General features: G+C 72.5%; 178 protein-coding genes and 4 pseudogenes. 96 read left to right on the top strand and 86 right to left on the bottom strand.

Going from position 1 to position 183,305, the window contains the following annotated elements:
* Positions 1 to 157 precede the first annotated feature (157 nt).
* Positions 158 to 1,096, bottom strand: coding sequence for an anti-sigma factor RsbA family regulatory protein (locus tag ACIRFH_RS11190; RefSeq protein WP_403519144.1), 939 nt, complete (start codon positions 1,094 to 1,096; stop codon positions 158 to 160).
* Positions 1,093 to 1,377 carry an STAS domain-containing protein gene (locus ACIRFH_RS11185; RefSeq protein WP_403519143.1) on the bottom strand — a complete coding sequence of 95 codons (285 nt, stop codon included), beginning with the start codon at positions 1,375 to 1,377 and terminating at the stop codon, positions 1,093 to 1,095. Before ACIRFH_RS11185 ends, ACIRFH_RS11190 begins: the two co-directional genes overlap by 4 nt.
* Before the next feature lie 297 nt (positions 1,378 to 1,674).
* On the opposite strand from ACIRFH_RS11185, the gene ACIRFH_RS11180 reads away from it, so the two are divergent.
* Together ACIRFH_RS11180 and ACIRFH_RS11175 are read left to right on the top strand one after the other, a co-directional pair.
* Positions 1,675 to 2,031: a PRC-barrel domain-containing protein gene (locus ACIRFH_RS11180; RefSeq protein ID WP_403519141.1), complete on the top strand. Its 357-nt coding sequence runs from the start codon at positions 1,675 to 1,677 to the stop codon at positions 2,029 to 2,031.
* A 59-nt stretch (positions 2,032 to 2,090) separates the two neighbouring features.
* Positions 2,091 to 2,255 carry a hypothetical protein gene (locus tag ACIRFH_RS11175; RefSeq protein ID WP_403519139.1) on the top strand — a complete coding sequence of 55 codons (165 nt, stop codon included), beginning with the start codon at positions 2,091 to 2,093 and terminating at the stop codon, positions 2,253 to 2,255.
* Between the two features lie 208 nt (positions 2,256 to 2,463).
* Here ACIRFH_RS11175 and ACIRFH_RS11170 read toward each other — a convergent pair whose 3' ends face one another.
* Positions 2,464 to 3,045 carry a Dps family protein gene (locus ACIRFH_RS11170; protein WP_403519156.1) on the bottom strand — a complete coding sequence of 194 codons (582 nt, stop codon included), beginning with the start codon at positions 3,043 to 3,045 and terminating at the stop codon, positions 2,464 to 2,466.
* 343 nt (positions 3,046 to 3,388) lie between these two features.
* Here ACIRFH_RS11170 and ACIRFH_RS11165 point away from each other — a divergent pair, with 343 nt between their 5' ends.
* A complete protein-coding gene (locus ACIRFH_RS11165) occupies positions 3,389 to 4,111 on the top strand; it encodes an FAD binding domain-containing protein (RefSeq protein WP_403519137.1) in 723 nt (240 codons plus the stop codon).
* Positions 4,112 to 4,141: 30 nt separating this feature from the next.
* Here ACIRFH_RS11165 and ACIRFH_RS11160 read toward each other — a convergent pair whose 3' ends face one another.
* Positions 4,142 to 4,978: a lysozyme gene (locus ACIRFH_RS11160; protein ID WP_403519136.1), complete on the bottom strand. Its 837-nt coding sequence runs from the start codon at positions 4,976 to 4,978 to the stop codon at positions 4,142 to 4,144.
* Positions 4,979 to 5,226: 248 nt separating this feature from the next.
* On the opposite strand from ACIRFH_RS11160, the gene rpmG reads away from it, so the two are divergent.
* A complete protein-coding gene (rpmG, locus tag ACIRFH_RS11155) occupies positions 5,227 to 5,391 on the top strand; it encodes a 50S ribosomal protein L33 (RefSeq protein ID WP_403519134.1) in 165 nt (54 codons plus the stop codon).
* Between the two features lie 97 nt (positions 5,392 to 5,488).
* Here the strand turns inward: rpmG and ACIRFH_RS11150 are convergent, their stop codons facing one another.
* Entirely contained in the window at positions 5,489 to 7,399 is a 1,911-nt protein-coding gene (locus tag ACIRFH_RS11150; RefSeq protein WP_403519132.1) for a TerD family protein, read from the bottom strand.
* 210 nt (positions 7,400 to 7,609) lie between these two features.
* On the opposite strand from ACIRFH_RS11150, the gene ACIRFH_RS11145 reads away from it, so the two are divergent.
* From ACIRFH_RS11145 to ACIRFH_RS11135, 3 genes are all read left to right on the top strand, one after another.
* Positions 7,610 to 7,894, top strand: coding sequence for a polyprenyl synthetase (locus ACIRFH_RS11145; protein ID WP_403519130.1), 285 nt, complete (start codon positions 7,610 to 7,612; stop codon positions 7,892 to 7,894).
* Entirely contained in the window at positions 7,887 to 8,966 is a 1,080-nt protein-coding gene (locus ACIRFH_RS11140) for a polyprenyl synthetase family protein (protein ID WP_403519128.1), read from the top strand. Before ACIRFH_RS11145 ends, ACIRFH_RS11140 begins: the two co-directional genes overlap by 8 nt.
* Positions 8,967 to 9,040: 74 nt before the next feature.
* Positions 9,041 to 10,198, top strand: coding sequence for an oxygenase MpaB family protein (locus tag ACIRFH_RS11135; RefSeq protein ID WP_403519126.1), 1,158 nt, complete (start codon positions 9,041 to 9,043; stop codon positions 10,196 to 10,198).
* 36 nt (positions 10,199 to 10,234) lie between these two features.
* On the opposite strand, the gene ACIRFH_RS11130 is transcribed toward ACIRFH_RS11135, so the two are convergent.
* A complete protein-coding gene (locus ACIRFH_RS11130) occupies positions 10,235 to 10,657 on the bottom strand; it encodes a DUF350 domain-containing protein (protein WP_403519123.1) in 423 nt (140 codons plus the stop codon).
* A gap of 121 nt (positions 10,658 to 10,778) precedes the next feature.
* Positions 10,779 to 11,876 carry a DUF475 domain-containing protein gene (locus ACIRFH_RS11125; RefSeq protein WP_403519121.1) on the bottom strand — a complete coding sequence of 366 codons (1,098 nt, stop codon included), beginning with the start codon at positions 11,874 to 11,876 and terminating at the stop codon, positions 10,779 to 10,781.
* Positions 11,877 to 12,175: 299 nt separating this feature from the next.
* On the opposite strand from ACIRFH_RS11125, the gene ACIRFH_RS11120 reads away from it, so the two are divergent.
* The 3 genes from ACIRFH_RS11120 (at position 12,176) to ACIRFH_RS11110 (ending at position 15,215) form a co-directional block, all read left to right on the top strand.
* Positions 12,176 to 12,622, top strand: coding sequence for a Fur family transcriptional regulator (locus ACIRFH_RS11120; protein ID WP_403519120.1), 447 nt, complete (start codon positions 12,176 to 12,178; stop codon positions 12,620 to 12,622).
* 23 nt (positions 12,623 to 12,645) lie between these two features.
* On the top strand, positions 12,646 to 14,865 hold the full coding sequence (gene katG, locus ACIRFH_RS11115) for a catalase/peroxidase HPI (RefSeq protein ID WP_403519118.1): 2,220 nt from the start codon (positions 12,646 to 12,648) through the stop codon (positions 14,863 to 14,865).
* Positions 14,866 to 14,948: 83 nt separating this feature from the next.
* Positions 14,949 to 15,215, top strand: a complete 267-nt coding sequence (locus ACIRFH_RS11110) for a hypothetical protein (protein WP_403519116.1) — start codon at positions 14,949 to 14,951, stop codon at positions 15,213 to 15,215.
* Positions 15,216 to 15,237: 22 nt separating this feature from the next.
* Here the strand turns inward: ACIRFH_RS11110 and ACIRFH_RS11105 are convergent, their stop codons facing one another.
* Entirely contained in the window at positions 15,238 to 16,185 is a 948-nt protein-coding gene (locus tag ACIRFH_RS11105; protein WP_403519114.1) for a MerR family transcriptional regulator, read from the bottom strand.
* 91 nt (positions 16,186 to 16,276) lie between these two features.
* Between ACIRFH_RS11105 and ACIRFH_RS11100 the strand changes: the two genes are divergently transcribed.
* A complete protein-coding gene (locus tag ACIRFH_RS11100) occupies positions 16,277 to 17,800 on the top strand; it encodes an alpha/beta hydrolase (protein WP_403519112.1) in 1,524 nt (507 codons plus the stop codon).
* Between the two features lie 354 nt (positions 17,801 to 18,154).
* Positions 18,155 to 21,529: a pyruvate carboxylase gene (locus ACIRFH_RS11095; RefSeq protein ID WP_403519110.1), complete on the top strand. Its 3,375-nt coding sequence runs from the start codon at positions 18,155 to 18,157 to the stop codon at positions 21,527 to 21,529.
* A 64-nt stretch (positions 21,530 to 21,593) separates the two neighbouring features.
* Here ACIRFH_RS11095 and ACIRFH_RS11090 read toward each other — a convergent pair whose 3' ends face one another.
* Positions 21,594 to 21,923 carry an antibiotic biosynthesis monooxygenase family protein gene (locus tag ACIRFH_RS11090; protein WP_403519108.1) on the bottom strand — a complete coding sequence of 110 codons (330 nt, stop codon included), beginning with the start codon at positions 21,921 to 21,923 and terminating at the stop codon, positions 21,594 to 21,596.
* A gap of 295 nt (positions 21,924 to 22,218) precedes the next feature.
* Between ACIRFH_RS11090 and ACIRFH_RS11085 the strand changes: the two genes are divergently transcribed.
* Positions 22,219 to 22,653 carry a hypothetical protein gene (locus tag ACIRFH_RS11085; RefSeq protein WP_403519106.1) on the top strand — a complete coding sequence of 145 codons (435 nt, stop codon included), beginning with the start codon at positions 22,219 to 22,221 and terminating at the stop codon, positions 22,651 to 22,653.
* A 55-nt stretch (positions 22,654 to 22,708) separates the two neighbouring features.
* Here ACIRFH_RS11085 and ACIRFH_RS11080 read toward each other — a convergent pair whose 3' ends face one another.
* The gene (locus ACIRFH_RS11080; protein WP_403519104.1) at positions 22,709 to 25,345 is read right to left on the bottom strand and encodes a SpoIIE family protein phosphatase; all 2,637 of its coding nucleotides are present in this window, start codon (positions 25,343 to 25,345) and stop codon (positions 22,709 to 22,711) included.
* A 327-nt stretch (positions 25,346 to 25,672) separates the two neighbouring features.
* Between ACIRFH_RS11080 and ACIRFH_RS11075 the strand changes: the two genes are divergently transcribed.
* Entirely contained in the window at positions 25,673 to 25,897 is a 225-nt protein-coding gene (locus ACIRFH_RS11075) for a hypothetical protein (RefSeq protein ID WP_403519102.1), read from the top strand.
* 419 nt (positions 25,898 to 26,316) lie between these two features.
* A complete protein-coding gene (locus tag ACIRFH_RS11070) occupies positions 26,317 to 29,940 on the top strand; it encodes a TIM-barrel domain-containing protein (RefSeq protein ID WP_403519100.1) in 3,624 nt (1,207 codons plus the stop codon).
* Between the two features lie 75 nt (positions 29,941 to 30,015).
* On the opposite strand, the gene ACIRFH_RS11065 is transcribed toward ACIRFH_RS11070, so the two are convergent.
* Positions 30,016 to 30,750: a hypothetical protein gene (locus ACIRFH_RS11065; protein ID WP_403519098.1), complete on the bottom strand. Its 735-nt coding sequence runs from the start codon at positions 30,748 to 30,750 to the stop codon at positions 30,016 to 30,018.
* A gap of 378 nt (positions 30,751 to 31,128) precedes the next feature.
* Between ACIRFH_RS11065 and ACIRFH_RS11060 the strand changes: the two genes are divergently transcribed.
* The 3 genes from ACIRFH_RS11060 to ACIRFH_RS11050 all read left to right on the top strand — a co-directional run bounded on the left by ACIRFH_RS11060 (position 31,129) and on the right by ACIRFH_RS11050 (position 32,465).
* The gene (locus ACIRFH_RS11060) at positions 31,129 to 31,332 is read left to right on the top strand and encodes a cold-shock protein (RefSeq protein WP_028964611.1); all 204 of its coding nucleotides are present in this window, start codon (positions 31,129 to 31,131) and stop codon (positions 31,330 to 31,332) included.
* A 218-nt stretch (positions 31,333 to 31,550) separates the two neighbouring features.
* Positions 31,551 to 32,147, top strand: coding sequence for a GNAT family N-acetyltransferase (locus ACIRFH_RS11055; protein ID WP_403519096.1), 597 nt, complete (start codon positions 31,551 to 31,553; stop codon positions 32,145 to 32,147).
* Between the two features lie 102 nt (positions 32,148 to 32,249).
* Positions 32,250 to 32,465 carry a hypothetical protein gene (locus ACIRFH_RS11050; protein WP_403519094.1) on the top strand — a complete coding sequence of 72 codons (216 nt, stop codon included), beginning with the start codon at positions 32,250 to 32,252 and terminating at the stop codon, positions 32,463 to 32,465.
* A gap of 36 nt (positions 32,466 to 32,501) precedes the next feature.
* Here the strand turns inward: ACIRFH_RS11050 and ACIRFH_RS11045 are convergent, their stop codons facing one another.
* The 6 genes from ACIRFH_RS11045 to ACIRFH_RS11020 all read right to left on the bottom strand — a co-directional run bounded on the left by ACIRFH_RS11045 (position 32,502) and on the right by ACIRFH_RS11020 (position 38,786).
* Positions 32,502 to 33,335 (bottom strand): class II glutamine amidotransferase, encoded by an 834-nt coding sequence (locus ACIRFH_RS11045; protein WP_403519092.1) that lies wholly within the window; start codon positions 33,333 to 33,335, stop codon positions 32,502 to 32,504.
* A gap of 51 nt (positions 33,336 to 33,386) precedes the next feature.
* Positions 33,387 to 34,865 (bottom strand): glutamate-cysteine ligase family protein, encoded by a 1,479-nt coding sequence (locus tag ACIRFH_RS11040; protein ID WP_403519090.1) that lies wholly within the window; start codon positions 34,863 to 34,865, stop codon positions 33,387 to 33,389.
* A 178-nt stretch (positions 34,866 to 35,043) separates the two neighbouring features.
* A complete protein-coding gene (locus tag ACIRFH_RS11035; RefSeq protein ID WP_403519088.1) occupies positions 35,044 to 35,541 on the bottom strand; it encodes a peptidylprolyl isomerase in 498 nt (165 codons plus the stop codon).
* Positions 35,542 to 35,590: 49 nt separating this feature from the next.
* Entirely contained in the window at positions 35,591 to 36,589 is a 999-nt protein-coding gene (gene gap / locus ACIRFH_RS11030; protein ID WP_403519086.1) for a type I glyceraldehyde-3-phosphate dehydrogenase, read from the bottom strand.
* 107 nt (positions 36,590 to 36,696) lie between these two features.
* Positions 36,697 to 37,653 (bottom strand): GlxA family transcriptional regulator, encoded by a 957-nt coding sequence (locus ACIRFH_RS11025; RefSeq protein WP_403519084.1) that lies wholly within the window; start codon positions 37,651 to 37,653, stop codon positions 36,697 to 36,699.
* 260 nt (positions 37,654 to 37,913) lie between these two features.
* The gene (locus ACIRFH_RS11020; protein ID WP_403519082.1) at positions 37,914 to 38,786 is read right to left on the bottom strand and encodes an SGNH/GDSL hydrolase family protein; all 873 of its coding nucleotides are present in this window, start codon (positions 38,784 to 38,786) and stop codon (positions 37,914 to 37,916) included.
* Between the two features lie 364 nt (positions 38,787 to 39,150).
* Between ACIRFH_RS11020 and htpG the strand changes: the two genes are divergently transcribed.
* The gene (htpG, locus tag ACIRFH_RS11015) at positions 39,151 to 41,049 is read left to right on the top strand and encodes a molecular chaperone HtpG (RefSeq protein ID WP_403519080.1); all 1,899 of its coding nucleotides are present in this window, start codon (positions 39,151 to 39,153) and stop codon (positions 41,047 to 41,049) included.
* A gap of 46 nt (positions 41,050 to 41,095) precedes the next feature.
* Here the strand turns inward: htpG and ACIRFH_RS11010 are convergent, their stop codons facing one another.
* A complete protein-coding gene (locus tag ACIRFH_RS11010) occupies positions 41,096 to 41,428 on the bottom strand; it encodes a hypothetical protein (RefSeq protein ID WP_403519078.1) in 333 nt (110 codons plus the stop codon).
* A 147-nt stretch (positions 41,429 to 41,575) separates the two neighbouring features.
* Here ACIRFH_RS11010 and ACIRFH_RS11005 point away from each other — a divergent pair, with 147 nt between their 5' ends.
* Positions 41,576 to 42,019, top strand: coding sequence for a DUF3093 domain-containing protein (locus ACIRFH_RS11005; protein WP_403519076.1), 444 nt, complete (start codon positions 41,576 to 41,578; stop codon positions 42,017 to 42,019).
* A 19-nt stretch (positions 42,020 to 42,038) separates the two neighbouring features.
* On the opposite strand, the gene glpK is transcribed toward ACIRFH_RS11005, so the two are convergent.
* The gene (gene glpK, locus ACIRFH_RS11000; protein ID WP_403519074.1) at positions 42,039 to 43,556 is read right to left on the bottom strand and encodes a glycerol kinase GlpK; all 1,518 of its coding nucleotides are present in this window, start codon (positions 43,554 to 43,556) and stop codon (positions 42,039 to 42,041) included.
* A 27-nt stretch (positions 43,557 to 43,583) separates the two neighbouring features.
* Positions 43,584 to 44,429, bottom strand: a complete 846-nt coding sequence (locus ACIRFH_RS10995) for an MIP/aquaporin family protein (RefSeq protein WP_403519072.1) — start codon at positions 44,427 to 44,429, stop codon at positions 43,584 to 43,586.
* Positions 44,430 to 44,983: 554 nt separating this feature from the next.
* Here ACIRFH_RS10995 and ACIRFH_RS10990 point away from each other — a divergent pair.
* The gene (locus ACIRFH_RS10990; protein WP_403519070.1) at positions 44,984 to 45,823 is read left to right on the top strand and encodes a hypothetical protein; all 840 of its coding nucleotides are present in this window, start codon (positions 44,984 to 44,986) and stop codon (positions 45,821 to 45,823) included.
* 132 nt (positions 45,824 to 45,955) lie between these two features.
* On the opposite strand, the gene ACIRFH_RS10985 is transcribed toward ACIRFH_RS10990, so the two are convergent.
* The 5 genes from ACIRFH_RS10985 to ACIRFH_RS10965 form a co-directional block, all read right to left on the bottom strand.
* Positions 45,956 to 46,165, bottom strand: coding sequence for a hypothetical protein (locus ACIRFH_RS10985; RefSeq protein ID WP_403519068.1), 210 nt, complete (start codon positions 46,163 to 46,165; stop codon positions 45,956 to 45,958).
* Positions 46,166 to 46,224: 59 nt separating this feature from the next.
* Positions 46,225 to 46,674, bottom strand: coding sequence for a spore-associated protein (locus ACIRFH_RS10980; RefSeq protein WP_403519066.1), 450 nt, complete (start codon positions 46,672 to 46,674; stop codon positions 46,225 to 46,227).
* A gap of 128 nt (positions 46,675 to 46,802) precedes the next feature.
* The gene (locus ACIRFH_RS10975; protein WP_403519064.1) at positions 46,803 to 47,555 is read right to left on the bottom strand and encodes a class I SAM-dependent methyltransferase; all 753 of its coding nucleotides are present in this window, start codon (positions 47,553 to 47,555) and stop codon (positions 46,803 to 46,805) included.
* Between the two features lie 141 nt (positions 47,556 to 47,696).
* The gene (locus ACIRFH_RS10970) at positions 47,697 to 51,737 is read right to left on the bottom strand and encodes an endo-alpha-N-acetylgalactosaminidase family protein (RefSeq protein WP_403519062.1); all 4,041 of its coding nucleotides are present in this window, start codon (positions 51,735 to 51,737) and stop codon (positions 47,697 to 47,699) included.
* A 135-nt stretch (positions 51,738 to 51,872) separates the two neighbouring features.
* Positions 51,873 to 53,639, bottom strand: a complete 1,767-nt coding sequence (locus tag ACIRFH_RS10965) for a glycoside hydrolase family 35 protein (RefSeq protein ID WP_403519154.1) — start codon at positions 53,637 to 53,639, stop codon at positions 51,873 to 51,875.
* A 253-nt stretch (positions 53,640 to 53,892) separates the two neighbouring features.
* Here ACIRFH_RS10965 and ACIRFH_RS10960 point away from each other — a divergent pair, with 253 nt between their 5' ends.
* Positions 53,893 to 54,996 (top strand): LacI family DNA-binding transcriptional regulator, encoded by a 1,104-nt coding sequence (locus tag ACIRFH_RS10960; RefSeq protein ID WP_403519060.1) that lies wholly within the window; start codon positions 53,893 to 53,895, stop codon positions 54,994 to 54,996.
* A 54-nt stretch (positions 54,997 to 55,050) separates the two neighbouring features.
* On the opposite strand, the gene ACIRFH_RS10955 is transcribed toward ACIRFH_RS10960, so the two are convergent.
* Positions 55,051 to 55,962, bottom strand: coding sequence for an NAD-dependent protein deacetylase (locus ACIRFH_RS10955; protein WP_403519059.1), 912 nt, complete (start codon positions 55,960 to 55,962; stop codon positions 55,051 to 55,053).
* Positions 55,963 to 56,037: 75 nt separating this feature from the next.
* Here ACIRFH_RS10955 and ACIRFH_RS10950 point away from each other — a divergent pair, with 75 nt between their 5' ends.
* The 5 genes from ACIRFH_RS10950 to ACIRFH_RS10930 all read left to right on the top strand — a co-directional run bounded on the left by ACIRFH_RS10950 (position 56,038) and on the right by ACIRFH_RS10930 (position 60,451).
* The gene (locus ACIRFH_RS10950) at positions 56,038 to 56,280 is read left to right on the top strand and encodes a hypothetical protein (RefSeq protein WP_403519057.1); all 243 of its coding nucleotides are present in this window, start codon (positions 56,038 to 56,040) and stop codon (positions 56,278 to 56,280) included.
* A 102-nt stretch (positions 56,281 to 56,382) separates the two neighbouring features.
* Positions 56,383 to 57,633, top strand: a complete 1,251-nt coding sequence (locus ACIRFH_RS10945) for an ATP-binding protein (RefSeq protein WP_403519055.1) — start codon at positions 56,383 to 56,385, stop codon at positions 57,631 to 57,633.
* Positions 57,634 to 57,716: 83 nt separating this feature from the next.
* On the top strand, positions 57,717 to 58,556 hold the full coding sequence (locus ACIRFH_RS10940; RefSeq protein WP_403519053.1) for an SDR family oxidoreductase: 840 nt from the start codon (positions 57,717 to 57,719) through the stop codon (positions 58,554 to 58,556).
* Entirely contained in the window at positions 58,553 to 59,659 is a 1,107-nt protein-coding gene (locus ACIRFH_RS10935) for a class I mannose-6-phosphate isomerase (RefSeq protein ID WP_403519051.1), read from the top strand. The genes ACIRFH_RS10940 and ACIRFH_RS10935 overlap by 4 nt, the downstream gene beginning before the upstream one ends.
* Positions 59,660 to 59,923: 264 nt before the next feature.
* Complete coding sequence (locus ACIRFH_RS10930) at positions 59,924 to 60,451, top strand: hypothetical protein (protein WP_403519049.1); 528 nt, start codon at positions 59,924 to 59,926, stop codon at positions 60,449 to 60,451.
* Positions 60,452 to 60,727: 276 nt separating this feature from the next.
* Here ACIRFH_RS10930 and ACIRFH_RS10925 read toward each other — a convergent pair whose 3' ends face one another.
* The 7 genes from ACIRFH_RS10925 to ACIRFH_RS10895 form a co-directional block, all read right to left on the bottom strand.
* Positions 60,728 to 61,165 (bottom strand): DUF3592 domain-containing protein, encoded by a 438-nt coding sequence (locus ACIRFH_RS10925; protein ID WP_403519048.1) that lies wholly within the window; start codon positions 61,163 to 61,165, stop codon positions 60,728 to 60,730.
* Between the two features lie 178 nt (positions 61,166 to 61,343).
* Positions 61,344 to 62,372, bottom strand: a complete 1,029-nt coding sequence (locus ACIRFH_RS10920) for a LacI family DNA-binding transcriptional regulator (RefSeq protein ID WP_403519046.1) — start codon at positions 62,370 to 62,372, stop codon at positions 61,344 to 61,346.
* Between the two features lie 81 nt (positions 62,373 to 62,453).
* Positions 62,454 to 62,774, bottom strand: a complete 321-nt coding sequence (locus tag ACIRFH_RS10915) for an L-rhamnose mutarotase (RefSeq protein WP_403519044.1) — start codon at positions 62,772 to 62,774, stop codon at positions 62,454 to 62,456.
* An 89-nt stretch (positions 62,775 to 62,863) separates the two neighbouring features.
* Positions 62,864 to 63,949 (bottom strand): rhamnose ABC transporter substrate-binding protein, encoded by a 1,086-nt coding sequence (rhaS, locus tag ACIRFH_RS10910; protein WP_403519042.1) that lies wholly within the window; start codon positions 63,947 to 63,949, stop codon positions 62,864 to 62,866.
* Between the two features lie 79 nt (positions 63,950 to 64,028).
* Complete coding sequence (locus ACIRFH_RS10905) at positions 64,029 to 65,060, bottom strand: ABC transporter permease (protein ID WP_403519041.1); 1,032 nt, start codon at positions 65,058 to 65,060, stop codon at positions 64,029 to 64,031.
* Positions 65,053 to 66,108 (bottom strand): ABC transporter permease, encoded by a 1,056-nt coding sequence (locus ACIRFH_RS10900; RefSeq protein WP_403519039.1) that lies wholly within the window; start codon positions 66,106 to 66,108, stop codon positions 65,053 to 65,055. Before ACIRFH_RS10900 ends, ACIRFH_RS10905 begins: the two co-directional genes overlap by 8 nt.
* Entirely contained in the window at positions 66,105 to 67,634 is a 1,530-nt protein-coding gene (locus ACIRFH_RS10895; RefSeq protein ID WP_403519037.1) for a sugar ABC transporter ATP-binding protein, read from the bottom strand. Before ACIRFH_RS10895 ends, ACIRFH_RS10900 begins: the two co-directional genes overlap by 4 nt.
* Positions 67,635 to 67,993: 359 nt before the next feature.
* Here ACIRFH_RS10895 and rhaI point away from each other — a divergent pair, with 359 nt between their 5' ends.
* From rhaI to ACIRFH_RS10850, 9 genes are all read left to right on the top strand, one after another.
* Positions 67,994 to 69,160, top strand: a complete 1,167-nt coding sequence (gene rhaI, locus ACIRFH_RS10890; protein WP_403519035.1) for an L-rhamnose isomerase — start codon at positions 67,994 to 67,996, stop codon at positions 69,158 to 69,160.
* A gap of 56 nt (positions 69,161 to 69,216) precedes the next feature.
* A complete protein-coding gene (locus ACIRFH_RS10885; RefSeq protein WP_403519032.1) occupies positions 69,217 to 71,262 on the top strand; it encodes a bifunctional aldolase/short-chain dehydrogenase in 2,046 nt (681 codons plus the stop codon).
* 139 nt (positions 71,263 to 71,401) lie between these two features.
* The gene (locus ACIRFH_RS10880) at positions 71,402 to 72,901 is read left to right on the top strand and encodes a rhamnulokinase family protein (RefSeq protein WP_403519030.1); all 1,500 of its coding nucleotides are present in this window, start codon (positions 71,402 to 71,404) and stop codon (positions 72,899 to 72,901) included.
* Positions 72,901 to 73,656, top strand: coding sequence for a (Fe-S)-binding protein (locus ACIRFH_RS10875; RefSeq protein ID WP_403519029.1), 756 nt, complete (start codon positions 72,901 to 72,903; stop codon positions 73,654 to 73,656). The genes ACIRFH_RS10880 and ACIRFH_RS10875 overlap by 1 nt, the downstream gene beginning before the upstream one ends.
* A complete protein-coding gene (locus ACIRFH_RS10870; RefSeq protein ID WP_403519027.1) occupies positions 73,653 to 75,131 on the top strand; it encodes a LutB/LldF family L-lactate oxidation iron-sulfur protein in 1,479 nt (492 codons plus the stop codon). Before ACIRFH_RS10875 ends, ACIRFH_RS10870 begins: the two co-directional genes overlap by 4 nt.
* A complete protein-coding gene (locus ACIRFH_RS10865; protein ID WP_403519025.1) occupies positions 75,128 to 75,802 on the top strand; it encodes a lactate utilization protein C in 675 nt (224 codons plus the stop codon). The genes ACIRFH_RS10870 and ACIRFH_RS10865 overlap by 4 nt, the downstream gene beginning before the upstream one ends.
* 115 nt (positions 75,803 to 75,917) lie before the next feature.
* Positions 75,918 to 76,754, top strand: a complete 837-nt coding sequence (locus ACIRFH_RS10860) for an endonuclease/exonuclease/phosphatase family protein (protein WP_403519024.1) — start codon at positions 75,918 to 75,920, stop codon at positions 76,752 to 76,754.
* 278 nt (positions 76,755 to 77,032) lie between these two features.
* Complete coding sequence (locus ACIRFH_RS10855; RefSeq protein WP_403519022.1) at positions 77,033 to 77,704, top strand: dienelactone hydrolase family protein; 672 nt, start codon at positions 77,033 to 77,035, stop codon at positions 77,702 to 77,704.
* Positions 77,705 to 77,769: 65 nt separating this feature from the next.
* Complete coding sequence (locus tag ACIRFH_RS10850; RefSeq protein WP_403519020.1) at positions 77,770 to 78,435, top strand: phosphoribosyltransferase; 666 nt, start codon at positions 77,770 to 77,772, stop codon at positions 78,433 to 78,435.
* A 9-nt stretch (positions 78,436 to 78,444) separates the two neighbouring features.
* Here ACIRFH_RS10850 and ACIRFH_RS10845 read toward each other — a convergent pair whose 3' ends face one another.
* Positions 78,445 to 79,230 carry an IclR family transcriptional regulator gene (locus tag ACIRFH_RS10845; RefSeq protein WP_403519018.1) on the bottom strand — a complete coding sequence of 262 codons (786 nt, stop codon included), beginning with the start codon at positions 79,228 to 79,230 and terminating at the stop codon, positions 78,445 to 78,447.
* Positions 79,231 to 79,369: 139 nt separating this feature from the next.
* On the opposite strand from ACIRFH_RS10845, the gene hutH reads away from it, so the two are divergent.
* Both hutH and ACIRFH_RS10835 read left to right on the top strand, forming a co-directional pair.
* Positions 79,370 to 80,905, top strand: a complete 1,536-nt coding sequence (hutH, locus tag ACIRFH_RS10840) for a histidine ammonia-lyase (protein ID WP_403519016.1) — start codon at positions 79,370 to 79,372, stop codon at positions 80,903 to 80,905.
* A 90-nt stretch (positions 80,906 to 80,995) separates the two neighbouring features.
* The gene (locus ACIRFH_RS10835) at positions 80,996 to 81,571 is read left to right on the top strand and encodes a HutD family protein (RefSeq protein ID WP_403519014.1); all 576 of its coding nucleotides are present in this window, start codon (positions 80,996 to 80,998) and stop codon (positions 81,569 to 81,571) included.
* 110 nt (positions 81,572 to 81,681) lie between these two features.
* Here the strand turns inward: ACIRFH_RS10835 and hutG are convergent, their stop codons facing one another.
* Entirely contained in the window at positions 81,682 to 82,656 is a 975-nt protein-coding gene (gene hutG, locus ACIRFH_RS10830; protein WP_403519012.1) for a formimidoylglutamase, read from the bottom strand.
* Positions 82,653 to 84,338, bottom strand: a complete 1,686-nt coding sequence (hutU, locus tag ACIRFH_RS10825) for a urocanate hydratase (RefSeq protein ID WP_403519010.1) — start codon at positions 84,336 to 84,338, stop codon at positions 82,653 to 82,655. The genes hutG and hutU overlap by 4 nt, the downstream gene beginning before the upstream one ends.
* Positions 84,339 to 84,558: 220 nt before the next feature.
* Here hutU and hutC point away from each other — a divergent pair, with 220 nt between their 5' ends.
* Positions 84,559 to 85,308 (top strand): histidine utilization repressor, encoded by a 750-nt coding sequence (gene hutC / locus ACIRFH_RS10820; RefSeq protein WP_403519153.1) that lies wholly within the window; start codon positions 84,559 to 84,561, stop codon positions 85,306 to 85,308.
* A 1-nt stretch (position 85,309) separates the two neighbouring features.
* Here the strand turns inward: hutC and ACIRFH_RS10815 are convergent, their stop codons facing one another.
* On the bottom strand, positions 85,310 to 86,167 hold the full coding sequence (locus ACIRFH_RS10815) for an IclR family transcriptional regulator (RefSeq protein ID WP_403519008.1): 858 nt from the start codon (positions 86,165 to 86,167) through the stop codon (positions 85,310 to 85,312).
* 146 nt (positions 86,168 to 86,313) lie between these two features.
* Between ACIRFH_RS10815 and ACIRFH_RS10810 the strand changes: the two genes are divergently transcribed.
* The 3 genes from ACIRFH_RS10810 (at position 86,314) to ACIRFH_RS10800 (ending at position 91,255) form a co-directional block, all read left to right on the top strand.
* Positions 86,314 to 87,768 carry an amino acid permease gene (locus tag ACIRFH_RS10810; protein ID WP_403519006.1) on the top strand — a complete coding sequence of 485 codons (1,455 nt, stop codon included), beginning with the start codon at positions 86,314 to 86,316 and terminating at the stop codon, positions 87,766 to 87,768.
* A gap of 133 nt (positions 87,769 to 87,901) precedes the next feature.
* Entirely contained in the window at positions 87,902 to 88,933 is a 1,032-nt protein-coding gene (locus ACIRFH_RS10805) for a DUF6215 domain-containing protein (protein ID WP_403519004.1), read from the top strand.
* Positions 88,934 to 89,500: 567 nt separating this feature from the next.
* The gene (locus ACIRFH_RS10800) at positions 89,501 to 91,255 is read left to right on the top strand and encodes a lysyl oxidase family protein (RefSeq protein WP_403519002.1); all 1,755 of its coding nucleotides are present in this window, start codon (positions 89,501 to 89,503) and stop codon (positions 91,253 to 91,255) included.
* A gap of 275 nt (positions 91,256 to 91,530) precedes the next feature.
* Here ACIRFH_RS10800 and ACIRFH_RS10795 read toward each other — a convergent pair whose 3' ends face one another.
* Positions 91,531 to 93,177, bottom strand: a complete 1,647-nt coding sequence (locus ACIRFH_RS10795; protein WP_403519001.1) for a multicopper oxidase family protein — start codon at positions 93,175 to 93,177, stop codon at positions 91,531 to 91,533.
* 239 nt (positions 93,178 to 93,416) lie between these two features.
* Between ACIRFH_RS10795 and ACIRFH_RS10790 the strand changes: the two genes are divergently transcribed.
* The 4 genes from ACIRFH_RS10790 to ACIRFH_RS10775 all read left to right on the top strand — a co-directional run bounded on the left by ACIRFH_RS10790 (position 93,417) and on the right by ACIRFH_RS10775 (position 96,513).
* Positions 93,417 to 94,010, top strand: coding sequence for a DinB family protein (locus tag ACIRFH_RS10790; protein WP_403518999.1), 594 nt, complete (start codon positions 93,417 to 93,419; stop codon positions 94,008 to 94,010).
* A 156-nt stretch (positions 94,011 to 94,166) separates the two neighbouring features.
* Entirely contained in the window at positions 94,167 to 95,048 is an 882-nt protein-coding gene (locus ACIRFH_RS10785) for an SGNH/GDSL hydrolase family protein (RefSeq protein WP_403518997.1), read from the top strand.
* 219 nt (positions 95,049 to 95,267) lie between these two features.
* Entirely contained in the window at positions 95,268 to 95,627 is a 360-nt protein-coding gene (locus tag ACIRFH_RS10780; RefSeq protein ID WP_403518995.1) for a hypothetical protein, read from the top strand.
* A gap of 139 nt (positions 95,628 to 95,766) precedes the next feature.
* Positions 95,767 to 96,513, top strand: coding sequence for an esterase/lipase family protein (locus ACIRFH_RS10775; RefSeq protein ID WP_403518993.1), 747 nt, complete (start codon positions 95,767 to 95,769; stop codon positions 96,511 to 96,513).
* An 87-nt stretch (positions 96,514 to 96,600) separates the two neighbouring features.
* Here ACIRFH_RS10775 and ACIRFH_RS10770 read toward each other — a convergent pair whose 3' ends face one another.
* Complete coding sequence (locus ACIRFH_RS10770; RefSeq protein ID WP_403518991.1) at positions 96,601 to 97,164, bottom strand: hypothetical protein; 564 nt, start codon at positions 97,162 to 97,164, stop codon at positions 96,601 to 96,603.
* Between the two features lie 153 nt (positions 97,165 to 97,317).
* Here ACIRFH_RS10770 and ACIRFH_RS10765 point away from each other — a divergent pair, with 153 nt between their 5' ends.
* Genes ACIRFH_RS10765 through ACIRFH_RS10755 form a run of 3 tightly spaced genes read left to right on the top strand, consistent with a single transcriptional unit; the run spans position 97,318 to position 98,352 of the window.
* Positions 97,318 to 97,734: a DUF2809 domain-containing protein gene (locus ACIRFH_RS10765; RefSeq protein ID WP_403518989.1), complete on the top strand. Its 417-nt coding sequence runs from the start codon at positions 97,318 to 97,320 to the stop codon at positions 97,732 to 97,734.
* The gene (locus tag ACIRFH_RS10760) at positions 97,727 to 98,086 is read left to right on the top strand and encodes a hypothetical protein (protein WP_403518987.1); all 360 of its coding nucleotides are present in this window, start codon (positions 97,727 to 97,729) and stop codon (positions 98,084 to 98,086) included. Before ACIRFH_RS10765 ends, ACIRFH_RS10760 begins: the two co-directional genes overlap by 8 nt.
* Positions 98,083 to 98,352 carry a hypothetical protein gene (locus ACIRFH_RS10755; RefSeq protein ID WP_403518985.1) on the top strand — a complete coding sequence of 90 codons (270 nt, stop codon included), beginning with the start codon at positions 98,083 to 98,085 and terminating at the stop codon, positions 98,350 to 98,352. The genes ACIRFH_RS10760 and ACIRFH_RS10755 overlap by 4 nt, the downstream gene beginning before the upstream one ends.
* 78 nt (positions 98,353 to 98,430) lie before the next feature.
* Here the strand turns inward: ACIRFH_RS10755 and ACIRFH_RS10750 are convergent, their stop codons facing one another.
* From ACIRFH_RS10750 to ACIRFH_RS10725, 6 genes are all read right to left on the bottom strand, one after another.
* Positions 98,431 to 99,537 (bottom strand): serine hydrolase domain-containing protein, encoded by a 1,107-nt coding sequence (locus ACIRFH_RS10750; RefSeq protein ID WP_403518983.1) that lies wholly within the window; start codon positions 99,535 to 99,537, stop codon positions 98,431 to 98,433.
* Between the two features lie 660 nt (positions 99,538 to 100,197).
* On the bottom strand, positions 100,198 to 100,500 hold the full coding sequence (locus ACIRFH_RS10745) for a hypothetical protein (protein WP_403518981.1): 303 nt from the start codon (positions 100,498 to 100,500) through the stop codon (positions 100,198 to 100,200).
* Positions 100,501 to 100,646: 146 nt separating this feature from the next.
* A complete protein-coding gene (locus ACIRFH_RS10740; protein WP_403518979.1) occupies positions 100,647 to 101,843 on the bottom strand; it encodes a cytochrome P450 in 1,197 nt (398 codons plus the stop codon).
* 382 nt (positions 101,844 to 102,225) lie between these two features.
* A complete protein-coding gene (locus tag ACIRFH_RS10735; RefSeq protein ID WP_403518977.1) occupies positions 102,226 to 102,429 on the bottom strand; it encodes a hypothetical protein in 204 nt (67 codons plus the stop codon).
* A gap of 159 nt (positions 102,430 to 102,588) precedes the next feature.
* On the bottom strand, positions 102,589 to 103,854 hold the full coding sequence (locus ACIRFH_RS10730; protein ID WP_403518975.1) for an acyl-CoA thioesterase/BAAT N-terminal domain-containing protein: 1,266 nt from the start codon (positions 103,852 to 103,854) through the stop codon (positions 102,589 to 102,591).
* Positions 103,855 to 104,156: 302 nt separating this feature from the next.
* Entirely contained in the window at positions 104,157 to 105,314 is a 1,158-nt protein-coding gene (locus tag ACIRFH_RS10725) for an FAD-dependent monooxygenase (protein ID WP_403518973.1), read from the bottom strand.
* Positions 105,315 to 105,387: 73 nt separating this feature from the next.
* On the opposite strand from ACIRFH_RS10725, the gene ACIRFH_RS10720 reads away from it, so the two are divergent.
* Positions 105,388 to 106,044 (top strand): TetR/AcrR family transcriptional regulator, encoded by a 657-nt coding sequence (locus ACIRFH_RS10720; protein ID WP_403518971.1) that lies wholly within the window; start codon positions 105,388 to 105,390, stop codon positions 106,042 to 106,044.
* Here ACIRFH_RS10720 and ACIRFH_RS10715 read toward each other — a convergent pair.
* The 4 genes from ACIRFH_RS10715 to ACIRFH_RS10700 form a co-directional block, all read right to left on the bottom strand.
* Positions 105,989 to 106,690: a 2-phosphosulfolactate phosphatase gene (locus ACIRFH_RS10715; RefSeq protein ID WP_403518969.1), complete on the bottom strand. Its 702-nt coding sequence runs from the start codon at positions 106,688 to 106,690 to the stop codon at positions 105,989 to 105,991. The genes ACIRFH_RS10720 and ACIRFH_RS10715 overlap by 56 nt on opposite strands.
* Before the next feature lie 95 nt (positions 106,691 to 106,785).
* Complete coding sequence (locus ACIRFH_RS10710; protein WP_403518967.1) at positions 106,786 to 107,493, bottom strand: B3/4 domain-containing protein; 708 nt, start codon at positions 107,491 to 107,493, stop codon at positions 106,786 to 106,788.
* Positions 107,494 to 107,531: 38 nt separating this feature from the next.
* On the bottom strand, positions 107,532 to 108,179 hold the full coding sequence (locus tag ACIRFH_RS10705) for an FMN-binding negative transcriptional regulator (protein WP_403518965.1): 648 nt from the start codon (positions 108,177 to 108,179) through the stop codon (positions 107,532 to 107,534).
* Between the two features lie 36 nt (positions 108,180 to 108,215).
* Positions 108,216 to 109,052, bottom strand: coding sequence for an EamA family transporter (locus ACIRFH_RS10700; protein ID WP_403518963.1), 837 nt, complete (start codon positions 109,050 to 109,052; stop codon positions 108,216 to 108,218).
* Between the two features lie 121 nt (positions 109,053 to 109,173).
* Between ACIRFH_RS10700 and ACIRFH_RS10695 the strand changes: the two genes are divergently transcribed.
* Positions 109,174 to 109,758 carry a helix-turn-helix domain-containing protein gene (locus tag ACIRFH_RS10695; RefSeq protein ID WP_403518961.1) on the top strand — a complete coding sequence of 195 codons (585 nt, stop codon included), beginning with the start codon at positions 109,174 to 109,176 and terminating at the stop codon, positions 109,756 to 109,758.
* A gap of 32 nt (positions 109,759 to 109,790) precedes the next feature.
* Here the strand turns inward: ACIRFH_RS10695 and ACIRFH_RS10690 are convergent, their stop codons facing one another.
* A complete protein-coding gene (locus tag ACIRFH_RS10690) occupies positions 109,791 to 110,444 on the bottom strand; it encodes a YceI family protein (protein WP_403518959.1) in 654 nt (217 codons plus the stop codon).
* Positions 110,445 to 110,629: 185 nt separating this feature from the next.
* The gene (locus ACIRFH_RS10685; RefSeq protein ID WP_403518957.1) at positions 110,630 to 111,139 is read right to left on the bottom strand and encodes a DinB family protein; all 510 of its coding nucleotides are present in this window, start codon (positions 111,137 to 111,139) and stop codon (positions 110,630 to 110,632) included.
* A 125-nt stretch (positions 111,140 to 111,264) separates the two neighbouring features.
* Between ACIRFH_RS10685 and ACIRFH_RS10680 the strand changes: the two genes are divergently transcribed.
* Together ACIRFH_RS10680 and ACIRFH_RS10675 are read left to right on the top strand one after the other, a co-directional pair.
* The gene (locus ACIRFH_RS10680; RefSeq protein WP_403518956.1) at positions 111,265 to 112,671 is read left to right on the top strand and encodes a cellulase family glycosylhydrolase; all 1,407 of its coding nucleotides are present in this window, start codon (positions 111,265 to 111,267) and stop codon (positions 112,669 to 112,671) included.
* A gap of 178 nt (positions 112,672 to 112,849) precedes the next feature.
* Positions 112,850 to 114,376 carry a ricin-type beta-trefoil lectin domain protein gene (locus ACIRFH_RS10675; protein WP_403518954.1) on the top strand — a complete coding sequence of 509 codons (1,527 nt, stop codon included), beginning with the start codon at positions 112,850 to 112,852 and terminating at the stop codon, positions 114,374 to 114,376.
* A 278-nt stretch (positions 114,377 to 114,654) separates the two neighbouring features.
* Here the strand turns inward: ACIRFH_RS10675 and ACIRFH_RS10670 are convergent, their stop codons facing one another.
* Positions 114,655 to 115,035, bottom strand: coding sequence for a VOC family protein (locus ACIRFH_RS10670; protein ID WP_403518952.1), 381 nt, complete (start codon positions 115,033 to 115,035; stop codon positions 114,655 to 114,657).
* A gap of 172 nt (positions 115,036 to 115,207) precedes the next feature.
* Positions 115,208 to 116,110 (bottom strand): helix-turn-helix domain-containing protein, encoded by a 903-nt coding sequence (locus ACIRFH_RS10665; RefSeq protein ID WP_403518950.1) that lies wholly within the window; start codon positions 116,108 to 116,110, stop codon positions 115,208 to 115,210.
* Between the two features lie 418 nt (positions 116,111 to 116,528).
* Between ACIRFH_RS10665 and ACIRFH_RS10660 the strand changes: the two genes are divergently transcribed.
* Complete coding sequence (locus tag ACIRFH_RS10660) at positions 116,529 to 117,836, top strand: MFS transporter (RefSeq protein ID WP_403519151.1); 1,308 nt, start codon at positions 116,529 to 116,531, stop codon at positions 117,834 to 117,836.
* Between the two features lie 13 nt (positions 117,837 to 117,849).
* Here the strand turns inward: ACIRFH_RS10660 and ACIRFH_RS10655 are convergent, their stop codons facing one another.
* The 7 genes from ACIRFH_RS10655 to ACIRFH_RS10625 all read right to left on the bottom strand — a co-directional run bounded on the left by ACIRFH_RS10655 (position 117,850) and on the right by ACIRFH_RS10625 (position 124,950).
* Positions 117,850 to 118,617: a class I SAM-dependent methyltransferase gene (locus ACIRFH_RS10655; protein WP_403518948.1), complete on the bottom strand. Its 768-nt coding sequence runs from the start codon at positions 118,615 to 118,617 to the stop codon at positions 117,850 to 117,852.
* A 58-nt stretch (positions 118,618 to 118,675) separates the two neighbouring features.
* On the bottom strand, positions 118,676 to 119,563 hold the full coding sequence (locus ACIRFH_RS10650) for a PfkB family carbohydrate kinase (protein ID WP_403518946.1): 888 nt from the start codon (positions 119,561 to 119,563) through the stop codon (positions 118,676 to 118,678).
* Between the two features lie 116 nt (positions 119,564 to 119,679).
* On the bottom strand, positions 119,680 to 120,681 hold the full coding sequence (locus tag ACIRFH_RS10645) for an SIS domain-containing protein (RefSeq protein ID WP_403518944.1): 1,002 nt from the start codon (positions 120,679 to 120,681) through the stop codon (positions 119,680 to 119,682).
* An 88-nt stretch (positions 120,682 to 120,769) separates the two neighbouring features.
* On the bottom strand, positions 120,770 to 121,615 hold the full coding sequence (locus ACIRFH_RS10640; protein WP_403518942.1) for an ABC transporter permease: 846 nt from the start codon (positions 121,613 to 121,615) through the stop codon (positions 120,770 to 120,772).
* Positions 121,612 to 122,493 carry an ABC transporter permease gene (locus tag ACIRFH_RS10635; RefSeq protein ID WP_403518940.1) on the bottom strand — a complete coding sequence of 294 codons (882 nt, stop codon included), beginning with the start codon at positions 122,491 to 122,493 and terminating at the stop codon, positions 121,612 to 121,614. The genes ACIRFH_RS10640 and ACIRFH_RS10635 overlap by 4 nt, the downstream gene beginning before the upstream one ends.
* The gene (locus ACIRFH_RS10630; RefSeq protein ID WP_403518938.1) at positions 122,490 to 123,761 is read right to left on the bottom strand and encodes a spermidine/putrescine ABC transporter substrate-binding protein; all 1,272 of its coding nucleotides are present in this window, start codon (positions 123,759 to 123,761) and stop codon (positions 122,490 to 122,492) included. The genes ACIRFH_RS10635 and ACIRFH_RS10630 overlap by 4 nt, the downstream gene beginning before the upstream one ends.
* Positions 123,762 to 123,777: 16 nt before the next feature.
* Positions 123,778 to 124,950: an ABC transporter ATP-binding protein gene (locus ACIRFH_RS10625; RefSeq protein WP_403518936.1), complete on the bottom strand. Its 1,173-nt coding sequence runs from the start codon at positions 124,948 to 124,950 to the stop codon at positions 123,778 to 123,780.
* 230 nt (positions 124,951 to 125,180) lie between these two features.
* On the opposite strand from ACIRFH_RS10625, the gene ACIRFH_RS10620 reads away from it, so the two are divergent.
* Positions 125,181 to 126,278, top strand: a complete 1,098-nt coding sequence (locus ACIRFH_RS10620) for a LacI family DNA-binding transcriptional regulator (protein ID WP_403518935.1) — start codon at positions 125,181 to 125,183, stop codon at positions 126,276 to 126,278.
* 27 nt (positions 126,279 to 126,305) lie between these two features.
* Positions 126,306 to 126,782 (top strand): hypothetical protein, encoded by a 477-nt coding sequence (locus ACIRFH_RS10615; RefSeq protein WP_403518933.1) that lies wholly within the window; start codon positions 126,306 to 126,308, stop codon positions 126,780 to 126,782.
* Positions 126,783 to 126,892: 110 nt separating this feature from the next.
* On the opposite strand, the gene ACIRFH_RS10610 is transcribed toward ACIRFH_RS10615, so the two are convergent.
* The 3 genes from ACIRFH_RS10610 to ACIRFH_RS10600 form a co-directional block, all read right to left on the bottom strand.
* Positions 126,893 to 127,153, bottom strand: a complete 261-nt coding sequence (locus tag ACIRFH_RS10610) for a GlsB/YeaQ/YmgE family stress response membrane protein (protein WP_403518931.1) — start codon at positions 127,151 to 127,153, stop codon at positions 126,893 to 126,895.
* Between the two features lie 123 nt (positions 127,154 to 127,276).
* Complete coding sequence (locus ACIRFH_RS10605) at positions 127,277 to 128,275, bottom strand: MerR family transcriptional regulator (protein WP_403518929.1); 999 nt, start codon at positions 128,273 to 128,275, stop codon at positions 127,277 to 127,279.
* A gap of 6 nt (positions 128,276 to 128,281) precedes the next feature.
* Positions 128,282 to 128,953 carry a HEAT repeat domain-containing protein gene (locus ACIRFH_RS10600; RefSeq protein ID WP_403518927.1) on the bottom strand — a complete coding sequence of 224 codons (672 nt, stop codon included), beginning with the start codon at positions 128,951 to 128,953 and terminating at the stop codon, positions 128,282 to 128,284.
* A 206-nt stretch (positions 128,954 to 129,159) separates the two neighbouring features.
* On the opposite strand from ACIRFH_RS10600, the gene ACIRFH_RS10595 reads away from it, so the two are divergent.
* From ACIRFH_RS10595 to ACIRFH_RS10580, 4 genes are all read left to right on the top strand, one after another.
* Positions 129,160 to 129,330 (top strand): hydrophobic protein, encoded by a 171-nt coding sequence (locus tag ACIRFH_RS10595; RefSeq protein WP_403518926.1) that lies wholly within the window; start codon positions 129,160 to 129,162, stop codon positions 129,328 to 129,330.
* Between the two features lie 308 nt (positions 129,331 to 129,638).
* Positions 129,639 to 130,751, top strand: coding sequence for an FAD-dependent oxidoreductase (locus tag ACIRFH_RS10590; protein WP_403518924.1), 1,113 nt, complete (start codon positions 129,639 to 129,641; stop codon positions 130,749 to 130,751).
* A 334-nt stretch (positions 130,752 to 131,085) separates the two neighbouring features.
* On the top strand, positions 131,086 to 131,682 hold the full coding sequence (locus ACIRFH_RS10585; protein ID WP_403518922.1) for a TetR/AcrR family transcriptional regulator: 597 nt from the start codon (positions 131,086 to 131,088) through the stop codon (positions 131,680 to 131,682).
* A complete protein-coding gene (locus ACIRFH_RS10580; RefSeq protein WP_403518920.1) occupies positions 131,679 to 132,242 on the top strand; it encodes a TIGR03086 family metal-binding protein in 564 nt (187 codons plus the stop codon). The genes ACIRFH_RS10585 and ACIRFH_RS10580 overlap by 4 nt, the downstream gene beginning before the upstream one ends.
* A gap of 282 nt (positions 132,243 to 132,524) precedes the next feature.
* On the opposite strand, the gene ACIRFH_RS10575 is transcribed toward ACIRFH_RS10580, so the two are convergent.
* Positions 132,525 to 133,442: a helix-turn-helix domain-containing protein gene (locus ACIRFH_RS10575; RefSeq protein ID WP_403518919.1), complete on the bottom strand. Its 918-nt coding sequence runs from the start codon at positions 133,440 to 133,442 to the stop codon at positions 132,525 to 132,527.
* A gap of 206 nt (positions 133,443 to 133,648) precedes the next feature.
* Between ACIRFH_RS10575 and ACIRFH_RS10570 the strand changes: the two genes are divergently transcribed.
* The 11 genes from ACIRFH_RS10570 to ACIRFH_RS10520 all read left to right on the top strand — a co-directional run bounded on the left by ACIRFH_RS10570 (position 133,649) and on the right by ACIRFH_RS10520 (position 144,740).
* The gene (locus ACIRFH_RS10570; RefSeq protein ID WP_403518917.1) at positions 133,649 to 134,566 is read left to right on the top strand and encodes an alpha/beta hydrolase; all 918 of its coding nucleotides are present in this window, start codon (positions 133,649 to 133,651) and stop codon (positions 134,564 to 134,566) included.
* Positions 134,567 to 134,755: 189 nt separating this feature from the next.
* Complete coding sequence (locus ACIRFH_RS10565) at positions 134,756 to 135,937, top strand: PP2C family protein-serine/threonine phosphatase (protein ID WP_403518915.1); 1,182 nt, start codon at positions 134,756 to 134,758, stop codon at positions 135,935 to 135,937.
* Positions 135,938 to 136,144: 207 nt separating this feature from the next.
* A complete protein-coding gene (locus ACIRFH_RS10560) occupies positions 136,145 to 137,173 on the top strand; it encodes a 3-oxoacyl-ACP synthase III family protein (RefSeq protein ID WP_403518913.1) in 1,029 nt (342 codons plus the stop codon).
* Complete coding sequence (locus ACIRFH_RS10555) at positions 137,170 to 137,910, top strand: glycosyltransferase family 2 protein (protein WP_403518911.1); 741 nt, start codon at positions 137,170 to 137,172, stop codon at positions 137,908 to 137,910. Before ACIRFH_RS10560 ends, ACIRFH_RS10555 begins: the two co-directional genes overlap by 4 nt.
* Positions 137,910 to 139,388, top strand: a complete 1,479-nt coding sequence (locus ACIRFH_RS10550; protein WP_403518909.1) for a class I adenylate-forming enzyme family protein — start codon at positions 137,910 to 137,912, stop codon at positions 139,386 to 139,388. Before ACIRFH_RS10555 ends, ACIRFH_RS10550 begins: the two co-directional genes overlap by 1 nt.
* On the top strand, positions 139,385 to 140,161 hold the full coding sequence (locus ACIRFH_RS10545) for a glycosyltransferase family 2 protein (RefSeq protein WP_403518907.1): 777 nt from the start codon (positions 139,385 to 139,387) through the stop codon (positions 140,159 to 140,161). Before ACIRFH_RS10550 ends, ACIRFH_RS10545 begins: the two co-directional genes overlap by 4 nt.
* Positions 140,158 to 141,312: a cytochrome P450 gene (locus tag ACIRFH_RS10540; RefSeq protein ID WP_403518905.1), complete on the top strand. Its 1,155-nt coding sequence runs from the start codon at positions 140,158 to 140,160 to the stop codon at positions 141,310 to 141,312. Before ACIRFH_RS10545 ends, ACIRFH_RS10540 begins: the two co-directional genes overlap by 4 nt.
* Positions 141,309 to 142,220, top strand: coding sequence for an NAD-dependent epimerase/dehydratase family protein (locus ACIRFH_RS10535; protein ID WP_403518903.1), 912 nt, complete (start codon positions 141,309 to 141,311; stop codon positions 142,218 to 142,220). The genes ACIRFH_RS10540 and ACIRFH_RS10535 overlap by 4 nt, the downstream gene beginning before the upstream one ends.
* A gap of 98 nt (positions 142,221 to 142,318) precedes the next feature.
* A complete protein-coding gene (locus tag ACIRFH_RS10530; protein ID WP_403518901.1) occupies positions 142,319 to 143,122 on the top strand; it encodes an alpha/beta fold hydrolase in 804 nt (267 codons plus the stop codon).
* Positions 143,119 to 144,408 (top strand): PP2C family protein-serine/threonine phosphatase, encoded by a 1,290-nt coding sequence (locus ACIRFH_RS10525; protein ID WP_403518899.1) that lies wholly within the window; start codon positions 143,119 to 143,121, stop codon positions 144,406 to 144,408. The genes ACIRFH_RS10530 and ACIRFH_RS10525 overlap by 4 nt, the downstream gene beginning before the upstream one ends.
* The gene (locus tag ACIRFH_RS10520) at positions 144,405 to 144,740 is read left to right on the top strand and encodes an STAS domain-containing protein (RefSeq protein ID WP_403518897.1); all 336 of its coding nucleotides are present in this window, start codon (positions 144,405 to 144,407) and stop codon (positions 144,738 to 144,740) included. The genes ACIRFH_RS10525 and ACIRFH_RS10520 overlap by 4 nt, the downstream gene beginning before the upstream one ends.
* 203 nt (positions 144,741 to 144,943) lie before the next feature.
* On the opposite strand, the gene ACIRFH_RS10515 is transcribed toward ACIRFH_RS10520, so the two are convergent.
* Positions 144,944 to 145,306 (bottom strand): helix-turn-helix transcriptional regulator, encoded by a 363-nt coding sequence (locus tag ACIRFH_RS10515; protein ID WP_403518895.1) that lies wholly within the window; start codon positions 145,304 to 145,306, stop codon positions 144,944 to 144,946.
* Between the two features lie 106 nt (positions 145,307 to 145,412).
* On the opposite strand from ACIRFH_RS10515, the gene ACIRFH_RS10510 reads away from it, so the two are divergent.
* Positions 145,413 to 145,796, top strand: coding sequence for an STAS domain-containing protein (locus ACIRFH_RS10510; protein WP_403518893.1), 384 nt, complete (start codon positions 145,413 to 145,415; stop codon positions 145,794 to 145,796).
* Positions 145,797 to 145,999: 203 nt separating this feature from the next.
* The gene (locus ACIRFH_RS10505) at positions 146,000 to 146,155 is read left to right on the top strand and encodes a hypothetical protein (protein ID WP_403518891.1); all 156 of its coding nucleotides are present in this window, start codon (positions 146,000 to 146,002) and stop codon (positions 146,153 to 146,155) included.
* Positions 146,156 to 146,366: 211 nt separating this feature from the next.
* Here ACIRFH_RS10505 and ACIRFH_RS10500 read toward each other — a convergent pair whose 3' ends face one another.
* A complete protein-coding gene (locus ACIRFH_RS10500; RefSeq protein WP_403518889.1) occupies positions 146,367 to 146,798 on the bottom strand; it encodes a MerR family transcriptional regulator in 432 nt (143 codons plus the stop codon).
* Between the two features lie 55 nt (positions 146,799 to 146,853).
* Between ACIRFH_RS10500 and ACIRFH_RS10495 the strand changes: the two genes are divergently transcribed.
* Positions 146,854 to 147,825, top strand: coding sequence for an SDR family NAD(P)-dependent oxidoreductase (locus tag ACIRFH_RS10495; protein ID WP_403518887.1), 972 nt, complete (start codon positions 146,854 to 146,856; stop codon positions 147,823 to 147,825).
* A 79-nt stretch (positions 147,826 to 147,904) separates the two neighbouring features.
* Here ACIRFH_RS10495 and ACIRFH_RS10490 read toward each other — a convergent pair whose 3' ends face one another.
* Positions 147,905 to 148,303 (bottom strand): VOC family protein, encoded by a 399-nt coding sequence (locus ACIRFH_RS10490; RefSeq protein ID WP_403518885.1) that lies wholly within the window; start codon positions 148,301 to 148,303, stop codon positions 147,905 to 147,907.
* Positions 148,304 to 148,396: 93 nt separating this feature from the next.
* On the opposite strand from ACIRFH_RS10490, the gene ACIRFH_RS10485 reads away from it, so the two are divergent.
* Positions 148,397 to 149,407 carry a helix-turn-helix transcriptional regulator gene (locus tag ACIRFH_RS10485; RefSeq protein WP_403518883.1) on the top strand — a complete coding sequence of 337 codons (1,011 nt, stop codon included), beginning with the start codon at positions 148,397 to 148,399 and terminating at the stop codon, positions 149,405 to 149,407.
* Positions 149,408 to 149,535: 128 nt separating this feature from the next.
* On the opposite strand, the gene ACIRFH_RS10480 is transcribed toward ACIRFH_RS10485, so the two are convergent.
* Together ACIRFH_RS10480 and ACIRFH_RS10475 are read right to left on the bottom strand one after the other, a co-directional pair.
* Positions 149,536 to 149,931, bottom strand: coding sequence for a hypothetical protein (locus tag ACIRFH_RS10480; RefSeq protein ID WP_403518881.1), 396 nt, complete (start codon positions 149,929 to 149,931; stop codon positions 149,536 to 149,538).
* 406 nt (positions 149,932 to 150,337) lie between these two features.
* Positions 150,338 to 150,559, bottom strand: a complete 222-nt coding sequence (locus tag ACIRFH_RS10475) for a twin-arginine translocase TatA/TatE family subunit (RefSeq protein WP_403518879.1) — start codon at positions 150,557 to 150,559, stop codon at positions 150,338 to 150,340.
* Positions 150,560 to 150,720: 161 nt separating this feature from the next.
* Between ACIRFH_RS10475 and ACIRFH_RS10470 the strand changes: the two genes are divergently transcribed.
* Positions 150,721 to 151,653, top strand: coding sequence for an ion transporter (locus ACIRFH_RS10470; RefSeq protein ID WP_403519149.1), 933 nt, complete (start codon positions 150,721 to 150,723; stop codon positions 151,651 to 151,653).
* A gap of 315 nt (positions 151,654 to 151,968) precedes the next feature.
* Entirely contained in the window at positions 151,969 to 152,424 is a 456-nt protein-coding gene (locus ACIRFH_RS10465; protein ID WP_403518877.1) for a GNAT family N-acetyltransferase, read from the top strand.
* Positions 152,425 to 152,826: 402 nt separating this feature from the next.
* Here the strand turns inward: ACIRFH_RS10465 and ACIRFH_RS10460 are convergent, their stop codons facing one another.
* From ACIRFH_RS10460 to ACIRFH_RS10430, 7 genes are all read right to left on the bottom strand, one after another.
* Entirely contained in the window at positions 152,827 to 153,465 is a 639-nt protein-coding gene (locus ACIRFH_RS10460; protein WP_403518875.1) for a maleylpyruvate isomerase N-terminal domain-containing protein, read from the bottom strand.
* 213 nt (positions 153,466 to 153,678) lie between these two features.
* Complete coding sequence (locus tag ACIRFH_RS10455) at positions 153,679 to 154,752, bottom strand: LLM class flavin-dependent oxidoreductase (protein ID WP_403518873.1); 1,074 nt, start codon at positions 154,750 to 154,752, stop codon at positions 153,679 to 153,681.
* Between the two features lie 14 nt (positions 154,753 to 154,766).
* A complete protein-coding gene (locus tag ACIRFH_RS10450) occupies positions 154,767 to 155,630 on the bottom strand; it encodes an ABC transporter substrate-binding protein (protein WP_403518871.1) in 864 nt (287 codons plus the stop codon).
* Positions 155,631 to 156,368: an ABC transporter ATP-binding protein gene (locus ACIRFH_RS10445; RefSeq protein ID WP_403518869.1), complete on the bottom strand. Its 738-nt coding sequence runs from the start codon at positions 156,366 to 156,368 to the stop codon at positions 155,631 to 155,633.
* Positions 156,365 to 157,207 (bottom strand): ABC transporter permease, encoded by an 843-nt coding sequence (locus ACIRFH_RS10440; protein WP_403518867.1) that lies wholly within the window; start codon positions 157,205 to 157,207, stop codon positions 156,365 to 156,367. Before ACIRFH_RS10440 ends, ACIRFH_RS10445 begins: the two co-directional genes overlap by 4 nt.
* A complete protein-coding gene (locus ACIRFH_RS10435) occupies positions 157,204 to 158,199 on the bottom strand; it encodes an NrtA/SsuA/CpmA family ABC transporter substrate-binding protein (protein WP_403518865.1) in 996 nt (331 codons plus the stop codon). Before ACIRFH_RS10435 ends, ACIRFH_RS10440 begins: the two co-directional genes overlap by 4 nt.
* A gap of 7 nt (positions 158,200 to 158,206) precedes the next feature.
* Entirely contained in the window at positions 158,207 to 159,232 is a 1,026-nt protein-coding gene (locus tag ACIRFH_RS10430) for an ABC transporter substrate-binding protein (protein WP_403518863.1), read from the bottom strand.
* A 437-nt stretch (positions 159,233 to 159,669) separates the two neighbouring features.
* Here ACIRFH_RS10430 and ACIRFH_RS10425 point away from each other — a divergent pair, with 437 nt between their 5' ends.
* Positions 159,670 to 160,443 carry an IclR family transcriptional regulator gene (locus ACIRFH_RS10425; protein ID WP_403518861.1) on the top strand — a complete coding sequence of 258 codons (774 nt, stop codon included), beginning with the start codon at positions 159,670 to 159,672 and terminating at the stop codon, positions 160,441 to 160,443.
* Positions 160,444 to 161,052: 609 nt separating this feature from the next.
* The gene (locus ACIRFH_RS10420) at positions 161,053 to 162,033 is read left to right on the top strand and encodes a hypothetical protein (protein WP_403518860.1); all 981 of its coding nucleotides are present in this window, start codon (positions 161,053 to 161,055) and stop codon (positions 162,031 to 162,033) included.
* A gap of 342 nt (positions 162,034 to 162,375) precedes the next feature.
* Here ACIRFH_RS10420 and ACIRFH_RS10415 read toward each other — a convergent pair whose 3' ends face one another.
* Positions 162,376 to 162,810, bottom strand: a complete 435-nt coding sequence (locus ACIRFH_RS10415) for a hypothetical protein (RefSeq protein WP_403518858.1) — start codon at positions 162,808 to 162,810, stop codon at positions 162,376 to 162,378.
* A 221-nt stretch (positions 162,811 to 163,031) separates the two neighbouring features.
* Between ACIRFH_RS10415 and ACIRFH_RS10410 the strand changes: the two genes are divergently transcribed.
* The 4 genes and pseudogenes from ACIRFH_RS10410 to ACIRFH_RS10395 all read left to right on the top strand — a co-directional run bounded on the left by ACIRFH_RS10410 (position 163,032) and on the right by ACIRFH_RS10395 (position 166,472).
* On the top strand, positions 163,032 to 163,787 hold the full coding sequence (locus ACIRFH_RS10410) for a (5-formylfuran-3-yl)methyl phosphate synthase (RefSeq protein WP_403519147.1): 756 nt from the start codon (positions 163,032 to 163,034) through the stop codon (positions 163,785 to 163,787).
* 107 nt (positions 163,788 to 163,894) lie between these two features.
* A pseudogene (locus ACIRFH_RS10405) lies at positions 163,895 to 164,377 on the top strand (aldehyde dehydrogenase family protein); the annotation flags it as partial.
* A gap of 2 nt (positions 164,378 to 164,379) precedes the next feature.
* The gene (locus tag ACIRFH_RS10400; protein WP_403518857.1) at positions 164,380 to 165,486 is read left to right on the top strand and encodes an NAD(P)-dependent alcohol dehydrogenase; all 1,107 of its coding nucleotides are present in this window, start codon (positions 164,380 to 164,382) and stop codon (positions 165,484 to 165,486) included.
* 80 nt (positions 165,487 to 165,566) lie between these two features.
* A complete protein-coding gene (locus tag ACIRFH_RS10395) occupies positions 165,567 to 166,472 on the top strand; it encodes a class I SAM-dependent methyltransferase (protein WP_403518856.1) in 906 nt (301 codons plus the stop codon).
* A 149-nt stretch (positions 166,473 to 166,621) separates the two neighbouring features.
* On the opposite strand, the gene ACIRFH_RS10390 is transcribed toward ACIRFH_RS10395, so the two are convergent.
* The 4 genes and pseudogenes from ACIRFH_RS10390 to ACIRFH_RS10375 all read right to left on the bottom strand — a co-directional run bounded on the left by ACIRFH_RS10390 (position 166,622) and on the right by ACIRFH_RS10375 (position 169,451).
* Positions 166,622 to 167,155 carry an EF-hand domain-containing protein gene (locus tag ACIRFH_RS10390; protein WP_403518854.1) on the bottom strand — a complete coding sequence of 178 codons (534 nt, stop codon included), beginning with the start codon at positions 167,153 to 167,155 and terminating at the stop codon, positions 166,622 to 166,624.
* Positions 167,156 to 167,596: 441 nt separating this feature from the next.
* Positions 167,597 to 167,869 (bottom strand): annotated as a pseudogene (locus ACIRFH_RS10385) (transposase family protein); the annotation flags it as partial.
* Between the two features lie 60 nt (positions 167,870 to 167,929).
* The gene (locus tag ACIRFH_RS10380) at positions 167,930 to 168,289 is read right to left on the bottom strand and encodes a hypothetical protein (RefSeq protein ID WP_403518852.1); all 360 of its coding nucleotides are present in this window, start codon (positions 168,287 to 168,289) and stop codon (positions 167,930 to 167,932) included.
* Positions 168,290 to 168,512: 223 nt separating this feature from the next.
* Positions 168,513 to 169,451, bottom strand: a complete 939-nt coding sequence (locus ACIRFH_RS10375) for a GlxA family transcriptional regulator (protein WP_403518850.1) — start codon at positions 169,449 to 169,451, stop codon at positions 168,513 to 168,515.
* Between the two features lie 197 nt (positions 169,452 to 169,648).
* Between ACIRFH_RS10375 and ACIRFH_RS10370 the strand changes: the two are divergent.
* From ACIRFH_RS10370 to ACIRFH_RS10345, 6 genes and pseudogenes are all read left to right on the top strand, one after another.
* Positions 169,649 to 170,337 (top strand): annotated as a pseudogene (locus ACIRFH_RS10370) (DJ-1/PfpI family protein).
* Between the two features lie 59 nt (positions 170,338 to 170,396).
* Positions 170,397 to 170,714 carry a hypothetical protein gene (locus ACIRFH_RS10365; RefSeq protein WP_403518848.1) on the top strand — a complete coding sequence of 106 codons (318 nt, stop codon included), beginning with the start codon at positions 170,397 to 170,399 and terminating at the stop codon, positions 170,712 to 170,714.
* Positions 170,711 to 171,181, top strand: a complete 471-nt coding sequence (locus ACIRFH_RS10360) for a DUF2269 family protein (protein ID WP_403518846.1) — start codon at positions 170,711 to 170,713, stop codon at positions 171,179 to 171,181. Before ACIRFH_RS10365 ends, ACIRFH_RS10360 begins: the two co-directional genes overlap by 4 nt.
* Complete coding sequence (locus ACIRFH_RS10355; protein WP_403518844.1) at positions 171,178 to 171,480, top strand: DUF3817 domain-containing protein; 303 nt, start codon at positions 171,178 to 171,180, stop codon at positions 171,478 to 171,480. Before ACIRFH_RS10360 ends, ACIRFH_RS10355 begins: the two co-directional genes overlap by 4 nt.
* Positions 171,477 to 171,917: a DUF6010 family protein gene (locus ACIRFH_RS10350; RefSeq protein WP_403518841.1), complete on the top strand. Its 441-nt coding sequence runs from the start codon at positions 171,477 to 171,479 to the stop codon at positions 171,915 to 171,917. The genes ACIRFH_RS10355 and ACIRFH_RS10350 overlap by 4 nt, the downstream gene beginning before the upstream one ends.
* A gap of 576 nt (positions 171,918 to 172,493) precedes the next feature.
* The gene (locus ACIRFH_RS10345) at positions 172,494 to 172,616 is read left to right on the top strand and encodes a hypothetical protein (RefSeq protein ID WP_403518839.1); all 123 of its coding nucleotides are present in this window, start codon (positions 172,494 to 172,496) and stop codon (positions 172,614 to 172,616) included.
* Between the two features lie 788 nt (positions 172,617 to 173,404).
* On the opposite strand, the gene ACIRFH_RS10340 is transcribed toward ACIRFH_RS10345, so the two are convergent.
* Positions 173,405 to 174,418 (bottom strand): urea transporter, encoded by a 1,014-nt coding sequence (locus tag ACIRFH_RS10340; RefSeq protein WP_403518837.1) that lies wholly within the window; start codon positions 174,416 to 174,418, stop codon positions 173,405 to 173,407.
* 430 nt (positions 174,419 to 174,848) lie between these two features.
* Between ACIRFH_RS10340 and ACIRFH_RS10335 the strand changes: the two are divergent.
* Positions 174,849 to 175,154: pseudogene (locus ACIRFH_RS10335) on the top strand (polyphosphate kinase 2); the annotation flags it as partial.
* Between the two features lie 128 nt (positions 175,155 to 175,282).
* Positions 175,283 to 175,648, top strand: coding sequence for a gas vesicle protein GvpJ (gene gvpJ, locus ACIRFH_RS10330; protein WP_403518834.1), 366 nt, complete (start codon positions 175,283 to 175,285; stop codon positions 175,646 to 175,648).
* An 82-nt stretch (positions 175,649 to 175,730) separates the two neighbouring features.
* Here the strand turns inward: gvpJ and ACIRFH_RS10325 are convergent, their stop codons facing one another.
* The gene (locus ACIRFH_RS10325) at positions 175,731 to 176,138 is read right to left on the bottom strand and encodes a hypothetical protein (RefSeq protein WP_403518832.1); all 408 of its coding nucleotides are present in this window, start codon (positions 176,136 to 176,138) and stop codon (positions 175,731 to 175,733) included.
* 308 nt (positions 176,139 to 176,446) lie between these two features.
* Between ACIRFH_RS10325 and ACIRFH_RS10320 the strand changes: the two genes are divergently transcribed.
* The gene (locus ACIRFH_RS10320; RefSeq protein WP_403518830.1) at positions 176,447 to 177,454 is read left to right on the top strand and encodes a helix-turn-helix domain-containing protein; all 1,008 of its coding nucleotides are present in this window, start codon (positions 176,447 to 176,449) and stop codon (positions 177,452 to 177,454) included.
* Between the two features lie 191 nt (positions 177,455 to 177,645).
* Here the strand turns inward: ACIRFH_RS10320 and ACIRFH_RS10315 are convergent, their stop codons facing one another.
* Positions 177,646 to 178,026, bottom strand: a complete 381-nt coding sequence (locus ACIRFH_RS10315; protein WP_403518828.1) for a hypothetical protein — start codon at positions 178,024 to 178,026, stop codon at positions 177,646 to 177,648.
* Positions 178,027 to 178,141: 115 nt separating this feature from the next.
* Here ACIRFH_RS10315 and ACIRFH_RS10310 point away from each other — a divergent pair, with 115 nt between their 5' ends.
* Together ACIRFH_RS10310 and ACIRFH_RS10305 are read left to right on the top strand one after the other, a co-directional pair.
* A complete protein-coding gene (locus ACIRFH_RS10310) occupies positions 178,142 to 178,567 on the top strand; it encodes a hypothetical protein (protein ID WP_403518826.1) in 426 nt (141 codons plus the stop codon).
* A gap of 227 nt (positions 178,568 to 178,794) precedes the next feature.
* Entirely contained in the window at positions 178,795 to 179,910 is a 1,116-nt protein-coding gene (locus tag ACIRFH_RS10305) for a serine hydrolase domain-containing protein (RefSeq protein WP_403518825.1), read from the top strand.
* Between the two features lie 652 nt (positions 179,911 to 180,562).
* Here ACIRFH_RS10305 and ACIRFH_RS10300 read toward each other — a convergent pair.
* A complete protein-coding gene (locus ACIRFH_RS10300) occupies positions 180,563 to 181,162 on the bottom strand; it encodes a dihydrofolate reductase family protein (protein WP_403518823.1) in 600 nt (199 codons plus the stop codon).
* 828 nt (positions 181,163 to 181,990) lie between these two features.
* On the opposite strand from ACIRFH_RS10300, the gene ACIRFH_RS10295 reads away from it, so the two are divergent.
* Together ACIRFH_RS10295 and ACIRFH_RS10290 are read left to right on the top strand one after the other, a co-directional pair.
* Complete coding sequence (locus ACIRFH_RS10295; RefSeq protein WP_403518821.1) at positions 181,991 to 182,197, top strand: hypothetical protein; 207 nt, start codon at positions 181,991 to 181,993, stop codon at positions 182,195 to 182,197.
* Positions 182,198 to 182,296: 99 nt separating this feature from the next.
* A complete protein-coding gene (locus ACIRFH_RS10290) occupies positions 182,297 to 182,476 on the top strand; it encodes a hypothetical protein (RefSeq protein ID WP_403518819.1) in 180 nt (59 codons plus the stop codon).
* A 120-nt stretch (positions 182,477 to 182,596) separates the two neighbouring features.
* Here ACIRFH_RS10290 and ACIRFH_RS10285 read toward each other — a convergent pair whose 3' ends face one another.
* Complete coding sequence (locus ACIRFH_RS10285) at positions 182,597 to 183,268, bottom strand: hypothetical protein (RefSeq protein WP_403518817.1); 672 nt, start codon at positions 183,266 to 183,268, stop codon at positions 182,597 to 182,599.
* Between the last annotated feature and the right edge of the window lie 37 nt (positions 183,269 to 183,305).

The following is a 183,305-nucleotide window of genomic DNA, read 5'->3' as shown; positions in this document are numbered from 1 at the left end:
GGTCCGCGATCTCCGGCACACCGGTGGTCCGGTGCCCGCTAGCCTGCACGGTCGTCGTCGCCATGATGCGCCCTCCCTGTCGGTCGGCCCTGTCGCTGTTCATTCATCGGCCGACGGAAGAGCGCCTACCCCGGCCCACGGTTCGCACACCTGCGCCTTATGCGTGCGGCAGTCCGAGGTGGAAGCGGACCGCCGTCCCGCCGTCCGTCGTGTGCGTCCGCACCAGGTCGGCGACGTAGTGGACGAGCAGCAGCCCACGTCCGCCGATCTGACCCGGCGCCGGCGGCCGGCGGCCGGCCAGCGGATCGGTGAGCCGGCCCGTGTCGCGGACCTCACACACCATCTGCCCGGCCTCGGCCCACACGGCGAGCGTCCCGCGGCCACCACCGTGCACCACGCTGTTGGTGGTCAGCTCGGCCACGGCCAGTTCCACGTCCGGCAGCCGCCGCTCGGCCAGCCCCAGCGACCTGGCCCGCTCCACGGCGAAACGGCGCGCGTCGGGAAGCTCCTCGGCGGTGAACGGGAACACGGCGGCGTCCGGCGGGGTCGTCAGCGGCTCGTTGTAACGAGCGACGACCGCGGGCCAGTCGTAGGCCTCACTGGCCGCCTCACGGCCCTCGGCGATGACCGTCGGATGCGTGCGCAACGCGTCGGCCAGGACGTCCGCGTCCAGCCGGGACGCGTCGTACGGACACAGGATCGTCGCGGAGCGGCCGGTGAAAGCCGCGTTGATCAGCGCCTCGTGCTGGGCGCACGCCGGGTACTCCGCCGTGCTGCGCCCGGCCCAGATCGGCTCGCCGATGATGCGCACCCGTGTCCCCGCGTGCTCGTCGGCGAACGCCCTGAGGACCCCGGGGATGATCCGCCCCGGATTGCGCCCGGCCTCCGTCATGTCCAGGAACACGACGTCGTGCCCCCGTGCGCCCAGCCCCGCCCTGATCAGTTCCAGGTTGGGGCCGGGGACGGCCACCGCCACCGGCTCGCCGGCGTCCAGGCCCTCCCGTACGAACGACACCGTGCGGTCGGCGTACTCCCGCTCCGAGCGGTAGAACAGCGCCGGATGCGCGAACACCTCGTCCGTGCTCACCGTGCTCATCGGGCGGCCACCTCGATCCCGCGCAGCGACGGCCAGAACAGCTCCAGTACACGCGGCAGTTGCGGCGGAGGCTGCTCCACCACGACCCGGCCGCCGGGCAGGTTCATGGCCGTGACGGCGAGCGCCGCCACCCCGGCCACGTCGACGAACCGCACCCCCGACAGCTCCAGGTAGGACACGTCCGCGTGCCGCCGGGACAGCTCGGCGAGGGCTTTCTCCCAGGACGGGCGGGTGATCACGTTGATCTCCCCGCGCGCACGGATCCCGGGACGTCCGGACAACGGTCCCACCTCCAGCACGGTCCCGCCCCGCGACCGGACGGGGCGGCCCCTGTCGTCGTGTGCGCCTTCCACACTCGATCTCCTTCGGAAAACCGCCGGGTCCTTTTCGCCGCTCCCGCACCACGGGCCGGAACGTCTCTTCGACCAGGCAGCCTAACGCGATCGCGACCCCCGTCCGGCCGGGCGGGGGCCCACACTCGGTCCGCCCGCTGCGCCGGAGTGGGGACAAACCATGCGAGTCGGGCAGGAAGTGGGGAACAAGACAGGGGAACGCGTCCTGGGAAGGGAAAACGAGCCATGTTCGAGGCTGACAACATCCGTGACTGGCGTGGCCGAGACGTCGTCGACACCGGCGGCCACAAGATCGGAAGTCTGGAGTCCATCTACGTCGACACCGTCACCGACCGGCCTGCGTTCGCCGCGGTCACGATCGGTCTCCCGACCCGCCGCCGACTGGTGTTCGTGCCGCTGGAGAAGGCCACCGTCGGACCGGACTACCTGAAGGTGACCTACGACAAGGGGCTGGTCAAGCAAGCCCCCGGAATCGACCCGGACGGTGAGCTGGCGGCCGGGGACGAGGGCGCGGTCTTCGCCCACTACGACCTGCCGTACGAGCAGGGCAGCCGCGGCGAACGCCGGCTCGCCCGGCGCTGAGCCACTCGAAGAACCCACCGAAGAACCCACCCGAGGAACCCGCCCGAGGGGAGACGACCGTGAGCCTGTTCCTCCTGCTGTTGCTGGTGGCGCTCGTCCTGGGGCTGATCGGGGTGGCCGCCGAGGGGCTGTTCTACCTGTTCGTCGTCGGCGTCGCCGTCCTGGTCGTCGACCTGGTCCTGGTAGGGGTGCGCCTCGGACGTCGGGGCGGACCCGCGCGCTGAGCGTCGCCGTGGGTGGATCCCGGCCCAGGACGCCGAGGGGAGCGAAGGTCCCGGCGGCACGCCGCCTGCGCGGTGCTCTGCCGGGACATTCGCTCCCCTCGAAGGCCCGGGTACGGGTCCGGCAGCCGTCGGACGGATCCGCCGACGGCGTCGTCGAGCGTCCGGGGCCCGGCCGCGTCACCCCGACCCGGCCGGGCCCTGCGACGCGTCACCGCCCGCTCTGGCCCCGGGCGAGCTCCGAGCCCCGCTCGGCGCCCTCCGCCTCGGACTCCGCGCTGCCCGTCGCCAGGGTGCCCCCGGCGGTCTCCAGGTGGGCCCGCACGAACCACTGGAACTGCTCCAGGTCCCGCAGCTGCCCGATCAGCAGGTCCTCGGTCGCGGGGTCGATCTCCCCGGCCTCCTTCACCGCGGCGCGCACCCCCTCGATCACGCCGGTGTACACCACGTCGAGCGCGCCCAGGTGGGCGATGGCGTCGGCCCGGCCGATGGAGTAGTCGTCCCAGGACCGCTCGGCCACCAGGGCCCCGGGGGTCCCCTGCGCCACCCCGCCGAGCGCGGCGATGCGCTCCGCGACGTCGTCCGCCATCTCGCGCACCTGGTCGACCTGCGGGTCGATCATCTCGTGCACGGCGATGAAGTGCGGGCCCACGACGTTCCAGTGGACGTGCTTGAGCGTGAGATGCAGGTCGTTGAGCGCGTGCAGGCGCAGACGCAGCACGCCGATCAGCCGTCCGGCGGCCTCGCGCTCGATGCCGGGGACCGTGTACTTCGGGGTCAGGTCGTGCGTCATGGCGGGCATCAGCTCCTGATCTGTCGTGTACGGCATTGCACCTGCACGAATGCCCCGCTTCGGCGCCGGCAGACATGCCCGGACGCCCCCACTCCGTGACGTCGTCCGCGCCGCCGACGATCAGCACGGGACCGGGCCGGCCGAGTCGCCGGACGGCGCGTGCCGGCACCGCCGACCGCGTCCGTCGAGCCGCACGCTCCAGCGCGCGAAGGGCGCACACCGGGCGGACGTGAGCCCTGTACGCGCCCCTGCGGCGGTGCGGACAATACGACAGGACCGTGATCACGCGGCGGGGGTGCGTGCCGTCCGACCGCCGACTTCCCGGGAAAGCAGGTCGATCGCCGTGCTGCTGCGTCTGCCCACGTCCGTGACCGAAGCACAGGAGTGCCTGGCCGACGGGGCCGTGCCCATCGGCGGGGCCACGCTCGTGTGGGCCACCTGGCAACGGGACGGCTTCCCCGAACAGGCCGTGTCGCTGCGCGACCTCCCGGAGGCGACCGTGGTCCGGCCCGGCACCCTGGGCGGCGCCGTGGTGCTGCACCAGGTCGACGACCGTGTGCCGCAGGTGCTGCGCAGGGCGGCCGGCTCCGTGGGCACCGGGGCCGTGCGCCGGACGGCCACGGTCGGCGGCAACCTCGTCGGCAGCAGCCTGCGCTGCCTGTTGCCCGCGGCCCTGGTCCTGGACGCGCACGCCACCGTACTGACCACGGAAGGCGCCTACGAGACCGATCTGAGCGAGGTCCTGGCCAAGCGTCACCTGCTGCTCGCCCTGCACTGGCGCACCCCCGTGGTCAGCGATTACCACAAGCAGCCCGCCGAGGCCGGCGGACCGCCGCCCCTGGTCGTCGCCACCGCCGTGCACGCCGACGCCGAGGGGCGGCACCACCTGCGGGTGGCCGTCCGCGACGGCTACGAGGTGCTCAGCGGGGCCGCCGCGTGCGACGACGGAGCCGACCAGGCCCTCGGCGCCCTGGAGCGCACGGACGTCGCGGCGCTTCCCGCGCGGGCACGGGAGGCGGTGCGCCGGCAGGTCACCGGCGTTCTCGCGGATCCGGCCGGCCGGTGACACCGCGGCCGACCGGATCCGCGGCCCGGCTCAGCCGTCGGCGAGCGCCTTGACGCGGTCCAGCGCCCCGTTGAACCTGTCGTGGTCCCCGACGGTCGGCCCGGTCGAGGTGTACTGCCACATGGTGTGGACGTCCCAGCCGGCCGGGAGCTCGCCCACCGACGAGGCGTACCGGGCGATCCACAGCGGATTGGTGGAGCCGAAGCCGCTGTAGTTCCCGGTGCACTGCTTCCACCAGTTGGTGGAGGTGTAGATGACGGCGTGCCGTCCCGTGCGCGCCTTGTACCGGTCGACGAAGGCGCGGATCCAGCCGACCATCTGACTCGCCGTCCTGCCGTAGCAGGTGTCGCCGTACGGGTTGTACTCGATGTCGAGGACCCCCGGCAGGGTCCTGCCGTCCTTGGACCAGCCGCCGCCGTGGTCGACGAAGTAGTCGGCCTGGGCGGCGCCGCCGGCGGTGTCCGGCGTCGCGAAGTGGTACGCGCCACGGATCATGCCGACGTCGTACGAACCGCCGTACTGCTGCGTGTAGTAGGGATTCCGGTAGGACGTGCCCTCGGTGGCCTTGACGTACGCCCACCTCACCCCGCTGTTCCAGAGGGTCGTCCACGCGACGTTGCCCTGATGGCTGGAGACGTCCACGCCCTCGGTCTGCGTGGCCCTGGTGCCGGCGGGCCGACCCTGCTCGCCCTCATGGGCCAGCACGCCACTGCCCATGGAGGCCGTACCGCGGACGGGGGTACCGCCGGACGTGTCGGCCGAGGCGGGCACGGCGCACAGGGCGAGCAGGAGGGACGGGACGGAGAGGACGACGCCCGACGTGGGCAGGCGTGGGTGGCGACGAGCCACGGCTATGGGTCTGCGCATGCGTCCCATCCGATCCGCTGTCGCACCGCACCGCATCTCACACTCACCCGGACGGCGTGGAGGCGCGGCGTCCGGTCCGGCCGCCGGCCGGATGCGCGCGGCGGCCTCGACGCACCGGCCCCGGCCCGGCGGCAGGCTGCCGGGCGGCGATACGCCGCGGGAATGCACCGGACGGCGGCGGTGTTGAGCCACCTGACTGGCATGCGCGGGTCAGAACGGCAGCCGCGCCGCCGTCGGAAGGAGCACCCATGGCACGCAGTACCACACGCCCGGTCGTCCGACTGAGGTCGACCGCCGGGACCGGCGTCACCTATGTGACGCGCAAGAACCGCCTCAACGACCCCGACCGGCTCGTCCTGCGCAAGTACGACCCGGTGGCGGGCGCCCACGTCCCGTTCCGCGAGGAACGCTGACCGCACGGCGCAGCGGGGGCGTCCCCGTCCGGCCCGGCCCCGCGCGCAGCGGGGCCGGGCCGGTCCACGTCCCGGCCCGCCGTCGCGTCCGAGACGATCAGTCCGCGATGTCGACGCCGTAGCTCCGGGCGAGCGCGCCCAGCCCGTGGTCGTAGCCCTGCCCCACGGCCCGCAGACGCCAGCTCTCACCGCGCCGGTAGATCTCGGCGAGCAGCATCGTGCGCTCGGTGGTGGCGGCGTCCAGCGTGGCCTGCACCAGGGCCGCCGCGCTGGTGCCGGGCCCGGAGGTGATGTGCAGGGCGCCGACGTCGCCGAAGGCGGGGGTGCCGTCGATGGCGGCGGCGACGACGACCTTGCGGGCCGAGGGCGGCAGCGTGACGAGGTCCACGCTGACCGTCTGCTCGGTCGGACCGTCGCTCAGCAGCCGCACCGTGCCGCCAGGGTTCTCCGGGGCGCCGTAGAAGACGAAGTCCTCGTCGAAGGCGACCTGTTCGTCCTCGTCCAGCACGAACGCGACCACGTCGATCTCGCACCGCGTCTGCTGCGCCCAGGACGCGGTGACCGTCCAGCGGTGCGCCGGGCCCCGCCCGTGCTGCAGAGGGAGGTCGACGACGCCGCCGCGCGGCAGTACGTGGGCCGCCGTCCGCCGGTCGTCCGCCTGCGGCGCCGTGACGACCGGCGCCACCAGCCACGCGGCGTCGTGGGTGGGCAGTCGCAGCGCGGTGATGCGGGGCAGCCGGCGGTCGGCGCGGCCGCCGTCGAGGACGACCACGTCGGTGACCCCGGCGGACAGGTTGATGGCGGCGGCGCCGCCGAGTTCGACGACGCGGGTGCGCGCGGCCACCGCTTCGGGGTGGGTGCCGCCGAGCACGAGAACCCGCCGTCCGGTCAGCGGTCCCCGCGGCTTGCCGGCCCGCCTGCCGGGCTTCGGGCCCCCGGCGGGCGGGCGGGCCGGGTCGGCTGGGGCGGGTTCCGTGCCGGTGGTCTCGACGGGCTCGGCGGGCTCCGGCGCGCGGGGGGCCGGGACGGCCGGCAGTGCCGGCGACGCCGGGGCGGGAGCGGCGGTGGATCCGGCGTCCGGGCCCTCGTGCGAGGTGCCGGCCCGTACGTCGCCGAGCAGCTCCAGGAAGGCGGCCTCGTCGATGACCGGCACCCCTTCGGCGAGCGCCCGCCGGGCCTTGGCGGAGCCGGTGGAGAGGTCGTTGGCGACCAGGGCGCTGGTGTGCCGGCTGACGGAGGTCATCATGTTCAGCCCCGCCGCGGCGCCCCGCAGCAGCAGATCCGCCCGCGGGGTCCGGGTCTCCCCGGTGACGGCGATCTTCATGCCCTGCACCAGCGGCCCGCCCGCGGTGAGCCGTCCCGGGTTGCGGAAGGCGCACGGTGTCTTCGGCGGCTTGGGCGCGAACTGCGGGTCCTGCCGGGGCGGACAGGCCACCAGGGGCAGGGGCACGTCCAGTCGCGCCGCCTCCCGCAGCGAGGCCCGCAGCACACCCGCCAGCACCCGCGTGTCGTCGAGCGCGTCGTGCGCCCGCACCTGCGGGACGCCGTAGTGGGCGGCGAGCGTGCCGAGTCTCAGGTCGTCGGTCGGCGGGTCCACGCGACGGTTCAGCGCCAGGGTGCACAACCGCCGGGCGACGGGCAGCCGCAGCCCCGCCCGCGCGAACTCGTGGGCGAGGAAGTCGTAGTCGAACTGGGCGTTGTGGGCGACCAGCACCCGGCCCTCCAGCAACGCGCCGATCTCCTCGGCCACGTGCTCGAAGAGCGGCGCGCCGCGCAACCGCTCCCGCGTCAGACCGTGCACGTGCACCGGCCCCGGGTCGCAACCGGGATCCAGCAGGGTCGAGAACTCCCCGGTCTGCTCACCGTCCGCGCCCAGCGTCACCACGGCCACGGACAGCACCCGGTCGCGGCGCGGCACGAGACCGGAGGTCTCCACGTCGACCAGCGCCCATTCGACGGCGTGGTCGCGCAGGTGGGAGGGGTCAGGAGCGGCAGAGGTGACAGACATGGAGGAAGGATGGGGGCGTATTCACCGTTCCTTCAACCCGAACGACGATTGCTCCCGTTTCGCGGTGGCCTCGAGGCGTGTATGACACCTGTTCCCCGTGTCGCTCAAAAGGAGATTCGGGGATCCCCGGCCCGGAAGCCGCCGTCATGCTCGGACCGGATGCGCCGCGGACCGAGCACATCCGTGACGCCGCCACCCCTGGGGAGAAACATGACGTACTCGACGCCGCGCGGCCCGGGCCGGGACGACCGGGCGGTGCTGCTGGTCGCCGGCATCGCGGATCTGGCGGTGAGCACGGTGGGTTCGGCGGTGGGGACGCTGCGGGGGCTGCTGCGCCGCTCGGACACCGCCGACCTCGTACGGGAGGCGGAGCAGGACCTGCGGGCGCGGGGCAGGCTGGCCCTGGACCGGTACACCCACGTGCCGCCGGCCCACCTGGAGGTGCTCGCCCAGCACGCGCTGGCGCGGCGGGCGGCCGACGGTGACGATGTCTGACCGCTGGGACCCGGCCGCCTTCAGGACGCGCGTCGACGGCGTCCTGCGGAGTTTCCTGGCCGAGGAGGCCGACGAGCTCGTCGCCATCGACGAGGCCCTCGCCCCCGTGGCCGAACAGCTGCGTGCCGCGGCCGGACACGGCAAACGACTGCGCGCGGCCTTCTGCTACTGGGGCTGGCGGGCGGCCGGCCAGCCCGACAGCGACGCCCTGGTGCGGGCGGCGGCCTCCATGGAACTGGTGCACGCCGCGGCGATCGTCCACGACGACCTCATCGACGACAGCGCCCTGCGCCACGGCCGGCCCACGGCCCACATCGCCCTGGAAGCGGCCCTGGACACCCCTGCGCGGACAGCGGGGGACGACGGCCGTCCCCCGGTCCGCGCGGTCGCCCGCTCTCTGGCCCTGCTCGTCGGTGACCACCTGATGGCGCTCGCGGGCCGCCTGTTCACCGACTGCGGCCTGCCCGCCGCCTACCTCGCCCGCACCCGGGGCCTGTGGGCCGAACTCGCCCGTGAACTCGTCGCCGGCGAGTGCCTGGAGATCCTGCACACCGGCGGCCGGCCGGACACCGGCACCTCCCTGAAGGTCGTCCGCTACAAGACCGCCAAGTACACCGTCGAGCATCCGCTGCTCCTCGGCGGACTGCTCGCCGGCGCCGCCCCCGCCCTGCGGGAGGGCTACTCCGCCTACGGCCTGCCGCTCGGCGAGGCCTTCCAGCTCCGCGACGATCTGCTGGGCCTGTTCGGCGACCCGGAGCGCACCGGCAAGGCCGCCCTGGACGACCTGCGCACCCACCGGCCCACCGCGCTGCTCGCCGAGACCTGGCGGTCCGCCGACGCCGCCCAGCGGGAGCGGCTGCGCCGGATGCTGGGCCGGCCCGACCTGAACGGGACCCACCTGGAGGACGTACGCGACCTCATGCGGGAGCTGCAGGCGCCGCAGCGGATCGAGCGGATGATCCTCACCCGGGTGGAGCTGGCCACCCGCGTCCTGGACGACGTCGACGTACCGCCCGGGGCACGCCGGGCCCTGCACGACCTCGCCCGTCTGGCGACCGACCGCGTCCACTGACCCCCGCCCGGGCACCGACTCCGCTGTCCGTCCCCCCAGGCACCCCCAGCCCCCGCCGAGCCGAGGAGACCGTGATGACCTACACCGAGACGTCGATGGACGCCCTGCGACGCGAGGGCGACGAACTGGCCGACGCCGTCGTCGCCACCCTGTTCGAGCGCGGCGAGGTCGGCACGTTCAACTCCCTGATGCGCTACGTCTCCACCGCCGGCCAGGAACTCCCCGCCGGACTGCCCGGAGTGGCCCGCGAGTACCTCCGGGCGACCGGCACCCCGCCGGACTGGGTGGACTGGGCAGAGATGGAGAAGGCGCGGCTGTTCTTCATCGACAACAACGTGCACATCTCCACCGCCCTGTCCTTCGCGTCCATGCCCGCCTGCTACGTCGTCCCGCACGTGGCCAGGCTGCTGTCGACGACCCACGGACTGAGCTACCCCTCCAAACGGATGGCGGAGACCGGGCAGTTCACCGTCTACCTCATGCAGCCCGACGCGTTCGAGGCCGGCGGACGCTTCGTCCCCGCCGCCCAGAAGGTCCGCCTGCTGCACGCCGCGATCCGCCACCACCTGAAGCGGGAGGACCGCTGGGACACCGACGCCCTCGGCGTACCGATCTGCCAGGAGGACATGATCGGCGGGCAGATGTTCTTCTCGCTGCTCGTCCTGGACAGCCTGCACCGTCTCGGCATCCACATGACCGAGGAGGGAGCCGACGCCTACTTCTACGCCTGGCGGGTGGTCGGCGCGATCCTCGGCGTCGACCAGGACGCCGTACCGCGCACCCTGGAGGAGGCACGGCAGTTCCTCGACCTCTACATGCTGCGCCACATGGGCCCCTCCGAGGAGGGCGCGCACCTGACCCGGCAACTGATCGACCTCTACGAGGAGGTCGTCCCCGGCACCCTCCTCGACCCGGTCGTCTCCGCCCTGATCCGCTACCTGATCGGCGACACCTGCGCCGACTGGCTCCAGGTGCCCCGCACCCCGTGGGACACCCTCGTCAAGGCCGCCCCGCACCTGCTGGGCGTCCTGGAGACGATCGAGGACCGCTCACCGCTCGGCGCCTGGGCCCTGGACCGGATCGGCCACCTCACCACGGTCCTCGAACTGTCCTCCCTCACCCGCGGACGCGTCATGCACTACGCGATCCCCGAGCAGCTGAAGAAGGAGTACGGCGTCCCCGCAGCGCCCCGCACCCACCGCTGGACCCCGCCGCCCGCCACCGTCGCCTGAGCCCCGCGGGCATCGCCGGGGCCGTCCGGGCGGGCGTCAGGCGATGGAGGCCGAGACGATGGCCGACACCGCGAGGTTGCAGCACGCCGTCACCCAGACCGCCGGGTGCGGCTCCGGCTCGACCAGCGTCGCGCCCAGCCGCCCCGGCGTGATCACGTCCACCACCAGGAACGCCAGGGCCATCATCACCAGTCCCAGCAGACCGAACGCCGCCGTCGACACCAGGCCCTTGCCGAAGTCCTCGTACGTCGTCCATATCGACGTGAACACGATGCCGCCGACACCGAGGAGCGCCGAACTGAGCACCAGCGCGGCGTTGCGGTTGCGCTGCTCCCAGATCTGCCGGCCGAGCTTGCCGGGTGTCAGCGCGTCCACCAGGACGATGCCGAGGACCAACAGGACCAGGCCCAGGGCCCCGTAGGCGGTGGCGCGGCCGAGTCCGTTGACGATGTCGCTCATGGGGTGCCGGCTCCGTAGCGTGAGTGATCGTGAGTGATCGCGGTCGGGGCGCTGCAAAATGTAGCGCACCTGTTCGGTGTCGCGAGCGCTGCGGGACGGACGGCCCCGACCGGACGAGGCGTCAGCCGGCGTCCTCGAGCGCCTTGTTGCGGCGCACGGAGGACCAGAAGGACCAGGCGATCAGGAGCACGCCGATGAGACCGGTGACGATCTCGCTGATCTGGTACCGGATGGTGACGAGGAGGATGACGGCGAGGGCGCCGATGGCGTAGTGGGCGCCGTGCTCCAGGTAGACGTAGTCGTCGAGGGTGCCCTGGCGGACCAGGTAGACGGTCAGGGACCGGACGTACATGGCGCCGATGCCGAGGCCGAGGGCCATCAGGACGATGTCGTTGGTGATGGCGAAGGCGCCGATGACGCCGTCGAAGGAGAACGAGGCGTCCAGGACCTCCAGGTAGAGGAACATGAAGAACGCGGCCTTGCCGGCCAGCGCGACCGCAGGACGGGACCCGCCGGAGCGTTCGGCCGCCGCGGCCTCGTGCTCGCGCTCCTCCGCCGCCTCGAGCCGGTTCTCGAAGTAGCCGGAGAGGCCGCCGACGACCAGGTAGGTGATCAGCCCCGCGATCCCGGAGACCAGCACCGTCTGCGCCTTGTCGGCGTGGACGCCGCCGTGCTGGTGGGCGTGCGCGGCGAAGGTCGTCGAGGAGACGAGCAGCACGATCAGGGCGACGCAGACCGAGAGCATGTCGACCCTGCCGAGCTTCGCCAACGGCCGTTCGACCGCGCCCAGCCACTTGATGTCCCGGTCCTCCAGGACGAAGTCCAGGAAGATCATCAGCAGGAACATGCCACCGAAGGCGGCGATCGACGGGTGGGCGTCGGTGACCAGCTCCTCATAGCGGTTCTTGTCGGTGACCGCGAGGTGGACGGCGCTCCAGGGACTCAGCCGGGCACTGACCGCGACGATGACGACCGGGAAGACCAGGCGCATGCCGAAGACGGCGATCACGATGCCGACGGTGAGGAAGATCTTCTGCCAGAAGGCGCTCATCTTCTTCAGGATCCCGGCGTTGATCACCGCGTTGTCGAAGGACAACGAGACCTCCAGGACCGCCAGGATGGCCACCAGGCCGAGGGCTGTCCAGCCGTCGTAGAGCACTCCCGCGGCGAGGCCGAGGGCGGTGACGGCGAAAGCCCAGCGGAACGTCTTCACAAGCACGGGCCACTCATTCCTGTCGTCGCGCTGTGCCGGTCACAGCATGTCCTTGCCAGTGCCCACCACCCACGTTGTCTACCACGATCGCCCGCCGACACGGCGGATGCGTGGACGGGCGGACCGCGGGTACCCGGCTGCGCAGGATGGTGCGGTGCACGGCGGCGCGGCAAGGGACGGCCGCGCCGCCCTCCGCGGTTCCTTCTCCGTTTCCCGCCGGCCCGCCCGGCCCGGTCCGGACGCCTTCGGAACAGAATCGTTCGTTTCCTTGAGGAGTTCCGGTTTACCGGAGTAGGTTCGCCGCCATGACCGCCTCCCGGAGCACGGCCACCGCCGCGGACCTGCGCGGGGCGGGACTGCGGGTGACCGCCGCCCGCGTCGCGCTGCTCGAGACCGTCCGGGCGGGCGACCACCTCGGCGTGGAGGCGATCGCCTCCGGCGTGCGCGACCGGGTGGGCCACGTGTCCCTCCAGGCCGTGTACGAGGCCCTGCACGCCCTCGCCGCGGCGGGGCTCGTGCGCCGCATCCAGCCGCCCGGCGGCCCGGCCCGGTTCGAAGGGCGCGTCGGGGACAACCACCACCACGTCATGTGCCGCTCGTGCGGGGCCCTCGCCGACGTCGACTGCGCCGTCGGCGAGGCACCCTGTCTGACCGCGTCCGACGACCACGGCTTCGCGATCGACGAGGCCGAGATCGTCTACCGGGGCCTGTGCCCCGCCTGCTCCGGCACCCGTACTTCCCCCGCACCGTGAACCGCTCCGTCCGGAAGGATCCCATGTCCGAGAACCACGATGCCATCGTGACCGACGCCAAGACCGAGGAGGCGGGTGGCTGCCCGGTCGCCCACACACGCGCCCTCCACCCGACCCAGGGTGGCGGAAACCGTCAGTGGTGGCCGGAGCGGCTCAATCTGAAGATCCTCGCCAAGAACCCCGCCGTGGCCGACCCGATGGGCGAGGACTTCGACTACGCCGAGGCGTTCGAGTCCCTCGACCTGGCCGCCGTCAAACGCGACATCGCCGAGGTGCTGACCACCTCGCAGGACTGGTGGCCCGCCGACTTCGGCCACTACGGCCCGCTGATGATCCGTATGGCCTGGCACAGCGCCGGCACCTACCGCATCAGCGACGGCCGCGGTGGCGCCGGGACCGGCCAGCAGCGCTTCGCCCCGCTCAACAGCTGGCCCGACAACGGCAACCTCGACAAGGCCCGCCGCCTGCTGTGGCCGGTCAAGAAGAAGTACGGCCGGAACATCTCCTGGGCCGACCTGCTGATCCTCACCGGCAACGTCGCCCTGGAGCAGATGGGCTTCGAGACCTTCGGTTTCGCCGGCGGCCGCGCCGACGTCTGGGAGGCCGAGGAGGACGTCTACTGGGGCCCCGAGACCACCTGGCTCGACGACCGGCGCTACAGCGGCGACCGCGAGCTGGAGAACCCGCTCGGCGCCGTCCAGATGGGTCTGATCTACGTCAACCCCGAAGGCCCCAACGGCAACCCGGACCCGCTCGCCGCCGCCCGCGACATCCGTGAGACGTTCCGCCGCATGGCGATGAACGACGAGGAGACCGTCGCGCTCATCGCCGGCGGCCACACCTTCGGCAAGACCCACGGTGCCGGCCCGGCCGACGCCGTCGGCCCCGACCCCGAGGCCGCCCCCCTGGAGGAGCAGGGCCTGGGCTGGCGGAACAGCCACGGCACGGGCAAGGGCGCGGACGCCATCACCTCCGGCCTGGAGGTCACCTGGACCACGACCCCGACCCGGTGGAGCAACGGGTTCTTCAAGAACCTCTTCGAGTTCGAGTACGAACCGGAGCAGAGCCCGGCCGGCGCCCACCAGTGGGTCGCGAAGGACGCCCCGGAGATCGTCCCCGACGCCCACGACCCGTCGAAGAAGCACCGCCCGAGGATGCTCACCACCGACCTCTCGCTGCGCTTCGACCCCGTCTACGAGCCGATCTCCCGCCGGTTCTACGAGAACCCCGAGGAGTTCGCGGACGCCTTCGCCCGCGCCTGGTACAAGCTGACCCACCGCGACATGGGCCCCAAGTCCCTCTACCTCGGCCCGGAGGTCCCCGAGGAGACCCTGCTGTGGCAGGACCCGCTGCCCGAGGCCGAGGGCGAGCCCGTCGACGCCGAGGACGTCGCGACCCTCAAGACCAAGCTCCTCGAGTCCGGGCTGTCCGTCTCGCAGCTGGTGTCCACCGCGTGGGCCTCGGCGTCCACCTTCCGCGGCAGCGACAAGCGCGGCGGCGCCAACGGCGCCCGCGTCCGCCTGGAGCCGCAGCGCGGCTGGGAGGTCAACGAGCCCGACGAGCTGGCGCAGGTCCTGCGGGTCCTGGAGGGCGTACAGCGGGAGTTCAACTCCGCCGGAACGAAGAAGGTCTCCCTGGCCGACCTGATCGTCCTCGGTGGCTCCGCCGCCGTCGAGAAGGCCGCCAAGGAAGCCGGCTTCCAGGTGGAGGTGCCGTTCGCCGCGGGCCGGGTGGACGCGACGGAGGAGCACACCGACGCCGAGTCCTTCGAGGCGCTCGAACCGACCGCCGACGGGTTCCGCAACTACTACGGCAAGGGCAACCGCCTCCCGGCCGAGTACCTGCTGCTCGACCGGGCGAACCTGCTCACCCTGAGCGCGCCCGAGATGACCGTCCTGGTCGGCGGCCTGCGGGTGCTGGGCGCCAACTACCAGCAGTCCCAGCTCGGTGTCTTCACCCGGACGCCCGGCTCGCTGACCAACGACTTCTTCGTCAACCTGCTCGACCTGGGCACCACGTGGACGTCGACGTCCGAGGACCGGACCACGTTCGAGGGCCGCGACGCCGCCACGGGCGAGGTCAAGTGGGCGGGCAGCCGCGCCGACCTGGTCTTCGGCTCGAACTCCGAGCTGCGCGCCCTCGCGGAGGTCTACGCCTGCGACGACGCGAAGGAGAAGTTCGTGCACGACTTCGTCGCCGCCTGGGTCAAGGTCATGAACCTCGACCGCTTCGACCTGGCCTGACGACCGTGACGCCCGGGCCGGTCCGTCCGTCGGCCCGGGCTCGTCCGTCCGCGTTGTCAGTGACGGATGCGAGGCTGCCTGTCATGGATGAGGTGGAGTTCATGCGAGGCCGGGTCTACGGCGCCGACCACGAGGCCCCCGGGCCGCGGCCGGGACGCGCGTACGCGCAGCTGGTCGGCGGTCCCCTGGACGGCCTGCTGCTGGACGTCACGGACCTCACCGAGGACGAGCGCGCCCGGGGCGTGACCCTGGCGACGGAGATAGGCCGCTACGGCCCGGGCGGCCGGACCGTCTACGGACCCAGGCCCGGCGGCACCCGCCGCTTCGACTGGCGGGGCGACGTGCCCTGAGCGGACGCCGCCGGCGCGCCGCTCAGGCCGCCTCGGCCGCCGTCTGCGCCTCCAGCGCGGCGAGCAGCCAGTCGTGCGCGGCACCGGGCGTGGGCTCCGGCCGTGCGCCCGGCGGGGTGATCACCTCGGCGACCAGCTCCCAGTAGCGGTCGATGCGCGGGTCGGCCGCGAGCTGCCGGGCCAGGCGACGACGGAAATCCGGGGTGTCGCGGACACCGTACGCGCTCGTGTAGGCGCTCACGAAGCAGTCCAGGGCCTCGCCCGTGTGCGGATCCACGCCCCGGCGCAAAGGTCCACCCGCCAGCTCGTACGCCTCGGCCAGCCCCGCGTACAGCACCGCCGCGCCGCGCGCCCCGGCGGCCCGGTGCGCCTCGGGCTGCGGCTGCGCGCCGCCCGGGCACGGCGCGAGCGTGAGGGCGGCCAGCCGGGCGAAGGCGAGGACCTGGGCGGGGGCCGGATCGTCCGGTGGGCTGGGCACCGCCACCTCCAGGAACGCGGCGGCCGACCGCGCCGGCATCCGCGGCGGCAGCCAGCCGCGCCAGAACCGGACCAGCGGCGCCGTGCTCGGCGGCGCGGCCACCGCGCCGATCAGCCGCAGCCGGTCGGCCCGCTCCCCGGGCGGGCACTCCTGCACCAGCCGCAGCGCCGCCTCCCGCCAGCGCAACGCCCTGAGCTCGGATCCGACCTCCCGCAGCCGCCCGGCGACGGCGTCCTCCAGCATGCCGCTCGTCCCGTCCTCCTCGTCGAGCACGCGGCGCACCTCGGACACCGCCAGCCCGAGGGCGCGCAGAGAACGGATCAGACGCAGCCGGCCGAGCGCCTCCGGGCCGTACCGGCGGTGCCCGCCGGCACTGCGGGAGGCCTCCGGCAGCAGACCGTGGTCGGAGTAGAAGCGGACGGTCTTGACCGTGACGCCCGCCCGCTCGGCGAGTTCGCCGATCCCACACAACCCGTCGCGCGACATGAGCACTTGAACCTCCCTCAGGGGGAGTTCCTACCGTACCGGCGAGCGCGGACGGGCGACCGGTCCGGTCCGCGCGATCGCTTACGGAGGAGAGCCCATGACCGCATTCGTCCTGGTGTCCGGCATGTTCACCGGCACCCACGTGTGGGAGGACACCGCCGCGCGCCTGACCGCCGCCGGGGCCGAGGCGTTCCCGGTGGCCCTCACCGGGCTCGACGGGCCGCGCGGCACCGCGGCGGCCGGCACCGACCTGGAGACGCACATCGCGGACGTCCTCGCGGCGATCGACGCGGCAGGCGGGCAGGGCGGCGGGGACATCGTGCTGGTCGGTCACGACTACGGCATCCATCCCGCGCTCGGCGCCGCCGACCGGCGGGCGGAGCGGATCGACCGGATCGTGTACCTGGACTCGGCGATGCCGCGCGACGGAGTCCCGGCCCTGGCCGCCGTCCCCGACCAGTCGCTGCGCGAGCGGCTGGCCGGGCGCGCCGGGGCCGGCGGGGGAGCGGGGGCCGAGGAGGAGCTGCCGCCCCCGGCCCGCGACGCGTGGGAGCGCTGGGGCAGCACGGCCGGCCTCACCGACGCCGCGCTGGACCGGCTCACCGCACTCGCCGCCCCGCAGCCGCTCGGCACCCTGCTCCAGCCGCTGCGGCTGACCGGCGCGGTGGCCGGGGTGCCCACCACCGGTGTGCTGTGCACCGGCAACGGCTCGAGCATCGAGATGGTCCGGATGCTGGTGGGTTTCGGCGGCGACCCCGCCCTGCGGGCCCTCGTCGATCCCCGGGTGTCCTTCTTCGAACTCCCCACCGGCCACTGGCCGATGCTGTCCTGCCCCGACGACCTGGCGGACGTCCTGCTGCGGGCCGCGGCCGGCGAGGGACACCGGCTGGAGCCGGCCGACGCGCCCGCCCACCTGCGGCCGTTCCTGCTGGACCTGCCCGAACGCCCCAGGGAGCGGACGGAGAACGTCGACCTCTACCTGCCCGACGCCGACGGCCCGCGGCCGGCGGTGGTGTTCGTGCACGGCGGCCCGGTGCCCGCCGACGCCCGGCCGGCGCCGAGGGACTGGCCCACGCTGACCGGGTACGCCGGGTACGCGGCCGACAACGGGGCGGTGGGCGCGGTGGTCGCCCACCGGCTGCACGACCTCGCCGACTACGACCGGGCCGCCGCGGACGTGGCCGACGCGGTGGAACGGGTCCGGGCCGACCCCCGGGTGGACGCGGACCGCGTCGCGCTCTGGTTCTTCTCGGGCGGCGGGCTGATCACCGCCGACTGGCTGGACGCGCCCCCGCCGTGGCTGCGCTGCCTGGCGGCCACCTACCCGGTCCTGGCGCCCCTGCCGAACTGGGGGATGTCCGGCACCCGGTTCCACCCGGTGCGCGTGGTGGCGAAGGCCGGCGATCTGCCCGTGGTCGTCACCCGGGTGGGCCTGGAGATGCCCGAGATCGCCGCCGGCGTCGAGGAGTTCCTGGCCGTGGCCGAGGAGTGCGGGGCCCGCGTCGAGGTGATCGACGTACCGCACGGCCACCACGGCTTCGAGACCCTCGACCCGACCGACGAGTCACGCGACGCGGTGCGCCGGGCGATGAGTGCGGTGCTGGGGCATCTGCGGCCGTGAGGTGTCGTGCCACGGCCGCGCGGACCGGGGAGTCCTGTCCGCGCGGCCGTGGCCCGTCCCGGGGACGGAGGAGCCGGGCGGAGGAGCCGGACCGACGACGCCCCGGGGGACACCCGGGCCCCCGCCGCCCCCGGCACCCCGGCGGCGCCCGCCGTGACGGCGACGCCGGGCACCGGCACGGTGCCGGTACGGCACCTCGGAGGTCGTCTTCGGAAAGCCCGCACGAACGCCTGTGGAGTCCGCTGAGGGCGACGGGACACCGGACGGACTTCGGAGTGGCCCGGCTCACATGGCGTACCGGCGGCGCCACCGACACCATGGTCTTTCGTCACCGGCAGGCTGAAGGGATCCACCATGTTCCGCAAGGTGCTGGTCGCCAACCGCGGCGAGATCGCGATCCGCGCGTTCCGCGCGGGGTACGAGCTGGGCGCGCGCACCGTCGCGGTCTTCCCGCACGAGGACCGCAACTCGCTGCACCGGCTCAAGGCCGACGAGGCGTACGAGATCGGGGAGCCGGGGCACCCGGTGCGCGCCTACCTCTCCGTCGAGGAGATCGTCCGCGCGGCACGCCGCGCGGGAGCGGACGCGGTCTATCCGGGCTACGGGTTCCTGTCCGAGAACCCCGAGCTGGCCCGGGCCTGCGAAGAGGCGGGCATCACGTTCGTCGGCCCGAGCGCGCAGATCCTGGAGCTGACCGGCAACAAGGCCCGCGCCGTGGCCGCCGCCCGCGAGGCCGGCGTGCCCGTCCTCGGATCCTCCGCCCCCTCCACCGACGTCGACGAACTCGTCCGCGCCGCCGACGGCATCGGCTTCCCCGTGTTCGTCAAGGCCGTCGCGGGCGGCGGCGGGCGCGGCATGCGCCGCGTCGAGGAACCCGCGCAGCTGCGCGAGGCCGTCGAGGCGGCGTCCCGCGAGGCCGCGTCCGCGTTCGGCGACTCCACGGTCTTCCTGGAGAAGGCGGTCGTCGAACCCCGCCACATCGAGGTCCAGATCCTCGCCGACGGCGAGGGCGGCGTCATCCACCTCTTCGAGCGGGACTGCTCGGTGCAGCGCCGCCACCAGAAGGTGATCGAGCTGGCGCCCGCCCCCAACCTCGACCCGGAACTGCGGACGCGGATCTGCGCCGACGCCGTGAACTTCGCCCGCCGGATCGGCTACCGCAACGCCGGCACCGTCGAGTTCCTCGTCGACCGGGACGGCAACCACGTCTTCATCGAGATGAACCCGCGCATCCAGGTCGAACACACCGTGACCGAGGAGGTCACCGACGTCGACCTCGTCCAGTCCCAGCTGCGCATCGCCGCCGGCGAGACCCTGGCCGACCTCGGCCTCGCCCAGGAGGACATCACCCTGCGCGGCGCCGCACTCCAGTGCCGCATCACCACCGAGGACCCCGCCAACGGCTTCCGCCCGGACACCGGCACGATCAGCGCCTACCGTTCGCCCGGCGGCTCGGGCATCCGCCTCGACGGCGGCACCACCCACGCCGGCACGGAGATCAGCGCCCACTTCGACTCGATGCTGGTCAAACTCTCCTGCCGGGGCCGGGACTTCGCCACCGCCGTGAACCGCGCCCGGCGTGCCGTGGCCGAGTTCCGCATCCGCGGAGTCGCCACCAACATCCCCTTCCTCCAGGCGGTGCTGGACGACCCGGACTTCCAGGCCGGGAACGTCACCACGTCGTTCATCGAACAGCGCCCGCACCTGCTCACCGCCCGGCACTCCGCCGACCGCGGCACCAAGCTGCTGACCTACCTCGCCGACGTCACGGTCAACAAGCCGCACGGCGAACGCCCCGAGCTGGCCGACCCGTTGGCCAAGCTGCCGCCGCTGCCGGCCGGTGAAACCCCGGCCGGTTCCCGGCAGCGGCTCGCCGAGCTCGGCCCCGAGGGCTTCGCCCGCCGGCTGCGCGAGTCACCCGTCATCGGCGTCACCGACACCACGTTCCGCGACGCCCACCAGTCGCTGCTCGCCACCCGGGTCCGCACCAAGGACATGCTCGCCGTCGCCCCCGTGGTCGCCCGCACCCTGCCCCAGCTGCTGTCCCTGGAGTGCTGGGGCGGCGCCACCTACGACGTCGCCCTGCGGTTCCTCGCCGAGGACCCGTGGGAGCGGCTGGCCGCCCTGCGCGAGGCGGTGCCGAACATCTGCCTCCAGATGCTGCTGCGCGGCCGCAACACCGTGGGCTACACCCCGTACCCGACCGAGGTCACCGACGCCTTCGTGCAGGAGGCCGCGGCCACCGGCATCGACATCTTCCGCATCTTCGACGCCCTCAACGACGTCGACCAGATGCGGCCCGCCATCGACGCCGTACGCGAGACCGGCACGGCCGTCGCGGAGGTGGCCCTGTGCTACACCGCCGACCTGTCCGACCCGTCCGAGCGGCTCTACACCCTCGACTACTACCTGCGGCTCGCCGAGAAGATCGTGAACGCGGGCGCCCACGTCCTGGCCGTCAAGGACATGGCGGGCCTGCTGCGCGCCCCGGCCGCCGCGACCCTCGTCTCCGCGCTGCGCCGCGAGTTCGACCTGCCGGTGCACCTGCACACCCACGACACCACCGGCGGGCAGCTCGCCACCTACCTCGCCGCGATCCAGGTCGGCGCGGACGCGGTGGACGGAGCGGTGGCGTCCATGGCGGGCACCACCTCGCAGCCGTCGCTGTCGGCGATCGTCGCCGCCACCGACCACACCGAGCGGCCCACCGGCCTCGACCTCCAGGCCGTCGGCGACCTGGAGCCGTACTGGGAGAGCGTCCGCAAGGTCTACGCCCCCTTCGAGGCGGGCCTCGCCTCGCCGACCGGCCGCGTCTACCACCACGAGATCCCCGGCGGCCAGCTCTCCAACCTGCGCACCCAGGCCATCGCGCTCGGCCTCGGCGACCGTTTCGAGGACATCGAGGCGATGTACGCCGCCGCCAACCGCATGCTGGGCCGCCTGGTGAAGGTCACGCCCTCCTCCAAGGTGGTCGGCGACCTGGCCCTCCACCTGGTGGGCGCCGGCGTCTCCCCGGCGGACTTCGAGGCCGAACCCGACCGGTTCGACATCCCCGACTCCGTCATCGGCTTCCTGCGCGGCGAGCTCGGCACCCCGCCCGGCGGCTGGCCCGAGCCGTTCCGCAGCAAGGCGCTGCGGGGCCGCGCCGAGGCCAAGCCGGTGGCGGAGCTGAGCGCCGACGACCGCACCGGGCTGGCCAAGGACCGCCGGGCGACCCTCAACCGGCTCCTGTTCCCCGGCCCGGCGCGCGAGTTCGACGCCCACCGCGGCACCTTCGGCGACACCAGCGTCCTGGACAGCAAGGACTTCTTCTACGGGCTGCGCCCTGGCAAGGAGTACACGGTCGACCTCGACCCCGGCGTCCGGCTGCTCATCGAGCTGCAGGCGATCGGCGACGCCGACGAACGCGGTATGCGCACGGTGATGTCCACCCTCAACGGCCAGTTGCGGCCCATCCAGGTCCGCGACCGCGCCGCCGCCTCCGACGTCCCGGTCACCGAGAAGGCCGACCGCGCCGACCCCGGCCACGTCGCCGCGCCGTTCGCCGGCGTGGTGACCCTCGCCGTCGCCGAGGGCGACGCGGTGGAGGCCGGAGCCACCGTGGCCACCATCGAGGCGATGAAGATGGAAGCCACCATCACCGCGCCGAAGTCCGGCACCGTCGGCAGGCTGGCCATCAACCGCGTCCAGCAGGTGGAAGGCGGCGACCTCCTCGTCGAGCTGAACTGAGCCCGTCCGACGCGACGGCGGTGGCGCCCAGGACCGGACCCGGCCCCGGGCGCCACCGCCTCGCTCACTCGCCCTTCGGAGCCGCCTGCTGCACCACCTCGAACGACCACAGCGTGGACCCGCTCGCCGCAGGCTTGGGGCGCTCGCCGCCCTCCGCGCCGCCGCCCTGGTGCGCCGCCTTCATGGGACCCTCCATCCAGGCCTGGAAGGACTCCTCGTCGCGCCACCGCGTGTAGACGAGGTAGGTGTCGGTGCCCTCGACGGGGCGCAGCAGCTCGAACCACTCGAAGCCGTCGGAGTTCTCCACCGCGTGGGCCCGCGAGGCGAAGCGCTTCTCCAGCGTCTCGCGCTGTTCGGCCGGCACGTTCAGTACGTTGATCTTCACTACGCTCATGGCCCCATCCTGCCGTATCGCGTGGTCGACAGGCCGGGCGCCAGACCCCGGGCTCCGGTTTCTCCGGCATCGAGGACAGTCCCGGCCGACGCGACTGCGGATGGAAGCGGCCGGGGGCGACCGGCACGTCGACGGCGGATGCGGGCGCGGCATCGCCCCATGGCTGAGGCACCGCTCCCGGCGCGCGCAGCGCGGGATTGTCAGTGCCGTGCTGAAGAATGCGGCGCAAGCGAGATCAACTCCGGCCGGACCGGGTAGGCGGTCTCGAGTCACTGACCTGGAAAGGCCACAGCCGATGCCGCCCACCGCCCTGCTCCCGCAGACCGTCGACTCCCGCGCGACCGGCCGCGCCGCCCGGCTCGGTGCCGTCCCTCCCGTCGGCGCCGTGCCCGCACCGGCGCGTCGACGGCCCCGTCCGTGCGGCCCCCTCAGCCTCGCGGAGTCCGACATCCTGCGGATCGTCTCCGACACGCGGACCCCCGTGTTCGTCACCGTCCGGCCAGGCGGACGGCGCAGATACAGCTATTGGCGGCCGCTGGACTCCGCCACGGGCAAAGGGGGTTGCTATGTCGCCCTGCCGACCGCCGAGTGCGACGCGCTGCACGCCGCCGGCCGGATCACGCTCGGCGATCCCCTGACCGACCCGGCCAGGACCACCTACCGGGTCAGGGCCACGCACACCCCGGCCGCGCCCGTCCGCACGGTGCGGGACCGGATGCGCGCGGCCTGACGCGCCGGCCCGGCCGCCCCCGTCCGACGGTCCGGACGCGAGGCGTAACCGCGGGTCAGCCGGGTGGTGTGGGACGCAGGGCGAGGACGGCGATGTCGTCGGCGCTGTCGGCACCCAGCCCGATCAGCAACTCGTCGCAGAACGTGTCGAGGGGCTCGCGGGCCAGGGCCGCGGTGTGCCGGCGCAGCCGTTCCAGGGCGACGTCGAGGACCTCGTCGCGGCGCTCGACCAGGCCGTCGGTGTACAGCAGCAGCGTCGAGTGGGCCGGCAGCACGTCGCAGGCCGTCGGGCGGGCCGCCTCCGGGTCCATGCCGAGGAGCAGGCCCGCGCCCTGGTCGAGGTAGCGGGTCTCGCCGTCCCGGGTGGTCAGCAGGGGCGGCAGATGACCGGCGGAGGAGTGGCACAGCTCCCAGGGGCCCTCGGCGGAGCCCTTGACGACGCCGTAGACGCAGGTGGCGATGGCCTCCCGGTGAAGGGTGTGGTTCGCCAGATCCAGCCGGCGCAGCACCTCCGCCGGCGGCTCCTCGCGGTCCACGGCGATGCCCCGGAGCATGCTCTGCAGCTGGCTCATGGCGATGGCCGCGTCGAGGTTGTGCCCCGTGACGTCGCCGATGACCACGGCGGTGTCCCCGCTGGGCACCACGAAGCTGTCGTACCAGTCACCGCCGACCTGCGCGGTGGCGGAGGAGGCGGCGTAGCGGGCGGCCATCTGCAGGTGCCCGACGTCCGGCAGCACCGGCAGCAGGGACAGCTGGAGGCGTTCGGAGATGCTGCGGGTCCGCTGGTAGAGCCGGGCGTTGTCCACGCCCAGGGCCAGGCTGTGCACCAGGTCGTCGACGAGGGACAGGTCCTCCTCGGTGAACGGCGGGGCTCCGGCCGTCCGGGTGACGGTCAGCGCGCCGAAGATCTCCCGGCGGGCCCGCAGCGGGGCGACGACGGCACTGGCCGCACCCAGTCTGCGGAACAGGTCGGCGTAGTCCTGGTCGAGGTCGCTCCCGGCCTGTCCCGGTGACGGCGTTCCGGTGAGCAGCAGGGGTCCCGCCCCGCGCAGCGCCCGGGCCAGTGGGCCGCGTGAGGCATTGGAGACCGGCGGCAGCCGGCCCTCGTACGCTTCGGGTCGCAGCCCGCGCGGATCCCGGTGGACGACGCAGACCCGGTCCACCTGGGCGTGCTCGGTGAACAGGTCCACCGCGCACCAGTCGGCCAGTCGCCGGGTGACCAGCCGGCCGACGCGCCGCAGGCCCTCGTCGAGGTCCAGGGTGTCGTTGAGCTCGGCCTGTGTGTCGGCCAGCAGGGACAGCCGGTCCAGCGCCGTCATGCCGTGACCGGCGCCGGCCGGCCTCCGGTCCCGTTCCGGAGCGGCCGGCGAGCGGTGTCCGCCGGGTTCCGGGAGAGGGACCTGCCGGTTCTCGTCGGCCCGTCCCGGCGCGCTGAGGGACGTGGTCGCCCGCGGGGAGAGCTGGGCGACGAAGACGGTGCGGCCGTCGGGCGTCTCCTGGATCTGGATGAACAGGCGGACCGGGAGCAGCCGTCCGTCGCGGTGCAGCGCCGGAAGCGGCACGGACCGGCCCACGATGCGGGTGCGGCCGGTGAGGAGCATGGAGGTGAAGGCCGCGGTGTGCCGCTCGCGCAGGTGTTCGGGAATGAGGGTGGTGAGCTTGCGGCCGACCAGGTCGTCCGGGCTCCAGCCGAGCATGTCCGCCGCAGGCCCGTTCGCCGCGATGATCCGGTTGGCCTCGTCGGCGGCGATGGTCGGGAGCCGGCCGGCCCGCATGTGAGAGGCGTCCCACGGCACCAGGTCCGAGGATCCGACCTCCGGCTCGTGGGGAAGCACGCTCCACGCGGTGGGCCGGGCTCCGGCGAGCTGGCCGACGATCTCGTCGAACAGCCAGTCCTGGAAGGCGCGACCGCGCGGCAGTGCCGGCAGGGTCAGAAGACGCTCCTCCCGGGCCGTCTCCTCGGCCGTCTCGAGCACGCGGCGCAGGGTGCGTACCGCCGGTGCCGCGTCGGCCGGGAGCGTCAGGGACACGGAGCGCGGGCCCGAGTCGGGCAACGGCTGGGCCGGGGCGGCCGTCAGACCGGAGCTGATCATGTTGTTGGTGTCATGGGCGGTGGCGAGGTCCTGTGGCGACACCGCGAGGCGGTCCCCGGCGAACGCGGTGAGGGCCAGCTCGCGCAGCAGCGCGTGCCGGTGCTGCTGGGACGCCGAGCACAGGGCGCCCGGCACGTCGACGAGCATCACCGTCCGCACGGGCACGCCCGGCTCGACAGCGGCCTCCCACTCCGACGACGGTGCCGGCGGCCCGTCGGACCACAACTCGAACCACACCGTCTTGTGCGCGTCGTCCGCGTCGACCCCGTGCCGCGACGCCAACTGCTCGACCAGCATCAGTCCTTGGCCCGTACCGGCGTACGGCGGGGAATGGCGCGGTACGGGAGCACGGCAGGGCCGGCGATCGCCGACCCCGACACGCACCAGGCCGTCGCGCATGCCGACCTCCACCTCGATCTCGGTCCCCGCGTGCAGTACCGCGTTGGCGACCAGCTCGCCGGTGAGGAGCTCGGCGGTGTCGGCCAGCTGCGGGGCGACGTCCTCCAGGGCCGCGCGTACGAACCGCCGGGCCGACGCCGCGCTCCGCGCCTCCCCGGGAAAGCACCGTGACACCGCCTCCGGCGGAACGGGATGTTCCATGCCTTCCAGTGTGGGCCCCGCACGGCCGGGAGGCAGGCCGCCGTGCGGGCGGGCCCCGGCCGGGCCGCCACGGCCGTCCGCCGTCCGGGTGAGGGCCGGGCGGCTCGCCCAGGGGGCCGCGAGGAGGCGGGTCTGGCAGGCGGCGGATTACTCCGATAGCTTTCTCACGTGGCCCCGCGTTCTCCCCCGTGCGCGGGGCCACACCACCGAGCAGAGCCTCGTGAGGGCCGACGTGCCCGGTGAGGCGGGGCGCCGACCGGGCAGAATCGGTCACAACAGGCCGAGTGGCGGCGACCGCGGCTCGCGGTGCGAGAGAGGTGTCGGTGCGTGGGTGAGCGGCAGGACCGGGAGTGGACGGCGATGACCCCGGGGGACTTCGACCGGGAAGCCCCGCTGCGGCTGAACGTGGGCACGGGTCCCACCGTCGTTCCGGCCGAGCCGGACGAGTACGGCACGGCTCCCCTGTTCGGGGACACGGCACCCGAGCGGGCCACCTCGCGCCGGGGCCGGCCGCGCGCGAAGGCGACCGGCGCGCAGGAACGTCTGTTCTGACGGTCAGGCCCGGGCGTCGCATCTGACGGTCAGGCCCGGACACCGCAGCGGCGGGGTACCGACGGCCGGGGTGCGCGCACGAGAACACCCCTGGACCGCCGTTCCTGGACCTCCACGCGCGGCGCTCCTGGCCGAGCGGCTCTTGAGCGACGCGGTGACCCTCCACCGGCTCACGTCTGCCGGGCTTCGGTGCTCGTAACTGCTCGAAACGGCTTTGTATCGAGCACGTGTTGACATGTCTTGGTCGGGCCCGTCAGAGTCGTGCACCGACAGTGCTCCGGCAGTGACGCGGACAGCCCACTGGGGGAGCGTTGCCGTCATGCCCCGAATGCCCGCTGCATCCCGCCTGTCGCCCCGGGGCGCAACCGTCGCCACCGGCGCGCACGCGGCCGCAGCGCCGACCGACCCCGGAGGGCACCATGAACGGTCAGTCCCGAGCGCGTCTGCTCGCCGCCGCCCTGGCCGCGGCGCTGCTCACGGCCGCGGTGCCGTCGTACGCGGGCGCCCGTGACGCGTCCGACGCCGCCGACGGCCGGCTCGGCGACGCCACCGGCTTCACCGCGGACGGCGACACCTACACCGTCGACTCGGGGGACGCGAAGCTCCGCATCAGCTTCCCCGACGACGACCTCCTGCGCGTCCGTCTCGCCCCGGACGGGCACTTCACCGACCCGGCGAACGACGACCCCGCGGACCCCGCCGCCCCGGACGCCGACATCGTCGTCAAGACCGACTACAAGGGCGCCCACTCGACCCACACCGAGACCGGCGACGCCTACGTCATCCGCACCGGCGAGGCGACCCTCACCGTCACCAAGTCGCCCGTCACCCTGGCCCTCGCCGACGAGAGGGGCAGACAGCTGTGGCGGGAGACCGCACCGCTGTCCTGGTCCGCCGACGGAACCGCGCAGACCCTCGGACAGGGCGCCCGGGAGCAGTTCTTCGGCGGCGGCATGCAGAACGGCCGCTTCAGCCACCGCGGCCGGAGCATCGACATCAGCCGCGACTACGACTGGAACGACGGCGGCAACCCGAACGCCGCACCGTTCTACCTCTCCAGCAACGGCTACGGCGTCCTGCGCAACACCTTCGCCCCCGGACACTACGACTTCGGTGCCCCGGTGCGCACCACCCACCGCGAACAGCGCTTCGACGCCTACTACTTCATCGGCGACGCCAAGCAGGTCATCGACGGCTACACCGAACTCACCGGCCGCCCCGCCCTGCTGCCGATGTACGCCCTGGAACTCGGCGACGCCGACTGCTACCTGCACAACGCCAACCGCGGCGAACGCCGGACGCTGCGCGACTCCCGCGAGATCGCCGAGGGCTACTCCGAGCGGGGCATGCCGCTCGGCTGGATGCTGGTCAACGACGGCTACGGCTGCGGCTACGAGGACCTCCCGGCGACCGGCGGCATGCTGCACGACAACGGCGCCGAACTCGGACTGTGGACCGAGGCCGACCTGACCGAGCAGAAGTCCGAGGTCGCCGCCGGGGTACGGGTGCGCAAGACCGATGTCGCCTGGGTCGGCCCCGGCTACCGCTTCGCCCTGGACGCCTGCGAGAAGGCGCGGGACGGCATCGAGGAGCACAGCCGCGACCGCGCGACCGTGCTCACCGTCGAGGGCTGGGCCGGCACCCAGCGCTGCGGCGCCATGTGGAGCGGCGACCAGTCGGGCTCGTGGGACTACATCCGCTGGCAGATACCCACCTACGCCGGTTCCGCCATGTCCGGCCAGCCCGTCACCACCGGCGACGTCGACGGCATCTTCGGCGGCAGCGCCGAGACCTATGTGCGCGACCTCCAGTGGAAGATGCTGCTGCCGATGACCTACGCGATGAGCGGCTGGGCGGCGAGCGACAAGCAGCCCTGGCGGTACGGCGCGCCCTACACCGAGATCAACAAGAAGTACCTGCTGCTGCACGAACGGCTGCTGCCCTACCTCTACACGCACCTGGCGAACGCCTCGAAGACGGGCGTCGGCCCCACCCGCCCGCTGTACCTCGACTACCCCGACGACCCGGCCACCTGGGGCGACGAGACGAAGTACGAGTTCCTCGCCGGCGACGACCTCCTGGTCGCCCCCGTCTACGAGGACAGCGACGTCCGAGACGGCATCCACCTGCCGAAGGGCCGCTGGGTGGACTACTGGACCGGCCGCGTGTACGAGGGCGGACAGACCCTCGACGGCTACCAGGCACCGCTGGACACCCTCCCGCTGTTCGTGCGCGCCGGCGCGATCGTGCCCATGTTCCCCGAGGGCACGACCGACTGGGCGCAGGGCAAGAAGGCGGGCCGCCTCGACCTCGACGTCTACCCCGAGGGCGAGACCGCCTTCACCCTGTACGAGGACGACGGCCGCACCCGGGCCCACACCCGGGGTGAGTCGGCCACGCAGCGCATCGAGGTCGCCGCGCCGGACGCCCGTCGCCGCGGCCCGGTGGACATCCGGATCGGCGCACTCCGGGGCGCGTACGACGGCAAGCCCGCCCAGCGCCGCTACGGCCTGACCGTGCACACCGACACCGCCCCGTCCGGCGTCCGGGCCGCCGGGCAGCGGCTGCGGGAGGTGGCCTCCGAGGGAGAACTGCGGACGGCGCCGTCCGGCTGGTACTACGACGCCGCGACCGGAGTCGTCCACGTCAAGACCGCCGAGGTGGCCACGAACGGGCAGGTGACGGTGCGCATCGACGGGGCCGGTTCCGTCGGCGGCACGCACCCCCAGGACCGTGCCGTCGGTCTCGACGCCCGCACCGCCGCCATCGGCACCCTCGGACGGTCCCAGCAGGTCGACGTCGCGGTCACCAACGGCACCGGCAAGCCGGTCACGGTCACCGGATCGGCCGTCGACGCCCCCGAGGGCTGGCAGGTGGCCGCGACCGGGCCGACGGGCACGCAGGCCCTGCCCGACGGCGGCACCTTCACCGCGCGCTTCACCGTGACGCCCCCCGAGGGCGACACCCCGGGCAGGTACGACATCTCCGCCTCGGCGTCGTACACCACCCGGCAGCACCGCACGTACTCCGTGCGCACCCGGACCGCCACCACCCTGGCGCACCCCTCGCTCGCCTCGGCCGCCGACAACGTCGGCGTGACGCAGCAGGACGACCCGGCGCCCGGAGACATCGACGGCGGCGGCTCCAGCTTCATCGCCGAACGGCTGGCCCGGAAGGGCGTCACCCCGGGCGCCGCCGTGACCGCGAACGGCTTCTCCTTCACCTGGCCCGACGCGGCACCGGGCACCCCCGACAACGTGACGGGCAAGGGACAGACCGTCCAGGTCCCCGGCGACGAGAAGGGCAACGCGCTGGCCTTCCTCGGCACCGGGACCAGCGGCAGCGCCGAGGGCACGGCGACCGTCCACTACACCGACGGCACGACCACCGAGGCAAAGCTGGGCTTCCCCAACTGGTGCTGTCTGCCCACCGACCGGTACGGGGCGAAGACCGCGATCACCACGAAGGGCAAGAACACCCCCTCCGGCCCCGCCTACGACACCGTCGAGTACCGCCTCTACACCAAGACGCTGCGCATCGACCCCGGCAAGGACGTCGCAGCCGTCACCCTGCCGGCGAACAGCGCCGTGCACGTCTTCGCGCTGGACGTCGGCGACGAGGACGTCGTGCCCCCGGCGATCCCGGACGGTCAGTACGCCCTGGCCCACACCGGCGGGGACGAACGGCTCGAGGCGCCCGGCGACAGCGAGGCCGGCCCGCTGCGGGTCGGCGCGGCCTCCACGTCGCCGGCGCAGAAGTGGAACATCACCGCGAACGACGACGGCACCTACCAGCTGAAGAACGCCGGCAGCGGCCTCTGTGCCGACGTGGCCGGCAGCTCGCAGGCCGCCGGTGCCGCGGTGGTCCAGTACACCTGCACCGGCACCGCCAACCAGCGGTGGACCGTCACCGCGCAGGCCGGGACGCTCACACTGAAGGCACGGCACAGCGGACTGTCCCTGACCGCCGGCGCCGACGGCCTCGTCGTCCAGTCCGCCGACGAGGGGGGAGCCCGGCAGCGCTGGCGGGCCACGCGGAGCTGACCCCGCGCACCGGCACCCGGTCCCGCCACGGCACCCGGCACCGGGCCGTGGCGGTGCCGGGTGCCACCGTGCCCGCTACCGCGCCAGCGCCGAGGCGGGCCCCATGACGACGACCGGCTTGCGGGCCGGGTCCAAGGCGCGAAGCAGTGCGCGCATGTGCTCTTCGGCCAGGGACACGCAGGCGTTGGTCGGCCCGCCGTGGTCCACGTGGATCCACACCCCGCCGCCCTTCTCCTCACCCAGCGGCCGTGTCTTGTCCAGCGGGGTGGTGCCGGGCACCCGGTTGTAGTCGACGGCGATCACGTAGTCGAACGAGCCCTCCAGGTCCTCGCCCAGGTGACCGGTGCCGGAGAGCGAGAACTCCGGGTCCTGGTCGTAGGGCAGCCGGGTCCCCGGGTCGGGCAGCCGGCCGCCCGCGTCGCTGATCCCGAAGACACCGATGGGCGTGCGCAGGTCGTCCACGACGTGGTCGCTGGTCCAGCCGCGCAGTCCGTTGTGGGCGGACCAGGGACCGGCCACGGCCTGCCAGCCCCGTACGGGGTGCCGTTCGTAGAGCACCACCTGTGCCCGGGTTGCGTCCGGGGACGCGGCCCGGACCACCAGGGCCTGCCCGCTGTCCGTGGGCACCTGGGCCCGCACGGCGGGGCCGAGCCCGGGAAGCGGCCGGGCGGTGGGGACCGCCGGAGCGGGGCGGGGGGACACCGGCTGTGCGGGGGGTCTGTCGGGCGCTCGCGAGGCGCAGCCCGTTCCCAGCAGGCCGGTGCAGAGCACCGCGCCGCTCACCAGGGCCAGGGCTTTCCTGACGTTCATCTCAACCTCCGGTTCGGTAGGTGGCACTTCATGGGTTGACCGCCCGTACGACCGGGTTGTGCCGATGGCCCGTGTCTCGCCCGGATGGCGCACGGGCGACACCGTGTGCGGGGAGTGACGGGAGAGGACGCCGGCGGCGCCGGCCGGGTCGGGCCGTCCGGGAGCGGAGGGGCCGCGCGGGAGCAACACCGTTCGCGTTCGGAGGCCTTACTCACTGGTGAGGCGCGGATATGCCGTGTAGCGTCAGCGGCAGATGTCGTGGTTCGACCCGACCGCCCGCACCGTGGTGCGGGCGGTCTGCTGTGCAGTGCCTTGGACCAGGACGACCACCTCCGGGTCCGCGCGGTGCGGATCCGATATCGGCTGAAAGGCAGAGGCATGGCCAGCGGTACCGTCAAGTGGTTCAACTCGGAAAAGGGCTTCGGCTTCATCGCGCAGGACGGGGGCGGCCCCGACGTCTTCGCGCACTACTCCAACATCAACGCCAGCGGGTACCGCGAGCTCCAGGAAGGCCAGGCTGTCACCTTCGACATCACCCAGGGCCAGAAGGGCCCGCAGGCGGAGAACATCACCCCCGCCTGACCGGGACGCGTTGAACCAGGCACGGCGCCCGGAAGCGACTCGCTTCCGGGCGCCGTGTCCTTCGTCGGGCCGCACGGGCCGCACGGGCCGTGCTCCCGCGACGCCGCGGCCGTCTTCGCCGAGCAGTGGGCCGGCGTGATCCCGTGGCATCCCGTGATCCGGCGCGGAACCGGGCCCCCCGTGCCCCGACCAAGATCGTCAACGGCAGAATGGCCCGTATGCCGATGACGAACACGCCGATGACGGCGACGGCCGACGACGCCTCTGAGATCAGCCGCATCCTGGCCCGCGCCTTCGACGACGATCCGATGATGCGCTGGTTCTTCCCCGACGGCACCGCCCGTGACGCGGCGCTGGAGCGCTACTTCGCCACGATCTTCACCCGCCAGTACGTCCGCCACGGCCTGTGCGAACGGACCGGGGCGGCCGCCGCCTTCTGGGTGCCGGCCCAGGCGCGGGCCAAGGCCGTTCCCGACGCGGAGACCGTCCAGGAACTCCAGGGCATCCTCGGTGAGCGGGCTCCGCTGTTCCGGGACGCCGTCGAGGCGGCCGCCGCGCACACCCCCGAGGAACCGCACTGGTACCTGGCGGTCGTCGGCGCCGACCCGGCGGCCCGGGGCCAGGGACACGGGGCCGCGCTGCTGCGCTCGGGGCTGGCCCAGGCCGACGCGGAGGGCATGCCCGTCCTCCTGGAGTCCTCCAAGCCGTCCAACCTGCCCTTCTACGAACACTTCGGCTTCACCGTGCGCGAGGAGCTGCGGCTGCCGGGGGAGGGGCCGGTGCTGTGGGCGATGCGGCGGGAGCCGCGCCGCTGACCGGTGGCGGGGCCGGCGGTACACCGCCCGGCCCCGCGTCCCGCGTTGCGCCGGTCGCGGCGTCCGGGTGCGCGCGGAGGGCATCCGCCGCACCCTGGGAGCGTGCCCGGTGCCCCCGCCATCGTCGTCTATCCGCCCGCCCGGGACGGCGGCCGGCGCGTCCGCGTCGACGGCGCCTTCGTGGGCATGGCCTACACACTCGTCGACATCGCGGAGTTCCTGCTCCTCGCCGGCATGGAGGACGTGGAGGCGTCGGACATCGAGGCCGCGGAGTGGATCGAGTGGCGCGGCGGCGGGCCGCACGACTGGGTGCGGTGACGGCACGCCGCCCGGCGGCCGGGGCCGGTGACGGCGTCAGACGGGCTGCGGTGCGAAGGGGAACAGCTCGTCGCCCTCGGGCTGGACGACCCCGCAGCTGCCCTCGGGAACCTTGTTCCACACACCGGGCAGGTCGCCCAGGGGCTCCGAGACGATGAGGCGGGTCTCGTCGGACACCTCCCGCAGGAACGGCATGCCGGGGTGCAGCGCGCGCAGCGTCTCCACGCGGGAGCTGTAGTACAGCGACCGTGAGGCTCCCTGGCTGGAGTAGCGGAACGCCCACAGCCGCCGCCCGTCCGTCACGGCGACCGTCATCTGCAGCGGGTACTCCACGCCGTGCTCGTGACCGATCTCCTCCACCAGCCCCGCCATCCGCGCCACCGCCCCCGGCGGATCCTCCTCCAGACCGAGCGTGAGGGCCAGGAAGAACATCATCTCCGAGTCCGTGGAGCCCTCGATGTCGAGGAAGAGCCGCGGGTCGACGGCGAGCGCGAGGTCGCGCCGGATCCGGTGGAACTCGGCGATCGCGCCGTTGTGCATCCACATCCAGCGGCCGTGACGGAACGGATGGCAGTTGGTCTGCTGGACCGCGCTGCCCGTCGAGGCCCTGATGTGCGCGAAGAACAGCGACGAACGGACATGCCCGGCGATCTCCCGCAGATTGCGGTTGCTCCACGCCGGGCCGGTCTCCCGCACGATCGCGGGCGTCTCCATCTCCGGGCCGAACCAGCCGACGCCGAACCCGTCCCCGTTCGTGGTCTCCACACCCATCCGGGAGTGCAGACTCTGGTCGATCAGCGAGTGGTCCGGCTGGTACAGGATGGTCTCGAGCAGCACGGGCGTACCCGAGTAGGCGAGCCATCGGCACATCGTCTGCCGCCTCCCTGGTCTTGGGGCACGTGCCGCACGGGGCGCCGCACGTCAGTCGACCGGCCAGGTGTGGGCCGGGGCGTTGAGGTGCATGTAGTCCATGTACTGCCGGGTCATGCGCCGCAGGGCCTCGTGCCGGCCGACGTGGGTGGTGTCGTCGATGTGGTGGAACATCTCCTTCTGCCAGACCGCCCCGTTGCGCCCCGTGACGCACCGCTGCTCGATGATGCCGAGCAGCGGCTCCCGCCAGGCCGCGTCCATGCCGGACAGCTCCAGTCCCCGGTGCGCCAACGGCAGCAGCCGCCGCAGGACGAGCTCGGGCACGGGCACCTCGCCCATGCCCGGCCAGTACAGCAGCGCCTCGATGCCGTGCCGGGCCGCGGTGTGCAGGTTGTCCTCGGCGACCGAGAACGACATCCGCGACCACACCGGCCGGTCCTCCTCCACCAGGGCGCGGGTGAGCCCGTAGTAGAAGGCGCCGTTGGCGAGGGTGTCGGCGACGGTCGGCCCGGCGGGCAGCACCCGGTTCTCCACCCGGACGTGGGGCTTGTCGTGGGCGACGGCGTAGACCGGGCGGTTCCAGCGGTAGATGGTGCCGTTGTGGAGGGTCAGTTCGCCCAGCTCGGGGATGTCACCGCGGTCCAGCGTCTCCGTGGGGTTCTGCTCGTCGCACAGGGGCAGCAGGGCGGGGAAGTAGCGCAGGTTCTCCTCGAACAGGTCGAAGACGCTGTTGATCCACCGCTCGCCGAACCACACCCGCGGCCGCACGCCCTGCGCCTTGATCTCCTGCGGTCGTGTGTCGGTGGCCTGCTCGAACAGCGGGATGCGGCTCTCGTGCCACAGTTCCTTGCCGAGCAGGAACGGCGAGTTCGCCGCGAGTGCCACCTGCACCCCGGCGATCGCCTGCGCCGCGTTCCAGTAGTCGGCGAACTCCTCCGGCGACACCTGGAGGTGGAACTGGGTGCTGGTGCACGCGGCCTCCGGAGTGATCGTGTCCGCGTAGGTCCGCAGCCGGTCGACGCCGTCCACCTCGATGTGCAGGTCCTCGCCGCGCGCCGCGAACACCTGGTCGTTGAGCATCCGGTAGCGCGGGTTCTCCGACAGCGCGGCCTCGCCGACGTCCGACTGCCGCAGCGTGGGCAGGATGCCGATCATGATCAGATGCGCGCCGACGGACTTCGCCCGGTCCTCCGCGTGGTTCAGGGCGCCGCGGATCTCCGTCTCCCAGGAGTCGGGGCCGCCCGCGGTCAGCCGGCGGGGCGGGATGTTGATCTCCAGGTTGAACCGGCCCAGCTCGGTGGACCAGGCGGGGTCCGCGATGGCCTCCAGCGCGTCGCTGTTGCGCATCGCCGGTTCGGCCTCGTCGTCGACCAGGTTCAGCTCGATCTCCAGCCCCACCTGGGGCCGCTCGGTCTCGAACCGCGACTCGCGCAGCATCTGGGCGAAGGCGTCCAGGCACTCCTGCATCTTGATCCGGTACCGGCGGCGGTCCTCGCGGGTGAAGACCAGCGCCGGGACGTCCCGTCCCATCGGCCCTCCCGGTTCCCTTCCTCGGACGCCTCTCCACCCCAGAGTCGCACCGCGGGGCGCGCCTCACCACGCGGGGCGGCGGGGCGGGCGGTGAGCGGGGCGGGAAAAGGGACGGCGCCCGCCGCACCGAGTGCGGCGGGCGCCGTGTCCGGCGGGCCCTCGCCCGGCCGGTGCGGGCTCAGAGCTTGCCCGACTCCCGCACCGTGATGGTCGCGGAGGTGCGGCCCGACGGGGAGGAGCCGTAGCCCTCGATCTTGTCCACCACGTCCGTGCCCTCGACGACCTTGCCGAAGACGACGTGCTTGCCGTCCAGCCAGGGGGTGGGCACGGTGGTGATGAAGAACTGCGAGCCGTTGGTGTTCGGGCCCGCGTTGGCCATCGAGAGCAGGTACGGGCCGGTGTGCTTCAGCTGGAAGTTCTCGTCCGCGAACTTCTCGCCGTAGATGCTCTTGCCGCCGGTGCCGTTGCCGTTGGTGAAGTCACCGCCCTGCAGCATGAACTGCGGGATCACCCGGTGGAACGGGGAACCCTTGTAGCCGAAGCCGTGCTCACCGGTCGCCAGCTCGATGAAGTTCTTGGCGGTCTTGGGCGTGACGTCCTCGAAGAGTTCGAAGACGATCCGGCCCGCGTCCTTGCCGTCGATGTCGATGTCGAAGAAAACCTTGGAATTGCTCATCCCACCATTGTGACGGGTGAGGTCCGCGGACCGGTAACCGGCCGTCCCCTCAACGGGTGGCGAGCAGCAGCAGCGTGTCGATCACGCGGTTGGAGAAGCCCCACTCGTTGTCGTACCAGGCGACCACCTTGACGTGGCGGCCGTCGACCCGGGTGAGTTCCGCGTCGAAGATCGAGGAGGCCGGGTTGCCGGTGATGTCCGACGACACCAGCGGGTCCTCGGAGTACTCGAGGACCCCGGCCAGCGGGCCCTCCGCCGCGGCGCGGTAGGCCGCCAGGACGTCCTCGCGCGTCACCTCGCGGGCGACGGTGGTGTTGAGCTCGACGATCGACCCGACCGGAACCGGCACCCGGATCGAGTCGCCCGACAGCTTGCCGTCGAGGTTCGGCAGCACCAGGCCGATCGCCTTGGCGGCGCCCGTCGTGGTCGGCACGATGTTGACGGCGGCGGCACGGGCGCGCCGGGCGTCGCGGTGCGGGCCGTCCTGGAGGTTCTGCTCCTGCGTGTAGGCGTGCACCGTCGTCATGAAGCCGTGCTCGATGCCGGCCAGCTCGTCCAGCACCGCGGCCAGCGGCGCGAGCGCGTTGGTCGTGCACGAGGCGTTCGAGACGACGGTGTGCACGTCCGGGTCGTAGGCGTCGGTGTTGACCCCGTACGCGAGCGTGACGTCGGCGCCGTCCGACGGCGCGCTGACGAGCACCTTCCGGGCGCCCGCGTCGAGGTGGGCGCGGGCGGCCTTGGCCGACGTGAAGCGGCCGGTCGCCTCCAGCACGATGTCGACGCCCAGCTCGGCCCACGGCAGCCGTGCCGGTTCGCGCTCGGCGAGCACCTTGATCCGGCGGCCGTCGACGACCAGGTCGTCCCCGTCCGCGGTCACCGGGCGGCCGAGCCGGCCGGCCGTGGTGTCGTAGGCGAGCAGCCGCGCCAGCGTGGCGGGCTCCGTGAGGTCGTTGACGGCGACGACCTCCAGGTCGCTGCCGCGTTCCAGCAGGGCGCGCAGCACATTGCGTCCGATGCGGCCGAATCCGTTGATGGCGATGCGAGTCATGAGAGTGTCCCTTCGTCTCGCCACCCAGGTTGGCGCGGGGCGGACGGCCCGGACAGCGGCGTGATCGCCACGGTTCGAAAGGATCCCGCCAGCGGGTGGCGGGCGGGTCACTCGCCCTGGGCGAAGGTCCGCCGGTACTGGGTCGGTGTGGTGCCGAGGATGCGCTGGAAGTGCAGCCGCAGGTTCGTGGCGGTGCCCAGACCGACGTCGGCGGCGATCTGCTCGACGCTGCGCTCGGAGCGTTCGAGCAGCTCACGCGCCATGTCGACGCGGGCACGCATGACCCACTGCATCGGCGTGTACCCCGTGTCCTCGACGAAGCGCCGCGACAGGGTGCGCGGCGACACCGCCGCGTGCCGCGCGAGCGTCTCCAGGGTGAGGGGCTCACCCAGCCGGTGCAGCGCCCACTCGCGGGTGGCCGCGAACCGCTCGCCGAGCGGCTCGGGCACGCTGCGCGGCACGTACTGCGCCTGCCCACCGCTGCGGTAGGGCGCCGCGACCAGCCGTCGGGCCGCGTGGTTCGACGCCGCCACCCCGAGGTCGCCCCGCAGGATGTGCAGACACAGGTCGATACCGGAGGCCGCGCCCGCCGACGTGAGCACCCGGCCCTCGTCGACGAACAGCACGTTCTCGTCGACCCGGACGCGCGGGTGCCTCGCCGCCAGCGCCCGCGTGTAGTGCCAGTGCGTCGTGGCCCGCCTGCCGTCCAGCAGGCCCGTGGCGGCGAGCGCGAAGGCGCCCGTCGAGATGGCCGCGAGCCGCGCGCCCCCCTCGTGGGCGGCGACCAGCGCCTCGACGACGGCCGGCGGCGGATCCTCGCGGTCCGGGAACCGGTAGCCGGGCAGGAAGACGACGTCGGCCCACGCGAGCGCGTCGAGGCCGTGGGCGACGTGGTACGACAGGCCGTCGCCGCCCGTCACGAGACCGGGCGCCGCGCCGCACACCCGCACCTCGTACGGCATGCTGGCGCGGGTCGTGAACACCTGCGCCGGAATGCCGACGTCGAGCGGCTTGGCACCCTCGAGGACGAGGACGGCGACGCGGCGCAGACGAGGGGCTGACACGGGGACAGGGTATGCGGGGCCCGGGCCCCGCCACGGACCGGCATGCACCCGGCGGACCCACGGGCCGGGTGTCCCGGGGCACGGGCCGCGCAGCGCGCGCCGCCGCGTGCGGGGCTCCGGCCGTACGGGTCACCTCCGGCGCCGGAGGCGCGTGCGGACCTCCTCGGGGCTGCCGTCGGCGCCGATGGCGGCCGGCCGGCCGACCAGGAGCCCGGAGCCGGCCGGCCGGCTCCGGGCCCGGGCTCGGCCGGGGCGCCGGATCAGCTCAGTCCGAGGACGTTCATGGTGTGCTCGGCCATGCGGCGCTCGCCCAGGGCGTTGGGGTGGACGGGGACGAGGTTGTGGCCGAACAGGAGGGGTTCGATCCACCGGGTGCCGGCGGCCTTGCAGGCGTCGTGGCCCTCGGAGACCCGGGCGAAGTCCACGTAGGTGACACCGGTCTCCTCGGCGGCGCGCCGGACGACCGCGTTGAGGTGCGCCTGGATGCCCCGCAGGTAGGGCACGTCGCCGGAGGCGATGGGCAGCTTCAGGAAGCAGGACGGATCGGCGCCGGCCGGCATGATCCACGGGTAACCCAGGGCCGCCACACGGGCGTTGGGCGCCTTCGCGCGGACGGTGCGCAGCGCCTCCTTGAGGGCGGGATACGTGTTCGCCTCGATCTGGTCGTCGAAGGTCGTGCCGTGCTTGTCCTTGCAGGGGCTGCCCTTGCCGCCGCTGAGCAGGCCCGCGGTGCCGCAGGCCGTCACCGCGTTGACGAACGTGCCGTTGTCGTTGCCGCCGATGGTCAGCGTCACCAGGTCCGTGTCCGCGTCGAGCGCGTTCACCTGAGGGGAGACTCCCGGGTACTGGGCCTGCGTGAAGTGCTTCGTCTGGGCGGCACCGCACGTGACGTCGTCGAGGCGGGCGCCCGTCCGGGAGGCGATGACGTGCGGATAGTTCGCGGTCGAGCGCAGACACAGCAGGTTCGTCGGGTCCACGGGCAGGACGCCGGAGCCGGCGCTGTAACTGTCGCCGAGGGCCACGTAGTCGAGGGACGGTGCGGTGTCGGCGGTGGCAGCGGTGACGCTGAGGGCCAGCGTGCCGACCGCGGCGGCGGTCGTGGTCATGACACGGCGCACGGCATGCTTCGGCATGTGCTCTCTTCTCGGTAGGCGGGCGCGGGGCAGCGGGCACGGCGGTGCCCGCGCAGGCGTGCTGAGCGGTGAGAGTGCGGCGGCTCGAGCGGAGGAACGGGGTGACGGCCGCGCCGTGGGCGAGGGCGCACACCGGCGACCGCGGAGTACCGAACGAGAGTTACCAATCGGTTCTACCGTTAAGTAATGTGCCCGCGGCCCCGTCGCCGCGTCAACGCCGCTGACGGAACTTCTTGCAACGGGCGCTCCGGCGACCGCCGTTGCGCCCACCGGACCGGCACGGCACCGACCGCCACCGCGTCGCTGTTCTAGAGTGGCCTCCACCAGTGCAGACGACTGCGGATCAGTGAGGTAGCCACCAACCATGCCGACCGAAACGTTTGAGTTCCAGGTAGAGGCGCGTCAGCTCCTGCAGCTGATGATCCACTCGGTCTACTCGAACAAGGACGTCTTCCTGCGCGAGCTCGTCTCCAACGCCTCCGACGCGCTGGACAAGCTGCGCCTGGCCGCCCTGCGGGACGACACCCTCGACGTCGACGTCACCGACCTGCACATCGAACTCGACATCGACAAGGACGCCCGCACCCTCACCGTGCGGGACAACGGCATCGGGATGTCGTACGACGAGGTCACACAGCTCATCGGCACCATCGCCAACTCGGGCACGGCCGCGTTCCTCAAGGAGCTGCGCGAGTCCCAGGACGGCGAGGGGACCGACGGGCTCATCGGGCAGTTCGGCGTCGGCTTCTACTCGGGCTTCATGGTCGCCGACGAGGTCACCCTGGTGACCCGCCGCGCCGGCGAGACCCAGGGCACGCGCTGGTCGTCGCGCGGCGAGGGCACGTACACCCTGGAAACGGTCGACGAGGCACCGCAGGGAACCGCCGTCACCCTCCACCTCAAGCCGGCGGACACCGAGAACCAGCTCCACGACTACACCTCCCCCTGGAAGGTGAGGGAGATCGTCAAGCGGTACTCGGACTTCATCACCTGGCCCATCCGCCTCGTCGGGGGGACCGGTGACGACGGCGAGTCCGGTGAGGCCGAGACCCTCAACTCGATGAAGGCGCTGTGGGCGCGCCCGCGCGACGAGGTGTCCGACGACGAGTACCACGAGCTGTACAAGCACATCGGCCACGACTGGCGCGAGCCGCTGGAGACGATCCGGCTCCAGGCGGAGGGCACCTTCGAGTACCAGGCCCTGCTCTTCGTCCCCTCCCACGCCCCGCACGACCTGTTCACCCAGGGGTACAAGCGCGGTGTGCAGCTCTACGTGAAGCGCGTCTTCATCATGGACGACTGCGAGGAGCTCCTCCCGCCCTACCTGCGCTTCGTCAAGGGCGTCGTCGACGCGCAGGACCTCTCGCTCAACGTCTCCCGCGAGATCCTCCAGCAGGACCGCCACATCCGCATGATCCAGCGCCGCCTGACCAAGAAGGTCCTGTCGACGGTCAAGGACATGATGACGTCCGCGCCGGACCGCTACGCCACGCTCTGGCGGGAGTTCGGCGCCGTCCTCAAGGAAGGACTCGTCACCGACCCCGACAACCGCGACGCGATCCTCGCCGTCTCCTCGTTCGCGACCACGCACGACGCCGACACACCGGTCACGCTGAAGCAGTACGTCGAGCGGATGAAGGACGGACAGGACACCGTCTACTTCATGACGGGCGAGTCCCGGCAGGCCATGGAGGCGTCCCCGCACATGGAGGCCTTCCGGGCCAAGGGCGTCGAGGTCCTGCTGCTCACCGACCCGGTGGACGAGGTGTGGACCGACGCGGTGGGGGAGTACGAGGGCAAGCGGCTGCGCTCGGTCACCAAGGGCGAGATCGACCTCGACGGGGACAAGGACGAGAAGGCCGACGCCGAGAAGGAACAGCAGAGCGAGGAGTACGCCGGACTGCTCGGCTGGATGAGCGAGCACCTGGGCGAGGACGTCAAGGAGGTCCGTCTCTCCTCCCGCCTCACGGTCTCCCCGGCCTGCGTCGTCTCCGACGCCGACGACCTCACGCCCGCGCTGGAGAACATGTACCGGGCGATGGGCCAGGAGGTCCCCCGCGCCAAGCGCATCCTCGAACTCAACCCGGAGCACCAGCTGGTGAAGGCCCTGAACCGGGCCTACACCGAGCGCGAGGACCGCACGGAGGTCACCGAGACCGCCGAACTGCTCCACGCCCTCGCGCTGCTCGCCGAGGGCGGCCGGCCGCAGGAGCCGGCCCGGTTCGTCAAGCTCGTGGCGGACCGCCTGGAGCGCACCCTGTAGGTCCGTCGCCGGAGTACGGCGGCCGGGTGCGGTCCCCGGGCCGCTCTCAGCCGCCGTACTCGATCGCCACTCCGCCGACGCCGGTCGTGAGCGGGCCGCTGCAGCCGACGGCGGCCGTCGCGGTTGTGCGGGGCGACACATAGATCCAGTTCGAGTACTTGTCGGCGGCCCAGCCGCAGATCGCGCGCACCGAGAAGGCGTGCAGCTGTGTCCCGGGGTTGTGGCACTCGCCGTAGGCCAGGTCGCCCGCGATCCAGGTGCGGCACTGCAGCACGTTGCCCTCGGCGGCCGCGGGCGAGGCGGTCGCCAGGCCGATCCCGCCCGCCAGGGTGATCCCGGCCGCTCCGGTGACGAGTGCGCGCTTCCAGAGACCCTTCATGTCATGCCCTTCCGTTCACCGATGGTCCGTCCAGTGAAGGTCCCGGGCGCGCCGGCGTGAACCTGTGACATTCCAGGGAGGGCACGCGCCGCGCGCCCGGAGACGGGCGATGCGCGGACCGCCGGACGGAGCTGAGAGGGTGAGCGCATGCGTCTGTACGAAGAACGTCTCGGCGTCCCGAGAACCGCCTTCGGGCTCGCCGCCCTGCTGAGCGTGATGGCCGCCACCGCCCTGCTGCCCCTCGGGCACGTCGCCGCCGTCACCGGGATGGTGGTCGTGGCGGCACTCACCGCACCGGTGCTGCACGCCTACGGTTCCGCCGCCATCGTGGTGACGGACCGGCACCTGACGGCCGGCTCCCTCAGCTTCCCCCTCAGCGCCCTCGGACTGGCGGAGATCCTCGACTCCGAAGAGGCGTTCCTGTGGCGTACCCGGCGGGCCGACGGCCGCGCGAAGATGCTGCTGCGCAGTCACATCCCGACGGCCCTGCGCATCGAGATCGTCGACCCGGACTGCCCCGCCCCCTACGTGTACCTCTCCACCCGGCAGCCCACCACCCTCCTCGCCGTGCTGTCCTTCGCCCGCCGCTGACCGGACCCGGCCCGCGGGCTCAGGGGATCTCCACCCAGTCGAGCGTGCGTTGCACCGCCTTCTTCCAGCCGGCGTAGCCCTCCGCGCGCTGCTCGTCGGTCCACTGCGGCTCCCACCGCCGGGACTCGTGCCAGTGCGTGCGCAGTTCGTCGGTGTCCCGCCAGAACCCCGTGGCCAGTCCCGCCGCGTAGGCGGCGCCCAGCGCGGTGGTCTCCGCGACCACGGGGCGGCTGACCGGGACACCGAGGACGTCGGACTGGATCTGCATGCAGAGGTCGTTGGCGGTCACACCGCCGTCGACCTTGAGCACGTCGAGATGGACCCCGGAGTCCTGTTCCATGGCCTCCACGACGTCGCGGCTCTGGTAGCAGATGGCTTCCAGGGTGGCCCGGGCCAGGTGCGCGTTGTCGTTGTACCGGGCGAGGCCGACGATCGCCCCGCGGGCGTCGGAACGCCAGTACGGCGCGAAGAGGCCGGAGAAGGCGGGGACGAAGTACACGCCGCCGTTGTCGGCGACGGTGCGGGCGAGGTCCTCGCTCTCGGCCGCACTGTTGATGATCTTCATCTGGTCGCGCAGCCACTGCACGGCGGAGCCGGTCACCGCGATGGATCCCTCCAGCGCGTAGACGACGGGCTCGTCACCGAATTGGTAGGCCACCGTGGTGAGCAGACCGCTGCGGGAACGGACCAGTTCCGTCCCGGTGTTGAGTACCAGGAAGTTGCCGGTGCCGTAGGTGTTCTTGGCCTCACCGGGACGGAAGCACACCTGCCCGACCGTGGCCGCCTGCTGGTCGCCGAGGACCCCGCCGATCGGAAGGGGAGCGCGCAGCGGCCGGGTCGTGCGGGTCACCCCGTACGCCGTCGGGTGCGAGGAGGCGTTGATGGCCGGCAGCATCGCCCGGGGGATGCCGAAGAAGCCCAGCAGCTCGTCGTCCCAGTCGAGCGTCTCCAGGTTCATCAGCATGGTCCGGCTGGCGTTGGTCACGTCGGTGGCGTGGATGCCGCCGTCCGGACCGCCCGTCAGGTTCCACAGGACCCACGCGTCGGTGTTGCCGAACAGCGCGTGCCCCTGTTCCGCCGCTTCGCGCACGCCGTCGACGTTCTCCAGGATCCACTGGATCTTGCCGCCGGAGAAGTACGTCGCCGGGGGCAGGCCGGCCTTGCGCCGGATGACCTCGCCCCTGCCCGAGCGTTCCAGGTCCGCCGCGATCGCGTCGGTGCGCGTGTCCTGCCACACGATGGCGTTGTAGTAGGGGCGGCCGTTGCGCGGGTCCCAGACCACCGTGGTCTCGCGCTGGTTGGTGATGCCGATCGCCACCAGGTCGGTCGCCGACAGGCCGCCGTAGCGCAGCGCGTTCTGCATCACCGAGTTGGTGCGCTCCCAGATCTCCACCGGGTCGTGCTCCACCCACCCGGAACGCGGGAGGATCTGGGCGTGCTCCAGCTGGTGCTTCGCCACCTCGTTGCCGCCGTGGTCGAAGATCATGAATCGGGTACTGGTGGTCCCCTGGTCCACCGCGCCGATGAAGTCCGCCATGATTCGCCGCCTCTCCAGCCGGTGTGGTCAGTCCTCGGGAGCCGGGACGCGTCCCGCGGGCTCGGGCTCGGCGGTCGGCAGGAAGCGGCCGACGAACACCTTGTACAGACCCGCGCCGAGCAGGCCGCCGAGCAGCGGGGCGACGATCGGCACCCAGAAGTAGAAGTTCCCGTACTGGTCCCGCCATGCCCCGCCGTACCCGGTGATGAAGCTGGCCAGCCGGGGGCCGAAGTCACGGGCCGGGTTGATGGCGTAGCCCGCGTTGGTTCCGAAGGCCATGCCGATCGCGACCACGATCAGGCCGATGATGAAGGCGCCCATGTTCGCCCCCGGCGGCGTGTTGAGCAGGTCCGTGACGGCCATGATCAGCATCAGCAGAATGGCGGTGCCGATGATCTGGTCGCGGAAGGCGCCCCACTCGTGCACCGGGAGAGCCGTGTTCCCGTTGGCGGGGAGCGTGGAGAACACGAACTGCGTCTTGATGGTGTGGCCGGGGTCGGCCTTCGCCAGCGCCTCGGTGTAGTTCCAGCGGACCAGGAGAGCGGCCACGAAGGCGCCCGCCGTCTGGGCCAGCGCGTAGGGGAGCACCTTGCGCCAGGAGAACCCCTTGAACGCGGCGAGGGCGAGCGTCACCGCGGGATTGAGGTGGGCCCCGCTCAGCCGTGCCGCCACGTAGACGCCCAGGGTGACGCCGAGGCCCCACGCCCAGGCGATGCTGTCATGGTCCCCGAGGCCGCCCTCCGGGTCCGTGAGGGCCCCGCCCGCGACCACCTGGGCGACCACGCCGCAGCCGAAGAGGATGAGGATCATCGTGCCGGCGAATTCAGCCGACAGTTCACCGATCAGTGAAGACCGTTTGCTCCGCTCAGCCATGACAGCTCGCCTTCCGCCGGCTGGGCCGGCCGTCGATCACCCGAGCGACGCCTGTCACGCTAGGACCGATCACGGACGAGCGCATGTCCGGCACGGCGGCGGCACCGGCCGTGGACGGCGGACCCCGCCCCGCCGCACCGCGTTCCGGGGCGGCCGCGGCACGGCCGGGCGGGGTGACAAGGACTCCCGCACGCTGCTCCGTACGTGTTTCCGGCATTGCCCGCAGACCGGGGGCAACCTTGTGAGGCTCTGGTGAGTCTCCTGTTCGATCACACCGTGATCTGACTCACGAGGAGACCATCATCAGCGCCATACGCAAGACCCTGACCGCCACCGCCGTCGTCGGTGCCGTCCTCGCGGGCTCGGCCGCCTGCGGAACGGCGGAGCAGCTCTCCGCCGGCCAGAAGCTGGACCGGGCCTTCGACAAGCTCGGCAAGGAGAAGAAGCTCTCCTTCGAGCTGGACCTGGACACCGACGTCAAGACGCTGAAGGCGCTGGACGCGAAGTCCGACCCCGAGCCCGGCGACGAGATCCCGGACGAGGTCGCCGAGCTGATGAGCGGCGCGAAGGTCTCGGTCACCGTGGAGTCGAAGAAGCCGCTCGAGGAGTCCGGCGAGGAGGACCTCGTCGGCATGGCCATGAAGATCAGCAGCCCGGACGGCGACCTCGTCGAGTACCGGGTCATCGGCGACCACGTCTACATCCGCTCCGACGTCGAGACCCTCGGCAAGGCGATGGGCAGCCCCATGCCGTCCGTCGAGGACCTGCCCCCGGAGGCCGGGGGTCTCAAGGACGCCCTCGAGGGCAAGTGGGTGAAGTTCAGCACCAAGGAGATGGAGGACCTCGCCGCCGAGGGGCGGAAGGGCGGGGACGCCCCCGCGCCCGAGCCGACCCTCGACGCCAAGACGCAGAAGAAGCTCATGAAGGCGCTGCGCGGGGTCGTCGCCCGTGAGGTGGAGCTGAAGACGTCCGACGGCAAGGACGGTGCCGAGCACGTCACCGCCACCGCTCCCTTCCGCACGCTGATCACCGAGCTGCTGGGCGAGATCCGTCCGTTGGCGAAGGACCTGCCGCCGGGCATGGACCTGCCGACGGACAAGGAGCTGAAGGACGCGCCCGACACCGATGTGACGGCGGACTTCACGCTCAAGAACGGTGAGCTGGCCGAGGTGGACATCGACCTCGCCAAGCTGGCGGAGGACGCCGCCGTCAAGAAGCTGGGCCTGACCCTGCGGATCAGCGACGGCACCACGCCCACCGCCCCGGCCGGTGCCACCGAGCTGGACCTGGGGGAGCTCATGGGGGGCCTCTTCGCCGTCCCGGGGACGGCGGAGGACGGGGAGATCGACGTGAGCGGCCTCGACGACCCGGACTTCCCGCAGGACGAGCTCTGACCGTGCCGGACACGTCCGGAGCGGACGCCGCACTCGTACGCCGGGCGGCCGCACGAGTGCGGTCCGTCCGGCCGGCGGCCTCCGCACCGGTCACGGACCCGGCCGGACGACGTCGAGGTCCTTCCCCGCCGGTCACCGGCCACCGGCCGCCGGCGCCGCCCCGGCACGCTCGCGGGCGGCGGTGACGGCGTCGGGCGGGCCGGTGGCGAGGAACGTCCGGCCGAGGCCGGTGGGCCGTACCGCCTCGGGCGGTGTGCTCGCCACGACGACGGACGCGGACCCGCCCACCTCGCCGGCGCCGCAGCCGGACATGTCGTCCCGGCCTTTCGGACCGTCGACCACGTCGACGGTCCGACGGCCGAGGACGACGGCGCCCGAACGGGCGGTCCCCTCCCGCAGGATCAGCCGGTCCTGGTGACCCGGTGCTCCTTGAGGGTCGCGCAGTTGGAGCCGGTCACCTGGACGGACACGCCGCTGATGCTGCCGCCCCAGTCGACGCAGTGGCCCTTGCCGCGGGCGTAGACCGGGCCCGCGTACGACGTGTACCTGCCGTAGTCGCTGTCACCCTGGTCGGTGTCGGGGACGTAGAGGTACGCGGACATGTCCACGGCCGTGCCCGTGGCTTTGCGGATGGTCACGACACAGTTGTTGCCGGTGGCGGAGTTGTAGGTCAGGTAGACGGTCCCCCTGGAGCCGATGGGCGCGGAGTTGACGGTCTTGTAGCCGCTGCCGCAGACGGTCTGCGGTGTGACGCTCACGGCGGCGGAGGCGGGTGCGGCCAGGGCGGTGGCGCCCCCGACGGACACCGCCAGCAGTGCGGCCGCGGCCAGCTTGGAACGGTTGGAGATCATTTTTCCCCCTTGTGAGGTCTGGGAGCCGGTTGGTGCTCCTGCCCTGTATGACCCGTCACGCAGCGGAATGGTTGCGTCACTGTCGGCGATTGATTCCGGTGGTCGCCGGATCCCCTGACGGCGTACGGCTACCGGCGGTCTCCCGCTCGTTCCCCCCGCGGGCGACGGGCGAGGAAAACGAACTCCCGGCCCGGGCGGTCGGGGGCGTCACGCACGTCGTCGACCGCGTATCCCCGCGCGACCAGGTCTGCCTCGACCTCCTCGCGCTCACGGAAACGCAGCGTCGACTCCGAGGTCAGCGCCTGTCCGTCCACGGCGAAGACGTACGTCCAGCGGAACGTCACCAGCGGCAGGCTCACGTCGGTCACCTCGACCCAGCTCTCGACCGCGCCGACGCCCGGGACGTCCGTCACGCGGTAGGAGTGCTCCCGGTTCCATTCCTCCCACGCGCGTCGAGCGGGGTCCCGGGTCTCGAACACCAGATGCCCGCCCGGCCGCAGCGATCCGTACGTCCGTCGCAGCGTCTCCCGCCACGCCTTCGGGTCCACGACCGTCTGGGCGACGTTCGCCGTCATGGTCGCCAGATCGACCCGCAGGGGCGGGAGCGCCCTCACGTCACCGTGGATCCACCGCACCCGTCCACCGCCGGGCTTGCCCCGGGCCACGTCGAGCGAGGCCGCGGCGGGGTCGACCCCGACGACCTCGATCCCGCGGCCGGCGAGGAGAAGGGCGAACACCCCGGTCCCGCAGCCGATGTCCAGCACCCGGCGTGCACCGAGCTCCTCTGCCATGCGGACGTACGCGTCGAGATCACTCCGATCGGGGTCGAGCGGGTCGTAGACCGCGGCGAGCCGTGGATGTCCGAAGCACTCGTCAGCCATGGCGCCGACCGTATGCGGCGTCCGATCCGCGACACCACCCGGTTTCGCCGCCGTGACGGTCCGCCCCGGCACTCGTCATCGCCTTCACGCCGGCCGCAGGCCTCGGCCGCCCCCGGCGGAACACGCCGGGGGCGGGCCGGTTCAGCCCCGGTCGGCGGGCCGCTCACCCGGCGGGTAGCCCGTCGGCAGGTCCGCCGGCGTGCCGTACACCCGCATCTCCGCCGCCGCGGCGAACGGCTGCCCGTTGAGCGCGTCCAGGGCCGTGAACCGCACGTGCGAGGCCCGGACCCGGTCGAAGGAGACGCGTTGCATCTGCGGCACGTCCTTCAGCGTGCCCTTCGCCACCGTCCTCCAGTTCGTACCGTCGTCCGACACGGCGACCTCGTAACCGCCGACGCGGCCGTTCTGACCGCCGCTCTGCCGGTTCAGGTAGCCGAACCCGTCCACGTCGGCCGCGCCGCCCAGCTTCAGCGTCACCCAGTGCGGGTAGGGCGCGGGGGTGCCGGTGTAGTCGGTGTGCCAGATGGTGCCCGGGTCACCGTCGAGGACGTTGGACACGGGTCCCTCCCCGGCACCGGAGGAGCCGTTCTCCGAGTCGGCGGTGGCGGTCATCGAGCCGGGGGAGAGCAGGGGCTCGGTGGTCACCGCGGCCCGGGCGTCCGCCGAGACGGTCCTGGTGGCCCCGGCGTGGGCGTAGACGGCGGTCGCCTGCCAGGCGGCGGTGGTGCCGGCCGCGTCGGCGGGCGGTGTCAGGAGCCAGGTGGTGCGCACGCTCGCGCCCGGCTTCACCGTCCCGAAGAGGTTGCCGTCCTTCTTCGCGACCTCCGCCTTCCAGCCCTCCGGCAGTCCGCGCAGCGCCATGCCGACGTTCAGGGCGTCGGTGGACTCGTTGTTGGTGAAGGTGGTGGTGAACTCGCCCGGCACCCCGGGGCTCAGCTCGGCACCGGCCGGCACGTCCACGGTCGCGCAGGCGGCCCCCGCCCCGGCCTCGCCCAGGTCGGTGACGGTGAAGTCGTCGACGACCAGATCGGTGCCCCGGGCGCCGCCGAGCTTGCGCAGCCCGACCCAGGTGTCCCCGCAGCCCGCGACGATCTCGCGGGAGTACGCCGTCGTGTCCAGGGCGGGTTCCAGGACGTCACGGGCGATGTCCCGGGAGGAGGTCTTCCCGTCCGCGACCCGGTCCGCGCCGGTCACCCAGGCCCACTGGCCCTCGATGTTGGTCTGGTACGAGAACGAGACCCGGTACCTGCGGCCCTCGGTGAACGGGACCGTCGCGGGCGTCGTGCGGTACACCAGCCCCGTGTTCTCCGCGTGGGACTTCAGCGAGTGCCGCCCGGCGAGCACGTCGTCGACCGCCTTGCCCCTCAACGTGCCGGTGTCGTAGGGGGAGTAGGTGTTCTTCCACGCCTTCTGGCTGTACGGCTCGTGCAGGTCGCTGACGCTCGTGCGGGGGTCGGTGACACCACCGGCGTCGCCCTTCACGAACGGGCCCCAGCCCGGCTGGTTGCCCTCGAAGTCGTCGTGGGCGACGACGGTGCCCTTCTCGGCGCGGGGGAGCGGCGAGGTGGTGTCCGCCATGACGCGTACGTCGTCCAGCACCACCGCGGCCCCGCCGGCACCGGCACCGATCTCCACGGTGACCTTTCCGCCGCGCGGGGCCGTGAACGCGACGGCGGCCCGCTGGGAGTAGGTGTCGCGTTTCTCGTCGGACGCCATCCGGTTGCGCGCCGGGGTGATGTCGAAGGAGTTCACGGCCGGGCCGGCGGTGCCGCGCACCCGGAGAGCGGTGTCCCGGCGTTCGCCGGGGCCGATCTCGACGTCGGCGCCGAGCGTGTACCGCCTGCCCGGTGCCAGACCGGAGACCTGCTGGGAGATGCCGGAGGTGCCGCCGCCGAGACGGACGACGTTGTCGCCGTTGCCGGCCCGCGTGATCGCGGCGTCGCCCCGCGGGTTCCAGGCGTCCAGGTCCCCGCCGTTGAACCCGGGGTCGGTCAGCCCGGTGGACTCGCCGTAGTCCGCGTCCCGGTGCGGTGCCTTGCCGCCGTTCGGCACCAGGACGTAGGGCCGGCCCTTCTCCCCGGTCAGCGTCACCTTCCCGGCCGCGGCCTTCACCCGGGCCTTCTCGGCCCGGCCCTGGTCGGTGAGCGCGTACAGGGTGAAGTTCTTGTTCTTCGCGAACTGGTCGGTCAGTTCGAAGGTGTGGGTGCCGCCGGCCGCGCTGAAGAAGTACATCTTGTCGGCGTCGCTGGGTGAGGACGTGCCGTCGCCCTTGCGGGCGTCGCCCCACGGCAGCAGGTAGGTGTCGCCGTCGAGCACGACGGCGTCGCCCATGGAGATCTGCCGCCGGCCGTCCACGGACCGGACGCGCACGCCGTCGGTGAGCGTCGCCGACCTGCCGCGGTCCCAGTCCATCACCTGGAAGTGCTGGAGGAACTTGGTGGGAAGGTTGTCGGTCCAGATGGTGCGGTAGAAGGCGTTCCAGTCGTTCTGGCCGGTCCAGCCCTCGAACTCCACGATGCTGGCGCCGCCGAGCAGCGGGTCGACGTTCCACACGTCGCGGTCGGAGTTGGCGATGAACCGGACGATGTCGGAGTTGATGCCCTTGTTGGTGGCGCCGCCGTAGTTCTTGTCGGCGGCCCAGTGCGACCACAGCGACGAGCCCTCGAACTTGTACGACCACTCGGTGGCGACCTCGAAGCCCATCTTCCGCAGCCCGTCGGCCAGTCCGTCGGCCAGCCAGCCGCTGGAGTAGTAGGCGTCGATGTAGACCGTCTTGACCTGGGGGGCCTCCTTGCGCAGCTGCGCGAACCGGTCCAGGACGGCGCCGGTGCCGAGGTCCTTGCGCTGGTCGATGTGGTAGGCCTGGTTGAGCCAGTCCCACCCGTTCGGCTGCCCCGCCACCAGCTCCTGGCTGAAGTTCTTCGCCTGCGCGTACGCCTCGGTGGCGTTGACGTGCACGGCGAAGTCCGCGTTGTAGCCGGCGCCGGACCCGGTGAGCCGGTTCAGGTCCTTCAGCCCGCCCGCGCGCACGTTCTCGTTGCCGCCGTAGTCGGGGTGCGCCGAGTCGTGGCCTTCGCTCGCATAGCCCTTCTCCAGCACCCACTGGCCGAGGTTGTCGGTGGCCATGGAGATGCGCTTGGTGTTGTCCAGCGTCTTCAGGAACGGGTTGGTGGCCTGGCTCGCGAAGTTGAACGGGATGCGCTGCACCACCCGCTCGGGCACCCGGTCCGCGCCCAGCGGGCGCCGCATGTGCTCCCGGTGGGCGATGGCGCCGTCCTGCCAGTCGACCGTGCCGTCGCCGTTGGCGTCGGCGGCCAGGACCACGGTCGTCCGGGGCAGCTCGTAGGTGGCGACCCGCGGGTCGGTCGCGCCCTGCGGGCGGTGGGTGTAGGTGCCGGCGGACAGCTCCGCCCGGCGCCCGCCGTCGCCGGTGTCGACGATGCGGGACTGCAGGCGGGTGTTGCCGTTGGTGTTGTCGTTCTGCGGCGAGTCCTCGGTCGCGTTGGTGACGATGCCCGCGGACAGCTGCGCGTTGCCGACGAACGCGTACGGGGTGCCGACGGGTTCCTTGTCCGGGGTGGTGCCGGCGGTGATCGGGACGAACCGGTCGGCGGTCGTCGTCGAGTCCGTGGAGATCTTCGTCCGGGCCAGGTTGGCACCCGGCGCGGAGGAGTCGACGGAGACGAGGGAATGACCGGGGACCGCGAGGGTCCGCACGGTGGCGGCGGCCTCGCCGGAGATCTTCTCCACGGCGAAGACGACCGTGGTGTCCCCGGTCACCGTGATGGTCGAGGTGAGGGTGAGGCCGGGCAGGTCCGGGAAGGTGGAGGTGTACGTGGCCCTGCTCGCCTCCGCCCTCATGGTGGTCGTGGCCCGGTGCGGGACGCCGTTGACGGTGAAGGTGTCGAGGACGGACGCCTGTCCGCCGAGGGTGCGCGTGCCCAGCCGGTAGGAGATGACCTGGGGGAACTCCTCGGCCACCGTGACGGTCAGCCCGCCCCGGCTCAGCTGCACCGGCGTGGCCGCCGTCGGCGCGGGGGCGGACGGGGCCCGGGGCGGCGCCGCACCGGCGGGCACGGCCGCGGCCGACAGCATGCCCAGACACAGGCCCAGGGCCGCGGCCACGGCGCCGGGCCGCGGGCCGCGTCTGCGCCCGGGCGGGCGGGGCGATGGGGACGTCATGGTTTCCACCTGGTACTTCCTCCTCGGATCGGTGAGGGACGGGAGACGGCGGTGAGTTCGTGACGGCGACCGCGAAGGAACGACGGGCCGGGAGCGGGGCCGGGGACAGGGGCGGCCGGGCGCCGGCGGGGCGGGTCAGAAGGTCTCGACGTACTCCTCGGCGGGCCCCAGTTCGGGCCCCTCGCGCAGCTCCAGCCGGTCGCCCAGCCGTTCGAGCTCCAGCAGGGTGACGGTGTTCTCGCCCGGCACGAGCAGCGGTGCGGGGACATAGAGCGTCCGCTGGGGGCCGATCTCCCAGTAACGGCCGAGCAGGGTGCCGTTGACCCACACGAACCCCTTGGCGAAACCGGGGAGCGCGAGGAAGGTGTCGGCGGGCTCGGGGACCGTGAACCGTGCCGTGGCGAACCCCGCGGAGCCGTCCGGCGCGGCGGCCGAGACGGCGCGCGCGAGGTCCTCCCGCGTCCACGTGTCCAGCGGCAGCCGGTGCATGGTCCAGCCGTGCACGAGCCGCCGGCCGACCGAGACACCGCCGAGGATGCCCTTGCGCCCGCCCAGCAGCGGCCCGTAGTTCACGCGCCCCTGGTTCTCCACCAGCAGCTCCAGCAGCACCCGTGCACCCCGGCCCGGCACCTCCAGCGAGGCGGTCTCGCGGTCGAGGACGCCGAGCGGTGCGCCGTCGACGAAGACCTGGGCGCGGTCGTGGAGTCCGGAGACCGTGAGGGTGTGGCTGCCACCGGGCAGGAGCGGTTCGGCGCGGTAGAGGACGAGACCGGACGCCTGCTCCAGCTCCTCGAAGCTCAGCGGATGCGGGGAGGCCACCGGTTCGGACGCGGTGCGCAGCGCCCCCAGCAGACCGGCTTCGGCGCGGACGGGGACCGTGCGGGGGGCCAGCATCGCCGGCTCGGGCGGCAGCGGACGGGCCGGCGCCCCGGTGACGGCCAGCAGCCGCTCGCGGAACGCGTGGAACTTCGGGGTCGTCGCGCCGTGTTCGGCGATCGGCGCGTCGGAGTCGTAGCTGGTCACCGTCGGCTGGATCGCGCCGCCGTCGTGGTTGGCACCGGCCCACAGGCCGAAGTTGGTGCCGCCGTGCGCCATGTAGAGGCTGACCGAGCCGTCGGCGTCCAGGATGTCGTCGAGCGTCCGGGTCGCGCTCTCGACGGACCGGACGTGGTGCTTCTCGCCCCAGTGGTCGAACCAGCCGTTCCAGAACTCGGCGCACAGGAACGGCTCGTCGCGGCGGCGGGCACGCAGCAACCCGGCCGCCTCGCGGGCGTGGGAGCCGAACGTCGCCGCCGCCAGGTGCCCCGGCAGGCTCCCGCCGTCCTGCAACAGCTCGGTGGGACCGTCCGCCGTGTAGAGCAGTTCCGTGACACCGCGCTCCACGAGGGCGTCCCGCACCCACTGGACGTAGCCCCGGTCGTCGCCGTAACTGCCGTACTCGTTCTCGATCTGGACGGCGACCACCGGCCCGCCCCGCCCGGCCTGCAACGCGGCGAGGCGCGGGATCAACTCGTCGAACCAGCGTCCGACCTCCGCCAGATAGGGCGGGTGGGAGGAGCGCAGGCGCATGCCGGGGCGTCCGGTCAGCCAGACGGGCAGCCCGCCGTTGTCCCACTCGGCGCAGATGTACGGGCCCGGCCGCACGATCACGTCCAGGCCGGTCCGCTGGGCGGTGCGGACGAAGCGCTCGACGTCGTGTCCGCCGGTGAAGCGGTACCGCCCCGGCCGTGGCTCGTGGAAGTTCCACGGCACGTAGGTGTCCACGGTGTTGAGGCCCATGGCCGCGACCCGCTCCAGCCGGTCCGCCCACTGGTCGGGGTGGACGCGGAAGTAGTGCAGCGACCCGGCCAGCACGCGGTGCGGGCGCCCGGCCCGCAGGAGCGTCCCTCCCGGGTGGGTCAGGACGGGCCCCGGCGCGGAGGCGGGCCGCCCGGACGGCGTACCGCTCGTCCGGCCGGGGGTCGTCCGGTCCCCGGCGGAACCCGCTGTTATCGATGACACTCTGCTCTCCCTCTCGCCTCCGCAGGCACGCTGGCGGGAACTATGGCAGAGGTTGTTATCGATGCCAATAGGGCTGGTGTGGATAGACTGCGCCCCGACAGCGGTACCTGCGACGACGCGGCCGAAGCCGCGGTTTTCCCTGGAGAAGCGGACGATGGCATCGGAAACACCGGAAGCCGGTGAGGCATCCACCCGCGGACGCGCGGCGGGCGACGGCGTCGCACGGCAGCCCGGCATGACCGATGTGGCCAGGCTCGCCGGCGTCTCCGCGCAGACGGTGTCCCGGACACTGGCCGGACACCCCAACGTCAAGGCGAAGACCCGCGCCAAGGTGCTCGCCGCCGTCGAGCAGCTCGGCTACCGCAAGAACAACGCGGCACGGATGCTGTCCTCGGGACGCAGCCGGACGATCGGTGTCGTGACCCTGCAGACCGCCTTCTACTCGCGCACGAACCTGACGTTCGGCATCGAGACGGCGGCACGGGGGGCCGGCTACGAGATCAGCACCGCGACCACCGCGTCCCTGGACACGGCCGCGATCGAGGACGCCCTGTCCCGCCTGGCGGAACAGGGCGTCGAGGGGATCGTCCTCTCCGTGCCGCTGGTCCACGTCAGCCCGCGGATCGAGCAGCTCACCCGCGCGGTGCCGACCGTCACCGTCGACGGGTCACGGACCCCGGCGACCGAGGTCGTCGCCGTCGACCAGACCCTCGCGGCCCGTCTGGCGACCCGCCACCTGATCGAACTCGGGCACCGCAGTGTGTGGCACGTCGCCGGACCGGAGGAGTGGCTCGACGCCGCCAGCCGCCGCACCGGCTGGCGCGACACCCTCCAGGCCGCGGGCCTGACCCCGCCACCGGTGCTGGAGGGCGACTGGACACCCGGGTCCGGCTACCGCAACGGGCTGATCCTGGGCAAGATCCCCGACGCCACCGCCGTGTTCGTGGCCAGCGACGAGATGGCCTTCGGCGTGATCCGGGCCCTGCACGAGCTCGGCAGGAGGGTGCCCGAGGACATCTCCGTCGTCGGCGTGGACGACATCGCGCTGGCCGAGTACTGCTCACCCTCGCTGACCACGGTCGCCCAGCCGTTCACCCAGATGGGCGCACTGGCGGTCGCCCACCTGCTGCGGCACATCGCAGACCCCGGCGCCGCACCCGAACCGGCGTCCGTCGAACCGTCGCTGATCGTGCGGGCCAGCACGGCACCGCCACCCGCCGGCCGAGGGGACCGGACCCAGGCCGGGCGGCCGTCGTAGCGCGGACCGGGGAAGCGGCCGGCCCGCGGCGGCGCCGTGACGTCCCGCCCCCCGTCAGAGCTTCGTCCCGTCCGCCGTCCGGCCGTCGACGGGGATGCCCAGACGGCCGGCCACAGTGGTGAGGGCCGGTCCCAGCGGGAGCGCGACCCGGGTGAGGGCGTGCCGGTCGCCCCGGGTCGGGTCCCGGTTGACGATCAGCACCGGTTTCCCGGCCTCGGCCGCCTGACGGACGAACCGGAGACCGGACATCACCGTCAGCGAGGAGCCCAGGACCAGCAGCGAGGCCGCCTCGCGGACCAGCCGGCGGCAGTGCTCGACGCGCCGCGGCGGAACCGCCTCGCCGAAGAAGACCACGTCCGGTTTGAGGACGCCGCCGCAGTCCGCGCAGGACACCACGCGGAAGTCCCCGACCTGTTCGTCGGTGAGGTCCGCGTCGCCGTCCGGGTTGATACCGGCGGCCACCGGCTCGAAGCCCGCGTTGGCCTCCTCCAGCCGCCGGGCCAGCTCGCGGCGCGGGCTGAGGGCGCCGCAGGAGAGACAGACGACCCGGCCCAGGTTCCCGTGGAGTTCCACGACGCCCTCGCTGCCGGCGGCCTGGTGCAGGCCGTCGACGTTCTGCGTGATCACCCCCGACAGCAGCCCGTGCCGCCCGAACGCGGCCACGGCCCGGTGCCCGGCGTTCGGGAGCGCGCGGCCGAAGGTACGCCAGCCGAGGTGGCTGCGCGCCCAGTACCGGCGCCGGGCCCGGGCGGAGCCGGTGAAGTCCTGGTAGGTCATCGGAGTGTGCCGGCTCAGACTCCCGCCCTCGCCCCGGTAGTCGGGGATGCCGGACTCCGTGGAGATGCCCGCCCCGCTGAGCACCAGCACACCGCCGGCGCGCAGCGCCTCGACGACCGGCTCCGGGTCCGTGGTGCCCGGCGGCAGGTCCTCGGTGGGGGTCCAGCTCAGAGTGGGGCGCATCCGCATGCCGCCCAGGGTACGGCGCGGCGCCGCGCGGACGATTCGCCGTGCCCGCGGTGGCAGGGTCCGTAGGGTGCCCGCATGACGGAGGAGAGCGAGCGGGCCGTGCGGGCGGCCGTCGAGGGGGAGATGCGGCTGCCCGATCCCGGGGGGCGTGCCTGCCCGGTCCGGGTCCTGGAGCTGTTGGCTCCGGAGTTCGCCGAGAACGGGGACCGCCGGGCATGGCGGAGCTCCCTGTGGCGCCTGACGGAGACGGGCCGGCGGAGGTACTTCCACCAGGGCGCTTCGACCGGGACGGATCCGGCCGGCCGTGTGACGGCGTAGGACCCGCCACGACGGAGGAGCCGCGGCGCGGTGGCCCGCCGTCGCCCGCTCCGGGCGATCACTGTGCAGGACAGGGAACGTCATCGCGGGCACACTGGCGGCATGGCCGTACCCAGTCCGGCGAGTACGCCGGTACGCCGGCTGCCGCCGCGCCCGCAGAGCGCCTCGGTGGCCCGGCGGTTCGTTCGTGAGGCGTTGGCCGGCGTGTCCCCGGACACGACGGACACCGCGCAACTGCTGGTCAGCGAATTGGTGACCAACGCGGTGGTGCACGCCCACACCGAAGTGGAGGTCCAGGCCTGGGCCGTGGACGGGCGCGTGCACGTCCGCGTCAGCGACCAGGAACCGCGCCGCGGCCTGATGCCCCACCGAGGCGGTACGGCGTACGCCAGTACCGGACGCGGCCTGGGCATGGTCGAGGAGCTGGCCTCCAGCCACGGCGTCCAGGTCGGCGAGGACCACAAGACGGTCTGGTTCGAGCTGTGGCCCGACACCCCCGAACCGCCGACGTCGGGCTGGGACGTCACGGACGGACCCTTTCCCACGACGGTCCCGACGGTGCCCGTGGAACTGGTCGACTCACCCGGAGCGCTGCAGAGGGCGGCCCAGCAGCACCGCGAGGCACTGCTGCGTGAATCCCTGCTCGTGGCGTCCGGCGACGACTCCGCCCCGCCGGCGGATCTGCTGACCGCGCACGACACCAACCACGTCGTCAACGCGGCTCTGGCCTCCGCGTCCGAGGAAGACAGCCACGGTGACCTGTACACGCTGCGCGTGGAGATTCCCGCCGATGCCCGCGACGCCGTACTCACCCTGGACCGCGTGCTCGACGAGGCCCAGGAAACCGCCAGCCAGGGGCGACTGCTGACCCGGCCGGCCCTGCCGCAGATCCGTGCCGCCACCCGCTGGCTCCTCGGACAGATCACCGACCAGCTCGCCGGGCGGGAACCCATCGCGTGGACGGAGGCCCCCCGCGAGCCCAGCACCACACCCCCCGAGCTGGCCCCCTGGGACCCCAGCCGCCTGCAGGCGAGCAGCACCCCCGCCATCGCCGCCGACGACGGCAACAGGATCATCGCCGTGAACACGGCAGCGGCACAGCTCCTGGGCTGGGACGCGCAGGAACTCATCGGCCGGCGGATCACCACGATCATCCCGGAACACCTGCGGGACCGGCACGTCGCCGCCTTCACCTCCCTGCTGCTCACCGGACAACCGCACATCCTCGGCCGTCCGGTGACGGTGCCGGCCCTGCACCACGACGGCGGGCAGGTCGCGGTCAGCCTGTGCATCCAGACACAGGAGGCGACCGACGGCCGCAGCGTGTTCGTCGCCCGCCTGGGCCTCCCGTAGCGGGTCGCCGGCCGGCGGGTCAGCATGGAGGGAAGCCGGGCGGCGACCGTTCCGCTCAGTTCCCTCGCACGGCAGGAGTCCCCATGTCCCAGCCCCGTCAGCAGCAGACCCCTCCCGGTGTCACGTCCGACATGGTTCCCAGGCCGGACCACGGGGAGGACAGCTACCGCGGATCCGGGCGGCTGGCCGGCAAGGCCGCGGTGATCACGGGCGGGGACAGCGGCATCGGGCGCGCGGTGGCGATCGCCTACGCCCGTGAGGGCGCGGACGTCCTGATCTCCTACCTCGACGAGCACGAGGACGCGCAGGAGACACGGCGCTGGGTGAAGGAGGCGGGCCGTACGTGTGTGCTGGTGCCCGGTGACGTGGCCGACCCGGCGCACTGCCGGGCGATCGTCGACAAGGCCGTGGAGGAGTTCGGCCGGATCGACGTGCTGGTCAACAACGCCGCGTTCCAGATGACGCGGGACTCCGTCGAGGACATCCCCGACGAGGAGTGGGACCGCACCCTGGCGATCAACATCAGCGCCTTCTTCCACCTGGTCAAGGCCGCCGTCCCGCACATGCGGCCCGGTTCGGCCATCATCGGCAGCACCTCGGTCAACTCCGACAGCCCGCCGCCGCAACTGCTCCCGTACAACGTCACCAAGGCGGGCATCGCCAACATGGTCGGTTCCCTGGCCCAGATGCTGGCCTCGAAGGGCATCCGCGCCAACAGCGTGGCCCCCGGACCCATCTGGACGCCGCTCATCCCCGCGACCATGCCGCCGGAGCAGGTGGAGAGCTTCGGATCCCAGGTACCGCTCGGACGGCCGGGACAGCCGGCCGAGCTGGCACCGGTCTACGTGCTGCTCGCCTCCGACGAGGCCAGTTACGTCTCCGGGGCCCGGATCGCGGTCACCGGCGGGCAGCCGATCCTGTGAGTTCCCCCGGGGACCACCTGTACCCGCTGCGGCTGACGGTCACGGCGAAGCCGCTGGTGTTCGGCGGACACGCCATCGCCCGCCGCCTGGGCAAGACCGGCCTCCCGGACTGGAGCGTCGCCGAGACCTGGGAGTGCAGCGACGTCGACGGCAACAGCGGTGTGGTGACCGCCGGGCCCCTGGCCGGCCGGTCCCTGCGCCAGATCGTCCACGACCATCCCGAGGAACTGATGGGCCCCGGGTGGTCCGGCCGGTACTTTCCCGTACTGACGAAGTTCATCGACGCCACCGGAACCCTGCCCGTGCACCTGCACGCCGACGACGAGTCCGCCCGGCGCCTGGAGGGGCAGCCCAACGGCAAGACCGAGGCCTGGCACATCCTGGCGGCCGCCCCCGGCGCGACCGCCCTGTGCGGCGTCAAGGACGGCGTGAGCGCCGACCGGCTGCGGGCCGCGCTGGAGGCGCAGGACTTCGACGCCGTCCTGCGCCGCCTTCCCGTGCGGGCGGGCCAGACCCTCTACGTACCCGGCGGCACCCCGCACAGCTTCGGACCCGACACCCTGGTCTACGAGATCGAGCAGACCTCCGACATCCAGCAGCACGCGATGCGCTGGAACATGGAGGACGGCTCCCCGGTGGGTGACGAGGAGTTCGGCTCCAACCTCGACATGCTGATGCGGCAGGCCGACCTGACGACCCGACCGGACTTCACGCCCGGGCTGGGCATCGCCGTCGGCGACGGGGTGGAACGGGTCTTCCTGTGCGCCGGCCCGTACTTCGCCCTCGAACGCTGGCGTGCCGGCACCGCGGAGCCGCTGCGCCACCGGTTCGCCACCGCCCGGATCCTGACCAACGCGGGCGCCCCGGTACGGGTGCGGACCGGCGTGTGGAGCGAGGAACTCGGCCGGGCGGAGACACTCCTGCTGCCCGCCGCCTGCGAAGAGGTCGAGATCACCGGCCCGGCCGACGTCCTGTTCGGCTACCTGCCCGACCTCGCCCGCGACGTCCACCGCCCCCTGCTCGACGCCGGCTACCCGCTCCACCTCATCGACGCCCTCGGCGCCGGCGCGGACACCGGCGACACGGACACCCGGGCGTCCTGAACCGCCGGACGAGCGCGACCGCGGCACCGTACCGCCCGGCCGGCGCCTCACACCGTCAGGAAGCGCTGCTGCGTGCCCCCGGTGTGAACAGGCCGAACCGCCGGCCGGGAATCGTCATGGCCATATCATGGGCTCGGACGAACGTCCCGGAACGCCCCGGCGCAGCGGGAACACCCGTACTCCTCCGCTCGTCGCGGAGGTCGACCTGATCGTTTCGACATGAGACCCGGCGGCGGTGCCGCCGCGAGAAGAAGTGAGCGACGCATGGCCATGGTGGGCCTGTTCTGGATCGCCGAGGGCGACGTGTACGTGGGCGCGAAGCCGTCCGGCCTGGCGCCCGGGGTACGCCTGACCCCCGAGGGCGTGGTCGCGCTCGGCGACCGGCAGTCCGGTGTCCACCTGTGGGAGGACGTACGCGCCCTGACGGTGACGGACGTCCCCGTGAAGTCCCTCGTGCGGCAGGCCGGCGTGATCAAGGACCTGGCCGTGGGCACGGTGGTGAACCTGGTCCTGCCCATGGGCCCGGGCCGGGTGGACGAGGCCCCGGCGACGATGACGGTGAACGTGGCGGCGTCCGACGGCGACCACGAGCTGACGGCCTACGTGGCCGCGGCCGTCGGCTACGAGCAGGCGGAGATCGACCTCTCCCGCGCCCTCCTGTCCCGCCTCACCGAGGGCGCCGCGACGATGTCCACGACGCTGGCGGCGATGGCGAAGTGGGGCCGTGAGCGAGGGGGCGGGACGCCTCGGGGCGCGGAGCGGGAGAAGCTGCTGCGGAGCTGGGTGGGCTAGGGTCCGTCGTTCGGATCAGGCCGGCCGAAAGCGAGACTGCGCTTTTCGGCCGACCCGAGCGGGGCGTGGTGCGTGCAGCCACAAGGCGGAGGAGGGCGTCGACGCGATGGGGGTCCTCCGCGCGAGCGAAGCCGAGCGTGGGGGAGTCGACAACCGACGACAATGCCGCGGATGCGCGTGCCACGCCCCGCGACGCCGGCATGATCCGAACGACGGATCCTGGGAACTCCGGGCGTCCGGCCCCGTGGCGGACGCCCGTCCAGGAAGTGCACGGTCTCAGCTCAGGGCCGTGGACAGGCTCACCCACTCGTACAGCAGGAACACGGCACAGGCCCCCAGGAGCAGCAGCCAGAACACCAGCGTCGCCGCGTCCTTGCCGAGCTGCGGTTCGGAGGCGGTGGCCTTGTCCGGCTCGTGCGCCGCGTAGTAGACGGGGACCGTGTCGCCCTCGGCCCGGTCCCGGGGGCCGCCGGGCTCCTTGAACCGGATCGCGCGGCCGTCCCGGGTGGTGTAGTCGTACTCGTGCCACTGCACGCGCCGGGCCACGTTGTTGACCATCTGGGTCGTGGCCCAGGCGCGCACCACCCGCGCCGGCGCGCTCAGTCCGCTCTCCCAGGCCTCGCGCCGCTGCCGCGTCCGGCGGACCAGCGCGACCGCGGCCCAGACACAGCCGCCCAGCAAGAGCACCATGCAGATGTGGAACAACGCGTTCATGGCGCTGGGCACCCCCGTACTCGTCGTCAGGACTCACGTCCTCGTCAGGACTCACGTCCTCGTCAGGACTCACGTCCGCCGGCCAGCCGCGCGGCTGTGGCCGTGCCGGTGCACGCGGACCCTACCCGAGCGGCGTCCGACGGCCGGCGCCGCCCCTGCCCGCGCGCAGTGCCCGGGGTCAGCGCGGCGACAGGCTCGAATCCCGGACGACCAGCTCGGGCCGGAGGACCACGTGCTGGTGCCGGTGCTCGTCCGCCCGGTCGCCCGCCTCCTGGAGCAGCAGGTCGGCCGCCAGCGCGCCCATCGCGCGGGCGGGCTGACGGACCGAGGTCAACGGGACGGTCGCCGCGGCGGCGAACTCGATGTCGTCGTACCCGACGATGGCCATGTCGTCCGGGACCTTGACCCCGGCCGTGTACATGAACTGGAGCACGCCGAGGGCCAGCAGGTCGTTGGCGCAGAAGACCGCCGTGGGCCGCGTGGCCAGGCCCAGCAGCCTCGCCCCCGCGTCCCGTCCGGCGGCCACGTCCAGGTGCTCGGTGGGCAGTTCCTGCAACGCGGCGGGGGACAGGCCGGCCTCGGCGACGGCGTTCAGGGCCCCCGTCCTGCGGTCCTGGATCTGCCTCAGCCGGGGCGGCCCGCTGACATAGGCGAGCGACCGGTGCCCGGCACCCGTGAGATGCCGGACCGCCATGGCACCCCCGGCGACGTCGTCGACCGAGACGGAACAGCCCTCCTCGTCCCCCGCCACCCGGTCCACGAGCACGTAGGGAATGCCGTGCCGGCGGAAGTCGCCCAGACTCCGCCCGCTGGGATCGGCGGGCGTGACCAGCACCCCACGGACCCGCTGCTCGGCGAAGAGATCGAGATACTCGGCCTCCTTCCGCGCGCTCTGCGCACTGTTGCACAGCGTCACGGCGAGACCCGCCTTTCGGGCCGTGCGCTCCGCTCCCCGGGCCAGGTCGACGAAGAACGGGTTGCCCATGTCCAGGACGAGCACCGCCACCACACGGCTGCGGCCCGCCCGCAGCTGCCGGGCGGACTCGCTGCGCACGTAGCCCAGGCGCGCGATCACCTGCTCCACATGACGCCTGGTCCGCTGCGAGACCCGGCCGGGCCGGTTGAGCACGTTGGACACCGTGCCGACGGAGACACCCGCCTCCCGTGCCACGTCCTTGATGCCGACCGCCGGCGTGGAGTGCGTCATGTGTGGTGTCTCCTGCTGTTCTTGCCCCGCCGTCGGACCGACGCGGGGTGGTGTTCGTCCTGCAGAGCCGGGACCGCCGGTTCACGCCAGGTGGAAGACCTCGGCGAGAGGACGCATGGCGGCATCGGGCGCCCGCCCGTCGAGCTCCTCGAAGAACTCCGCCATCTCGGCCTGCCAGCGGGCGTTCACCTCGGTCGCGTCCATGGCCGCGCGGGCCGCCTCGAAGTCGTCGGTCTCGAGGTAGCCGACGAGCAGGCCGTCCTCCCGCAGGAAGAGGGAGTAGTTGCGCCATCCCGCCTCGGTGAGGGCGGCACGCATGTCCGCCCACACGTCCCGGTGGCGTTCACGGTATTCGGCGGCCTTCTCGGCGCGGACCTTCAGGAGGAAACAGACGCGTTGCATCGGATCACCTTGCTGCCGTGCGGTGGGGACCCGGCGATCACCGGGGCCCCACCGCGGTCGTCACGGGAGTCGGTACGGGCCGGAAGCCGTCAGAAGTGGTACCGGTCGATGTTGGCCTTCTCGAAGACGGTCGGCTCGCCCGGCGAGACGACGCCGTCCGCGCCCAGGGTGAAGCTCCCCAGATCGCCGGCCTTGAACGTCTCGCCCTGCCGGCCGGTGATCTGTCCGGACTCCAGGGCGACCGCGGCGTGCGCGGCGAGCGCGCCGAGCTTGGCCGGCTCCCACAGCTCGAACGCCTCGACGGTGCCGTTCTTGACGTAGGCGCGCATGTCGTTCGGGGTGCCGAGACCGGTGAGCTTGACCTTGCCCTTGTACTTGGAGCCGGACAGGTACTGGGCGGCGGCCTTGATGCCCACCGTGGTCGGGGAGATGATCCCCTTCAGGTCCGGGTACTCCTGGAGCAGGCCCTGGGTCTGCTGGAACGACTTCTGGGCGTCGTCGTCCCCGTAGGCGACCTCGACCAGCTTGATGTCCTTGTAGGCGGGCTTCTTCAACTCCTCCTTCATGACGTCGATCCAGGCGTTCTGGTTCGTCGCGGTCTGCGCGGCGGACAGGATCGCGATCTCGCCCTTGCCACCGATCTGCTTGGACAGCAGCTCGACCTGGGTGCGTCCGAGGTCCTCGGTGGAGGCCGGGGAGACGAACACCTGGCGGCAGTCCTTGTTGGTGTCGGAGTCGTAGGTGACGACGCTGACGCCGCCCCGCATGGCCTGCTTGAGCGCGGTGCACAGGGCACCGGGGTCCTGTGCGGAGACGGCCATGGCGTCGACCCGCTGCTGGGTCAGCGTGTTGACGTAACCGACCTGGCCGGCGGTGTCGGTGCCGCTGCTGGTGCCGACCTCCTTGTAGCTGGAGCCCAGTTCCTCCAAGGCCTTCTTGCCGCCGGAGTCGGCGGTGGTGAAGTAGGGGTTGTTGACCTGCTTGGGCAGGAACGCGACGGTGAGGCCCTTCTTGGTCGCGGCGTCGGGATCGGCCTTGCCGACCGCCGCGCTGCCGCCCTCCTCGGCCGCGTCGTCCTTGGTGGTGCCGCCGCAGGCGGTGGCGCCGAGAGCGAGGGCGGTGACGGTGGCGAGGGCGAGGGCGGCGCGGCGCGATCCGGCGGAGGTGGCGAACATGGGCGGTCCTTTACCTGTGCGGGCGGGGGAGGGGAACGGCCCGGCGGGCCGGAGCGTTCTGGGCGCGAGGAGAGAAGGGCTACGAGGACGGGGCCGTCGTCGGCGGGGAGGCGGCCGTCCTTCCCCGGGCGCGGGCCCGGGAGACCTGCCGGCCGATCCGGGGAGCCAGGACGGAGACGACGAGCAGGACACCGGTGGCCACGGTCTGGGACTGGGCGGTGACGTTCAGCAGGCTCATGACGTTCTGCATCGTGCCGAGCAGGAACACACCGGCGACGGCGCCGCCGAGCGTGCCCTTGCCGCCGTCGAAGTCGATGCCGCCGAGCAGCACCGCGGCGATCACGGACAGCTCCAGACCCGTCGCGTTGTCGTAGCGGGCACTGGCGTAGTGCAGCGTCCAGAACACGCCGGTGAGGGCGGAGACGACACCCGTGGACACGAACATGGCCAGCTTGAGCCGCTTGACCCGGACGCCGGCGAAGCGGGCGGCCTCCTCGCAGGCGCCGACGGCGAACAGCGAGCGGCCGAAGCGCGTGGCGTGCAGCAGGACGACCGCGATCGCCAGCAGCACGGCGAACGGCACGGCGGCGTACGGGAGGAAGGTGTCCCCGAACCGGCCGGAACCGAAGTCCAGGTACTGGGTGGGGAAGTCGGTCACCGAGTCGGAGCCGAGCACGATCTGCGCGATGCCCCGGTAGGCGCCGAGCGTGCCGATCGTGACCGCCAGGGACGGCAGTCCGAGCCGGGTGACGAGCAGCCCGTTGACCAGGCCGCACACCACGCCCAGCAGCACGCACAGCGGGATGATCGTCTCGATCGCCATGCCCGCGTTCCACAGCGCGCCCATCACCGCGCTGGAGAGGCCGGCGGTGGAGGCCACCGAGAGGTCCACCTCGCCGGACACCACGAGCATCGCCATCGGTAGCGCGATCAGCGCGATGGGCAGGGTGTTGCCGATGAGGAAGGACACGTTGAGGGCGTTGCCGAAGTTCTCGACGAAGGAGAACGAGCAGATCAGCAGGACGACCAGCAGGAGGCCGACCGAGGTGTCCCAGCGCACCGCCCCGCCGGGACGGGCGAGCGCGGGGGACTTGACGTGTGTGTCAGGCATGGCGGGCACTCCTCGTCCGGGCGGCCTTCTTGCGCAGCGTCCCGGCCACCCGCAGCGCCAGGAGCCGGTCGACGGCGATGGCGAGCAGCAGCAGGAAGCCGTTGATGGCGGTGACCCAGACCGAGCTGACGCCCAGGGCCGGGAGCACACCGTTGACGGAGGTCAGCAGCACCGCGCCGAGCGCGGCACCGTGGACGGTGCCCGAGCCGCCGGTGAAGGCGACGCCGCCGACGACCACGGCGCTGACCACCATGAGTTCGTAGCCGCTGCCGGTGTTGGAGTCGACGTTGCCGAACCGGGCGAGGTAGAGGGCGCCGGCCAGTCCGGCGAGCGCGCCGCACACCACGTAGGCCGTCATGATGCGGGCCCGGACGGGGACACCGGCGAGCCGGGCGGCCTCCGGGTTGGACCCCAGGGCGTACATGTCGCGGCCACTGCGGTAGCTGCGGAGGTAGTAGGCGGCGACCAGCAGCACGGCGACGGCGAGCAGGGCGAGGTAGGGCATCACGAGGACGCCGTCGTGGCCGAAGTCCACGAAGCCGCCGGGCAGGTCGCTCGCGGTGATCTGGCGGGAGCCGACCCAGATCGAGTCGATGCCGCGGACGATGTACAGGGTGCCCAGGGTCACCACCAGCGCCGGCACCTTGCCGAGGCTGACCAGCGCGCCGTTGACCACGCCGAACAGCGCGCCGATCACCACCGCCAGCAGCACGGCGACGAGCGCGTTGCCGCCGTCCTGGAGGTAGAGCCCCGCGGCGAAGGCGGAGACGCCCAGCACCGAGCCGACCGACAGGTCGACGTTGCGGGTGATCACCACCATCGCCTGACCGATCGCGACCAGCACCAGGATGGTCGCGTTCAGCAGCAGGTCCTTGACGCCCTGCTGGGACAGGAACTCGCCGTTGGAGAGCTGGGTGGCGCCGAGTATGACCACCAGTACGGCGATCACGGCCAGTTCGCGCGCCTTGAACAACCTGTCCATGAGCCGCCGTGCGGCGACGGACCCGGGTGCGGTGTCCTGTCGCATCGGCTCGACGGTCGTGGTCATGCTGTCTTCCTCCCTCGGTCGGCGCGGCCGGTCGCGGCTGCCATCACGGTCTCCTCGGTGGCGTCCGCCCGGGGGATCTCGGCGGTCAGCCGGCCCTCGTGCATCACCAGGATCCGGTCGGCCATGCCGAGGATCTCCGGCAGGTCGGACGAGATCATCAGGACGGCCACGCCGTCGGCGGCGAGCGAGGACAGCAGGCGGTGCACCTCGGCCTTGGTCCCCACGTCGATGCCGCGGGTCGGCTCGTCGACGATCAGCACCTGGGGTGCCGTGGCGAGCCATTTGGCGAGGACGACCTTCTGCTGGTTGCCGCCCGAGAGCGTCCCGACGACGTCGGCCAGCCGGGCGTACTTCACCTGGAGCCTGGTCGCCCAGTCCACGGCGCGGCTGCGTTCGGCCCGGCGGTTCATCAGCCCGGCACGGGAGGTGGCCGCGAAGCCGGTGAGGCCGATGTTCCGCTCGATGGACATGTCCATCACCAGGCCCTGGGCGCGGCGGTCCTCGGGCACCAGGGCGATGCCCGCGGCCATGGCGACGCTGGGAGCCCCCGTCGGAAGTTTCCGGCCGAGCACCTCGACCTCGCCGCCGTCGAAGCGGTCGATGCCGAAGACGGCCCGGGCCACCTCGCTGCGGCCCGCCCCGACCAGTCCGGCCAGACCGACGATCTCGCCGCGGCGGACGTCGAGGGAGACGTCGGTGAACACCCCCTCGCGCGTCAGCCGGCGCACGCTGAGGGCGACCTCGCCGATCCGGGTCTCCTGCTTGGGGTAGAGCTCCTCCAGGTCGCGGCCGACCATGCGCCGGACCAGGCCGTCCTCGTCGAGCTCGGAGAGGGGCTCACTGGCGATCCAGGCACCGTCCCGCAGCGTGGTGACCCGCTGGCACAGCTCGAAGACCTCCTCCAGGCGGTGCGAGATGAACAGCACCGCCGATCCCTGCTCGCGCAGTGTCCTGACCACGCCGAACAGCCGGGCCACCTCGCTGCCGGTGAGCGCCGCCGTCGGTTCGTCCATGATCAGCACACGGGCGTCGAAGGACAGGGCCTTGGCGATCTCCACGAGCTGCTGGTCCGCGATGGACAGGCCGCGCGCCGGCCGGTCGGGGTCGAGGGCGACACCGAGGCGGGAGAAGAGGCCGGACGCGGCCCGCTCGACCGCGCGGTGGTCCACCCGGCCCAGGGAGCGGCGCGGCTGGCGCCCGATGAAGATGTTCTCCGCGACGGACAGATCGGGGAAGAGCGTCGGCTCCTGGTAGATCACGGCGATCCCCGCGTCGCGGGCGTCGGCCGGACCGTGGAAGTCCACCGGCTCGCCGTCGAGGAGGACCCGGCCGGTGTCCGGACGGTGCACGCCCGCGAGGGTCTTGATCAGGGTCGACTTGCCGGCGCCGTTCTCGCCGGCCAGGGCGTGGGCCTCGCCGGCGTAGAGGCGCAGCGACACGTCGCGCAGGGCCCGGACGGCGCCGAAGGATTTACTCACTCCCTCCAGGGCGAGCACCGGAGTGGTCTCCGGTTCGGGACGAGTCATGGGTTCTCTCCAGTACGTGTGCCGGATGGAAACCGCGCTATGAAATGTTTCAACGGGGTTGCCCGGAAGCTAGCCGCGGCTCGTCCGGGGCGTCAAGGGTCCGGACGGCATGCGGTCGGGAGAAATCGCGCACGCGGTGGGCGAGGCCCCAACAGGCCCTGTTGGGACGCGTAGTCACCTGCCGAGAAGGCTGCCGCGGTGTCGTGTGCCGGCGATCCGGGAGCAGGCCCACCGGGCTCTCCGCGGACCCTTGACGGGGTTACGGGCACGGGTTAGTTTCAGCGACATCCTGAATCGATTCACTCAATGGGTCCTTCACATGCCCCGGGACGGGGCACCTTGCGTATTCAGAGGTGGACATGCCTGACATCACTGCCGTGAAAACCGCACTCGCCGACCAGCGGGTCGAGACGCCTTCCTGGGGCTACGGCAACTCCGGAACGCGTTTCAAGGTGTTCGCGCAGCAAGGCGTGCCACGCACACCGCGCGAGAAACTGGACGACGCGGCCAAGGTGCACGAGTTCACCGGCATCGCCCCCCGGGTGGCGCTGCACATCCCCTGGGACAAGGTGGACGACTACGCCGCGCTCGCCGCCCACGCGAAGGACCGCGGCCTGGAACTGGGCGCCATCAACGCCAACGTGTTCCAGGAGGACGACTACCGGCTCGGCAGCGTCTGCCACCCCGACGCCGCGGTGCGGCGCAAGGCGCTCGCGCACCTCATGGAGTGCGTCGACATCATGGACGCCACCGGCTCGCGCGACCTGAAGCTGTGGTTCGCCGACGGCACCAACTACCCCGGCCAGGACGACGTCGCGGCCCGCCAGGACCGCCTCGCCGAAGCGCTCCGGGCCGTCTACGAGCGCCTCGGCGACGACCAGCGGATCCTCCTGGAGTACAAGCTCTTCGAGCCCGCCTTCTACACGACCGACGTCCCCGACTGGGGCACGGCCTACGCGCACTGCCTCAAGCTCGGCGACCGGGCGCAGGTCGTCGTCGACACCGGCCACCACGCGCCCGGGACCAACATCGAGTTCATCGTGGCGGTCCTGCTGCGCGAGGGGAAGCTGGGAGGCTTCGACTTCAACTCCCGCTTCTACGCCGACGACGACCTCATGGTCGGCGCCGCCGACCCCTTCCAGCTCTTCCGGATCATGCACGAGGTCGTCAGGAACGGCGGCCTGGACCCCGCCGCCGGCGTCGCCTTCATGCTCGACCAGTGCCACAACATCGAGGCCAAGATCCCCGCCGTCATCCGTTCCGTGATGAACGTGCAGGAAGCCACCGCCAAGGCCCTGCTCGTCGACGCCGAGGCGCTGTCCGCGGCCCAGGCCGAGGGCGACGTCCTGGCCGCCAACGCCGTGCTGATGGACGCGTACAACACCGACGTGCGCCCGCTGCTCGCCGAGATCCGCGAGGAGAAGGGTCTGCACCCCGACCCGGTCGCCGCCTACCGCGCCAGCGGCTGGCAGGAGCGGATCGTCGCCGAACGCGTGGGCGGCGAGCAGGCCGGCTGGGGCGCGTGACAGCCCCCGAGTCCCCGGCATCCCCGTCGTCATCCCGTCCCGAAGGAAAGATCACCATGGCCTCCGCCCTCCACCCCGAAGTCGCCGAACTCCTGGCGCGCTCGCACCGCCTGGGCTCGGACCCGCGCAACACCAACTACGCGGGCGGCAACACGTCCGCCAAGGGCACCGCGACCGACCCGGTCACCGGCGGCGAGACGGAGCTGCTGTGGGTCAAGGGCTCCGGCGGGGACCTGGGCACCCTGAAGGCCGAAGGGCTGGCCGCGCTCCGCCTCGACCGGCTGCACGCGCTGAAGGACGTCTACCCCGGCGTCGAGCGCGAGGACGAGATGGTCGCCGCGTTCGACTACTGCCTGCACGGCAAGGGCGGCGCCGCCCCGTCCATCGACACCGCCATGCACGGCCTGGTCGACGCGGCCCACGTGGACCACCTGCACCCCGACTCCGGCATCGCGCTGGCCTGCGCGGTCGACGGCGAGAAGCTGACCGCCGAGTGCTTCGGTGACAAGGTCGTCTGGGTGCCGTGGCGGCGCCCCGGATTCCAGCTCGGCCTGGACATCGCCGCCGTCAAGGAGGCCAACCCGCAGGCCGTCGGCTGCGTCCTCGGCGGCCACGGCATCACCGCGTGGGGCGCCACCTCCGAGGAGTGCGAGGCCAACTCGCTGTACATCATCCGCACCGCCGAGGCCTTCCTCGCCGAGAAGGGCCGCCCCGAACCCTTCGGGCCGGTGACCGACGGGTACGCACCCCTGCCCGACGAGGAGCGCCGCGCCCGCGCCGCCGCGCTCGCCCCGCACGTTCGCGCCCTCGCGTCCGCCGACCACCCCCAGGTCGGCCACTTCACCGACGACGACGTCGTGCTGGACTTCCTCTCCCGCGCCGAGCACCCGCGCCTCGCCGCCCTCGGCACCTCCTGCCCCGACCACTTCCTGCGCACCAAGGTCCGCCCCCTCGTCCTGGACCTGCCGGCCGACGCTCCCCTGGAGCGGGCCGTCGCCCGTCTGCAGGAGCTGCACACCGAGTACCGCGCCGAGTACCGGGCCTACTACGAGCGCCACGCCGTCCCCGGCTCGCCCGCCATGCGCGGCGCCGACCCCGCCATCGTCCTCGTGCCCGGCGTGGGCATGTTCTCCTTCGGCAAGGACAAGCAGACCGCCCGGGTCGCCGGCGAGTTCTACGTCAACGCGATCAACGTGATGCGCGGCGCCGAGGCCGTCTCCTCCTACAGCCCCATCGAGGAGTCGGAGAAGTTCCGCATCGAGTACTGGGAGCTGGAGGAGGCCAAGCTGCGCCGGATGCCCGCGCCCAAGCCGCTGGCCACCCGCGTCGCCCTGGTCACCGGCGCCGGCTCCGGCATCGGGAAGGCCATCGCCCACCGGCTCGCCGCCGAGGGCGCCTGCGTCGTGATCGCCGACCTCGACGCCGAGGGCGCGGCCACCGTCGCCGAGGAACTCGGCGGACCCGACCGGGCGGTGGCCGTCGCGGTCGACGTCACCAGCGAGGAGCAGATCGCCGCCGCGTTCGCCGAGGCGGTGCTCGCCTTCGGCGGCGTCGACCTGGTCGTCAACAACGCCGGCATCTCCATCTCCAAGCCGTTGCTGGAGACCACCGCCAAGGACTGGGACCTCCAGCACGCCGTCATGGCCCGCGGCTCCTTCCTGGTCTCCCGCGAGGCCGCCCGGGTGATGACCGCCCAGAAGCTCGGCGGCGACATCGTCTACATCGCTTCCAAGAACGGTGTCTTCGCGGGGCCCAACAACATCGCCTACGGCGCGACCAAGGCCGACCAGGCACACCAGGTGCGCCTGCTGGCCGCCGAACTCGGCGAGCACGGCATCCGCGTCAACGGCGTCAACCCCGACGGGGTCGTCCGCGGCTCCGGCATCTTCGCCGGCGGCTGGGGCGCCGAGCGGGCCGCCGTGTACGGCGTGGAGGAGGAGAAGCTGGGCGAGTTCTACGCCCAGCGCACGCTGCTCAAGCGCGAGGTGCTGCCCGAGCACGTGGCGAACGCGGTCTTCGCCCTCACCGGCGGCGACCTGACCCACACCACCGGGCTGCACATCCCGGTGGACGCGGGCGTCGCCGCGGCCTTCCTGCGCTGACCCGGAAGCACGCCCCGGCGCCGGTGCGGCACGCGCACCGGCGCCGGGGCGCAGGGCGGGCGGGCCCGCTTCTCCGCCCCTCCCCTCCTGCCCCACACGTCCGACCACTCCTCGCCGCGCACAGCGGAGGTACCACCACGTGACCACCACCCCGGCCTCCTCGGCCTTCCCCTCGGCGTTCGCCGCGGTCGACCTCGGGGCCACCAGCGGCCGGGTGATCCTCGGCCGTGTCGGACCGGACGACCTCGACCTGACCGAGGCCCACCGGTTCCCCAACACCCCCGTCCGCCTGCCCGACGGACTGCACTGGAACCTGCTCGCGCTCTTCCAGGGAACCGTCGACGGACTGCGGGAAGCCGCCCGGGCGGGGGGAGTGGTCTCCATCGGCGTGGACACATGGGCGGTGGACTACGGGCTCCTCGACGCCGACGGCGTACTCCTCGGCACCCCGTACCACTACCGGGACGGCCGCACCGACACCGCCGCCGAGCGGGTTCGGACCCACGTCGGCCCCGAGGAGCTGTACCGGATCACCGGGCTCCAGCACCTGCCGTTCAACACCGTCTTCCAGCTCGCCTCGGCGGCCGGCAGCGCCCAGCTGCGTGCCGCGCGCACCCTGCTGCTCATTCCGGACCTGCTGGTCCACTGGCTGACCGGATCCCTCGGAGCGGAGGTCACCAACGCGTCCACCACCGGTCTGTTCGACGCCCGCACGGGCACCTGGTCCGCGCAGCTCCTGAAGCGGCTCTCCCTCGACCCCGGCCTGCTGCCGCCGCTGCGCCGCCCCGGCGACCCGGCCGGCACCCTCCTGCCGCACGTCGCCGACCACACCGGCCTCGACGCGAGCACCCCGGTGGTCACCGTCGCCTCGCACGACACCGCCTCCGCCGTCGCCGCCGTCCCGGCCACCGAGCCGCACTTCGCCTACATCTCCTGCGGCACCTGGTCCCTCGCCGGCCTCGAACTGGACGCCCCGGTCCTCACCGAGGCCTCCCGGGCCGCGAACTTCACCAACGAACTGGGCGTGGACGGCACCGTCCGCTACCTCCGCAACATCATGGGCATGTGGCTGCTGGAGGAGTGCCGCCGGACCTGGGACGCGCAGGGCCTGCCCACCCACATCCCCGAACTCCTCGCCGAGGCCGCCCGCTGCCGCCCGTTCGGCGCGGTCATCGACCCGGACGACCCCGAGTTCCTCGCCCCCGGCGACATGCCGGAACGCATCCGGGACCGCTGCCGCCGCACGGGCCAGCCGGTCCCCGGCAGCCAGGGTGCCGTCGTCCGCTGCATCCTGGAGAGCCTCGCGCTGGCCCACCGCCGCACCCTGAGACAGGCCGCCGAACTCGCCGGCCGCGACATCACCCACATCCACCTCGTCGGCGGCGGCTCCCGCAACGACCTGCTCTGCCAGCTCACCGCCGACGCCACCGGCCTGCCCGTCATCGCCGGACCCACCGAGGCCACCGCCCTCGGCAACATCCTCGTCCAGGCCCGAGCGGCCGGACTGGTGGCCGACCTCGCCGCGATGCGCCGGCTCGTCGCCTCCACCCAGCACCTCAGGCGATACAGTCCCCGGGGCGGCAGCGCCGCCTGGGACGCGGCGGCCGCCAGGCTCACCCCTGCCCGAACGGAACCCTGATGCGCGTAGCCCTCTTCGCCACCTGCGTCAACGACGCCCTCTACCCGTCCACGGCGATCGCCACCGTCAAGGTGCTCGAACGCCTCGGAGTCGAGGTGGACTTCCCCGCCGCCCAGACCTGCTGCGGCCAGCCCCAGTACAACACCGGTTACCGGCACGCGACCGAACCGCTGGTGCGCCGCATGGCCCGCGCCTTCGACGGCTACGACCACGTCGTGACCCCCTCCGGCTCCTGCGTCGCCATGGTCCGCGACAACTACCCCCGCATCGGCGCCAAGGCGGAAGCCGAAGGACGTGGCCCGGAACTCGCCGGCGCCGCCGCGTCCCTCGTGCCGCGCGTCCTCGAGCTGACCGAGTTCCTGGTGGACGTGCTGGGGGTGACGGACGTGGGGGCGTATTTCCCCCACACGGTGACGTACCACCCGTCGTGCCACGGACTGCGCATGCTCGGCCTGGGCGACCGGCCGCGCCGACTGCTGCAGGCGGTCAAGGGACTGGAGTTGATCGAGCTGCCGGGCGCCGAGGAGTGCTGTGGCTTCGGCGGCACCTTCGCGGTGAAGAACGCGGACGTGTCCGAGGCCATGGGCGACGACAAGATCCGCAACGCCCTGTCCACCTCCGCGGACGTGCTGTGCGGTGCCGACAACTCCTGTCTGATGCACCTGGGCGGCATGCTGCGCCGCCGGGACGCGCCCCAACGGGCGCTGCACCTCGCGGAGATCCTGGCGAGCACGGAAGAGGAGCCGGTGCGATGAGCGGTACGTATCTGGGCATGCCGTCCTTCCCCGAGGCGGCCCGGGACGCCGTGCGCGACACGACGCTGCGCGGGAACCTGCGGCACGCGACGCACACGATCCGCGACAAGCGGGCGCGGGCGGTGGCGGAGCTGGACGACTGGGCGCAGCTGCGCGAGGCCGGGAAACGGATCAAGGACCACACACTGCGCCACCTCGACCGCTATCTGGTGCAGGTGGAGGAGGCGGTCACGGCGGCGGGCGGCACCGTGCACTGGGCCGCCGACGCGGACGAGGCCAACGAGATCGTGGCCCGGCTGGTCGAGGAGACCGGTGAGTCGGAGGTCGTCAAGGTCAAGTCGATGGCGACGCAGGAGATCGGCCTCAACGAGGCGCTCGAGGCCCGGGGCATCCGCGCCTACGAGACCGATCTCGCCGAGCTGATCGTGCAGTTGGGCAAGGACCGGCCCTCGCACATCCTCGTCCCGGCGATCCACCGCAACCGCGGCGAGATCCGCGACATCTTCCGCTCCGAGATGGGCGAGTGGGGCCGCCCGGCACCCGAGGACCTGACCGACACGCCCGCCGAGCTCGCCGAGGCGGCCCGGCTGCACCTGCGGGAGAAGTTCCTGCGCGCCAAGGTCGGCATCTCCGGCGCCAACTTCATGGTCGCCGAGACCGGCACGCTGGTCGTCGTCGAGTCCGAGGGCAACGGCCGCATGTGCCTGACCCTGCCCGAGACGCTGATCTCCGTCGTCGGCATCGAGAAGGTCGTGCCGACCTGGCGGGACCTGGAGGTCTTCCTCCAGCTGCTGCCCCGCTCCTCGACGGCCGAGCGCATGAACCCGTACACCTCCATGTGGACGGGCATCACCGACGGCGACGGCCCCCGCACGTTCCATCTGGTGCTGCTGGACAACGGCCGCACCGACACCCTCGCCGACGAGGTCGGCCGCCAGGCCCTGCGCTGCATCCGCTGCTCGGCCTGCCTGAACGTCTGCCCGGTCTACGAGCGCGCCGGCGGACACGCCTACGGTTCGGTGTACCCCGGCCCGATCGGCGCCATCCTCAGCCCTCAACTGCGCGGCACCGGCAGTGGGATCGACGCATCCCTGCCCTACGCGTCCTCCCTGTGCGGCGCCTGCTACGAGGTCTGCCCGGTCGCCATCGACATTCCCGACGTCCTGGTGCACCTGCGGGAACGGGTCGTCCAGGGCGGGCCGGCCGTCCGGGAGGGCAACCGGGTCGTGTTGAAGCCGGCGAAGGGACACGCCGCCGAGCGGGCGGCGATGCGCGCGGCGCAGTGGGCGTTCACACACCCCGGCGCGCTGCGGGCCGGACAGCGGCTGGCGTCGCGCACCCGCCGCCTGCATCCGCGCACGCTTCCGGGCCCGGGCCGGGCGTGGAGCGGCGGCCGGGACCTCCCGGCGGTGCCCGCGGAGCCGTTCCGGGACTGGTGGCAGCGCACGCGCGGTGGAAAGGACGAGACGAAGTGAGCAGCAGGGAACGCGTTCTGGGCCGGGTACGGCGCGCCCTCGCGGACGTGCCGCGCGACACTCCCCCCGTGCCCGGACGGCCCGGGGGGGACCCCCGGTACGAGCGGGCGGTCGCCCGTGACTACCTGCGCGAACACGGGGACCGGACGGTCGCGCAGACGGTGGACCTGCTCGCCGAGAACCTGGCGGACTACCGGGCGATCGTGCACCGGGCGACCTCCGGCGAACTGCCCCACCTCATCATGCGGTTGCTCGCCGAACGTGGCTCGCAGCACGTGCTCGTGCCGCCCGGACTGCCGCCGGAGTGGATGTCGGCCGCCGATCCCGTTCGGGTGCACGACCGGGCCGTGAGCACGTCCCGCGAACTCGACGGGGTCGAGAGCGTGGTCACGGGCTGCGCCGTCGCCATCGCCGAGACCGGCACGATCGTCCTGGACGGCTCCCCCGACCAGGGCCGCCGCCGGATCACGCTCGTCCCGGACCACCACATCTGCGTCGTCCGGGTCCCCGGCCAGGTGGTCGCCTCCGTCCCCCAGGCCCTCGAACGCCTGGACCCGGCACGCCCGTTGACGTGGATCTCCGGTCCGTCGGCGACCAGCGACATCGAACTCGACCGGGTCGAGGGAGTGCACGGGCCCCGGACCCTGGAGGTCGCCCTGGTGACGGACTGACCGCCGCGCACGGCCCGGAGAATGACCGGAAGCACAGGTGGCCGGCCGAGTCCGTCGCCTAACCTCGTGCGGGGAGACGCCGGACACCAGGCGCAGGCACAGCGGGGAGGCGATCGTGCTCGGCAGGAGAACGCGGTGGTTCGTGGGCGCGACGGTGGTGGCCTGCGTCCTGGTCTTCGGTCACGGTGCACCGGACGACGGCCACTCCGCCGGGGCACCGCGCGCCGACGCCGTCAAGGACGTCGTACCGAACCGGGTCATGACCTGGAACCTCTGCAACCCCTGCAAGGAGAGCAACGCCGACCGGGCGGCGGAGATCGCCGCGTACGCGCCCCAGGTCGTCGGCATGCAGGAAGCGTGCGTGCGCGACGTCGAGAGCATCCGGGACCATCTGGAGAGCCGGTACGGGCTGGTGTACCACGTCGAGTACGGGTCGGTCCTGCGGAACCGGGGACGCTGCGGCGGATGGCCGTGGGATCCGGGGGCCTTCGGCCAGGCGGTCCTGTCGGCGGCGCCGATGACGGACCGCGTCAGCGTGGAGTACCCCGACGGCGGGTCCGAGGACCGGGGGTACATGGCCGTCACCACGACGGTGGGCGGCCGGTCCGTCCGGGTCTTCAACACGCACCTCGCCCAACGGCGCCAGGAGGCGGTCCGGGCGGAGCAGACCGGCGTCCTCGCCGCGGCCGTCGCCCGGTACGACCGTGCCGTCGTGCTCGGCGACTTCAACGCCGTGCCGGAGGCTCCCGAACTCGACCGGATGTGGGACCTGGCCACGGACGCGGACCCCGGGTGCCGTCCCTCGTCCGTCGGCGCCTGCGAGCCGACCACCGACTGGGAGAGCAAGTTCGACTACGTCTTCCTGCGAGGCATCACGCCGCTCGGACACCGCGTGCACCCCACCCCGTACTCGGACCACCACATGCTGCACGCCGACCTGGCCGAGCCCTGACGCGAACTGCCCCGGTCCGGCGGAGGTCGGTGCCGGGCGTCATCGTGCCGAGGCGTGGGCGCTGACCTCGATGCCGGTCCTGCCGAGGGCTCGATGGTGCGTGCCGGTGCTCCGGGGCGGGTGGGGCGGCGGGGGAGCGCCGGCCCAGGAGTCGGAGTGCGCTCGACGGCAAGGGAACGAACGGGCCTGTGGATCAAGGCGAGTCCTGATACGGAACGGGACGGCCGGGGTACCCGGTCCTCCCGGCCGCCGGACAGCCTCAGGGGAGATGAGCAGGCATGGCGTCCGCAACCGTGAAGGTGCCCTCGCACCACGTCACCCTGGACGGCGATCTCACCGTGCCCCCCGGTGCGCGGGGCACGGTGCTGTTCGCGCACGGCAGCGGCAGCTCACGGCTCAGCCCCCGCAACCGCGCGGTCGCCGTCGGTCTGCGCGGAGCGGGATTCGGGACGCTGCTGCTGGACCTCCTCACACAGGACGAGGAACGCGAGGACACCACCACGGCCCGGCACCGCTTCGACATCCCCCTGCTGGCGCGGCGCCTCGCTGACGCCGTCGACTGGCTGGGGCGACAGCCCGGCACGGCCGGTCTGCCCGTAGGCCTGTTCGGGGCGAGCACCGGAGCGGCGGCCGCGCTGACCGCGGCGGCCGAGCGGCCCGCGACGGTGCGCGCGGTGGTGTCCCGGGGAGGCCGGCCGGACCTGGCGGGCGACGCCCTTCCTCTGGTCGCCGCACCGGTCCTGCTCGTCGTAGGCGGCGGCGACGGGACGGTCCTCGAACTCAACCGTGAGGCCGCCCGGCGGCTCGGGGCCCACCACCGGATCCACGTCGTCCCGGGCGCCACCCACCTGTTCCCCGAGCCCGGAGCCCTGGAAGAGGTCACCGACGTCGCCGCCGCCTGGTTCCGGGACCACCTCGGTGAAGGAGCCGGCGACAGCCGCACCCGCTGACACCACGGCGGGCCCGGACGCGACGGGCCCCGTTTCCCTCGGAGGAGAGAGGCAGGCATCAGATCATGCGATTCCCCGATCGCCGGACGGCCGGCCAGGAACTCGGGCTGCGGCTCATGGAGTGGGCGTCCGACGGCGAGCTGTTCCGTCCCCTCGTCCTCGCGCTGCCCCGCGGTGGCGTGCCGGTGGCCGCCGAGGTCTCCCGGGCCCTCGGGGCGCCCCTGGACGTGCTCGTGGCACGGAAGATCGGCCTTCCCGGCAGGCCGGAGACAGGCATCGGCGCGGTCGTGGGCGACGACCCGCCCCTGTTCGACCGGCGGGCCCTGACGATGCTCGGCCTCGACGAGGACCGGCTCGTCCCGGACGTGGCCCGGGAACGCGAGGAACTCAGACGCCGCGCCCTGCTCTACCGGGGCGGGACGTCCACACCCGACGTCGAGGGCCGCACGGTGATCCTCGTCGACGACGGCCTGGCCACCGGCGCCACCGCACGCGCCGCCCTGCGCCACCTCCGGCGGCTGGACCCCGCCCGCCTGGTCCTCGCCGTCCCCGTCGGCGCCCCCGAGGCCGTCGCCGAGATGCGCGCCGAGGCCGACGACGTCCTGTGCCTCCGGCAGCCGCCGGACTTCCGCGCGGTCGGCCTCTGGTACGACGACTTCGATCAGGTCGGCGACGACGAGGTCGTCGAGGTCCTGAACGCACACAGAGCGGCCTCACCCCCCGGCGCGTGACGGTCTGCGTCACCGCTCCCGCCCGGACCGCACCGCGCTCACGCCGCCCACGCGCCGGGTCAGCTCCCGCGCCGTGTGCGCCACGTGGTCCGCGATCCGCCGGCGTTCCGGCTCACCGGCCGACTCACCGGGGAAGGTGACGGAGACGCCCGCGATCGGGTGTGCGTGGTGGTCCAGTACCGGCGCGGCCACGGAGGACAGGCCGGGGGTGACCTCGCCCTCCTCCGTCGCGTACCCCCGGCGCCGCACCTGGGCCAGCAGGCCCCGCAGGGCCGTCAGCGACGCGGGACCGACGCCGTGCCGCAGCACGAAGGCGGACCGGTCCGGGAAGATCGCCCGCACCTGCGCGGCCGGCAGCAGTGCCAGCACCGCCCGGCCGCTGGCCGTCAGATGGGCCGGCAGCCGCACCCCCACCTCGCTGACGAGCGGCGCCCGCCCCGGGGCGCGCTCCTCGATGACGTAGATGACCTCGCGGCCGTGCAGCACGGCCAGGTTGGCGTTGTGCCCGGTACGGTCCACGAGCGTGGCCAGCGGCACCCGGGCCAGCCGCTGGAGCGGCGCCTGACGCTCGTACCCGGAGGCCAGCTCGAAGGCGCTGACGCCGAGGCCGTAGCGCCGCTCCTCCGGGAGATGGACGACGAAACCCTCGGCGGCCAGGGTGTCGAGCAGGTGGTAGGTCGTCGAGCGGGGCAGGCCCACGTCACGGCTGATGGCGGCCGCGGGCACCGGCGCGGCCTGTCGCGCCAGATAGCGCAGCACGGCCAGCACCTGGGCGGCGGCCGGGACGATGCTCATGCGCCGAGAGTAGACCAGGGGCCGGGCGGACCAAGTGTCTGGGTCCCCAGACACCGACAGGCGGCAATGTCTTGGATCCCAGACACTACTGATCGGGAACCCCTCGCGCACCCCGGCCCGCCTGCGGCTTCATGGGGGCATGACCGTTGTTGTTGGTGTCGGCGCGCTCTCCGCCGACGAAGTCGTGTCCGTCGCCCGTCTCGGTACCCCGGTGGCCCTGGCCCCGGAGGCGCTCAAGGAGATCGCCCGCAGTCGCGAGGTCGTCCAGGCCCTCGCCGACGACGCCAAGCCCCACTACGGCGTCTCCACCGGTTTCGGCGCCCTGGCCACCCGCCACATCCCCACCGAACTGCGCGCCCAGCTCCAGCGCAGCCTGGTGCGCTCGCACGCCGCGGGCTCGGGTCCCGAGGTCGAGCGCGAGGTGGTCCGCGCGCTGATGCTGCTGCGCCTGTCCACCCTCGCCACGGGCCGCACCGGCGTACGGACCGAGACCGCCGAGGCGTACGCCGCGCTGCTGAACGCCGGCATCACCCCGGTCGTCCACGAGTACGGCTCGCTCGGCTGCTCCGGCGACCTCGCCCCTCTCGCGCACTGCGCGCTCGCCGTCATGGGCGAGGGCGAGGTCCGCACCGCCGACGGCGTGCGCAAGCCCGCCGCCGAGGCGCTCGCCGAGGCCGGCATCACCCCGGTCGTGCTGGAGGAGAAGGAGGGCCTCGCCCTCATCAACGGCACCGACGGCATGCTCGGCATGCTCGTCCTCGCCGCCCACGACCTGCGCCTGCTGCTGCGCACGGCGGACATCGCCGTCGCGATGAGCGTCGAGGGCCAGCTCGGCACCGACGCCGTGTTCGCCGCCGACCTCCAGGCACTGCGCCCGCACCCGGGCCAGGCCGACAGCGCCGCCAACCTGCGCTCCCTGCTCGCCGACTCGGCGATCGTCGCCAGCCACAAGGGCCCGGAGTGCACCCGCGTCCAGAACGCGTACTCGCTGCGCTGCTCGCCGCAGGTCCACGGCGCGGCCCGCGACACCCTCACCCACGCCGAGCTGGTGGCCGCCCGGGAGCTGGCCAGCGCCGTCGACAACCCCGTCGTCACCCTCGACGGCCGGGTGGAGAGCAACGGCAACTTCCACGGCGCCCCGGTGGCCGCCGTCCTCGACTTCCTGGCCATCTCGGTCGCCGACCTCGCCTCGATCTCCGAGCGCCGCACGGACCGGTTCCTCGACCCCGCCCGCAACCGCGGCCTCAACGCCTTCCTGGCCGACGACCCCGGTGTCGACTCCGGCCACATGATCGCGCAGTACACGCAGGCCGCGATCGTCTCCGAGCTCAAGCGGCTCGCCGTACCGGCCTCCACCGACTCGATCCCCTCCAGCGCCATGCAGGAGGACCACGTCTCCATGGGCTGGTCCGCCGCCCGCAAGCTGCGCCGCGCCCTCGACGGACTCGGCCGCGTCCTCGCGGTGGAGATCTACACCGCCGCCCGCGCGCTCGACATGCGGGCCCCGCTGACCCCGGCGCCCGCCACCGCCGCGGTGCGCGACGGACTGCGCGAGACGGTCGACGGCCCCGGCACCGACCGCTGGCTCGCCCCCGAGATCGAGGAGACCTTCCAGTACGTCACCTCCGGCCGCGCCCTGGCCGCCGCGGAGTCGGTCACCGGCCCGCTGGTCTGACCGGACCGCCGCTGCGCACACCTCCCGGGCCCACGGCCCGGGAGGTGTGCGGCTTTTCGACGCGTGTTCTCGATGAGAAGGGAAACCCCCATGGCACCACGGACCCTGCGGGCGTCGGAGCGGACCCCCGCGTCCTGGAAGAACGGCACGGGTGTGACGACGGAGGTCGCCGTCCACCCGGAGGGCGCGGGGACCGGCGACTTCGCGTGGCGGGTCAGCGTCGCCGACGTCGCGGACAGCGGACCGTTCTCCACGTTCGACGGCGTCGACAGGATCATCACCCTCGTCGACGGACCGGGCATGGTCCTGACGGTCGACGGGACCCCGCACGTCGTCGACGCCCCGTACGAGCCCTTCGCCTTCCCCGGTGACGCCGTCACGGAGTGCCGGCTGCTGAACGGGCCGATCGTCGACTTCAACGTGATGGTCCGGCGCGGCGGGACGACGGCACGGGTCCGCATCGAGCGCTCGGACACCTCCGTCCGGCCCGACGCCGGGACCCGTGTCCTCGTGGTCGTCCTGGAGGGGACGGCCCTGCTCCACGGGGCGTCCGTCCGCCTCGGCCGTCTCGACGCCGTCCTGCTCAGCGACGAGGACCCCGTCGACACCATCGGTGTGGACGGGGTCCTCGCGGTCGTCGACCTCGTCGGCGAGCCCGGGCACTGACCGGGCTCGCCGACGCCGGAGAGCCGCGGCCGCCGGGCCGCGGCTCTCGTCGCTTCTCACGGCCCGGCGGCCTGCTGGGGGGGGCGGGCCCGGTGCGGGCCCGCGGGGTGTCACGCCAGGGCGGTCACCATGCGGTGGATCAGGCGCGCCCCGGCGCGGGCCGTGCGCTGGTCCACGTCGAACTCCGGGTTCAGCTCGGCGACGTCGCAGACCGCGAGCCTGCCGCTCGCCGCCACCCGGGCGCAGACGCGTTCGACGACCTCCATGGGCACGCCGTACGCGGCGGGGGCGCTGACACCCGGCGCGACGGCGGCCGGCAGCACGTCGAGGTCGATGCTCAGGTGCACCACGTCGCAGCTCGCGAGGAACTCGTCGACGAACCTCTCGGCGCGCGCCAGGTCGAGCAGGCCGCACTCGGTGTCCGGCAGATGACGGACGCCGAGCGAGTCCGCGGTGCGGAACAGCCGTTCGGTGTTGCTCGGCTGACTGACGCCCAGCACCCAGTAGTTGAAGTCCCGGCCGTGCCGCGTCTCGCTCTGCGCCATCTGCAGGAAGGGCGTGCCGGAGCTGGGCCGGACGTCGTCGCGCAGGTCGAAGTGCGCGTCGAGGTTCAGCACGCCGAGACGGCCGCCCCCGCGCACCGCCCGCGTCTCGGCCAGTCCGATGTAGCTGCCGTACGCGACCTCGTGGCCGCCGCCCAGCACCATCACCGGGTGGCCGCGGTCGACGAGCGCGGCCACCGCACGGCCCAGGCGCTGCTGCCCCGTCTCCAGGTCGTCCTCGCCGTCCCCGGAGACCTCGATGTCGCCGGCGTCCAGGGCCCGCAGCGGCTTCGGCAGCGCCATCGAGGCGAGGGCGCTGCGCAGGGCGGCCGGGCCGTTCGCGGCGCCCTGCCGGCCCTTGTTGCGGCGTACCCCCTCGTCGCTGCGGAAGCCGACGAGGGCGACGTCGCCCGGGGCCGCCTCGGCCGGGTCGAGGCGCACGGCGTGGTGCCAGCGGAGGTTGTCGGCGCCGGGGCCGTCGTCCCGGCCGGTCCACGGCGCGGCCGGGACGTCCGTGAGGACCTGCGTCCGTGTGGTGCTCACGCCGCGCCGCCCCCGGTCTCCGTCATCGGGATGCGCACGCCGCGCTCCTTCGCCACCGACGCGGCGTGCTCGTACCCGGCGTCCACGTGCCGGATGACGCCCATGCCGGGGTCGTTGGTCAGGACGCGGGCGAGCTTCTGCGCCGCGAGTTCGGTGCCGTCGGCGATGCACACCTGGCCGGCGTGGATGGAGCGGCCCATGCCGACGCCGCCGCCGTGGTGGATGGAGACCCAGGAGGCCCCGGAGGAGGTGTTCACGAGGGCGTTGAGCAGCGGCCAGTCGGCGATGGCGTCGGAGCCGTCGAGCATCGACTCGGTCTCGCGGTAGGGCGAGGCCACGGAGCCGGAGTCGAGGTGGTCGCGGCCGATGGCGACGGGCGCGGACAGCTCGCCGGAGGCGACCATCTCGTTGAAGCGCAGACCGGCGCGGTGCCGCTCGCCGTAGCCCAGCCAGCAGATGCGGGCGGGCAGCCCTTCGAACGCCACGCGCTCACCGGCCATCTTCAGCCAGCGGTGCAGGTGCTCGTTCTCCGGGAAGAGTTCCATGATGGCCTTGTCGGTGGCCTCGATGTCCTTGGGGTCGCCGGAGAGGGCGGCCCAGCGGAAGGGGCCGAGGCCCTCCTCGAACAGCGGCCGGATGTGGGCCGGCACGAAGCCGGGGAAGTCGAACGCCCGCTGGTAGCCGGCCTTGCGGGCCTCGTCGCGGATCGAGTTGCCGTAGTCGAAGACCTCGGCGCCGGCGTCGAGGAAGCCGACCATCGCCTCGACGTGCTTGGCCATGGAGGCGCGGGAGCGCTCGGTGAAGCCGGCGGGGTCCTTGCGGGCCTGCTCGTGCCACTCCTGAAGGCTCACGCCGACGGGCAGGTAGGACAGCGGGTCGTGGGCGCTGGTCTGGTCGGTGACGATGTCGATCGGCGCACCCCGCTCCAGCAGCTCGGGGAAGACCTCGGCGGCGTTCCCGGTCAGGCCGATGGAGAGCGGCTCGCGCCGGTCGCGGGCCTCGACGGCGAGGCGCAGGGCGTGGTCCAGGTCGTCGGCGGCGACGTCGAGGTAGCGGTGGGCGATCCGGCGCTCGATGCGGGACGGGTCGACGTCGACGCAGATGGCCACGCCGTCGTTCATGGTGACGGCGAGCGGCTGGGCGCCGCCCATGCCGCCGAGGCCCGCGGTGAGGGTGATGGTGCCGGCCAGGCTGCCGCCGAACTTCTTGCGGGCGACGGCGCCGAAGGTCTCGTACGTGCCCTGCAGGATGCCCTGGCTGCCGATGTAGATCCACGAACCGGCCGTCATCTGGCCGTACATGGTGAGTCCCTGGGCCTCCAGGCGGCGGAACTCCTCCCAGTTGGCCCAGTCGCCGACCAGGTTGGAGTTGGCCAGCAGCACGCGCGGCGCCCACTCGCTGGTGCGCATCACGCCGACGGGCTTGCCGGACTGCACCAGCAGCGTCTCGTCGTCCTTCAGCGTCTTCAGCGTGCGGACGATGGCCTCGTAGGCCTCCCGGTTGCGGGCGGCCTTGCCGGTGCCGCCGTAGACGACGAGGTCCTCGGGGTGCTCGGCGACCTCGGGGTCGAGGTTGTTCATGAGCATCCGCAGGGCGCCTTCCTGCTGCCAGCCGAGGCAGTTCAGTTCGGTGCCGCGCGGGGCGCGGACGACGCCCGGAGCTGCGGGGGAAACACTGGTCATGGGGACTCCTCACGAAACGATCGAGCCGTTGTCCCGCCATGACACGGCAGCGGCGGACACGGAGCCAGCGGTGTTCCGCGGGTTTCTCGGATCCGAGACCCTTCCTCGCGCCCGGCGGCAGCGGCCCCTTCGCGGCGCGGCGCCCTCGCTTAGGATTCCAGTCGGTACGGGACAGCGGCGGCAACGCGGCGGAGGACGAGGGACGGTGGGCGGCTTGATCGTGGATCCAGCGGAGCTCGGCCGGCTGTACGAGCAGCGCACGGCCGGCTCCGCTCCCGCCTACCGGCGCGTCAAGGACCTCGTCGCCGAGCGGATCGCCGGCGGCCACTGGCGCGAGGACGACGCGCTGCCGTCGGAGAGCCAGTTCGTCGAGGCGCTCGGCCTGTCCCGGATGACGGTCAACCGCGCCCTGCGCGAGCTGGCCGGCGAGGGCGTCATCCGGCGGGTCATGGGGGTGGGCAGCTTCGTCGCCCCGAGGAAGGCCAGCTCCGCCCTGCTCGAGGTGCACAACATCGCCGACGAGGTGCGCCACCGCGGCCACCGTTACGAGGCCCGCGTGCTGTCCGTGTGCGAGGAGCGGGCCGACGGGAAGACCGGCGCGCACCTCGGCCTCGGCGAGGGGGAGCCGGTCTTCCGCTCACGGGTGGTCCACTACGAGGACGGCGTGGCGATCCAGCTGGAGGACCGCTACGTCGTCCCGGCGTTCGCGCCCGGCTACCTGGAGCAGGACTTCACCCGGCAGACGCCGTTCACCTTCCTGTCCAAGGTCGCGCCCCTGGGCAAGGGCGAGCACATCGTGGAGGCCGTGCTGGCGTCGCCCGAGGAGAGCGCGGTCCTCGGTGTCGCGCCGTCCGAGCCCTGTCTGCTGATCCACCGCCGCACCTGGTCACGGGACGCGCTCGTCAGCATCGCGCGGCTGCTGCACCCCGGTTCGCGCTACCGCCTCGAGGGCGCGTTCGCGACGCACTGACTCACGCGGCGGACGCCCCCGCCGCCGTGGCCGGCGCATGACCCGAGACGGCCGAGGTGAGCCGTGCGGCGCCCTGCCGCAGGACGTCCCGCACATGGGCCGCGTCGTGCCGGCAGTGGTGGCGGCGCCAGGTGGTGCTGATCGCCGCGACCGGCCGCCCGTTGTGGTCGAACGCCGCCACTCCCATCGAGCAGAAACCGCGGGTCACCAGCTCGACCTCCTGGGACCAGCCGCGCTCCCGCTCCCGGGCCAGCTCGCCGGCCAGCTCCGGCAGCGTCCGCGGGCCCCTGCCCGTGCGGGTGGTCAGGTCGCCGGGCCGGGGGAACAGGGCCCGCAGCTGCGCCTCGGAGGCGTGGGCGAGGATGGCGCGCCCGTTGGCCGTGAGATGGGCCGGCAGGCGGACGCCGATGTCGGTGACGAGGGCGATGTCGATGTCGCCGGCCCGGCCCGCGGGCGGGCGTTCCTTGAGCAGGTAGACCGTCTCCGCGCCGTGCAGGATCCCCAGGTGCACGGTCTGGCCGAGGCGGCTCGCGAGCGTGTGCAGGAGGGGCCGGGCGAGCCGTTCCAGGGGCTCGTGCCGCAGATAGGCGGAGCCGACCTCGAAGGAGGTGACGCCCAGGCCGTACGCCTGCTCCGCCGGCACGTAGGTGACGAAGCCGCGGTCGGCCAGGACCTTGAGGATGTGGTACGCCGACGACCGCGGGATTCCCAGGTCACGGGCGAGCGTCGCGGCCTGCACCAGTCCGGGGCGCCCGGCGAGGTACACCAGCATGTCCAGCGCCCGGCCGACGGCCGGTGACGCGCTCGACGGCGCGTGTGACGGCGACGGCGTGCTCGGTGCCGGCTCGCGTTCACTCATCGGACCACCCCTTGACGCTCCTGTATAGACAGGAATATACAGGCGGTCGTCCCCGCCGGGATCTCGGACGACGGTCCGGCCGGGACGAGACGGGAACCGCTCCGTCACACCTTCCGGCGCACACCCCCGAAGAGGGAGACACTCGTTTGCGTACCGACACCGCCGGCCTGAGCAGAGGGCTCCGCTCCCGGCACATCCGCTTCATCGCCCTCGGCTCCGCGATCGGCACGGGGCTCTTCTACGGCTCGTCCGAGTCCATCCGGGCCGGCGGGCCCGCGGTCCTCCTGGCCTATCTGATCGGCGGAGCGGCCGTCTTCCTCGTGCTGCGGTCCCTCGGCGAGATGGCCGTGGCCTCGCCGAGCGCCGGCTCCTTCGGTGAGTACGCGACCAGGCACCTCGGCCCGCTCGCCGGGTTCACCACGGGCTGGACGTACGCCTTCGAGATGGTCATCGTCTGCGTCGCGGACATCACCGCGGTCGGCGTCTACATGGGCTTCTGGTTCCCCGGCGTGCCGCGCTGGATCTGGGTGCTGGCCGCCGTCCTCCTCATCGGCGCGCTCAACCTCGTCAGCGTCAAGGTCTTCGGCGAGCTGGAGTTCTGGCTCTCCCTGGTGAAGATCGTGGCCATCGTCGCGATGATCCTCGTCGGCATCGCCGTGATCGCCTTCGGTCTCGGTGACGGCGGCGGCCACGTCGGCCTGTCCAACCTGTGGAGCCACGGCGGCTTCTTCGCCGGCGGCGCCGACGGCTTCGTGATGTCGTTCGCCGTGGTCATGTTCGCGTTCGGCGGCACGGAGATCATCGGCGTCACGGCGGGCGAGGCCCAGTCCCCGGAGAAGACCATCCCGAGCGCGGTCAACTCCATCCCGCTGCGCATCATCCTCTTCTACGTCCTCACCCTCGCGGTGATCATGTCGATCACCCCCTGGCAGGACATCGACGCGTCGGGCAGCCCCTTCGTCGAGATCTTCACCGGCGTCGGGCTCAAGTCCGCGGCCGCCGTCCTCAACCTCGTCGTCCTCACCGCCGCCCTGTCGGCGATCAACAGCGACATCTTCGCCGCGGGCCGCACGATGTTCGGCCTGGCGGAGCGGCGCCAGGGCCCCGCCGTCATGCTGAAGGTCACCCGCAACGGCGTGCCGTGGGTGACCACCCTCGTCATGATCGGGGCCCTGCTGCTCGGTGTACTGATGAACGTCCTCATGCCCGGCGAGATCTTCCTGATCATCTCCTCGATCGCGACGTTCGCCACCGTCTGGGTCTGGCTGATGATCCTGCTGACCCACGTCAAGGCGCGCAGGGCGATGTCCGCCGAGGAGAGGGCGTCGCTGAAGTTCCCCGTCCCCTTCTGGCCCTACGGCCAGATCGCCGCCATCGTCTTCATGGCCGCGGTCATGGTGCTGCTCGCCTTCGACGGCAGCACCCGGATCGCCCTGGTCGTCGGCGCGGTGTGGCTGGCGCTCCTCGGAGGCGTCCACGCCCTGTGGATCCGGCCGCGGCAGCCCGGCCCGCAGCCGGTCTCCGCCACGGAGGGGACGGGCTGCGCGAGCCCGGACGGTGACGCGGCGAGCACGGAGGAACCGGCCCGCGCACCGCGGTGACGCCGCGGAAGGGGGACCGGCGGGCGAGGAGCCGGTACGCGGCCCGCGGGCTCGACGGTGTTGTGCATTCCGTGACCCGGAACTATGGCTTCCGTCACAGCCAGGCGTGATCTTGCCCTGGTGAGATCGCCGGATGCTCGGTTTCCTCCTCCGTCTCCTGCCGTTCTGGGTCCGCGAGCCCCTGCTCATCGCGGTGGGATCGGTCCTCGGCGTGCGCATCGTGTATCTCGGCCTTCGCGATGAGGAATGGGTGGCGGTCGGTCTCGGTGCGTTGTTCCTCGTGTTCACCGCGGTGCGCGTCCACGGGGTGGTCCAGGCCCTGCGGGCACGCCGGAACCAGAGCCCGGCGGCCCCCGCGGCCGGGGCGGTGGCCGACGCTGCCGCCCAGCCCCAGCCCCAGCCCCAGCCCCGGCCCCACCCCCAGCCCGGAGCGGGGCGGCGTCCCACTCCGGCCGCCCCGGAGAAGGAACCCAACGCGTGGGGCCAGGCCGTCGCCGCCGTGGCCGTGTTCGCGGCACTCGGGGCCGCGCTGTGGCTGGGCCCGCACCTGCTGCCCTCCGACGACAACGGCAGCACGCCGCGGGCCGCCTCGTGTTCGAGCGGGGACCGCGAGGAAACGCCGAGTGCCTACAAGAGGACGCCGCAGGCCGTGACCGGCGAGGAGCTGTGCGAGGCACTCAACCGGTCCGACCTGGCCCAGCTCCTCGGAACGCCCGCGGAGACCGCCACCGTGGCGTCCGGCACCAGCAACACGGCTCCCCTGACCGACGGGAAGATCGCCCAGCCGGAGGCCGAGGTCCAGTTCGACACGTACACCGTGAACGTCTCGGCCACGTACAACGAGCTGTCGATCGCCCAGTACGTGAAGCTGATGAAGTACGGGGAGGAGACGGACGTCAGGACGCTCACGGTCCTCGGCCGGCCCGCGGTCCTCTCCTCGGACCACACCATGAAGATCGAGATCAACCTCGGAGGCGGCACCTCCGGCGGGCCAATCGAAGAGGGCCCCCTGGCCAGGACGCTGACCGTGGCCTTCGACAGGAAGGACCGGGGCGGCTACTACGACATCACCGTGTGGAGCGCGACCGGAGCCCTCCCGGACGACAGGGCACTCCTCGGCATCGCGGAGAAGGTCCTCCCCGCCCTCCCCGAACGGGCCGTGTGACGAGGCGCCCGGTATCGCCGGCGACGAAGCGCAGGGCAGACCACGCCTCAGCCGCAGGACCCGCCGCCGACGACCAGCTCTCGCCTGTACGAGTGGAGGACCCCGGCCACGCGCGGCGCCGGTGAGGTACTCCGAGGTGACGAAACCGTGGATCCTCGTGCCGGCGAGACCCGGTGGCGGCGGAGGTGCACGTGTCGTCGGGCAGAGACCTCTCGCCATCCCGGGCCGCGTCTTCCGGACCGCGCCGACCGGGTCGGCCGTCTCGAGGCCGCGGTCGGTGACGGCTCGCGGTCTGGCCGACAGGACTCCGGCCGCCCCAATACCAGAAGAACCGTCACCGGGCGGGACGCCCCCGCGAGAATGACCCGATTTCCTCCGCGACGAAGTTATCCGGCCAACATCCCGCCCCTTTCCGCTTCTTGGACAACCGGACATCGCATCCGTTCCTCTCACGGCGCGGGCACAGGAAGTGCACCTCACCGTGCGGGCCCCGCGACCGTCGTCACCGACGAGACGTGCCGCCCGCCGCCTGTCTCCTTCTCACAGCATCCGGAGGACGAGGGAACGATGACCAGAACGCGCACCACCCGGCTGCGGCGTCCGCTGCTCGCCGGCACCACGGCCGTCGCCGCCATGGCCGTGACCGCCGGGCTCGTGGCCGCCACGTCGGAGCCGGCGGAGGCCGCGACGGGGCCCAAGCTGAGCCTCATCGCCGCGACCGACACGATCACGCTCACCTCCTGGAAGGAGGACCCGGGCGTCTACCTCGACCTCGGCACCTACCTCACCGCCGACGGGACGCCGCTGGAGCTGAAGGTGACCCGGAAGTCCTACAAGGACCCGGTGACCATCACCCAGACCGTGTACGAGGGCGGCAGGGCCACGACCAAGGCGCTGCCCAAGGGCACGGTGAAGGACTTCTCCGGCCTGCCCGGCTTCGCGGAGATCACGGTCACCGACAAGGCGGGCAAGAAGGTCCTCAGCCGTACCGAGAACTTCTGCCCGAACAACGCCAGCGGCCGGGTGCGCCCCGACGCGCCCGCCACCTCCAAGTATCCGGAGAGCTGCCCCACCAATCCGTTCACCCTCGGTTCGGTGTGGGGCGTCGAGAAGGGCTGGGCCGCCAACACCTACGCGGGTTCCTACACCGACTCGGTCAAGCTGGCGGCCGGTACGTACACGGCCAAGGTCGGTGTCGCCAAGAAGTACCGCGACCTGTTCGGCATAGCCGACAAGCCGGTCACGGTGAAGGTGAAGGTGGAGGAGCGGAGCTACGACGACGAGCGGGGCACTCCCGGGGCGGCGCTCCGCTCCGACCGGTCCGCCGAGGCCGGCGGCGAGCACGCAGGGCACGGAGCGGACCACCTGGCGCCGGCCGGGCACGCGGGCCACGCCCCGACGCCGGCCCAGGCCGCCGCGCCGGCGACGAGCGGCGCGGGCCCCTCGTACAACGTGGGCCACGGGCCGCTGAAGGCGGCGCCCCCGGCCCTGCCCTGGGCGGTGAAGAAGGAGCAGGCCGCGCGCGCGATGCGGATCGGTGACACGGGCGGGCAGACCGACGGCTCACGCAAGGCACCGGCGCTCGAGCCGCTGGCGAAGCGACCCGCGGGCAAGCCCTCCGTCCCGGACGTCCCCAAGCCCGACCTGCGCTCGCTGCCGGCCTACGGCATCGTCATCAGCGACGGCGAGAAGGACATCCCCGGCAAGGACTACCTGGCCTTCAGCGCCAACGTGTGGAACGCCGGCCCGGCGCAACTGGTGGTGGACGGCTTCCGTTCGCCCGGCAAGGCCAAGATGGACGCCTACCAGTACTTCTACGACGCCCAGGGCAAGCAGGTCGGCTACACCCCGACCGGCACCATGGAATGGGACCCGCGCCCGGGCCACGTGCACTGGCACTTCACCGACTTCGCCAGTTACCGGCTGCTGAAGGCGGACAAGAAGGAGGCCGTGCGCAGCGGCAAGGAGGCATTCTGCCTGGCCAACACCGACGCGGTCGACTACACGGTGAAGAACGCCAACTGGCACCCGTTCAACACCGACCTGGCGACCGCCTGCGGCCAGGAGACCTCGATCTCCGTCCGTGAGGTGCTGGACGTCGGCTCCGGGGACACGTACACCCAGGACCTGCCGGGCCAGTCCTTCGACATCACCGACGTGCCCAACGGCACGTACTACATCCAGGTGCTGGCCAACCCGGAGAAGCGTCTGAAGGAGACCGACCTCGGCAACAACAGCGCGCTCCGGAAGATCGTCCTCGGCGGCAAGCCGGGCAAGCGGACGGTGACCGTGCCGGCGCACGATCTCGTGAACGCGAACTGACCCATCGTCAGGTGACTGGCACGGGCCGGGGGCCGGCGACCACACGCAGTGGCCGCCGGCCCCTACGTGTCACGGGATGCCGTCCGGCAGCACCGCACCCGTCCGGCCCGGCTGCTCGAGCAGGCCGGGCGGACCGGACGGCGACCGCGGCCGGCTCTGCGCCATGGGGAGAGCCCGAGCACCGACGCCGAGACCGTGCGGCGCGTCTTCCCCGGACCCCTTCAGCGCCTCGGGCCCGTAGCGGCCGCGGGGGAGCGGCCGTCGCTGCCCGCCGCCTATCTGCGGTATCCCAGGATCGTCATCATCCCGCTCTCCGAGTGGTACTGGTTGTGGCAGTGCAGCATCCACAGGCCCGGGTTGTCGGCGTCGAAGTCGAGCACCAGTTTCCGGTGCGGCAGCACCACCGCGGTGTCCTTGCGCGCACCTACGCCGTCCAGCCCGTTGACGGCGAAGGTGTGCCCGTGCAGGTGCATCGGGTGCCACATGTCCGTGGCGTTGATGAGGGTCAGCCGTACCCGTTCCCCGGCGCGCACCGGACGGCGCTCCTGCTCCGAGTAGGCCTTGTGGTCGAACCCCCAGTCGAACTTCGCCATGCTGCCGGTGATCCTGATGCGCATCTCGCGGTCGGGTTCGCGGTCGTCCAGGGCCACGGAGTCGTCGGGTACGAGCCGGCGCGCGGGAACGGTCCTGCCGTCGAGTTCGTCCGGGTGGGCGTCGGCCGGGGGAAGGTTCTTGCTCCCCTTGTCGGTGCGCAGCACGGCGAGGGCCCTGCCCTTCTTGCCCTCGGGCAGCGCGACCAGGGGGAAGACGCCGTCCCGGGCGGTGATCAGGACGTCGTACCGCTCCGCCATGCCGACGAGGAGGGCGTCGGTCTTCGCGTGCTTCACCGGATAGCCGTCGGTATGGGTGACCGTCATCCCGTGACCGCCCAGCGCGACCCGGAAGGCGGTCTCGGAACCGGCGTTGATGATGCGCAGCCGGACCCGGTCGCCGGGACGGCAGCGGAACACCTCGGGATGAGCGGGCAGGCGCCCGTTGACCAGGTGGTGGGGGTGGGCGACGCTGCCGCCCTCGCCGTGCAGCATGCGGCTGTGGGAGGAGCGCAGCACGCGCGAGGGGCCCGCGGGCTTCCTGGTGGGCGAGGGGAGCGACGTCGCCGGCCGGCCGGGGCTCGCGCCGCCGTGGCCGGGCCCCATGCCCATGTGCCCCATGTCCATGGAGCCACCGGGCCTGAGCTGGTCCAGGACCTCGTCGGGGGTGGAGCCTTCCACGCCGTCGAGCCAGTCGTCCAGGACCACGACCCACTCCTTGTCGTAGGACAGGGGCTCTCGCGGGTCGTCGACGACGAACGGCGCGTACAGCGCTCGGTCCGCCTGCATCCCGACGTGGGAGTGGAGCAGGTACGTTCCCGGGTGCTCGGCGGTGAAACGGTAGCGGAAGTCGGACCCGGGACGGATGGCCTCCTGGGTGAGGCCCGGAACACCGTCCATGTCGCAGCGCAGCCGCACTCCGTGGCCGTGCAGCGTGGTGTCGGTGGGCAGCCGGTTGACGAGTGTCAGGTCGAGCACGTCTCCGGCGGTGACCCGCACCAGAGGACCCGGAAGCGCTTCGTCGTACGCCCAGCTCGGCACGGAGAGCCCGCCGAGGTCCAGCATCGTCTCGGCGGCGGTGAGCCGGTACGTGCGCACCGGACCGGTTCCGCGTTTCCGTTCGGCCGCGAGGACTTCCGGGTCGGACGGATTGATGTAACCCGGCGGCCCGGCCGGAACGAACGTCGCCGCACCGGCCGCTCCTCGAGGGCCGGAGCTCGGTCCCGAGCCGGAGCTCGACCCCGGGCCGGGGCTCGTACAGGCTGCCAGGAGACCCGCGCCGGCTGCGGCGACCGGGACGCGGAGCAGGGTGCGCCGAGAAGGTTTGATCATGACTGCATAAGACATGCCGGATGATCGGACAGCCTGTCGGTGCGGCCGAACGGCTGACGCGACGGGCGTGAATTCCACCGGCAGGCGGACGGCCGCGGCCGACGGCTCGCCGCGTCCGCGTGTTCTCGGGCAGCGCGGCGACCCGCCGTCCGGCCGGAGGGAAGAAGACTTCCGGACCTCTTCGCGCCCGATCACCGGTTCCGATGGGACGCGGGGCACGCGAGCGGCAGACTGGCCTCATGAACACGTCAGATGCCAAGGCCGATCTTCACCGCTACCTGCAGTCCGCCCGCGACGCGCTGCTGTGGAAGCTCGAAGGACTCTCGGAGTACGACATACGCCGCCCGCTCACGCCGACGGGCACCAACCTCCTGGGATTGGTGAAGCACGTGGCCAGCATGGAACTGGGCTACCTCGGCGACGTCTTCGGGCGGCCGTCCGGTGAGGCGCTGCCCTGGCTGGAGGACGGTGCCGAGACCAACGCGGACATGTGGGCGACCGCCGACGAGTCGCGCGAGGACATCGTGGCGCTGTACCGCCGGTCGTGGGCCCACGCGGACGCGACGATCGACGCGCTGGCGCTGGACACGACCGGCAAGGTGCCGTGGTGGCCCGGCGACAGGGCCGAGGTGACGCTGCACCATGCCGTCGTGCGCATGATCGCCGAGACACACCGGCACGCCGGGCACGCCGACATCGTCCGCGAACTCATCGACGGCGGCGTCGGGGAGAGGAGGGGCAACGACAGCATGGCGCCGGGCGACCCGGCGTGGTGGGAGGGCTACCGAGGCCGGCTGGAGCGTGCGGCCCGGGAAGCCGACCGGGACGCGTAAGGGGGCACCACCGTCGTCGCCCGGCACCGAGCGCGGCCCGCCGAACCGTTCCGTCGCAGTGCGGAGGGATGACATCCCCGTGCGGCGGCGGGCCCGCGCGGACGTGCGCGTAGTAGGAAAGGATCCCGCACGCGTGCGTGCCGAACGGAGGCATTCTTGAAGACAGCCCTGCGCATGGCCCTGGCCATCGTCTTGTCCGCCGGGGGCGTATCGGCCACGGCTCCGGTCACGACCGCCTCGGCCGCCGACCCCTTGCAGTACGTCGCGCTCGGCGATTCCTACGCGGCCGCCCCGCTGGTACCGCCGTCCGACCCGCACGACCCCGCGTGCCTGCGCTCCCTGGCCGGCTACCCGCGCGTCGCGGCCGGGGCCCTGGACGCGAAGCTCACCGACGTCAGCTGCTCCGGCGCCACCGTCGGCCATCTGAGCACCGCCCAGCACCCGGGGACCCCACCCCAGTACGACGCGCTCACCCCCGACACCGACCTCGTCAGCATCACCATCGGCGGCAACGACACCGACCTCTTCGACGAAGCGCTGAGCTGCGTCAACATCCTGCCCGAGCCCCGCGGCACCAGCTGCGCGAAGAAGAACACCGCCGGCGGCACCGACCGGATCAGGTCCCGCATCGACGCCTGGGCACCGGTCTTCGCCACCGCCCTGGACGACATCGCCCGGCGGGCGCCGGATGCCGAGATCTTCGTCGTCGGCTACGGCGACTACCTCCGGCCCGACGGCTGCTACCCCGCCCAGCCCTACTGGAAGCAGGACGCCAACTACCTCCAGGGCGCGATCGACCACCTCAGCGCCGTACTGAAGCGGACGGCCCAAGAGCATGGTGCCGCCTTCGTCGACACCTACACACTGAGCATCGGGCACGACATCTGCGCCGCCCCCGCCGACCGCTACTTCGAGGGCCTGGTCCCCTCCCACCTGGCCGCGCCTCTGCATCCCAACGCCTCAGGCGCCCGGGCCATCGGCAACGCCCTCGCCGCGGCCGTCCGCGCGACGTCGGCACCGTCCGGCGGCGGCCGGTGAGGGGTGGTGTCGTCCGCGGCCGGCACAGGGCTCGCCCACGTCACCGCCGGCCGGCGGAAGCGCCGGGCGTGCCCGGGCGACAGGTGCGGCCGGCCCGGCCGAGGGCTCCGGAGCCGGCACCTTCCGTGAGGGGCCGAGGGCTCGTACGAGCCCGCCACAGAGGCCCTTCGGGCAGCCGCGCTCCCTGGTGGTGGCTTCCGGTGCATAGAATCCGGTCTCATGCCGAAGCCTGACGAGCTGATCATTGACATCGCCGCCCTCGTGGAGTCCGGGCAGAGCAGTCAGATGTCCCTGACCGTGGTCACCGGTGGTGCCGTGGTCACCGGTCGCCTGGCTCCCGAAGCCGTATGGCGGCAGAGGGTGTCGGAGGTCCTGACGGATTCCGCCCAACTGAGCGAGTTCTCCGCCGTCTTCGACACCCCCGCGAAGAAGGAGGGGCCGCCCACGCACCTGCACTTCCATGTTGCCCGGATCCTGCAGGGCACGGTGGGGATCCCGGAGACGGGCGGGATGTACCGCGTCGCGATCGAGGACGTGAGCGCCTGGACCGTGGGCGACTTCAGCTACTCCGACGACTGAACCGCCACCACGCGCCGGCCGGGATCGCCCCGGCCGGCGCCCCGGTGAGCACTGGTGATTTCACCGATGGCAACCGCTCGGGCCCCCGGGAATCTGGGTCGGGTCAACGCACTCCCGACCCCACCTCCCGGAGGGCTCCATGCGTCGCCGTTCCCCACGTCGGCTCCTCGGCGTACTCGCGGCCGCCGCCGTCGCGTTCAGTCTGTTCTCGTCGGCCCCGACGGCCGGCGCGGCGGACACCGCGACCGCCCCGGCCGTCTCCACCCGGCCGGCGGGCACGGACGCCCGGCCGCTGTCCACCAGCACGCCGGTCGTCTTCGTCCACGGATACACCGGCAACGCGTCCAACTGGGTCACCGCCATGAACGTCTTCCGGCTCAACGGCTGGTCCGGTTCCCGCCTCTTCGCCTACGAGTACAACTCCTACGGCGACAACGTCACCAACGCCCGCGGTCTCGCCTCCTTCGTCGACAACGTCAAGGCGCGGACCGGTGCGAGCAAGGTGGCCGTCGTCAACCACTCGATGGGCGGCCTGGTCAGCCAGTACTACCTGAAGGTGCTGGGCGGCAACACCAGCGTCAGCCACCTCGCCTCGATCGCCGGCGCCAACCACGGAACCACCTCCGCCGGTGCCTGTCTGATCTACACCACCTGCCGGCAGATGTATCCGGGCTCCTCGTTCATCTCCCAGATCTCCGCCGGTGACGAGACGCCGGGCTCCACCCGGTACGCCACCTGGTACTCGGCGTGCGACGGCATCATCATCCCGTTCACCAGCACGCGGCTGAGCGGCGCGACGAACAACAACGTGGCCTGCCAGACCCACCTCGGTTTCCTGGCGGACCCGCTCGTGCTCGGCCAGATCGCCCGCTTCGTCGCCTCCTGACCCCGACGCGCCGCCTCGGGACACGCGCACCCGGCGAACGCCGTCGCGCGTGTCCCGTCCCGTTCCCGCGCCGACCGCCGTTCGGGCTCAGCAGCCGCCGCAGTTGTAGTACGTGACGTCCCAGTGGTTGCCCTCGTCGGCGTAGACGTTGCCGGAGCCGGACCGCCACTGCGGAGCACCGTCGCCGCGCAGGCCGATGTAGGTGAAGCTGTTCTTGATGTAGTTGCCGACGCACGTGTACTTGCTGAAGTCCAGCTTGTAGCCGTTCCAGTGCGAGTACGTGCCGGAGGCGTGTCCGGTCTCGGTCCCGCCCGTGATGTTCAGCGCGCACCCGCTGGCCCGCTTCAGGGTCTGGGCGCCCTGAGCGGTGGCGAGGTTGAGCTGGTCGAAGGACGTACAGGACGAGTTGTTGCGGTCGGAACAGCCGCCGGAGGACGACCAGGTGATCCCGACCTCGCGGAACATCGACGTCGCGGTGGCATGGCTGATCTTGGTCACCGCGAACGCGTCGCCGGCGCTGCCGACGACGACGGCGCCGGGCGCGGCCACCAGGGCGAGGGCCGTGACGGCCGACCGGATGCGTGTGCCTCTCGTGTGCCGCGCTCTCTTCGCCGCCGCAGGACTGTCGGCGGGGACCGTCGGAGACTTCATGAAGGAACCTCCATGCAGTGCGTCATGCTGCCGGTGGGGTGGTCGAGCATGTGGTGCACGACGATGGTGCCCGAGGTCTACGCGCGTACGCCAGAGGGCGTCGGCAGCGACGCTCGCCCGGGTCGGACGACGGACGTCCAGCAGAATGACCGCATGTCTCGAACCACCAGCACCCGCGCCCGTGGCGACGACGATCCCCCGCGCGTGCGCCGTGCCGCGGGAGCGGCCGCCTTGGTGATCGTCGGCGCCGGGACGGGCCTCAGGGCCGTGTCGGAGGGCGATGTGGCCAAGTACGGCGGTGACGCCCTCTACACCCTGCTGGTCTTCGCCCTCGTCGTCCTGGCGGCGCCGCGGGTGACACCGTGGAAAGCCGGCGCAGCCGCCCTGGCGGTGAGTTGGTGCGTCGAGTTCCTGCAGCTCACCGACCTGCCGGCAACGCTCTCCCGGCAGAGCACGGCGGCCCGCCTGGTCCTCGGTTCCACCTTCAACGCACCGGACCTGCTGTGGTACGCGGTCGGGGCGGCGACCGGATGGCTCGTCGCGGCCCGGATACGCCGCGCCCGTGCGTAGCCGCGCTCGCCCCGGACCGGGCGGTACGCCCCATCGGCGCCCCCGCGGCGGCGGCCACCCGGGCTCCGCGGGTGGCGACCACGGCGTCGGCAGCCCCGGCACCCGGTCGCTCTTCGCCGGCGTCCACACCCTCGACGGCCGGCCCGTCGACGCCACGCTGGACGACAGCCCGGCCGCCCGCGTCGTCACCGCACTGGCCACCGGCGCGTTCTGGGCCGTCGGATTCGTGATCGCCGCCGCCGCGGGCCGCCGCCGCCGCCACCCGGGCCGTCGGCGTCATGATGGGCGGTCCGACCCTCGCCAACGTGGTCGGCGTGCCGATCGGCTCCTTCGCCGTCCGATTCGCCGGTGACGCCCCCCACCCTCACCTCGACCCTGACGACCTCGGCCTGCGACACCGGCATCGCCGCCGGTTCGGCCGTCGTCGGCCGGGCCCCGGACTCCTCCCTCGGCCTGACCGGCCCGGCCCCGGTCGGCACCGTCTCGGCCGCTCTCACGCTGCTCCCGCTCACCGCCCTCGCGCTCCTCGGCAGGACCCGCCCGGCACGGGTCGTCGCCCGGCGCACCGGCACCGCCGAACGGCGGGCCGATGACACACGGGCGACGACCGGGCACTGACCCCTCACGTCCGCATCCGGCCGGCTCCGGCGCGGCGCCGTCGGCCGGCCGGCGACGCGCCGGGCGTCCGGCCCGGTCTCAACGGCGCTCGGCGCACAGCGCGGCGTCCACCGCTCCCTGCAGATGACGCAGGCTCGCACCCTCGGCCGCCCAGGTCGTGGAGTAGACGGTGACGGTGCCACGGCCGGACGTGGCCCGGCCACCGCCGACCGAGTCGCCGGGCAGATCCCCGCCGTGACCCCAGTAGACGCCGCCGCAGCTCAGCGGGATCGCGGCGACGCCGTATCCGTAGCGGCTGCCTGTCGGATAGACATCGCGCCCGCCGACGTCGGTGCTGTCCCGGGTCATCAGACGCACCGCCCAGCCGGGCAGGAGGCGGCCCCCGAACAGGCCGTTCCAGAAGGCGTTGAGGTCCTCCGGTGTGGAGACCAGCCCGCCGGACGCGCCGAACTCGTACCCGGGCAGCTCCGTCACATCCACCCGGCCCGCCCCCGGACGCGCCGGGTGGACACCGTAGTTACGGGCGTGCGGTCCGCGCAGGGTCAGCTCTCCGGGCGCGGGCCAATAGGTGTCGTTCAGACCCAGGGGGCGCAGGATCGTGCGTTCGACGTAGGTGCGGAAGTCCGTTCCCGAGGTCTTGTCGATCACCATGCCGAGCACCAGGTAGTTGGTGTTCGAGTAACCCCAGTCGGTGCCCGGCTCGAAGACGGGCTCCTCTCCGAGCGCGAGAGCCAGGTAGCCCTCGTCCGTGCCGGGCTGTTCCTGGTTCCAGTCGACCAGTGCCGTGTACTCGGGCAGCCCGCTGGTCTGCTTGAGCAACTGCCGTACGGTGACGGGGCGGTTCGCGAGCTGCGGCACGTAGGTGCCCGCGGAGGCGTCCAGCCGTATCCGTCCGTCCGCCACGAGGCGCATCACGGCCGCTGCGGTGAACGCCTTGGTGTTGCTGGCGATCCGGATCCGGCCCTTCTCGTCGACCATCGGACGGCCCGACTCCAGGTCCGCGACGCCGGCGGTACGTGTCACCCTGCCGTCGAAGGCCAGTGCTCCCGGGACTCCGTCGCGGTCGACGAGCCGGTCCAACTGCCGCTGGACGGGGTCGTCGTGATGTGCCGCCGCGGCGGGTGCGAGGGCGCCGGCGAGGATCACCGTGAGCAGTGATGCCGCGGCGAGGCGTCGGTGATGCATGAGGGTCTCCCTGATCGTGGTCCGCCGGGCACGGCCCGGTCTGTCGCTCACCGGCGACTCTGCCCTTCGACCAGGACAAGATCCCTACCGCTGACCCCCGCATTCGGGGTGTAACCCGGCCCCTTGACGAACCGGCGCACGACGCGCCCGGCGAGGCGTCGTCCGCGTCACGGCTGCCGTCGCCCCCGGCTGTGCCACGGCGGCTCCGGTGCTCACCGGATGCTCACCGGAGTACCGGGACGACATCCGCGGCGGCGGGTACCCGGTCACGTCGGTCGGTGGCATCGGCTCCGCGTGCGTCCCGGACGGCGAGCGGCCGCCCGAGGGCGGCTGGGCGCGAGGCCGTCGGCGGGTGCGCTCCCCGGGCACGGGGGAGGGCTTTCGGCCGGACGGCGGTCAGCGCCCCGCGGTGCGGGACTCGTCCCGGCGATCCGCGGCGGACGGCCGGACGGGACGTGTCGGGGAGGCGCCGCCGCCACGGCGGACGACGGCCACGGCCGCGAGGCCGACGGCCGGTCCGAGGGCGGTCCGCGCGCCGAAGCCCGCCGCCGCTCCGGCACGGGACTGCCCGTCGGCGCCTCGGCCCGGCTCCGGACGGAACTCCGGGCCCCTCTCTCCGCCCGGGACCGAGCAGCCCGTGGGACACCCGACGCGGCCGGCTCAGTCGACCTGTCCGGCGAACCGGGTCAGCTGGTCCTTGACCCAGGGGTCGTACACCGCGAGCCGGTGGGCGGCCGCGGGATCGAACATGCGCAGCTGGCCCATGACCCACGGGTCGACGCGCTGGTGCGAGGCGGGCCTCCGGGCCGGATGCCGCTCGGCTGTGACCGCGGCAGGATGGCCGGAGTGGCCACTGTGCTGCGGCGGCGCCGCCATCGCCGGCTCTCCGCCGGCCAGAAGTACGCCTCCGACCGCCACGGCGGCGAGACCCGTGGTCGTGACGTGCTGCACCAGCTTGTTCACGATGCTTCCTCCAGCTTCGTACGACGGCAGACTCAAAACGGAATTGACTGATCCGGTTGAGGCGCCTACCCGGCCCCACACGCGGTACACGCGTCGGGCCGAGGCCGTCTCCGCGACGGCCGCACGCACCGGCAACCGCCCACCGGCTACGGGGCGAACCGCACCGGCAGACGCTGCGGGCCACGGATCATCAGCCCCGGGCGCCAGGTGATGGCCGCCGGGTGGATGTCCAGGGTCAGGTCCTCGCAGCGCTCCAGGAGCGTCCGGATGGCGATGCGGGCTTCCAGGCGGGCCAGGGGTGCCCCGAGGCAGTAGTGGATGCCGTGGCCGAACGCCACGTGGCCGCGGGCGTCGCGGGTGATGTCGAAGCGTTCGGGGTCGGGGAAGCGCGCCGGGTCGCGGTCGGCGTCGGCCAGGGCCACGAGCACGAGCTCGCCACCCCCGGGGACGACCGTGTCGCCGATGGTCAGCGGCTCGGTGGTGAACCGGTACGTGGGGGTCTCCACGGGGCCGTCGTAGCGGAGCATCTCCTCGACGGCGGAGTCGATGAGCGTGAGGTCGGCGCGCAGCGCGGCCAGTTGCCCGGGGTGGGTGAGCAGGGCGAGGACGCCGTTGGAGATGAGGTTCACGGTGGTCTCGTGGCCCGCCACCAGCAACAGCCAGGCCATGCCTCGGAGTTCGTCGGAGGACAGCCGGTCGCCGTCACCGTCCGGACCGTGGATCAGCGCGCTCATGAGATCGTCGCCCGGCTGCTGCCGTTTGTCCGCGAGCAGTTGCTCCAGGTACCGCGCCATGGACGCCGCTGCCGTCGCGCGGGCTTCGGGATCGGTCGAGCCGAGGGCGTCGTTCGACCACGCGCGGAAGGAATCGCGGTCGAGATCCGGTACGCCGAGCAGCTCGCAGATGACGGAGATGGGCAGAGGGAAGGACAGGGCCTCGACGAGGTCGGCGCGCCCGTCGGGCGCGGCGAGCATCCGGTCCAGGAGAGCGTCGGTGGTCTTCTGGACGCGCGGGGCGAGCTCCTCCACCCGGCGGGTGGTGAACTCCCGGGCCACCAGCTTGCGCAGCCTCGTGTGGTCGGGCGGGTCGGCCCGGAGCATGTGGGGGCCGGAGGAGATGGCGCCGAGCGGGAACGAGGGGGACGCCTTGCTCCAGTCCTTCGAGAGCCTCGGATCCGCGAGCGCGGCGCGCCCGGCCTCGTAACCGACGACGAGCCAGGCCTCCGCGTCGCCCTCCGGCATCCGTATGCGGTGCACGGGACCCTGGGCCCGTAAGCGGGCGTACACGGGGTACGGGTCGCGGGTGAACGAGTCCCCGAGTGCGGCCAGGTCGACGATGCTCATGGGTTACCACCTCTACGACGGCTCACGGTTCACGACGGTGACCGACGGACATGGTCCACGGCTCCCGAAGGGGCCGCCACCCCGTCGGCGGGCGACCACTGCCCACCGACTGTAAACCCTGGCCTTCACCGGCCAGAACCGGTTTCCGGCCGACGAACGCCCCGCACCGGCCGCCTGCCGTTCTGCGCCGCCCTGGCCGGGCGTTCCATGACGCCCCGCCGAGTCCGCGAGGACCGGGACGGCTCCGGGCGCAGACCTGAGAAGCTGTGTCACATCCTGTTTTCGCAGGTCACGGGGCGTGAAGCGCGGTGGTGATCCGGTTTGCCGTTTGGTTGAGCGTCGATGGTCGCCGTTCCGAACGGCAACGGCAGTGTGATGGTCTTCAGGCTGCTGCGAGGGTGGCCGGCAACGCCTCGGTCTGGCGGCGGGACATGAGCGTGATGAAGGCCCACTGGACGTGGGCTTTAGCGTGGGACATCAGCCGCTCATAGTCCCGGGCGTTTCGCCGGGCCCGCATCGTCCATGAATTCGACCGTTCCACCACCCACCTCTTCGGCAGCAGAACGAAGCCCTTGGCGTCGCCCATACGGCTACCGTAGGGCGAGGCCCGATGTCCGGCCAGCTGTTGCTCGCGACGGTCAGCAATGCGGGCCGAGGCAACCCCGCCGACGAGGAGTGGCGCACGGGCGGATGCGGTGGTGCCTGTGTGCGATGCAGGAGCTGGCGGGGGTGGGCAGCCTTCGTGTCACCGTCCGAGTAGCTGAAGTACCTGCGGCCAACTGTTGACCATGGAGCGCGCGTTCGCGGCACGCGTTCCTCCGAGGCTGCCGCCTCCGTACCCGACGCCGAAGGGCAGGTAGGGGAAGGAGCCGATGCCGTGACCGGCCTTCGGGTAGAGCAAGGCCCGGTGCAGGTGGCCGGTCGCGCCGCGCTCCTGCGCGATCGACTCAGCGGAGGACAGCGAGCCCCACAGGCGGTCGTCGCCGCCGGCGACGGCCAGTACGGTGCCGCGCACGTGATTGAGAGGGATGGGGATGAGGTTCAGCTCCTTGCCGTCCTTGGTCCAAGCGGCGCGTCCTGTTCCGCAGCAGCCCGTGGGGTAGGCGCCGTTGGTGTTACGGCTGGGCGCATAGACGACGGCGTCTTGGACCAGCTCCGGGTAGTACTGGGCCATCAATTGGGCCGCTTCGCTGCCGCGCGAGACGCCGATCACCGCGAGACGCCGTGCATCGGCCTGCGGTTGTCCGCGCAAGTAACGGGCGGCCGTGGCGAAGTAGTCCAGGGAGATGCCGGCCAGGTTCTGCGGCCGCCCCTGGCAGTTGAAGTAACACAGAGCCAGAGCGGGATGGCCGCGGGAGGCCAGGAGCGCGGCCATGAACTGCTTGATGACGGTGACACCGCCTTCCGACCCGCCGAGCAGGAGGACCGGCGCCTTTCGGGGTCCACCGGTGGGCGGCAGGAACAGCTCCCCGCGCAGCTTGTCCTTGGCCACCGTCAGGGTTTTGTGCCGCACTCCCTCCATGGTCCAGGTGCGAGTAAGGAGGCGCTCCGCGATGATACGGCCACCGGACACGACGGCCAGCTTTATCCGATAAGAGGGCGACCGCTGCGGGTAGCTCGGCTCGAACGCGCTCTGGTCCGGATCTCCCTTTGCAGGGATCATGGACCAGAACAAGCCCATGGCGTCTGCTCCCCGATACGTACCGGACTCGGGTTCGGCGTACCCCAGGTCGACGATGCCCTTGGCGTCCGCGGTGAACACGGCGCGCCCCGACCAGCCCATGTTGCGGACATCGGTGGTGTGGGTGGTGACGGTCACCTCTTCACCAGAGATGAGCCCGCTGATCCGGACGTGCACCGCCTCGTCCGCCAAGGCCGCAGGTTTGTCTACCGCGATGGTGGCTGTGCGGCTGTGCTTGCTGTCGGCTTTGCCGTCCCCAGTGCAGCCCGCGGTGGCCAAAAGGATCAGCGCCACTGCGCAGGCCGCAGCTCGTCTTCTCACTTTCTGCATGAGTGCAGTGTGATCACATGTTGTCGCTGCTTGAAGGTCAGGACCGGGCAATACCCGTCGTCAGCTGGTTTCCAGGAGTGTTCACACGCCCACCCTGGGCGCCGTCGTGACGATCCCGCCCGACTTCGTTGCGAGAACCTCCCTTCTTGTCATGGCAGGATCAAACACGGCTTCTGAGCCTTCGGCGGAGTCGCAAGTCTGCAGTGGCGAGGATTCGGCACATCCGGGTCGGGACCGGCTCCGGTCCCTCCCGCCCGGGCGCAGACGGCCGTCGCGTCCGGGCGGGAGGGACCGGGCCCGGATCAGTTCAGGCGCGGTGGGGTCCAGTCGTGGTGCCGGAGGATCATGCGCATGGCGGCGCGCGAGGGCGTCAGCCGCATCGCCGTGTTGCGCAGGGCGACGGGCACGGGGTGGGAGAGCTGCTGGCCCATCCGCCCGGCCTGCCGTGCGGCGCGTGCGACGGCCTGACTGCGTGGCCGGCGCTCGGCGTCGTACCGGGCGAGCGCGGCTTCCACGGTGGGCTCGGCGGACAGCGCGGCGGCCAGCGTGACCGCGTCCTCCAGCGCCTGGCAGGCGCCCTGCCCCAGGTTCGGGGTCATCGCGTGTGCCGCGTCACCGAGCAGAGCGATCCGGCCGGCCGTGAACGAGGGGAGCGGCGTGCGCAGTTCGTTGACGTCGTGGTGCAGCACGGCGTCGGCGCGGGTCGCGTCGAGCAGGGCCGGGATCGGGTCGTGCCAGCTGTGGAACCGTCGGCGCAGCTCGGCCAGGGGGTCGGTGAACCGTGTCCTGGCGGGAAGACTGAGGACCGCGTGCCACTCGGCGCGCCCGTCGAGGAAGGCGATGTGCCCGAACTCGGCACCGTGTCCCCAGGTCAGCTCGAAGTCGGTGCGCAGCCCGACGGGCTGCTCGGTGATCGCGCGCAGCACGGTCGAGCCGCTGTAGGCCGGGCCGGGGTGGGCGGGGAAGAGACGGGCGCGGATCCTGCTGCCGATGCCGTCGGCCGCCACCACCAGGTCCGCGTCCAGGACCGTGTCGCCGCACGTGACGTGAACCGTCCCGGGGTCCGTCTGCCGTACCGGGCCGGCCTCGGTGCCGATCAGCAGGGCCTCGGAGGGCAGGGCCTCGCGCAGCAGCCGGTGCAAGGTGGCGCGAGGGATGCCCATGATGGGTGTGCCGACCGCCTTCGCCAGCGCCGCGCCGTCCATGCGGGCCAGCCGGCCACCCCGCGGCGTGCGGGTGCCGCCGCTGTACTGGCCCCGTGACGCGTCCCGCACCGCCTCGCCCACACCGAGTTCGTCCAGTGCCCGCAGGCCGTTGGCGGCCAGCGAGATGCCCGCCCCCGCGTCGTCGAGCACGGACGCGCGCTCGACGACCGTCACCTCCCAGCCGATGCGGCGCAGTCCGATCGCGGCGGCCAGTCCGCCGATACCTCCTCCGACGACCACTGCCGTGTTGCCCATGACGAGCCCCCACTTCTTCTACACCTGTAGAAAAATGATCTTATCCGACGTGCTACAGGTGTAGAAAGGAGCCATGGCTACGGATCGGCGCACCCTCCTCGCGGACGCGGCCCTCGACGTACTCGCCGACGAGGGGATCCGCGGTCTGACCCACCGCGCGGTGGACCGCCGGGCGGGCCTGCCGCCCGGCACCACATCGGCGTACTTCCGCACCCGGGCCGCACTGCTCACCGGACTCGTCACCCGCCTGGTCCAGCTCGACCAGGCGGAACTGCACACGACGGCCGAACAGCTCGCACCCCTGCGCACGGCCGGAGAACTGGTGGACGCCATGACGCTGCTCGTCCGGCGGCGGCTCACCGGTGAGGGCCGTCGCCGCTCCCTCGCCCGCTACGCCTGCGCCGTGGAGAGCGTGCGCGACCCGGAACTGCGGGAGATCCTCGTACCCCGCGAGAACGCCGGCCGCGAGGCCGTCCGGACGTTCCTCGCCGGGCACGGCGTGACGGACGTCGAGAACCGTTCGCGCACGCTGCTGTCCTGCCTCGACGGGCTGGTCTTCGACCGGCTCGTGAGCGGAGACGACGTGCCGCGCGAGGCCCTCGAAGGCCTCGTGGCCGCCGCCCTGCGTCAGACCGACGCGGATCTCCCCGGCGGGAGCGGGACCTCGTCGGCGATCAGGCGGACGTCCCGTCGGCCGGTGGGACAGGGGCGGACGGGCGCAGGACCATGAGCGAGTCCTCCATGGCAGCCACCATGGCGAAGGGGAACCGGTCGAGCTCGAGACAGAGCGCGACGTCATCGGGATGGGACCCTTGGCGCACACCCCGCGCCAGCTCGGCGGCGGCGCGCGACCCGTCGGCGCGGCGGAGGAACTCGGTCGCGTCCGTCCCGGGCTCGGTGACCCTGCGGGCTATGTACTGAGCGCACGCCAGATCCTCCTCGGCCCGCCCGTCCTCGCCCGTGACCACGAACGTGACGCCGTCACCCTCGCGTGCCCGCAGGAGCCGGGCCGTCGCCTCCGCCACCACGAAGCCGGCGCACAGCACCAGCGACGCCTCCTTGACCGCGAGGGCGCCGACCGTTCCCGCCGTGGTCTTCTGCACGACGGTCCGTCCGCCCAGGTCGACGGAGCGCAGCAGCGCCGGCGAGTTGACGGCGTCGAACCCGGGGGCGGGCGCACCGTCCTTGAGCGCCACCCAGTCCGGGCGGCGCGCCTTGAGCGACAGGGCCTCGGCCGGCGACTCGGCGAGAACGATCTTCTCCGCTCCCTGGGCGAAAGCCCACGCGGCCACGGTGAAGGCCCGCATGACGTCGATCACGACCGCCACGGCCGGGGTGTCGGCCAGTTCACCGATGCCGAGGAAACGAGCGTCCATCCGGTGATGATCGCGCCTGCCGGACCGGAAGCACCCGCACAGTGACGCACATCACCACGGCGGTCCCGGGCCCGCCGTCCGCGGACGGCGGAGGTTCAGACGGCGGCCCGGGGCTGCTCCGCGGTGAGGTGGAGCACCCGGGCCCGGTCGCTGTGCGGGGCGAGCAGGCCGTGCAGCTCCTCGGCCGCCGCCTTGAGGAGGTGACCGTCGCGGGTTGCGTGGAGGGTTTCGAGGACGAAGGCGACGTGGGTGGAGTCCTCGGTCACGCGGGTGCGGTGGGCGTCGCGGTGGTTCCAGTGGCGCGTGAGGACGCCGGTGGTGTCGGCGTAGATGACCTCGCCCGGCTTCGGGTTCTCGACGGTGCCGGGCTCGCCGAGCGGGGTGAACTCCTCGGTGCCGTCCGCGTACCGGATCTCGACGTCGCCGGTGACGTGGGCGAGGTCGAAGGCGCCGGCGGGCAGGCCGTGGCGGACGGAGACGGCGTTGTAGGAGTCGACCGCCGGGTTGATGCGGGGCAGGGTGCCCTTCTTGGCCATGCGGCGGCCGAGGGCGTCGACGCTGGGGCGGATGCGGCGGGGGTTGGTCCCGAAGGATCGGTAGGCGGTGTGCCACGCCTCGATGCGGGGGTCGGCCTCGTCGGCGGGCTGCCAGCTGCCGTCGGCGAGCTGCTGTTCCAGCGCCTCCAGCGCGGCGGCGCTGTCGGGCCAGGGCTCGCGGCCGCGCAGACCGTCGGCGGTGACCAGGGCGATGAGGGTGTCGGGGAAGGCGTCGGCGACGGCGGGGGTGATGCGGAAAGCGGTCATGGGAGGCGGTGTTCCGTTCCTTCGTGCGGGGCGGGCGGTCAGGGCTTCCAGGGGCCGGTGCGGTCCAGGCGGCGACGCTGCTGGGCGGCGGTGGGCAGGTCGAGCCCCTGGGCACGTTCGGTGAGGCGGTCGGCGACGGCGGCACGGTGCTCGACCGGCTTGTGGTCGTCGTACTTGAACTTCGCCCGCACGTCGGTCACGTCCAGGTGCAGGCCGCGGATGCCGGACAGCATCCGGCCGTACGGGGGCCGGTCGACGGCGAGGGGGGCGTGGTCGCCGTCGGGCTGGAAGTGGGCCATCTGGCGCCGCAGCAGTTCGGCCTTGGCCTCGGGATCGTCGACGATCGTGGCGCGGCAGGTGAACTGGACGGCGGTGTAGTAGCTGGTGGGAACGCCGTCGGTGGGAGGCGTGTCCGGCTTGGCGCGCCAGGGGCCGGGTACGAAGGCGTAGTCGCCGAAGACGGTGAACAGGACGTTCCCGTCGTTCTCGATCGCCTTCCAGACGGGATTCGGCCGGGCGAGGTGGATCAGGAGGTGGCCGGGGCCGCCGGTGAAGTGCGTGGGGACGGCGACGGGCGCCTCGCCGGGCAGGCCGTTGACGCTGAGGACACCGAAGTCGTGTCCGTCGGCGATCCAGGTCTGCCACTCGGTCTCGTCCAGGCCGGCGTCCCAGGGCTGGATGAACATGCGGTGCTCCTTGCGCGGCGGTGCTGAGGGGGCGGGTCAGGTGAGGGCGAGGAGGCTGACGGCGACGGCGGCGGTGCCCAGGCCCACGAGCTGGCCGCGGTGGACGCGCTCGGCGAGGACGCCGCGGGCGAGCAGTACGGTACCGGCCGGGTAGAGGGCGGTGATGACGGCGACGACGGCGAGGTCCCCGCTGCGGGCGGCGAGCAGGAACAGCAGGTTCGCCACCGAGTCCAGGACGCCGGCGGTCGCCGACACCGCGTACGCGGGCTTCTCCGTCCCGAGCCTGCGGAACATCACTCCGGCCGCGGCCAGGGTGACGGCCGAGGAGACGGCACGGCCGATGATCAGCGGGGCGACGCCGCTGTCGGACGGCGCCTGGTGCAGGAAGACCAGCTGCAGCGCGATCGCGGCGCCCGCGCCGAGGGCCAGCAGCAGCGCGGTGCGCGACGGGCGGGCCGACCCGGCGCCGTGTCCGGCGCTGACCAGCACCACGGCGATCAGCGCGAGCGGCAGGCCCAGAAGGCCGGCGATGCCGAGGTGCTCGCCCTGCAGGAGGCCGACGCCGACCGGGAGCACGGCGGAGACGAGCGCGGTGATCGGCGAGAGGACGTTCATCGGGCCGATCGCCAGGGTCCGGTAGAGCAGGGCGAAGGCGGCGGCCGAGGCGACGCCGGACGCGGCACCCCAGGTGAGAGCGCCGGTGCTGAACGAGGCGCCGAGCACGGGCCAGAGCAGCAGCTCGACCGTGAGGGAGGCGGGGGCCGCCACCATGACGGTGCGCAGGACGTGGGCCTTGCGGGCGCCGAGACCGCCGAGGAAGTCGGCGCAGCCGTAGGCGAGGGAGCTGCCCAGGGCCAGCAGGAGAGCGATCACGGACGTCCATCCCTTGCTTTTTCAACGGAACGACCAGACCGTACAATGGAACGACCGTCCGTTGTCAACCGAACGACCGGGCGGTGCAGTGAAGTGGTCCACTCGTCGGGATGGGGAACGAATGACCGAGACCGAGGCGGCTCTGCGCACGCTCGCGCACAACGTCAGGGCCGCCCGTGCCCGCGCCGGCCTGTCCCTGGACGAGCTCGGCCGGCGCGCGAAGGTCAGCAAAGGGGCTCTCGTGGGCCTGGAGAAGGCCCAGGGGAATCCGAACTTCGCCACCCTGGTCCGGCTGGCCGACACCCTCGGCGTCTCGGTGTCCGCCCTGATGGAAGGGCCGGCCGAAGGCCGCGTCCGGGTGGTGTCCGCCGACGCCGTGATGCCGCTGTGGGCCGGGGAGCGGGGGAGCGAGGCCCGGCTGATGCTGACGACGACGGGCCCCGCCCCGGTCGAGGTCTGGCGCTGGCGACTCGAGCCGGGCGAGGAGTACCCCAGCCACCCCCACCAGGCCGGAGTCGTCGAGACCGTCAGCGTGACCTCCGGGCGGATGACCCTCGTCGTCGACGGCGCCGAGCACCCCGTCCACGCGGGCCAGACCGCCACCTTCGACGGTGACGCCCCCCACGCCTACCGCGGCGCGGGCGACGGGCCCTGCCACCTGATCATGACCGTCCACCTGCCGCCCGGCCCGGCCGCCACGGGCTGACCTGTGCGGGGGGAGTCACGGAGCGGCCGGGTCTACGACGCGGACCGGATCGCGGAGATGTCGAACTGCAGCCGGACCTTCTCGCTCACCATCGCGCCGCCCGCCTCCAGGCGCTGGTTGTAGACCAGGCCCCACTCGGTGCGGTCGATGGTGGTGGTGCCGTCGAAGCCGGCCCGTTCGAAGCCGAACGGATCCATGACGGAGCCCAGGTAGTCGAGTTGGAGGTCGACGGACCGGGTGACGTCGCGGATGGTCAGGTCCCCGGTCATGCGGAAACTCTCTCCGCCCTCGTGGACGGTGGAGGTGCTGCGGAAAACCATCTCCGGGTAGCGGCGCGCGTCGAAGAAGTCGCGGCCGACGAGGTGCCCGTCCCGTTGTTCCACGCCCGTGTCGACGCTGGCGACCTTGATGACGAGCTCGGCCCGCGACTCGGAGGGCCGGGCGCCGTCGAAGTACAAGGCGCTGTCGTAGTCGGTGAACGCACCCCGGACCGTCGTGACCATCGCGTGCCGCACGGAGAATCCGATCCGGCTGTGCGGGCGGTCGATGGTCCAGTGCCCGGTCAGGGACCGCAGTGCCGGGTCGAGCGCGGCACCGGTGGTCTCGGCCTCCGCGCCGTGCGCACCGGAGCGGCCGGTCGGCGTGGGCTCGACCACGGTGGACGGGCGGCGGCTGAAGATACCCATGAGAACGTAGGCCCCTCTCGGAAATGATCACCTCGTGTTATCACGGAGTCGCCGGAGATCACGTGGAGAGATGGGCGGACTTGTCCGGATTCCATGGCGTCGGCTGCAAAGGTGCACAAGATCAACATGATCGCGCCACACGTACCGGGCGGCGGAGGCTCATGGCGGAACCCCGCGGCCGGCCGTCAGACGGAGCGCGTCGTGCCGCCGAGGATCTGCTCGCGGAGGATGTCCGCGTGGCCGCAGTGCTGGGCCAGTTCACGCAGCGTGTGCAGGTAGACCCAGCGCAGCGGCAGCGGTCCTCGGCGGTTGCCCCGCACGAGGTCGTCCAGCGTCAGCTCCGCCGTGGCGCGGCGGGACGCCGCACAGGTCTCCCGGTAGGCGTGCCGGACCGAGGCGATCGTGTCGTCGCCGTGGAGATCGAACGACTCGTCGGGCGAGCCCGGAATCCCGATCTCGGCGCGGGACCGGCACGTGATCGCCTCGTCGAACCAGACCTTCTCGACGAACGTGGCGTGCTTGACGAGGCCCAGCAGCGTGGTCTTGGAGGTGACCAGCGACCGGCGGGCCTGTTCCTCCGTCAGTCCGTCGAGGCTGTCGTGCAGCGCGGTCCGGTGCTCGTCGAGGAACGTCTCGAACTGCTCCCGGAACGCCGCGTGGAAGACGGCGGGTTCCGTCGTCGGGTGGAAGGCCATGGCCGCAACGATAGGCGGCCCGGCCGGTCTTACGGGCCTCGTTCGCACGAGCCCGCACTCTTGAACAGTCCTCAGCTTTCCTGATGTGATCTGCGGCACTGCCGACCGACCGTGCCGGAGGTCCCATGTACCGCCGTCTGTTCGCCGCGCTCGTCTGCACCGCCCTGCTGGCCACCGGAACCGCCCACGCGGGGGCCGTCGCCGAGGACCACCGCGACCCTCTCCCCGCCATCCCCCGGCTCACGGACGACCGGGGCCGCGTGCTGACCCTGCGCGGCTGGAACGTCGAGGACAAGGCCCATCGCGGCGAGACCGCCCTGTCCGCGATCGGCGAGCGTCACTTCCGGGACCTGCGGGCCCGGGGCTTCGGCTTCGCGCGGCTGCTGGTCTTCTGGGACGACCTCGAACCCGAGCGGGGCCGGTACAGTGAGCGGTACCTCCGCAGGATCGAACGCATCCTGGACTGGGCGCACAAGCACCGCGTCCGGGTCCTGATCGACGCGCACCAGGACGTCTTCGGGCCCGCCTTCGGGCACCGCGGCATCCCCGAGTGGGCGACGAGGACCGACGGGCTGGCGTTCTCCCCGCACCCCGACGACTGGTTCGCCGAGTACTTCGAACCGGCCGTGCAACGGGCGTTCACCCACCTCTACGAGGACCCGGACCTGCGGCGCGCCCAGGCGGACATGTGGCGGGTGCTGGCCGGACGCCTCGGGGACCATCCGGCCGTCCTCGGCTACGACCTGATCAACGAGCCCATGGGCGAGACCGCGCAGGGCGAGGACCTGCCGACGGCTGCCCGGCGCATCGAGCGCGACCAGCTCACCCCCATGTACAACCGTCTCGCCGACGCCGTCCGCTCCGTCGACGACGACTCCTGGATCTTCTTCGAGCCGACCCCCATCGTGGGCGAGGGCGTCCCCACCGGCCTGGGCCGGATCGACGACCCCAAGGCCGTCTACGCGCCCCACTTCTACAACACGGCGATGGAGGCGGGCGCCGACTACGACCCCTCGGCCGGCTGGATCGAGGCGTACGAGGCCGCGGTGACCGTCTACCCGCGCCGGTACCGCGTCCCCGTCGTGGTGGGGGAGTGGGGCCCGCTCAACAACTCCCTGCCGAACATGGGGCGTTTCTACCGCGACGCCCTGGCGTCCCTGAACCGCTACAGCTCCGGCTGGGCGGGCTACGTCTGGTGCTACGGCGGCGGGTACTGCGCCGTCGACGCCGAGGGCCGCTTCCGGGCCAACAAGGAGCGGACCGCGGCGCCGTACGCCCCGGCGGTCGCCGGCCGGGTCACCGCCGAGGCGTACGAGCCGGACAGGGGCGTCTTCCGGCTGTCGTACCGGGCCGGGAGCGGTGTCACCGAGATCTCCGTGCCGCCCCGGGCGGGCGGCTGGCGCCTCGAGCTGACCGGGGCCGCCCGGACCACCGCCTCCGTGCTGCCGGGGGACCGTGCGGCGATCGCGCGCGTGGCGGCGCGGCCCGGCGCACACGTCACCGTCCTCGTCACCCCGCGCCCACCGCGATGACCCGCGGAGGGGCGGACGGGCGGCGGGTCGCGTTCGGGCGCGGACGGGCGCGGACGGGCCATGTGCGAGCCGTGCTGCCGTGCGAGCCGCAAAAGATGAGCGGTTGTCTTGTTTCACGTGTTCCCACAGTGCCTACCGACCGGTACAACCCCTGGTAACCCCACCACCAGGAGGTGCAGTGAAGGGCACACGGCACAGACACCACTGGCTGACGGCGGCTGCCGCCGCGGTGGCGGTGGCATGCGGAGCCATCGCCACCGCCCCCGCGCAGGCCGCCCGGTCCGGCTCCGCCGAGTCCGTCTCCTCCGTACCGCTCTCCCCGCAACTGGAGGCCGTCCGCGCGGCCGAGGCCACCGAGCTCTACGGAAACCCCGCGGAACGACCTCTGGACGACCGCAGGACCAGCCTGATATCGCTCGGCGACAGCGAGATCTCCGGCGAGGGGACCGGTACCTACGAACCCGGCACCAACGGCCCCGACAACTGGTGCCACCGCTCGCCGGACGCCGCCATCCACCGCACCGGCATCCCCGCCGACCTCACGTTCAACGTGTCGTGTTCCGGCGCGTACACCGGGAACATCCGCATCGGCGGCTCGAAGCAGTACGCCGACGAACTCGTGCAGAGCGACAGCCTCGCGATCAAGGCGCGCAACACCCGCGTCAAGATGGTGCTGCTGGTCGCCGGAGCCAACGACGACCTCCAGTTCGGTCCCGTCATGACCGACTGCGTCACGCGCTACCTGCTCCTCCAGGGTGCCTGCGAACCCAAGTACGCCCCCGGCTGGCAGGCCCGCGTCGACGCCCTCGTGCCCAAGGTCGAGCAGACCGTGCGCGACCTGAAGAGCGTGATGAGGGACGCGGGATACGCCGACGGCGACTACAAGCTCGTCGTCATGGGCTATCCCAGCCCCATCGGCCCCGACTTCCGCGACAACCCGGACTTCTCCGGCAAGCTCGCCTGCGGCGGCCTGGGGCACGACTCCGACACCGCCTGGGGCCGCAACAGCGCCGTCCCCGCCTTCGAACGCGGTATGCGCAAGGCGGCGGCCGAGACCGGTGCGGTCTACCTCGACAACTCCCGGCTCTTCCACGGCCACGAGGTCTGCATGGAGGACACCTGGGCCCGGGGCGCCTACATCGACCTCTCCAAGCCCGGCACGCCGGACGAGAACTCCCTCCGCCAGTCCTTCCACCCCAACAAGCGCGGCCACGCGGCCTTCGCCTCCTGCCTCACGCAGTTGTACGACTCGGGTGCCCGGGAGGCGAGTTGCGCGGACGTCGACTCCTCCGGGAAGCCGGTCCTCTTCCCGTACGCCTGGGACGCGGTCTACCGGCCGCTGACCAGCCGGGCGACCGGCACCTGCGTGGACGCCGACGCCGCCGCGAGCGCCGACGGCACCCGTGTCCTCGGCTGGAAGTGCCACGGCGGCCGCAACCAGGGCTGGTGGTACGACCCGCAACGGGGCACCATCCACACCGAGTTGACCCAGGACCGCTGCCTGGACGTCCCCGACACCAGGTACCCGGCCGGTACGGGTCTGGTCCTGTGGAACTGCCACGGCGGGACACACCAGAAGTTCGTCCGAGACGGGGCCACGATCCGGCCGGCGGCCGCGCGGGGACTCTGCCTCACCCTGACCGGCCCGGGCGAGCCGCTGCGGATCCAGAAGTGCGACGGCTCGGCGAACCAGCGCTTCGACTAGTGCCGCGGCAGGCGACGTTCGCCCGGTGAGGAGCGGCGTCCGGTGCGGCGAGTGGGGGCACCCCTCTGGAGGAGCGTGCCGGGCGTCGCGACGGGGCGAACGTCGCCTGCCGCGGCACTAGAGGGGACCACGCCCATCCGGTGATGCCCCCGAAGCGGGGGGGGGCGCCCCCCCGCCCCCCCCCCCGGGGGGGCGCCCCCCCCCGCTTCGGGGGAGCAGGGGCCGAACCGGCGGCCGTGCCCCGGCCCGGCGGCCGGCCCGCAGTGCGGGTCACACCGTCACAGCGGGGCGAGGCGGGCCTTGAGCAGGCAGAACTCATTGCCCTCGGGGTCGGCGAGAACGTGCCACTGCTCCTCGCCGGTCTGGCCGATGTCGGCCGGGCGCGCCCCGAGCTTCAGGAGACGTTCGAGTTCGGCGTCCTGATCGCGGTCGGTGGGGTTGACGTCGATGTGCAGCCGGGTCTTCCCCGGCTCCGGCTCGTCCCTGCGGCTGAGGATGATCGTCGGCTGCGGCCCGCCGAACCCTTCGCGCGGCCCGATCTCGATGCACTCGTTCCCTTCGCGATCGAGCACCACGAAGTCCAGGACCTCGCACCAGAACCGCGCCAGCACCTCGGGGTCGCGGCAACCGAGCACGAGCTCACTGATACGACACGCCATGAAGAAACACCCACTTCCAGCCTGGAACCAGCCGGGGAGGCCGCACGCGCATCTCATGAACTCCCGGCAGGGAAAACAGTTCCGTGACCGTACCCGACGGCACCGGTGCGGGTGAAATGATTTCTGCGCGGGCCCCTGAGGCCCCGCCAGGACCGCCGCGCTGTGCCGGCGGTCACGGGACGAGGGCGCCGCTCCCGCCTTCCGCGGGCACCGGCTCGTCGCGGGCCCGCGACGGATCCAGCCGGAGCATGTTCGCCTCGTCCGTGCTCCCGGGCGCCGCCTGGTAGACCACCATCCGCTGGCCGCCCGTCCGGGCCAGCTGCATGACCTCGTAGGTGAGGGTCATCGGCCCTGCCTTCGGGTGCCGGAACGACTTCTGTCCGCCGCCTCGCTCGCAGACGTCGTACCGCTCCCATAGTCTCGCGAACTCGGGTGACTTCAGTACCAGTTCACCGGCCAGCGCGGTGAGTTCGGGGTCGTCCGGGGCGGCTCCGGCCACTGCCCGCAGATGGGCGACCGAGCGGGCGACGGTCTCCTCCCACGGCTCGTAGAGGGTCCGGCCGACCGGGTGGAGGAAGAGGTAGCGGGTCAGGTTGCGCTGTTCCTCCGGCCAGTCCCAGAGCCCCGGCAACAGCCGTCGCCCGGGCGGATTCGCCGCCAGCACACGGTTGTAGCGGCTCACCACGTAGGCGGGCAGCGGGCGAACCGATTCCAGCATCCGCAGGACCGACTCACGGACACCGTTGCCGGAGGACGCGGGCAGTTCGGAGGGCCGGCCGGAGGCCAGCTCCGCCAGCTCGTGCAGACGCTCGTAACCGTCACCGCGCAGCCGCAGCGCGCGACCGAGGGCGTCCACGACCGCGGGGGAGGGGTTGGTCTCCCGGCCGCGCTCCAGACGGATGTAGTAGTCGACGCTCACCCCCGCCAGCGCGGCCAGTTCCTCGCGGCGCAGCCCGGGAGTACGGCGAAGTCCCGCGCCGGCCGGCAGCCCGACGTCCTCGGGGCGTACCTGTGCCCGGCGAGCCTTCAGGTAGCGTCCGAGTTCGGTGCCGCGCGCGTCCCCTGTTGCTGCCATCCGGGCATTGTCGCAGGAGACCGCCGTGCGTGAGGGGCCGTGTCAGGGCCTGGAACGCCCCACCCCGGGTACGACGCGGTCTGCCGGACCGGACCGCGCCCGGGCAGAGTGGCTGTCGGAGCGGGCGGCCCGGCCGCCGGGGCCCAGGGGGCGCACGACGCCGGACCGCGGCCCGGCGAACGGGACCGCCCGCCCACCCGCCCCCCGGGAGCGGGTCCGTCGCCTGCTTCAGGAGTCCGCCGTGCCTCTCACCTCCTCGCCGTCCACCGCTTCGTCCGAGAACACCGCGCCGAAGGACGCCGTGCAGCCGCCGCAGCGCGCACTCCTGCGACGACAGCAGGCCCGCAGCCGGCCGGCCGAGGCGCCCGAGTGCGACCCCGCCGCACCGAGGCGGAGTGCGACCGCACTCGTCGCGGCGCTGCTCGGCTTCACGGTGATCACGGTCGACGTCTCGGCCGTCAACATCGCGCTGCCCGCGATCGGACACTCCCTCGGCGGAGGGATGGCAGGACTGCAGTGGGTGGTCGACGCGTACACCCTGATGTTCGCTGCCCTGATGCTCTCCGCCGGTGCCTTCGCCGACCGGGCCGGCGCCCGCCGCGCCTACGCCTGGGGCGTCGCCCTCTTCACCCTCGCCTCCCTCGGCTGCGCTCTCGCGCCCGGCATCGGCGTGCTGATCGGCGCGCGTGTGCTCCAGGGCGTCGCCGCCGCGGTGGTGTTGCCGGCCTCACTGGCGCTGATCCGCCACGCCTACGAGGACGACCGGGCGCGCGCCCGCGCCATCGCGCTGTGGACGGTCGGCGGATCGGTGGCGATGGCCGCGGGACCGGTGCTGGGCGGGCTGCTCACCGACGGGGCCGGCTGGCGATCGGTGTTCCTGCTCAACCTGCCGGTGGGTGCGGTGATCCTCGGCCTGCTGGTGCGGGTGGAGCGCTCCCCGCGGCGGCCCGCCCCGCTGGACGGCCTCGGCCAGCTCACCGCCGTACTGGCGCTGGCCGCCCTGGTGTTCGCCGCGATCGAGGGCGGCCACCTGGGCTGGACCAGCGCTCCGGTCCTGGCCGCCGCCGCGCTCGCCGTCGTCTCCGCGTACGCCTTCTACCGGGTCGAGGCACGGCAGGACCACCCCATGGTCCCGCTGAGCATGCTGCGCGACCGCCGCGTGGCGCCCGCCCTGGCCGTCGGCTTCGCCCTCAACGCCGCCTTCTACGGCGGGATCTTCGTCCTGGGGCTGTACTACCAGCAGCTGCGCGGCATGTCGGGGATCGAGGCCGGGCTGATGTTCGTCCCGATGTCGGCACTGGTGACGGCGACCAACCTGGTGTCACCGCGGCTGGCGGAGCGCGTCGGCCGACGGGCGGTGATCGTCACGGGGCAGCTGCTGTTCAGCGCGGCGATGCTGACCATGCTGCCGCTGGCCGCACACACCCCCCTGTGGCTGGTGCCGGTCCTGCTGGTGCCGCTGAGCGTGGGCGGGGCACTCTCGGTGCCGGCGCTGACGGCACAGCTGATGGAGGCCGTGCCGGGCCGGCGCGCGGGGATCGCGTCGGGGCTGCTCAACGCCTCCCGCCAGGCCGGCGGTGCGCTCGCCGTCGCCCTGTTCGGCAGCGTGCTCGCCGGTCCCGGCGGAGCCTTCTCCCTGCCGGGCATGCGTCTGGGCCTCCTGGCCGTCGCCGCCCTCCTCCTGGTCACCGCCGGCCTGGCCCGCCTCCTCCTCCCGCGCGGCTGACGTGCCGGCCGCGTCAGTCCGCGACGCGCCGACGGGCGAGGTGGACGGTGAGGTCGGCGGTCATCTCCACCCGGTCCGGCAGAACCCGCAGGATCCGGCCGAACACCTCGTCCCGTTCCGGCGCCGGCAGGAGCAGGTAGGCCGAGACGGTCGAGAGATGGCCGACGTACTCGTGGGCGCTCATCGTCGGACGCCGGGCGAGCACCGACTGCCGCACGTCGGTGAACCACTCGGACTGTTGCAGCTCCGTGCCCGGCCACCGCATGTCCTCCCCCGGAGGGGTCCCGTCCGGGGACGGGATCTCGTTGCTCTCCAGGAACGGCGCGCGTGCCGCGCGAACCGCTCGCTCCACGGCCGGGTCGGCGAGCCGGAACGGCCCGCCGCAGGAGGCGAAGACGCCACCCGGCTCCAGCAGCGCGGCCACGCGTGACCACCGGCCCCGCGGGTCGGTCCAGTGCAGGGCCGCCGCCGCGTAGACCAGCCCGTACCGCTCCACCGGTCGCAACTCCTCGAACGCGGCCCGGACCGTGCCGACGCCCGCCGGCACGTGCTTGCGCAGCTCGGCGAGCATGGCCCCGTCCGGCTCGGTCGCGGTGACCCTCACTCCCCGCCGGGCGAACAGACGGGTCGCCTTTCCCGTCCCGGCGCCGATCTCCAGGGCGGTGCGCACCGGGCGGCCCGCGTACGCCGTCACGGTGTCGTACAGCTCCACGGGGTACTCCGGCCGGAACCGTTCGTAGGCTTCCGCCACCGCTCCGAAGCTCCGCGCGCGACCGGACATGCCGAGCATCGTAACGGACCGTACGGGCGGGACCGGGGCCCACGGCGGTGTCCGGTCGTCACGTCACGTGGCCGGCCTTCGCCGCCGGGGCCGGACGGCCATGGCCGAAGGCCGCTTCCACGAAGCACTGGTGGTACGCCGCCCGCGATCCCTGGCGCAGCGCGTGTTCCAGTGTGTCCGGCGCCGGCGCGGCCCGCCGCGACCAGCCCTCGCGCAGGAGGGCCACGACGAATCCGGCGAGGAAGGCGTCTCCGCAGCCCATCGTGTCGGACATCGACCCGGGGTCCGCGAAGCGGGCCGGCGCGGTGACCGTGACCCGCCCGTCGTACGCGATCGCCCCTTCGAGGCCGCGCGTGGCGAGCGCCGTCCCGGCCCCCCGCCCCACCACCTCCGCGAGCAGCCCGCGCGTCGCGGACTCGTCCAGGTGCGAGCACGACAACAGCGCCAGGTCCACGTGCGGACAGACCCGGTCGAGATAGGCGGACGTACGGAACTCCTCCTCGTCGGAGAAGTCGAAGCTGATCAGCGGGCCGGCCGTGGCGAGCCTCGGGAGTTCGGCCTCGGTGCGGGAGTAGACGCTGGAGTGCACGAGCGAGAACGACGCCGCGTAGGCCAGCAGGCCGGGGTCCAGGACCAGCGGTTCGCGCACGCCCTCACCGCCCTCGTCGTAGGCGAGGAACACCCGGTCGCCGTCGCGCACCTGCAGCGTGGAGACCGAGGTCCCGCCCCGGCGCACCGGGCAGTGGTCCACGGCGACGCCCTGCGCCGCCACGGCCGTACGGAGGAAGGCGCCGAGGTCGTCGTCGCCGAACACCCCCAGGTAGGCGGCGTCCAGACCCAGCCGGCGGGCGTAGACGGCGACGTTGACGCAGTTGCCGCCGGGATAGTCGGTGCCGCGGTCCACGAAGCGGTCGACGGTGTTGTCGCCGAAGCCGAGCACGTTCATCAAGGTCTCCCGAGGCGCGGACACGGCGTGCGGGGAACGCGGCGCCCGCCGTGGGCGCGCCGGTGCCGGGGCACCGGCGCGCGGGGTGGATGGGCGAGGGGGAACCGGCCCGGTGGTCAGTAGTCCATGACGCGGTAGTAGCGGCGCAGGTCGAGAGAGTGGTCCCGCACCCGCTCCAGGTGCTTGCTGACCCGGTCCATCACGGTGTCCAGCACCAGCGGGGCGAGCAGTCCCCGGAACTGCGGGCTGATGCCCTCCAGGGGGTAGTCGCGGGTGTCGAAGACGGTGACGTCCTTGGAGACGCGCTTGGCGAAGGCCTCGGCCCGGTCGGTCAGTGCCCGCGTCTCGTCCTCGCCCTGGAAAATGATCACGCTCGTGTCCTCCTCCAGGAGCTCCAGCGAACCGTGGAAGAACTCCGCGCTGTGCACGCGGGTGGTGCGCAGCCACTGCATCTCCTCGAGGATGCACATGGAGTACAGGTAGGTGAATCCCCACAGGTTCCCGCCGCCGATGAGGAAGTGGTAGTCGTCGTCCTTGTGGGCCTCGGAGAAGGCAGCCGCCACCGGCTCGGCCTGCCGGGCGACGTCCACCAGGATGCGGGGCAGGCCCGCCAGTTCGTCGGCCAGCCGCTCGTAGCCCTCGAACTCGCCCCGCCGGGACAGCAGTCGGCCCATGAGCAGCAGCAGCTGGATGTCGAACGGCCAGGCCTTGGGCGCGGAGATCAGCGCGGTGTCCACGCTCTGCGCGACGGGCGAGTCGGGGTGGCCGGTGAAGCCGATGGTGAGGGCGCCGCGGGCCTTGCAGTACTCGATGGCGCGGAGGCTGTCCTCGGTGGTGCCGGAGACGGAGGTGAAGACCGCGGCGGTGCGCTCGCCGAGACGGGCGTCGCCGGAGACGACGAGTTCGGCGGCGACGGCGGCCCGGACCGGCAGCAGCGAGGTGCGCCGGGCGAGGTGCTCGTACGGCCACATCTGCGCGTACGTCCCGCCCGCGCCGACGAGGAGCACGTTGTCGTAGCCGTCGTCGATCAGCCGGTCGGCGACCTTCTCGATCTGGGGGCGCAGCGCCACGAGGCTTTCCGTCTGGGCGACGAACTCGGCTTCGTTGAAAGAGAGCACGGTGATGACTTCCTTTGCGGGTTGTTCCGCACCGGCCGGCGGATGCCGGTGAGCCGGTGACCGAAGGGGCGCGGGGAACCGGGGCGGGTCAGGCCGCGCGGCGCCGGGAGAACAGCACGTTCGCCCCGGCGATGACGAGGCCGCCGACGAAGATCAGCGTCCCCATGACATTGACCTGCGGGGGCACGCCGGTACGGCTGGCGCTGTAGACCCACAGCGGGAAGGTGACCGTACGGCCGGCGTTGAAGCTGGTGATGACGTAGTCGTCGACGGACAGCGCGAAGCACAGCAGCGCGCCGGAGGCCACGCCGGGCAGCAGCATCGGCAGGGTGACCAGCCGGAACGCCGTCCAGGGGCCCGCCCCCAGGTCGCGGGCGGCCTCCTCCAGCGTGGGGTCGTACCCCGCCATGCGCGCCCGTACGGTGATGGCGACGTAGGGGATGCAGAACGCCACGTGGGCGATGACGACCGTCCAGTAGCCGCGGGGCACGCCCATGACGATGAACAGCGACAGCAGGGCGGCGCCGAGTGCGATCTCGGGAGCCGCGATGGCGGCGAACATCAGCAGGTCCACGGAGCCCCGGCCGCGGAAGCGGTAGCGGCCGAGCGCCAGCCCGATCGGCGTGCCCAGCAGCGTGGCGACCACGGCGACGACCAGGGCGATGGTCAGGCTGTTGACCAGGGCTGCGGTCAGGTTGGGAATGGCGAACAGGTGCCGGTACCAGTCCAGGGTGAACCCCTGCCAGGTGAAGTTCACCTTGCTGCCGGTGTCGTTGAAGCCGAACAGGATCATCACGGCGATCGGCAGCAGCAGCCAGGCCAGCACCAGCGCGGTGTAGACGGTGAGGGCGGGGCGGCGCCGCACGCGCCGGGCGGGGCGCGGTCGCGTGGCGGCGGCCACGTCGGTCGCGGGGGCGACGGTCTGGGCGGTCATCGCGCGGCCACCTCCAGGACCTCGTCGGTGCCCAGAGCGCGGGCGTAGACGAACACGGCCAGCAGCAGCGCGCCCATGAGGACGAACGACAGGGCGGCGGCGCCGGGATAGTCGAGGTTGGTGAAGTACTCGGTCTGGATGATGTTGCCGATCATCGTGGTGGAGGGGCCGCCGAGGATGCCCGCGTTGACGTAGTCGGCCGAGGCGGGCACGAAGGTCAGCAGCACGCCGGCGAAGACCCCGGGCAGCGACAGCGGCAGCACCACGCGCAGGAACGTCCCCGCCCGGGAGGCGTACAGGTCGGTGGAGGCCTCGATGACCTTGGGGTCCACCCGTTCCAGGGCGACGTAGATCGGCAGCACCATGAACGGCAGGAAGTTGTACGTCAGTCCGCCGATCACCGCGTACGGCGTGGCCAGCAGGTGGAAGTCGTCGGCGAGCAGGCCCGTGTCCTTCAGCGGCCCGAGCAGGACGCCGTGGTCGGCGAGCACCACGTTCCAGGACTGGGTGCGGATGACGAAGGAGACGAAGAACGGCAGCAGGAGCAGGAAGAGGAACACCGACTTGTGCCGGCCGGCGCGGAAGGCGATCCAGTACGCCACCGGATAGCCGATGAGGGCGCAGGAGACGGTGGCCGCGGCGCCGTAGAACAGGGAGCGCACCAGTTGCACGTGGTAGGTGCCGACCGCGTCGGCGTAGGTGCTGAAGTGCCAGGTCTGGCGGAAGCCGTCGATGAAGTCGCCGGTCTGCAGCGACAGCGACACCATCACGATCACGGGGGTGACGAAGAAGGCGGCCAGCCACAGCCAGCCCGGCAGGATCAGCCAGTAGGGCGCCAGCGCCGCCCCGGGACGCCGGGACCGGCGCCTGCGGGTCACGCCTGGTAGATCGGTTCGAACAGCGCGTTCCACTGCTTCTCCTCCTCTTGGTCGAGCACCCGCAGGTGGTGCAGCCTGGCTTCGTCGTCCTCGGTCGGGAAGACCAGGGGGCTGGTGCTCAGGGCCTCCAGCACGGCGCGCCGCTCGCCGGTGGCCGCGGCCGCGTCACGGGCGACGACCTGCTGCGCGGCGGGGACGGGGCAGACGAACTGCACGGTCTCGCTGATCCTCGCGGCGACCTCGGGCCGGTAGACGTAGTCCATGTAGGTCAGCGCGTCGACGGGATGGGCGGCCGTCGACGGGATGCAGAGGTTGTCGGTCCACAGCAGACCGCCCTCCTCGGGAATGACGAACTCCAGTGCCGAGCCGCTCTGGTTGGCCTGGAAGACGTCACCCGAGTACACGAGCGAGGCCGCCAGGTCGCCGCGCTGCAGCGAGGACTGGTAGGTCGCCGTGGAGTACGAGCGGACCATGCCGGCGTCGCGCTGCTCGCGCAGCCAGGCCGCCGCCTTGCGCCAGTCGGCGAGGGTGGAGGTCTCGGGATCGACGCCGGTGGCCAGCAGGGCGATGTTGCCCATCTGGATCGCGTCGTTCCACATGCCGATCCGGCCCTTGAGCTTCGGGTCGCGCAGGTCCTGCCAGCTGGTGATCTTCCGGCCGACCTGGGCCGGGTCGTAGCCGATGCCGGTCATGCCGGACTGCCAGGGGACGGTGTAGACGTTGCCGGGGTCGAAGGAGGTGTTCTTGAACGCGGCCCCGCCGTACCGGGCGAAGTGGGGCAGTCGGCTGTGGTCGAGCGGTGCCAGGTAGCCCAGTTGGATGTACTTGGTGAGGTAGCTGTCGCCGCCGACGACCATGAGGTCGTAGCCGATGCCCTGGCCGGAGGCGAACTCGGGCTGGATCTTGCCGAACCAGGAGGCGCTGTCGTCGATCAGCTCGTCGTAGGCGACGCGGATGCCGGTCTCGCGGGTGAAGGCGTCCAGGGTGGGGTGCTTGCCCTGGTCGGCGGGGTCGACGTCGATGTACTGGGTGTAGTTGACGAATTCCAGCTTTCCGGACCTCTTCTCGCCGGTCCAGAAGTCGCTGACGGCCGCGGCGATCTCGGCCTTGCCGGTGGGGACGTGCACGCGGGCGCCGGGAACGCTGCACGCGGCGAGCGGGGCCAGCGCGGCGGCGCCGAACGCGGCGCGCAGCAGACCGCGCCGGGAGAGGCCACGCGGGACCGGTCCGCGCGGCCGGGGCGCGAAGGGGGTGGAGTGCTCGGGCATGGTGGTCTGCCTGTCGTCAGCGCGAGGTGAGGGAAACCGGGCCGGTGGCGGTCGCCGCGGGGCCGGGTGCGGTGGTGAGCAGGTAGGAGTGGGCGGTGGCCCAGGAGAGCCAGACGGTGTCGCCGCGGGCCGGATCGACGCAGGCGGTGCCGTCGTTGGGCTGGAAGACCGTCATCTCCACCCCGTCGCGGGTCTCCACCGTGTAGCTGGTGGAGGTGCCGAGGTAGACCACCTCCCGGACGGTGCCGCGGACCCGGCTGGCGCTGTCGGCCGGGCCGGTGGTCAGCCTGATCTTCTCGGGCCGCACGGTGACCTCGACGGCCGCTCCGACACCGAGGGAGCCGCGCAGCGCGACCGCGATGCGCTCGCCGCCGCCCAGGTCGACCACCCCGGTGTCCGCGTCCGTGGCGGTCAGACGTCCGCCGATCAGGTTGGAGGTGCCGATGAACCCGGCGACGAACGCGGTGGCGGGCCGTTCGTAGACCTCCTGCGGCGGGCCGACCTGTTCGACCAGACCGTGGTTCATCACCGCGATCCGGTCGGACATGGTCAGCGCCTCGGCCTGGTCGTGCGTGACGTAGACGAAGGTGATGCCGACCTCGCGCTGGATCCGCTTGAGCTCCAGCTGCATCGACTGGCGGAGCTTCAGGTCGAGGGCGCCGAGGGGCTCGTCGAGCAGCAGCGCGCGGGGGCGGTTGACCAGGGCGCGGGCGAGCGCGACGCGTTGCTGCTGGCCGCCGGAGAGCTGGCGGGGGCGGCGGTCGGCCTTGTCGGCGAGTTCGACGGTGTGCAGGATCTTGTCGACCCGGTCGCGGATCTCGTCCTTCGGTACGCGCCGGCGGCGCAGTCCGAACGCCACGTTGTCGGCGACGCTCAGGTGCGGGAAGAGGGCGTAGGACTGGAAGACCATGTTGATGTCGCGCTTGTTGGCCGGCACGCCGACCATGTCGCGGCCGTGCAGGAGGATCTGCCCGCCGGTCGGCTCCTCGAAGCCGGCGATCATCCGCAGGGTGGTGGTCTTGCCGCAGCCGGAAGGACCCAGCAGCGAGAAGAACTCGCCCTCGCCGATCGAGAGGTCGACGCCGCGGACGGCCGCCGCGTCCCGGGCACCACCGAAGTCCTTGACCACGTTGACGAGGGTGATGGCCGGGCCTGCGGCCGGTGGCGGCGAGAGGGTGTCGGGTGCCATCCGTGATACCTCCGGTGTTCGGGGCGTGGGATCGGGGCGACCGTGCACGCGGACATGCCGTGGTCGCCCGGAAAAGGCGGGCGGGCGGTGCCGGTGGGTTTTGATAACGTTACCAACGGGCTCGTACCTTACCCACCGGCAGGCGCCGTCCGTCAATGGTTGAATGGCGCTGGATTTCATCGACCCGTTGCTCGGCGTCCGCCGAGCCGTCACCGACGAAGAGACCGCCCATGCCGAGCACCCCCCGTCCGCCGCGCCGCGTCACCATCCCCGACGTCGCCCGGCACGCCGGAGTGGGGCAGGCCACCGCCGCGCGGGTCCTGGGCGGGTACGGGTCGGCGAGCGCGGCCACCCGGGAACGGGTCCTGGCCGCCGCCGCCGAACTGGGGTACAGCACCAACGCGGTGGCCCGGAGCATGATCAGCGGGCGTACCCACACACTGGGCGTGGTGGTCGCCGACGTGGAGAATCCCTACTTCGCCCGTGCCGTGCGCGGCGTCACCGACGTCGCGGCCAAGGCCGGCCTGCAGGTCGTCCTCGCCAACAGCGACGAGAACGGCGAGACGGAGAAGTCCGCGGTGCAGATGTTCATCGAGCGGCGCGTGGACGGCCTGGTCGTGGCGCCCGCCGCCGCCGAGCACGGGCACCTGGACAAGGCCGTCGCCTCCGGCATTCCCGTGGTCCTCCTGGACCGGGTGCTCACCGGTGCCGAGCTGGACACCGTCGTGGTGGACAACCGCGGTGCCGCCAAGGCCGCGGTGGCCCGGTTCACCGGCGCGGGGCACCGGCGCATCGCGGTCGTCACCTCGGCGTCCGGCGACGAGGACTCCGTGCGGCTGGCACCGGGCGCGGACATCTGGACCACCACCGAGCGCCTCACCGGCTACCGCCAGGCCCTGCGCGCCGCCGGCATCCCGCGCGAGGCCGAGCTGATCCGCCACACCGGGTACGACCGGTCCTGGGCACGCTCCGCCGTACTGGACCTGATGAGCTCCGACGACCGGCCCACGGCGCTGTTCACCACCGACAACGTGGCCACGCTCGGAACGCTGGACGCCCTGCTCGACCTCGACGCCCGCATCCCCGACGACGTCTCGGTCATCGGCTTCGACGACGCGGAGTGGGCCACGCTCGTCCGGCCGCGGCTGAGCGTGGTCGGCCAGCCGGTACAGGAACTGGGCGGGCTGGCGGCGGACATCCTGGTCCGCCGCATCAACGGCTCCGCAGCCCGCCCCCGCCGCCACACCCTGCGCACGACGTACATCGCACGCGAGTCGACCGGCCCCGCCCCCGCGCGCGTACGGCGGCTGCGAGTGGCGGGGGAGTGACGGCCGCCGACTCGGCGGGAGCACGCGATGGAGATCACCGTCCAGTGGATACGGACGTCCTGGACGAAGGAGTCCCGGGGAGGGGAAGGCGCCTCGCGCCGGAACGCGGCCCCGGTCGGCTTCGCTCTGCCGCCCGCCGGCAGCACCACGTCCGCACACGTGATCCGCATGCATGAACGTGACGGCTTCGAGCCCCACCACGACCGTGAGGAGCGTGGCAACGTCGATGTCCGGCTCCGGGAAGCCGACGGACGACTGCGCGTCTTCCCCCGGGTCCAGCCCCTGTTCGCCCTGCCGCCCCGGCCGCGACGGCCACCGGCGGTGCGGCTCGCCCCCGGCCAGTGGGTGCGCTGGCAGCTCAACTACCGCTTCAGCAGCGCCATGGGGCTCCGGGGCTGGTCGTACTGGCTCGACACGTTCAACATCGCCTACGGCCCGGTGGGCGCCGAGGTGTTCCTGTCCACGCCCACCCTGCTCGTCGACGAGCGAGGACCGCTGCGATGACCCTGCCCCGAAGGGGTGACCACGTGCTCCGTCACCGGCAGCGTCCTCGGACGTGCGAAGGGGTGTGTCCGCCGGTCACCGACCGGCGGACACACCCCTCCGCACCTGCCTCAGGCGTGCCGTCGGGCCCAGAACGGGGTGACGAGAGCGATGAGGAGGGCTGCGACGCCGATCTGCAGGACGTGGCGGATCCAGTCGATGCCACCGGTGTCGCGTACGCCGAACGCGGTGGCGAGCGCGTTGCCGGCGACGGCCCCGATGATGCCGAGGACGGTCGTCAGCCACAGCGGGATGGGCTGGCGCCCGGGGACGACCAGCTTGGCCAGCAGGCCGATGATGAGTCCCGCGATGATGGCCCAGAGAAACGACACGGCTCTCCTCCTTGCGGTGCTGCGAAAGTTCGGGCTGCTCTTCGCGTGCCCCCGCCGCGCGCTCGTATGCCTGTTCGCCCACCCGGTGCTCCGTGCCGCAGGAGGGACGTTCGGGAAGAAACGTCACCGCGTGTCGCGCAGGCGGAGGAGGTATCCCGCGGTCAACGCCACGGCACGGTCCGCGTCGTGCGACAGTTCCACGAGGGCGCGTGACGCCCTCACCCCCGGGATCTCCGCCAGCGCCTGGGTCAGCCGCCCGCGCGCGGGTCCTTGAGCGGCCTCGTCGGCGAGGCGGGCGACGAGGCCGGTCGCGATCTCGTCCGCCGCCGCGGCGTCGCTCGCCAGCACACCCAGCGCATCGGCCGCGTCGGTGTCGTTCCCGCCCTCCACGATCATGTCGATGAGCGTCGGGACCGCGTCGGCCCCACCGCGTGTCCCGAGCGCCAGCGCCGCCTGTCCGCGGACCGCGAGGTCGGGGTCCGCGAGCGCCTTCCGCAGCTGTTCCACGACCTCGTCGCCGGACATCTCGGCGAGGGCCCGGACGGCACGTTCCCGTACCGCGGCCGCCGGTGAGCCCAGGGCCTGCCCCAGCAGAGCCGGACCGCCGTCGCCCGATCGCGCCAGCGCCCATCGAAGGGCTCCGGCGACATGCGGCTCCGTCTCGCGCAGCGCCGCCTCGACCAGGGCCTCCACCGGCACCTCGCCGACCGAGGAAAGAGCCGCGCGTTGGCGCGCGTCGGCGCTCTGCGACCCCAGTGCCTGGAGGAGCGCGACGGCCTGGAGGACGTGCTCCCAGCCGTCGGGGTCCGCGGCACGGATCCGGCGCAACCGCGTGAGCAACTCGGTCTCCGCCGCGATGCGTTCACGCGTCCGACGGATGAGGTCCTCGACGAGCGCCGAGGGGGCGAAGCCGGGATCGTCGAGCGCGCGACCGACCTCACGCAGCGACAGTCCCAGCGAACGCAGGCTCTCGATCTGGAAGATCCGCTGGATGTCCTCCCCGGAGTACTCCCGGTAACCGGAGCCGGTCCGGCCCGAAGGACGCACCAGACCGAGCGACTCGTAATGCCTGAGCATGCGGGCACTGACCCCGGACCGTCGCGCCACCTCACCGATCAACACGACGTCCTATCCTCCTCCATGGCCGGACCCGCCGAGAGCCACGACGCGCTTCGCCTCCTCGATCGCGAACTCGAACCCGGCGTCCGGGTCGCGCAGCAGCCGCTGTGTGGCGAGCGCGTGCGCGCGCACCAGCGGATCGGGGGCCGACTCCGCGGCCGACAGCGCCGGCACCACCATCTCACCCAGCGCGACCAGCGCCCGGCTGAGACTCAGCTGCGTCTCCCGCCCGCCGCGCCCGAGCTGCGTCACCAACACCGTGGCCAACGCCGGCTCCTCACCCCCCGGTACGAGAACGACCGCGGTCCGCCAGGCGGTGCGCGCGACCTCGTCGTCGGCGTCGCACAGGATCGCGGGGGTGATCGCCGGCCACGCCCGCCGGTCCCCGAGCTTGGACAGCGTGTGCAGTGCCTGGCTCCGTGCCTGCGCGCGTTCCGAGCGGACCTCGTGGAGCAGCCGGGGGAGCGTCGTGGACAGCGGGTGGCGGGTGAGCGCCCAGGTCAGCATGTCGCGGACCAGGAACTCGGGCTCGATCGCGCATCGCTCGACGAGCGCGTCGACGAAGCGCGGGTCAGGTGCCGAACCGGCCGCCAGAGCGGCCCGCAGCCGCACCGACGAACGGCTGTCCTCCAAGGCCCGGAGCGTACGCGTCGTCTCCGTGTCCTGTCTCGTGGCCGTCATGGAGACCACCTCCTCGGCACGCAGTGAAGACCCTGTCACCGTGTCAAGGTCAAACAGCGTCCGCCGCGCGGGTGTCAGCCCCCGCTCGGCGCCCAGAGGATCGGCAGGGTGTGTGCGTATGCCCCCCGTTCCGTGAAAGGAACGCGGCGATCACGTGTTTGTCGGGGCGAGTTGGGAGCACACGTCGGGCCAGGAGGTTGATGACAATGGTTCCCCTGCTTCTGGTTCTTCTTCTGGCCCTGGTCCTCTTCGGCGCGGGTTTCGCCCTCAAGGCCCTGTGGTGGGTCGCGGTGATCGTGCTGGTGGTGTGGCTGCTGGGCTTCGTCGTCCGTCCGGCGGCCAGTGGTGGCCGCAAGGGCCGCTGGTACCGCTGGTGATGCCTGCCGCGGACTGAACGCGGCACGGTCGCGCCACGGTGAACAGCGGTGTGTGAAGGGTGGGTCCGGCCCCAGTGGGTCCGGGCCCGCCCTTCTGTGTGGGGCCGGTGTCGGGTGTCTGTCGGTGGTGGCCGGGTCTGTCGGGTGTCTGTCGGTGGTCTGTCGATGGCTGCCGGGACCTTGGATCAGGACGGCGCCGGCCATCGACGGCGCCGGTCGGCACCATCGCACCGTCCCGATCCGCTGGACGGCGCTCCCGGCGTGACCCGTCGGGTCCGCCCAGCGGTCTGTGATCAGGAAGAAGTCCCATGACCACTCACGTCACGATCATCGGCGCCGGGCTCGGCGGTCTCACGCTCGCCCGCGTCCTGCACCTCCACGGAATACCGGCCACGGTCTACGAGGCCGAGCCGTCCCCCACCGCGCGCTCGCAGGGCGGGATGCTCGACATCCACGACTACAACGGACAACTCGCCCTCGGATCAGCCGGCTTGATGGACGAGTTCCATGGTCTCGTCCTGGAGGGCCGCCAGGCACTGCGGATCCTCGAGCCGGACGGGACGGTCCTGTTCGACAAGGCCGACGACGGCTCCGGGGAGCGCCCCGAGGTGCAGCGCGGTGAGCTGCGGCAGTTGCTGCTCGACTCGCTCCCGGCCGGCACCGTCCGGTGGGGGCACAAGGTCAACAGCACCCGTAGCCTCGGCGAGGGCCGCCACGAGGTGACGTTCGCCGACGGCGGCACCGTCGTCACCGGTCTGCTGGTCGGCGCGGACGGTGCGTGGTCACGGGTGCGGCCGCTGCTCTCCACCGCCACACCCGCGTACACGGGCAAGTCGGTCGTCGAGACCTACCTGTTCGACGCCGAAACCCGGCACCCGGCCACCGCGAAGGCCGTCGGCGGCGGATCGATGATCGCGCCCACGCCGGGCCGGGAGATCTTCGCCCACCGGGAAAGGGGCGACACCCTGCACGCCTACGTGGGGCTGTCCGAGCCGCAGGACTGGTTCGACGCCATCGATTTCACCGACGCCGCCGTGGCCACCGCACGGGTCGCGCGGGAGTTCGCCGGCTGGGCGCCGGAGCTCACCGCGCTGATCACCGACAGCGACACGGCGCCGGTCCTGCGCCCCCTCTACGCGCTGCCGGCCGGACACCGGTGGGACCGGGTGCCGGGGGCGACCCTGCTCGGCGACGCCGCCCACCTCTCGGCCCCGAACGGCGAAGGCGCCAACCTGGCCATGCTCGACGGCGCCGAACTCGGCGAGGCCCTCGCCGCCCACCCCGACGACGTCGAGGCCGCGCTCACCGCGTACGAGCAGGCCATGTTCCCGCGCAGTGCCGAGGTCCACGTGTCCGAAGCGGACGTCGACACGGCCCACGACCTGGTCGCCGCGTTCACCCGGCACGAACAGTCCCGGTAAGAGGTGGTGGGCATCTCCGGTCGCACCGGGAGTCCTCCACCGCCGTGGCGGCCGGAGAGCAACAGAACCGGGTCGGAGGCCGACCACGTGGAACGGGCGTCCGGCCGGGACCCATACCGGCCGGGCGCCCGTTCTGTGCGGCCCCGTGATGCGTCAAGCGCTCGAGAACCCCACCGGACCGAAGCGGTCGGGCACCCTCTGGCCCCGCTCGGAAAAGCCGCCCGGCCGTTGGTGAGCTCGGGCCGGGTGACCTTCGACGTGTCGCCCTTCGGCACCTTTCAGTATTCCCGGAAACAGCATGTGGAGTACTGCTCTAGAGCAGTACTCTGGTGACATGTCGGGTTCCGATACCTACCAGCGCATCCTGACCGCGGCCCTCGGCTGCTTCCTCGAGAACGGAGTGCAACGCACGACGGTGGAGCAGGTCCGCAGGCGGGCGGGGGTCAGCAACGGCAGCTTCTTCCACCACTTCCGCACCAAGCAAGATCTTGCCGAGGAGGTCTATCTTCACGGTCTCCAACAGCACCAGGATGAGCTGATGGCCGTACTGACGCCTCAAGCCGCTTTTCGCACCGGCATCGAGGCAGCCGTGCACCGCCACCTCGCCTGGGTGGAGGCGCACCCGGAGCTGGCTGCCTTTCTCGCGGCACCGCCCGACTGGGGCACGCCTAGGGACGCGCCCCGGATCGCGGCTTGCAGCAGGGAGTTCTTCCGAGCTGTCGGCCAATGGCTGGGGGACCGCGGCTGGGACGGCACGCCCGACCTGAGCGTGGTGGTCGCCGTGTGGATCGGACCGGCTCAGGAATACACCCGCACCTGGCTGACGGGCGGAGCCGGGCCACCCCGCACGGCGGCAACAGCACTGGCCCGGGCCGCGTGGGACGCCCTGCATCCACTCCTGTCGACACCAGCCTCGAAGGGAGCGCGATGAACCACGTCCTCGCGCGCTACCAGCGCGTACTCGCAGGCGTCAGCGACGTCGTCGAACGAGTGCCGGCACACCGCTGGACCAGCGCCTCTCCCTGTCCGGGATGGACCGGCTCACACGTTCTGGGACACATCATCGACGGCCAGCGGCAGATCGCCGCTCTGCTGTCGGGCCAGGGACCGCGTGAGCCACTTCGGGACCCGTCCGAGGCGGTCGTCGGGCCACCGGCCACTGCCTGGACCGCCACGTGCCGGTCCATGCTGGATCTGCTGGCCGTCACCGATCCGAACAGCCGCGTCGCCTCACATCACGGCGAAGTGACGGCCGAGTGGGTGCTGGCCACGGCCGTCGTCGAACCGCTCGTACACGCCTGGGACCTCGCGCAGGCCGCAGGTTGCGAAACGCTTCTGGACGATGAGGCCGTCGAGGCCTGCCTGACGGCCATCGCCCCCATGGCGGAGCGATTCGCCGCTACCGGAATGTACGCACCCGCTCTGACCGCTCCGGCGCAGGCCACGCCTCAGCAGCAGCTTCTGGCTCTCCTGGGGCGGAAGCCTGCGTGACCTTCGCGGTGACGCCCGCTCGCGTGCACTGCGCTCGAGGGCGGGCGTCGCCGCGCGAACCCGCAGGAGCGGTGGACGTACGGGGCCTCGGGACGGCCGCGACCAGGCTCGAGTCGAGCCGCGGGCTCATGTCGCGGCGGCAACGGCAACAGCCGGCGCCCTTCGGAGGTTCTTCATGACATCGCCTCTTCGGGTGACGTCTTTGCGGGCAGCCGGTGTGTCCGCCCGGATGCGCCGGCGGGACGTCCGTCCCCCGAACGGCCACGGAGGAACGATGCCTCCTCACCTGTCGGAGCTGTCCACCGCCCCGTAGACCCGCCCGTGTGATCCCTGACGGCCCGCCACGGACCGGTCGGCGGATCGCGCGGCCCACGAGGCGAGGACGCGCAGACGGTCGTGGCTGGGTGTGCCGGGCTCGGCGGTCAGCGTGATGAGCTGCTGGTCGGGGTCGTCGGTGCGGGTGAGGAAGGACCGGTCGAGGGTGAGCCGGCCGACGACGGGACGGTCCAGGACTTTCGTGCCCCCGCCCTGGGCGGCGACGTGGTGGCCGCCCCACCGCCGTCGGAAGTCGGGGGCCTGGAGGGACAGTTCACCCACCAGTTCCGCCAGCCGTGGATCCTTCGGGTCCCGCGCGGCCGCCATGCGCAGCTGCGCCAGGCTGACCTGGGCCACCCAGCCCCAGTCCGGGTACAGCGCCCGGACGGCCGGGTCGCGGAAGACCAGCCGCACGAAGTTGCGTTCCCGCTCCGGAATCCGTGCGAAGTCGGTGAACAGGCCGGCGGCCATGGGGTTCCAGGCGAGGATGGCGGTACGCCGGCCGAGGACCACGGCCGGCGTGGTGGCCAGGTCGTCCAGCAGCCGCTGCAGCTGCGGCTGGACCCTCTGCGCGGTGCGCCGGCGGGGCCGGGCGGCGTCCCGGCCGGACAGTTCGAACAGGTAGGCGCGCTCGTCGTCGTCGGGCCGGAGGACACGCGCAAGGGCGTTCAGCACCGGTTCGGACGCCTGGCGGCGGCCCTGCTCCAGGCGCGTGTAGTAGTCGGGGCTGATCGACGCCGGCAGGGCCACCTCTTCCCGGCGCAGCCCCTTGAGCCGGCGCCTGCCGGACGAACCGGGCAGCCCGGCCTGGGCCGGGCTCAGCTCCGTGCGCCGCGCCTTGAGGAAGGCGCCCGGTTCGCTGGGGTGCGCGTTGCTCCTGCTCATGGACACGGTCTTGCAGACGGTCACCCTCGCGAGAGGGGGCCTGCTCTGTCCCGGGACAGCGTAGTCCGGGGACACAGGACGCCCCTTACCCGCCCAGGTCCTGCGTGCGAGTGTCGGTGACGTGACCGGGTGGACGGGCCGCCTCCAAGGTGCCCGTCGGGTACGCGGTCACAGACTTTCTCGTCCGCGTCCAGGAGAGACGGAACATGAAGACCAGCGTCACCTTCCCCAGCAACGGCCTCCTCCTCGCAGGGATCCTCTTCACCCCCGACCACCGCGCCGGCGACCGGATGCCCGCCGTCGTCGTCTCCCATCCGGGAGGCGGGGTGAAGGAGCAGAGCCCGAGCGTCTACGCCGAGCGCCTGGCCGACGCCGGGTTCGCCGCGCTCGTCTTCGACGCCGCCCACCAGGGCGAGAGCGAGGGCGAGCCGCGAGGACTGGAGAACCCCTTCCAGCGGGCCGAGGACATCAAGTCCGCCGTGACCTGCCTGACCACGCGTGACGACATCGACCCCGGCCGTATCGGCGCGTTGGGCATCTGCGCCTCCGGCGGGTACGTCCCCTACGCCGCACAGACCGACCACCGCATCAAGGGCGTCGCCACGGTCAGCGCCGTGGACCTCGGTTCGGTGTTCCGCGAGGGTCTGGGCCGCACCCAGGACCCGGCGGTCCTGAGCGCCATGCTCGATCAGGCCGGTGCCCTGCGCACCGCGGAAGCGCGCGGAGCGGCCCCGCGGCTGGAGGCATGGATTCCCGGCAACGCCGGGGAACTGCTGGAGACGGCGACCAGGCAGTTCCGGGAGACCTACGAGTTCTACTGCACCCCGCGCGGCCACCACCCCCGCGCGAACCGGGGCTGGCTGCTGCGCGGCATCGACCTGATCGCCCAGTACGACTCGTACGCGATGATCCGGCTCATCGCGCCCCGTCCCCTGCTGATGATCATCGGGTCGGAGGCGGAGACCGCCTACTTCAGCAGGGAAGCGATCGAGAAGGCGGCCGGCCCCAAGGAACTGGTCGTCATCGACGGCGCCACCCACATCGACCTGTACGACAAGGACGAGTACGTCACCCCCGCCGTCGCCGAGCTCACCGGGTTCTTCGGCAAGGCCCTGGCCGGGTGACCGCCCGCCGTGCCGGTGACGGGACAGGCGGAGTCCTCGGCGGCTCCGCCGGACGTCATGCCGCGACGATGTCCCGTACGCGGAGGCCTGTTCGACTGCGCGGGCTGTCGCCGCCCCCCCGTCCGGGCCACGCCGGGTGACTTCGAAAGATTGCGGGGAAGACGTCACGGCACTGGACAGGAGGGTGCCGTGGACGGTGGAGATCTGGAACTGGGAGAGCTTCTGGCCGCTGCCGAGGCGGCGCCACCCGGAGGATCCGTCGACGTGGTCGCGCGGAATCTGCAGAAGCGGTTCGGGGCCGAGCGCGTGTCCTTCCTGTTCGTCGACCTCATCGGCCAACGGCTGGTGCGGTTGCCCGCAACCGTGGACGGTGGCCTCCCGGCCCGGACCGAACCGATCGACCTGCAAGGCAGCGTCTACGACAGCGTCCTGCGCAGCCAGCGCCGACGGGTGGAACCGGACGGCCAGGGCGGACAGCGCGTCATCACCCCGGTCACCAACCGCGGCGACTGCATCGGCGTACTGGAGGTGATCCTGCAGCACGCCGACGACACCGTCCTCAGACAGGTCGGCGAGGCGGCGCACGCGCTGGCCTACATCGTCGTCACCGACCGCCGCTTCACCGACCTGTACCACGTCGGTCAGCGCACCACCACGACCAGCCTGGCCGCCGAGATCCAGCACCAGTTGCTGCCTTCGGCGGCGTGCTGCGAGGCCGACCGGTTCACCCTGGCCGCGGGGCTCGTCCCGGCCGACGACATCGGAGGCGACACGTACGACTACAGCCTCGACGGCGAGACCCTGCACCTCTCCATCACGGACGCCATGGGGCACGACACCGACTCGGCCCTGCTGGCCACCTTGCTGGTCGGCGCACTGCGCCGGGCCCGCCGTGGCGGCTGCGACGCCCTCAGACAGGCCCGCCACGCCCACGAGGCCCTGCTGGCCCACGGCCGGGGCCTGGCCACCGGTCAGCTGTTCTGCATCGACCTGGAAACAGGCGTCGCGGAACTGGTCAACGCCGGCCACCCCTGGCCCCTGCGGGTGCGCGGCACGACCGTGGAGGAGGTCGGACTCGCCGTGAACCTTCCGTTCGGAGTGGCCTCCCCGATCCCGTACGCCCTGCAGGAGTTGCGCCTGCGTCCCGGAGACCGGCTGGTCCTGCTCACCGACGGCATGCAGGACCGCGGCGCCGCCGCGGCCGGCCTGTCCACGCTCCTGCGTGACACCCGCGCCCTGCACCCCAGGGAGACCGTCCGCGCCCTCACGGCCGCCGTACGGGACGCCTGCCACGGCGACCTCGAGGACGACGCGACGGTCATGGTCCTGGACTGGCACGGAACCCGCCCCGCCGGTCCACCGATGACGTGACCCGCACCTGTGGAAGGGACGTTCCACAGCGCCGGGGCGAACCGGCGACGCGCCCGTGCACCACGGCGTGCACCGGTTCCGGAGGCGTCGTGGGCGGCGCACGCACGGCCGGACATCGACCGGGGCGGAGACAGCGGCCGATCACCTATGCCCACTGAGTACGCGTGCTCAGGCAGGCGGCCCGAGCTCAGCCGTAGCGTCCGGCCCATGCACATAGACCACGCTGCCCGCAGACCGGCACGCCGTGCCGGCATCACCGCGGTGGCCTGCTCCCTGCCGGAACGCGAAGTGACGTCCCGGCAGCTCCAGGACCGGATCGCCGCGGCCGCAGGGCTCTCCCTGCCGCCACGGATGCTCGAACGGGTCACCGGAATCACCTCGCGCCGAGTGGCGGCGCGGGACGAGTACGCCTCCACCCTCGCGGTACGGGCGGCACGCACCGCCCTGGGCCGGGCCGGGCTCAGCCCGTACGACGTGGACCTGCTGGTCTTCGCCTCCGCGACGCGGGACGTGGCCGAACCGGCGACCGCGCACATCGTCCAGGCCGAACTCGGCTCCCGGGCACACGCGCTGGACGTGACGAACGCGTGCAACAGCTTCGTCAACGGCATCGACACGGCACGGGCGATGATCCTCGCCGGCCGCGCACGCCGGGCCCTGGTCGTCACCGGCGAGACCCCGAGCCGCGCGGTGCGGCACGCCCCCTCCGGCCCCGGTCAGCTCCGCGACGGGTTCGCGGGCTACACCTTCGGCGACGCCGGGGCCGCGGTCGTCCTGGAGACGGTGGAGCGGGGCGGCATCCTCGACGTGGACACCGAGACGCACTCCGAACACTGGTCGGTCGGCGGGATCCTCGGCGGCGGTTCGCGCCACCCCCGAGGCGACGAGCACACGTACTTCCACGGTGACGGCGCAGAGCTGCGCGAGGTGTTCGAGAAGGTCGGCACGTCGGTGCTCGACCGGATGCGCCGGCGCACCGGCCTGGCGTGGACCGACTTCCGGCACATCCTGGTCCACCAGGTCACCGTGCCGTACCTGGAGCGGTTCGTGGAGCTCACCGGCGTCCCCCGGGACCGGCTCGTCCTCACCGTGCCCGGACTCGGCAACATGGCCAGTGCCACGCTCGGCGTGCAACTCGACCGGGTCCACGGGGAGTTGCGTCCCGGCGACCGGGTGCTGTTCGTGGGTCTGGGCGGTGGCGTGAGCATCATGACCATGGTGTGGGAGAAGGCATGAGCGCCCTGTGGGTGGTGGTGCCCGCGCACCAGGAGGCCGCACGCATCGGCGCCACCCTGGACGCGCTGGCGGGCCAGCGCGACCGTGACTTCACCCTCGTCGTCGTGGACAACGCCTCCACCGACACCACGGCGGCCGTCGCGGACGACTTCGCCCGCCGGGCGCCGTTCCCGGTCCACGTCCTGAGCGAGCCGGACAAGGGTGTGGGCTGCGCGGTGGACACCGGCTTCCGGTACGCGATCGCGCACGGTGCGACCCTGCTGGCCCGTACCGACGCCGACTGCCTGCCCCATCCCGGCTGGACGGCCGCCGCCCGCGACGCCCTGCGACACGGCGCGGGCCTGGTGTGCGGACGCATCGACGCGCGCCGCGACGAGCACGGGCCGCTCGGGCGGGCCGCCTTCCGCGCGCTGGTCCGCGTCGCCGCCCTCTTCGGCCGCGTACGTCCCGCCCACCACCGCCGCCACGGCTACCTCACCCCCTACCGGATGCACGCCGGCAACAACATGGCCGTCACCGCGGCGCTGTACGAAGCCGTCGGCGGAATGCCGCGCCGGCCTTCCCCCACCGACCGCCTCTTCCTGAACCGGGTGCGCCGCCACACCACCGCCATCGTCCACGCCCGCGACATGGTCGTGGAGAACTCCACCCGCCGACTGCGCGCCTACGGCCTCGTCGGCACGGCCCGCTGGTACCTCGACAGGGGCCCCGGCCGTCACGGGGAGGACCCGCGCTGATGCTCGACACCCTCGCCCACACCCTGCGGCGCCGGCCCGAGAAGCCCGCCGTCCTCGGCGCCACCCGCACCGGGGCCGTACGCACCAAGGCCACCAACGGGGACCTGGCCGACCTCGCCGACCGCTACACGGCCGCCCTGCACCGACGGGGCACCGGACGCGGCAGCACCGTCGGCGTCGCCGTACGGCCCGGACCCCGGGCCCTCGCGGTGCTGCTCGCCGTGCACCGGCTCGGCGCCCGGGCCGCGGTGCTCGATCCGGGCGCCGGCCCCGACGTGCTGCGGGCCCGCCTCGCCCTGGCCCGCCCCGACGTCGTCCTCGCCGACGCCGCCGCCCAGGCGGCCGCGGGATGGGCCCGGCCGCTCGCCCGCCGGGCCCGCCTGGCCCTGCCCGACCTCGTGGAGCTGGGGCCGGTGGCCACGGTCGGGCCGAGGCTGCCCGGCTGCGCCCCCGCCCTGGACGCCGACGTCCGGACCGCGGTCCTGCCGCGCCCCGTGGACGGGGACGGCGACGCGGTCATCGTGTTCACCTCCGGCACCACGTCACGGCCCCGCGCGGTGGTGCACACCCGCTCCTCGCTCGCCGCCGGCATGACCGCGGTGACCGAGCTGGTCCGGCCCGAGGCCGGACGGCCCGTCCTCGGCGGCACCTTCTTCGTCCTCGTACCGTCCCTCGCGGCCGGAGCGCCGGTCGCGCTGCCCGCCCGCTCCGCGCGCGTCCTGCCCCGGCAGCTGCGCCGGCTCGCCCCGCAGGCCACCTACCTGACACCGCCGCAGCTCCGGCGGGTGCTGGCGCTGGGCGGCCGGTTCACCGGACGCGTGTGGACCGGATCGGCCCCGGCGAGCGCCGACCTGCTCACCCGCATCAAGCGCGCGGGCGCCGACGAGGCGTGGGGCGTCTACGCGCTGACCGAGCTGTTCCCCGCCGCGGCGGTCGAGCAGGCCGACAAGGCCGCCTTCACCGGCGAAGGGGACCTGGTCGGCGCCCCTCTCTCCGCAGTGGCGGCCAGGACCGACGCGGCCGGTGAGCTGCTGCTGTCCGGTCCCGCCGCGCGGCACCGCTATCTGGGCGGGGAACCGGACCCGTGGGTCGCCACCGGCGACCGGGCACGCCTCGACGCCGGCCGGATCGTGCTGGAGGGCCGCCTCAAGGACATGGTCCTGCGCCGCGCGGAGAACATCTACCCGGGCTTGTACGAACCGGCGTTGCACGTACCGGGCGTCGAACTCGCCCTGCTCGTGGGCGTACCGGCCGGAGACGGCGACGAACGCCTGGTCGCCGTCGTCCAGCCGAGCCCCGGGACGGACCGCGACGCGCTGCGGGCGGCCCTGGCCGGACCGCTGGAACGCATGGGCTCCGCCCGCCCGGACGCGGTGCTGCTCGCCGGCATCCCGCTGTCCGGCCGCTCGCGGAAACCCGACCGCGCCGCGACCGCGCGTCTCGCCGCCCGGCACCTCACCGAACGGAGCCGCGGATGACCGGGCCCGGCCGTGCGCCGTCGCTGTGGGCCGTGGTGCCCGCCTACAACGAGGAGGCCGGGATCGGGGCCACCCTCGCCGCGCTCGCCGCCCAGACCGACACCGGCTTCTCCCTCGTCGTCGTCGACAACGCCTCCACCGACGCGACCGCCGCCGTCGTACGCCGCTTCGCCGCCGGCGCGCCCTTCCCCGTGCACCTCGTCCACGAGGCGGAGCGGGGCACCGGCGCCGCCGTCGACACCGGCTTCCGCCACGCCGTCGCGCGCGGCGCCGGCCTGCTCGTCCGCACGGACGCCGACTGCCTGCCCGCCGCCGACTGGATCGCCGCGGCGCGCGCGGAGTTCGCCCGCGGGACGGAGATGGCCTGCGGCCGCAGTCTCCCGCGCCGCGACGAGTCGCCCTCCCCGGCCGAGCGGTACCTCCTCCCGGCGGTCGTCAGGGCGACCGCACTGTACGGGCGCTACCGCACCGGGCACCGGCACCCGCGCTACCGCGCGCCCTATGTGCTGTGCCACGGCCACAACCTCGCCATCACGGCCGCGCTCTACCTGCGCTGCGGCGGCACGCCCCGCACCCCGCTGGAGGGCCCGCCCGAGGACGTGGTCCTCCTCAACCGGGCGCGCGAGCACAGCGACCGGATCGCGCGGGCCGAGCGGATGGTGGTGCACACCAGCCTGCGCCGCCTGCGGGCCTGGGGCGCCCGCCGGACCCTGCTGTGGTGCTGGGACCGCCGTTACCTCCCCGCCGACCCGAAGCAGGTGCACGTCCGGTGACCACGTCTCCCTCGGAATCCACCGCGTCCGCCCTCCGCGCCGCCCGCCGCCGCGACCGGCGCGTGTACACCCGTTCCCACCCCCTGCTGTTCGCTCTTCTCGCGGCCACCCGCGGCCGGGCCGTCACCCGCGTCGGCGGTACGGTCCTGGTCCACGGCACCGAGCCGTACCGGCAGGCCCTCACCCGCATCCCGCTGGACCGCGCCGCCGCCGGCACCACCGGCGGCGCGGCACGGCGACTGACCGCGGGCGAAACGCTGTTCGGTCAGGAGGGGGCCGGCCATCGCGCCACCCGGCGCACGGTCGCCGACGGCCTCGGCGCGGCCGGGGTGGAACGGCTGCGCCCGGTGTGGCAGGCCGTCCTGACCCGCCGTCTCGCCCCGCTCGCCGAGGGCCGCGACGTCGACCTCGTACCGCTGGCCCGCGAACTGGCCGGGGCCACCGTCTGCGCGCTCCTGCGCACCGCCGGCGACCCGGAGGCAGTGGCCGAAGCGGCCGCCGAGGCTGCGGCCGCCGCCGTACGCGACCACCTGCCCGGTCCCAGGCCGCCGGGCACCACACGGGCGGCCGGCGCGGCCACCGCGAGGCTGGAGGCCCTGCTCGCCGCGGTGGACGGGCCCGGCGCGGCAGCGGACACGGCCCTGCGGTCCGTGCTCGCGGTCGCCGCCGTCAACACCACCGTCGCCGCCCTGCCCCGCGCCGCCGCCTGGTGCGCCGACGCCCGGCTGTGGGACCAGGCGGCCGACGACCGCCTGCGCCCGATCCTGGCGGACGAACTGCTGCGCGTGGTCGCCCCCTCTCCGCTGCTGCCCCGCGCGGCGGCGGCCGACGCCGACCTGGACGGCTGCCCGGTACGGGCCGGGGACCGCCTGGTCCTGGTGGCGCGGCACGCCGCCCGGGCCCACCGCGACGCACCGGACGCCCGCCACCCGGCTCCACCCGCCGTGGCCCGGCTCGTCTTCGGCGCCGGACCCCATGCCTGCCCCGGCGCGCGCCTCGCCCGCACACAGCTCGACGACGCCCTCGCCGCGCTCGCTCCCCACCGTCCCACCGTCCTGCGCGCCCGCCCGGACCGGGGCGCGGCCCTGCCCGGGTGGAGCTCCCTCACGGTCCGGGCGACCACCCGCCATCGCGTCCAGGAGCACCGATGACCACCATCGCCGTCACCGGCGCGAGCGGCTTCTGCGGCTCGCACGTCGCCGCCGCGGCCGCCGCCCGCGGCGCCGACGTCCTGTGCGTGGGACGGCGCCCCGGCCCGGTCGGCAGGCACGTCCCCTGGGACGCCGCCCGGGAGGCGCCCGGCCTGTCCGGCGCCGACCTCGTCGTGCACTGCGCGGCGGCCGTCGGCGACCCGGTGCCCGGCTCCCCGGCCGAGGCCGCCATGCACGCCGTCAACGTCGATGGCACGGCACGGCTGCTGGACGCGGCCGCCGGCCGGCCGGTGGTGTGGGTGAGCAGCGCCAGCGTCTACGCGCCCGGTCCCGGACGTTCCCGCATCACCGAGGACCATCCGGTGCGCGGGCACCTGAACGCGTACGGCCGCACCAAGGCCGCCGGCGAGGCACTGGCGCTCGCCGCGGGCGCCGTGGTGCTGCGCCCGCGGGCGGTCTACGGCGCCGGGGACCCGCATCTGGTGCCCCGGCTGCTGTCCCGCGTCCGCCGCGGACTGCTCATGCTGCCGGGGCCGAGCGTCCGCCTCAGCCTGACGGCCGTCGAGAACCTCGCGGACGCCTGCCTCTCGGCCGCCGGCTGGCCGCCGGGCGCGTACAACATCGCCGACCCGGCGCCCTACGACCGGGACGAGGCGATCCGGGCGGTGCTGCGGGCGCACGGCGAACGGGTACGCATCGGCCACCTCCCCCTGCCGGTCGCCCGCACGGCGGCGGGCGCCGCCCAGCGGCTGACCCGGCTCCTCGGCCGCGGGGAGTCACCCCTCACCCACTACGCCGTGGACCAGCTGGCGTCGTCGGTCGTCCTGGACGTACGCAAGGCCGCGTCCCAGGGATGGGAGGCCCGCCGCACGCTGGAGGACTACACGACTGCCGTACCGGTCAGGTGAACCGGCGGTGCCACCACGGTGCGCGGTGGTGGGGCGGCGATCGGGCCGGTGCCGGTGCCGGTGCCGGGGCCGTGGACGGGGCCTGAGAGAGTAGCGGGGTGGATATCGAGCGCAGGAACCATGTCACGGTCACAGGCAACCCGCTGGGGCGCACGGTGGTGCTGGCGCACGGGTTCGGTTGCGACCAGAACATGTGGCGGCTGACGGTGCCCGCCCTGGTGGAGAACCACCGGGTGGTGATGTTCGACTACGTGGGCTGCGGCCGCTCGGACCTGGCCGCGTTCTCGCCGGACCGCTACGCCTCTCTGGAGGGCTACGCCCAGGACGCGGTCGAGGTGTGCGAGGCACTCGACCTGCGCGATGCCGTGTTCGTGGGGCACTCGGTGAGCGCGATGATCGGCGTGCTGGCCGCCGGGACGGCCCCCGAGCGGATCGGGGCGCTGGTGATGGTCGCTCCGTCCCCGCGGTACATCGACGACGACGGCTACCGGGGCGGGTTCAGCGCCGAGGACATCGACGAACTGCTGGCCTCCCTGGAAGCCAACTACCTGGGCTGGTCGGCGGCCATGGCACCGGTCATCATGGGCAACGCGGACCGCCCCGAGCTCGGCGAGGAGCTGAAGAACAGCTTCTGCGCCACGGACCCGGACATGGCACGGGTCTTCGCGCGGACCACGTTCCTGTCGGACTCGCGGGACGACCTGAAGGACGTGACGGTGCCGACGCTGGTGCTGGAGTGCACCCAGGACGTCATCGCCCCCCGGGAGGTCGGCGCCTACGTCCACCGGACGATCCCCGGCTCACAGCTGGTCACGCTCGACGCCACCGGGCACTGCCCGCACCTGTCCGCACCGGCGGCCACCAACGAGGCGATCACCGACTTCCTGGCGCGTCTGCGGTGACGTGCCGCACCGGGCCGCAACCCGACCCGGACGACCCGGACGACGAGAAGACACCGGACGCGGCGTTCGCCGCGCTGCTGGAGGACAGCGCCGAGGAACTCTACGAGAGCGCGCCGTGCGGCTACCTGTCCACGCTGATGGACGGCACCATCGCCAAGATCAACTCCACGCTGCTGGACTGGCTCGGTCTGGAACGGCGAGCGGTGGTGGGCCGGATGCGGTTCACCGATCTGCTGACCGTGGGCGGCAAGCTCTACCACGAGACGCACTTCGCGCCCCTGCTGCGGATGCAGGGCGAGATCAGCGGCATAGCCCTCGAGATCAAGCAGACCGGTGGTGCCCGCATACCGGTCCTGGTCTCCTCGGTCGTCAAGCGCGGCAGCACCGGCGAGCCCCTGCTGATCCGGACCACCGTCTTCGACGCCCGGGACCGCCGCGCCTACGAGGAGGAACTGCTGCGGGCCCGGAAGGCGGCGGAGGAAGCGCGGAGGGAGGCGGAGGCCGACCGGGCGCGGCTGCAGGACGCGCTGGCCGTGCTCCAGCAGTCGCTGCTCCCCGCGACCCTGGTGTCCGTGCCGGGCGTCGAGGCGGCCGTGCACTACCGCACCGCGTCCCCCGACCGGCTCGGCGGCGACTTCTACGACCTCTTCCCGGTCGACGGCGAACGCTTCGCCTTCTTTCTCGGTGACGTGTGCGGCAAGGGCCCGCAGGCCGCCGCGGTCACCTCACTGACCCGCTACACCCTGCGCGCCGCGGCCCTGCACGACCCGGAGCCCGTCTCCGCCCTGACGACCCTCAACAAGGTGCTCCACGAGCGCTACACGGGCGGCGACCCGCGCTACTGCACCGTCATCTACGGGGTCATCGAGCCCGACCCCGCCACCGGGCAGGTCACCGTCCGCCTCGCCTCGGGCGGGCATCCGCCGGCCCTCGTCCTGCGGGCGGACGGCACGGCCGACTTCCTGCCCACCCCCGGCGGCCTCCTCGTCGGCGTCCTGCCCGATGCCGCCTTCACCACCGCCACGACCGTCCTCGGCCACGGTGACAGCCTGTTGCTGTACACCGACGGCCTCACCGAAGCCCGCACCGGCGAGGACCGCACCGCCCTCTTCGGTGACGACGCCCTGCTCGCCTTCGCCGCCGGCCACGCCGGCAGGTCCGCACACGCCGTGGTCGAAGCGCTGACCGGCCTCCTGGACGGCTTCGGCGACGGCCTCGACGACGACACCGCCCTGCTCGCCCTCGGCGTCCCCGCCTCCGCCCCTCGCACGAGAACCACCGCATGAACCCGTTGACGATCACCACCCGAGACGCTCCCACCGGTCCCGTCCTGGAGATCTTCGGAGACCTCGACCACGACACCGCCGGCCGACTGCGCGACCTGCTTCCCGGGCTCACCCTCCGGCCGGGCCAGTGCCTCGTCCTGGACCTGGCCGGCATGACGTTCTGCGACTCCAGCGGCATCACCGCCCTGATCGTCGTCCGCAACCACGCCCAGGCCGCCCGGGCCGACGTCGCGCTCGCCTCCGTCCCCGACCGCACCCTGCGCGTGCTGCGCGTCGTCGGCCTCGACCGGATCTTCACCCTGCTGCCCGACAGCGCGGCCGAGCGGCCCTGAGCCGTCAGGGCGCAGGCGCGGACACCGGCACGGGAAGAGCGGGGGAGTGAGGCCGCGCCGGATGGGTAGTCACGCGCAGGCGGGGAAGGGCCGCGACACCTGGGGAGGTCGAAGCGGCCCTTCCCCTCGCCGTTGCCGTGACCGGCCCGGAGCGGGCGTCGCACAGGCTGCGCGCGTACGCGCGATCCGCACCCGTCCCGCCGCTACCGCGCACCACTGGCGTCGACCAGGCGGGGCGACGGGCCATCGGGCTTCCGTCCCCGGTCGGTCTCGTCCTGGACGAGCAGGGAGAGCAGCGCGGCCACGGTCAGACCCGCTTCCGCCGGGTGACGCAGGACCTTGTCCGGCTCGATGCGGTAGGTGTTCGTGCGCCCGTCGCGGGTGTGGGAGAGGTAACCGTCCTGCTCGAGATCGGAGATGATCCGCTGGACGGCGCGCTCGGTGAGCCGGCAGCGGGCGGCGATGTCGCGGATCCGGACGTTCGGGTTGTCGGCGATGGCGGCCAGTACGCGCGCGTGGTTGGTGACGAACGTCCATCCGGTGTGAGATCCAGGCACTTCAACCATGCACAGCATTTTAGGGACCGTCTTTGCCGGACGCCTAATACATGACATACTTTTCGCGCAATGGATGACAGGCTTTGGCGGGGGAAGACACAGGAGGGTCCCGAGGGTGTCTAGGGATGACGCGGTCACAGGGCACTCGAGCGACGCCGGCGGGCACCGGTTGCGGGTCCTGGACCAGACCACATTGGTGCAGTACGAGCGGTGCGGCGCCTGGGTCGTCGGCGCACGGGGGGCGTACGACATGCAGTCGATCACGCCCCTGGCGGACGCGCTGCACGCCGCGGCCGCGGAGCATCCGAAGGTGGTTCTGGACGCCTCGGGCATCACCTTCGCGGACTCGTCCCTGCTGAATCTGCTGATCCTCACCCACCAAGCGGTCGACTTCCGCGTGGCCGCCCCGACGCAGCAACTGAGCCGGCTGCTGCAGCTCACCGGAGTGGACACCGTCCTGAAAGTACGGGCGACGGTGGAAGAGGCCACGGCCTGCTGAGACCCCCATCGGCGGACCGGCGAGCCCCGCCTTCCGGTCCGTCTGCACGACGGGCGCCGACGGCCGGGCTCGTGCCGGGAGTTCGCGCGCGCCCTGCAGGACGACCAGGCCGAGCCCCGCTCGTCCTGCGGGGTCTCTCGCCGGGTGTTCGGCTGTACACGGTGCAAGGCGGGTGCGGGCTCCCGTACCCGGTGTAGTGGTCGATGATTCACCTGGCGCCGGGCGGAGACGTTCTCGCGGGCGCCGCCCGCCTGTCCTACCGCCGCATCGTTCCCTACGGCATCGTCACCGCCTGCCTGTGGGCGACGGCGGAGGCGGTGTGGGGCATGCCGCCGCGGCCTCTCTTCGGCGCGTCCTGACGCCGGGCGGCCCCGCGGCAGCCGTGCTCGTCCTGCTTGCCGCCGCAGCCACACTCAAGTGGCGCCGCTCCGCTCACCCCGCACGGGCCGACGCCCGTGCCGACGACGCCTGATGCTCGACACAGCCGCCGGGTACCGCTTCCGTCCGGCCGCGATGCTGTGCCGCCCGGCCGAGTCCGAGGGCGGCGCAGGGCGCACGACGCGGCTGACCTCACTCGTCTTCGGCTGTCGGATCCCACAGGCCGCGGGCTTCGCCGCGGGCGAGGTGGTCGGCGTAGACGTCGACTTTCCAGGTGATGACGGACCGGCACTCCTGGAGCGCCTGGATCCGGGCGTCGACGCGCTGTCGGTGGGCGTCGAGCAGGCGCAGTCGTTCCGCCTCGTTGCCCGGTCCCTGGCGTACGAGGTGGGCGAAGTGCTTGAGGTCGGCGAGCGGCATACCGGATTCGCGGAGCTTGACACAGATCAGCAGCCAGTCGACGTCGGCGGAGGTGTAGCGCCGCCTGCCGCCCGATGTGCGCCGGACCGGCCCGACGAGCAGGCCCTCGCGCTCGTAGAAGCGCAGGGCGTGCACGCTCAGGCCGGTCCGTCCGGCCACCTCGCCGATGCTCAGCGACCGCGCGGCAGCCTCGGTGGTCGTCACGCCGCTCACCCCCGGACTTGATCTAGACCTCACTCCAGATCCTAGCGTCGGTGGCATGACCCTTACCGATCAGCAGCTGCTCGGCTCGCCCTTCTCCGCCGCCACGACCGCGCAGGACGTCATGGCCGGTCATGACCTCTCCGGCAGGACCGTCGTGGTGACCGGGGGGTACTCCGGACTCGGCCTGGAGACCACCCGGGCTCTGACGGCCGCCGGGGCCCGGGTGATCGTTCCCGCCCGCCGTCCACAAGTCGCCCGTGCCGCTCTCCAGGAGGTGGAGGGCAGCGAGATCGTCCCGATGGACCTGGCCGACCTCGGCAGCGTCCGCTCGGCCGCCGCGCACATCAGCGACCGGCTCGACCGGCTCGACCTCCTGATGGCCGTCGCCGGAGTCATGGCCACCCCGGAGCGGCGCGTGGGGCCCGGCTGGGAGGGCCAGCTCACCGCCAACCACTTCGGGCACTTCACCCTCGCCTGCGAGCTCTACCCGCTCCTGGCCGCCGCAGGAGGCGCGCGCGTCGTCGTCAACAGCTCCGCCGGACACACGCTGACCGGCATCCGCTGGCACGACCCGCACTTCCGCACCGGCTACGACAAGTGGCTGGCCTACGGCCAGGCCAAGACCGCCAACGCCCTGTTCGCCGTACACCTCGACGCTCTCGGGCGCGACGACGGCGTCCGGGCGTTCGCCCTCCACCCAGGCAAGATCATCACCGGTCTCCAGCGGGAGATGACGCTCCAGGAACAGATCGACCGCGGGTGGGTGGACGAGCACGGCAAGGTGCTCGCAGCCGACTTCAAGACCCCCTCCCAGGGCGCCGCCACGGGCCTGTGGGCCGCCACGTCCCCGCTCCTCGACGGCCGCGGCGGGCTCTATCTGGAGGACTGCGACATCGCCCGCGTCTCCGCCCCCGGCCGGCCCATGGACGACGGCGGAGTCCGCCCGTACGCCATCGACCCCGAGGAGGCCGCCAGGCTCTGGGACCTGTCTCTCGCCGCGACCGGTGCCACACCGCTCACCCGGTGAACCCGTTCCGCTCGGCATCCCCGGGGTCCCCGGGATCCCCGGGATCCCCGGGCTTCCGCGTCCCCGGCTGTGTGCCACGTCAGCGCGTCAGCCTTTCGACGGCCTCCGGAGTGACGGGGGTGAAGAAGTTGACGAGGTTGCCGTCGGGGTCGCGGAACAGCAGGGACCGGTTGCCCCAGGGCATCGTGGTGGGCCCGTTGACGAAGTCGGTGACGAAGCCGGTCAGGTTCCGGTGCACGCGGTCCACGTCCTCGACGAGGAACTCGGTGATCACGCTGTGGTTGTCCGCCGGGCGGGCGGAGCCCGGGGCGAACAGCGGGACGGTGCGGGTGCCGGCGATCGCGAGGGTGGCGCCCGCGGTCCTGAGCTCGGCGAAGTCCTCGGTGGCCCACACCGCCCGCACCCCCGTGACGCGCTCGTAGAACTCGACGAGGCGCGCCACGTCGCTGGTGATGATGCGGATCGAGACGAAGTCCATGGGGATCTCCTTGGCCGTACTGAAGGTGTGCACGTCGCAGGCTAGGAGGGATAGAGGACAGAACCGGTCCACTATCCGCGCTAGGTTGTGCCCATGTCCCGACCCACCGGCCGCGTGCTGACCCTCCTGGAGCTGCTGCAGTCCGGGGGCACCCGGACCGTGGCCGAACTCGCCGGCCGGCTCGGCGTCGAAGGACGCACCGTGCGGCGGTACGTGGACCATCTGACCGACCTGGGCGTGCCCGTGGAATCGGTGCGCGGCCGCTACGGCGGGTACCGGCTCGCTCCCGGGTACCGCCTGCCTCCGCTCATGCTCAGCGACGACGAGGCGCTGGCCGTGCTGCTCGGCCTGGTCGCCGGCCGCCGAACAGGTCTGACGACGGCGGAGCGCACGGCGAACGAGACGGCATCGGCGAAGATCAGGCGGGTGCTGCCCCGGCACATCGCCCGTCGGCTCGACACACTCCTGGAGGCTCTCGCCTTCACGGACCGGCCGGGCGAGTTCGACACCCCGGACGCCGGGATCCTGCTCACCCTCGCCGATGCGGTGCGCCACCGCCGGCCGGTCTCGATCCGCTACACCGACCGCAACGGACGGCGCAGCGAACGCACGCTGCACGCGTACGGGATCGTCGCCCATGCGGGCCGGTGGTACGTCACGGGCAAGGACGCCCGGATCGGCGAGGACCGCACCTTCCGGCTCGAGCGCATCGCGGACGCGAGGGCCCTGCCCGGCTCCTTCGAAGCGCCCGGTGGCCCAGGTCCGGCACAGCGCGTGCTGTCGGGGTTCGCCACGGCCGAGTACCCGCACGAGGTGACCTTGCGGATCCACGGGACGGCCGAGCGGATCCGCGCCCACCTTCCCGTCGGCGTCGCCGTCCTGGAGGAGCACGAACCCGCGGCAGGCCAGGACCGGGCGGCCGAACGCTGGCTGCGCGTCGAACTGCGGGCGGCACGGCTCGACTGGCTGCCCCCGGTACTCGCCGCACTCGACCGGCCGTTCGTCATCGAGCGCCCCGACGAACTGCGCGACCTCGTCACCGCACTCGCCGGCCGTCTCGCGTCCTGCGCCGCCGGGCCTGACGGCCGGGAACCCACGTCATGAGACGGCACGGCCAGGACCGCCGGGCCGGAGCGCGGCCGGACGATGCCCGTGTGCCCGTGTGCCCGCGAGACGGCGGGGACCGACCGGGGGCGAAGCCGGCCGATGCCCGCCGCACGGTGTCGATCCGGTCAGGGAATCATCACGCAGTGGTTCTCGATGACCCGGCCACCGCGGTCGAGACCACCACAGACGGCCAGCCTCGGATAGGCCCTGAACTCGCGGTTGATGACGAACCGCCAGCGCGAGACGTTCGGCTCGCTGTCCCGGTAGTCGCCGACGAAGGCGCGAAGGGTGCCCGGCAGACCGTCCTTGGTGGTGACGGTGATGTCCTGGACGTAGTCGCGGCCCTGATAGGCGGTGGCGACACAGATGTAGCTGCCGCAGGTGGACTTGACCTCGGCGCTGGCCGGTGACGCGGTCGCCAGCAGCAGCGCGCCGGCTGCGGCGAGCGCGGCGGTGGCCGTGACGGTCCGGTGCCGCGCGGCCGGCGTCCGCCGGACTCGCGACCCGCGTACGTGGATCATGGATCTCTCCTCGCGTCGCCGTACGGTGCGTAACTGCCCGGTTCCATACTGTGGCGAAGCTGTTCCGGGGCCGGCAAGAGAGCACGTCCGTTCTACGGGCTCCAGGGTGACCGGGGCCGCGGCGACGGCGTCCAGCGGCCGCACGCCACCCGCGTCCTGACCAACGGCCGGCCTCCGGATCCACCGGGCTCCTCACCATTCGCTCGGCGAGGCGGAACGTCCGGTATTGACGGCCTCGTGGCGCCGGTCGGCCGCTCCCGCGGGCGAGCCGGCCGCCAGGTCCTCACCGCCCGGGGCCCGGCCGTCGGCGGGGCGCTCCTCCTGCCGATCGGCCACCGCCTCCGCTTCGGCGACTTCCGCGACCGACGTGAGCGCACACCCGGTCCGCCGGCGAAGCAGTACCCGCTCAGGTCCGCGGGGGCCGGTCGTCGCGCCGCAGCACGGTGCCCTCTACGACCGGTCCGGAAGGCGGCGCCCCTGCGGACCCCTGTTCCTTCAGCGCCTTGGTCTCACTCTTGAGGATCCGTGCCGCCTTGCCCGCGGAACGCGTCAGCTCGGGCAGCTTCTTGATGCCGAGGACGACGACCACCACGAGGAGGATCAGCGCCAGTTCACTCAGGCCGAACATCAGACCTGCTTCCTCTCCATGGACGGCGACCGCCGGTGAACCGGCGCCCCGCCGATGTCTACGTTGCTGTAGAAGTCTGGCGTAGAGCATGATCGTTCTACAAGCCCGCCTTCCAGCCCGGATGGCCGGGAACAGTGTGCTGCGTGGAGGAACACAGCAGGATGACGGACGGCATCCCCACGGTCCGGCCCGCTTCGTCACGGGCTTCGACGGCGCGATGGTGCCGCGCCATCACCGAGGCCCGGTGGTTCGCGGTCACCGTCTTCTGCCTGATCCTCGTCAACGCCGCATTGCTGGGCGCGGAGACCTACACCCGCGTGGTCACCGACTGGTACGGCTGGCTGCACCTGGCCGAGCACGCGTGCGTGGCCGCCTTCACCGTGGAGATCCTGCTGCGCCTGGGCGCCCACGCCGACCGCCCCAAGGGGTTCTTCCGCGATCCGTGGAACCTCTTCGACCTCGCCGTCGTACTGAGCACCTTCCTGCCCGTCGTCCGGGAGAACACCACCGTCCTGCGACTGCTGCGGCTGGCCCGCGTCCTGCGCACCGCCCGGTTCCTGCCGCAACTGCGCATCGTCCTCGTCGCCGTCGCCCGCAGCCTGCCCGGCACCCTCAGCTTCCTCCTCGTCGGCGCCCTGCTGCTGTACGTCTACGCGATGGTCGGCTGGGTCTTCTTCGGCCGCCACGACCCGCAGCACTACGGCTCCGTCGGCCGTGCCGTCCTCACCCTCTTCCTGCTCATGACCCTCGACGGCATCGGCGACGCCGTCCACGCCGGCCTCGAGATCTCCCGCTGGAGCCTCCTCTACTACGCCTCCTACGTCCTGCTCGCCTCCTTCGTCCTCGTCAACGTCCTCATCGGCGTCGTCCTGACCTCCCTGGAGGAAGCCCGCGACATGGAGCACACCCCACCGGCGCCAGCCCCCCGTCCGACAGCCGCCCCGGTCGGACAGCAGGCGCTGCGCGACCGCATCGCCACGGCCCGCCGCGCCCTGGACGACCTCGAACGCGAGCTCGCCCACGCGTCAGCGCCACCAGCCGCCGAAGCGGAGCGGGCTGTCCTCGTCCCCGCGGGCACACGTGACCGCGGGTAGGACTTCTCGCGGGCGGCGGAACACCGTCGAGCGCTGCGCCAACCGTCGAGCAGAGGCGCGGCCGGCCGAGCGAACCGGCAATCCGGATCGGATTGCCGCACGCGTCGTCGAAGGCGGCGGTGTCGACGGCGGACCGGGCGAGCGGGCGCAGACCGGCAGGCGGCGAGAGTGCGCTGTGTTCTGTCACGGAAGTCGCTGGTCACAGCCTTCCGGCTGTGTTTCCATACCGCGGTGAAGAGCGATAACGTACCCGGCTCGGACGTGTCCCCGAGTGTCCGGCAGCGGGCCGACCGGGATCTCGGTGACTGTGTGCGGGTGCTGGCGGAGGTCCATCAGCGCGACGGTTATCCGGTGAACTGGCCCAGCCGCCCGGACGCATGGCTCACACCGCCGTCACTCATCGCCTCATGGGTGGCGGAACTGGACGGCCGCACAGCCGGCCATGTCGGACTGTCCCGGAGCGGTGCGGGAGACGCCGCTCCCGGACTGTGGAGCGCTCGTGCAGGGGTGGGTGTCGAGGCGACCGCCGTGGTCAACCGGTTGTTCGTCGCCCCCTGGGCCCGCGGTCACGGGATCGGTGCACTGCTGCTGGCGCAGGCTGTCGCAGAAGCACGGGAGCGCGGTTTGCATCCGGTGCTCGACGTGGTCGCTTCGGACACCGCGGCGACAGTCCTGTACGAGCGGCTCGGCTGGCACCTGCTGGCCACGGTCGAACAGCGGTGGAGCCCGGAACAGAAGGTGACCGTCCGGTGCTATGCGGCGGCGACCTGACGGCGGTGCCCCGGGCACCATCACTCCCGCGGTCGCCCTCGGCGCCTTCGGGAGGCCGCGCACGGCGAACCGGGCCCGTGGTGAGGCCGGGGCGCGCCCTCCGCAGTTCTCAGGCCGTGCATCAGCGTCTTTCGGGATTCGGGCTCGGAGGCGAGGTCTTCGGCGAGGACTTTCCCGTGGTGGCTCTCATCGCACCGGCCGGCTCGGCTTCGCCGGGCTCAAGGCGCTCCCGGCTCAAGGGGGAGGAGGAAGGCCGGTGGCACCACTCGTCGGCTGCGGCGCCGACGAGTGGTGAAACGCCTGACCTCTTCGGAGGTCACCGCCGGGGGCCACCGCGCACCGCGTCGACATCAACGGCTCCGCCCGCGCCGGCCGCGACGCGAGGACGGCGCTCCCGGCACGTCACACGCCCTGCGTGCCGTACCAGCGCCACTCGGTGAGCCGTGGACGACCGGGCAGGGCGATGCGCCCCGTCGCCCACAGCAGGGTCTCCCACGCGTCGGGGCCAAGGGCGACATGAGGAAAGAGCCTCTTCAGGACCCGTTCGCACAGCTCCTTCGGCGGTTGCCACTCCAGGTCCAGCCCCTGGCTGAGGTCATGGGTGTGCACGAGGGTCTCCACGATGCCCATCGCGGCGAATCCCCCGGGATCAGAGGGCCCGAAGACGTGGTAGGCGACGGTGTCCGGGGGAGCGGTGAGCAGAACGGACGCGAGCAGGCCACCACACGCCTCCAGGACGGTCAGGAGCCCTTCGAGCCCCGAGTCCCGCTCGACGAAGACGACGTTGGCCGGCCCGCCGCTTCGGTCACTGCTCGTCCGGAAGGGCAACAGCGTGGTCATCGGCGGCTTCGCGAGCCCGAACCGCGCGGCGTAGGTGAACAGATCGTCGACCAGGTGCTCGAGCGTCTCCCGGCACGTCCATTCGAGCGTTCCCGCCCTGGCGTCCAACCTCCCGGGATCGGCGTGCCGCAAGGTCTCGATGGCCAAGTGGACGGTCCGGCGCACGTCCTCGCCGTCGAACGCGGCGTCCGCTTCATGCATGCCGATGATCGTAGCAATGCCCGTACGGGCGGAACGGCGGGCCGGCTTCCGGCACCCAGCGCGCCGTCACCACCCCGACAGCAGGACCGCGGCCCGGCAGGAGCGCCGAACCCCGGCCTGCCGACACGGTGCCCGTACGCCTCGGCCTGCCGCCCGTGAGGGGTGCCGGTCGCGGCCGTTGTCCACGGACAGCGCCGCGACGGCACCCCCGGGTCAGCCCCGGACGCCCAGCTTCGGCAGGACCGTCTCCGCCACCCGGTACGCCTCCTCCAGCAGCGGGTTCCCGGAGAGGATGAAGGTGTCCACGCCGAGGTCCTCGTACTCCTTGAGCCGTTCCACCACCTGAGCCGTCGAGCCCACCACGGCGGTGCCCGGACCGGGGCGGAACAGGCTCATGCCGGGCCACAGGTTGGGGTGCGTCTCCAGTTCGCGGGCATGCGCGGGCACCCGGCCGCCGTGCTGACGGAACTGCCGCTGCCAGCCCACCCCGTCCTCGTCCGCCCCGACGCCGAGCCGGCGGGCGTAGGTCTCCTCGCTGGTGACGTCGAGGAGCCGGTCGGCGGCGGCCCACGCCTCGTCCTCGGTGTCCCGGACGATGAGGTGCAGCCGCAGCCCGATCCGCAGGGTGCGCCCGTGCGCCGCCGCCCGCTCCCGCACCCGGTCGAGCTTCTCCTTGAGCAGGTGCGGGGGTTCGCCCCAGGTGAGGTACACGTCGACGTGCCGGGCGGCCATCTCGATGCCGGGTTCGGAGGAGCCGCCGAACCACAGCGGCACGTGCGGGCTCTGCACCGGCTTCAGGTCGCCGAAGGACGCCCCGGCGCCCTTGAGGTCGTAGAAGCGGCCCTGGTGGTCGAAGACCTCGCCGGCGGTGAGCCGCTTCACGATCGACCAGTACTCGGCGCTCAGTTCGTACCGTTCGTCGTGCTCCACGGTGAGGCCGTACTCGCGCAGCGTCGTGGTGGAGCCGTTGACCACGTTGAAGCGGAGCCGGCCGCCGAAGAGGGTGTCGAAGGTGAGGGCCGTCTTGGCGAGCAGGGTGGGGGAGATCAGGCCGGGGTGCACGGCCAGGAGGGGCTGGAAGCGGGGGCTGGTCGCGGCGGCCAGGGCGCTGCCCAGCGGCCACACGTCGTACAGGTCGGTGGCGAGCAGCGCGCCGCTGAACCCGAGCCGCTCGACGGTGCCGGCGAGGTGCTGGAGGTAGCCGAGGTCGACGGGACGGCGCCCCTCGGGTTCCCAGGGGTAGGCGCCCTCGCGCGGGATGATGTACCAGAGGACTTCGGACGGCATGGTGGCGGGGCCTCTCAGGCTCGGTGCGCGACGGCGTCGGCCACCGTCACCGCGCGGTCGACGAAGCCGGTCCGTACGAAGATGTCGGCGGCCCGCTGCTGTTCGGCGAGGAACTCCTCGCTCACGTCCTCCAGCCGCCAGGGCAGGGCCCGCAGTGCCCTCTCCCAGTCGTCGGTGGTGCCGCCCTGGTCGTCGGCGGCGATCGCGGCGGCCTCCCGGGGATGCGCCTGGGCCCAGGCGTCGGCCCGGCGCAGCGCGCGCAGCAGCGCCTCGATCACGTCGGGCCGCCGCTCCGCCAGGTCCCGGCGGGTGAAGAACACCGACCGGTCGGTGATGACGTCACCGGTACGGACCAGGACGCGCAGGCCGCCGGTGCGCAGGGCGGCGGCCAGCTGCGGACCCTGCGCCACCCAGGCGGTGATGTCCCCGGAACGCAGCAGTTTCTCGCTGTCGGGGCCGCTGCGTTCGGCGGTGATGTCGGTGGCGTAGGACAGTCCGGCGTCGTCCAGGGCCTTGGCGACCAGGTGGGTCTGCCAGGAGCCGATCGTCAGGTGCACGGTGCCCGCCTCGAGACCGGCGACGTCCCGGACGGGACTGTCCTCGGGGACCAGGAGGGCGCCGTGGTCGGGGCGGGGCGCGGACACCGCGACGTAGACGATGTCGTGCCCGGCGGCCTGGGCGGTGACGGGCGGGGTGGACCCGGTGCCGCCGAAGTCGATGACGCCCTCGGTGAGGAGCCGCCCGGTGCGCACGCCGTCGGTGTAGTGGTGGAAGACGGCCGTCTCCCCGACCGCGGCCAGCTCCTCGGCGGCGACGTCGAGACGGGAGAGGTAGTAGAGGGTCGGGTTGCTGGCGTGGACGCCGATGGTGACGGTCATTCAGTTCGCTCCGGTTCGGACGGGATCAGGAGTGGGTGTGGGAGTGGGTGCGGTCACGCCGAGGTCGGCGAGGAGACGCCGGCGCAGGGCGGCGAAGGACGGGTCGCCCGGGTCGCGGGGCCGGGCGATGTCCACGGGTTCGTCGGTGACGAGACGGCCCTCGCGCAGGACGCAGACGCGGTCCGCGAGGCGCACGGCCTCCTCGACGTCGTGGGTGACGAGGAGGACCGCCGGCCGGTGCACCCGGCACAGCCGGCCCACCAGGTCCTGCATGCGCAGCCGGGTGAGGGCGTCGAGCGCGGCGAACGGCTCGTCCAGCAGCAACAGTCGAGGTTGCCGTACCAGGGCGCGGGCCAGGGCGACGCGCTGGGCCTCCCCGCCGGAGAGCGTCGCGGGCCAGGCGCCGGCGTGGTTCTCCAGACCGACCTCGGCCAGGGCGCGCCGGCCGCGGTCCGCCTCCTCGCGGGGCAGGGCGACGGTCACGTTGGCCAGGACCCGTTTGGAGGGGACCAGCCGCGGCTCCTGGAAGACGATCGTGCGGGCCCGGGGGACGAGGACCTCGCCGGCGTCGGCGTCGTCGAGGGCGCCGAGGACACGCAGCAGGGTCGTCTTGCCGCTGCCGCTCGCGCCGAGCAGCGCCACGAACTCGCCCTGGGCGATGGTCAGGTCGAGCCCGTCCAGCACGGTGCGCGGACCGAAGGCCTTGCGCAGGCCGCGGACGTGTACGACGCCGTTCACCGGACCGCCCCCCGCCAGGGCATGAGGACGCGTTCCAGGAACCGCACGACCGCGTCGGCGGCGAGGCCGAACAGGCCGTACACGAGGATGCACACGGCGAGGACGTCGGTGCGGGCGTAGCTCTGCGCCTGGGCCATGAGGTAGCCGACGCCGGCGGTCGCGTTGATCTCCTCGGCGGCGATCAGGGCGATCACACTGAGGGTCATGGACAGCCGCAGCCCGGCCAGCAGGGAGGGCAGCGCGCCGGGCAGCACGACCTCGCGGACGACGGCGGTCCTGCTCATCCCGAAGCTGCGCATCGCCTCGACCAGTTTCGGGTCGGTGTCGCGGACGCCGGCGGAGGTGGAGACGTACATCGGGAAGGTGGTGGCCACGGCTATCAGCAGGATCTTGGCGATCTCGTTGATGCCGAACCACACCATGAACAGGGGGACCAGGGACAGGAACGGGATGGTGCGCAGGGTCTGGATCGGCGAGTCGAGGAGTTCGTCGCCGAGCCGGGTGAAGCCGGTGAGGACCCCGAGGGTCAGCCCGGCGGTGAGACCGATGAGCAGCCCGGTGCCGGAGCGCGTGAGGGAGGTGACGAGGGCGTCGGGCAGCTGGCCGTTGCCCCACAGTTCGCCGACGGCCCGCACGACGTCGGCCGGTGACGCGAGGACATCCGGGGTGAGCAGGCCCGTCGCGGAGGCGGCCCACCACAGCAGCAGGAGGGCGAGCGGTCCCAGGGCGCGGACGGTCAGGGTGTGGGCCCGCCGTCGGGGACGCCGGACGCGGGCACGCGGTGTCTCCAGCTCGGGTTTCACCGGCGCGGGCGCGATGATGTCGCCGGCGGCCGTCATGACAGGGCCGTCACGTCGAGGACGTGGGAGGCCACGTCCACTCGGGTCCTGGTGACCTTCTGCTCGGCGTAGAACGCGGCGACGTTCTCGAACCGCCGGACGTCGGCGTCCGTGATCGGTTCGACGGTGCCGCCCTGCGAGGTGATGTCGATCTGTACGCGCTTGGCCTCGCCGGTGAGGGCCTGTGGCCCGGCGTCGGTGGTGACGTTGAGATAGGCCTCGGGGTCGCGCTTCTGTTTCACGCTGCCCTCGTGAAGGTACCGGTAGAGCGCCTTGACGATCTCGGGGTGTTCTTCGGCGAAGGCGGTGCGGACGGCGGTGAGGCTGTAGTTGTCGGAGCCGATCTCCTTCCCGTCCGCGACGAAGTGCGCCCGTCCGCCGCCGAGCTCGGCGACGGAGTAGGTCGCCCACACCGCCCAGGCGTCGACCTTGCCGGCGTTGAAGACGCCGGCGCTCTGGTCGGGCCTGAGGTAGACGCGCTCGACGTCGTCGGCGTCGAGGCCGGCCTTCTCCAGGGCCTTCAGCAGCAGGTACTCGCCGGTGCCGCCCTGGTTGACGGCGACCTTCCTGCCCTTGAGGTCCTTCACCGAGTCGATGCCCGAACCGTCCTTGACGAGGATGCCCTCGCCGGCGCCGTCGGGCGCGGTCGCGGTGAAGAACCGGAAGCCGGCCTTCTGCGACAGCGAGGTGATGCCGGACGTGATCGACGCGGTGGCGATGTCGAGCCGGTCCGCGTTGAGGGCCTGGGCGGCGGGGGCGAAGGGGCCCGAGCTGCCGGTCCATTCGACCGTGGCGTTCACCTCGGCCAGGGCCTTGGCGAGGGTGCCGTCCTTCTTGCCGAGGGCGAGCACCCCACTGTTCCCGGGGTCGGGGATGCGGAGGGTGACGGTGCCGTCGGAGCCGCTGTGGGCCTGGGAGGTGCCGCAGCCGGTGAGGACGGCGGTCGCGGCGGCGATGGCCAGGGCGGCCCGGGCGAGTCTGGGGAAGCGCATGTCGGTCCTACGGGGTGAGGGAGGGCTGGGGAGTCGGTGTCGCCTCGAGCAGCTGCCGGGCGCGGGTCAGGGGCCCGGGATCGGCCCACGTGCGCACGTCGACGGGCTCGGGCAGGAAGCCGTGGGCCCGCAGGGCCGCCTCCTGCCGGGCGAGCAGGCCGAGCCGGTCGTCGGACAGGACGGGGTGGAGGGTGCGGTGGGTGCCGGGGCGGTAGGCACCGCTGACGCCGGCCGCGCCGGCGCCTGTCTCGGCGCCCAGGATGCGGGCCACCTCCGCGGGCTGCCGCGCGGCCCAGTCGGAGGCGCGCAGCAGCACGGCCAGGAACCGGTCGACGACGTCGGGGTGGTCGTCGAGGAGCCGCTGGTGCACGGTGATGGGCCGCGGGGTGCCGTTGTTGACGCGGTGGATCCGGTCGGGAAGGTCGTCGAGTTCCACGGCGACCTCCGCGCCCGCCCGCCGTGCCGCCTCGACGGCGACGGCGCCCTTGACGTAGACGGCGTCGACGTCACCGCGGGTCAGTGCCACGAGTTCGGCCGCCCACTGGCCGCGGTGGCCGTCGGCGGGTACGTCGACCGGACGGGCGTCGTCCAGGCCGAGGCCGACGGAGGCGAGCGCGCCCTCGAAGCCGCGGATCGCCATGGCCCGCCAGAAGTCGACGGGGACCGAGTGCCGGGGCAGGGCCAGCCGCAGCCCGCGCAGCGCCGCGGCACCGCGGATGCCGGAACCGGGCGCGACCAGGACGGTCTGCCGTTCCTCGATCCAGGTGAGACCGACCAGCCGGGTCGCCTCACCCCTCGAACGGGCCCACAGGGCGGGGACGTTGCCGCCCTCACGGATCAGGGTGGGCCTGGCGTGGGTGTAGTGGGTGCCACGGGCCTCGGCGTCGAGGGTGGCGTCCTGGAGGGACCGCACGGCGATGCCGTCGGGGGCGAACTCCTCGGCCAGCCAGTGCCGGTCGGCGGCGATGCCGGTCGCGGTCGGTACGGGACAGCGGGTGAACCACAGCGTGTCGAGTACAGGGGCGTGTGTCATGGGCTCGTCTCGAGAAGGCCGTTCCTCCGGTACGGAGGACCTACGGCGCGGTGCCCGCCCGGCGGGAGGACGTGCCGCGCACGCGGTCCGGGAGGGAGGGAAAAGGGGACGGCTCGTTCCCGGAGAAGGGGAGGGGAGCCGGTCAGGAGGTGTCGCGTCGGCGGTGGACCTACGGGTCAGCGACAACCGGCGCTGAAGACGCGTCCGAGGTCGATGTGCCGGCGGGCGGTGGACAGGAAGGAGCCGGCGGCGTCGCGCACGGTGTCCTCCCTCGTCCCTGGCCTGCCGGAACCGTTCCGGCGGCGTGTCCGCAGCGTGGCACACCCGCCGAGCTCTCGACAAGCCGCTTCCCGCCATGTGGGAACGAGCGTGAACAGGCTGTTTCACCAGGTCATGAGGGATCCGGTCCGTTCCCGCGATGTGGGAACGTCGCAGGCGTGACGAACAGCCCGGCTCCGGGCGCGCAAGCGGTGCGACGCGCCCTGGACATCCTGCACTGCTTCCACGACAACGCCCCCGACCTCAGCGCCTCGGAGATGTCCCGCAGACTGGGGCTGTCCACCTCCACCACCCACCGGCTGGCGCGGACCCTGCTGAGCGCGGACTTCCTGGAGCAGGACCCGAGGACCGCCCGGTACCGGCTCGGACCGGCCGTGACCGAGCTGGGCCGGCTCTCCTACCACCAGCGGGGCCTGCACCTGGCCGCACCCGAGCTGGCCGACCTCGCCGACCGCACCGGTGCGACGGCCGACCTCGCGCTGCGCAGCGGACCGTACGCGGTCATCGTGGCCGGGGGCTCGGTCACCCCGAGGACGGGGCTGCGCAGACCGCTGCACTCGACGGCGCTGGGCAAGGTGCTGCTCGCCTGGCCGCGTCCGGGCGAGGGCGGGGCCGAGTCACTGCCCGCACTGCGGGCCTTCACCGACCGCACCATCGTCCGCCGGGACCGTCTCGAGGCCGAGCTGCGGCAGGTGCGCGCCGAACGGTACGCGCTCAACGACGGGGAGTCCGCGCAGGGGGTCCGCACGATCGCCGTGCCGGTGCTGGACCACGTGGAGTCGGCCCGGTTCGCGCTGGCGGTGCGCGGCACGCCCGAGCTGATCACGACCGACCGCCGCGAGTGGTTCCTCGACCGGGCGCGGGCGTGCGCGCGTGCCCTGGGGATCCTGCTGCTGCCTCCGGCCGAGCGAGCCGCTGCGGACACGCCCTGACACCTTCCTGTCGAATTGGTCGGCATGCTGCTGCGCACCCTGGGTCTGCCGGACGGCGACGTCGCCCCGTTGTGGATCAACCGACGTCGGCGAGCGCTCCCTCGGTGCGTTCCCGTCAGGCCATCATGACGGCGTCCGAAGGGGCATCCTCGCTGTGGCTGACGGTTCGGTCCGTGCAAGAAGCAGTGCTCCGGCCGGAGGAGTTGCTGTTCCCGTCTCCCACGTCCGAGACCATGTCGCCCGAGGTGTTCCCCGTCCCCGCCGTCCAGTGCCGTCCAGTGCCGTGCAGGGGCGTGTCCCTCCCGGGCGGACCGCCCACGGCTGACCGGTAGTCCGAAGAGGGCGACGAGTGACGGCGTGAGGCTTCCTCGCTGTCGTCGACACGTCGCCAAGCAGCAACCCGGTGAAGCGGCTCACCCACTGTCGACGTGGGCGCGCACGTGCTGAGTCCGTGAAGCGACACGCCCCTTCACGGCGTCGGCAGCCGTCGGCCGTGTCCTGCCACCCAGCCGGAGCGACCCCGCGCCGGCGTCGGGAAAGCGCCTGCCGGGGGCCTCGTCACGGGGTTCGTACGGCATGGGGGAGGATACGGGACGGGAAGGGGTTTGAATGCGTTCAAAAATACGGGAGCCGGTGCAGTCGCAGTCGCAGTCGCGCGTGCGGGACCGGTTCGGGGCGGTGCTGACGGCTTCGATGTCGGTGCTGTCCGTAGAGGCGGTGCTCGGGGGCATCGCGCTCTTCGTGTGGGGGCGGACGAGGGAGAGCCCGGATCTTCCCTACAGCGGGTCGGGGGTCTTCCTCCTGGTTCTGATGGCGCCGGTCATGGCGGCGGCCGGAGCCGCTCTCGCCGCGCTGCTCTCGATCGGCGTGGTGATGCCGCTTCTGGGCGTGGCCGGATGGTTCGGCCGCCGGTTCTCCGGGCGCGAGGCGTGGTGGTGGGTTCCGGTGCTGGCGGCCGCTCTCACCTTCCCGTCGGTCCTGGCCGTGGTGGTGCTCGTGGAGGCAGATGTCCTGACGGGCCTCGGTGGATGGCTCGCGGTGACGGCCGCGCTCGCTGCCACGGCGCTGGTCGCCCGCAGGCTACTGCTCCCGGGCCGCCCGCATCTGTCCGGGGGCGCGATGTTCCTGCGGGTGGCGCTGTACGGAACGCTCGCGGTCGTCGCCGTCGGCACGCTCGCCGGAATCGGCCTGTACGCCGGAATCGGATACGAGCCTCCGCGGCTGGGCGCGGAGGGGGTGGCCGGGACGTGGTCCGACGGAAAGGGCGGCACACTCACCCTCACGACGGACGGCAAGGCCACGGCGACCCGCGTCGAGACGTTCGAACTCGACGACTCCTTCGAGACCGTCGTGCACAAGTGCACCGGCACCGGCACCTGGGTGTACGACCCAGGTGCCGGACCGTGGTCCCAGGAGGTGGCGGTGTTCGTCGACGACTGCCCCTTGGACACCTGGGAAGTATTCGGAACCTCGGAGCACCCGAAACTGTTCGCCTACATCGGCGACCCCGACAGCTGGGACCTCTACATCCTGGAACGCGTTGACCACGCGGCACCCTCCGGGCCCCGCAAGGATGAGCCGGTGTCGTGACACCGTGGGCAGCAGGGGCCTGCTGCCCACGCCGGACGCGGCTGGATTCATGAGTCGCCTGCCTCCACAGAAGGATCAACCGGTCAACAGGCGCCCGAACGCTCCGAAAGCCGCTTTCCCGGCCCGCACTCCAGCCGCAGCTCTTGCACCAGGCGCAGCGGCCCGTGTCTCGGTCCCCGGTCCGCTGTGGGCGGCCACCAGGGCGCCTGCTCCGGCGTCGACGTGAACGTGCACGCGCCCGGCTGCCGCCACCGAGGTGGCCCGTGGCCGGAGGCCGGATCCTGGCCGAGGTCATACAACCGTTCGCTCAGAAGGCCGCTGTCCGGAAGGCGCTCCACGCGATCATGCGGAGGCCGTGCTCGTGGCCTTCCGGCCGGTGCCGACCCTGAGGAGCAGCGAGGCCCCGGTCAGCGCCACACCGAACCGTACGTCGCTGGTGACACCCATGTCGTCGGCGAACAGTCCGCCCAGAAGCGCTCCGAGCGCGATGGACGTGTTGTAGGCCGTGGTGTTGAGCGACATCGCCGCTTCGAAGGTCTCGGGCGCGGCAGCGAGAGACATGTCGACCTGGCTCAGCTGCACGGCGCCGAAGGACAGCCCCCAGAGGATCAGCGTGATGATCACGCCCGCCTTCCCGTCGCCGATCGTGAGCAGCGACAGCAGGGCCGTGAAGAGTCCCACGCCACCGACGACGAAGGTGCCCCGCGGGTTCTTGCCCACCGTGTGTCCGGCGACGAAATCCCCGACGGCACCTCCGATACCGAAGATGATCAGCACGACGGTGATGAAGGTGGCTGTGGCCGAAACATGGCCGATAGGGCCGGTTTGCTACTCAATATACGGCGCGCGCCATACGTGGGCATGAGCGCCCAGTGGCACTCTGTACGCCCTCCCGGTTCCCATGGGTGAGGGAAATGATGAGCACACCGCACATGAACCAGGCCATCCGCGGTCCCCTGTCCCTCGGCCGGGCGGACCGGCGGCGGAAGGAGTTCACGGTGTTGCTTCTCATCTCCCCGGACGGTGTCGAGGAGGCCCTCGACTGCGCGAAGGCGGCGGAGCACCTCGACATCGTCGACGTCAAGAAGCCCGACGAGGGATCGCTCGGCGCCAACTTCCCCTGGGTCATCCGGGAGATCCGTGACGCGGTACCGGCGGACAAGCCGGTGTCCGCGACGGTGGGGGATGTCCCGTACAAGCCCGGCACGGTGGCGCAGGCCGCACTCGGCGCGGTCGTCTCGGGGGCCACGTACATCAAGGTCGGCCTCTACGGTTGCACGACGCCCGACCAGGGCATCACGGTCATGCGCGCGGTCGTCCGGGCGGTGAAGGACCACCGCCCCGAAGCACTCGTCGTCGCCTCCGGCTACGCCGACGCCCACCGGATAGGCTGCGTCAACCCGCTCGCCCTGCCCGACATCGCCGCCCGCTCCGGCGCCGACGCCGCCATGCTCGACACCGCGATCAAGGACGGGACGCGGCTGTTCGACCACGTGCCGCCGGACGCCTGCGCCGAGTTCGTCCGACTGGCCCACGCCGCCGGCCTGCTCGCCGCCCTCGCGGGCAGCGTCCAGCAGGCCGACCTCGGCCCGCTGACCCGCATCGGCACGGACATCGTCGGGGTGCGCGGAGCGGTCTGCGAGGGCGGTGACCGCAACGCCGGACGGATCCGGTCGCACCTGGTGGCCGCCTTCCGGGCGGAGATGGACCGGCAGGCCCGGGAGCACGCGGCCGACGTCACCGCCGTGAGCTGACCGCCGGCATGCCGACTTCCGAGCCCGAGCCCGCCCGCGTCCCCGGAGGCCGGGCCGCGCGTCTCACCGTCGTCGATCCGGCCACCGGGGAGGTCTTCGCCGAGGTCCCCGACCGGCTGGGACCGGTCAACGACGCCCCCCGGCTGGCCCGGGTCGAGCAGACCGCGCACCGGGCCCTGGCGGACGGCGCCCGGGCGGCGGCCGGCGGTCACCGGCCGGCCGGGCCAGGCTACTTCTTCGCCCCCACGATCCTCACCGGCGTCCCGCCCGACAGCCCGGTGGTGACCCGGGAGCAGTTCGGGCCGGTCCTGCCGGTACTGCCGTACCGGAGCTTCGACGAAGCCGTCGACGCCGCCAACGGCACCTGCTTCGGCCTGGGCGGCTCCGTGTGGGACACCGACCTCGACCGGGCCGAGACGGTGGCCGACCGGCTCGAATGCGGCACGGCCTGGATCAACCACCACGCCGAACCGTCCCTCGCCCAGCCCTTCACGGGTGTCAAGGACAGCGGCGTCGGCGTGGCGGGCGGACCGTGGGGGCTGTACGGCAACCTACGGCCGTTCGCCGTCCACCGTCCGCGGGAGGTGTGACGGTGAGGTTCCAGGCGGCCGTACTGCGCTCGTACGAGGATCCGTTCACGGTCGAGGAGGTGGTCCTGCGGACGGAACCCGCCGCAGGCGAGATCCTGGTCGAGATCGCCGGCTGCGGGATGTGCCGGACCGATCTCGCGGTCCGGCGATCGGCCGGCAGCAGCCCGCTGCCGGCGGTGCTCGGTCACGAAGGGTCCGGGGTCGTGGTGCGGACGGGCGGTGGCCCGGACACCGCGATCGACGTCGGTGACCACGTCGTGCTGAGCTTCGACTCCTGCGGACACTGTCGCAACTGCCGCGGCGCGGCCCCTGCCTACTGCGACTCCTTCGCCTCCCTCAACCTCTTCGGGGGTCGCGAGGAGGAAGCGCCGCGGCTCACCGACGCGGCCGGGGGAGCGCTGGCCCCCCGGTGGTTCGGCCAGTCCTCCTTCGCCGAGTACGCCCTCGTCCCGGCCCGCAACGCCGTCCGGGTCGACCCCACGCTGCCCGTCGAAATGCTCGGGCCGCTCGGCTGCGGCTTCCTCACCGGCGCCGGAGCCGTGCTGAACACCTTCGCCGCCGCCCCGGGCGACACCCTCGTCGTTCTCGGCGCGGGAGCCGTGGGTCTGGCCGCGGTGATGGCAGCCACCGCCGCCGGCGCGCTGACCGTGGCCGTCGACCGGCACCCCCGACGACTGGCCCTGGCCGAACGCTTCGGCGCGATCCCGCTGCCCGCCGGAACGGCAGGACTGGCCGAGCGGATCCGACGGCTCACCGGCGGCGGCGCGCAGTACGCGCTCGACACCACGGCCTCCGCCCCTCTCCTCAACGACGCGCTCCGGGCACTGCGTCCCACCGGCAGCCTCGGTCTGGTGGCACGGCTCCACACCGCGCTGCCGCTCGAACCGGGCACGCTCGACCGGGGCCGCAGCATCCGTCACATCTGTGAAGGGGACGCCGTCCCCGGACTGCTGATACCGCTGCTGACCCGGCTCTGGCAGGCCGGACGCTTCCCCTTCGACCAACTCGTCCGCACCTACCCGCTGGCCGACATCAACGAGGCCGAGCGCGACTGCGACGCCGGCCGCGTGGTCAAACCCGTTCTGCTCCCGGCCGGAAGGAGCCGGTGAGCGCGGCACGCAGCACCGCGGACCCACCGCATCCGACGAGCAGGAAGCTCGCGGTCCCCACTCCCGCCGACGGAGGAGACATGGCTGGCACGGCGCCGCAGCACAGGGGCGTGGAAGGGGTGGACGGAGGCGTCGGCCTGACCGCCCTCCTGGTCGCCGCGGCACGGGCGATCGAGACCCACCGCCACGACAGCCTGGCCCGGGACGCCTACGCGGAACACTTCGTGCGCGCCGCCCCGGCGTGCGCGGACTGGCCGGTGCGCATCCAGCAGGTCCCGGACGGGGACGGCGACCCGCTGTGGGGGCGGTTCGCCCGCTACTTCGGCCTGCGGACCAGGGTTCTCGACGACTTCCTGCTCCGGTCGGTCCGGACGGGCCCCCGGCAGGTGGTCCTGCTGGGCGCGGGGCTGGACACCCGCGCCTTCCGGCTGGACTGGCCGTCCGGCTGCGCGGTCTTCGAGATCGACCGGGCGGGCGTGCTGGGGTTCAAGCACCAAGTGCTCACGGATCTGGCGGCCACCCCGAAGGCGGAGCGCGTCCCCGTAGCGGTCGACCTGCGCGCGGACTGGGGCGGCGCGCTGACCACCGTCGGCTTCGACCCGGCCGCACCGAGCGTCTGGCTGGCCGAGGGACTCCTCTTCTACCTGCCGGGCCCCACCGAGACGTACCTCATCGACACGGTGGACAGGCTGACCACCGGAGGCAGTGCTCTGGCCTTCGAGGCCAAACTGGAAAAGGACCTGCTGATGTACCGAGACAGCCCGATCTACACGGCGACGCGAGAACAGATCGGCATCGACCTGCTCCACCTCTTCGACAAGGGGCCGCGCCCCGACTCCGCGGGCGCCCTGACGGCCAAGGGCTGGTCCACCTCGATGTACACGCCCTTCGACTTCACCCGTCGGCACCGGCGTGGCCCCCTTCCCGAGCCGAACGACGCACTGGAGGGAAACCGGTGGGTGTTCGCGCACAAGCCCCGGCCATGACGCCCGCAGCGCTCACGACGGCTTCCGCACGGGGCCGAGGGCGGGGCCTGCCGCAGGCCCCGCCCGGTGGGACGTCCCGATGGAGGCGGCGGCCCGGTCGCGTCGCAGCGGTCGCCGCCCACGCCCGGGGATGCCGCTGACGGGCCGTTTCAGACGGTCCGGGCAGTCACCAGCTGGTCGCCCGGGATCCCGGCCATGTCCGGCGCGTAGTAGTCCTCGATGCCGGCCGCCCACGTAGCCACGGTGATGCGGTCCTCGGCGTCCGGGCCGAAGGCGTCGAAGAGGGCGTGGATGTTCGCCTCCTCGAAGCCGATCGCCGTCATCAGCGACACGAAGAGGGGGCGCTCGATCAGGCCGTCCCCGTCGGGGTCGCCGAGCGCGGCGAGCGCCTCGGCGAACTCGGTGATCGTGGGGCCGAAACGCTCGGGGTCGAGCACGAACGGACGGAACTCGTCCACGGTGATCACACCGTCGCCGTTGGCGTCCAGTTCGGTGGCCAGCGTCGTCCAGTAACGGCGGAACGCGGCCCGGACGGCGGCCTTGGCGCCGTCGTCCGACGCGGCCGCCGCCTCCAGGACACGGCCCGTCATCAAGTCGAAGTCGTCGGAGTCGATGACTCCGTTGCCATTGGCGTCGAAGAGGGAGAAGACCAGCTCGACCCGCTTGGCGGCCTCAGTTCGCATGTCCGTCACCTGTCCTCTGCGGCCCGACGATTCCGGGCCTGCCCGATGAGCGCCTCTACCCAGCCGTGTCGGGACACACGAGGAGGCCCTGCCGGCTGTGTTGACGCAACCGAACGCCCACGGTGTCAGCGGCCTCGACTGTCCTTCCCGACCCAGCGCGTGCAGCGGCCATGCCCCATAGAACCGTCATGAAGAGCCGCGGTCTCCTGATCTTCGCTTCTGGTGACAGACGGACTGCTGAATGAGCGTGTGTGACAAGTCGGATGCCTCGTCTGTGACAACCGGACCGCTTCGGCCGACCCCATTCGCCGGCACGTCCGACCCCGCTGGCGACAACTCCTGAGCTTCGGTTCGACATGTAAGCCGAAGCGCGACAGGTGTCACCGAAAGGCCGTCCCGTAAAGATCTCCGGAGTGGTCGATGGCCTGCCCGTTCTTGTCGTCCGACGAGGATGAGGTTGTGCAGGCGTGCGATGCCGGGCATGGTGTGGGGGACGCCGTCGCCCTTGAGACGGCAGTCGCGCGGGATCTTCCAGGGCCTCACGCGGGCGAAGGCGTGCTCGACGAGGGCGCGGATCTTGTGGTGGGAGGCGTCGTGTTCCTCCTTCCGGGCCGGAAGTTCGGCCCGGCCGCGTTCGCGGCGGTGCGGAACGACCAGACCGGTTCCCCGGTAGCCGCCGCACGCGATCACGGTCGTCCCGCCGACGGTGCCTTGCCGGAGATCATCTCGATGACACGGTGGGCCGGTCCGCGTAGCCTCGGCGGAGGCGGGCGATCAGAACGACGCGGGGGCGGGGAGTGGGACGCCGGCATGGTCGTCCGTGAGGCGTTTCCACAGCTTGACGTCGGTGATGCGGCCTTCACCGACCCCAGGGGTGTGGAGGGCGGTGATGCCCTGCCGGTGGATGAGGGGTCCGTCGTGGCAGGCGGCCTCGACACCTGGGTACTCGCGGAGCCACTGGCTGGGCTGTTCCGCGTAGCGTCCCTCCCGGAGTGTGAGCGGGAGCCGGGTGGTTGCGTCGACCAGGAGGGTGCCGTAGGTGTCGCCGTGGAGCGCGAAGTCGTCCCCCCCAGCACCCGAGGTGTCTCCAGTGGCGGAAGCGGTGCCCGCATCAGCCGGGACGGAACGGTGCATCGCGAGAGCGTGATGCTGAGGACGCGCGGCATCCGGACACCGCCCCGGCCGGTCGGCACCACACCGACGGCCTCCATCAGGCGCTGCGACTGCGGTGTGCGCCGCTGGTGACGCGCGGTCGGTCCCGGCACCTGCACGGCGAAGGCCGCTTTCGGGCAGGTCGGGTTTTCGCAGCACAGGCGGCGTACGGACGAGTCGATGTGCAGAGGCCGGAGCAACCGGTTCAGCTGAACGTGCGCCGGTAGGCCTGCGGGCTGACGCCGGTGGTGCGTTTGAAGCGGTCACGGAAGGTGGTGGGTGAGCTGAAGCCGACCTGGTAGCCGATGCGCTCCACGGAGTGCTCCGTGGTTTCCAGCAGGTGCTGTGCCTGGCGGACGCGGGCACGGTGCAGCCACTGGAGCGGGGTGGTCCCGGTGTGATCACGGAAGCGTCGGATCAGGGTTCGGGTGCTGGTCCCGGCCCGCTCGGCGATGTCGGCAAGGGTGAGGTCTCGGGCCAGGTTCTCCCGCAGCCACGTGTGCAGCTCCTCGAGCTCGGAGCCCTGCGGTGTGGGCGCGTGGTCGTGGACGATGAACTGCGCCTGCCCGCCTTCCCGTTCGAGAGGCATCACCGACAGGCGGGCGGCGTCGGCGGCGACCGCCGAGCCGTAGTCGCGGCGGATCATGTGCAGACACAGGTCCATACCCGCGGCAGCGCCGGCCGAGGTGAGCAACTGGCCGTTGTCGACGTAGAGGACGTCCGGGTCGACGTCGATGTCCGGGTAGGCGGCGGCCAGAAGCCCGGCCGCGCGCCAGTGGGTCGTGACGCGCAGCCCGTCGAGGAGCCCGGTGGCGGCCAAGGGGAACGTGCCCACGCAGATGGAGGCGATCCGGGTGCCGTCGGCGGCGGCCGACCGCAGCGCGTCGTGCACGGCGGGAGGGAGCGGGGCGGCGAGATCCGTGACGCCCGGCACGATGATCGTGTCCGCGCCCTGAAGGCCCTCCAGTCCCCAGGGGGCACGCAGGGTGAAGGATCCGGCGTCGACCTCGTCGCGCTCCGCGCACACGCGGACCTGGTAGCCGGGCCGCCCGTCGGGCAGGCGGGTCCGGGAGAAGACCTCGATCGGGGTGGACAGGTCGAACGGGATCACCTGATCCAACGCGAGAACGGCAACCGTATGCATGGCGAGAACGTACCTCCCCATCAGCTTGGCGGATCCGGGCCGGTGCGCTGGAAGCTCCATGTCACCGCAGCTCACACCCTTCGAGAGGGTCTTGGCATTATCCCGTTGAAGCCTGTCACTAGTGCCACTGGGCGAGCACGCGGAGAGCCGGTTGACTTCGGAGCGTCCCGATGGAGACCGACCCCGAAGGAACGTCCATGCACATCCAGGTCGTCCTGTTCGATGGCTTCGACCCGCTCGATGCCATTCCCCCTACGAGGTGCTGTACGCCGACGGCCCGGCGTCGGACGGCGCGGTGACCGTCGAGCTGGTCACCGCAGAGGGCCCTCGTGAGATTGTCAGTGGCACCGGAGGACCGACGCCGCACGCCGTCGGCGCCCTCGACCCGGAGCGCGCCGACATGCTTCTGGCGCCCGACGCCTCCGGCCACGTGGGCGAACCCGGCGGGGGCCCGGCGGAAGAGGTGGGCGCCGGCGAGTGGAAGCGGGACGAGTTCATCCCGATACTGCTGGGCCGCACGCCGACCACCGAACTCCCCGCGCTTCTCGAGCGGACAAGGGGCGACCCGGACATCACCGTCGCCACCGTTCGCGGCGGCCCACTCGTCCCGGCCATGGCCGGCCTGCTGGAGGGACGCCACGCCACCACCCACCACATGGGTCTCGACCTGTTGGACGCCACCGGCGCCCACGCGGTCCGCGCCCGCATCGTGGACGACGGCGACCTGATCACCGGCGCCGGCGTGACCTCCGGTCCCGACAGGGGCCTGTACCCACTGGAGCACGAGGCGGGTTCCTGCGTCGCGCACGCCGTCGAGGAGCTTTTCTCCCACGAGCGGCGCGGCACCGTCCGGCGCGCGCAGGGACTGACGCCCACCCCCCTCTGAGCATCCGGCCCTTCGCAGATCAATCGCTCCCTCCGTGCACAGTCAGGAAGAACATCAGCATGCCCGTCGAAGGCACCTGGAACCTGTCCGTCTCCACCTCCATCGGCAAGATCAAGGCCGTGGTCGAACTCCGTGAGCAGGACGGCGTCCTGACCGGCGTCGCCCACGGAGCCGGCGAGGAAGCGACACCCGCCGACATCACCCTCGTCGGCGACCGGCTCACCTGGAAGCAGGCCACCACCGAACCCATGCGTCTGAACATGACATTCGACATGACAGGGAACGCCGACACCCTCCGGGGCGCCTCCAAGGCCGGTCGCCTTTCGTCCTCGAAGGTCACCGGCGAACGCCGGACCACCCCGGAGCACCAGGCGTGACCAAGATCCTTCTGTCCCTGCACGTCCTGGCCGCCATCATCGCCGTGGGCCCGGTCACCGTCGCCGCGAGCATGTTCCCCGCGGTACTGCGCCGCGCCCTCGGCGACTCCGACGACGCCCGCACCACTCTGCGGACGCTGCACCGCATCTGCCGGATCTACGCGGGCATCGGCATCGCGGTTCCCCTCTTCGGCTTCGCCACGGCCAGCAGTCTCGGTGTCCTCGGCGACGCCTGGCTGATCACCTCGATCCTGCTGACCGCGACGGCCGCGGGCGTACTGGCACTCCTGATCCTGCCCGCCCAGGACGGCGCTCTGGCCGAGACGACGGGTTCCGCCGCGCAGCCGCCGGCGCCGACCTCCCTGACCCCGGGCCGCCTCGCCATGGTCACCGGCGTCTTCAATCTCCTCTGGGCCACCGTCACCGTGCTGATGGTCATCCGTCCCGGCTCCACCACCGGGGCATGACCATGAACCTCCGGCCCGCGCCTCATCTGCGCATCGCGGCTCACGCCGAGCTGATCTCCCTGATCGTGATGCTGACCAACGTGTTCACCGTCCATCTCAAGCCCATCTCGTCCCTGACGGGCCCCACCCACGGCTGCGCCTATCTGTTCGTCGTGATCGCGACCTGGCGCCTCGAGCAGGCGGGGGCCGCCGTCAAGGCCCTGGCCCTCGTTCCGGGCGCCGGCGGGCTGCTCGCGCTGCGACAGCTCGACCGCGGCGACCGGGCCCGGCCCCAGGGGGAAGGAGTCATCCCCTCATGAACCTCGTGTCACCGGTGATCGTCGGCATCGTCTACTGCCTGTTGATGTCCCTGATCGAAGAACCGCACCGACGCCGCTTCAACGCGATCATGGTGGGCGGAGCCGGCGCCGCCTATCTGAGCGGGGGCGGGTTCGGCCCGTGGGAGCTCCCGTTCGTCGCGCTCATGGCCTACGTCGCCTACCGCGGCCTGGACTCCTGGACCTTCATCGGCGTCGGCTGGCTGCTGCACACGGCCTGGGACGTGGCCCACCATCTCAAGGGCAATCCGATCCTGCCGTTCGACCACGACGCGTCCCTGGCATGCGCCGTCTGTGATCCGGCCATCGCCCTGTGGTGCTTCCGCGGAGGCCCTTCCCTGATCACGCTCGCCCGCCGCGGGTTCAGGACCGGCCGGACGACAGACCGCGCACACGATCACGCCTCTGCCGCCTCCTGACCGGACCGCGCCTGCATCTGACGGGCAGACCGGGCGGCGTCCAGACCTGATCGAGGTCTGGACGCCGCCCGAAGACGACGCGAAGAGGGGGTGCGGAACAAGTCCGGGACGAACCGGTCGGCTTCGCGTTGCCGCTCACTCCGCGGTGCTGCGCGAGGAACCGTACGGCGCGTGAGCTGCTGCGCCAGTCGCGGTCGTCCCCGAGCTCTGCGCCCCACCTGTCTGATGCTCACGGATCGGCAAAGGCGTCCGGGGGAGTGTCACGACGTCAGCTTTCGCCCTACCTCTGGCAGGTGGTGGGGATTCCGTCCGGAACCCCGCCCGACCTGGTCAAGGGGTGCCGAACGCCCTGTGGGAGGCCCGGGACCCAGTGCCGTGTACGGTGCCGCGAACGATTCCAGCGTCGTGTCCGTCACCGCTGTTCACACCGCCCGACAAGGGGTCCATCGGCACGCTGACACCTTGCGCCCTTCCCCCGAGACGTCGGCGAAGGGGAAGAAGTCCACTCGGACCAGGAAGGTGCGGGCCGATGCGCTGCGGACGCTGGGGAGCGTACGGACAGCCACGGTGCGGCAGATGGCCCAGGTGATCGCGGCGGAGGATGCCGACGGCCGGTCGTACGCGCGCAGGGCGATGAAGAAGCCGACGGCGCCGGGGCTGGCGGGGACGAAGGGCAAGGACGGACGGCATCCGATCTGAAACCTGACCCGGCGGGGCAGAAGGCTCTGGCCGACGGCAACGAGCTGCCTTCCGGCTCGGCGCGCCCCGCGAGGACCTGCTCGCGACGGTACGGCTCGCCCACGGCCTGATCCGCGGGCAGCTCACCCCGTGAGGGCCCGACGGCGGGCGGCGGGACGGCGCAGCACCCTGTACAGCACCCTGGGTGGCCCACCAGCCGCAGGCTCACGCCAGGACCGCGCAGGCCGACGCCCGTGGCCCGGGCGGACGGCCCAGGTTGCCCGTGAGGGCGGGTCCTGGACCGTCTCGGCGTTCCGCCGCGGCCTGGCAGGCTCGTATGAGACCGACCTCACCTTCAGCGACTGGCTCTACCTCGCGCTGCCCGGCGGGACGGCCACTGACTGGCTGCCGGAGTGGGAGCCGCTCCCGCACCCGATCGACCTTGGCGAATGAATCCGGCCAGTCGGCCTGGGCCCTGCACAGCCCTCAGCCGCCGTCTGCTACCCGAGTGGCTTTCACCGGACAGCAGAGACAGAACGGCTGAGCACCGCTCACAGGTGGCGAGCAGCGCGCGTGAGTGGTGACGACCACCTCCTTCATCCCGCAGCTTCACCCACGTCGATCGGCACGTCCGGTGACAGCCGTCGAGCTTCGGCACAGCGGCGGAGCCGGAGTCCGCCGCCGACCGCCGGCCCCGTGCCCCGGAACACCACGCCCCCGTGGCCGGGGACACCACGCCCCCGTGGCCGGGGCCGCCCGCCGTCGCCCGTTCCGGACCCCGTTCCTGGGTGAGTGAGGCGTGATCGTGCTCACCGCGCACGCGACCGGCTCCCTTTCGCGTCCGTCCCGCTTTCGTGCCCGGTCGATCGACGTCCGGCCTGCACGGACGATCCCCGGCAAGGGCGACGACCGGTGCGACGACGGAGACCCAGTGCCGGACCGGGGTTCTGGGCACGGTCCGGGCCGGTCAGCCGCGGGAAGGAGCGGGCGGCGGCCAGGAAACCGAACGTCGTCAGCACGAACGGCCAGGTGAAGGCGTGCCCGCCGGACGGGGCGAGCAGCGCAGCGACGGCCGGGGTCAAAGCCGTCGCGGTCGCCGCGCCGAGCAGGGCGTACAGCAGCGTGGCCGGCGCCGCCGGCAGGAACACCCCGCACAGCGCAAGTGCGACCAGCACCGCGTTGTAGCCCATGGTGCCGTCGGCGATCCGTTCGGCGGGCGCCCCGAGCGCCCAGGCGGTCACGATGCCCGTCACGCTGCCGGCGCAGGCGATCAGCCCCGCCGTCCGGCTCGCCAGGAAGACACCCACGAGCAACAGCGCCCCCACGTGCCATCGCTCCAGGAAGAAGAGCTGGGACACGTTGTGGAGGAACGCCCGCGCCAGGTCGCCCGGGTGCAGGGCGGTCGGCCCGGAGGCCGCGCCGGGCAGCGCGGCGAGACTGTCGCCGTACGGCCAGATCCGCCGGAAGGCGGGCGCGGCGACGGTCACCGCAACCGCCAGGAGGCAGTACGGCAGGGTCAGCGGCGGCAGGTTCCAGACGCCCAGCAGACGCACCGCCGCCGCCGTGCCGATGGTGACCACGATGCAGCCCGCGGCGGCGAGCAGTGCCGTGGCCGGCCGGTCCCGGCCGAGGAAGACGGCGAGGCAGAGGGCGAACAACGCGGAGTTGAAGCCCTCGAGACCCGCCTCCTGCCGATCGCGTGGCACGCCGAGCCCGCGGGCGGTCCAGGTACCCAGGGCCGCTCCCCCCACCGCGTACGCGGCGTACCGCCAGTCGGCCATGCACAGGGCCACAGCGAAGACGGCCCCCGTCCATGGACTCACCTGGAACACCACTTGGCCCAGGCCGCGCAGCACCTGCGTGCAGAAGCCCGGCACATGAGCCGGACACCCCCACCATCGGGCCCGTACCGACCGTCGCACGTCCCGCCCCCTCAGTCATGTATTCCGTGAAGCGATATCGGCTTTCCGTAATACGATATCTGCTGTTGGGTGTGCTGAGGCGGATGGACGGAACCGACGGATGACCGAAGCCGGGTCACCGCGACCGGGCCGGCGCCGGCCTCGGGCTGGGCGATGTCTGCGCCCCGCGCCCGCCACCTGCCCGCCATGCCCGAACCGGCCCGCGTGCTCGCGCCCAGCCGCGCCCCGGAACACGCCCCCGGGCCGGGGTCGCCCGTCGTTGCCCGGTCCGGCCTCCGGCCCGCGCGGGCGCGCGGACGGTGCGCTGCTGGTGGGCCCTGCTCACTCGATGCTCGACCGCTGGGACGACTGCACGACCGCGAAGGTCGACATGGTCCGGGCCACGAACACCGCGCACGCGCCGTGGACGATGGCGAAGGACGACGACAAGCGCCGCGGCCGCCTCGAAGCCATGCGGAGCCTGCTCCACCGCTGCGACTACCCGGCCAAGGACGCCGACGTGGTCGGCAGGCCCGACACCCTGGTCGTCGGTGCGGCGGACACTCCGCTGGAGCCCGGGGAGGAGCAGGCGGACCCGTCCCCGACCCCGCTCGCCGGCCACGGCGAGGGACCGGGACTGCACCCCGGGCAGGACTGAACCGGAGACGCCCGCACGGCCCCCACGGTCACTCGGACCCGCACACCCGTTTGAGCGAGCGGGTCGGGGCAATCCGCAGGAAAGACGCTGCCCGCCGGGCGGCCGAGAGCCGTGAAAGGGGCTTCGCGGTGACCGTAGCGGTGCAACAGGGCGGCGGGGGAGGCTCCAGCGGCCTCTACGACGTGCTGGAACTGATCCTCGACCGGGGCCTGGTGATCGACGCCTTCGTGCGGGTCTCCCTCGTCGGCATCGAGATACTCAAGATCGACGTACGCATCGTGGTGGCGAGCGTCGACACCTACCTCCGTTTCGCCGAGGCCTGCAACCGCCTCGACCTGGAGGCCGGACCGCGCAAGCCGGCCGGCCTGGCCGAACTCCCGGGACGCATGAAGGAGTCGGGCTCCCGCGGCGTGGCGAAGGGACTCCTGTCCGGGGCCGCCGAAACGATCTCCGACGCCTTCCAGCAGGCTCGGAAGGACAGGCACGCACGGTAGGGTCCGCCGCCTGTCCCGATGGCGTCGGGACGCCACACGCGCAGATCGGCGGCCAGGGTGCGACGGCAGGTGAACGTGCCCCTCACCGAGGGGGAGCGGACCGAGGCCCCCGTCGCCGAGCGGTGTCCGGTGACGTTCGGCGCCAGTCGTCAGGCACGGTGAGGAGGAACCGGCGGGCGAGGGCACGGACACCGTCCCAAGTCGGGTCCGTCGTCAGGGCGTCGGACCAGAGGCCCGCTCGGTGGCCGGCGTCGATCGCGCCGAGCCGTCGGCCGACAGCCCGAAGGGCAGCCAGGGCCCGGGGCGGGAAGGCCTCCCGCTCGGCGAGTTCCTCGCAGACGCGGCACAGGAGTTCCGCCTCCGCGACGACGGACCCGGTCTCCGGCTCACGCCCGTCCAGCCGGACGAGCTGGTCCTGCGGATCCGCCGCGAGGAGGTCCATGAGGCGCAACGTCCAGGTGCGCAACTGCGCGTCGCCCAGCGAGTTCATGCGCACAGGATCGCACCGGTCGGGTGCCGGGACCGAGGCAGCCCTGAGCGCTGGCCGCAGCCGGTGCCGCCACCGTCGTCGGAGCAGGCCGCTCCGCCCCCGCCGACCGGCTCGCCCTGACCGGCTGCAGCCTGCCGGCCGCGCCCGGCCCCCTCCTCATGGAGGCGTACGCGATGCGGGGCGCCCGTGTCGCACACGTGCTCGAGACGGAGCGTCAACCGGCCGGGGCAGGGAATAGCCTCAGAGGGCCGGGCAGCCTCGGCCCGGCCCAGGGATGGTCATCGCAGCTGTGGTACCCGGGAGTGACGATGTGGCTGAACGTGTCGAGCGAGGAACTGCCCGCCCAGGAGCGCTTCCCCTTCTGGGCCGACCTGCTCTGCCGCGAACTGGCCCCCCTCACCCTGAGCAGCGCGAAGGCCGACTCCGACTTCCCCGCCAGCGTGGGCCTGCTCGACCTCGGCACCGTGAGACTGGCCGCGTTCGACAGCCCACCGGCGCGTCTGAAGCGCACCGGGGCCGACATACGGCGGGCGGATCCGGCCACGTACCAGCTCACCTTCGTCTCCGGCGCTCCCCTGTGGATCAGCCAGCGCCGGCAGGACTCCGGGCTGGTGTGCGGTGACATGGTGCTCTGGGACAGCTCGCACCCGTTCGAGGGCGCGGTCCCCGACCAGGGCCGGCACACCCAGGCACACATCCTGCAACTGCCCCGCGAACGGCTCCCGCTCCCGCCCCACAAGGTCGACCGGCTCCTCGCCCGGCCCCTGTCGGCCCGCTCCGGCCTGGGCGCGATCCTCGCCCGGTTCGTGACGACGCTGGACACCTACGGCCCCGACTGCGAACCGGGCGCACTCGGCCGACTGGGGGCGACGGCGCTCGACCTCGCGGGTGCCTGCCTGGCGGAGCACATCGGAGCCGACGGCGAACTCCCTGCCGAGACCCGCCGTCAGGCCCTGCTGGCCCGCGTGAACACCTTCATCGATCACAACCTCGGTGACCCGGACCTGAGTCCGGCGGCCATCGCCGCACACCACCACATCTCCGTGCGCTCCCTGCACGCCCTCTTCCGGGACGAGGGGGAGACCGTCGCGGCCTCGATACGCCGGCGCCGGCTGGAACGCTGCCACGCCGACCTCACCGACCCCCGGCTGCGACGACGTTCCATCAGCGCCATCGCCGCACGTTGGGGGTACCTGCGCCCGCCGGACTTCAGCAGGGCGTTCCGCGCGAGATACGGCGTGCCGCCGCGAGAGCTGCGGCAGACGGCACTGCGCGGTGCACCGGACACGCGACGGGCTGCGCTGAACGACAAGTAACCGCACACGTAACGCCAATTCACGGCCGCCTCCGCACGCCACGATGGACGGGACGGGGGGAAGCCAGGGCTCCGCCTCGCGGGCGGAGTCCTGGCCCGTCCGCTCCCGTCGTCATGACCGATCACTCACGGCACAGGTGTCACGCGTCGCCATCGACAACGAGCGGGCCGCGCGGGAGGCCACCGAACACCTCATCGGCCTCGCCCGCCGCGCAGCCGGACCCCGTGCACCATTCCGTCGCCGAGCATCCAGTGGTGGGCGCGGACGTCCTCGACGGGGAAGGTCGCCGCGATGGGTACACGCAGACGGCCGGCTGCGACAAGGCGCGCGATGTCCTCGAGAGCGTCGGGTGCGGCGTTGGCGCCGTCGGCGGCAGGGACTCCGGCGTCCTGGCCGGCGATGGCGCAGAGGCGACCGTCCGGCACCCCCGACTCGCGAGCGACGCGCACCGTGTCCGTGCCGTACAGGTCCAGTGCCGCGGTGACGGGGCCCGCACCGAGGCCGCGGACCCTGCCGGTCAGGCCCTCGCCGTACGCGACCGGTCGGCGCCGAGGCTCCTCGACTCGGCCCACGACCCAGCTCATTCACGGTGCGGGACCGGACCGCGAGCAACGGCATCCGCTGCTGACACCTGACGGGTACCGTGCCAATGACTTGGCGGCATCGACGTATGAGGACCCGGGGGACATGAGAGAACTGACCGAACAGGACCCACGGGTACTGGCCGGTTTCCGCTTGCTCGCACGGCTCGGCGAGGGCGGCATGGGCCGGGTGTACCTGGCGGTCGACCGGCGGGGCGAACGGGTCGCGGTCAAGGTCGTTCACCCCGAGTACGCGACGGACGACGAGTTCCGGCGGCGCTTCCGCCGGGAGACCCGGCTCGCCGCTCGTGTGGCGGGTCCCGGCCTGGCGCGCGTCGTCGCCGCCGATCCGGACGCCGAATCACCGTGGCTGGCCACGGAGTACGTACCCGGCCTCGCTCTGTCCGAGGCGATCGGTGCCTACGGCGCGTTCGACACCGAAGGCCGCATCACCGCCCTCCGTAGTGCGGCCCACCCGGACAGACTCCACGCCGCCACGGACGGCACCGCCTGCGACATCACCACGCGCTGAGCGTCACGGCAGCCGGTTGCGCCGGCCCCGGGCCGTCGTGCCGTCGGCATGCGCGTGGGACGCCGCAGCAGCGAGGTGGGGGTACCCCCCCGGCCGGATACGACGATGAGCCCCATCGCGACTGTCCGCCCTCTCCGGCAAGCTCTTTGCCCACGGGGCGGATCGCACTGCGGACCTTGCCAAGGGCACGGAGACGAGTCGGCCGGATCACTCACCAGGAGGTCGGGATGAAGCGCGTGCATCGGGTGCTGGTAACGGTGACGACTGCGTTGACACTGCTCGCGGCGCCGACCGCCGCGCTTGCCGTGCCGGGGAACGCGCATCGCGCCGGACTGCAGGAAGGGCTGGACGGCATCACCGCCACGAGCGCCGTGGGTGCGCTGATGGAGGTGCGTGACGAAGACGGCGTGTGGCGGGGCACCAGCGGGGTCGCCGAACTGGGCACGACGCGGGAGGTCTCGGCACACGGCCGGTTCCGGATGGGCAGCATCACGAAGACGTTCGTCGCCACCGTCACCCTGCAACTCGTGGCCGAGGGCCGGCTGGAGCTCGACGACACGGTCGAAACGTGGCTGCCCGGCGCCGTCCCCGACGGCCACCGCATCACCGTGCGGCATCTGCTCGACCACACGAGCGGGGTGCCCGACTACCGTCCCACGCTGCCGATGCCGCCGACGCCGGAGTTCCTGGACAACCGCCTGCGGACCTGGTCCGCGGCCGAACTGGTGCAGCGGGCGGTGGCCGGCCCGCCGGCATTCGAACCACCGGGCTCCGACTACGCGTACTCCAACACCGGCTACCTCCTGCTCGGCCAGATCATCGAGAAGGCGACCGGCCGGTCGTACCGCGAGGAGATCGAGCGCCGGGTCGTCCGGCCCCTGCGGTTGCGCGGCACCTCGCTGCCGGGGATGTCCCCGCACATCCAAGGGCCGCACCCGCACGGCTACGTACCGATACGGCAGGGCACCGAGAAGCGTCTCGTGGACGTCACCGTGATGAATCCGTCGGTGATGGGCGCAGGCGGTGAGATGATCTCCACGACAAGTGATCTCAACCGGTTCATGGCCGCACTGCTCGACGGGCGCCTCCTGCCGGGCCGCCTGCTCGACAAAATGAAGACACCGGGTGTCGAGAACGGGACCTACGGGCTGGGACTGCGATGGCAGGACACCTCGTGCGGGGTTCGTGTGTACGGCAACGACGGCGATGCCCTGGCGTATCAGTCCTGGTCGTTCTCCACGGAGGACCGGCGCCGCCAGGTCACGATCGCGCTCACGCCCGACTTCCGCGGCGACCCCGACGACGCCGTCGACGCGCTCCTGGACAAGGCATTCTGCGACTGACCCTCACCCAGCGGGGCGCCCGGTGCCCGCGAGGGCGCTCTGACCGTCCAGGTCAGGACCAGGGAAGGACGGGGGGCTCCCCACGCGACGACCGGACCGATCGCGACGGTACCGCCGGTGTGTCCCCTCACCTGTCGGCAGAAGCGACGGGTGTCCACGCCGCGGGCATTGCCGAGGACGAGCGCGCCGTTGGTGGAGAAGGGGGAGGTGCCGACGACCGTGGTGGACATCGCCAGGGCCGCGATCGGTCCGGGGGCGCTGAGGTGACCGGAGAGCAGCAGCGGAACCGCGAGGGGGACGATCGCGGTCAGGACGGCCGTGGAAGAGGCGAAGGCCGAGGTGATCGCCACGGTGAAGCAGAGCGTCAGGGCGCCGGAGACGGCGAGAGGGGAGAACGCGCCCGCGTGCCCACCACTGATCGCCACCATTCCGGCCGCCGAGGGATCGGCATGGAACATGGCGGCGATGGCGTGCGAGGCGCGTGCCGCCGCGCCGGGGCGTGTACCCCCACCCGGCAGGAAGACGGGCCAGGTCAGGATCCCCGTACCGAAGGGTTCCACCATGGCGTCCTCGCCCGCTGGTGGCGGGACTGCACCAGCGAAGTCAGGGATCCGCCCCAGCGCCGCCCCCACCCCTGGGGGAGGAGGCCGGTTCAGTCGATGCGGTCGTAGACCAGGGCAAGCGTGCCGTCCTCGCCCGCGGTCTGGCTGACGAGCGTCCACTTGCTGGTGGGCAGGCCGTCGTCGAAGAGGCGCGGTCCACCGCCGAGGAGTACGGGGAAGACGGTGAGGGCCAGCCGATCGATTCCGCCGGCCTGGAGCAGTGCCTTGATGACGCTCGCGCTGGAGAGTACGAGGATGTCGCCGTTCCGGGTGGCTTTGAGGTCTTCGGCGACCTGGGCGGTCGGCTTGTCGACGATCGTCGTCCGTTCCCACGGTGCCGCATCGAGGGTGGAGGACAGGACCACCTTGTCGGTGTCGACGAGCCACTTCGCGAAGCCCTCGTCGCGCGGGTCGGCGCCCTCCATGCCGATGACGCTGGGCCAGAATCCGAGGAACCCCTCGGCGTTGACGCGGCCGAGCAGGGCCGTCGTCGCCGTTTCCCAGAGGCTGGTGAGATGGTTGCGGGCGACGTCGGACACTGCGTACGGCATCACCCAGCCCATGTCGAGCGGGTTGTCCGGGGCGGCGTAGTGGCCGTCGAGGGAGAGGGCCAGGTTGGTGACGATGCGGCCGCCGGTCTGCTGGTTCATGTCGTGCTCCTCGTTGTGGAAGGGTTCACCACGGGGACGGAGCCGGCTACGGGATCTCGACATCGGCGTCCCGATTCCTCGGGTGTCTCGTGGCTGTGCCGGGTGAGCACTCTCGTGGTGTCCGGGAGACAAGCAGCTCTGCCTGATCGATGACCGCCTCCTCCGCATCGACGAACCCGGCTACACGGAACTCGACCGGCGTGACCGGCCCCCGCTTCTTCGCGACCACTGTCGACCGCCTCACCTTCGGCGGCGGGATCATCGAGACCGGTGCGGACTCCTCGACAACTGCTCCTCGCGCCCCCAGGGACGGTCCCGACGTCGATCGTGCCGGGCTGGGCTGGATGACCTGCTCCCCGTACCTGCCAGGACGGCCGTGGCCGCCGGACGGCGGATGACGGGTGGAAGCAGTCCGCGTGACGCGTGGCAGCCGGTGGTCCCGGCCGGGGTGGCGGTGACGGGACCTCAACGGGGTGGCATGGCCTCAGCCACCGGCACCGACATGAACGTGACCGCACGCCAGAACCGGGCGGACGGCTGGAACCAGTGTTCGGAAACCGACGATGCGGGGAAGCTGGTCCGCCGACCGGGCGCCCCGGCGTCGGCCCGTCAGCGCCCGGAGCCGGACGGTCCACCCGGCGCGGCTCGGGCGCGGCGACGGGCATGATCGCCCCGGGGGGGACGTCGTCCATTCGGTGCCGCCGCCTTCGGGGCTCAGCCATGCCACCGGTTTCGGTGTGCCGCCGTCGGGAGCGATGGTCCCCAGCACGCCGACCCGGCCGGAGACCGTGGGAGCGGTCCGGGACGCCGGCCGTCCACCAGCGCACGATGACCATCTTCATCTCGCCGAGCCAGCTCCCGTACCCGCCGCCAGCCGTTGCGGAGGTCCGGGCGGCGTCCTGGAGCGGCGACTACGGCAGGGACACCGAGCCGGCACGCATGGGCCGGCGGATGACCCAGACCCGGCTCGGTCATGTGCCGGGCCTGTCGCAGCCGGCCGTCTCCCGTCCGGAGAAACGCGGCACGAGGCCTTGACAGACCGACGTCCTGGCGGTCGCCGCGCACCTGGACCTCCGGCCCGGCCGCGTCGGGCTGTCCAGCGGCCGGCCGAGGCCATGGGCGGGAGACGACGACATGCACCGACGCGCCCTCCTCGGCGGGGCGGTGGCCGCAGCCACCGCCCCGGTCCTCGCCGCCCCGCCCACCCCCGCATCCGCCGACGCCTCCCACGGCCAGGCCGCCGCGCGTGCTTCCCAGGCGGACAGGTCCCTGGGAGGCGACCTGGGAGCAGCTGGGGGACAGCCGCGCCCGTGATCACTCTCCTCTGACGTCGAACTCGGACTGTTTGTCATCGAAGTCGGACCGGCGGAGTCCGTCGGTGCGGGGACGAGGGGCTGTCCGGCGGGGCTTCGTGGCTTGACCGCCGGCGGCATGTCACCAGTCGACGTGCGCCTCGATCCAGCGTTCCAGTCCTTCCGTGTCGCCCGCGGGCGGCAACTCGGGGGCCAGGCTGAGGGGAGAAGCAGCGAGCTGCAGATGGGTGAGGTAGCCGTACGGGCCGTTGTCCGCGTGCGGGCCCACGATCACGGCCTGCGTGGCGGTGCGCCAGATCCGGTGAGGCATCGCCGGGCCCGTCACCACAGCTGCGTTGCTGGTGACCGTTCGTTCCGGAGCGGCTCCGAGATGGGCGGTGACGGCGTCCCCGGCCCGGTCGAGCACCTCAGCACATGCCTCCACCGTGGACGGGCGTCGGACGGTCCAGCCCGGGGCCCGGCCCCAGTCGTCCACGAGTTCGCCCAGCCAGGGCATGTTGTCGAGGTCCTCGTCGTCCGGGTCGACGGGGTACAGCTCTCCGAACGCCAGGAAACGTCGCGCTGTCGGATCCCCGAACGGGGTGTCGCCCTCGGTGCACAACACATGCCCGAAGGCCGTGCGGTAGGAGTCGGTCAGGCATTCGTGTTCCCAACTCCAGCCCCGGGCGCGCAGAACGGCGTCGAGCGCGTCGAAGCCGTCGGCAGCCGCCGGTTGCTGCGGCAGGGCAAGGAACTCTGCCACGGCGGCCGGGGTCAGGGAGCAGTGGGCCAGAGCGTGCACAGGGGTGGGCATGGGGCCAGGTTATGGGGTGCCTGTGGGGGCTTGCCGA

Origin of the sequence: Streptomyces sp. NPDC093586, assembly GCF_044764905.1 — a bacterium.
Classification (GTDB): domain Bacteria; phylum Actinomycetota; class Actinomycetes; order Streptomycetales; family Streptomycetaceae; genus Streptomyces.
This window is presented reverse-complemented; position numbering and strand designations above follow the sequence as displayed.

Excerpts from the sequence above, each read along its gene's own strand:
- ACIRFH_RS10770 (WP_403518991.1), bottom strand. The coding sequence starts at position 97,164 with ATGAAGTCTCCGACGGTCCCCGCCGACAGTCCTGCGGCGGCGAAGAGA.
- ACIRFH_RS10535 (WP_403518903.1), top strand. The coding sequence starts at position 141,309 with ATGACCACCATCGCCGTCACCGGCGCGAGCGGCTTCTGCGGCTCGCAC.
- ACIRFH_RS10730 (WP_403518975.1), bottom strand. The coding sequence starts at position 103,854 with ATGCAGAAAGTGAGAAGACGAGCTGCGGCCTGCGCAGTGGCGCTGATC.
- ACIRFH_RS10490 (WP_403518885.1), bottom strand. The coding sequence starts at position 148,303 with ATGGACTTCGTCTCGATCCGCATCATCACCAGCGACGTGGCGCGCCTC.
- ACIRFH_RS10715 (WP_403518969.1), bottom strand. The coding sequence starts at position 106,690 with ATGGACGCTCGTTTCCTCGGCATCGGTGAACTGGCCGACACCCCGGCC.
- ACIRFH_RS11110 (WP_403519116.1), top strand. The coding sequence starts at position 14,949 with ATGGATGAGGTGGAGTTCATGCGAGGCCGGGTCTACGGCGCCGACCAC.
- ACIRFH_RS10485 (WP_403518883.1), top strand. The coding sequence starts at position 148,397 with ATGTCCCGACCCACCGGCCGCGTGCTGACCCTCCTGGAGCTGCTGCAG.
- ACIRFH_RS10625 (WP_403518936.1), bottom strand. The coding sequence starts at position 124,950 with ATGGCACCCGACACCCTCTCGCCGCCACCGGCCGCAGGCCCGGCCATC.
- ACIRFH_RS10850 (WP_403519020.1), top strand. The coding sequence starts at position 77,770 with ATGCGATTCCCCGATCGCCGGACGGCCGGCCAGGAACTCGGGCTGCGG.
- ACIRFH_RS10650 (WP_403518946.1), bottom strand. The coding sequence starts at position 119,563 with ATGAACGTGCTCGGCTTCGGCGACAACACCGTCGACCGCTTCGTGGAC.
- ACIRFH_RS11020 (WP_403519082.1), bottom strand. The coding sequence starts at position 38,786 with ATGCCGAAGCATGCCGTGCGCCGTGTCATGACCACGACCGCCGCCGCG.
- ACIRFH_RS10600 (WP_403518927.1), bottom strand. The coding sequence starts at position 128,953 with ATGACGGCCACGAGACAGGACACGGAGACGACGCGTACGCTCCGGGCC.
- ACIRFH_RS10470 (WP_403519149.1), top strand. The coding sequence starts at position 150,721 with ATGACGGACGGCATCCCCACGGTCCGGCCCGCTTCGTCACGGGCTTCG.
- htpG (WP_403519080.1), top strand. The coding sequence starts at position 39,151 with ATGCCGACCGAAACGTTTGAGTTCCAGGTAGAGGCGCGTCAGCTCCTG.
- ACIRFH_RS11085 (WP_403519106.1), top strand. The coding sequence starts at position 22,219 with ATGCCGCCCACCGCCCTGCTCCCGCAGACCGTCGACTCCCGCGCGACC.
- ACIRFH_RS10695 (WP_403518961.1), top strand. The coding sequence starts at position 109,174 with ATGACCGAGACCGAGGCGGCTCTGCGCACGCTCGCGCACAACGTCAGG.
- ACIRFH_RS10295 (WP_403518821.1), top strand. The coding sequence starts at position 181,991 with ATGACCATCTTCATCTCGCCGAGCCAGCTCCCGTACCCGCCGCCAGCC.
- ACIRFH_RS10475 (WP_403518879.1), bottom strand. The coding sequence starts at position 150,559 with ATGTTCGGCCTGAGTGAACTGGCGCTGATCCTCCTCGTGGTGGTCGTC.
- ACIRFH_RS10775 (WP_403518993.1), top strand. The coding sequence starts at position 95,767 with ATGCGTCGCCGTTCCCCACGTCGGCTCCTCGGCGTACTCGCGGCCGCC.
- ACIRFH_RS10805 (WP_403519004.1), top strand. The coding sequence starts at position 87,902 with ATGCTCGGTTTCCTCCTCCGTCTCCTGCCGTTCTGGGTCCGCGAGCCC.
- ACIRFH_RS10815 (WP_403519008.1), bottom strand. The coding sequence starts at position 86,167 with ATGAGTGAACGCGAGCCGGCACCGAGCACGCCGTCGCCGTCACACGCG.
- ACIRFH_RS10365 (WP_403518848.1), top strand. The coding sequence starts at position 170,397 with ATGCCCGTCGAAGGCACCTGGAACCTGTCCGTCTCCACCTCCATCGGC.
- ACIRFH_RS10705 (WP_403518965.1), bottom strand. The coding sequence starts at position 108,179 with ATGTTCATCCAGCCCTGGGACGCCGGCCTGGACGAGACCGAGTGGCAG.
- ACIRFH_RS10505 (WP_403518891.1), top strand. The coding sequence starts at position 146,000 with ATGATTCACCTGGCGCCGGGCGGAGACGTTCTCGCGGGCGCCGCCCGC.
- ACIRFH_RS10305 (WP_403518825.1), top strand. The coding sequence starts at position 178,795 with ATGAAGCGCGTGCATCGGGTGCTGGTAACGGTGACGACTGCGTTGACA.
- ACIRFH_RS10945 (WP_403519055.1), top strand. The coding sequence starts at position 56,383 with ATGGCCGTACCCAGTCCGGCGAGTACGCCGGTACGCCGGCTGCCGCCG.
- ACIRFH_RS10290 (WP_403518819.1), top strand. The coding sequence starts at position 182,297 with ATGCACCGACGCGCCCTCCTCGGCGGGGCGGTGGCCGCAGCCACCGCC.
- ACIRFH_RS11040 (WP_403519090.1), bottom strand. The coding sequence starts at position 34,865 with ATGGGACGGGACGTCCCGGCGCTGGTCTTCACCCGCGAGGACCGCCGC.
- ACIRFH_RS10960 (WP_403519060.1), top strand. The coding sequence starts at position 53,893 with ATGGCATCGGAAACACCGGAAGCCGGTGAGGCATCCACCCGCGGACGC.
- ACIRFH_RS10975 (WP_403519064.1), bottom strand. The coding sequence starts at position 47,555 with ATGGCTGACGAGTGCTTCGGACATCCACGGCTCGCCGCGGTCTACGAC.
- ACIRFH_RS10325 (WP_403518832.1), bottom strand. The coding sequence starts at position 176,138 with ATGAACTCGCTGGGCGACGCGCAGTTGCGCACCTGGACGTTGCGCCTC.
- ACIRFH_RS10350 (WP_403518841.1), top strand. The coding sequence starts at position 171,477 with ATGAACCTCGTGTCACCGGTGATCGTCGGCATCGTCTACTGCCTGTTG.
- hutU (WP_403519010.1), bottom strand. The coding sequence starts at position 84,338 with ATGACCAGTGTTTCCCCCGCAGCTCCGGGCGTCGTCCGCGCCCCGCGC.
- rhaS (WP_403519042.1), bottom strand. The coding sequence starts at position 63,949 with ATGTTCGCCACCTCCGCCGGATCGCGCCGCGCCGCCCTCGCCCTCGCC.
- ACIRFH_RS10560 (WP_403518913.1), top strand. The coding sequence starts at position 136,145 with ATGCACATAGACCACGCTGCCCGCAGACCGGCACGCCGTGCCGGCATC.
- ACIRFH_RS10585 (WP_403518922.1), top strand. The coding sequence starts at position 131,086 with ATGTCGGGTTCCGATACCTACCAGCGCATCCTGACCGCGGCCCTCGGC.
- ACIRFH_RS10845 (WP_403519018.1), bottom strand. The coding sequence starts at position 79,230 with ATGAGCATCGTCCCGGCCGCCGCCCAGGTGCTGGCCGTGCTGCGCTAT.
- ACIRFH_RS11010 (WP_403519078.1), bottom strand. The coding sequence starts at position 41,428 with ATGAAGGGTCTCTGGAAGCGCGCACTCGTCACCGGAGCGGCCGGGATC.
- ACIRFH_RS10955 (WP_403519059.1), bottom strand. The coding sequence starts at position 55,962 with ATGCGGATGCGCCCCACTCTGAGCTGGACCCCCACCGAGGACCTGCCG.
- rpmG (WP_403519134.1), top strand. The coding sequence starts at position 5,227 with ATGGCACGCAGTACCACACGCCCGGTCGTCCGACTGAGGTCGACCGCC.
- ACIRFH_RS10380 (WP_403518852.1), bottom strand. The coding sequence starts at position 168,289 with ATGCACCGTTCCGTCCCGGCTGATGCGGGCACCGCTTCCGCCACTGGA.
- katG (WP_403519118.1), top strand. The coding sequence starts at position 12,646 with ATGTCCGAGAACCACGATGCCATCGTGACCGACGCCAAGACCGAGGAG.
- ACIRFH_RS10690 (WP_403518959.1), bottom strand. The coding sequence starts at position 110,444 with ATGGGTATCTTCAGCCGCCGCCCGTCCACCGTGGTCGAGCCCACGCCG.
- ACIRFH_RS10995 (WP_403519072.1), bottom strand. The coding sequence starts at position 44,429 with ATGGCTGAGCGGAGCAAACGGTCTTCACTGATCGGTGAACTGTCGGCT.
- ACIRFH_RS11140 (WP_403519128.1), top strand. The coding sequence starts at position 7,887 with ATGTCTGACCGCTGGGACCCGGCCGCCTTCAGGACGCGCGTCGACGGC.
- ACIRFH_RS10420 (WP_403518860.1), top strand. The coding sequence starts at position 161,053 with ATGCGTTCAAAAATACGGGAGCCGGTGCAGTCGCAGTCGCAGTCGCGC.
- ACIRFH_RS10680 (WP_403518956.1), top strand. The coding sequence starts at position 111,265 with ATGTACCGCCGTCTGTTCGCCGCGCTCGTCTGCACCGCCCTGCTGGCC.
- ACIRFH_RS10875 (WP_403519029.1), top strand. The coding sequence starts at position 72,901 with ATGCGCGTAGCCCTCTTCGCCACCTGCGTCAACGACGCCCTCTACCCG.
- ACIRFH_RS10765 (WP_403518989.1), top strand. The coding sequence starts at position 97,318 with ATGTCTCGAACCACCAGCACCCGCGCCCGTGGCGACGACGATCCCCCG.
- ACIRFH_RS10460 (WP_403518875.1), bottom strand. The coding sequence starts at position 153,465 with ATGCATGAAGCGGACGCCGCGTTCGACGGCGAGGACGTGCGCCGGACC.
- ACIRFH_RS10980 (WP_403519066.1), bottom strand. The coding sequence starts at position 46,674 with ATGATCTCCAACCGTTCCAAGCTGGCCGCGGCCGCACTGCTGGCGGTG.
- ACIRFH_RS10320 (WP_403518830.1), top strand. The coding sequence starts at position 176,447 with ATGTGGCTGAACGTGTCGAGCGAGGAACTGCCCGCCCAGGAGCGCTTC.
- ACIRFH_RS10795 (WP_403519001.1), bottom strand. The coding sequence starts at position 93,177 with ATGATCAAACCTTCTCGGCGCACCCTGCTCCGCGTCCCGGTCGCCGCA.
- gap (WP_403519086.1), bottom strand. The coding sequence starts at position 36,589 with ATGACTCGCATCGCCATCAACGGATTCGGCCGCATCGGACGCAATGTG.
- ACIRFH_RS10665 (WP_403518950.1), bottom strand. The coding sequence starts at position 116,110 with ATGGCAGCAACAGGGGACGCGCGCGGCACCGAACTCGGACGCTACCTG.
- ACIRFH_RS10630 (WP_403518938.1), bottom strand. The coding sequence starts at position 123,761 with ATGCCCGAGCACTCCACCCCCTTCGCGCCCCGGCCGCGCGGACCGGTC.
- ACIRFH_RS10855 (WP_403519022.1), top strand. The coding sequence starts at position 77,033 with ATGGCGTCCGCAACCGTGAAGGTGCCCTCGCACCACGTCACCCTGGAC.
- ACIRFH_RS11035 (WP_403519088.1), bottom strand. The coding sequence starts at position 35,541 with ATGAGCAATTCCAAGGTTTTCTTCGACATCGACATCGACGGCAAGGAC.
- ACIRFH_RS10990 (WP_403519070.1), top strand. The coding sequence starts at position 44,984 with ATGAGCGGCGCGAAGGTCTCGGTCACCGTGGAGTCGAAGAAGCCGCTC.
- ACIRFH_RS10925 (WP_403519048.1), bottom strand. The coding sequence starts at position 61,165 with ATGAACGCGTTGTTCCACATCTGCATGGTGCTCTTGCTGGGCGGCTGT.
- ACIRFH_RS10790 (WP_403518999.1), top strand. The coding sequence starts at position 93,417 with ATGAACACGTCAGATGCCAAGGCCGATCTTCACCGCTACCTGCAGTCC.
- ACIRFH_RS11170 (WP_403519156.1), bottom strand. The coding sequence starts at position 3,045 with ATGACGCACGACCTGACCCCGAAGTACACGGTCCCCGGCATCGAGCGC.
- ACIRFH_RS10725 (WP_403518973.1), bottom strand. The coding sequence starts at position 105,314 with ATGGGCAACACGGCAGTGGTCGTCGGAGGAGGTATCGGCGGACTGGCC.
- ACIRFH_RS10895 (WP_403519037.1), bottom strand. The coding sequence starts at position 67,634 with ATGACTCGTCCCGAACCGGAGACCACTCCGGTGCTCGCCCTGGAGGGA.
- ACIRFH_RS10780 (WP_403518995.1), top strand. The coding sequence starts at position 95,268 with ATGCCGAAGCCTGACGAGCTGATCATTGACATCGCCGCCCTCGTGGAG.
- ACIRFH_RS10750 (WP_403518983.1), bottom strand. The coding sequence starts at position 99,537 with ATGCATCACCGACGCCTCGCCGCGGCATCACTGCTCACGGTGATCCTC.
- ACIRFH_RS11180 (WP_403519141.1), top strand. The coding sequence starts at position 1,675 with ATGTTCGAGGCTGACAACATCCGTGACTGGCGTGGCCGAGACGTCGTC.
- ACIRFH_RS11160 (WP_403519136.1), bottom strand. The coding sequence starts at position 4,978 with ATGCGCAGACCCATAGCCGTGGCTCGTCGCCACCCACGCCTGCCCACG.
- ACIRFH_RS10575 (WP_403518919.1), bottom strand. The coding sequence starts at position 133,442 with ATGAGCAGGAGCAACGCGCACCCCAGCGAACCGGGCGCCTTCCTCAAG.
- ACIRFH_RS10900 (WP_403519039.1), bottom strand. The coding sequence starts at position 66,108 with ATGACCACGACCGTCGAGCCGATGCGACAGGACACCGCACCCGGGTCC.
- ACIRFH_RS10970 (WP_403519062.1), bottom strand. The coding sequence starts at position 51,737 with ATGACGTCCCCATCGCCCCGCCCGCCCGGGCGCAGACGCGGCCCGCGG.
- ACIRFH_RS10885 (WP_403519032.1), top strand. The coding sequence starts at position 69,217 with ATGGCCTCCGCCCTCCACCCCGAAGTCGCCGAACTCCTGGCGCGCTCG.
- hutH (WP_403519016.1), top strand. The coding sequence starts at position 79,370 with ATGACCGTTGTTGTTGGTGTCGGCGCGCTCTCCGCCGACGAAGTCGTG.
- ACIRFH_RS11065 (WP_403519098.1), bottom strand. The coding sequence starts at position 30,750 with ATGAACGTCAGGAAAGCCCTGGCCCTGGTGAGCGGCGCGGTGCTCTGC.
- ACIRFH_RS10345 (WP_403518839.1), top strand. The coding sequence starts at position 172,494 with ATGGCCCAGGTGATCGCGGCGGAGGATGCCGACGGCCGGTCGTACGCG.
- ACIRFH_RS10310 (WP_403518826.1), top strand. The coding sequence starts at position 178,142 with ATGAGAGAACTGACCGAACAGGACCCACGGGTACTGGCCGGTTTCCGC.
- ACIRFH_RS10355 (WP_403518844.1), top strand. The coding sequence starts at position 171,178 with ATGACCATGAACCTCCGGCCCGCGCCTCATCTGCGCATCGCGGCTCAC.
- ACIRFH_RS10640 (WP_403518942.1), bottom strand. The coding sequence starts at position 121,615 with ATGACCGCCCAGACCGTCGCCCCCGCGACCGACGTGGCCGCCGCCACG.
- ACIRFH_RS10395 (WP_403518856.1), top strand. The coding sequence starts at position 165,567 with ATGGCTGGCACGGCGCCGCAGCACAGGGGCGTGGAAGGGGTGGACGGA.
- ACIRFH_RS10735 (WP_403518977.1), bottom strand. The coding sequence starts at position 102,429 with ATGGGCGACGCCAAGGGCTTCGTTCTGCTGCCGAAGAGGTGGGTGGTG.
- ACIRFH_RS10615 (WP_403518933.1), top strand. The coding sequence starts at position 126,306 with ATGGAGATCACCGTCCAGTGGATACGGACGTCCTGGACGAAGGAGTCC.
- ACIRFH_RS10285 (WP_403518817.1), bottom strand. The coding sequence starts at position 183,268 with ATGCCCACCCCTGTGCACGCTCTGGCCCACTGCTCCCTGACCCCGGCC.
- ACIRFH_RS10515 (WP_403518895.1), bottom strand. The coding sequence starts at position 145,306 with ATGGTTGAAGTGCCTGGATCTCACACCGGATGGACGTTCGTCACCAAC.
- ACIRFH_RS10915 (WP_403519044.1), bottom strand. The coding sequence starts at position 62,774 with ATGCAACGCGTCTGTTTCCTCCTGAAGGTCCGCGCCGAGAAGGCCGCC.
- ACIRFH_RS10710 (WP_403518967.1), bottom strand. The coding sequence starts at position 107,493 with ATGACCGCTTTCCGCATCACCCCCGCCGTCGCCGACGCCTTCCCCGAC.
- ACIRFH_RS11100 (WP_403519112.1), top strand. The coding sequence starts at position 16,277 with ATGACCGCATTCGTCCTGGTGTCCGGCATGTTCACCGGCACCCACGTG.
- ACIRFH_RS10870 (WP_403519027.1), top strand. The coding sequence starts at position 73,653 with ATGAGCGGTACGTATCTGGGCATGCCGTCCTTCCCCGAGGCGGCCCGG.
- ACIRFH_RS10435 (WP_403518865.1), bottom strand. The coding sequence starts at position 158,199 with ATGCGCTTCCCCAGACTCGCCCGGGCCGCCCTGGCCATCGCCGCCGCG.
- ACIRFH_RS10595 (WP_403518926.1), top strand. The coding sequence starts at position 129,160 with ATGGTTCCCCTGCTTCTGGTTCTTCTTCTGGCCCTGGTCCTCTTCGGC.
- ACIRFH_RS11005 (WP_403519076.1), top strand. The coding sequence starts at position 41,576 with ATGCGTCTGTACGAAGAACGTCTCGGCGTCCCGAGAACCGCCTTCGGG.
- ACIRFH_RS10480 (WP_403518881.1), bottom strand. The coding sequence starts at position 149,931 with ATGATCCACGTACGCGGGTCGCGAGTCCGGCGGACGCCGGCCGCGCGG.
- ACIRFH_RS10950 (WP_403519057.1), top strand. The coding sequence starts at position 56,038 with ATGACGGAGGAGAGCGAGCGGGCCGTGCGGGCGGCCGTCGAGGGGGAG.
- ACIRFH_RS11045 (WP_403519092.1), bottom strand. The coding sequence starts at position 33,335 with ATGTGCCGATGGCTCGCCTACTCGGGTACGCCCGTGCTGCTCGAGACC.
- ACIRFH_RS10920 (WP_403519046.1), bottom strand. The coding sequence starts at position 62,372 with ATGACGCACTCCACGCCGGCGGTCGGCATCAAGGACGTGGCACGGGAG.
- ACIRFH_RS11070 (WP_403519100.1), top strand. The coding sequence starts at position 26,317 with ATGAACGGTCAGTCCCGAGCGCGTCTGCTCGCCGCCGCCCTGGCCGCG.
- ACIRFH_RS11060 (WP_028964611.1), top strand. The coding sequence starts at position 31,129 with ATGGCCAGCGGTACCGTCAAGTGGTTCAACTCGGAAAAGGGCTTCGGC.
- ACIRFH_RS10455 (WP_403518873.1), bottom strand. The coding sequence starts at position 154,752 with ATGCCGTCCGAAGTCCTCTGGTACATCATCCCGCGCGAGGGCGCCTAC.
- glpK (WP_403519074.1), bottom strand. The coding sequence starts at position 43,556 with ATGGCGGACTTCATCGGCGCGGTGGACCAGGGGACCACCAGTACCCGA.
- ACIRFH_RS10570 (WP_403518917.1), top strand. The coding sequence starts at position 133,649 with ATGAAGACCAGCGTCACCTTCCCCAGCAACGGCCTCCTCCTCGCAGGG.
- ACIRFH_RS10520 (WP_403518897.1), top strand. The coding sequence starts at position 144,405 with ATGAACCCGTTGACGATCACCACCCGAGACGCTCCCACCGGTCCCGTC.
- ACIRFH_RS10580 (WP_403518920.1), top strand. The coding sequence starts at position 131,679 with ATGAACCACGTCCTCGCGCGCTACCAGCGCGTACTCGCAGGCGTCAGC.
- ACIRFH_RS11095 (WP_403519110.1), top strand. The coding sequence starts at position 18,155 with ATGTTCCGCAAGGTGCTGGTCGCCAACCGCGGCGAGATCGCGATCCGC.
- ACIRFH_RS10655 (WP_403518948.1), bottom strand. The coding sequence starts at position 118,617 with ATGTCCGGTCGCGCGCGGAGCTTCGGAGCGGTGGCGGAAGCCTACGAA.
- ACIRFH_RS11055 (WP_403519096.1), top strand. The coding sequence starts at position 31,551 with ATGCCGATGACGAACACGCCGATGACGGCGACGGCCGACGACGCCTCT.
- ACIRFH_RS10720 (WP_403518971.1), top strand. The coding sequence starts at position 105,388 with ATGGCTACGGATCGGCGCACCCTCCTCGCGGACGCGGCCCTCGACGTA.
- ACIRFH_RS10905 (WP_403519041.1), bottom strand. The coding sequence starts at position 65,060 with ATGCCTGACACACACGTCAAGTCCCCCGCGCTCGCCCGTCCCGGCGGG.
- ACIRFH_RS10685 (WP_403518957.1), bottom strand. The coding sequence starts at position 111,139 with ATGGCCTTCCACCCGACGACGGAACCCGCCGTCTTCCACGCGGCGTTC.
- ACIRFH_RS11130 (WP_403519123.1), bottom strand. The coding sequence starts at position 10,657 with ATGAGCGACATCGTCAACGGACTCGGCCGCGCCACCGCCTACGGGGCC.
- ACIRFH_RS10450 (WP_403518871.1), bottom strand. The coding sequence starts at position 155,630 with ATGACCGTCACCATCGGCGTCCACGCCAGCAACCCGACCCTCTACTAC.
- ACIRFH_RS10430 (WP_403518863.1), bottom strand. The coding sequence starts at position 159,232 with ATGACACACGCCCCTGTACTCGACACGCTGTGGTTCACCCGCTGTCCC.
- ACIRFH_RS10440 (WP_403518867.1), bottom strand. The coding sequence starts at position 157,207 with ATGACGGCCGCCGGCGACATCATCGCGCCCGCGCCGGTGAAACCCGAG.
- ACIRFH_RS10375 (WP_403518850.1), bottom strand. The coding sequence starts at position 169,451 with ATGCATACGGTTGCCGTTCTCGCGTTGGATCAGGTGATCCCGTTCGAC.
- ACIRFH_RS10620 (WP_403518935.1), top strand. The coding sequence starts at position 125,181 with ATGCCGAGCACCCCCCGTCCGCCGCGCCGCGTCACCATCCCCGACGTC.
- ACIRFH_RS11150 (WP_403519132.1), bottom strand. The coding sequence starts at position 7,399 with ATGTCTGTCACCTCTGCCGCTCCTGACCCCTCCCACCTGCGCGACCAC.
- ACIRFH_RS10550 (WP_403518909.1), top strand. The coding sequence starts at position 137,910 with ATGCTCGACACCCTCGCCCACACCCTGCGGCGCCGGCCCGAGAAGCCC.
- ACIRFH_RS10300 (WP_403518823.1), bottom strand. The coding sequence starts at position 181,162 with ATGAACCAGCAGACCGGCGGCCGCATCGTCACCAACCTGGCCCTCTCC.
- ACIRFH_RS11120 (WP_403519120.1), top strand. The coding sequence starts at position 12,176 with ATGACCGCCTCCCGGAGCACGGCCACCGCCGCGGACCTGCGCGGGGCG.
- ACIRFH_RS10940 (WP_403519053.1), top strand. The coding sequence starts at position 57,717 with ATGTCCCAGCCCCGTCAGCAGCAGACCCCTCCCGGTGTCACGTCCGAC.
- rhaI (WP_403519035.1), top strand. The coding sequence starts at position 67,994 with ATGCCTGACATCACTGCCGTGAAAACCGCACTCGCCGACCAGCGGGTC.
- ACIRFH_RS10590 (WP_403518924.1), top strand. The coding sequence starts at position 129,639 with ATGACCACTCACGTCACGATCATCGGCGCCGGGCTCGGCGGTCTCACG.
- ACIRFH_RS11190 (WP_403519144.1), bottom strand. The coding sequence starts at position 1,096 with ATGAGCACGGTGAGCACGGACGAGGTGTTCGCGCATCCGGCGCTGTTC.
- ACIRFH_RS10930 (WP_403519049.1), top strand. The coding sequence starts at position 59,924 with ATGGCCATGGTGGGCCTGTTCTGGATCGCCGAGGGCGACGTGTACGTG.
- ACIRFH_RS10545 (WP_403518907.1), top strand. The coding sequence starts at position 139,385 with ATGACCGGGCCCGGCCGTGCGCCGTCGCTGTGGGCCGTGGTGCCCGCC.
- ACIRFH_RS10835 (WP_403519014.1), top strand. The coding sequence starts at position 80,996 with ATGGCACCACGGACCCTGCGGGCGTCGGAGCGGACCCCCGCGTCCTGG.
- ACIRFH_RS11090 (WP_403519108.1), bottom strand. The coding sequence starts at position 21,923 with ATGAGCGTAGTGAAGATCAACGTACTGAACGTGCCGGCCGAACAGCGC.
- ACIRFH_RS11135 (WP_403519126.1), top strand. The coding sequence starts at position 9,041 with ATGACCTACACCGAGACGTCGATGGACGCCCTGCGACGCGAGGGCGAC.
- ACIRFH_RS10390 (WP_403518854.1), bottom strand. The coding sequence starts at position 167,155 with ATGCGAACTGAGGCCGCCAAGCGGGTCGAGCTGGTCTTCTCCCTCTTC.
- ACIRFH_RS10670 (WP_403518952.1), bottom strand. The coding sequence starts at position 115,035 with ATGGCGTGTCGTATCAGTGAGCTCGTGCTCGGTTGCCGCGACCCCGAG.
- ACIRFH_RS11080 (WP_403519104.1), bottom strand. The coding sequence starts at position 25,345 with ATGGAACATCCCGTTCCGCCGGAGGCGGTGTCACGGTGCTTTCCCGGG.
- ACIRFH_RS10495 (WP_403518887.1), top strand. The coding sequence starts at position 146,854 with ATGACCCTTACCGATCAGCAGCTGCTCGGCTCGCCCTTCTCCGCCGCC.
- ACIRFH_RS10800 (WP_403519002.1), top strand. The coding sequence starts at position 89,501 with ATGACCAGAACGCGCACCACCCGGCTGCGGCGTCCGCTGCTCGCCGGC.
- ACIRFH_RS10740 (WP_403518979.1), bottom strand. The coding sequence starts at position 101,843 with ATGAGCATCGTCGACCTGGCCGCACTCGGGGACTCGTTCACCCGCGAC.
- ACIRFH_RS10555 (WP_403518911.1), top strand. The coding sequence starts at position 137,170 with ATGAGCGCCCTGTGGGTGGTGGTGCCCGCGCACCAGGAGGCCGCACGC.
- ACIRFH_RS11145 (WP_403519130.1), top strand. The coding sequence starts at position 7,610 with ATGACGTACTCGACGCCGCGCGGCCCGGGCCGGGACGACCGGGCGGTG.